We start from the raw sequence: 207350 nt of genomic DNA, 5'->3' as shown, positions 1-207350 counted from the left end.
TGCGTTTTTGCGCAAGCGAAAGAATGCTGCGATTGCGAGAAGATCTCATATGCGTCAGGTTGCGGGATCGGTTCCGAAACTGGCCTGCGGCTTGCTTCTCCGGGTTGTGACCACACCGATCCCGAGGGGTAGCATGCGTATCATTTCCGCCATCGCCGTGGCCGTCTTCATCATGGCCGCAACCGCCGCCGAAGCCCGGACTTCTGCGGACAAGGAGGCAACCGCCCGGTCTTGCCGCGACGCCGTCACCGAGGCGGAGCGCCGCTACCGGATCCCTGCTGGCCTGCTGCAGGCGATCGCCCTGGTCGAGTCGGGGCGCACAATTTCCGGGAACCCGGCAAAGACTGCCTGGCCCTGGACCATTCATTCCGAGGGCACGGGGCGGTGGCTGGACAGCCGCGGTCAGGCCGTCGAGATGGTCGAGGATCTTCAGGCCCGCGGTGTCACCAATATCGACGTCGGCTGCATGCAGGTGAACCTGATGTACCACCCCGACGCCTTCGCAGACCTGAAATCGGCTTTCACGCCTTCGGTCAACGCCGACTATGCGGGGCGCTTTCTCTCGGAACTGTTTCAGGAAACCAAGTCCTGGACCCGGGCCGCGTCCTACTATCACAGCCGCACGCCCGAGCACGCCACCCGATACCGCAAGCTGGTGATCGCCGCCTGGAACGGCGGCGCTGCCGGCGTCCGGCAGGCAGTGCGCGCGGATGTGCGTGCCAAGCTGGGACGCAACACCTCGGCGGCCGGCAAGCTCCGCCGCCTCGGTTCGTCCGTCTACATCAACAACGGATCCAGCACGGTGCGCATCCGCCGCTACTGAGCGGATGCGCCGGCGGGCGGTTCAGACCGCCGCGCCGTGGCAGTGCTTGAACTTCTTTCCCGAACCGCAGGGGCAGGCGGCGTTGCGCCGGACACGGCCCCAGGTCGACGGGTCGTCGGGATCGACCGCCGCTGCGCGCCGCGTCGCCACCGTCTGTGCGCCGCCTTCGTCATCACCAGCTTCCAGCGGATCGGCGCTGGGATGCGAGGCGACGAGTTCGCTCTCGTCAGGACCGGTCGGCTGTTCGACCGGCGGATCCTCGCCGACCCGGAATTCCATGTGCGAGAGCGCGCCGGTGACGGTTTCGCGCATGCGGTTCAGCATGGAGTTCGAACAGCTCGAAGGCTTCGGCCTTGTATTCGTTCAGCGGATCGCGCTGCGCATAGGCGCGCAGGCCGACGGCCTGACGCAGGAAGTCGAGCTGCTGCAGGTGTTCCTTCCAGGTCTGGTCGAGTATCTGCAGCAACAGGCTCTTCTCGACCATGCGCATGACTTGCGGGGTGTAGCGGGCGGCCTTCTCGGCCATCCGCGCGTCGACGGCCCTGTTGACGCGCTCGACGATTTCCTCGTCGGCGATGCCTTCCTCGCCCGCCCACTCGACGATGGGCAGATCCATGCCGAAGATGCGCTTGATCTCTTCCTGCAGCCCCTCGGAATCCCAGAGGTCCGGATAGGCGTTCGGCGGGATGTGCCGGGCGACGGTGACCTCGACGGTCTCGTGACGCATGTCGGCGACCGTTTCCTGCACCTCGTCGGCGTCCATCAGTTCGAGGCGCTGTTCGTAGATCACCTTGCGCTGGTCGTTCATCACGTCGTCGAACTTCAGCAGGTTCTTGCGGATGTCGTAGTTGCGGGCCTCGACCTTCTGCTGCGCCTTCTCCAGCGCCTTGTTGATCCAGGGATGGACGATCGCCTCGCCTTCTTTCAGGCCGAGCCGGCGGAGCATGGTGTCCATCCGCTCTGAGCCGAAGATGCGCATCAGGTCGTCTTCGAGGCTGAGATAGAAGCGAGAGGCGCCGGGGTCGCCCTGACGCCCGGAGCGGCCGCGGAGCTGGTTGTCGATGCGGCGGCTCTCGTGGCGTTCGGTGCCGATGACGAACAGGCCGCCGGCGGCCAGCACCTTCTGCCGATCCTCCGTGACCTCCTGGCGGATCTTCGCTTCCAGTTCGCCGCGCTTGCTCTCGTCGCGCAGGTCGGCCAGTTCGGTGTCCAGACGCATGTCCAGATTGCCGCCCAGCTGGATGTCGGTGCCGCGGCCGGCCATGTTGGTTGCGATGGTCACCGCAGCGGACTGGCCGGCAAGGGCGACGATCTGCGCTTCCTGCTCGTGGTGACGGGCATTCAGCACGTTGTGCTTGATCTTGCGCTTCTTCAGCAGTTCGGAGAGCAATTCCGATTTCTCGATCGAGACCGTGCCCACCAGAACCGGCTGGCCGCGGTTCTGGCATTCCTCGATCAGGTCGATGATGGCGGCGTTCTTCTCCTCGGCCGTGCGGTAGACCTCGTCGTCATGGTCCTTTCGGGCCACGGGCACGTTGGTCGGTATCTCGACGACGGGCAGGCGGTAGATCTGCTCGAATTCCTCGGCCTCGGTGGCCGCGGTGCCGGTCATGCCGGCCAGCTTGTCGTAGCCGCGGAAGTAGTTCTGGAAGGTAATCGAGGCGAGCGTCTGGTTCTCGGGCTGGATGGAGACGTGTTCCTTCGCCTCCAGCGCCTGGTGCAGGCCTTCCGAATAGCGCCGTCCTTCCATCATGCGGCCGGTGAACTCGTCGATGATCACGACCTTGTCGTTGCGCACGATATAGTCGGTGTCCCGCTGGAACAGCTTGTGCGCGCGCAGGGCCTGGTTGACGTGGTGAACGACGGTCACGTTCTCCATGTCGTAGAGGCTGGGGCTCTGGAGCATCTCCAGCTCGGTCAGCCGGTTCTCCATGTACTCCTGACCTTCCTCGGTCAGGGTTGCCGCCCGCGCCTTCTCGTCGACTTCGAAATGGCCGTCCTCAAGCTCCAGGATCAGCGGGTCGATGGCCTGGTACATGGCCGAAGAGTCCTCGGCGGGGCCGGAAATGATCAGCGGCGTCCGCGCCTCGTCGACCAGGATGGAGTCCACTTCGTCGACGATGGCGAAGTGATGGCCGCGCTGGACCATCTCGTCGCGCGTGAACTTCATGTTGTCGCGCAGGAAGTCGAAACCGAGCTCGTTGTTCGTGGCGTAGGTAACGTCTGCAGCATAGGCCTCGCGGCGCTCCAGATCGTTCATGCCGTGGACGATGCAGCCGACGGTCAGCCCCAGGAAGCGGTAGATCTCGCCCATCCATTCGCTGTCGCGGCTGGCCAGATAGTCGTTCACCGTCACGACGTGGACGCCCCGGCCGGTCAGGGCGTTCAGCACGACCGCAAGGGTGGCGACCAGCGTCTTGCCTTCACCGGTCTTCATCTCGGCGATGCGGCCCTGATGCAGGGCGATGCCGCCGACCAGCTGCACGTCGAAATGGCGCTGACCCAGCGTGCGTTTGGCGGCCTCTCGGACGATGGCAAAGGTCTCGACCAGCAGGTCGTCCAGCTTCGCGCCGCCGGCGACTTCCTTCTTCATCTCGACGATGCGCTGGCGCAGTTCGTCGTCGGACTTCGCCTCGATCTCGGGCTCCAGCGCGTTGATCGGATCGACCTGCTTCTTGAAGGTCTTGACCACGCGGTCGTTTGGCGTACCGAAAATCTTCCGGGCGATGGCGCCGATCATGAACTCTGGTTCCCTGAAAACGGGTCTGTGGAAAGGCCGTCCGGGGCCAGCTCAGCAAGGCGGTCCTGCGACGGGTACTGCGTCACATAGGCGGGGCAGTCTCAGGTGTCAACGCGGCCCGCCGACCGCGCGCACACTTGCGTGTCATGGCGTCCGGAGCCGGTTGTGGCGCTGCGGCGCTGCCTGTAATGGTGTCGCAACGCACCTGCAATCCACAGGCAAGGACTCTCTTCATGATTCAGTACCGTAATCTGGGCGCCGCGCTTGCGCTCGGCGTTCTCGTCGCGGCCCAGCCGCTGGCCGCCCAGACCGCTTCCGATACCGCGGGCGCCGCGGCGGATGCGAAGCCGGTCGACGAAAATCCGGTCGCCGCGCGCGTCAACGGCGAGGAAATCCGCCTCGACGCGGTGATGAGCATGATCCAGGACCTGCCGCAGCAATATCAGCAGGTGCCGATCAGCGCGCTCTATCCGCTGCTGGTCAAGCGGGCGGTCAACAACAAGCTGATGCTGGCCGAGGCTTCCAAGACCGACATCGCCGAGAGCGAAGACCTCAAGGCCGAAGTCGAGGCCTATCGCCGCTCGAAGATCCTCGAATACTTCCTGATCGGACGGATCGAGGCGGAGCTGACCGAGGAAGCGGTGCGCGCGCGTTACGACGAATATGTGAAGACCGCCGAGCCGGAGCCGTCCGTCCATGCCCGCCATATCCTGCTCAAGACCGAGGATGAGGCGAAGGCGGTGATCGAGGAGCTCAAGGCCGGCGCCGACTTCGCGGAGACGGCGATGGCGAAGTCCAAGGGGCCGAGCGGCCCCAACGGCGGCGATCTCGGCTTTTTCGGCAAGGGCCAGATGGTGCCGCCCTTCGAGGAGGCGGCCTTCGCGATGCAGCCGGGCGAGATCACCGAGAACTCCGGTCCAGACGCAGTTCGGCTGGCACGTGATAAAGGTCGAGGAGCGGCGCGAGCATCCGGCCTTCGAGGAGAAGGCCGAAGAACTCCGCCGCGAGATGAGCGGCGAGGTGCTGACCGCGCTGGTCGAGGACCTTCGCGCCGACGCCGAGATCGAGGAGTTCCAGATCGACGGTTCGCCGCTGGTCGAGCCGACGGCCCAGCCGGTGGCGCCCGCGCCGCAGCCGAAGGAATAGTTTCGTACCCACCCCGCTTCTCGGGGGCGTTGCATGCCGTTTCCGGAGATCGATCCCGTTATCTTCCAGATCGGGCCGTTCGCGGTCCGCTGGTACGCGCTGGCCTATATCGTCGGGCTTGTGCTGGGCTGGCGCTATGCGATGCACCTGGGCACCCGCCGCGACACCGTCGTGCGGCGCGCGCATCCGGACATGTTCTTCGTCTGGGCGGCGATCGGCGTCGTGCTCGGCGGCCGTCTCGGCTACGTCCTGTTCTACGGCCTGCCCTTCTATCTGGAGAATCCCCTGGACGCGCTGGAGATCTGGCGCGGCGGCATGTCCTTCCACGGCGGCATTCTTGGCGTGACCATTGCCGGCGTGCTGTTCTGCCGGGCAAAGGGCATCCCGATGCTTGCCTTCGGAGACGTGCTGGCGACGGTCTCGCCGATCGGGCTCTTCTTCGGCCGCATCGCGAACTTCATCAATGGGGAACTCTATGGCCGGCCGACCGACGCACCCTGGGGCATGATCTTCCCCGGTTCGGACGGCCAGCCGCGTCACCCGAGCCAGCTCTACGAAGCCTTTCTTGAAGGGCTGGTCCTCTTCGTCGTCGTCAATGTCATGGTCCGGAGCTTCGGCGCCTACCGGCGGCCGGGACTCGTGATGGGCACGTTCATCGCGGGCTATGGCGTCAGCCGCTTCATCGTCGAATTCTTCCGTCAGTGGGATGCCGGGCTGGACCTGGTGTTCGGATGGCTGTCGCGCGGCCAGATGCTGTCGCTGCCGATGATCCTGATCGGCCTGTTCTTCATCGTCCGTGCAATGCAGGCTGAAAGGCAGCCGGCGGTGGTCGAGAAGGCGGGACAGGCGGAGACATGAATGCACTCGAGACACGGCTGCGCGAGATGATCGCCGCGGAGGGACCGTTGCCGCTCGACCGATACATGGCGCTGGCGCTGACCGATTCCGAGCACGGTTACTACACCCGCGGCGACGGCATCGGCGCGGCCGGCGATTTCATCACCGCGCCCGAGATCTCCCAGATGTTCGGTGAACTGGTCGGCCTCTGGATGGCCGACATGTGGCGCCGCATGGGCATGCCCTGGGATGCGGTGATCGTCGAACTGGGACCGGGCCGCGGCACGCTGATGGCGGATGCGTTGCGCGCCATTGCCCGCGGCGAGCCGGCCTTCGCCGAGAACCGGGAGATCTGGCTGGTCGAGGCCAGCCCGCGGATGCGCGAGATGCAGCGCGAGCGCCTCGCCGGCTACGACCTGCACTTCGCCGACCGCTTCGAGGATGTGCCGAAGCGGCCAATGATCCTGATCGCCAACGAGTTCCTCGATGCGCTGCCGGTGCGGCAGCTTCTGCGCCGGGAGCGGCAATGGCGGGAGCGTGCGGTCGGACTGGAGGGCGATGACCTGGTGATCGTCGAGATCGACCCGGCCACCGACATTCCGCCCGGCCTGCCGCCGCTGCCCGATGGCGAGATCATCGAGGTCGCGCCGGCGCGCAACGCGGTTGCGCAGGCGATCGGCGGCAGCGTCGCTGAGCGCGGCGGCGCCGCACTCGTGATCGACTATGGTCACGAGGTGACGGCGCCGGGCGATACGCTGCAGGCGATGAAGCGCCACGCCTTCCATCCGCTGCTGGAAGCGCCGGGCGAGGCCGATCTCACGGCCCATGTCGATTTCGCCGCCGCGGCCAATGCGGCCGAACGGGCGGGCGCCGAAGTTCACGGCCCCATCGGGCAGCGCCAGTTCCTGCTCCGGCTGGGTATCGAGGCGCGGCTGGCGCAATTGCTCAAGCGGGCCGAGGGCGAGACCGCGGACGGACTGGCTGCGGGGTTCCGCCGCCTGACCGATCCGGCCCATATGGGCCATCTGTTCAAGGTTCTCTGCATCGCGGATCCGAAACTGGGAGTTCCGACCGGCTATGTCGCTGACGAAGCTTTCCGCAACGCCTCTTGAGGCCCTGACGGGCGTCGCGCACGGCTACTACACGCGGCAGGGCGGGATTTCCGGCGGCATCTACGCCAGCCTGAACGGGGGCATGGGTTCGAGTGACGACGCCGGCAATGTCGTCGAGAACCGCAGCCGCATCGCCGGGGACATCGGGGCGGCGCATCTGGTCACGCTCTTTCAGTGCCACAGCGCGGACGTCGTCGCGGTCGACGGGCCGTTCGACGGCGACGCGCCGAAAGCTGACGCCATGGTCACTCGCACGCCTGGCGTGGCGCTGGGCATCCTCACCGCCGATTGCGGGCCGTTGCTCTTCGCCGATCCGGAGGCGGGCGTCATCGGCGCGGCGCATGCGGGCTGGGGCGGCGCCTTCAAGGGCGTCATCGCGGCGACGGTCGATGCGATGGAAGGGCTGGGCGCGGAACGCGGCCGCATCCTCGCCGCGCTGGGTCCGACACTGGCCCGGAAGTCCTACGAGGTGGGACCCGAGTTTGTCGAACGCTTCACAACCGACGATGCGGAAAACGCCCGGTTCTTCGTTCATCCGGAGGGCGCGCCACGGCCCTATTTCGATCTGCCGGGCTACATTGCGCGGCAGGCAGGCGATGCGGGTGTCCGGCCGGAGAACTACACCGATCTGGGTCGGGACACCTATGCGGATGAGGATCTGTTCTACAGCTACCGCCGCAGCGTACACAGGAACGAGCCCGACTATGGACGCCTGGTCGCGGCGATCATGCTGACGGAACGGTAGCGGGACCGGTTCAATGCGCAATCCGGCCACTCTGGCCTATCTTGCGGTGCTGATCGGGGTCTTCGGACACTCGACCAGCGAGTTCGTGTCCGTGCTGACCGGAGTCAGCGGACCGGAGGTATCGGTCTGGCGCTACGTGCTGGGCGGCGCAGGCCTGTTGCTGTTCGCCCTGGCGCGTCGGCGGACACGGAATTTCTGGCGCCCGCTGATCGACAAGCCGGTTGCGACCATGCTGCTCTCGGTGTTCGGCATCGGCATGCCGATGCTGCTGTTCCACTGGGCCCTGGATTACGCGACGGTGATCCAGGTCGCGACCCTGACTACGACGATCCCGATCTGGGTCGCTGTCACCAATGCGGTGGTCAACCGTCAGCCGCTTGGCGCCGGCAAGATCTTCACCGGCATTGCCGCCTTTCTCGGCATCGTGGTCCTTCTGACGAACGGCTATCTGGAGCGGCTGGCCGGCGACGACGACCAGTTGTTCGGGCTGTTCCTCGGGCTGGCCTGCGCGGCGACCGGGTCGGCCTACTCGGTGCTGGTGAAGCCGATGATCCTGGAATATGGCGGGATCCGGGTGATGGCGCTGAACACGGTCATCGGGGCGCTGTCGCTGTGGCTGGTCGTGGGCGCCGCCTGGGGCATCTGGGTCGATCCGACAACGCTGTTCGACCGCCCGGCGGAACAGGCGCTGGCGCTGGCGACGATCGGTATCTGGAACACCACCATCGGCATGCTGCTCTGGTTCTGGGGGCTGGCGGCCGTGCCCGATATCGCGCGTGGGTCCTATCTCTTCTTCCTGAAGCCGGTGATTGCAGCGACGCTGTCGCTCGTGTTCCTCTCGCAGCCCGTCAGCTGGCTGCAGTTCGTGGCCATCGGGGTGATCTGCGGTTCGGTGGCGCTGGAGTTCTTCTGGCCGCGCATAGCTGGCAGACGGAAGCAGGAGGCAGTTTGAAGTGGCTTTGCATTTCACCCGCGAGGAGTTCGATGCCCGCGTGCGCGCGGCGACCGCCGCGATGAAGGCCGAACGGCTGGATGCGTTGCTGATGTTCCGGCAGGAGAGCATGTACTGGCTCACCGGCTTCGACACCTTCGGATACGCCTTCTTCCAGTGCATGGTGCTGACGGCCGACGGCCAGCTGGTGCTGCTGACCCGCGCGCCCGACCTGCGGCAGGCGCAGATCACCTCGACCGTGACCGACATACGGATCTGGCGGGACCGGGAGGGCGCCAATCCGGCCCTTGAACTGAGGGACATTCTCGAGGAACTGGAACTCGACGGATCGAGGATCGGCATCGAACTCGAGGCCTATGGCCTGACCGGCCGGTCGTTGCGGATGTTCGACCGGGCCATGGAAGGCTTCGGCGTGATGATCGATGTCTCGACGCTGATCAGCCGCCTGCGGCTGGTGAAGTCGGATGCCGAGATCGCCTATGTCCGCCGGGCCGCCGAACTGGCCGATGACGCGCTGGATGCGGCGCTGGCCGAAGTCCGGCCCGGCGCCTTCGAAGGGGATATTCTTGCCGCGATGCAGGGCGCCGTCTTTCGCGGTGGCGGCGACTACGCGGGCAATGAGTTCATCATCGGGTCCGGTGAGGGCGCGCTGCTCTGCCGCTACATGACCGGCCGCCGGCATCTCGACCCCGTCGATCAGCTCACGCTGGAATATGCCGGCACGTACCGGCGCTATCATGCCGCCATGATGCATACGCTGCCGGTGGGCAGCGTGACGTCGCGCCAGCGCGACATGCACGCCGCTTGTGAGGAGGCGTTGCTGGCCTGCGAGGACGCGCTACGGCCCGGGACGGCGATGGGTGACGTCTTCCAGGTCCACGCGGACATCTTCGACCGCGCTGGTTACGGCGATCATCGGCTCAATGCCTGCGGCTATTGCATGGGAACCGCCTATCCGCCGATCTGGATGGACTGGCCCATGTTCTATGCCGACAATCCGGTCGTGCTGCAGCCGGGGATGACCTTCTTCCTGCACATGATCCTGATGGACAGCGACAGCGGGACCGCCATGACGCTGGGCCGGTCATCGCTGGTGACCGACCGCGGTCCGGAAGTCCTCAGCCGTCATTCCACGGACCTGAAGTCGGCCTGAGCCATGCCCTGGATCATCATGCTCGTGATCATCTTCATCCTGTTCTCGCTGGCGACCTGTGCGATTTTCTAGGCTTCTTGCTGCGGCCCTGCTGCTGGCGGCGCTGACGGCCTGCGGCAGTGTTCCCCGGCCCTTCAGCCCGGGCGCGAAGTCGGGCGGACTGCCCCCGCCCGGGCCGTCTTCCGCACTGATCGTCCACCCTGTCGCGGGGGTCGAGACCGACGTGCTGGACCGGATGACCCGTCTGATCGTGTCCGGTCTGCAGCAGAAACAGGTGGCGGCCATCCCCTATGAGGTGCCGAACCGATACCGGATCATCGGCCAGGCCATTGCCGTCGACAGCACCGCGGGCCGTTCGACGCTGGAGATCCACTGGCAACTGACCGAGCCTGACAGGACGCCGTTGCGCGAGGATCTGTACAACCGCGATGTCGACGCCGAGGCCTGGCGAAGCGGCGATCCGGCGCTGGTACGCGCGCTGGCCGACGAGGCCGTCGAACGCATTGCGGTACTGATCGGGATGGCGGCGGCGGCGGCACCCGAACCTGCAGCGCCGGAGGGGCCCGATCTGCGGCTGGCTCCCATCAAACGCGCGCCCGGAGACGGGGCCGAAGCGCTCGCCGGCGCCATGGCGTCCGAACTTGAACGGTTCGACCTGCAGACCGCGCCGGACGACGGCCTGGGGCAGGTGCCGGTGCTGGAGGCGCTGGTCAGTGTCTCGCCGATGGACGCCTCCAACGACCTCGTCCGTATCATCTGGCTGCTCCGCGACGGCTCCGGCCGCGAGCGCGGGCGGCTGGAGCAGCAGAACACGGTGCCCTCCGGGCGTCTGGCCCGCCGTTGGGGCGTGGTCGCGCAACTGGCTGCGGCGGCTGCCGCGCCGGGCATTGCCGATCTTGTGGAGCAGTTGCGGCGGACGGCACAGTGACCCCGGGCCGACGCCGGGCGGCGGACTGCCGCGGCTGTCAGAAAACGGTCACAGCGCATGGACAGCCCATATCCCGGCTGATACAAACCGCGCCGTCAGCCCGGTCCAGAAACCCTCGGAAATCGCGATCATGCCGCTCAAGGTTCTTGCAGGGAACAGCAATCCCCAATTGACCGCTCAGATCGCCGACTATCTTGGCGTTCGCACCACCAACGCTCTCGTGCGGCGCTTCGCCGACGAGGAAGTCTATGTCGAGATTCAGGAGAACGTGCGCGGCGAGGATGTCTTCGTCGTGCAGTCGACCTCCTATCCCGCCAACGATCACCTGATGGAATTGCTGATCTGCATCGATGCGCTGCGCCGCGCGTCGGCCCGCCGGATCACTGCAGTACTGCCCTATTTCGGCTATGCCCGTCAGGACCGGAAGCCGGGACCGCGGACGCCGATCTCGGCCAAGCTTGTGGCGAACCTGATCGAGAAAGCTGGCGCCGACCGTGTGCTCACCGTCGATCTGCACGCCGGACAGATCCAGGGTTTCTTCGATATTCCGCTGGACAATCTGTACGCCGGACCGGTTCTGATCGACGACATTAAGTCCAAGTTCGGCAGCGAGGATGACCTGATGGTCATCTCCCCGGATGTGGGTGGTGTGGTGCGCGCGCGCTACTTCGCCAAGCGGCTTGACGCAGACCTGGCGATCGTGGATAAGCGCCGCGAACGGGCCGGCGTCTCGGAAGTGATGAACGTGATTGGCGACGTCGAAGGGCGTCGCTGCATTCTTGTCGACGACATCGTCGACAGCGCGGGCACACTCTGCAACGCCGCATCGGTGCTCCTGGAACGGGGTGCGACTTCCGTTTCCGCCTACGTCACACACGGTGTGCTTTCGGGCGGTGCGGTCAAGCGCGTCTCCGAGTCGGCGCTGGAATCGCTGGTGGTGACGGATACGATCCGGGCCACCGAGGAAGTCGAGAACGAGCCGAAGATCCAGCAGGTGTCGATCGGTTCGCTGCTCGCCGAAGCGATCAAGCGGATCTCGACGGAGTCCTCGGTGTCGAGCCTGTTCGACTGAGAATTCGGGGAGCGTGTCCGAAGGGGCGCGCGCCCATGTTGTTTTGGCGGTTCACCGGCGGCTGCGGCCCATACAGGGGCTGCGGCGCACGGCAGAGGAGAGAAGGCAATGGCCGATATTGACGTACTCGAGGCTTCGTTCCGCGAGGACATGACCAAGGGCGAGCTGCGCTCGCTGCGTCAGCAGGGCATGGTTCCCTGCATCATCTATGGTGACGGCAAGGATCCGGCGAAGGTCTCCATGGACCTGCGCTACATCGTCAAGGAACTCCACCGTGGCGGCTTCCAGGGCCGCGTCTACGATGTACAGATCGGCGACCGCAAGCAGCGCTGCCTGCCGCGCGACGTTCAGCTGCATCCGGTGACGGACGATCCGCTGCATGTCGATTTCCTGCGTCTGTCCGCCAACGCCCGCGTGTCGGTGAATATCCCCGTCGTCTTCGTTGGCGAGGAAGATAGCCCGGGTCTGGAGCGCGGCGGCGTGCTGAACGTGGTCCGCTACGAGGTCGAGCTGGACTGCCCGGCTGACGCGATCCCGGAGCAGGTCGAGCTGTCTCTGGCGGGTCTGGAGATCGGCGACGCGCTCAAGATCTCGGACGCCTCGCTGCCGGACGGCGTCGAACCGACCATCACCGATCGCGATTTCACCATCGCCACCATCGCCGCCGCGACCGCGGTCGCCGAGGAAGCTGCCGAGGAGCAGGCCGAGGCTGAAGCCGAAGCCGAGGCCGAGGCCGATGAAGAGGCGACCGAAGGTGAAGAGGGCGAAGGCGCCGAAGAGGGCGGCGACGCCGAAGAGGGCGACGGCGACAAGTAATCGCCTCGGCGTCCGCGCTGGAGGTCTGCGATGCTGCTGTTCGTCGGGCTCGGGAATCCGGGCAGGGAATACGCATTGCATCGCCACAATGCCGGTTTCATGGCCATCGACCGGATCGCAGCCGACCACGGCTTCGGCGCCTGGAAGAGCAAGTTCCAGGGCGCCGTGGCCGAAGGGCGCCTTGGCGGACACAAGGTGATGCTGCTGAAGCCGGCCACCTTCATGAACCGCTCCGGACAGTCGGTTGCCGAAGCCATGCGCTTCCACAAGTTGAGCCTGGGGGACGTCACCGTCTTCCATGACGAGCTGGACGTGGCATTCGGCAAGGTGAAGGTGAAGACGGGCGGCGGCCATGCCGGCAACAACGGCATCCGCTCCATCGCCCAGCACATCACGCCGGAGTTCCAGCGGGTCCGCATCGGCATCGGTCATCCGGGCGACAAGGCCAGGGTCACCGGCCACGTCCTCGGGGCCTTCTCTAGGGCGGAGCAGCCGCTTCTCACGGAGCTGATGGACGCTATCTCCTACGCCGCGCCGAAACTGGCCGAGGACGATGCGCCGGGGTTCCTGACTGCGGTGGCGCTGAAGTGCCCGCCGCCGAAGCCGGCGAAGAAGCCGAAGAACGACAAGCCGGATACGGAAGAGGACGTCTGACCATGGGTTTCAAGTGCGGGATCGTCGGATTGCCGAATGTCGGCAAGTCTACCCTGTTCAACGCGCTGACGCAGACCGCTGCCGCGCAGGCCGCGAACTATCCCTTCTGCACCATCGAGCCCAATCTGGGCCGAGTCGCCGTGCCGGACCGCCGGCTGTCGCGGTTGTCGGAACTGGCGAAGTCCAAGGAAGTGATCCCGACGCAGCTGACCTTCGTGGACATCGCCGGCCTTGTCCGCGGCGCCTCGAAGGGCGAGGGGCTGGGTAATCAGTTTCTCAGCCATATCCGCGAGGTCGACGCCATCGTCCACGTGCTGCGCTGCTTCGAGGATGACGACATCACCCATGTCGACGGCCGCATCGATCCCATCGCCGACGCCGAGACCGTCGAGACCGAGCTGATGATCGCTGACATGGAGAGCCTGGAGAAGCGGCTGATCCCGCTGCAGAAGCGCTACCAGTCCGGCGACAAGAGCCTGAAGGCGGATGTCGAGCTGATGGGCGGCGCGCTGGAGCTTTTGCGCGACGGCAAGCCGGCCCGGGTTCTGGAGGTTTCCAAGGACGACCGGAAGGCCTTCCAGATGCTGCAGCTGCTGACCGCCAAGCCGGTGCTCTACGTCTGCAATGTCGCCGAGGAGGACGCCGCGGAAGGCAACGAGCATTCCGCTCGCGTAGCGGAAAAGGCCGCCGCAGAGGGTGCGAGCTGCGTCGTCATTTCGGCCGCCATCGAGGCCGAGATTGCCCAGCTCACCGACCCCGAGGAACGCGCCGAGTTCCTGGAGGGGATCGGCCTCGAGGAGACGGGCCTCGACCGTATCATCAATGCCGGCTACGGCCTGCTGGACCTGATCACCTTCTTCACCGCCGGACCGAAGGAGGCTCGCGCCTGGACGGTCCGCACCGGCGCCGCGGCGCCGGAAGCAGCAGGCGTGATCCACACCGACTTCGAGAAGGGCTTCATTCGCGCCGAGACCATCGCCTTTGACGACTATGTCAGCCTGGGCGGCGAGCAGGGCGCGAAGGATGCGGGCCGGATGCGGCTGGAGGGCCGCGAGTACACGGTGCAGGACGGCGACGTCATGCATTTCCGCTTCAACGTCTGAGGGGGGACGCGTCGATGGGGGAGAAGGCGCTGCGGCCCTGGGACGAGGTCGAGGTCGGCGAGGTGCACCGTTCGGGGCCGTATGCGGTCACCGAGGAGGCGATCATCCGCTTCGCCGAGCAGTTCGACCCTCAGTATTTCCATCTCAGCGTCGAGGGCGGCGAACGCGGCCCGTTCGGCAAGCTGTCGGCGTCGGGCTGGCACAGCTGTTCCATCGCCATGCGGCTGATGGTCGACGGGATGCTGAAGACGATGAAGAGCCAGGGCGCGCCGGGCGTGAAGCAGGTGCGCTGGCGTCAGCCCACCTTCGCCGGCGACGAACTGACCCTGGTGACCGAGATCGCGGACAAGTACCCGTCGAAGAGCCGGTCGGACATCGGCTTCCTGCTGGCGAAGCACCAGCTGGAGGATCAGGATGGCACGGTGAAGATGACCATGGAAAACGTCTTCATGGTGGGCCGCTGACGACTCCGGCTAGCGGTCCTTCTGCTGCGCCCTGAAGATCGTCTGCACTCTGCCGGCCCAGTCGGGCGCGACGCGCATGCGCCGTCCTTCGATTTCCAGCACGCCATCCCCTGAACCGCCGACCACCCGGCCGCTGACGCCGCCACGCGAGCCGTTGCCGCCGATACCCGCGATCGGCCAGGAATGCGCCGCCGAATAGGTCTGCAGCAGCAGCGGGCGCGGACGCGGCGAATTGTTCGGCGCCGAACCGTGGACCATGCAGCAATTGTGGATGGTGACGGAGCCGGCCGGACCCTTCAGCCAGGCGACCGCATCGAGGTCCAGCCCCGCCGCATCTCGGTCATGCATCGCCCCCGTCCAGGTTCCGTCGCCGTCGAACAGGTCGTAGAGCGGGCCGCGATGGCTGCCGGGCAGCACGCCCATCGGACCCATCTCGTCATCGACGTCTTCCAGATAGATCCCGATGGTCAGCGGCGAGAAATCGGTGTGGGGCCAGAACTGGATGTCCTGATGCCACTTGATCTCCTCGCCGCCGCTGGACCATTTGAAGTTCAGCTTGCCGTGGTGGTAGCGGACGGGTCCGTCCAGCAGCGCCGAGGCCAGGCCGGCCGCTGGTCCGTCCAGCACGAATTCGCGGAAGGTCCCGTCATTGTCCGCGGGCGAGATCAGCCGGCGCAGGCGCGGGGCGTCGGCCGAATGGCCGGGCGCCAGATCCAGCACCTTGCCGGACTCCGTCTCCTGCCGGCTGGCCTCCACGAAGGCGGCCGCCGCGTCCTTCAGCCGCTCGAGCCAGTCGCGGCCGATGAAGCCTTCCAGCAGCAGGTAGCCGTTCCGGTCGTAGAACTGCCGCTCGGCATCGCCGATTGCGGCGAGAGTCGGGCTGATGTTCATCCGTGCCTCCCCGGGACAATGAACGCACAGGCTCACTCAGTTGAGCCCGGCGCGCAAGGCGATCGCTGAGCGGGCCGGACCGGCCCGAACCGGTTTGCCGCTGGTCGTCACCTGCCGCGGGCTTGCCTGTCCGCGCTGTCGCGCCAAGATGTATCGACGATCAGCGAAAGGTAGGCGATGCAGGACCTGACGGCGATGGCGGTGTTCGCGGCGGTGGCCGAGGCGATGAGCTTCAGCCAGGCGGCGGACCGTCTCGGGCTTTCCAAATCGGCGGTCTCGAAGCAGCTGGCGCGGCTGGAAGAGCGGCTCGGCGCGCGGCTGGTGAACCGCTCGACCCGGCAGATCAGCCTGACAGAGGCGGGTGAGACCTATTACGGCTATTGCGCGCGCATGCTGGCCGAGGCCGAGGCCGCCGAGGAGGCGGTACAGCAGCTTCAGGGCGACCCGCGCGGGCGGCTGAAGGTCAATGCGCCCATGAGTTTCGGCACGATGCATCTGGCCGAGGCGGTCGCGGCCTTCATGTGCGAATATCAGGACGTGACCGTCGATCTGGACCTGACCGACAGCTTCGTCGATCTGATCGACCAGGGCGTGGACGTCGCGATCCGCATTACCGAACTGGCGGATTCGAGCCTGATCGCACGCAAGCTGGCGCCCGCACGGAACCTGGTGCTGGCCAGCCCGGCCTATCTGGAAAAGTCCGGAACCCCGGCGCATCCATCCGAACTGAAGAACCACCGGATGCTGATCTATTCCAACGCGACCGAGACCTCGACCATGACCTTCCGGCGCGGCGGTGAAGTGGTGCCGGTCAGCGTCAATGGCCCGTTGCGGTCCAACAATGGCGAGATCCTGCGCGATGCCGCTGTGGCGGGACGCGGGCTGACGATCACGCCGACCTTCCTGGCGCATGAGCAGATCCGCGACGGGCGGCTGGTGCCGGTGCTGTCGGACTGGATGGCGACGGGGCGCGGCATCCACGCCGTCTACCCGCACCGCAAGCACCTCTCGCCGAAAGTCCGGGCCTTCATCGACTTCCTCGCCGGCTATTTCGGCGATCCGCCCTACTGGGAGAAGGGGCTGCCCTGAACGGTCAGTCCTCGCAGGCGTCGAGATAGGCGTCGGAGAAGTCGCTGGTGAGCTCGATCCACATCGGCAGGTGGTCGCTCATCTTGTAGGTCCGCCAGGTCTTGTAGGAACCCTCCGAACGCTGCGGCTGATAGACCGTGCGATCCTCCAGCCGGTAGACGTGCTCGTAGAAGTCGAAGACGTTGGCGCCGCGGATATCGACGCGGACATGGCCGCGGTTCCGCTTCGGCTCCCAGAAGGCGATCTGGTCGTAGGCCTTGTCCTGGCTGACATTCGAGCCCGGGATCGAGCGGATTTGCTGCGGCACCTCGAAGCCATTGGCCTCGAGCGCTTCCATCGTCTCGTGCTCGGCGCTGATGATGTTGAAGTCGCCGAGAACGGCGGTGAGCACCGGGTTGTCGGGATTGTCCTCCATCTCCTTCGCTGCGCGGTCGCCCAGCGCTTCGGTCAGACGCAGGATCTCGCGGCGGCGCTGCTCCAGCAGTTTCTCGTCCTCGTTGCTGCCGAAGTAGATGTGGACGGTGGCCAGATCGATCTTCATCCAGCCGGCCTGGAAGCTGACGATGTAGGGGGTGCGGGCGAACTGCTTGAAGCTCTGGTCCAGCGCCTCGCCCGGGAAACGGACGCGGAAGTCCTCGCCCAGGACAGCGCCCTGCGGCACCGAGATGTCGACCTGGCCGCGCGTGCCCGGCGGCCGCGTGACGACTGTGCCCTTCGTGACCGACAACGCACTGCCGTCGGGAAGGTCGAGCAGGGCGCCCTGGGGCAGCGCGATCTCGACATCCTCGTCCAGCCGGACCACCCCGTTCTTCTTCAGCGAACGCGCCTCGTAGACGCCGGACAGGTCCGTGCCGGGCGGCAGCTGCAGCGCGATGCCGTTCTCGAGCCGGACTCTTTCGCCGAAGCTTGCCAGGACCTTCTTGCCGTCGGGCAGGGTCAGTTCGCCGGCGATGTTGCGAAAGCTGACGCGGCCGGTGTTGTAGAGGAAGACCATCCGCTCGCCATTGCCGGCGCCGCCGTCGGTGACATCGGTCGCCAGATAGTCCCAGTCGGCGCCCAGGATGCGCAGCAGCTCCAGGAACTCGTCCATGTCGTCGCGTACTTCCTGCACGGCGACGATGTCGAAGTTGGCGATGATCTCGGCCATGTAGCAGAGCGGTTCGTAACTGTCGCGGCCGCCATACTTGGTGCTGCCGAACTCGCGGATGTTCCAGGTGCCGATGCGGACGGTGCGCGTGCGGTCGGTATCCGCCGGGAAGTGGCCGGCCAGCGCGGCGCGGAGACGCTTCAGTCCGGCAATGGTGCGAAGCCGCAGCGCCTCCCCGTCCGATCCGTCCGGATGGCGCTGTCCCAGCAGGCGGTAGAACGGCATCGGATTTCCCCATCGGCTGTGTGCGCCCGAGGGGGTATCCTACTACTTGACCTTGCGGATGCCGAGAGCGGTTAACCGGCCTCGTTCCGCACCGCCGAAGCGAAATAGTTCACATCGACATCGGTCCTGTTCAGCGAGAAACCGCTGACAGGCGAATAGACCAGACCGGTGACGTCGCGCATCTCCAGACCGGCGGCCCGGCCGTGGCGCGCCAGTTCGGACGGCTTGACGAACTTGGACCAGGTATGGGTGCCGCGCGGCAGCCAGCGCAGCACGTATTCGGCGCCGACGATGGCGAGACCGTAGGCCTTCGGCGTGCGGTTGATGGTGGAGAAGATTACCAGTCCGCCCGGCTTCACCAGCTTGGCGACCGAGGCGACGAACAGGGCCGGATCGGCGACGTGTTCGATGATCTCCAGCGCCATGACGGCGTCGAACTGTTCGCCGGCCTCGGCAAGGGCCTCCGCGCGGCCATGGCGGTAGTCGATCTTCAGGCCGGACCCGGCGGCATGCAGGCGCGCGACCTCGACGTTCTTCTCGGCGGCGTCGACGCCCGTGACGTCCGCGCCCAGCCGCGCCAGCGGTTCGGCGACCAGCCCCCCGCCGCAGCCGATATCCAGGATGCGGAGGCCGTCGAGCGAGTTGCCGCTTTCGGCGCGTCCGAAGTGTGCATTCAACTGGGAGGTGAGGTAGCGCATCCGGGCCGGCGTCAGGCGATGCAGCGGCTTCATCGGACCCTCGGGGTCCCACCACGTGTCCGCCATGGCGGAAAACCGTGCGATCTCGTCCGGATCGACTGTGGTTTCGATGGATTCGGACAAGGGTGCCGCCTTTCTGCCGTCCCGGCCCTTGCGGGACAACGAACCGATAGTTAAGAGGTGCGCGCGGCGGCGGCAAGTCCGCTGGAAAGCCAATAATTTTCCTGAATGGACGGCGTTTTGCGATGGCGCGCATCGTCATGAAATTCGGCGGTACGTCCGTCGGCGATATCGAACGCATCAAGCGTGCGGCGGCCCGCGTGAAGACCGAGGTCGAGGCGGGCAATGAAGTGGCCGTCGTCGTCTCCGCCATGTCGGGCGAAACCAACCGGTTGGTCGACCTGACCCGCAACACCGCGGCGATGCACGACACCCGCGAATACGACGTCGTCGTCGCCACCGGGGAGCAGGTCACCATCGGCCTGATGTCGATGGCGCTGCAGGATATCGGCGTCAATGCGCGCTCGTGGATGGGATGGCAGCTGCCGGTCCGCACAACCGACGTGCACGGCTCGGCGCGCATTCTGGGCATCGAGACCGATGAACTGATCCGCCGCTTCGGCGAGGGCCAGGTGGCCGTGGTCGCCGGATTCCAGGGGCTGGCCGCCAATGGCCGCGTGACGACGCTGGGCCGCGGAGGTTCCGACACGTCGGCGGTGGCGCTGGCGGCTGCGCTGAAGGCCGACCGCTGTAATATCTATACCGACGTGGATGGCGTCTACACGACCGACCCGCGCATCGTGCCGCGCGCGCGCAAGCTGGACAGGATCACCTACGAGGAGATGCTGGAGCTGGCGTCGCTGGGCGCCAAGGTGCTGCAGACCCGGTCGGTGGAACTGGCCATGAACCACGGCGTTCGGGTTCATGTGCGCTCCAGCTTCGTCGAGGACGAAGGCACGCTGGTGGTCGACGAGGAGGAAATCGTGGAACAGCAGATGGTCAACGGCGTCACCTACGCGCCGAACGAGGCGAAGGTCACGCTGCGCAACGTCCCCGACCGCCCGGGCGTGTCCGCGGGCATCTTCGGCCCGCTGGCGGACGCCAACATCAACGTGGACATGATCGTCCAGAACGTGTCCGAGGACGGCTCGACCACCGATCTGACCTTCACGGTCCCGCGCGAGAACCTCGATCGGGCGAAGAAGGTGCTCGACAGCGTCCGCGAGACCATCGCCTGGTCCGAGATGACCGCCGATCCGGGTGTGGTGAAGGTGTCGATCGTCGGCGTCGGCATGCGCAGCCATGTCGGCGTCGCCAAGACCATGTTCCAGGCGCTGGCCGAAAAGGGCATCAACATCCAGGTGATCACCACCTCGGAGATCAAGGTCAGCGTGCTGATCGCCGACGAATACACCGAACTCGCGGTGCGCGCGCTGCACACCGCCTTCGGTCTGGACGCGGACTGACTGGCGCATGAATCCGGCAGCACCCAGCATCGGCAGCGGCTGACCATGAGCGGGGGGGCCATGACCGGACCGCAATTCCTGATGCGGCGCCTGCTCGAGATCATGAAGAGCGGCGACACGCCCGAGGAGCGGCTGGCCAAGGTCGTCAAGCTGGTGGCCGGGTCCATGGTCGCCGAAGTTTGCTCGGTCTACATCATGCAGCCCGGCAACATGCTGGAACTGTTCGAGACCGAGGGCCTCAACCGTGAAGCCGTGCATCAGACCCGTCTGGCCGTCGGCGAGGGCCTGGTCGGCCTGATCGCCCAGACCTCGAAGCCGCTCCGTCTGCGCGACGCCCCGGCGCATCCCAAGTTCAGCTTCCGGCCGGAGACGGGCGAGGAGATCTACAGTTCCATGCTCGGCGTGCCGATCATGTATTCCAGCAAGGTGGTCGGCGTGCTGGTGGTCCAGAATGCGCGCCAGCGCGACTATGCCGACGCCGAGCAGGAGGCGCTGGAAACCGTCGCAATGGGCTTTGCCGAGATGATCGGCAACGGCGCGCTGGTGTCGCCGAACCTCGTCGCCGAGTCTCTGCGGTCCAGCCGAGGGCCCGAACGGCTGGGCGGCCGCCGTCTGGCCGATGGCGCGGCCATCGGAACCGCGGTCCTGCATGCGCCGCGTTTCGACATCACCCGCACCATTGCCGACGATCCGCAGGCTGAACTGGAGCGGCTGGAGGCCGCGATCCGTGATGTCCAGATCCAGATCGACGAGATGCTGGCCCAGCCGGTGCTGGCCGCCGGCGAATCCCGCGACGTCATGGAAGCCTTCCGCATGTTCGCCCACGATCCGGGCTGGCAGCGGCGGATGCGCGAAGGCGTCGAGTCCAGCCTGACGGCGGAGGCGGCGGTCAAGCGCGCCCACGATCTGACCCGCGCCCGCTTCCAGCAGGTCCCGGATCCCTATATCCGCGCCCGGCTGTCGGACATGGACGATCTGGCGAACCGCCTGCTGAACCGGCTGCAGGGCGGCGCCAATGTCTTCAACAGCGAACTGCCCGACGACGTCATCCTGGTGGCGCGCGACATGGGCCCGGCGGAACTTCTGGATTTCGGCGAGGGCAAGCTGAAGGGCGTGGTGCTGGAAGACGGCTCCGCCGGCTCGCACATGTCGATCGTCGCCCGCGCCATGAACATTCCGGTCATCGGCACCGCGCGGCGCGCCACCGAAGTGATCGATCCCGGCGACCGCGTCATCGTCGATGCCGAGCACAACCAGGTCTTCGTCCGGCCGGAGCCGGATGTCGTCGACGCCTTCAAGGAAATCGAGTCCATCCGGGCCGAGGAAGAGGCCCGGTGGCAGGAACTCCGCAATGTTCCCGCGGTCTCGAAGGACGGTGTCGAGATCGACATGCTCTGCAATGCGGGTCTGCTGCTCGACATGCAGCATCTGGGCGACGCGGGCGCAGTGGGCGTCGGGCTGTTCCGGACGGAACTGCACTTCATGGTGCGGGGACGGCTGCCCCGGATGCAGGAACAGACGCGCTACTACAGATCGGTGCTCGAGGCCGCCGGCGACCGGCCGGTGATCTTCCGGACCCTGGATGTCGGCGGCGACAAGCTGCTGCCCTATATGAAGCGGGAGACCGAGGAAAACCCGGCCATGGGCTGGCGCGCGATCCGCATCTCGCTGGACCATGAAGGCCTGTTCCGGATGCAGCTCAGGGCGCTGCTCGCGGCCTCGCCGGGCCAGAGCCTCTCGATCATGTTCCCGATGGTGGCCGACGTCGCCGAGTTCATGTCGGCCCGCGAGGTGCTCGACCGGGAGATTGCCTGGGCCTGCCAGCGCGGTCGCACGCTGCCGTCAGAGATTCGTGTCGGCGTGATGCTGGAGGTGCCGGCGCTGGTCTGGCGGCTGCCGGCCCTGTTGCCTCTGGTGGACTTCGTCTCCGTCGGCTCCAACGATCTGATGCAGTTCCTCTACGCGGTCGACCGCGGCAGCCCGCGGGTGTCGGACCGCTACGACACGCTCAGCCCGGCGTTCCTGTCTGTGCTGCGCCGCATCGTCCGCCAGTGCGAGGATACCGGAACGCCGTTCTCGATCTGCGGCGAGATGGCGGGGCGTCCGCTGGAGGCGCTGGCGCTGCTCGGTCTGGGCTTCCGCCAGCTCTCGATGCGCTCCAACGTCATCGCCCGGATCAAGGAAATCGTGCTGTCGACCGACATCGCACAACTGAGGGTCGAAATGGAGCGCTGGCTCGCCCGTGACGAAAGAACGCTGCGCCCTCTGCTTCAAGAATTCGCCGGCAGACACCACATAGAAATTTGAATTAGCCCGCTGCGTCCGAGGGTTATGGTCGAAAATCGACTTCAAATCTGAGGCTGCATCGGTTAAGAGTTGGTCGCGCAAGCGTTGCTTTCACAATTCTGCCCAAGTGTCGCGGGATGCTGCCGCCGTTCCGCCACTCGTTAGGAGAAGATTCGGCACCATGCCGGACAGCAGCCGTCATACCAATCCGCCGCGCCGCAACGGGGCGACCCGGTTGAATATTCACGATCCGGGACCCGATGCAGGCGAGGAAGCGGCCTATTACGACGGGATCGGCGCCGAACTGCGCGCCGAGCGTTTGCGCTGCGGCCTGACGCTGGATGACGTCTCCAGCCGGCTGCGCATCCGCATCTCGCATCTGGAAGCCATCGAGGCCGGGCGTTTCGGCGACCTGCCGGGGCGTATCTATGCCATCGGCTTCCTGCGCTCCTACGCCGAGTTCCTGGGGGCCGACGGCGATGTCTGCGTCGGACTGTTCAAGCAGGAAGCCGGACCGGGCGGCCACAGCCGCAAGCTCAGCTTCCCGGTTCCCGCCGATGAGAACCGCCGCCCGGCGCTGTGGACGCTGCTTGTTTCGGTCGTGCTGACCGGCGCGATCTATGCCGGCTGGGTGATCAGCGAGGACGACGCGGCGCCCGGTCAGGACCTCGTTTCCGAGGTGCCGGCCCGTTTCACGGAACGGATCCGCGTTTCGGCAGCCGATCAGACGGTGGGTTCGGCGCAGGCCGCTGAATCGACCGGTCCGTTCCGCACCGCGGAAGCCGGCGAGCCTGAACCGGTCAGGTCGCGCGAGATCGATCTTGCCGTTGTCGGCCGCGAGCCTGCGCCGGCTGTGGAGAGCGACGTGCCGGCGAACGCGATGCCGGTGCCAGACGGGACGGCCGATTCCGCCGAGGCGGCGCCCCTGGAAGGCGAGGCAGTTTCCCAGGCGGCCGCGGCAGTTGTCGAACAGACCCCGCAAGCCGGGAACACCCTGCCGCCGGCGCCGCTTCCGGTGACGGAGGCGACCATTGCCGATGCGCCGGCGCCTGCAGCCGATGCGCCGGCCGCAGGTGCGGCTGCCCGGAGCGGCGAGGAAACCCGTGTCGCCGCCGCCCCGCCGCCCGTACCGACGGTCGAGGCGCGCGACGGCTATGTGCCGCGGGTGCTGGGCGTCGCCAACCGCGACTCCCGCGTCATCGTCCGCGCCACCGAGGTTGCGCAGATCATCGTCAAGCAGAAGGATGGCCGGACCCTGATGCCGCACCGGGTGATGCAGCCCGGCGACATCTACCGCGCCCCGAACCTGCCGGATGTGCTGCTGGAATCGAACAATATCGGCAGCCTTCAGATCCTGCTGGACGGCCGTTTGATCGGCCGCGGCGACCGTCTTTCCGGCGGCAGTTCGACGGTGAAGCTCGATCTCGAATACCTGCAGTCGGCGACCAACTGACACGTCTGCCTGACCCGCGTGCGCTTGATTGGAAGCGGACGCGAAAGCATGTTACCACCATGCCCGAAGCCCAAGGCATTCTCCGAGGAACAGTCCAATGAGCGTCCGTCCCTATCGCGACATCTATCGCCGGGAGTCCCGCCAGATCCACGTCGGCAACGTGCCCGTCGGCGGCGGTGCGCCCATCGCCGTCCAGACCATGACCAACACGCTGACCTCCGACGCCCAGGCGACCATCGCGCAGATCAAGGCCGCCGAGGCCGCCGGTGTCGATATCGTGCGCGTTTCCTGCCCCGACGAGGACTTCGACGAAGGCGCTGAAGGAGATCGTCCGCGCCGCCGAGGTGCCGATCGTCGCGGACATTCATTTCCACCACAAGCGCGCCATCGAGGCTGCCGAGGCCGGTGCCGCGTGCCTGCGCATCAATCCCGGTAATATCGGCTCGGCCGACCGCGTACGTGACGTCGTCAAGGCGGCCAAGGACCATGGCTGCTCCATGCGCATCGGCGTCAATGCCGGCAGCCTGGAGAAGGATCTGCTGGAGAAATACGGCGAGCCCTGCCCGGAGGCGATGGTCGAGAGCGCGCTGGATCATGCCCGCATCCTGGAAGACAACGACTTCTTCGAATTCAAGATCTCGGTGAAGGCCTCCGACGTCTTCCTGTCGGTGGCGGCCTATCAGGGCCTGGCCGAGGCCTGCGACTATCCCCTGCATCTGGGCATCACCGAGGCCGGCGGTCTGATCGGCGGCACGGTGAAGTCGGCGATCGGTCTGGGCTCGCTGCTCTGGGCCGGCATCGGCGACACTATCCGCGTCTCGCTTTCGGCCGATCCGGTCGAGGAAGTCCGCGTCGGATACGAAATCCTGAAGTCGCTCGGCCTGCGTCGCCGCGGCGTGCAGATCATCTCCTGCCCGTCCTGCGCGCGTCAGGCCTTCCCCGTCATCAAGACGGTCGAGGTGCTGGAAGATCGTCTGGCCCACATTACCACGCCGATGTCGCTCTCGATCATCGGCTGCGTGGTCAACGGCCCCGGCGAGGCGCGCGAGACGGATATCGGACTGACCGGCGGGTCCAAGGGCCGCAGTCACAAGGTCTATGTCGGCGGCATCGCCGACCACAACATCGACGACGACAAGCTGGTTGACCACATCGTCGCGATGGTCGAGGAAAAGGCCGCCGCCATCGAGGCGGAGAAAGCGGCGGAGACGGCGGACGCGGCCTGATCCCATCCGGGAGGACATCGTTGGCGAAGCCACAACCCGTACGCGGGACCCATGACCTGTTGGCGGACGATTTCGGCGCGCACCGGGCGGTCATCGAGACCGCGCGCCGTGTCGCGCTGACCCACGGCTATCGCGAGATCGCGACGCCGATCTTCGAATTCACGGAGATCTTCTCCCGCTCGATGGGCGAGACATCCGACGTGGTCTCCAAGGAGATGTACACCTTCGAGGATCGCGGCGGCGACTCGATCACGCTCCGGCCCGAATACACGGCCGGCAATCTGCCGCGCCTTCATCTCCAACGGGCTGCAGCAATCGGCGCCGTTCAAGGCCTTCGCCGCAGGCCCGATGTTCCGCTACGAGCGGCCACAGAAAGGCCGGCTGCGGCAGTTCCACCAGATCGATCTGGAAGTGATCGGCGCAGCCGAGCCGGGCGCAGATGTCGAGATCATCGCCGCCGGAGCCGAGGTGCTGAACCAACTCGACGTGCTGCACAAGACGGTGCTGCACATCAACACGCTGGGAGATCCCGAAAGCCGCGATGGCTACCGCGCCGCGCTGGTCGAATATTTCGGCGCTCACAAGGACCGGCTTTCCGAAGACAGCCTGAAGCGGCTGGACCGCAACCCGCTGCGCATCCTCGATTCCAAGGACGAAGGCGACCGGGTGCTGGTTGCGGATGCGCCGCTGTTCCAGGACTACCTGAACCAGCAGAGCCAGGATTTCTTCGGCGAAGTGCTGACGGGGCTGGACACGCTGGGCATCGGCTACGAGATCGACCCTCGGCTGGTGCGCGGCCTCGACTACTACACCCACACCGCCTTCGAGTTCGTCACCGACGCGCTGGGCTCCCAGGGCGCGGTCATTGCGGGCGGGCGTTATGACGGCCTGATCGAGCAGATCGGCGGCCCGTCGACGCCCGGGATCGGCTGGGCCGGCGGCATTGAGCGTCTGGCCATGCTGTCGGGGGCGGAAACGCCCGCGCCGCGGCCGGTTGTTCTGGTTCCGGTCGGCGAGAAGGCGGAGTTCGAGGCGCTGAAATGGGCGCAGACGCTGCGCCGCGAGGGCGTCATCGTCGATCTCGGCTACAAGGGCAATGTCGGCAAGCGGATGAAGCGCGCGGACCGGATCGGCGCGTCCTGCGCCATCATCCTCGGCGACGAGGAACTGGAGCATGACGAGGTCACGCTGCGCGACCTGAAGAGCGGCCAGCAGCAGAAGGTCGCCTATGCGGACGTGCTGGAGACGCTCAGGTCGTTCGAGGGCGCCTGGGCTTGATTCCGCGCGAACGTCTCCGCCAGATCCGGGCGCGCCTGGACGAACTCGGGTCCCTTCTTGGCGATCCGGCGGCGGTCGGCCGGTCGGACTTCGCCAACCTGTCCCGCGAATATGCCGAACTGGCTCCAGTCGTCGAAACCATCGACCGGCTGGAAGCGAAAGAGGCCGAGAAGGCCGAACTCGAGGAACTGGCCGAGGCGGAGAGCGATGCCGAAATGCGCGAACTGGCGCGCGCCGAACTGGCGGAACTGAAGGAGGCTCTGCCGGACCTCGAGCATGAGGTGCAGCTGATGCTGCTGCCGAAGGACGAGGCCGATGCCCGGAGCGCCATTCTCGAAGTCCGGGCCGGCACCGGCGGCGACGAGGCGGCGCTGTTCGCGGGGGAACTCTTCGCCATGTACCGGCGTTTCGCCGAACTGAGTGGCTGGAAGTTCCAGGTGCTCGACATGGCCGAGACCGATCTCGGCGGTCTCAAGGAAGGCAGCGCCGAAATCAACGGCCAGAACGTCTACGCGCGGATGAAGTTCGAATCGGGCACCCACCGCGTCCAGCGGGTGCCGCAGACCGAGTCCGGCGGTCGAATCCACACCTCCGCGGCCACCGTGGCCGTGCTGCCGGAGGCCGAGGAGGTCGACCTGCACATCGAGGAGAAGGATCTCCGAATCGACGTCTACCGCGCCTCCGGTCCGGGCGGGCAGTCGGTCAACACCACCGATTCGGCGGTCCGCATCACCCATCTGCCGACGGGCGTCGTGGTCACCCAGCAGGACGAGAAATCCCAGCACAAGAACCGCGAGAAGGCGATGAAGGTGCTGCGCGCCCGGCTCTATGAGGCCGAACGGCAGCGCCTGGCAAACGAACGCGCCGCCGAACGCAAGGGCCAGATCGGCAGCGGCGACCGTTCCGAGCGGATCCGCACCTACAATTTCCCGCAGGGCCGGGTCACCGACCATCGCATCAACCTGACGCTCTACAAGCTGCCGGAGATCGTCTCCGGCGAGGCGCTGGGCGAAGTGGTCGAGGCGTTGATCGCCGAGGATCAGGCCCGGCGGCTGGCCAGCCTGGACGATGGTGCCTGACGCCCTGACCGTCGAGGTGCTGCTGCGCGAGGGCGCAACGCAGTTGCGCGAAGCGGGGATAGAGGGCGCGCGTCTGGATGCGCGCATCCTGCTGGCAGAGATTCTGGCGCGCGAACCGAACACGCTCTTGCCCGGAGATGCATCCATTGTCGCCGATGTGGATGCGGTGCGGTTCCGCAGCCTGCTTGCACGGCGTGCGGCGCGCGAGCCGGTGTCGCGAATCCTCGGGCGGCGCGAATTCTACGGCCGGACCTTCGAGGTGACGCCCGATGTTCTGGACCCGAGGCCAGACACCGAGACGGTTGTCGAACTTGCCCTGTCGTCGTTGACGAGCGCAGCCAGGATCGTCGATCTCGGTACGGGCACGGCCTGCATCCTGCTGACATTGCTGGCGGAAAGGCCTGGCGCGAGCGGCATCGGCGTCGATTTCTCGCCCGCCGCGCTTGCTGTGGCGAAGCGGAATGCCGATCGGCTTGGACTGGCTGACCGCGCCGCCTTCCGGCAGGGCGACTGGCTGGACGGTCTCGACGGGCCGTTCGACCTGATCGTCTCGAACCCGCCCTACATTCCGGCGGGAGATCTCGCCGGCCTGATGGCGGACGTCCGCGATCACGATCCGGCCCTCGCGCTGGCGGGCGGCGCAGACGGGCTGGACCCGTACCGGACAATCTTCGCCGGCGCCGCTTCGCGGTTGGCGGCGAACGGGGCGGTCGTGGTCGAGATCGGCGCCGGACAGGCGCAGGATGTACGCGCGATCGCGGCCCGGGCCGGACTGCGGTTCGATCGCGCCGCGGCCGATCTGGGCGGTCATGTGAGGGCGCTTTTGTTTACAATGGGGTAACAAAAAAACACTTGGAAAAGCCGGAACCCACGCGTACGTTGGCTTTCGGAAGACGACTGCTTTGCGATCGACTGCGCAGCAGCGTCCATACATTCGTATCAAGCGCATTGCGATGATCGAACTCGAGCTCGTCCTTTGACGGGCCGGTCAGTAGCGAACAGGCCTTTGGCAGGACGATGAGAGCACCCAACAACAAGCGTGCGCGTGGCCGCGCGAACCGGCGATCGCCGAACCCGAACCGCAGCTATGAGAGCAACGGGCCGGACGGCAAGATCCGCGGCAACGCCAATCAGGTTTACGACAAGTACAGCCAGCTGGCGCGGGATGCGGCAGCGTCGGGCGATCTGGTCGCCGCCGAGGGCTTCTGGCAGCATGCCGAGCACTACTACCGCATCATGATGTCGATGCAGCAGAACCGGCAGCAGCAGGGCCAGAACGACCAGAACGATCAGGGCGACCAGAACGACCAGGGCGACCAGAACGATGGCGACGGCGGCAATGACCGTCAGGGCGGCGGCCGCAACCAGCGGAACAGCAACCGCCAGGATCCCGGCGATCAGGACCAGCCCGACGTTCAGGACAACAACGACCGCAGGCAGTCGAAGAACGCCGATGACGGCGATGGCGACGGCGATCAGGGCGGCGAATCGGAGACAGCCGGCCTGGAACGGGCCGTGCGCCGGACCCGCACCCGGCGGCCGCGACGCCCGCGCGACGGCGACAATGACGGCGGCGAGGATCCGTCGAATACTCCGCAGCCGGAAGCCGCGGAAGACGCCGCCGACTGATTCCGGGCCGGGGCGGGTCCATGTGACCGCGCCGACAGTTGCCTGTTAATCGTCCAAATCGGCTCTAGGATTCCGTGCCCCGGTCGTGAACAATCGGGCCAACGGTATCCGGACTTCCTGTCCGGTGAAGAAACTGGAAGAGGGGGTCTCCAGATAATGTCCGCCGATTTGCCGCATATTCCGCTTCTCGTACCCGGCGTGGAGACCAGCGCCAGCCCGGTCACGGTGTCCGCGCCGTGGGACCTGTCGCCGATCGCGACGGTTGCCCGCGCCGACAGCGCCACCGTCGAGAAGGCGCTGTCCAACGCCTATGCGCTCTATCGCAACCGCGACAAGTGGCTGCCCATGCGGGAGCGGGTCCAGATCCTGACCCGCGCCATGTCAATCATGCGCGAACGCCGTGAGAAGATGGCCGTTGATGCGGCCCGTGAGGGCGGCAAGCCGCTGGCCGATTCGCTGGTCGAGGTCGACCGCGCCATCGACAGCGTGCACATCTGCATCGACGAACTGCGCAGCCGCGCCGGTGAAGTCATCCCGATGTGCATCACCGAAAGCTCCAAGAACCGCGTCGCCTTCACCCGGCCGGAACCTGTGGGCGTGGTCGTCGCGGTCAGCGCCTTCAACCATCCGCTGAACCTGATCGCGCATCAGGTCGCGCCCGCCGTCGCCACCGGCTGCCCGGTGATCGTGAAGCCGGCCGACAAGACCGCGCTGTCCTGCCTCGCCTTCGTGCAGATCCTGCACGAGGCGGGCTTGCCGCCGGAGTGGTGCCAGGCTGTCGTCACCGCCGACCGCAAGGACGCCACGGCCATGGTGACCGACAAGCGCGTCGGCTTCTTCTCCTTCATCGGCTCGGCAAAGGTCGGCTGGGCGCTGCGCAGCCAGTTGGCGCCGGGCGCACGCTGCGCGCTGGAACATGGCGGCGCCGCACCTGTGATCCTGACCGAGGGTGCCGACCTGGCCCGTGCCGTGCCGTCGCTGGCCAAGGGCGGCTTCTATCACGCTGGTCAGGTCTGTGTGTCGGTGCAGCGTGTCTACGCGGCGAAGTCCGTGGCGCGCGAATTCGCGAACAAGGTCGCTGAGGCCGCGAACAAGATGGTCGTCGGCGATCCGACCGATGCGGCGACCGAGATCGGTCCGCTGATCACGCCCGGCGAAGTCGACCGCGTGCACGAATGGGTCGAGGAAGCCCGCGCCGGCGGCGGTGAGATCCTGTGCGGCGGCGAGAAGCTGTCGGACACGGCCTACAAGCCGACGGTCATTTTCAATCCGCCGGCCGATTCGAAGGTCGCCACGGCGGAAATCTTCGGTCCGGTTGTCTGCGTGTTCGAATATGACGACATGGACGCCGCCATCGATCTGGCGAACGCGCTACCGTTCTCGTTCCAGGCGGCCGTCTGGGGCCAGGATATCGACAAGCTGATGCGGGTGAGCAGCCGCCTCGACGCCTCGGCGGTCATGGTCAACGACCACACTGCCTTCCGCGTCGACTGGATGCCCTTCGCGGGCCTGCGTGAATCCGGCCATGGCGTCGGCGGCGTGCCGCACTCGATGCACGAGATGCAGGTTCAGAAGATGACGGTGATCCACTCGCCGGAAATCAAGGACTGACGGTCCGGAACGGGGTCCGGTGGCGGACCCCGTTCACTTCTCCTCAACCATTGGGGGGCAGGGTGCTGACATACCTTTCCGCGCGTTCCGTAGTCACAGGATCAGGACCCTTCCCATGCACAACAGCCTTCGAAAGGCCGAATCCGGCGACCGTTCCATGCCGACCGATCTCACCTTCACATCGCTGATCTGTTCCCGTCTCTGCCACGATCTCGTGGGCCCCGTCGGCGCGATTGCCAACGGCATCGAATTGATGGAGATGGAAGACGATCCCGACATGGCCGGCGACGCGCTCGACCTGCTGCGCCATTCCGCGACCAACGCCTCGCGGCGCCTGACCTTCCTGCGGCTCGCCTTCGGGTCGTCCGGCGGCGATGACATGCCGTTGCCGGTTCGCGACGCCCGCCGCGCAGCCGAGGACTTCTTCGACGATCACCGGCTCGAACTGAAGTGGCCCGAGACCGACGAGTCCGGCGTCAACAAGGGGCGCGTCCGGCTGGTGCTGAACCTGCTGATGGCCGGCGCGTCCGGCCTGGTGCGGGGCGGCGATCTGATGGTCGACCTGACGTCCGACGTCCTGATCGTGAAGGGCGTTCACGAGCGCGCGGGCCTGTCGGAACAGGTTGTGGATGCGCTGGAAGGCCGGACCCCGGCCTCGACCGGCGAGGATGCGCGCATCATCGAGTGTTTCCTGGCGCAGATCCTCGCCGACAATGAGGGCCTGACCATCAAGGTCGAGCAGGGCGCCGGTCAGTTCGTGATCCTGGTCGGATAGACCCTAGCCGGTACCGCCCACCGTCAGGCCATCGATCCTGAGGGTGGGCTGGCCGACGCCGACGGGCACGCCCTGGCCGGCCTTGCCGCAGGTTCCGATGCCGGGATCCAGCGCCATGTCGTTGCCGATCATGGCCACCTTCTTCAGCACTTCCTCGCCCGAGCCGATCAGGGTCGCGCCCTTGACCGGCCAGATGATCGGCCGTCCTCGATCTCGTAGGCCTCGGTGCAGGTGAAGACGAACTTGCCCGAGGTGATATCGACCTGGCCGCCGCCGAAGCTGGTGGCGTAGATGCCCTTCTTCACGCTGCGCAGAATCTCTTCCGGATCGCGGTCGCCGTTCATCATCACCGTGTTGGTCATGCGCGGCATGGGCATGTGGGCAAAGCTCTCCCGGCGGCCATTGCCGGTCGGCTGGACGCCCATCAGCCGCGCGTTCAGACGGTCCTGCATGTAGCCGGTCAGGACGCCGTCCTCGATCAGCACGGTGCGGCTGGAGGGCGTACCCTCATCGTCGATGGTCAGCGACCCGCGGCGGTCGGGCATGGTGCCGTCATCGACCACCGTGACGCCTTTCGCAGCGACCTGCTGGCCCATCAGGCCGGAGAAGACCGAACTCTTTTTGCGGTTGAAGTCGCCCTCCAGACCGTGGCCGATGGCCTCGTGCAGCAGGATGCCCGGCCAGCCTGGGCCGAGCACGACGGTCTGCTCCCCCGCGGGGGCGGCGACGCTCTCCAGATTGACCAGCGCCTGACGCAGCGCCTCGTCGACCTCGGACTGCCAGCGGGCGGGATCGAGATAGGCCTCGAAGCCGGTGCGGCCGCCGGTGCCCGTCGATCCCGACTCCTGCCGGTCGCCATCGCCGACGACGACCGCGACGTTGAGCCGGACCAGCGGACGGATATCGGCCATGCGCTGGCCGTCGGGGCGGATGATCTGCACCGCCTTCCAGGAGCCGGCCAGCGAGCAGGTGACCTGCCGGACCCGATCGTCCTTCGCGCGGGCATAGGCGTCGATTTCCTGCAGCAGCTTCACCTTCTGCTCGAAGCTCGGCTCGCCCAACGGATTTTCGTCGCCGTAGAGGATGCGGTTGGTGCCGGCCGGACCTGAGGCGAACTGGCCGGAATGGCCGCGGGTGACAGCCTGGACCGTATCCGTGGCGCGGGCGATGGCGTTCTCGGACAGTTCCGACGCATGCGCGTAGCCCTGCGCCTCGCCCGATACCGCGCGGAGACCGAACCCCTGTGCGGTATCGAAGCTGGCATTCTTCAGCCGGCCGTCGTCGAAGGCGAGCATCTCGGACTGGCTGTATTCCAGGTAGAGCTCGCCGTCATCGGCGCCTGCCAGCGCTTCCGCAACCTGGCGCTCGGTCTTCGACTGGTCCATCCCCGCCCTCTGGAAAAACAACTCGTCGGTCTGGGACAGGCTGGACATGCGATACTCCGCGCTTCAGGGATCAGAACTACCCTGAGAATAGGGTGGCGTGCCCGCCGGTCCAAGTGGCCGTCTCGGAAACGCATCCCTGTTCGACCAGGCTCGTCCGGAGCGCCTCCGCCAGCGGGGTGCGCGGTTCCTCGCCGATGCGGAGCAGAAGACGGCGGTTGTCCAGCTGGACTTCCTGCTGCCAGAGGTAACGCATCTCCCAGATCTCCCTGAACAGGGGAACGAACGGGCGCGCCAGCCCCACGACGGCCCAGGGGAAGGGCCTGACGGCCGTGGGCTTCAGGCCGGCCGCCTCGGCGATGCGTTCGGGGAACTCGCGGCCGCGGTGCATGTGATGGCCGCCGAAGTGCAGATCCTCGAAGCGTTCCATGCGCGCTTCGCCCTCGAACAGGCGGATCACGGTGGCAGCGAAGTCCGGCAGATAGGCGAAGGCGTGACCCGCCTCGGTGCCGGGCCAGGTCACCTTCCGCAGCTTCTTGCCGGGCTTGATCATGACCGTCTGAAACCAGGACGCCGGTGCGTAGCCGCCGAAGAAGTCGCCGGCGCGCAGGATCGTCACCCGGGCACCGGTGGCCTTCAGCGCCGCCTCCACTCGAACTCTGACCTCGCCTTTCCGGGAGACCGGATGCTGCGGCGCGCCCTCCTCGACGCGGGGGAACACGTCGGGGCCGAAATTGTAGATGTTGCCGGGCATGATCATGCGGGCGTCGACAGCCTTTGCGGCTTCGGCCGCGTTCACCGCCATCGGTTCGACCGTGCGGTCCCAGTCGCGGTAGCCGGGCGGGTTGGCGGCATGAAAGACGAAATCGACACCCTCTGCCGCGCGGCGGACATCGATGGCATTCATGGCGTCGCCCTGAACGACTTCGATCCGGGAGTCGACCTCCAGCTTGCCGGGGTTGCGGTGCAGGGCCCTGACCTGGAAGCCGGCGTCCAGGGCCGCCTTCGATACGGCGTGGCCTGCCCCGCCGGTCACGCCGATGATCAGGATACGGTTCGTCATGTCACCCTCCGATGTTGCGCGATGCGATAGTGGGAATCTGGCAATTCTGATGACGTATGGAAATTGACCAATTTCGACAGTCTGATATTCATTTTTGTATGAAAGAAGAGCCGGACTGGGATCATCTGCAGACGTTTCTCGCGGTGCTGAAAGAGGGTGGCCTGTCACAGGCGGCCCGTGGACTGGGTCTTTCCCAACCCAGTGTCGGCCGCCACATCGACGCGCTCGAAAGCGCGCTGGGAGAGCCGCTCTTCACCCGCTCGAGGAACGGCATGTCGCCCACGGCGGCCGCGCTCCGGCTGGCGCCGCATGCCGAGGCGATGGCCAGCGCGGCGGCCGCGCTCCGCCGGGCCGCTTCCGCCGACGAGGCCGAGATCCGCGGGCCGGTCCGTCTGACCGCGCCTGAGGTGATGGCGCAGGAAGTTCTGCCGCCCATGCTCACTGCCTTCGTCGAACAGCACCCGGGCGTAGAGCTGGAAGTCGTCTCCTCCAACGATGCGCTGAACCTTCTGACGCGGGAGGCCGACATTGCCGTGCGCACCGTGCGGCCCTCACAGCAGGCGCTGCTGGCGCGACGTGCAGGCACCGTGCGGATCGGCCTGTTCGCTCGGCGGGACTATCTGGAACGCTACGGGGCGCCGCTGACGCTGGAAGACCTGAGGACACACCGTATCATCGGCTATGACAGCAATCCGCTTATCCTGCGCCGTCTTGCCGAGGCCGGGGTCGAAACGGGACCGGACGTCTTCACCTTCCGCTGCGACTTAGAGGCCGCGCAGCTGGCCATGCTCAGGTCCGGCTACGGCATAGGCGGCTGCCAGGCGCCGATCGCCGCGCGGGACCCGGACCTCGTGCCCGTCGTCTCAGGCGCCGTCGGGTTCGACCTCGAGATCTGGCTGGCGATGCACGAACGGCTGAAGACCAGCCTCGCGCTCAGGCTGCTGATGGAGCACCTGGCCGCCGAACTGGGCGCCTACGCGCGGAGCGTGTCAGATTCGGCGTGAGTGCAGCACGCCGGCGCCGGTCAATTCGGCGATCCGGCCCTCGTCCAGTCCCAGCCGGCCGGTCAGCACGTCCGTATTGTGCTCCCCCATGAACGGCGCCGTCAGGTCGAGCGGTTCGGGGAATTCCGAGAATCTGAGCGGCATGCCGGGGATCCGGAACGTCCCGACGCCCCGGTCCTCGATCTCGCGGACGGTGCCGCGGCCGATCAGGTGTGGATGTTCGGTGGCTTCGGCGACGGTCAGTACCGGCGCCACGGGCACACGCGCCTTCTCCAGCGCGTCCAGCGCGGCGCGGTCGGTCTCGAAGGTCGCGAGCCAGTCTTCGATGATCGCGGCCAGCGCCTCCCGGTTGGCCAGCCGCTTCGGCCCGTCGTCGAAGCGCGGATCCTGCAGCAGGTCCTCCCGGCCCATGGCGCGGCAGAGCCGGTTCCACTGGTCGCCCAGCGCCACGACCACGATGTAGCCCTGCGGCGCCTTGAAGATGCCGAGCGGCGCGACCAGCGGGTGGTGGTTGCCCGAGCGCATGGGCTGGTTCTTGCCGCCGCTCATCGAATAGGACTGCACGTTCAGTTCGTGGCAGTGGAAGTAGACGTCGACCAGCGAGATATCGAGATGCTGGCCGTCGCCGCCCGTGCGTTCGCGATGGAACAGCGCCGCGTTGATTGCCGCGAGCGACGAGATCGCCGTCGCCATGTCGCCGACCGCCAGGCCGACGATGGGCGGCGCCTCGTCCGGCGTTCCGATCATCGAGGTGACGCCGGAAAAGGCCTGGGCGATATAGTCGAAGCCCGGCAGGTCCTTCAGCGGGCCGGACTGTCCGAAGGCCGAGATCGAGCACATGATGGCGCGCGGATTGACCTTGTGGACCACGTCCCAGCCCAGGCCGAGACGCCCGATGACGCCGGGCGAGAAGTTCTCGATGACGACGTCGGCCTCCGCAACGAGCCCCTTCAGCAGTTCCACCGCCTCGGGCTTGCGGATGTCGAGACAGACCGACTTCTTGCCCTGATTGTGCTGGACGAAATAGGCCGAGCGGCCGTCACGGATTTCCGGCAGCACCCGGCAGAGATCGCCGCCGGGGGCGAATTCGATCTTGATGACGTCGGCGCCCATCTCGGCCATCAGCCGCGTGCAGGCCGGGCCGGCGATGAACTGCGTGAAATCGAGAACGGTCACCCCGTCCAGGACGTGGCGATGCGACATGCCTGTTCCTCCCCAGGACCGAAGACTAGCGATTTCAAGGCCCGGCCGGAACGCATCTCCGGCAGATCACCTCTGCGGCGTGCACGGGGCTACCTGGTGTAAAAGCGATTGATCCATAACGGAAAAAGCCGGTCAGTGAACTGACCGGCTTCCCCCTCATTGCCTTGCTCTGCCCGGCTGCGCGCATTTTGCTGCTGCGCTGTCGCCGGTTTCCTCCCGAGACTTGGGCAAAATGTGCATGGAAATTACGCAGTCGCTGAACATTCCGCAAGGGAAATTGACCGTTGACTGAGCAATAAAATGCGCCCCTCCCATGCGCGGAACGGGGCTACGCCGCCATCTCGTCCAGTTCCCGGAGGAGCGCCGTCGTCATCTGCTCCGTCGAGACCGCGGTGCCGCCGGGCGCCATGATGTCGGGGGTCCTGAGACCCTTGGCCAGCACGGCGTTGACGGCCTTCTCGATCAGGTCGGCGTCGTCCGGCAGGTCGAAGGTGTAGCGCAGCGACATGGCGTAGCTGAGCAGGGTGGCCAGCGGGTTGGCCTTGCCCTGGCCGGCGATGTCGGGCGCGGAACCGTGCACCGGCTCGTAGAGCGACTTGCGCCGGCCGGTCTCGTCGACGTCCCCCAGCGAGGCCGAGGGCAGCATGCCGAGCGAGCCGGTCAGCATCGCCGCGGCGTCGGAGAGCATGTCGCCGAACAGGTTGTCGGTGACGATGACGTCGAACTGCTTCGGCGCGCGTACGAGCTGCATGGCGCAGTTGTCGGCATACATGTGCGAAAGCTCGACATCGGAGAACTGTTCCGCGTGCAGCTTCGTGACCTCCTGGCGCCAGAGCACGCCGCTCTCCATCACGTTGGCCTTCTCGACTGAGCAGAGGCGGTTGTTGCGCTTCCGGGCGAGGTCGAAGCCGACCGCGGCGACACGGCGGATCTCCGAGGTGGTGTAGACCTGCGTGTTGATGCCCCGGCGTTCGCCGTTCGGCAGGTCCTCGATGCCGCGCGGCTCGCCGAAATAGACGCCGCCGGTGAGCTCGCGCAGGATCATGATGTCGAGACCGGCGACGACCTCGGGCTTGAGCGTCGAGGCATCGACCAGCGCGTCGAAGCAGAGGGCGGGGCGGAGATTGGCGTAGAGGCCGAGATCCTTGCGCAGGCGCAGCAGGCCGCGCTCCGGCTTCTGCTCGAAGGGCAGTTCATCCCACTTCGGACCGCCGACCGCGCCGAGCAGCACGGCGTCGGAATTCATCGCCGTGTCGACGGTCTTGTCGGTCACCGGAATGCCGTGGGCGTCGATGGCCGAGCCGCCGACCAGATCCTCGGCCACGTCGAACGACACCGCGCGGCGCTTGTCCATCCAGTCGATGACCTGGCGGACGGTGACCATCACCTCGGGGCCGATGCCGTCGCCGGGCAGGATCAGAAGCTTGCGGTTGGATGCCATTTTCGGTGTCTCCCCCTCGATCTATCTTGTGTCATCCCCGATGGCGCGGAGCGGCACTCGGGGATCGGGACGCCATTGACCTCGGCCCCCCATTCTGAACCCGATCCCCGCGCGCCATGGCGGCGGGGATGACATGAACTGACTACGACGCGTAGAGCCAGGGCTGGCTGTTCTTCTGGCCGCCCTCGAAGGTGTCGATCGAGCCCTCGGACTGCATGGTCAGGCCGATATCGTCCAGGCCGTTCAGCAGGCAGTGCTTGCGGAAGGGGTCGATCTCGAACTCGAAGACCTTGCCGTTGGAGGCCTTCACGGTCTGGCTCGCCAGATCGACTTCCAGCTCCAGTCCCTCGGCGGCGTCGGCGAGCAGATAGTCGATGGCGGCCTTCGGCAGGGGAACGGCCAGAATGCCGTTCTTGGAGCAGTTGTTGTAGAAGATGTCGGCGAAGCTCTCGGCGATCACGCAGCGGATGCCGAAGTCCAGCAGCGCCCAGGGCGCGTGCTCGCGGCTGGAGCCGCAGCCGAAATTGTCGCCCGCGACCAGGATCTCGGCGTCGCGGTACGGCTGCTTGTTCAGCACGAAATCGGCGCGCTCCGAGCCGTCGTCATTGTAGCGCATCTCGTCGAACAGGTTCTTGCCCAGGCCCGAGCGCTGGATCGTCTTCAGGAACTGCTTGGGGATGATCATGTCCGTGTCGATGTTGTTGATCTTCATCGGCGCGGCGATGGCCTTCAGGTGATCGAATTTCTGCATGTCTGAGCACTCCTCCCGGTTGGGCCGCGTTGTCATAGCGCCGCAGCGTGCATAGTTAAAGACGGAAGCGACACGGACCCGAGAAGCCATGCCCCCAGACGCCGATTTTCCCGGCGGCCAGAGCGATACCGCGACGGCCCGCTACCAGGCCAACGCCAAATCGGTGCTGGTAACCTATGTGCTGTGGTTCTTCCTCGGCTGGCTCGGACTGCACCGGTTCTATCTGGGCCGGATCGGCTCGGCGATCTTCATGTTCCTGCTCTGGGGCATCGGCACCGCGCTCGCCGTCATCCTGATCGGCTACCTGCTGCTGATCCCCTGGGCGATCTGGTGGTTCATCGACATCTTCCTGATCCCCGGCATGGTCGCCGCGGAGAACAACCGCGTCGTCGACCGGATCGAACGGGGCAGGTGAGCCACCACCTTTGATGTCCTCGGGCTTGACCCGAGGACCTTGTCGATCCGCCTGCGCCGGAGGCCTTCGGATCAAGTCCGAAGGCGGGAAATGGATTCAGCCCAGATCCCGCACGTCGGCCAGCTTGCCGGTGACGGCGGCGGCTGCGGCCATGGCCGGGCTGACCAGGTGGGTGCGGCCGCCGCGGCCCTGGCGGCCCTCGAAGTTGCGGTTCGAGGTGGAGGCGCAGCGCTCGCCCGGCTCCAGCCGGTCGGCATTCATGGCCAGGCACATGGAGCAGCCCGGCTCGCGCCAGTCGAAGCCGGCCTCGACGAATATCCTGTCCAGACCTTCCTGCTCGGCCTGTTCCTTCACCAGGCCGGAGCCCGGCACGATCATGGCGTGCACGCCGCTCGCCACCTTGCGGCCTTTCGCGATCTCGGCGGCCGCGCGCATGTCCTCGATACGGCCATTGGTGCAGGAGCCGATGAAGACCTTGTCGACAGCGACATCGGTCAGCTTGATGCCCGGCTGCAGGCCCATGTAGGTCAGCGCGCGCTCCAGCGAGGAGCGGCTGATCTCGTCCTCGATATCCGCCGGATCCGGCACCCGGCCGGTGATCGGCGCGACGTCCTGCGGGCTGGTGCCCCAGGTGACGTGCGGCGCGATGTCGGCGGCGGCCAGCTCGATTTCCTTGTCGTAGCGGGCGCCGGCGTCGGAGGTGAAGCCCTTCCAGTATTGAACGGCCTGCTCGAAGGCGCCGGCCTTGGGCGACATCGGGCGGCCCTTCAGATATTCGAAGGTGATCTCGTCCGGCGCGATCAACCCGGCGCGGGCGCCGGCTTCGATCGACATGTTGCAGACGGTCATGCGCCCTTCCATAGACAGCGCCTTCATGGCCGAGCCGGCATATTCGATGACATAGCCGGTGCCGCCGGCGGTGCCGGTGCGACCGATGATGGCGAGGATCATGTCCTTGGCCGTGACGCCGAGCGGCAGATCGCCCTCGACGGTGATGCGCATGTTCTTGGACTTCCGCTGCAGCAGGCACTGGGTCGCCAGCACGTGTTCGACCTCGGAGGTGCCGATGCCGAAGGCCAGCGCACCGAAGGCGCCATGGGTGGCGGTGTGGCTGTCGCCGCAGACGATGGTCATGCCAGGCTGGGTGAAGCCCTGCTCGGGGCCGATGATGTGCACGATGCCCTGGCGGATGTCGTCCATGCCGAAATAGGGCACGCCGAAGTCGGCGCAGTTTTTCTCCAGCGTCTCGACCTGGATGCGGCTTTCCTCGTCGTCGATGCCCTTGGTGCGGTCGGTCGTCGGCACGTTGTGGTCGGCCACGGCCAGCGTCGCATCGGGCCGGCGGACCTTGCGGCCGGCGGTGCGCAGGCCCTCGAAGGCCTGCGGGCTGGTGACTTCGTGCACCAGATGGCGGTCGATGTAGAGGATGGCGGTGCCGTCGTCGCGGGTCTCCACGACGTGGCTGTCCCAGATCTTGTCAAACAGCGTCTTTGGCGCGGTCATTTGGCGTCTCTTCCCCGGAGCGGCTTCGAAAATCCGGCGCTATCCCTATTCCCGCCGCGGAGGCAGGTCAATCGGATTGGGGAAGGTCGGGGTCAGGCGGAGGCTTCGCGGGCGTTCCGCATGCCGATCTCGTCCATCTGTTCCTGCTCGCGCCGGTCGCGGCGGCGCTTCTGTTCGGCGCGCCGGGTCTCCAGCACCTTTTCGTAGCGCTTGCGCTCGCGGAAGGCGTCCGAGACCTTCTCCCGCGCGGCCTCGATCTGCTGGTCCAGCTCGGCGATCGAGGTGCGCAGGCGCGTCTGCCTGTCGCGCGCCGACTTGATGAAATGGCCGAGGCTCTGCGTCAGCATGGGATCGCGCTGCGCCGCCTCCATCTCGCCGGCGATTTCCCGGTCGATCATCAGGATACGGTTGGCGAGGTCGTCGCGCACGGCCTCCAGATCCATCAGCACTTGCCGGGCCTGATCCAGGTTCAGCTGCGCAATTCCGATCAGCCGTTCGAGCGTCTTCATGCGGCAGCCCTTTCATGTCCGAGAATGCCAGCAAGCCGCTCGAACCCGCCGGCGAGGGTTTCGTGCTCGTCCATGTCCTGGGACAGGAAGGCTTCCAGCTGTGCGTTATGGGCGATGGCCTCGTCGATCCGGGGATCCGAGCCCTTCTTGTAGGCGCCGATGCGTATCAGTTCGCCCATCTCGTCATAGGCGGCCAGCAACTCGCGGGCGCGTCCGGAAATGGCGCGCTGCTCCTTCGTCTGGCAGCCCGGCATGGTGCGGGAGATGGATTTCAGGATGTTGATGGCCGGATAGCGGCCGCGTTCGGCGATCGAACGGTCCAGCACGACGTGGCCGTCCAGAATGCCGCGGACGGCATCGGCCACCGGCTCGTCGGTGTCGCCGCCTTCGACCAGCACCGTGAACAGGCCGGTGATCGCCGATCCCTTCGTGCCGGGTCCGGCGCGCTCGAGCAGCTGCGGCAGTTCGGCGAAGACCGATGGCGTGTAGCCCTTGGAAGCCGGCGGTTCGCCGGCGCTCAGGCCGATCTCGCGTTGCGCCATGGCGAAGCGCGTGACCGAATCCATCATGCAGAGCACTTCCTGGCCCTCGTCGCGGAAGAACTCGGCAAGCGTCAGGGTCATGTGCGCGGCCTGGCGGCGCATCAGCGCGGGCTCATCTGAAGTCGCAACGACGACGATGGAGCGGGCGAGGCCCTCTGGGCCAAGATAGTCCTCGATGAATTCCTTCACCTCGCGGCCGCGCTCGCCGATCAGGCCGATGATGGCGACATCGGTCTCGGTGAACTTCGCCAGCATGGACAACAGGACGGACTTGCCGACGCCGGAGCCGGCGAAGATGCCCATGCGCTGACCGCGGCAGGTGGTCAGGAAGGTATTGAGCGAACGCACGCCGGTATCCATCGGTGGGCCGACGCGGTCGCGCAGATGCGCCTGGGGCGGCCGGCCGCGGAGAAAGCAGGAGCGCGGGCCGCGGATCAGCGGCGGGCCGCCGTCGATGGGTTCGCCCAGCGCGTTGACGACGCGGCCAAGCCAGCTGCGGTCCGGCGAGACGGTTGGCTGGTCGGATTTCACGGTGGCCTTGCAGCCGACGCCGACGCCGTCCAGCGGACCGAACGGCATGGCCAGCGCGACCTCGTCGCGGAAGCCGACGATCTCCGCCTCGACCTCGCGGCCGTCGCGGGCGCCAAGCCCGACGCGGGCGCCGACGCTCAGACGCCAGGAAATGCCGCCGATCTCGATCATCAGGCCCTGAACGGCGGCGACCCGGCCGAAATAGCTCCGGGGTTCGATCCGCTCCAGTTCCGCCAGCAGGCTACGCACGATTCAGAAACTTTCCGGCCCGTTGTTGACAACGCGACGGAGGCTCGCATGCCGGCCTTAATAGTGGGTTAAGTCGCCTCCGGTGCGGTGTCGGGTTACCGTGACGTGCGCCACTCGATAACCTTCGTTAACGCTGTTAACCTTTGTTTAAGATTAATCGGAAATTATCCAACCCACGGATGCCTCGGGCACGGGTGATGGAGAACTGAAATGCGGGTGCTTCTGATCGAAGACGATATGGCGATGTCGCGTGGCATCGAGACGATGCTGGCGTCGGACGGTTTCAACGTCTACGCGACCGATCTGGGCGAGGAAGGCCTCGATCTCGGCAAGCTCTACGACTACGACATCATTCTTCTCGACCTGAACCTGCCCGACATGCACGGCTATGACGTGCTGAAGAAGCTGCGCGTTTCCAAGGTCGACACGCCGGTCCTGATCCTCTCCGGCCTCGGCGACACCAGCGGCATCGTCAAGGGTCTGGGCTTCGGCGCCGACGACTACCTGACCAAGCCGTTCCGCCGCGAGGAGCTGATCGCGCGCATCCACGCCATCGTGCGCCGTTCCAAGGGTCATTCGCAGTCGGTCATTCGCACCGGCAAGCTGACCGTGAACCTGGACACCAAGTCGGTCGAGGTCGAAGGCCAGCGCATCCACCTGACCGGCAAGGAATATTCGATGCTGGAGCTGCTGTCGCTTCGCAAGGGCACGACGCTGACCAAGGAGATGTTCCTGAACCATCTCTACGGCGGCATGGACGAGCCCGAACTGAAGATCATCGACGTCTTCATCTGCAAGCTGCGCAAGAAGCTGGCGTCGGCCACCGGCGGCGACCACTACATCGAAACCGTGTGGGGCCGTGGCTACGTGCTGCGCGACCCGGAATCGGCCGAAGCGGCTGCCTGACAACCTCTCCCTGTAGCGTCTCCTCCCCAGTAAGGCTCCGGCCAAAAGCCGGAGCCTTCGCTGTTTCGGATCAGTTCACCGACTTCGCGACACCGTCCCAGTAGGGCTTGCGCAGTTCGGTCTTCAGGATTTTGCCGGCGCCCGAGAGCGGCATCGGTTCGGTGCGGAACTCCACCGAGCGCGGGCATTTGTAGTTCGCGATCAACTCGTGGCAGAAGTCGATGAGCTCTCGCTCCCCGACGCTCTGGCCCTCATGGCAGCGGACGATGGCGTGGACCCGTTCGCCCCATTTCTCGTCCGGTACGCCGATCACGGCGCATTCCACCACCGCCGGGTGCTGGTAGACCGCGTTCTCGACCTCGGCCGAGTAGACGTTCTCGCCGCCGGAGATGATCATGTCCTTCACCCGGTCGACGATGTAGACGTAGCCGTCCTCGTCCAGATACCCGCCGTCGCCGGTGTGGATCCAGCCGTCCTTCAGCGTCTTGGCGGTCAGGTCCGGCTTGTTCCAGTAACCCTGCATCACGTTGGGGCCCCTGGCGCAGACCTCGCCAACCTCGTTCGGGCCGAGGATCCGGCCTTCCTCATCCTTGATGCAGAGCTCGACGCCATAGGTCGCCCGGCCGCCGACTTGCCGCGGCCGCTGTCGTCGAAAGTGTGCAGATGCGGCTTCAGGCAGGTCAGCAGGGGCGATGTCTCGGTCTGACCGTAGGCGTGGTAGAAGCCGACCGTCGGAATCAGTTCCATGGCCTTCCGGATCACCGCTTCGGGCATTGGCGAGGCGCCATAGAGAATGCCGCGCATGGTCGAGAGGTCGCGGGTCTTCACATCCGGATGGTTGACGATCATGTTCATCATCGTGGGCACGAACAGCCCATTGGTGACGCCGTGTTCCTCGATCGCCGCCAGCGCCGCGCCCGGATCGAATTTCGGGATGAAACGGTGGCTCGCCGCCAGCATGGTGGCCGCGAAAGTGGCGGTGCCGTCGGCAAGGTGGAACATCGGCGCCGAATGGAGCCAGATCATGTCCTCCTCGAAATCCATGTCGCGCATGACATTCATGGCGTTGGAGACGAGATTGCGGTGGCTCAGCATCACGCCCTTGGACACGCCCGTCGTGCCGCCGGTGTAGAACAGGCCGGCCAGATCCTCGCCAGAGCGGCCTGCGTCCTCCATCGGGGCGTTGTCTGCGATCAGCTTCTCATAGGCGATCAGCCCCTCGGGCGGCGCGCCATTGCCGACATGGACGATCTTTTCGACACTGGGCATCTGCCCTTGCAGCCGCGGCAGGAAGGGCAGGAAGTCGTCGTCGATGAACAGCACGCGGCTTTCCGAATCCGACAGCCAGTAGGCAACCTCCGGCGGTGCCAGGCGGGTGTTCACTGGCACGAAGACGCAGCCGGCCCAGGGCACCGCGAAGAAGTATTCCAGATAGCGGTCGGAGTTGTTGGCCAGAAGCGCCACGCGGTCGCCGGGCTGAACGCCCAGACTGCGGATTCCGGCCGCCAGCCGCGCGATCCGCTCGTGGAAGTCGGTCCACGTATGCGTCCGCCCGTCGAAGATCGTCGCGACGCCGTCGCGGTTGACCTGCCGCGCCCGGCGGATGAATTGCGTCAGAGCCATCAGCATGGCGCTCTCCCCTTGTCCTCTCCCACGGCAGGGAGACTAAGCGAGGCGTGCGGGCGCGGACAAGCGACTGCGATTTCGCTCAGGGGCGCGCGAAAGGCAGGTCGTCGACCCTGGTCCAGCGGACCACCCGTTCGCCGGGCTGATCGGGTCCGAACTGTTCGCGGCGAGACAGGCCGGTAAAGACGTTCAGCCCGATCTGCATGTCCGGCGCGCCATGCCGGTCCAGGACGGGCAGGTGCAGGCGCTGGGCCGACATCGGCCTGCCTTCGCGGCTGTCGTGTCGGGTATCGACGAAGCAAGCGAGGCGTTCGGCGCGGCAGCGTTCCCATCGGGCCTGGGTCCATGCCGCATACTCGTCGTCGAACAGGTCGTAGGCGGTCTTGCCCTTCAGGCTCTCGCCGATGCGGAGCGACATCGCCTCACCTGCGAGGCGGAAGGCGAACAGGCCGTCGTCGCGGCGCTCGATCACGTAGATCGCGTCCAGCGCCCAGGGGATATCGGTGGGATCGATGTCCGCATAGTGCGGAATCGGTCCGTCGGTCCGCCGCGACAGCCAGTAGAGTGCGAAGCGAGCGAGATCCGCATGCGGATCCGCGGGCAGCAGGGCCGCCAGAGCACAGTCATGTTCGGGGCCTGACATGACGCTTCTACTAGGCGCGTCACAGGGGCATTTCAACGGCGACGACGGCACCGCCCCCTCAGATCGGCGGGGTTTCCATGGAAGGTGGTGTGTCGATACCCGTGGCGGATGGAACCATCAGCGTGCCGGCTGCCCGGTTCATCCCGCTCGTCGGTCAGCGGGGGGCGGTGCGGCATGCTGGTGGCGATGCGCCGATCCTGTCCGCCTTCTGTATCAGCGGTGTTGCGTGCCGAATCGCCGGTTGCGCCAGTCGACCGGACTGGACGGCAGCATCACGCAGACGGCGGCGATCAGGCACAGGCCTGACCCGATCAGGATCGGGAATTCGTAGCTGCGGTAGAGATCGTAGAGATCGCCCGCGACCGCCGGCCCGATCAGTGCGCCCACGCCGACCGATGCGTAGACCACGCCGATCACCGATCCGACGTGCCCCACCCCGAAATAGTCGGAGAGTAGCGTCGGCGCGAGGGCGACGAAGCCGCCATAGAGCGTGCCGAAGACGACGCCGAACAGCAGCAATTGCCAGAACATCGTGGAGAAGTTCCAGCCGGCGAGCGACAGCGCGATACCTATATAGAGGGCCGTCGTGACCGGCTGGCGGCCGACCCGCTGCGCCACCGGACCCAGCGCGATGCGGCCGAGAATCGAGCCGATGCCGATGGCGCTGATCACCCAGAAGCCCTGCGCCTCGTTCAGGCCCACATCCTCGGCGAACTTGGCGATGTGGACGAACGGAACGAACAGGCCGATCGAAACCAGAAGCGCTCCGGTCAGGATCATCCAGAACGGCAGCGTCCGCGCCGCCTCGCCCCGCGTCAGGGAGGGGCCGGAGTTGGCCCCCTGTGGCGGTCCGTCGGCGCCGTCCGGAAACTGACCCCGCGATTCGGGTGAGTTTCGGAGCAGAAGGCCGGCGCCGCCGCCGATCACCAGCACCGCGACGGCCATGACATCGTAGGCGAGCCGCCAGCCGCCCAGATCGATCAGGAAGGCTCCGGCATGCGGCGCGATGAAGGTGCCGACGCCGATGCCCATGATGGCGACGCCCGAGGCCGTCGCCCGCTTGACCGCAAACCAGCGCTGCACCACGCCGACGGCGGGGACATACATGCAGCCGACGCCGATGCCGACGCCGATGCCATAGGCCCAGTAGACCTGCTCAAGCGTGCCGGCGCGGGCGGCGAGGAACAGTCCGGCGGCGGTAAAGATGCTGCCGAAGATCGTCACCGGCGCGGCCCCGATCCGGTCGCCGGCCGGACCGCTCCATGCGCCGAGAAAGAAGTAGAGAAAGCCGGCGATGCCGAAGATGCGCGAGGTCGCGCCGCGGTCCCCGCCGAATTCGGTGGCCAGCGCGTCGAAGAAGGCGGAAAAGCTGTAGGCGACGCCGAAGCCGACCATCATCACCAGAAACGCGGCCCAGACCATGATCCAGCCGTGAAACGGGCGCTTGGCGGACGGATACAGCGGGCCGTCCTCTCGGGTTGCCGTGAACGTCATGTCTCTCCCCTCAGGCGGCGCAGTCTGGGTGGACGGCGAAAATTGCGCAACTATGATCCACGGGCCTGAACGGGGGGAGTTGAGACGTGACCGATTGGCCGGACGCCATTTTCGGCGAACTGAAACGCGCGGATATCCGGCAGGTGGCCTATGTGCCCGACGCCGGTCACAGCCGGCTGATCACGCAGTGCCGCGCCGACCCGGACATGCGGGCCATTCCCCTGACGAACGAGATGGAGGGGCCGGCTGTGCTGGCCGGCGCCTGGCTGGGCGGACAGCGCGGCGTGCTGCTGATGCAGTCCAGCGGCGTCGGCAATTGCCCGAACATGATCGCCACTTCCGTGACCTGCCGTTTTCCGCTGCTGATGCTGGTGACGATGCGCGGCGAGTTCGGCGAGTTCAATCCGTGGCAGCTCCCCATGGGCCAGAACGCCGCCGCGATGCTGGAGCAGCTCGGGACCCTGACCTACCGGCTGGACCGGGCCGAGGACGCGGCATCGACCGTGGCCGCCGCCGCCGGCATCGCCTTCGAGGGGCTGAGCCCCGTCGCCGTGCTGATCGCGCAGAAGCTGATCGGCACCAAGACCTTCGCGAAGTGACCGCCATGACCGACCGCGCCAACACCTACCCGCTCCGCCGCCGCGAGATCGCGAAACGCCTGATCGACGAGAATCCGGACGCGCTCTTCATCGCCGGTCTGGGGGCCACGGCCTGGGACCTGACCGCCGCCGGCGACCGTCACACGACCTTTCCGCTCTGGGGCGCCATGGGCGGCGCGGCCGCGATGGGACTCGGACTGGCGCTGGCCCAGCCGGACCGCCGCGTCATCGTGGTTACCGGCGACGGCGAGCAGCTGATGGGCATGGGCGCGCTGGCGACGGTCGCGGTTCAGCGGCCGAGGAATCTCGCGATCGCCGTGTTCGACAACGAATCATATGGCGAGACCGGCATGCAGCAGACCCACACCGCTGACGGTGTCGATCTGGCCGGCGTGGCCCGCTCGGTCGGCATCCCTGTCGTCGCGAGCGCTGCGGCGGCGGACGAATCGGAGGCGCTCTTTCCGCTGATCGGGGAAGCCGAAGGGCCTGTCTTCGCCACCTTCAAGATCCGTGCGGAAGCCTTGCCGTTCGCCCTGCCGCCCAAGGACGGCGCCTGGCTGAAGGACCGGTTCCGCCGTGCGCTGCTCGGCCCGGCCGGTGTCAGCGAAGGCTGAGCCCCCTGATTTGATCCGGGCGTGATCGCCGCGCACTTGGCGCTGGCCCTCGCGGACGCTATAGCAGGCGGGATTTTCCTGACGCAGCGGGGGGTTCCGTGTCCGGCACCGAGGCGACGAACGAGCACGACGAGAAGACTGGCCGACCGAAGAGCCGCCGTGTCGGCGCGCTGAAACGCCTCTGGCCGTTCGCGAAACCCTATCGTTCGCTGATCGCCTTCGCCGTGTTCGCGCTTGTCGGCGCCGCCGCAGCGACCCTGGCCATCGGTCAGGCCGTCCGTCGCATGGTCGACTACGGGTTCGTGCAGCCGGGCAATGGGGCCGATACCGGATATCTGGATGAGTATTTCCTGGCGCTGTTCGGCGTCTTCGCGCTGCTGGCGGTCTTTACCTTCGCGCGTTACTGGGCCGTCACCTGGCTGGGCGAGCGGATCGTCGCCGACGTCCGCAACGCCGTCTATGCCCATGTGCTTCGGCTCGACCCGGCCTTTTTCGAGCAGACCAAGACCGGCGAGGTGATGAGCCGGCTCACCGTCGATACCGAACTGATCCAGACGGTCGTCGGCTCCAGCGCGTCGATGGCGCTGCGCAATCTGCTGATGTTCGTCGGCGGTCTCGCCATGCTGATCATCACCAGCCCGAAGCTGGCCGGGATGGTGCTGGCCATCGTGCCGCTGGTGATCGTGCCCATCCTGCTGTTCGGACGCCGGCTGCGTGTGCTGAGCCGGCAGAGCCAGGACCGGGTCGCATCGGTCAATTCTCGCGCCGAGGAGAGTCTGAACGCGATCCAGACCGTGCAGGCCTTCACGCAGGAGAGTTTCGAGGAGAAGCGCTTCGGCCGCGCCGTCGCCGACACGCTGGCCGTTGCGAAACGCCGGATCATGGTGCGCGCCTGGCTGACCGCAGTGGTGATCCTGTTCATCTTCGGCGCCATCGATGTGGTGCTCTGGCTTGGCGCGACCGATGTCGCCGGCGGCACCATGTCGTCGGGCGAGCTCACCGCCTTCGTCTTCTACGCCATCGTTGTCGCCGGTTCGGTCGGCACGCTGTCGGAAATGTGGGGCGACCTGCAGCGCGCCGCGGGCGCGACCGAGCGGCTGATGGAACTGCTGTCCACCGAACCGTCGATCGCCATCCCCGAAAAGGCCACGGCCTTGCCGGAGCCGCGCGGTTCGATCGAGTTCCGTGACGTGGCCTTCCGCTATCCGGCCCGGCCCGAGATCATGGCGCTGGACGGGTTCGGCATGTCGATCGCGCCAGGCGAAAAGGTCGCCCTGGTCGGTCCCAGCGGGGCGGGCAAGTCGACGGTCTTCCAGCTGCTGCTGCGCTTCTACGACATCGAGCGGGGCGAGGTCCTGATCGATGGCGCCGACATCGCCTCGGCAGACCCGGTGGACGTGCGCAACCGCTACGGTCTGGTGGCGCAGGACCCGGTGATGTTCGCGGCAACGGCCATGGACAATATCCGCTACGGCCGCCGGATGCCTCGGATGAGGATGTCCGCCGGGCTGCGGAAGCCGCCGGCGCTGCCGAGTTCCTCGACCGGCTGCCGCAGGGCTACCAGACCGAGCTCGGCGAAAAGGGACAGCGTCTCTCCGGCGGCCAGCGCCAGCGGATCGCCATTGCCCGCGCCCTGCTGCGCGATCCGGCGATCCTGCTGCTGGACGAGGCGACGTCGGCGCTGGACGCCGAATCGGAGCGCATGGTCCAGCGGGCGCTCGACAAGCTGATGGAAGGCCGGACGACGCTGATGATCGCGCACCGGCTGGCCACGGTGCTGAAGGCCGACCGTATTGTGGTCATGGATCAGGGGCAGGTCGTGGCCTGGGGCACGCATCAGGAACTGATGGATCAGGGGGGTCTCTACGCCCGGCTGGCCCGGCTGCAGTTCGACGTCTCACGCGAGGCCCTGGACGCGACGCCGCCCGCCGATGCGGCCGAATAGGCGGCCCGAGACCCTTCACGTCTTCGCCGACGGCTACGCCGTTTTCCGCCGGGTGCGGCTGGCCTGCGCCCTCGGCCGGGGCGGGGTCCGCACAGACAAGCGGGAGGGCGACGGCGCCACCCCTACGGGCCGCTTTCCCGTCCGCCACGTCCGTTTTCGCCCCGACCGCTGGCGGCCGCAGACGGCACTGCCGGCGATTCCGGTCCTGCGCAGCCACGGCTGGAGCGACGATCCTGCCGATCCGCTCTACAACCGCTTCGTCAGGCTGCCGCATCCTTGCGGACATGAACGGCTGCGCCGCGCGGACCGGCTCTACGACGCGCTGATTGTCGTGGGGCACAACGACCGCCCGCACCGGCCGGGCGCCGGCAGCGCCGTTTTCGTCCATGTGATGGCCGAGGCGGAGACGCCGACGGCGGGGTGCGTCGCCTTTCGGCCCGCCGATCTGGCCTGGTTGCTGGCGCAACTGCGGCCCGGCGACGATGTGACGATCCACCCGCCGGGGCGGAAATCGCCCGGACTGCCGCTACGTCGGGACTTGCGAACCTGACGGGGTTGTGGTCGGCTTGCCGATAACTGACCGCCATTCAGCAGGAGAAACGGAAATGGCCACACTGGAAGAAATCACGCAGGGCATGCGGGAGCGGGTCGGCGAGGATTCCGGACTGGATGCAACCCTGAAGTTCGATTTCGGCGATGACGGCGTGGTCTATGTGGACGGTGTCTCGTCTCCGAACACCGTCACGAATGAGGACAAGGATGCCGATTGCACCATGAAGATCTCGAAGGACGACTTCCTGAAGATGGTGGGCGGCGAACTGGACGGCACCACCGCATTCATGATGGGCAAGCTGAAGATCGAAGGCTCGATGGGGGTCGCGATGAAACTGCAGAGCGTCCTGAAATAGCTTCGCGCACAACGCGTTAGCCAGAAAGGCGAAAGGGCGGCCCGGGGAGGAGTGGGCCGCCCTTTCTGTATTCGAGCCGGGCGCTATTTGGGGAGGAGACGCGACCTTGTCGGCTCGAAACCGGTTCGTATGTTCAATCCACTAACGAATCATTTTTCTGATCAATGCAAAAGCATTGCCAACTTCTGTACATTTTTCAAGCATACCTTGTTTTGCAATGCAGCAATTTATATGCACTGCAACATAGACCTCGGACCTCCCACCGTCAACCCCGATTTCTCAATTGAGTTCCAACCGGCCACGCGCCACAAGGGCCGCACGCGACCTCACATGCTCCGGGAGCGACGACATGGACAGTATCGGTTTCGAGGACATCCGGCAGGCGCGCGCCCGCATCGCCGGCGCCGTGCGGCGCACCCCCCTCATGCGGGCGGCGCCGATCGCTGGCGGCGGGCCGGACTGCGACCTGTATCTGAAGCTGGAGAACCTCCAGCTCGCCGGTTCCTTCAAGTCGCGGGGCGCGGCCAATACCGCACTTTCCCTGGGACGTGCGGCGCTTGAGAAGGGTCTGATCACCGCATCCGGCGGGAATCATGGCCTCGGCGTCGCCGCTGCCGCGCAGGCGGCGGGTGTGCCGGCGGTCATCCATCTGTCGACCAACGCGACCCCGGACAAGGTCGCGCGGCTGGAGGGATTCGGCGCCGAGGTGGTGGTCGAGGGCGCGGTCTGGGACGACGCCAACGCCCTGGCGCTGGCGCGGGCCGAGACCGATGGATCGACCTATGTTCATCCCTTCGCCAATCCGATGGTGATTGCCGGGCAGGGGACCGTTGCCCTGGAAGTGCTGGAAGATCTGCCGGATGCGGCGACCGTGGTGATCGCGATCGGCGGTGGCGGGCTGATTTCCGGCATGTCTGTTGCCCTGAAGCAACTGAGGCCGGACATCCGTATCGTCGGCGTCGAAGCGGAGGGGGCGCCGACACTGAAACGCTCCGTCGAGGCCGGCGAACTCGTGACGCTGGAGACGATCACCAGCTCGGTGGCGACGCTGTCGCCGCGCCGCTCCTCCGAGATCAATCTCGATATCGTGCGGCGGCTGGTGGACGAGATCGTCCTGGTCTCGGACGCCGAGATGGCGGCGGCGGCGCGCTGGATGTGGTCCCATTTCGGGATTGCCGCCGAGCTGGCGGGTGCCGCTGGCATGGCGGCGGTGCAGCAGACACGGTTCGCCTTCAGACCTGACGAGAAGGTCGTCGTGCTGGTCTGCGGGGCGGGAACGGCCGCGTTCTCATAGGGTGACAGGCATGGCGGCGACGCCGGCCGGCAGCGTCATTGCCCCGGCAGCGGGCCGCGGCGCGCGCCAGTTCTTCGTCTCGACGCCGGCAAGCTGCAGCGCTGCGGCGATGCGTTCGATCCCGTCCGACGCCCTGGCCAGCCCGTGCGGAAAGACGATCTCCAGCATCAGCGCATCGACCAGATCGGAAATCCCGTCGGCCGAGGCCGAGAGGGCGCGGCAGAACAGGACCTCGTCCCGGCTCAGCGCCATCGCGCCGCTGATGCGGATGTCGATGGTGCGACGGGCGCTGGCGGAAACGCCGGAAAGCAGGTCGTCGACATCGCCGGCCGTCGCCTGCAACTGATGCGACGCGAGCGCCTGGCGGAGCTCGCCGACCGCGTCGGATCTGCGGAAGGCCGCGGCGACCCAGCGGCGCAGGCACCACAGAAACAGGCGCTCGCCCTCTTCCAGACAGCTGACGGTCATCCGGTACGAGACGGGTTGCATCGCGACGATCATGCTCGGCTCCTCGGTCGTTTCGACGCAAATGATAATCATTCGCAATTAATCCTGCAAGCTTGCCGCGCGCGATGCTGCCGGATAGAGCAGCGTGCACGGTACGCAGGAGCAGGACATGGCGGAATTCACGGTGCGCCGGGCCCGGACGGAAGACGCCGAGGGCGTGGCGCAGATGTTCAACGGGCTGGATCTCGAAGATCTGAGCGATGAGGCGCTCTGCCCCTTCACGGCGGAGATCGTGCTGCGCGATGCCATCGGCGACGGCGCGCTGCTGGCGACAGAGGTCGCCGTCACCGCTTCGGGCGAGGTGATCGGTGCGGCGGCCCACAACCTTGCCTATCACGCGGAAACCGCCCATCCGGCGCGCTGGCTGGAGATGCTTTTCGTGGCGAAGGACTGGCGGCGACATGGCGTCGCCCGGGCCCTCATGGCTGCGGTCGCCCGCGAAGCGCTCGACAGCGGCTGCGACGCGGTGTTCTGGGGCGTGCGGCGTTTCAATGACGGCGGCGCCCGCTTCTATGACAGCATCGGGGCCGGCAATGAAGACGCCGATATCCGGGTCCTGATGGGCCGGGCGCTGAGCGACGTTTCGGGCGGATGATCCGGCGCCGGCTCAGTAGTCGGCGAAGACCTGTTCCATCTTTTCCTTCAGCGTCAGCGACGTGAAGGGTTTCACGATGTAGTTGGAAACGCCGGCCTGCTTGGCGGAGATCACGAACTCGGTCTTGCTCTCGGCCGTGACCATGATGAACGGCATGTCGTGCAGTTCCTCGTCGGAGCGGATCTCCTCCAGAAGCTGGTAGCCGGTCATCGGCTCCATGTTCCAGTCGGAGATCACCATGCCGTACTGGAACCGGCGCAGCTTGCGCAGCGCCTCGGCGCCGTCCATCGCGGTATCGACATTTTCGAAGCCGATATCCCTCAGCAGTCCGTTGATGATGCGGAGCATCTGCACGTAGTCATCGACGACGAGGATGGGCATTTCCGGATCGATACGCATGGTACTCGGCTCACACTGGATTGCGCGCCAGTCTGTGCCTGGATACCTCAATTTTCGGTAAAGGGGGCGGCGGGCGGCCAAGCCTTGTGGCCCTTCCGCCGCAATCCTATAGTCCGCGCCGCCGCAGGGGATACAGCGAAGGGGATGGGAGAGCCGATGTCCGCGATCACCGAGAAAGGAAAGACCTGGTATCTGGACCAGATGGAAGTCGGCATGACCGCCGAGTACACCGATGTGGTCACCGAGGAGCGGATCCAGGCCTTCGCCGACGCCTCTGGCGACGACAACCCGCTGCATCTGGACGAGGATTATGCGAAGACGACCATGTTCAAGGGCCGGATCGCCCACGGCATGTTGTCGGGCAGTTTCCTGTCGACGATCTTCGGCACCATCTTTCCCGGCCCGGGCGGCATCTATCTCAGCCAGAACATGAAATTCGTCGCGCCGGTCCGGGTCGGCGACAAGGTCACGGCCCGCGCCGAGATCGACGAGGTGCTCGCCGACAAGGGACGCGTGCACTTCACCTGCACATGCTCGGTCGACGGCAAGAACGTGATCGTCGGCGACGCCTGGATCATGCCGCCGCGACGCAAGTCCTAACCGCGCCGATGCGCATCCACCGGCTGTCCGGCCCTGCGCCGGCGGATCTTCGCGGCGCCGCGGTCGCGATCGGCAATTTCGACGGCGTTCATCACGGCCACCGGATGCTGATCAACCGCGCGCAGCAGGCGGCGACCGCCATCGGCGCACCGTCCGGTGTGCTGACGTTCGAGCCGCATCCGCGCGAATTCTTCGCCCGGCACGCGCCGCCGTTCAGACTGACCAATTTCCGCGCCAAGGCGGCCAGCCTGTGCAAGACGGGCATCGACCTGATGGCCGTATCCAGCTTCGGCAGCCGGCTTGCGATGATGTCGGCCCAGGATTTCGTCGGCGAGATGCTGGTGCGCCGTCTGGGCGTCGGCCATGTCGTCGTCGGCTATGATTTCGCCTTCGGACACAAGCGCGCCGGCAATGTCGACTATTTGCGGGCAGCCGCTGCCGAGCACGGCTTCGGACTCACTGTCATCGACCCGGTCCGCGAAGGCGAGGAGGTGGTTTCGTCCACCCGCATCCGCGACGCGCTCTGGCAGGGCGATCCGCGCCGGGCGGCCGGATTGCTTGGTCACTGGTGGGAAGTGCACGGGCGTGTGCGGAAGGGCGATCAGCGCGGCCGCACCATCGGTTTCCCGACCGCAAACATCGCGCTGGGCGGCTATCTTGAGCCGCAGTTCGGCGTTTACGCCGTTCGGATCGGCTGGCCGGAGAACGGCGAGATCGTGTGGCGCGACGGCGTGGCCAATCTGGGCCGCCGGCCGACCTTCAACAAGAATGACGTGCTGCTTGAAGTGAACGTCTTCGACTTCCAGGGCAACATCTACGGCAAGCGCGCGCAGGTGCGCTTCATCGACTTCATCCGGCCCGAGCGGAAATTCGACGGGCTGGAACTCGCTGAAGGCGCAGATCGCGGCAGACGCCGAAAAGGCGCGGGCGATCCTGACGGAAACCGGGGAGGAGATGCCATGAGCGAGAAGATCGGCTTCATCGGTCTGGGCGCGATGGGCGGCCCGATGGCCGCAAACCTGATCCGCAAGGGCCACGATCTTGTGGTCCACGATATCGATCCCGCGAAAACAGCGGAGATCGCCGGGCTGGGCGCCGAGGCGGCGGACAGCATTGCGGATGTCGCGCGGAAGGCCGACATCGTGCTCACCATGCTGCCGGACTCGCCCGACGTGGATGCGGCCGTGCTGGGTCCCGGCGGCGTGCTGGAGAACGGGCGGCCCGATCAACTCGTCATGGACATGTCGACCATCGCGCCGGCGACCACAGACAAGCTGCACCGGACCCTCACCGAGGCGGGCATCGGCTTCGTCGATGCGCCCGTCGGACGTCTGGTCACCCACGCGATCGCGGGCGAACTGCTGTTCATGGTCGGCGCGACCGGCAATGATTTCGGTCGGGTGAAGCCGCTGATCGAGGGCATGGGCACCACGATCCATCATTGCGGCGCGCCGGGGACGGGCATCCGCACCAAGCTGGTGAACAATCTGGTCGCCATCTCTGTCTGCCAGATCGACGCGGAAGCCATCACCCTGGCCCAGTCCTGGGGGCTGGACGTGCAGAAGACCATTGATGTCATCAACGGCACCACAGCAACGAACGGCCATCTGATCACCAACTGGCCGAACAAGGTGCTGAAGGGCGACACTTCGCCGGGCTTCCGTGTGGCGCTGGCCCACAAGGATGTCAGCCTGGCGCTGCAGGCCGCGCATGAAGCGGGCATACCGATGTTCGTGGGCGCCGCGGTCCGCGAGGCCTACGCGGCCGCGCGGGCAGCCGGATACTCCGATCAGGACTTTTCGGCGATGGTCGACGCGCTCTGCAAGCAGGTCGGCGTGAAGCCGCCAAGGCTTTGATTGTAATACAGTTACACTTGCCTTTACGCAGCGTTCTCCACAATCATTCGTTACCCTTCAGGTAATAGAAGGGGATCAGGGGGTCGGGGGAAACCCGGCTTTTCGAACGAAGATTCGGGAGGAATATCAATGCGTAAACTGCTAATCGGCGCGGGCCTCGGCCTGGCGCTCGCCGCTTCCCCTGCGCTCGCGCAGGACTGCCAGCCCTCCAAATACGGTGCGGACGACGAGATCGGCGCCGCCAATCTGGTGACGCCCGAGCGCGTCATGGCCGCGACGAAACTGGTGAAGAAGGGCATGACCCATCCGCTGGGCATCGTCGTCGATCCCAACATGCCGGCCTTCCCGCCGCGCGGGATGATGCTCCAGATCGTCTCGCCCGGTCAGCAGAACGGCCGGACGCTCGGCCAGGACTTCGGCTGGGACTCGATCTACAACGACGACATCGCACAGCTCTGGTTCGGCATCGGCCCGCAGATCGACGGTCTGGGTCACCTCGGTGAGGGCACCTACTACAACTGCAACGATCCGAAGGACATCTCTGCCCTGACCGGCCTCACCAAGCTGGGCATCCACAACATTCCGCCGCTGGTCGCGCGCGGCGTGCTGATCGATATCGCCAAGCACCGGGGCGTCGAATCGCTGAATGCCGGCGACGCGATTACCGGAGAGGAACTCGACGCGGCTGCCAAGGCGCAGGGCGTCACCTTCAAGGACGGCGATGTGATCCTGATCCACACCGGCTGGACCGATGCCAAGCTGGCGTCCGATCCGACGGCCTGGGTCTCGGGTGAGCCGGGCACCGACAATGCCGCGGCCGTCTGGCTGGCCAGCAAGAACCCGGTGGCCGTGGGCGCCGACACCTGGGGCGTCGACGTCGTGCCGCCGGCGCCGGGCGACAAGGTCTTCTACGGCCACGTCACCCTGCTGAAGGAGAACGGCATCTACATCCTGGAGACCATGAATACGGGCCGCCTCGCTGCGGAAGGCGTGAACGAGTTCATGTTCGTGCTCGGTCAGGCCCGCATCAAGGGCGCCGTGCAGATGATCATCAATCCGGTCGCCATGTGGTAATCGGAACCTGATCGAAGACCGGGGAAGGGGACCTTCGGGTCCCCTTCTTCTTTGCGGGGAGGGTGAGACTTGACAACATTCGCGGAAGCGCTGGTGGCCGCGCTGCATGCGCGCGGGACGCGGCATCTGTTCGGCGTGCCGGGCGGCGGCTCCAGCCTCGACCTGATCGAGGCCTGCGGGAAGCTGGGCGTGCAGTTCGTGATGGCCCGCGGCGAAACGGCGGCTGTGCTCATGGCCGCCGCCACGGCCGAGATCACCGGCGCGCCCGGCGCGGCGCTGGCCGGCGTCGGCCCCGGCGCGGCGAGTGCGGTCAACGGCATGGCCTACTGCATGCTGGAGCGCGCGCCGGTCGTGCTCTTCACCGACCGCGTGCCCGACGATCCGAACCGGCCGAGCTGGCATCAGAAGTTCGACCAGACGGCCATGTTCGCGCCGGTCGCCAAGCACGCCGCCTACATCACGCCGGCCACCTCGGGCGAGGAGATCGCGGCGTTGCTCGACGCGATGACCGGCCATCCGGCCGGACCGGCGCATGTCGACATGACCGCAGCCGAGGCGGGCCGGGCCTATGCCGACGCCGTGCCGGCGCCGCAGAGCGTGGCGGGCGCCCTGCCGCCGGAACTCGAGCGCATGGCCGCGATGCTGGACGGCACGATGAAGGTGGCGCTGATCGCCGGGATCCAGTCCCGGCACGCGGGCGAGGGCGTCCGCGCGCTGGCCGCGGCGCTGAACGCCGCCTGCCTGACGACCTACAAGGCGAAGGGCGCCATTGCCGACGACAATCCGCGGCTGGTGGCGCAGTTCACCGGCGGCACTGCCGAGGCAGCCGTGCTCCACGAAGCCGGGATCGTCGTTCTGGCCGGTCACGACCCGGTGGAGGCGATCCCCGGCAAGTGGCTCTACGACGCGCCGGTGCTGGCGCTCTCGACCTGGGACTGGACCGCCGAGGGCGGGCATCCCGCTCCGGAGATCATGGCTGTCGGCGATCTGGACGCCATGGCGCGGCAACTGGCGCAGACCGCCCGCGGCGCGGACTGGGACGCCGCCATCGCCGGGCACCGCAAGAGCTACCGCAACCGCGTCGCCTATCCGGCGGTCGAGGGTGTGAGTCCCGACGACGCCGTGAATACCGTTCAGGTCTCGGCCGGCGAGGCGGCGCGGCTCTGCTGCGATGCCGGGGCTCACATGATTCCGGCTCTGGCGCAGTGGATCGCGCGGGAGCCCGTTGGCGTGCTGAAGTCCAACGGCCTCTCCACCATGGGCTATGCGCTTCCCGCCGCCATCGGCTCGGCGCTGGCCGACCCGGACCGCCCGGTGGTGGCGATCACCGGCGATGGCGGGGCGATGATGTGCCTGGGCGAGATGGCGACGGCGGCCGAACTGGGCCTCGACATCACCTATGTCGTGCTCAACGATTCCGCGCTTTCGCTGATCGACGTGAAGCAGCGGAACCAGCAGCGCCCGAGGTCCGGCGTGGCGTCGGAGACATTCGATTTCGCGACGATCTCGCGGGGCTTCGGCTGGCCCGCGGCGACCGTCGACCGGCTGGATCATCTGCAGCCCAGCCTGGATCTTCTGAAGACCTATCTGGGTCCGAAGCTGCTCGACATCCGGATCGACCCGTCCGGCTACGGCGCCCAGTTCGAGGCGATGCGGGGCTAGCGGACGCGGTAGTGATCCAGTGTCGTCCGGATCATGCCTTCCAGGCTGAAGGACCGTTCGGCCCATTCGGTCGCCGCCAGGCCCATCAGGTCCAGCTTGCTGCGGTCCGACACCAGCGCTTCCAGTGCGTCGGCGAGCGCGCCGGCCTCGCCGCTGTCGACCATGATGCCGGTCTCGCCCGGGATCATGGTCTCAGGTACGCCGCCGACCTGCGTCGCCGCCACCGGCACGCCGAGGATCTGCGCCTCGATCAGCACGTTGGGCAGGCCTTCCATCCGCGAGGTCAGCACCAGAACCGACATTTCGCGCATCCACGGTTCGATCGGGCGTTTTGCGCCCGGCAGGTGAATACGCTCCGACAGGCCGGCCCGCGCAACGCCCTCGATAAGCTCGGGGCGCAGCGGACCGTCGCCGATCAGCAGGAAATGCGCCTCCGGCAGACGATGCGCCAGCAGGATGGCGGCCTCCACGAACAGGCCGGGCCGCTTCTCCTCGGAGAAGCGCATGACACCACCCAGCACGAGCGCCTCGTCGGAAATGCCCAGCTGCTCCCGGATCGTGCCCTGGCTCACGCTGGCCGCCGACTGGCGGATCTTCTCGACGTCGAAGCCGTTGTGAATGACGCCGACGCTGCCTGCGGCGAGACCGAGCCAGTCCTCGTAATCGCGCGCGCCGTTCCTTGAATTGTTGACCATCTCCACCTGCGGCAGCGCCAGCATGGCGGCATAGCCGGGTTCGAGATATCGGCGCATCCGCCGGCGGGCGTCGGGACGCGTGGAGCGGGTACCCATGACGATGCGCGGCACGCCGGCCAGAAGCGCGGCCAGACCGCCGGCGATGTTCACCGTGTCCTGCCACAGATGCACGACTTCGGGCCGGTGTTTCAGGAAGATCGCCAGCAGCGGCAGGGCCATGGCCTGGACTTCCGGCGGCATGGCGGCGGCGATCCGTATCGCCTCCCGGTGCGGTATGGCCTTCTCGCCCAGGTCCCGGATCAGCTCCATCGGGTCGTGCCAGCCCATGTCGATCACCGGAAAGCCGGACTCCTCGACCAGGGGCAGGAAGAAGTCATGGCGGTGATGCGGGTTGAGCGAGCGGGCGACCAGGTGGATGTCGTCATAGCCGTGATCGACGCGGCGCAGCGCTTCCATCGAGAACATGACCTGTCGCTCGGAACCGCCGCTGCCCAGCGTCGAGGTCACGATCATCGCGCCCCGCCGCCCTGTCTCGTCCGCGGGCCGGGGCCAGGGCCGTTCGGCAATGCGGGCGAAGACGTCGTCGGGGAACAGCGCGCCGCGGAACCTCTCGTCCGGCTCGCCACGCCAGTCAGGGAAGGTGCAGGACAGCAGCGAGGACGCGTTTACCAGCGTTCCGACGATCATCGGATCCGCCCTGCTCAGCTTGCGCGCCTCGACCGCCCGTTCCCATGCACGGCCATAGGCCCCGCGATTGCTCTCGAACCGGATCGCGCGGCGCCATAGTCCGACATCCTCCGGCGCCTTGCCGATAGCGCGATCGAACAGATCCTCGGCCTGATCGGGCAGATCGACGACCTCGGCAAGCCGTGCGAGATCGGCGAGCGCGGAGGGATCCTCCTCGTCGGCGAAGGCGCGCGCCTGATCCAGCAGTTGCCGGGCTTCGCCGACCTTGTCGGCGGTCATCAGCTGGGCGGCGTGGCCGATCCAGAAGCCCGTGTTCGAGGGATAGAGTTCCATCCCGCGGCGAAAGGCCTCGCCGGCGAGTTCCGGCTGGCCGAGACGATGCCGCAGCGTCGCCAGATAGAACAGCCCGCCTTCGTGGTCGGGGGCGGACAGCAGCAGGTGTTCGGCCTCGGCGAGCGTGGTGTGGCCGTCCATGTCCATGTTGAACATCTGCACCACCAGCCGGTAGCGCAGTTCGGGATCGTCCGGGAACCGGCCGCAGGCCTGCCGCCAGTGCGCCAGCGCACGGTCGTCGTCACGTTGGGATTCGATCGTCCGGCCGATCTGCAGCAGCGCTGCCGGATCGTCGCCGATAGCCTTCATCGTCTCGTCGTAGCGGGCCGCGACGGCTTCCTCGTCCCCGGTTCGGTAGGCCAGCAGCACATGTGTGGCCCAGGCCCGGACATGCTGCGGCGCCTGCTGCCGCAACCGGGCGCACTCGGCGTCCGCCCGCCGCAGGTCGCCATTGCGCATCAGGGCGATGACCAGGTTCTCCAGCGTATCCTGATGCTGCGGGTTGAGCTGCAGGGCGGATTCGTAGTGCCGCGCCGCAGTGGCGAAATCGTTTTCCTGCGCGGCGCATCGCGCGAGGAAGACGTGCGGTTCGAACGGCCGGACCACGGTGCCCGGCGCATCGAGCAGGCCGTGCCAGCTCTCGGCGGCGCCGGCGAAGTCGCGCTCGGCATAGAGCAGCCGCGCCCGGCGCAGCTGGATGTGCTGCGATCCCTCATGCGCGCCAAGGCCGCGCTCGACCCAGAACCTGGCCTCTTCGCGCCGTCCCAGCGACATGAAGCCGTCGGCCAGCGTCGTGATCAGCCGTTCCGGCAGCGCAGCGTCCGGAAACCCTGCGACCGTACTGGCAAACGACGCCAGCCGGTCGGCGTCGTTCGAGCGCGCATGCTGACGGGCGGCGAGTACAAGAGCGGCCTCGTTGCGCGGCTCAAGCTCCAGCACGCGCTTGGCAAGAGCGGAGGCGGCCTCCCGGTCGCCCATCATTTCCCGCGCGCTGGCTGCCTGCAGCATCGGTCCGACGCGCCCCGGCTGAAGCTCGGCCAGCCGTCCCCAGGCTTTCGCTGCAGCGGGCCAGTCCTGCACGCGGTTGGCGGCGAAGCCGGCGACTTCGGCCGCCCCGATATCGTCGTCGTCCTCCGCCAGCAACGCCATGGCCAGTTCCAGGGCTTCTGCATGATTGCCTTCGTCGAACAGACGGCGGGCCTCGGCGGCGTCGGAGCCGGTCAGGCGTTCTGGCTCGGGCGGCAGAGGCTCCGGTTCTGCCGGCTCGGTATCCTGAGCCGGTTCTGGCGCTGCTGGCTCCGGCTCCATTTCCGGCACGGTGGGATGAGGACCCTCTTCGGCTGCGATATCGCGCGATGGTTCCGGCGCGGGCGCGGGCCTGTCCGGCAACCATTCGTCGATCTGGGATCCGCACTCCGGGGCGATCCGCCGCGCCTCGTCGAAATGGGTCTGTGCGGTCTCAGGCTGCCCCTGCCGCCAGGCGATCCGGCCCAGGAAAAGGTGCGGTTCCTCCGGACGCGGGGCGTCTTCCGGCCAGTCGATCACCGCCTGCCAGTGCCGTTGCGCGTCGGCAAATCGGCCTTCGCGGTAGGCCTGACGTCCCAGAAAGATGTTGGCTCTCAGACCGGTCTCGGCATCGTCGGCGGCGGCCCCCAGGAATGATGCGGCCTGGCGCCACGCGTTCATCCGGGAACAGGCGCGTCCGGCCAGCAGGGCAGTGCGGGGCGCATTGCGGATTTGCGCGGCGGTTGCCGGTTCGGCGAACAGCCTGCGCAATTGCGGGTCCATGCCGTTGCGGTCCAGCAGCCAGATCTGGCGATGCAGGAAGTCCTCGTGACCCGGATGGTGGGTGCGGGCGAAGTCGACGGCGACCACAGCCTCGGTCTGCCGGTCGAGCCGGAGCAGGGCGCGGATGTAGTTGGCGTGGGCGCGGGCGTCTTCCGGACGCCTCAGCGCGCGGGCGCCCCAGATATCGGCCGCAGCCGTCCAGTCGCCGGCGCGGTTGGCGGCCACGCCCGGATCGACCTCCCGTTTCCGGCCGGGGTTCGATGGCGCATCGCCGCCATCCTCCGCCTCCGCCGGCGGCGCCATCATGCGGGGTGTCTTCACGCGGCCCTGCCTTCGGAGAGGCCCGGCGCACGCACATCAATGCCGAGCGGTTCGCGCCCGTCGCCGTCGATATAGGTCTGGTACCAGAGCTCGAGGCAGAGCAGCGTCCAGAGCCGGGTTCCGTGATCCTCGGCGCCGGAGATGTGTTCGTCCAGGACGGAGTGCATCCAGGTCGGATCGATCAGGCCGCGCTCGCGGAACCGTGTCGCGGTCAGCGTGTCGTAGACCAGATCGGCGATGTCATTCGCCATCCAGTGCGCGACCGGCACCGAGAAACCCATCTTGCGCCGGTAGAGACAGTGCTCGGGGACATGGGGTTCCATCGCCTGCTTCAGCAGCGCCTTGGACTGCAACTCGTTGTGGCGGTGGTAGATCCGCTTCGACTGCGGCAGACGCGCCGCCCATTCGGCCAGAACGTGATCCAGAAACGGGCTGCGCCCTTCCAGGCTGTGCGCCATGGTGGCGATGTCGGCCTTCACCAGCAGATCGTCCGGCAGGTAGGTGTCGACGTCGATGCGGGCGACCCGCTCAGCCACGGCACCGTCGGGCGCGCTGTCCAGATCCGCCAGCCAGTCCGACGGCGGATTGAGGCAGTAGGGCAGAAGCGCCGGTCCATAGCCGCGCATGCGGTGCTCGTCGCGGAACTTGCCGACCATGCGCTCGTAGCGGTCGCGGAGCCGCAGGCGGCTGGCCTGCGGTCCGACGCGGCGGTTCGCCAGATTGGTGGGGGCCTTCTGATCCATCCTGAGATAGCGGGAGTAGCCCAGGAAGATCTCGTCGCCGCCGTCCCCGGTCACCGCCACCGTGACATGGCGGCGGATTTCCTTCGACAGCGCGTAGGTCACCAGCGCCGAGGAGTCGGCATAGGGCTCGCCATAGTTCCAGATGATCTGCGGCAGGACGTCGATCAGCCCGTAATCCATCTGGAAGTCGCGGTGCTCGGTGTCGTAGCGGCGTGCGACGGCCTCGGCATATTGCAATTCGTCATTGCCGATATTGCCGAAGCCGACCGAGAAGGTCTTCAGCCGCGACGACATCTTCGGCGCCATCCGCGCGACGACCGCCGAGGAGTCGACGCCCCCGGACAGGAAACAGCCGATCGGCACGTCCGCAATCATGCGCAGCGCCACGGACTCATCGAACAGCGCCATGAATTCGTCCAGCAGATCCTCGACCGGGCGGTCTTCCAGCGAGTGGTCGATCTCGGGAAGCGCCCAGTAGCGCCATTGCCGTCTGCGGCCGTCCGCCGAAATAACCATCGCCGTCGCCGGCGGCAGGCGCCTGATTCCGGCGAAGGCCGTTTGCTCGCCTGTGCAGTAGCCGAGCCCGAGATAGTCGTGCACGACTTCGGGAACGGCTTCCCGCGGCACGCCCGGCGCGCGCAGGATCGCCTTGATCTCCGACGCGAACAGAAGCCGCTCGGCCGTCTGTCGGTAGTAGAGCGGCTTCTTGCCGAAGCGGTCGCGCGCCATGAAGAGTTCCTGGCGGACGTCGTCCCAGAGCGCGAAGGCGAACATGCCCCTGAGCTTGTCCAGTATCGCATGGCCCCAGTGCATGAAGCCCAGCAGCAGGATTTCCGTGTCGCCGGTCGTCCGGAGCGTGTGGCCGGCCTCGACGAGTTCCTTCGCGATTTCCTCGAAATTGTAGATCTCGCCGTTGAAGACGAGGCGAAACCGGCCCTCGGCGGCCAGCATGGGCTGCGCGGAGCGCACGTCGAGGTCGATGATGGACAACCGCTTGTGGCCGAGGCCGACCGCGCCATCGACATGGATGCCGTCCATGTCCGGGCCGCGGTGATGAATGGCCGCCAGCATGTCGCCCAGCCATTCGCGGGCGCCGTCGGGCAACGGTCTGCCGTTGAAGTCGAGAACTCCTGCGATGCCGCACATCAGGCAATACTCCTGGCCGCCGGGTCCGGACCGATCTGCGTCGGCCTTGTCACATATTTAGGCCCGATTTCAAGTGATGCCGGTCATCGGCCTATCGCGGTCAGGTCGCCAGCCGCGCCTCGATGATCGCGGCGAACTCCAGCGAGGAGTCGAGTTTCAGCGCCTGCCGGGCTGCTGCAAGCGCCGCCTCGCCGTCGCCGATGCGTTCGAGGCACTTGGCATACTGCAGGAACATGCGGGCATTGTCGGGCATGCTGGACGTGAGGCTGCCCCAGATGTCGGCCGCCTCGCGGTGCCGGCCCTGGCCCATCAGTGTCTGGCCCAGGACCTGGCGCACATAGACGCTTTCGGGGTCGCGGCGCAGATGTGCGCGCGCCAGTTCCAGCGTGTCCGCGGCGTCGGACTTGTGGGCGCGCATCACCTGATCGATGGACAACCGCAGGATCGACGAGCGGATGCCTTCGCGGTCCTGGACCTCTTCCTTGTCCCGGATCAGTTCGAAGATCGACCAGGCGCGATCGGGATCGAGTTCGCCAACGGCCTGCCGTGTCATCAGGATCAGATTGCTGAGGATCGAGCGCTGGTTCGCAGCGGCTTCCTCCAGATGATAGCTGTCCGTTCGGCCCTGGACCGGAAGATCGCCGATTCCGTTGTAGGCGGCAAAGGCCAGATCGTACCGGCCAGCGCCGGTGAGCGCCCGGGCCACGGCCATGCGGTAGCGGATGCAGAGCCGGTCGATCGACGCCGCCTTGCGGAAACAGGCCACAGCGGTGTCGAAATCCTCCTGCGCCTGGCGTTCGCGGCCGAGGGCTTGCCAGCATTCCGGGTCGGAAGGTTCGGTTCTGGCCCGATCCAGCGCGGCGTTGAAACCTTCGCTGCGCTCGCCCGCCGGCACCGCCGAGGTGCAGCGTTCGATCAGTGCGTCCGCTTCGGGCGCGGCGTCCAGAAAGTCCGAGAACGCATCGCCGGGTTGCGAGGTGCAATCCGTCATGTCGGCGCCGCCTGCCGCAGCCACGGACTGCAGCACGCTCCGCGCTTCCGGCCACAGGTCGGCGGGCGGCAGATTGGCCGCTGCCTCGGCGATGGACGATGCCGGATCGTCAGGCTGCCATGTGGCCGGGTCGACGCTCTGGCGCTCCCCGGTCAGCAGGCTGACAATGGCCGCGCCCAGATGCAGGTCGGAAGCCTCCGGCGCAGCACGCCGTGCCGCCCTGACGAAATAGACAAGTGCCGTCGGCCCAAGCCCCTGCTGGCAGGCGCGGGCGGCAACGCACCGGGCCGCTTCCCCGTCATCCGGTGCAAGCTCGAGCAGGGCGCGCCAGCGCACATCGGCCTGTGCGTCGCGTCCTTCCTCGACAAGTGCGCGCGCCTCGTCGCGAAGGGCGGCGACCTGTTCGCCGGTTTCGAGGATATGGGCTTCCGACATCTGGATCAGCCCGCCGCCGCGCGTTTGCTCTCGGCCGCCGGCCAGTTGCCGATGGCGTCCATCAGCCGGTCGGCGATGACCGCGTCGAATTCCGGCGAGTAATGATAGAGATCCCGGCCCTGGTTCTTCAGCGCGGCCTCGCGCCCGTATTCGGCGAGCCAGGGGCTCGGATCGAAGAAGGCGCTGCCGGTCTCGGCGGCGGTCTCCTCGACAAGACGGCGGTTGCGCGCACGCAGCGCGGAAATGGCGTTGTCCTGATCGTCGAAGCTGAAATGCGACACAAGCATCACCGGCACGCCAGCGCTTTCCACCAGATCGTGGACGGCCTCGCGGAAGGCCTCGTCCGACTGCTCCTCGAAACGCAGGGTGCGGATGATCTCTTCCTCATGGGGCCGCAGGTCATCGCCGCGCTTTGCAACAAGCTCCTCTGCGCTGAGATGCACATCGGGATTGCGCTGGGTCACGTCGCGCCACCAGTTGAGGAAGTCGACACCCCCGCGGCGGATGAAGTTCTCGGAGAAGTAGTTCTGCTGGAACTCGTACATGCCGCAGACGAGGCGGGAGAACGAGCAGGCCTCCACGATCAGGAAGTCCGCCTTCGACAGCGCCTCGTGCAGGGTCCCGTTGACGCGCGGCGACGTATCCGTGCGGAAGATGTAGGGAGCGAAGACGTCCGGAACGCAGATATCGCCGCGCGCGAATTCGAGATATTGCTGCGCTTCCTGCGGGCCGTGTGTGAAGGCGTTGTACTCACGCCAGACGAGTTCCGCCCGGCCGTTCTCCAGAAGCACCCGCATCGGGTTGTGAACCCGGCAAGTCCCTATCACAGCGAAGCTTTTCGGCTCCGCGGCGCTTGGGCCTCCGACACTGGTACGAGCAAGTAACATCTTGCGATTCCCGGTTCACGATTGCTCAGAATACGCGAGAAGCGTGCCAATCGGAAGTTGCCCGCCATCACGAGCCGGATAGCAGTTCCACCAGTTCGCCGACGGTCTCGACCGTGTAGCTGGCGTCGATATCGACGGCGGCGCCGGCCCGGGCCTCGATGTTCATCATGATGCGGACATGGGCCAGCGAGTCCCAGCCGGGCACGTCCGCGGCGGTCGTGCCGGGGCCGATGCTGTCCGCAGCCGCCCCGGTTTCCTCGGCGATGGCGGCGGTCACGTGGTTCATCCATTCTTCGGCAGTCAACGGCTCAAACCTTTCCGGGGCGATCGAGAAATTTCTGGAGATTCGCGGCGCGCCCAATCTTGCCGCTGGTGGTCTTGATCAGCCATCCCTGATCGACCAGTTCCACCGCGCGCGGCATCACCTGGAAGATCGAGAACAACCTGTCGCTGACATCGCGGCGGACATCGGCGTCCGCCCGTCCGGTGCCGACCTCCCGTTCGGCGATGACGATCATGACCTGGGAGCCGACCTTGGGGTCCTCATGCGCGAGAACCACGGAACGACCGGGTTTCAGCCCTTCGATTCCTGCCAGTTCGGCTTCCGCCTCGTGGGCGTAGATATTGCGGCCGTTGATGATCATCAAGTCGTCGTTGCGGCCGAGGACGTAGAGCCGACCGTCCACCATGAAGCCGCGGTCGCCGGTGTGGTAATAGCCTCCTTCGAGCCGCTCGGCCGTCCTTTCGGGCTCCTCGTTGTAGCCGTCGAACAGGTAGGTTCCGGCGATGGCGATCTCGCCGACCTGGCGTTCGGGCAGGGCCTTTCGGGTGGCATCGCGGATTTCCACCGACAGACCGTCCAGCACCACGCCCGACTCGATGACCTCCAGCACCTGCGCGCCGTCGCCCGCGGGTTCCGCCCTGGCATCCGTCCGCAGCCGGTCTGCATCGAGCGACAGCCGCTGCGGCGGCTGCCCCATCGGCGTCTGCGATACCGCAAACACCGTCTCGGCCATGGCATAGCAGCACTGCAGCTGGTCCTGCCGTACGCCTGCTGGCTGGAACGCGGCGGCGAACCGGTCGAAGGTGCCGGGCTTGCAGGGTTCGGAGCAGTTCACGAAGGCGCGTACATGGCCGAGATCGTAACCGGCGGCATGCCGCCCCGCCGTCAGCGCCAGATGCTCGAACGCGAAATTCGGCAGCCAGCAGAGCGTGCCGCGCTCCTCGGTCAGCAGGCTCAGCAGCATTCCCGGCCGGGTCAGCCAGTGAAACGGGTCGATGTGGGTGACCGGCAGTCCCAGCACGATCGGCGTCACCATGCAGGCGATCAGTCCCATGTCGTGATAGAGCGGCAGCCAGGACACGACGCGGTCCTCGCCATCGGCCTTCAGGGCCGCGGCGTAGCTGTCGACATGACGCAGGATCGCGTCGTAGCTCAGGCGCACGCCCTTCTTCAGCCCCGTCGTGCCCGAGCTGTGCTGCAGCAGCGCCACCTCGTCGACGCCGCGCGGCGCGAATGCGGCATCGGTGCCGCGGGCGCCAACCGTCTCGACCTCGATCAGGGCCGCCTCGCCGGTCTCCAGGCCGGCTGCCGCCATCTCGGCGAAGGTTGCGCGGTCGGCGACGATCGCGGCCGGACGAATGCGCGCCAGCAGCTTGTTGTGCGACTGCCAGTAGAGCTTCGGGTCCTGCCGCGGCGAGGTGCACGGCATCAGCGAGGGGACGTGCCCCGCCAGCATCGCGCCATAGAAACTGCCGTAGAGTTCGGGAACGTGGCGAAGAAAGATCAGCACCGTGCCGCCTGATCCGGCAATCCGCTCGTTATAGGCAGCCGCGAAGCGCCGGCAGTCGGCGGCGACATCGCCGAACGAGAGATCGGTGCGTCCGCCCGCCGTGACGAAGGAGGCCGCCCTATCCGCCGGCCTGTCCGCGAAATGCCGCAACAGGGTGTCTGTCAATCTGTTGGTCATGATCCTCGTCGGGGTTCGCAGGCTGCGTTCCGGATTTTCTGCACCAAGTGTGGGGATTACCGCATGTTGTCCGGTTCGTTCTAGCCTTCGTCGCGCCTATGGTGATAAGTCACATACACATAGGTTCGTCGCCGTCCCGCAAGTTGCCCGGTCCCCGCTACGGAAGAGGCCGGGCGTCTTGACCCCGCGGGTCGGCGTATCACGTTGATCGGACGAACATAATGACGACTGAACTTGCGTTGGCCGTCGAAGCTGGTGAGGGCGCACCGGCGGAGACGGAAGAGCAACTGCCCCGCGGTGAAGCCGAAGCGCTCATCGCCCTCTGCCTTTCCGACAGGGAACTCGTTACACTCGCGCTGGATGCCTTGTCCGAAGGCAAGGACGACGATGGCATCGTGGCCGCGGTTCGCGATCTTGCTGCGGCTCTGGACAGTCTTGGCCGGGAAAGTGCTGCTGCAAGTGCGCTGGCCGGGCGATGTCTTGCCGCAGCCGAGACGCATGCGGACGCCGGGGCCGTGGACAAGGCCGCCTCGTCGCTGGCCCTTGCGGACAGGCTTGGCGCAGACGCCGAACGCTGCGAGGCGCTTTCCGTCCGGCTGGCGCGCGATCTCACTCTCGGCATGCGCAACTCACTGGACGCGAAGGACGACGTGACCGCGCTGAGGCTGTCGGGCATTCTGACCCGGGTCGCGCCGGGTTCGGCCGAGGGTTGGCAGGTGCGCGGCCGGATCCTGCTGCGGTCGGGTGACAGCCATGACGCTCTCGTGGCGCTCCGCAAGGCCGTCGACCTGGACGAGTCCTCGCAGAACACGCAGCTCAATCTGGCAAGGGCGGAGATCGGTTGTGAGCGCTTCCGCCCCGCGCTGCTGACCCTGTTCCGTCTTCTCCGCCAGTCGGACAGCACCGACGGGCGTTACCGGCCGCTGGCCATAGCGGAGTTGGAGAACCTGTTCACGGCGGTCGCTTCGGCCGGCGTGCTTGCAGAAGCCGAAGGCGATCTGGGGCAGATGAACGAGTGCCTGACGATCCAGGAGGAGATCGCGCAGCGCGTCGCCGGCAGCCTGATCGAGTACGTGTCAGGCGCCCGCAACACGGCGCGTGCGGCGTCGTCCTACGCCCGCCTCGCACTGGCTGCGGGACGCGGGCGGCAGGGGCTCGACGTCTGTGACGCGGCCATCGAGATCGACCCGGACAATGCCGGTCTCTGGTCGATCGTGGCGCGGCTGCGGCTGCATTATCACGACAACCGTCAGGCGGCTCTGGCCTTCCGGCACTCTCTGGAACTGCAGCCGGACCAGCCTTCGATGCTGGACGGTCTGGCCGAGGCGCTGTTCCGCGAAGGCGAGATGGCGGAGGCAGTGGCCACGGTGGCCCGCGCCGCCGAACTCGCGCCGGACAATGCCGGGGTGCGCGCGCGGATGGAGCGCATCGCCCAGACGGCGGCCGCCGCCGAAGGCGAACGTCCCGACCGTCAGGGCCGGCGTCACGTCGCCATGCTCGGCCTTCCGGGACAGGGCAGCGGGCGGCTCGGCGCCATGCTGGCTGCCGGCGGCGACGCGATGTTCATCGGCGAGTCGGTGTGGATCGCCGGTCAGGGCGTTCAGGGCGAAGACGGAGAGCGCAAGTTCGCGTCCTGTCAGACCTGCCGCACGCCGGATTGCAGCTGTTTCGATCTCGAGTTCCGGAAGTCGCTTTCGGACGAGTCACCCGCCGACTGGTACGGCGCGCTTGCGGCCAGGGCCGGCTGCCGCGTCATCATTTCCAGCGACAACAGTCCGCAGATTGCCCGTGGGCTAGACCCGCTCTGCGCCTGCGACTGCGTGATCGCCTTCCGCTCGCCGGAAAAGGCGTGGGCCATGACGCTCGATGCCTATTCCCGCTCTGGCCGCAAGCCGCCGCAATTGCACAGGTTCCTGCAGGGCTGGAGCCGCATCTACGTCTCGGCCCTGTCCGATTTTCCGGCCGAGGGTGACGTCGTCGCCGTGGACCTCGACGCCTTCGACGCCGCGCCGCGCGACATCGCGGCCGCGCTGCGCCGGCGGCTCGGCCTGTCGGATGCCGGCACGCCGGCGCTGGCCGATCATGTCTTCGGACTGAGCCTGGACGAGATTGCACCGGACGCGATGCCGGAAGCTGCCGACTGCGAACCCGCGGACAGGACGCTGATCGGCGGGTACCGCGATGCGGCCGAGATCTATGCCCGGCTGAAGAAGCTGGCCGGCTGACGCCGGCCACGCCGCCTATTCTGTCGGCGTGGTCCGCAGTCCCTTCGGCTGCCCGACGCCGACCACGATCATCGCGTCCAGATTCAGGATCCGGTTCGCCACCCGCTTGATGTCGTCGACGGTGACGGCATCGATGCGCTCCGGCCGGCGGGCCATGTAGTCGCGGCCGAGATCGTAACGCTGGATCGCGACCAGCAACTCGGCAATGGCGCTGTTGGAGGCGAAACGCAGCGGGAAGGCGCCATTGATGTTGGCCTTCGCCTTTGCCAGCTGTTCCTCGTCCGGTCCGATGTCGCGGTATTCGGCGATGGTGGTCTTCAGGACGGTCAGCGCCTCGGCGGCCTTCTCGTTGCTCGTCGACAGTCCGCCCAGCCAGGCGCCGCCGCGGTCCAGCGGCCTGAGATAGCTGTAGACGCCGTAGGTCAGGCCCCGCTTCTCCCGGATCTCCTCGGTCAGCAGGCTGCTGAAGCCGCCGCCGCCCAGGATATGGTTCATGACGCGCGCGGCGTCGAAGTCGGGATCGGTACGTACGATTCCGGGGGTGCCGAACACCAGGACAGTCTGCGGGCCTTCATAGTCGATGTATTTCTCGACACCCGTTGCGTTGAACGAGGCTTCGCCGAGTTCAGGAATGCCGCCAATGGCCGGCAGTTTGCCGAATGCGGTCTCGAGAAGCGGCTTGAGCGCTTCGGGCGTGATATCGCCGACGACGCCGATGATCAGGTTCTCGCGGCCGACCGTCGTGGCCATGTGGCTGCGGAGATCCTCTGCCGCCAATGCGGCGACGGTTTCGGGGGTGCCGTCGGTCGGCTGGCTGTAGCGGTCGTCGCCGAAGGCGAGCGCCGAAAACGCCTGGCCGGCGATCGCGTTCGGGTTCTGCAGGCTGCGGGCGATGCTGCTCTGGATCTGCGCGCGCATGCGGTCCAGCGCCTCTGCATCGAAGCGGGGCTCCGACAGCGCGAGGCCGGCCATGCCGAACGCCTCGCCGGCGTTCTCGGTCAGCGTCTGCAGAGTCATGTTCAGACTGTCCCGCCCGGCCTCGAAGCTGAGCCGGATGCCATGGTCGTCGAGGCGCTGCTGGAAGGCCTGGGAATCCATGTCGCCCGCGCCCTCGTCGAGCGTCGCGGCAAGCAGGTTCGCCCGCCCCGCCTTGTCGGCGGGGTCGGCGACCGCGCCTGCGCCGCGCCACATGGCGCTGACGGCGATCATCGGGATCGACGGTTCCTGCTTCAGCCAGGCGACGATGCCGCTGTCCGTGCGGACCTCGACAATGTCCTCACCGGATCCGGTTTCGGCCCGGGCGCCGGAGACGGCGACGGACAGGACGACCGCCAGCGCGGCGAGCAGCTGCGCATACAGGAACAACGCGTTTCGCATCAGGACTGCTCCTTCGGCGTCAGGGTGGCGGTGACGGAGCGTTCGGCGCGGAACACGGCTTCCGCAGCCTTTCGGACGTCTTCGGCGGTCGCGGCGCGGACACGGTCGGGCCAGCTCTCGATCTGCTCGACGCTGACGCCGCTCACCATGGCGCTGCCGAAGATCCGGGCGCCGCTGAAGAGGCTGTCGCGCATATAGACCGCATCGGCCAGCAGACCGGTCTTCGCCCGTTCCAGCTCGGTCTCGGTCACGCCCTCTCGGACGATACGGACGATTTCCGCGTCGATGGCGCTCTCAAGCGCCTGCAGGTCCACATCGCGCGCCGGCGTCGCGTAGATGCCGAAGGAGCCCGGCCCGCGCGAGACGCCCGAATACCAGGCCCCTGCATTGACGGCCAGCTTCTGCCCGACCACCAGTTCGCGGCTCAGGCGGCTGGTGCTGCCCGCGCCGAGGATGTCAGACAGCAGTTGCAGGCCGACCATCCGTTCCGGGTCGCCCCAGTTTGCGCTGTCGGCGACATACATGCGCTGCCAGCTGGCTTCGGCGACGCGGGGATCGCTGTGGCTCAGGCGGCGAGCGGCGCGGTGCGGCGGTTCGTGCGGCAGGTCCCGTTGCTTCACCGCCGGATTGGCGGGGATCACGCCGTAATACTTCTCGGCGAGCGGACGGAGCTCTTCGGCGGTGATGTCCCCGGCGACGACCAGGATTGCGTTGTTCGGCGCGTAGAAGGTGCCGTAGAAGTCCAGCGCATCCTGCAGGCCGAGGGCCTTGATCTCCTCTTCCCAGCCGATGATCGGGATGCCGTAGGGGTGCGCGAGATAGAGCGCGGCCTGGACCTGCTCGCCGAACTGGCCCTGCGGCGTGGAGTCCGTGCGCTGGCGGCGTTCGGACAGCACGACATCCCGTTCGGTCAGCATGTCCTTCTCGCCGAACTTCAGATTGACCATCCGGTCGGATTCCATCCGCATCACCAGCTCCAGCCGGTCCCGTGCGATGGTCTGGAAATAGGCCGTGTAGTCCTGCGAGGTGAAGGCGTTGTCGCGTCCGCCATTCGCGGCGACGATCTTGGAGAACTCGCCGGGCGGAATGTTGTCGGTGCCCTTGAACATCAGATGTTCCAGGAAATGGGCGATTCCCGACTTGCCGGGCGGTTCGTCCGCAGCGCCGACCTTGTACCAGACCATGTGCACGACCACGGGCGCGCGGTGATCGGGAATGACGACGACCTGCATGCCGTTGTCGAGGGTGAAGCTCTCGGGATTGAAAAGCCCTGCGTCGGCGCGGTTCTGGAACAGCGTCAGAGCGCAGACGACAGCGAGGGCAAAGAGGATCCGTGCCAAGACCATCTCCGGTTTCTGGAATGACTCGAAATGCATTTGGGCGACCTTGAGCCCTGCGGCAAGTCGCGAGAACGTGAGCGTGACGGTCGCCGCTAGAAGAACAGGCCCTGGCGCTCGATCGAGGTGCGTTCGATCGGCTTCGGTTCCCGCCGCGCGCCGACATCCGTGTCGAACAGGATCAGTTCGGTCAGCAGCCGGTTGAGTCGGGTGGCCGCCTGTTCCTGCTGGGCCGCCAGGGCGCGGACACCGCGCGGCGGCGTCAGCGCACCGGCCTGCCGCAGGAAGGCGAGTTCGCCGGCGCTGGCATTCTCGGGCAGTTCCTCCTCGCCGGTCGCGCCGCCGATGATGGTGCCGTCCGAGGCGATGACCGCGCCGGAACGCGGCCGACGCGGCAGGTTCTGCACGGCCGCCGTATCGGTTGCGCCCGAGGCTGGCGGTCGGAGACCGAAGTCCGGCGGCACCACGAGCGGCGAGAAGACCGTCACCTGACTCTCGTCGGGCGACGTCTTGGAAAGGCCAAGCACGTCCTTCGCGGACTCGCAGGCGCCGAGGCCCGCCGCCACGGTCAGGACGGAAGCGATCTTGATGAATCTGGACATCTGAATCCCGGTCATGTCGCCCTTTTAGTGCCTTCCCTGCCGCCGAACAAGGAATCGAGAATGAGGCCGATCACGCCCAGTGAAATCGCGACGTCGGCGATGTTGAACGCGGGCCAATGGCTGCTGCCGAGGTTCTCCAGCGCCCAGACGCCGGCGCCACCCGACAGGTAGACGTCGAAGAAGTCGGCGACGGCGCCCCAGACGAAGCGGTCGATGGCATTGCCGACGGCGCCGCCGGCGACCAGCGCCAGCGAAAGCCTCAGCAGCGCCCCGCCGCTCTTCATGCGCACCAGCCAGACGCAGAGCGCGGCGGCGACCGCGAGGTTGATGACGCCCAGCAGGTATTTCGAGCTTTCGCCGCCGTCGGAGAACAGCCCGAAGCTGACGCCGGTGTTCCAGACCATCACCAGGTTGAAGAAGGACAGCAACTCGATCGGCTGGCAGCCATAGGGCAGACCGGCCAGGATCTGGCAGCCGCGCTCCGACATCACGCCCACAAGGAGATGCTTGGAGATCTGATCGGCAGCGACGATGCAGGCGGCGAGAATGAAGGGCCAGAACGGCATGGGGAACGGAGAGGCTCCAGGCGGGGCGGGCTATAGCCGCTACATAGGCCTTCCGGAGGGAGTCGTGAACCCGGATTGACGACCGGCCAGCAGAAGATGCGGTAGATCGAAGCCGGCGGCGGGCCGGTCAGGGCTTCCCGCCGCGGCCGATGACGGTCTTGCCGATGTCGATGATCTGCTGCGACGGCGCGACGGGCTGCTTGCCGAAATCCATGGTGTCCGAGGACATGGCCTGGACGATGGCGCCGAGTTCCTCCGCCGTGACCCCGCCGTCGGCGCGGGCGATCTGCAGCGCGTCGTAGCGGCTGCGGTAGAAGGCCTCCATGCGCATCGCGTACCGCATCTGATTGGCCATGATCTGCACCGCATAGAGGGCGAGCAGCACCAGGCCGATCCGGAGTGCGAGGCCATTGACGAAGGCCGGGTCGAACTCGGTGCTTTCGGATGCGGGTTCCAGGGGTTTCTGCTTGTCCGCCGTCTCGTCGGCCGCTGCCTGGGCCCTTGCAGCCAGTGCCTCGGTGTCGGTGAGGAAGGTTTCCAGCCGTCGGGTGAAACGGCCGACTTCGGAACTGGCGATCTGCGCGCCACGCAGCATTTCCAGGTGGAACCACAGGGCGTCCATGACCTTTCGGCGTCCGGAGAATCTGTCATTTGCCCATATCTGGCCGGGCTGCAGGACGGCCGTCGTCGGCGCGTCGAAGTCGATAGCCGATTTGAGCCGCTCGACAGTCCGGTTCCAGTCCAGTGAGCTGTCCGAGAACGGCGGCAAGCCGATGCTCTCCAGTATGACGGGTCTGGAGCCGCCTTCGTCCGGATCCGTCAGCCGGCCGGCGAGTGCGATTTCGCCCGAAGCCGTTAGCGATGCGGTGACCGGTATGATGCGGCTTCCGAAGACGAAGGGATCGATGTCGATCGGGGTCACTCTTTCGTTTGTACCGGCAGATGATATCCGCCAGATGCTGAAACCCGCATTCTTCCGTTCTACGAGATGCAGGAAGCCGTCGCCCCGAACCAGTGCCGGTCCCACTGGCGTACCGCTGCCGACGGTCACGCCGGGAATAGCCGAACTGAAGCACGACCGGAACGACAGACGGGTATCCGAACGCAACAGCGTGAGGTTGCACTCGTTGTCGGGCTGTCGGGTCTGGGTCCAGTTCGGAGAGGCGTTATCCTCTCTCGCAACAGCAAAAGTCGTGTGCGGTGGCGCGGCGGCGAACCACAATACCTGGCCCGGGAGACCCGGGCGCCGCTCAGGCTCGTCGGGGTTGGCGATAAGCGAGCCGTCGTCCCCCTTCTCGAGCAGTATCTGCGATGTCGCCGAATCTGAGTTGACGGCCAGCCACACACCTGCCGAGTAGGTCGCCGGTGGAAGCGCAAACCGGCGCGGTTCTTCGTCCAGTGCAACACGCCCGTTCGCATTGGTCGTGCCGAAGAAGTCGCCGATCGTGTTGCGTTGGCCTCGGCTCCTCACGAAGCTGCGCAGCCAGTCAATCGGTCTGCTGCGCCACTCGATGCCGGTCACCTGATCGAGCGATACATTGCTGCGGTTGATGCTGGTCTCGCCGGTCAGGGTGAACAGATGCACCGCATTGTCGAGCACGACGAGATTGTTTGTCTGGAAATCCAGCGGTTGCGGCCGCGCAGAAGGCGTGCCACCGACATTTGGCCCAAGAACGCCGGAGGTCTGCCCGGTCGAGACGGGCACGTAACCGATTCCGCTTCGGCCTTCCCCGTCGATGACAAGAACCTCGTTCTCGCCCAGCCGGTGGAGTTGCCGTACCGAGCGGGATCCCTCCACCTGCAGGTCCGTGGCCGGCCAGTAATCCTCGCTCCAGCGGTGCGGGCCGGTCTGGATGGCCGCCATCAGGACGGGCGGCCCTTCTGCGCCGGAAAGTTCGAACACCGCGACCGGATTGGAGCCAGGGACACCCGGACGAGGCGGAAGGATGGCGAGCGGAAGCACGCTCCTCGAACCGCTGTCGAACGTGTTGAAGTACCAGGCATGTCCAGTCTCGCTGGCGAGCGAGCCGTAACCCTCGATCAGGTCTTCCGTTTCCGTCAGCTTGTCGTCGAGCTTCTGTTCGGCGTCGGCCTGGGCCGCTTCTGCCGCGGTCTTGGCTCTCAGCCATTCGGCCTGCCGCTGGTTTTCCTCCAGCAGGCCGATGATGCTCTGCGCCAGCATCACCGCCGGGGCGACGAACAGGACGACGATCAGGACGGCGAACAGGAAGAAGCGGCCTCGCTTCCGCATGGCCGCCGACAGACCGAGCAGATCCTGCGCGACCTCGGCCGCCAGCGTGTCTTGATCCTGCCGCGTGTCCCCGTCCGCCAACTGCGTTCCCCCAAACGCATTAGATAATCAACGATATCAACGTCATCCGGTTTCGCACAACGATTACGTGCAATGAAAAAGGCCGGGGCGTGAACCCCGGCCTTCAGTTCTTCTGCGCTTGAGCGGGTGGCTCAGTTCCAGCGGCGGATTTCCAGACGCGCCAGCTGATCGCGGTGCACCTCGTCCGGGCCGTCGGCCAGGCGCAGGGTGCGCTGGTGGGCGTAGGCGAAGGCGGTGCCGAAATCGGTGGTCACGCCGCCGCCGCCATGGGCCTGAATGGCCCAGTCGGTGATCTTGCAGGCGATGTTCGGCACCGAGACCTTGATCCCGGCGATCTCGCGGCGGGCTTCCTTGTTGCCGACCGTGTCCATGCGCCAGGCGGCATAGAGGACGTAGAGCCGGTTCTGGTCGATCATGATGCGGCTTTCGGCGATCCGCTCGCGCCAGACCGACTGCTCGATCACGGGCTTGCCGAAGGCGACGCGCGACTTCAGGCGCTTGATCATCTTCTCCAGCGCCCGTTCGGCGACGCCGATGGAGCGCATGCAGTGATGGATGCGGCCCGGGCCGAGGCGGCCCTGGGCGATCTCGAAGCCGCGGCCCTCGCCCAGCAGGATGTGGTCGGCGGGGACGCGGACGTCCTCGAACAGCACCTCGCCATGGCCGTGCGGCGCGTCGTCGAAGCCGAAGACCGGCAGCAGGCGCTTCACGGTGATGCCGGGCGTGTCGCGCGGCACCAGGATCATGGACTGCTGCTTGTGACGGTCCGGATTGTCCGGATCGGTCTTGCCCATCAGCACCAGGATCTTGCAGCGCGGGTCGCCGATGCCCGACGACCACCACTTGCGGCCGTTGATCACGTAATGGTCGCCGTCACGCTCGATCCGGGTCTGGATGTTGGTCGCGTCCGACGAGGCGACTTCCGGCTCGGTCATGGCGAAGCAGGAACGGATCTCGCCGTTGAGCAGCGGCGTCAGCCACTTCTCCTGATGCTCCTTGGTGCCGTAGCGGGCGAGCACTTCCATGTTGCCGGTGTCCGGCGCGGAGCAGTTGAAGACCTCGGCGGCGAAGTGGGAGCGGCCCATCAGTTCGCAAAGTGGCGCGTATTCCAGGTTGGTGAAACCCGGCCCGCCCTCGTGCTCGGGCAGGAAGAAGTTCCACAGACCCTCGGCCTTGGCGACCTTCTTCAGTTCTTCCATGGTCGGGATCGGCTGCCAGCGGTCGCCGTCCGCGATCTCATCCTCCATCTTGTCCTCGTTGGGATAGATGTACTTGTCCATGAACGAGGCGATGCGCTCCTGCATCTCCAGGCTGCGTTCGGTCTGCGTGAATTCCATGATTGCCCTCCCCTACAGGCGATGTTGACGCCGCGCGGTACGCTGCGGCCCTGAACTGGGCGGATCATAGCCGGGCCGACGACGGTTGGAACAGGGCGGAATGCCGCCATCCGTTGCGCCTGTCGCATGACGGCGACCGGGCGTATAGTCGCGGCAACAAGGGAGGATCGAGAATGACCGAAGCGCTGACCCTCAGGCTGAACCCGAAGGACAATGTCGCCGTGGCCCGGGTCGACATCCTGCCCGGCACCGATATCGGCGGTGGTGTCACCGCAGCACAGCACATTCCGGCGGGCCACAAGATCGCCCTTGCGGCGGTGGCGAACGGCGATCCGGTGCGGAAATACGACCAGATCATCGGCTTTGCCGAGGGCGTCATCGCGCCCGGCGATCACGTCCACACCCACAACTGCGTCTTCGCCATGTTCGAGCGGGACTACCGCGTCGGCGAGGATGTCAAGCCGGTCGAATTCGTGCCCGAGGCCGAGCGTGCGACCTTCAACGGCTACCGCCGCGACAATGGCAAGGCGGCCACGCGCAACTACATCGGCATCCTGACCTCGGTGAACTGCTCGGCGACCGTCGCCCGCTATGTCGCGGACCAGTTCCGCCATCCGGATGCGCTCGCCGACTATCCGAACATCGATGGCGTCGTGGCGCTGACCCACGGCACCGGTTGCGGCATGGCCTCGACGGGCGAGGGGATGCGCATGCTCTCCCGCACCTTCGCTGGCTACGCGCGGCATCCGAACTTCGCCGGCATCCTGTTCATCGGGCTCGGCTGCGAGGCGGCCCAGCTCGGCATGATGATGGACGTCGAGGGGCTCAAGCCCGGACCGCTGCTGCACATGTTCACGATCCAGGACTCGGGCGGCACCACGGCGACGGTGAGGAAGGGCGTCGAACTGGTGAAGGAGATGCTGCCCCACGCCAACCGTTTCAGCCGCGAGCCGATCCCGGCCTCCGAACTGATCCTGGGTCTCGAATGCGGCGGCTCGGACGCCTATTCCGGCATCTCCGCCAATCCGGGCCTCGGCGCTGCCGCCGACCTGCTGGTCCGCCATGGCGGCACGGCCTGTCTGGGTGAGACGCCGGAGATCTACGGCGCCGAACACCTGCTCACCCGCCGGGCCGTCTCGGACACGGTGGCGCAGAAGCTGATCGACAAGATCCACTGGTGGGAAGACTACGTCGCCAAGAACAACGGCTCGATGGACAACAACCCCAGCCCCGGCAACAAGGCCGGCGGCCTGACCACCATCCTTGAGAAATCGCTGGGCGCGGCGGCCAAGGGCGGTACGACCAATCTCTGCGATGTCTATTCCTACGGTGAGAAGATCACGGAGAAGGGCTTCGTCTTCATGGATACGCCCGGCTACGATCCGGTCTCTGTGACCGGCTTCGTCGCCGGCGGGGCGAACGTGGTCTGCTTCACCACGGGCCGCGGATCGGTCTTCGGCTGCAAGCCGGTACCGTCGATCAAGCTCGCGACCAACTCGGCCATGTATGGCCGCATGTCCGACGATATGGACATCAACTGCGGCCTGGTCGTGGACGGCGAGAAATCGGTGCAGGAGATGGGCCAGATGATCTTCGACAAGATCCTCGCCACCGCCTCGGGCGAGCCGACCTGTTCCGAACGCCTCGGCTTCGGCGACGACGAGTTCCTGCCCTGGCAGATCGGGGCGGTGATGTAGCGGGAAACCGCGCTGCGTGGGATGGATCGGTCGGCACGCAGCGCGGATCTGAGATTGACGCATTGTCTTGCCGGATCGGCCCTTCCGGCCCGCCGCGGAAGCTGAGACCTCAGGCCTTCGGGTCCAGCCCGGTGGCGGCAGTATGTCAGATGTATCCGTGCAGCCGGTCGCGCTCACGCAACGCCGCCGACCGCTTCGCGGGATCGCCATAGCCCGCGCCGCCGCCAGTCCGGACCACCAGACGGTCGCCCTTCTTCAGCGGCATGTGCACCTTCGATTTCAGCTCGATGCGCGCGCCGTCGCGCTCGATCCAGGCCGAGGCCCTGCCGCCGGGCTCGCCGCCGAACAGGCCTTGGGGCTGGGTCGTGAAGCGGTCGCCATAGGCGGCGAAGGTGACGCCGTCCGCCACGATCTCGTAGCTGCGCTGGAAGCCCAGACCGCCGCGGTGCGCGCCGTCGCCGCCAGAGCCCGCGACCAGGCTGTAGTCCAGGACGCGGAAGAAGGGATAGGACATGTCCTGGCTCTCGACGGGTATGTTGCCGCAGTTCGATAGCGGGCTGTCGACCGCGTCGCAGCCGTCGCTCGCCGGACCCGCGCCGTAGCCGCCGCCGAAGATCTCCAGATAGATGTTGTAGCCCTTCGGTCCCAGATGGCTGAGGCAGCAGGCATAGGTGGTGTCGAAGCCTGTCGCGATGACCTTCTCCGGTGCGGCCTGGGCGATGGCCTTCATCACGGCGTTGAAGACGCGGTAGCTGGGCAGAAGGCGCGCGCGCACCGGCGCCGGGTAGCGCGGGTTCAGGATCGAACCCTCCGGCGCCTCGATGGTGATGGCGCGGGCGCAGCCGGAGTTGAACGGCAGGTCCGCCGCGGTCAGGGCCGACTTGATCACCGACAACGCCGCGCCGACCGTCGAGGCAAAGGGATTGTTCATGTTGGTCTTCACCTGGTCGCAGGTGCCGTCGAAGGTCACCGTCAGGTCGGACCCCTTCACCGTGACCTGCGCCGCGATCCGCAGCGGACCGTTGCCCTGGCCGTCATCGTCCAGCCAGTCCTCGCCCGAATAGGTGCCGTCCGGGACCGCCTCCAGTGCCGCGCGCATGCGCCGTTCGGCATAGTTCAGCATCTCGTCCATGGCGGTCTCGACGCGGCCGGTGCCGTGGCGGCGGCAGAGTTCGCGGACGCGCTCGATGCCGATCTGGTTGGCGGCGAACTGCGCCTCGAAATCGCCGATGGTGTGGTCCGGCATGCGGATATTGGCGCGGACGAAACGCTGGAACGCGCCATCGTTCCGCCAGTCGCGGTCCAGGTTCCACTTCGACGGCGGGAAGACGATGCCTTCCTGATGCACATCGGTGGCGTCGGGATTCAGGCCCGGCGCGCCGCCGCCCAGATCGATGTGATGCGCCACGGTGGCGGCAAAGCCCAGCAGCCTGCCGTCCACGAAGATCGGGCTGAACAGGAAGACGTCCGGCAGGTGCTGGCCGCCCTGATAGGGATCGTTGGTGATGTAGAAATCGCCCTCGACCAGATCCTCAATGGGGAAGGAGGCCGCGCAGGGACCGAAGGTGTGGGCGATGGAGCCGAGCTGCAGCGGGATCAGTTCCGACTGCGCCACCACATTGCCCTTCGCGTCCAGAATGGCCGAGGAGCAGTCCTCCGCCTCGCGGACGATGGTCGAATGGGCCGAGCGGATCAGCTTCACGCCCATCTCGTGCGCTGCAGCGATCAGCGCCTGGGTGATGACCGCCTGATCGACGGCTGAAAGGTTCGCGGGTGCTGTATCGGGCATGACGGTCTCCTGCGCTACAGGATCATCTTGCCGGAGTGCGATGCGCGCCTGCAACAAGCAGACGCATTTCGGGCGGGCGTTTCCGGATCCCTGAGACCGAACTCAAGCCGAGCCAGGTCCTCACGCTGCGGGTGTAGCGGGGCGGCCCATCGACCAGGATCACGCCGCGTTCGATAGCCTCTTCGAGCGGATGCCAGCCCATCCAGACGCGGGTCATGTCCTTGATTGGCGCCTCGATCGACACGTCGATCTCGAAGCCAGGATCAATGTAGCAGAGGTCGACTTCGTCGGTCTTCATCACCAACCAGTGGTCCGTCTTCTTTTCCGCGGCGTCAGGAAAATGGAAGTGGACGACAAACCTTTCCGGAAAATTGGGGGGGCGCCTCACGTTCCGGCGCATGTCCCACATCAGGAAGTCGGTATCCACATCGTCAAGCGATGGCTCGGTGTCGATCCATTCCTGACCCCATTCGGCGATGCTCCGGACGACGCCGCCCAATGCCCGGCCTGCCTCTGTCAACTCATAGGCCGCTGTACGGCCCCGGCCACTGTCGCGGTGATGCAGTAGGCCTGCGGCCTCGAGGTCCTTGAGGCGCTGGGACAGAAGTGACCGGGACATCAGCGGCACGCCCCGGCTGATCTCGTTGAACGATGTCGATCCCTCCAGAAGTTCGCGAAGAATGAGCAGCGTCCAGCGCGTTCCCATGATCTCTGCCGCCATGGAGAGGGGGCAGTACTGCCCGTAGCGCGGTCTTCCCTGCATATTGCCGCCTCCTTGTTGGCCGCCTGATCTTCGCGCGTCCCGTCAGGGCGGAACAAGTACAGATTCTGGACTGGTTGCGGGAAGTTGTTCTCCTCATGGTCGCTGTGTTGTTCCCCGACTGCCGCCTGGCAGCCCAGACAGTGAAGGAGAAGGCCATGAAGCGCTATGTGATCGAACGGGATATCCCCGAAATCGGAGCCATGAACGACGACGAGGCGAAGGAGGGCGCGCGGACATCGAACGCGGCACTGGCGCAACTCGCGCCCAATATCCAGTGGCAACATTCCTATGTCGTCGGTGACAAGACATTTTGCGTCTATCTCGCCGAAGACGAAGAGGTCATTCGTCGCCACTCGGAGTTGAGCGGCTTTCCGATCACGAATATCTTCGAGATCCGCCGTACCATGGATCCGGCGTCGATTGGCGGTCGGATGTAGCCTCGTCTTGCCGTAAGTTTTCAGAGAAGGAGAGGAGACGCGAGTCATGCAGATCGATCCGGGACATCTCATCACGCGACGCGAGCAACTCCGTGAAATCGTCGGCGAAGTCGGGCCGCGGGTGGCGCAGAAGGTCATCGATCATATCGACCCTATCTGTGCGACCTTTATTGCCCGATCGCCCTATGCGGTATTGGCCACGCGCGGCGCGAATGGCCTTCTCGACGTTTCGCCGAAGGGGGATCCGGCAGGGTTTGTTGACGTGCTGTCCCCGAAAGTGCTGGCTCTGCCCGACCGGCTGGGCAATGGCCGGTTCGACAGCTACGAGAACCTTTTCGACGATCCGACCGTTGCGCTGCTGTTCCTGATACCGGGCCACAGCGACACGCTCCGGGTTGCTGGCGATGGTCGTATAACTCGCGATCCCGAACTGCTTGCGCGGTACCCCGTGAATGGCAAGGAGCCGCGGTTTGTCCTTCTGATTGAAGTTCGGGAGGCGTTTCTGCATTGCTCGAAGAGCAGTGTCCGGTCGAACATCTGGAGCCCCGAGCGCTGGCCGGACACGGATGGTCTTCCGAGTCTTGCAGAGGCCATGGTCGCGCATGGAAAACTGTCGATCGATGTTCCCGAAATGCAGGACATCATCGACCGGGATCGGGAAATGCGGCTCTACTAGGCGTTTGTGCAGCCTAGTACTTGTACTCCCAGGTGATGCCGGTCGAGGTGCCGCCGTCCTGACCGACCTCGGTATCGACCTTCACGTTGGGCAGCACGTCGATTTCGACCACGACCGAGCCGGCCTCGTTGTCGACCGACTTCTTGGCGCCGACATAGACGCCGTCCCGCACATAGCGGCCGACGGAAACGGCGCCCGCGGACTCTGGATCGTCCGCCTCCTCGAAGCGCAGCACGTCGAGGCCGACGGCGTCACGGATGCGGTCGGTGGTGCCCGGCTTGCCGTTGGTCAGCGTGTTGATGCCCTGGGCAAGATTGACGGCCTCCAGCGGCGAGAGCGACTGCTTGGACTTGTCGAACAGCAGCCGCGGCAGCACTTCGTCGGGCGGCAGTTCCGGCGTCGAGGCGAAGGAGATGTCGGGCTGCTGCGGATTGCCCGAGACGATGATGCTGCCGGTCAGGTCCGGCGTCTCCCGTTCCAGCTCGATCCGGAATGTCGGATTGAGGCTCTCGTCCAGATCCAGTTGGCCCTCGGTCAACTCGAAGGTGCGGCCGAGCAGGCTGAGGCTGCCGCGAACTGCCTGGAAATTGCTGCGGATCTGCGGATCGGCGATCCGGCCTTTCACCGAGACGTCGCCGCGCCATTCGGATTCCAGGCCGCGGCCGCGGACGAAGAACTGGCCTGGCGAGGTCACCTCGACGTCCAGATTGACCGGCAGGTCGGGCGGCGGCGCCTTCTCTTCCTCGGGTTTCTTGTCGCGTTCCAGCTCGATGGCGATGACGTTCGGCGGCAGGTTCGGTGCTGCCAGATAGACGACCGCCTCGTTGATGGTCTGCCGGACGAAGACATCGACGCTGGTGCCGTCCCAGCCGATCTTCGTGTCTCCGCTGATCACGGCGCGCGCCTCATCTCGGCGGAACGCCAATAGCCGGTTGGTTGAGATCTGTATGTCGGCATTCTGGTTCTCGCCCAGAAGGACAAGATCGCCACGGCCGCTGACGGTGCCGCCATCGGGGCCTTGCCCGGAAAGGCTGAATCTGCCTGTGCCGGTGTCGTCGAACGCGATATTGGCGGTCAGCTGTTCGAGCACGCTGCCGCTGGTCAGATTCTCGTAGCGGGCCGGGCCGATCAACGCGTCGCCGCTCAGGCGGGGCTTCGCCCAGGTGCCGTCCAGGGCCACATCGATACGCGCCTGGCCATTGACCACATGATCGCTGGACGGCATCAGCGCGATCAGACGCGCCATGTCGCCGGCCCAGCGGATTTCGCCCGTCACATCGCCGTTCATTGGTACCTCGGGCAGCGCGGAGCCGCGGGGGAAGGGAAGGTCGCCGGCGATCTTCGCCGTCAGGGGCTCGCCGAACGGACCTTCGATGCGGGCATCGACCAGCGCCTGACCGCGCCGCCAGGCGCCGTCGACGAGGATCGTGAACGGCGTGTCGGATGGCAGGTCGGGCAGGGTGAGGCCGGAAATCTTCAGGCTCACGCCGCCCTTGTCGCCAGATGCCGCCGTGTCGAGCCTGGCCGTCGCATTGGCCTCGCCTGTCACGCCCTCGACGCCGGCGATCTTCGCCAGCGGGCCGAGGGGCAGGGTCTTGATGGCCAGGTCGGCCTCGACGCGCTGCGGACCGTAGACGGCATCGCCCGCGACGACACCGCCGAAACTGGCGGCCAGATCGAGGCCGCGGGCCTCGACATTCTCGCCGCGCAGCAAGATCAGGAACGGCGACCGGGCGGTGATCGAGCCGGGTTCGGCGTCCAGCTGCAGCGAAGCGAACCGGATGCCGAGCGCCTCCGGATCGCTCAGATCGGCTGACAGCTGCGTCCGCACCGAGACGGGTTCCGGCTTCGTCACCTTTGCCGCGATGGTCGCGCCCGGATTGTTGATGTCGCCGGCCAGGGCGATGTCGACCCGTTCGACCGCCGCGCCGTCGGCGGCAATATCGGTCACAGTGATGTCGCCACCCAGCGCGGGTGCGTTGCCGAGCAGGTCGGAGAGCGTGATGTCGCCGCGGATATCGCCCACAGTGGCGGTCTCCGCGCGGATACCCTTTCCGGTCAGTCGTACGATCAGGTCCATCGTCTTGCCGCGCGGTTTGAGATCGACGGTCGCGTCGATCTCACCGCCCAGATCGACGCCCGCCAGCGCCTTGAAATCGGCGAGGTCGGCGGCGCGGATCGTCAGCCGGCTGTCCACGGCCGTGCTGGCGAGGTTGACGCGCGCCTGCCCGCCGATGCTGGCGGAGCGGTAGCCGGCGCTGGTGTCGGCCAGGGTGATGCGCTGGTTTTCCAGATCGGCGCGCACCGCCGTTCCGAACTTCGCCGGTGCGCCGAGAACGTTTGCACTGCCGTCGATACGGACCAGCGGCGAGCCGGTGAGTTCGCTCGCATCGAAGGCAATCACGGGGCTGCCGATCTCGATTCCGTTCAGATCCAGGGTGGCGGCCTGCAGGCGTCCCTTTGTCCTCGGGTCCTCCACCGTGCCGGCCACATCGCCGCTCAGCCGGATGTTCCGCAGCCCGGCCAGCGCCGGCGGCGCGAGGCCCGGCGGAATCGCGGACATGGTGAAGTCGTAGGAACCGTCGATGGCCTCGCCATCGGTCACCATTTTCAGGTCGCCATTGATGCCGCCGCCCGAACGGATCGCGATATCGGCGGTCTGCTGTCCGCCTGCGCTGAGCCCGGCGGTGCCTTCCAGACTGAAGCTGGAGCCGACGACCGACTGCATCTGCGCTTCCTTCCAGTCCAGCTCGCTCAGGTTCAGCGCGAGCTTCGAGCTGCCGCCTTCGGGCGACAGACCGTTGAAGGAAACATCGATCGATGCTCTGCCGCTGTTGAGCTGCGGCGCGATCTGCGGCGCTGCGGCCAGATTGGGCACGGTGACATTCAGTTGTCCGTCAAGTTCCGGGGCGGCCAGCCTTGCGGTCACCTGACCCGATGCCTGGGCAAACGCGCTCACCAGCCGGATGCCGGTGACCTCGGCGCGCTCCGGATCGGCCGAAACGTGGGCCTTCAGTTCGGCCGTCTCGCCGACCAGGGCCTGGGTCCCTTCGTCGCCGGTCCTGGGGTTCGCCAGCGTGGCTGTCAGGTCGCCCTCGAAGGAGGCGAGATCGGTGACGCCGGTGATGCCGATTTCCGCGCTGCCGGCGCTGTAGGGGGCGAAGACCGGCGCCTCGGCCTGCGCGGAGAGGTCTGCGGCCAGCCGGTCCATGGGCCCCTTCACGGATCCCTGCAGCACCAGCTGGCGGAAACTCGCCCCGGACAGGTAGGCATCGAAGCCCTCATGGTGGCGCAGCGTCACGCGCGTTCTGAGGTCGAGCGCCTGTTCGGCGAGCTCGACGCCGCCCGATACTGACGCATCCAGCCAGGGCGCGCCCACATGCAGTTTCTCGATGGTCAGGACTTCCGAACTCGGCAGCTGGAAGACGCCTTCGACGGCAACCGGATTGCCGATCAGCGCCGCCGGCTCGGCGACCGCGCCGCCGGTCAGATTGGCCAGTGCGTCGATCCGCAGGCTCAGACCGCGATCCGCCGCATTGGCGACCATGATGTCACCGGCCAGGTCCGCGACGCCGTCGATGTTGAGCGTCAGTTCCAGCGCGGCATTGTCTAGGGGGCCTCCGCCCTTGATCTCGACGAGCAGCCGAGCGCCTTCCGGCGTGCCGAGCGCTTCGTCCAGCGGCGCGATGACCGGCAGATCGCCGGAGATGTCGACGTCAAGGCGGTTGGCGGCGGCGTCGGCGCTCGCCAGCACATTCAGATGGCTGCGGTCGAGGTCGAGGGGTGAGACGTTGAGGCGGACCTGCTTCTCGGCGCCGGTGTAGTCGGCGCTGGCTTCGATGCCGAGCCGGGTGCGTTCCGGCGCCAGACCCTCGGCCAGCACCAGTTCCTCGACCTTCAGGCTCCGCAGCCGCACGCCGAGCGGCAGTTCGGGCAATTCGAGGCGGTCGGGCAACGCCAGTTCGGTATCGGGTTCCGGTTCGGGTTCGGCGCTGGCCGGTGCGCGCAGGACCTCGATGCGACGGGCGACGACGCCCTCGATCACGGCTTCACGGCCGAGAAGTGCACCGGTGTCGATGTCCAGCGCCACATCCTCGACGGTGAGCCACACGCCTTCGCCGTCGGCCAGCGACAGTCTTTCCAGAACCAGCACGCCATCGTCGCGGCGGGAGAACTGTCCCGCTTCGATCTGCAGGTCGGGGCTGCTCGCCGCGTCGGTGCCGGCCCTGAGCGCCGCGGTCCAGGTGTCCGGACCGGCGACGTAGATGAACCAGAGGAAGCCGATGGCCGCCGCGAGCACGGGCAGCATGAGGAGCGCGAGCCCCCAGAGTATGATCCGTCGTGTGCGGCGCATCAGAATGCCTGGCCGAGACTGATATAGAACTCGAAGAAGTTGTCGCCGTTCCTTCGGTTCAGCGGGAAGGCGAGGTCGAAACGGATCGGTCCGACCGGGCTGTAGTAGCGGAAGCCGCCGCCCACGCCGACCTGGTACTCCTCGGCAAAGATCGGGAAGGGTTCCTCCTCGACCAGACCGGCATCGGCAAAGGCGACGACGCCGAAGCTCTCGCCGAAGCGCATGCGGAGTTCCAGGCTGTTCTCATTGAGGAACCGGCCGCCCGAGAGGTCGCCCTGCGCATCCGCCGGCGAGATCGACTGGAACTCATAGCCCCGGACCGATGCGCCGCCGCCGGCGAAGAAGCGCTTGTTGACCGGAATGTCGTCGAGGTCCTGCGACAGGATCGAACCGACCTCGGTGCGCATCGCCAGAACCAGACGGTTTTCGCCGATGAGCGGGAAATAGACCGAACCGCCGCCGCCCACGATGCCGAACTGGACCGGCTCGCCATTGTTGAGGCCGGCGAAGGGGCCGGCGCGCAGGAAGAAGCGGTAGCCTTCGGTGGCATCCAGAGGATCGTTGGTCCGGTTGCGCCGCGCGAACAGCGGCAGACCCACCAGATAGGCGGTGTCGTTCTGGACGTCGGAATCGACGCGCGAGGCACTGGCCTCGACCGCCCCGCCCAGGGTCCAGCCCCGTTTGAGCCCGATCTCCATCCCGACGCGGCCGGTCACCGACTTTTCGTCGAAGGCCTCGTCGTTCAGCCGCCGGAATGTCAGGCTCTCGCTGGTGGTCCAGCGTTCGCCGGGGTAGCGCGGGCGGGTCAGTCCGAAGGAGACCTTCTGCTCGTCCAGCGAGACGTCGGCTTCAGCCCTGAAGTCCTCGGCGCGGCCGAACAGGTTGCGGTGCCGCCAGAAGGCGCGGACGCCGGGGCCCTGGTCGGTGTCGTAGCGGAGACTGCCGCCGATCGAGCGCTGTTCGGCGTTGTCCACGGACAGCAGCAGATCGCGCTCGGGGCCGGGTTCGTCGTCTTCGGCGGCCTTGTCGGGGGCGATCTTGACGGTGTCGAACAGGCCGGTCGACTTCAGCGCGGCCTGGAACGAGTCCACCTTCTGCTGATTGTAGATGTCGCCCTTTGTCCAGGGCACCAGGCCGAGGATGTAGTCCGGTTCGAGACTGCTGTTCGGATCGATCTCCAGGTCGCCGAAGCGGGCGAACGGACCTGGATTGAATATCTGGGTCACGTCCAGGGTACTGTCTTCCTTTTGCGCTACTGCCTTCCGCTCGACGAATTTCGCTTCGGGGAAGCCGTGGTTACGCAGATAGGTGACCACCTTTGCCTCGGATTCAACCACCGCCTCGCCCCGGGCCGGCTGTCCGGACGCAAGGCCGCCGGCGGCGGCGAGGGCATCAGGCACCGGCGCTTCCTCGCTTGCCGGGTCCAGCTGGACGGTGACGTCGCCGAAGCCGTAGCGCGGCCCCGGATCGGCCGTGAATGTGACCTGGACCAGATCGGGGCCGGCGGTGACGACGCGGGATTCGACCGTGGCGTCGTAGTAGCCTTCGGCGCTCAGCACCCGGAGAATCTCCTGCGTGTCCTGCTCTGCGCGGCGCTCCAGACCGGCAACGCTCGGCGCCCCGCGGGACTGAAGCTGAAAGGTCCGGGTCGAAGCCCGCGCGATCTCCCGTTCCCCGGGCAGATCGTCCAGCCCCTCGATCGTCGCGGTGTATTTGACGGGCTGTTCGCCCTCAAGCGCCGTCTGCGGACCGGTAATCCCGGTCTCCTCCAGGATCGAGCATGCGCCGGAAAGCAGCAGCGCCGCCGCGGCAAGTCCCCGCGCCGCCGCTATGGCGAGACCTTGGAAGTTGATTAAGATGCTGAAATCCCGCCTTCTTTGCCGCAGTTGCGGCCTGATGAAACGATTTGGAAGCGGGCGGAAGAAGCGCAAGAGATGTGACACCGCGACGCGCCGGCCGCCCGGATCAGAATATCCCGGATTCCAGCCCCGCCGCCATCAGTGTGCCCAGCTCGCGACATCGATCGACAAACTCCTCCTGCCATTCGCCCCTGCAGACCAGCGGCTCCTGGACGGCATTCCAGCGCAGGCCGGTCGTGATGGTCTCGACCGCCCTGCAGGTGCCGGTGCCGTCATGCCCTGCGCGGACATACAATGCATACGGCAGCCCCTGCTTCTCCTCCAGCACCGGATAGTAGGTACGGTCGAAGAAGTCTTTCAGAGCACCGCTCATGTATCCGAGATTTTCGGTCGTGCCGAGAATGATGCCAGCGGCGGCCATCACGTCTTCGGGGCCGGCGTCGAAAGGCGACTTCTCGACGATCCCGATCCCCTCGATCCCGTCCGCCTTCGCGCCTTCGGCCGCGGCCGCCCGGAGGCGGGCGGTGTTCCCGGAAGGCACATGTCCGACGATGAGCAATGTCCGAGGGGTAGGCATTCCCTGGTGATCTCACTCCAATGCGTCTGCCGTCCGGCGGGCCCCCTCTCAGGCGATCAGCCTGTACCCTTCGACGGCCTCCAGCCGGTCGCGGAGCAGGCGCGCCTTGCTGCGGAAGACCGCCGCCCCGAGGACCATGTTGATGTCGCCGGCCTCATTGTAGAGGGGAAAGGCGATGGCCGCAAAACTGGACGGACCGGCGTCGCCGCCTGACGACGGGGATACGGCGAAGGCAGGGACTCCGCTGTTGGAGACGCCGCCGACCAGGCGGGACATGATCCTGGTTTCCCACTGCTCGCCGCTGGCGCCGACTTCGCGGGTGGTGGGATCGCGGTGGAACTGGCGCGCCATCTCCGTTCCGACCAGCCGGTAGCGCATCAGGCCCTTTCGGGTCACGTCGGCCATGAAGAGATGCGGCAATGCGAAGACGATGTCCTGCGGCCCGAAATCCTTCCGCTGGGGCTTGCGGTCGCCCTCTGCAATCGAGAACCAGAAATGCGACAGCCGCGCGAACAGGTGCGCCGAGTTCTGGGGCAGCTCTCGATGATCGAGCCAGGCTGCGAATTCGGTATGGCCGACATCGGAAATCCGGCAGGAGATGTCGCCGCTCATGACTGTGCTCCGTGTTCATATAGTTGCTAGTAGCAATGTATATGAGAAGGGCTGAGCACGTGCAACATAAAAATTGCTAACAGCAAGGTGTTTTGCTACGCCTTCCCCATGAAGCCGGAGATCGCCCAACCTTCACGGCCCGCCGTGGCACTCGCGACGCTGATCGAGCAGACGGCGCGGGGGATCTACGATCAGCGGGGACCGGCCCACATTCATCCGGTCCAGTGGGCGGCGCTCCGTTTCTTTGCCCGCGCCAACCGGCGCGCCCGCTCCGTGGCCGGGCTCGCACGCTATCTCGACGTCACGCTTGCGCCGGCGTCGCGGACGGTCAGTGCGCTGAAAAGGCATGGTCTGATCAGTACCGAAAAGGACCCCGAGGACGCCCGCGTCTCCGTCATCTCGCTGACGCCGGCTGGCCGGGAGTTGCTTCAGTCCGACCCGATCTTCCGTCTGGCAAGGGCACTGCAGGATCTTCCGGACGAGCAGTTCGAAACGCTCGGTCAGAGCCTCGCCGACATCACGGCACGGATGTCAAACGGCATGACTGGTGAGGCGGCGTCCGGGCGCGCGGTCAATGGCGGACGGCAGCAAGACTGATTCGCATCGGGGCGCCGCGGGACCCGCCGGACGGCTCGGGGTCTGGCGCATTGATGTCGGGACAATGGAACTGACCATGCTCTGGCAGTTCGGCGCGGCCGATCCAGCGGCGCCGGCGCCGGACACGCGCAGCATCGGCAGCATCTTCGAGCCGTTCGAGTCCGATGACCTGGCGGCGATTCGGAAGGCGCTGGACCGCATGATCGCGACTTCGGAACCGTTCGCCCGCGAAGTCGCGGCCCGCGGTCCCGATGGCGAGCGATGCCTGCTGCAGGTCCGGGCCGAGCCGGAACTTGACGGATCGGGCTCGGTGACGGCGATCCGCGGTTCGACCCAGGACATCACCGCCATGCAGGACGCATCGGCGGACGCGGCCCAGCACCGGCGCATGCTGGAACGGTCCCAGACTGTCGGCCGCATGGGGCACTGGCGGATGCCGGCGGGCGAACGCACGCTGGTCTGGTCCAACGTCATGTACGAGCTGATGGGCGTGCCGGAGGGGGCGGCCGCCTCGGTCGATGATTTCTTCGACATGCTGGTGCCGGAACAGCGGGAGCGCATCGTCAGCCAGCGCGAACAGGCGGTCGCCGACCGCAAGGCGTTCAGCTATGTCTGCGACCTGATCACGCGCGATGACCGTCGCATCACCATCGAGACCGTTGCGGAGCCGGAGTTCGACGCCGACGGCGAGTTTCTGGGCTTCTTCGGCATCACCCGCGACATCACCGAACTGCACCGGATCCAGCGTCGCCTTGCCCGGCAGACCCGTCTTCTGGAACGCGCGCATCGCGTCGGGCAGATGGGGCATTGGCGGATCCCGCGCGGCAGTCAGGCCGTCGACTTTTCCGAGACGCTGCTCAGACTGCTGGATATCGAACCCGGTACACGCTTCACGATCGACGACATGCATGCGCTGATGGATGCGCCGTCCCGTGCCAGGGCGGAGGCCGGGCGGCGCAAGGCGGATGCCGATCTGAGCGAGTTTTCCTATGTCGCCGACGTCGTCACGCCGAAGGGGCGGGCGATCAGCATCGAGACCGTGGCCCAGCCGGAGTTCAACGAACGCGGACGGTTCACCGGCTATTTCGGCATTACCCGGGACGTGACCCGCCTCCGGGAGGCGGAGCGGCTGGCTCGGGAACGGAACATGGCGCTGGAACGCGCCCAGACCATGGGCCGTATCGGCCATTGGCGGATCGATCAGAGAACCGACGGGTTGTTCTGGTCAGACACCATCTACGACATCCTGGGCGTGCCGAAGGACATGGAGATCTGGACCACCTTCATCCTCGACCTGATCGTGCCGGAACAATCGGACGAAGTGCGCCGCATCCGCGAGGCGGCGATCTCGCGGCAGGAAGGGTACCGCTATCAGGCCGATATCCGGACCCCGGACGGGTCGCCGAAGATCGTGCATGTCGTGGGCGAGCCGCAGTTCGACGAGACCGGCATGCTGACAGCCTATTTCGGCACCACCCAGGACGTGACCGAACGGGTCGTCGCCGAACGGCAGCGGAGGGAGGCAGACGAGCGGCTGCAGAACATCTTCGATGCCCTGGACCGCGCCGGGGTCGGCATCGGGGTTCAGGACAATGGTGGGCACATCATTGCCGCACGGCCGGCGCTTCTGCACATCGCAGGGATCGAGCGGGAAGGCGATGTGCTCGGCAAGCTGTGGTCGGAAATCCAGGGGCCCGGCGGCACCGATATCCGAGCCCGCTATGGTGCAACCATTGACAGCGCTGCCGATGGCATGGCGCCCGACCGCATCCGGAATCTGGACATCGACTGGGTGCGGCCTAATGGCGACCGGCTGTCCGTCCTGGTACGGCTGGCGCCGCTGCCGGGCGGCGAACGCGCCATGATCGTGCTCGACCAGACGGAACAGCGGCAGGCGCGCCAGGAAATCGAGGCGCGCGAGTTCCGCTTCCGGGCCATCCTCCAGGCGATCGACGCAGCGGGCATCGGCTATTGCGTGCTGGACGAGGACGGGCGGATCTACGATGCCTCGCCAACCCTGCGCGAGACCCTGCAGATTGACCGCGAGGAAGATCTGCTCGGCCGTCCCTGGATAAAGACCGTCCGCCTGCCGGAAGAGGTCAAGGCCCAGATCGAGGCGGAGAGCCGGACCTTCGCCGACAGCAGCAGCCGATCCTTCGTCTATCCCGAGTTCATCATGTCGCTGCCGGACGGCCAGCAGGTGCAACTGCACGCCCGCTCGACCCCGCTTCCGGGCATCGGCCGCCTGGTGCTGGTGATCGACCGCACCGACCGCTGGCGTCTGGAGCAGCGTCAGGCCGAGATCGAACGCCATCTGCAGGAAGTCCAGAAGATGGAAGCCATCGGACAGCTGGCGGGCGGCGTCGCGCACGAGATCAACAACATGCTGCACCCGATCCGCACCTTCGCTCGCGCGGCGGGCCGTGCCGACGATGCCGCGCGGCGTGAGCAGCTGCTGGAGCGCGTTATCGACTGTGCCGACAAGGCCGGCACCATTGTCCGCGAGACGCTCAGTTTCGCGCGCGGCGACGGACAGGAGATGCAGCCGCGCTCGCTGAACCAGTTGCTGGCGAGCGGGCTCTCGTTTTCCCGCGACCTGTCGATGCGGGACATCGAACTGGAGTTCGAGCTGCCCGATTCCGATCTGGTGGCGCGGGTGAACGAGACCGAGTTCACGCAGATCCTGCTGAACCTGCTGCGCAATGCCGCGGACGCCATGGAAGGGCGCGGCATCATCAGCATAGCGCTGACCGAGCGGGTCCTTCGAGATGGCGAAGTCATCGGCCTCGCGGCGGGCGACTACGCCTGCTTCAGCGTGGCCGATACCGGTCCGGGCATCCCGCCGGATGTCGCCGACCGCATCTTCGAACCGTTCTTCACGACGAAGGAAACGGGGAAGGGGACAGGGCTGGGACTTTCGGTGGTATACGGTATCGTCAAGCGCTGGGGCGGCGCGATCGACATCTTGTCCAGACCCGGTGAGGGCGCACGGGTCGAGGTGCTGCTGCCCCTGGTTCCAAACGGCTCTGTCGAGGGGGAGTGAGGCGATGGCGCGCGTGCTGATCGCGGAAGACGTGGCCGAGATGCGTGAGGCGATGCAGATCGTCCTCGAGGGCGAGGGACACGAGGTCGTGCTGGCCGAGGACGGCGTTGCTGCCACCGAACGGCTGAGCGCCGGCGACTACGACGTGGCCGTTCTCGACATCTGGATGCCAAAGAAAGGCGGACTCGCCCTGATGAAGGAAATCACCGAGACCCATCCCGAACTGCCGGTGATCATCGTTTCTGGCGGCGGTCCCGATGCGACGCTGGAGAACGTGACCGCCGTGGCGGATCTCTACGGTGCGCTCCGTGTGCTCTACAAACCCTTCGACGACGAGGAACTGATCGAAGCGGTCCGGGAGGCGGTCGACGCCTGACCGGCGCGGTCAGCCGCCGCGGATCTCGCGTTCCCGTTTCCGCCGCTTCTCCGCTGACGTCTTGGCCCACAGGTTGAGCGCCTCGACCAGGATCGAGAAGGCGATGGCGAAATAGAGGAAGCCGCGCGGGATGTGGAAGTGCATGCCGTCCGCGATCAGCGTCACGCCGACCAGCAGCAGGAAGCTCAGCGCCAGCATCTTCGCGGTCGGATGCTTCTCGATGAAGGTGGCGACCGGGCCGGCCGCGAACAGCATCACCGCCATGGCGATGGTGACGGCGGCGATCATGACGGGCAGCTGATCGGTCATGCCGACGGCGGTGATCACCGAATCCAGCGAGAACACAGCATCCAGGATGACGATCTGGACAATCGCCATGGTGAGGGTCGCGCTGCCGGCGCTTTCCTCACCGCCGCCGCCCTCGACCTGATGGTGGATCTCGTAGGTGCCCTTGCCGAGCAGGAACAGCCCGCCGCCCAGCATGATGATGTCGCGCCAGCTGACGACATGCCCCCAGGCCTCGAACAGCGGCGCCGTCAGCCCGACGATCCAGACGATCATCGACAGCAGCGCGATCCGCATGCCGAGCGCAAGGCCCAGGCCGATGCGCTGCGCCAGCTTCTGCTGATGTACCGGCAGCTTGTTGGTGACGATCGACAGGAAGACCAGATTGTCGATACCGAGAACGATTTCCAGCGCGGTGAGCGTGGCGAGCGATGCCCATACGGATGGATCGGACAGCAGTTCGAGCATCGCGGTTACCCTTGTCGTTCTTGTTATTGCCCTTTCAGATGGCGGCGGCGCCTAGCGGGTCAAGCCCTGCAGGGCCAGGCGCTGCGTGTCCAGCGCCCTGTCCCAGATCATCTGCTTCCAGTCGTTGGCGTCCTGGTAGAAGGCGTCCCGGACCTTCTGCTTGATCTCCCGGCCGCGCGCGGAGGACAGGTCTCCATGGAAACGGAGCCAGTTGTCCGAGGTCAGCGCGCCGATCACCTTGTCCTCGGGTTCAGTGCCGTATTCGAGCGCGATGGCCGTGACCTCGGTTCCCGTGAGCGCCCGGTCGATCCAGTCCAGCATCTGCCCGGTCAGCTTCGCCGAGGTGGAGGTGCCGAGATAGGGCGAGGATGCGTCGCCGCCGTACCAGTCCATGGCGCGGCCGTAGCCCGGCGTGTCCGGCAGATGGTCGATGATCCGTTCGCCGAAACCGCGCGGCCCGAGGCCGGTGTGATAGTCGATCACCGCCAGTTGCTTCAGCCCCTTGCAGTATTTCCCGACGATGGTCTCCACTGTGCGCCGCGACCAACCCGGCGCCGACCCGCCGTAGAAGATTCCCTTCGGGTCCCGGTACTGGCCCGAAGTCGCCGCCTCGCGGAAGGCCCAGAAGCCGTGCTCCTCGACAAAAGCCTCCACGCCAGCCTTCATCTGATCCAGCGTGCCGTCGTTCCATTCAGTCGGGCACAACACTGGCTGGATCTTCGGCCAGCCCTCGTTCACCGGCGGATTGGCGTGATCGACGAAGTTGCGGTTGAGGTCGATATTGTCCTCGGTCGTGCGCGACAGCGAGGCGAAACCGTAGGGATTGATGGCATGGACATGGACCTGCTGGACGCTGTCCGGCACTTCCTTCCAGAAGCCGTCGGCCAGCCATGCCACCTGCACGCCCGAGCCGCAGAAGCCTTCCGCGCCGTGGGTACCCGAAAAGGTCAGCAGCATTGCCGGCGCCGCCGGATCGCCGAGCCGGGCGACATCGGTCGAGAGGTCCACGCCGCGCGGATTCTCCGCCGGGTTGTCGAAGCGTTCGAGCGTGGCGCCCGCGGCGGCCGCTGCGTCGAGAAACTTCGACCGTGCCTCTTCATAGGACGCTGAAAAATGACTGCTGACGCTCACCGGCCGGCCTCCCGTTTGCTGCGGTGCAACATTACACGGAAGGCCTGAGGCGCGGAAGCAGCGAGCGTCACCGCCAGGATCAGATGACGCCGCCGTCGCGGTAGGTCCCGGCGCCGAGCTCGATGAGATGCCAGTCATGCGGCGGCAGCACCTTGTTGTAGCGGGTCCGGACTGCGTCCAGCGTCCGCGGCGGCGTGGCGGCGCCGACGAAATAATTCGTCGAGCCGCGAAGCCCGCCGGTCCGGTTCGAGATCGAGGTCATCGCGGCGACCGCCGTGTGGAAATCCGCATGGTCCGGTTCGAACACCGTGCCGGCGCCCCACTTCGCCACCACGGCGTCGATGAAGCTGTCGACCGACGGGTGCAGGGTGTCGCCCAGATAGTCGAGTTCCTTCGCGTCGATGATTGCGCGGACCGCCGCGTCGGCCAGGATCGTGTTCTGAATGAAGTCCCGGTCGGCGCGCTGGCGGGTAGCGACTGCGTGCACCAGATCGGGGCGCTTCATGCCGTCATAGACGATCAGGTCGTCATATTTTTCCCGGTCGATCAGCCCGCTCTCGAGCGCCTGGTCCAGCGCGGCGCGGTAGGCGGCGCGGGCATAGGTGTTGCCGCCGATGTCGAGCTGCACCGCCCCGAATGCGAAGCCACTGGAGTTCCGCCCCTTGGTCTTGCCGAGCAGGCTGTTGGGCACTGCCAAACTGACCCGGTAGCGATGCTCCATCCGGCCGCCGAGTTCGGTGCCGATGAGGATGTTCAGGATACCCTGGACCGTGACCTGCGACATGGATTCACCTCCTGTCGTCCATCCATGCGGCCGCGGAGAACGCTGTCCGGGCCGCCTGATAGGCGCAGAGCGCCGAGCTTCCGCGCTGCGGGGTGCCGGCGGGCAACTCGGCGATCACGTCGCCGCACATGCCGTCGCCCGCATCGAGCAGCCAGGCAAAGAATAGCGCCCGGTCCGCAAAGCGTGCTTCGGCGAGGATCGTCATTCCCTCACGCATCTCATAGTAGCAGGAGAGACCCGACCAGGCACCGCCCTCGTTGCAGGCCTCGAGGGCGCCGTCGATGCAGTCCGTTGTGGCCGCTGGACCCGCCGCACCGGCCGTATCGGCGCAGGTCTGCAGCCGTTGCAGGGTCGCTTCGGAAATGCCGTCGGCGGCCGCCGGGGCGCCGGCCGCGCAGCCAAGGATCGCCATCAGGAAAAGGGCGCGGTTCCGCATCGTCGTCGCCTCCTCGGTTGCGGTCGGTCAGGCTACATCAGGCGGATCAGCGCGCCAGCGGGTCCAGCGCCGGATTGTCCATCTTCGGCTGGCCGACGATGGCCCGGACCCGCGGCAGGGCCTCCGGGTGTTCCTCTCTCAGCCAGGTCAGCATGGCCTCCCGGATCTCGCAGCGCAGGTCCCAGGCCTCGGGCGAGGAGCGGGCGCTGAGCAGGGCGCGGACGGTGATCGTCGCCTGGCCGCTGTCGACGACCTGCAGGTTGACGATGTCCTTGTCCCAGCGCGGGTTCGCCGCGGCGAGTTCCTCCAGCTTCGCCCGCATCTCGCCGATGGGCGCGCGGTAGTCGACATGCCAGAACACCGTGCCGATGATCGAGGCCGTCTCGCGCGTCCAGTTCTCGAACGGTTTCTCGATGAAGTTCGACAGCGGCACGATCAGCCGCCGCCAGTCCCAGATGCGGATCACCACATAGGTCGCCTTGATCTCCTCCACCCAACCCCATTCGCCCTCGACGATGACAACGTCGTCGATGCGGATCGGCTGGGTCAGCGCCACCTGGATGCCCGCGATCAGGTTGGTCAGGATCGGCCGGGCGGCGAAGCCCAGCACCAGACCGGCCAGCCCGGCGGAAGCGAAGAAGCTGACGCCGAAGGCCCGGACGGCGGGAAAGGTGATCAGCACCGCGCCCGCGGCGAACAGCACGACGATGGCGATGCCGGTCCGGCGCAGGATCTTGATCTGGGTGTGGATCCGGCGCGCCTCCAGATTGTCGGCAACGTCGATGCGGTGCCGGCGTTCGATCCAGCCGGAGACGGTGCCGATGGCGGCGACGCCGCTCCAGCCCAACAGCACCGCCATGCCGATCTTCAGCGCATGCCGCGCCGTCTCGGCAATGGCCGGGTCGAAATCCGCCGCCGGCAGCACGATGAACAGCGCCAGCAGGATGGCGGCCAGCCGGGTCAGGCCGCGCACGCGCTGCACGGCATGCCGCCCCGGCCCGTCCTCGTCGAAGACGCGCCGCAGGATGGCGAAGGCGATGGCGTGCAGGATGACCGCGGCCACGATGGCGGCGGCGGTCAGCAGGATGATGGCCAGCTCGGCGCTGCCCGTGCCTTCCGTGAACCGGTTGAACCAGCCGGACACGGTCCGGTCGTTCGGCATTGGGTCTTCGCGGCTCAGGGGCAGGCGCGCCGCGCCTCTTCATTTCATGTTGCGGTGCAATATGGCCTGCGGATCGCCGGTTCGCAACTCGCACGCGGCTCGGCTAGCATGGCGGCGCGAAGGGGAGGACGCGAAATGAAAGTCGACGGCGCACTGTTTCCGGGGGTCGACGACCTCCGTCTCTATGACGGCGATCTGTCTCTGGTGCCCGAGCGGGCGCGGATGCTGGAGGCCGCCGGTTATGACGGCCTCTACACCATCGAGACCAATATCGATCCGTTCTTCAACCTGCTGCTGGCGGCCGAACACACCGAGCGGATCGAACTGATCACCGGCGTCGCCATCGCCTTCGCCCGCTCGCCCATGACCGTGGCGCTGCAGGCCTGGAACCTGCAGCAATACTCGAAGGGCCGCTTCATCCTCGGGCTGGGCTCGCAGATCCAGACTCATATCGAACGGCGCTTCTCCATGCCCTGGCACGGCCCGGCGAAGCAGATGCGCGAATACGTCCTCGCCCTGCGTTCGATCTGGGACTCCTGGGCGACGGGATCGAAGCTGAACTTCCGCGGTGAGTTCTACACCCACACCATCACCAACCCGGTCTTCACGCCCGCGCCCATCGACGGCCCGCCGCCGAAGATCCATGTCGGCGCGCTGGGCCCGCGCATGGTGGAGATGGCGGGCGAGGTCGCGGACGGGCTGTTCGGTCATCCCTTCAACACGCCGACCTTCATCCATGAGGTGCAGATGCCGGCGCTGCAGCGGGGCCTGGCGAAGAGCGGCCGCACGCTGGCCGATTTCGAGATGCCGGCCATGGTCATCACCATCACCGGGCGCACCGAGGAAGAGATGCAGGCCGCCGAGGCCAACTGCCGCCGCCTGCTCGCCTTCTACGGCACCACGCCGGCCTACTGGCGGGTGATGGAGGCGCACGGCTGGGGCGATCTGGGGCCGGTGCTGAATTCCATGTCAAAGGAGAACCGCTGGGCCGAGATGCCGGACCTGCTGCCCGACGAGATGGTCGCCGAACTCTGCGTGAAGGGCGCGCCCGAAGACATCCCCGCCCTGATCGACGCCCGCGTCGGCAGCTTCGCCGACCGCCTCACCCTCTACGCCCCCTATGCGTCAGACCCGGCGATGTGGGAGGGGATCGTGAGGGGGATCAAGGCGCTGCCGGGCAAGACGGCGGCGGTCGGATAGTCGGGTCACCCCCGCTGGCGCACTGCGCCACGCGGGGGTCCGGAGCGGCTTCGCCGCCGGTCCGATGAGTCGACCGGATGCCCGCGCGAGGCGGGCATGACCTCAGCACTCTTGTTGTTCTCGGGCTCGACCCGAGGACCTGTGGTGCGGCCGAGACTCAGACCCTCTGGTCGAGACCGAGGGATGCAAAGGAGAGTGGCGACGGCGTCAGCGTTCAGCCGACCCGCAACCCGCCCTTGTCGATCTCGGTGAACTTTCCGCCGCTGGCCGCGATCTCGCGGAGCGTGGCGGCGGGGGCCATGGCGGGGTTTTCGGCGCCGATCTTCTCCATCACCTCGAGCACCTTCGCCGCGCCGACCGTGTCGCCGTAATACATCACGCCGCCCTTGTCGGCGGGCCAGCCGTAGCCGTTCAGCCAGATCACGTCGATGTCGCCGGGGCGCTGGGCCTTGCCGTCTTCCAGGATCTTCACGCCCTCGTTGATCATCGGATAGATGCAGGCCTCGATGATCTCATCCTTCGTCATCGGGCTGCCAGCCTTCGTGTCGACGCCGGTGATCTCGCCGATGATGCGCTCGGTGACCGGGGAGGGCTGGCGGTTGCGGTTTTCGTCGTAGTCGTAATAGCCCGCGCCGGTCTTCTGGCCGCGGCGGTCGAGCTCGCAGAGCGCGTCGCGGATCGGATTCTCGGTCTTTGCGCCCTTCTTCCAGCCGATATCGAGCCCGGCGAGGTCGGACATCTGGAACGGGCCCATGCGGAAGCCGAAATCGTTCAGCGCCGCATCGACGTCCCAGGGCATGACGCCCTTGTAAACCAGCCCGGTCGCCTGCACCTGGCGCTGGCGCAGGATGCGGTTGCCGACGAAGCCGGGGCAGACGCCGACCAGGGCGGCGACCTTGTTGATCTTCTGCGCCATGTCCATGCAGGTGGCGATCACGTCGGGCGCGGTATGGTCGGCCTGCACGATCTCCAGCAGCTTCATGACGTTGGCGGGCGAGAAGAAGTGCAGCCCGATCACGTCCTCGGGCCGCTTCGTCTCAGCCGCGATCTCGTCGATGTTCAGGCCCGAGGTGTTGGTGGCCAGGATCGTGCCCGGCTTCGCGATGCGGTCGAGATTGCCGAAGATGGTCTTCTTCAGCTCCATGTCCTCGAAGACGGCCTCGATGATCAGGTCGCAGTCGGCGAAGTCTTCCATCTTCAGCGTGCCGTGGATGCGGCCCATGCGGACATCGACCTCGTCCTGCGGGAAACGCCCGCGGTCGGCCGAGCGCTGGTAGTTGGTGCGGACGACGCCCAGCCCCCGGTCCAGCGCTTCCTGTTTCGTCTCGACGATGCGGACGTGATAGCCGGCGGTGGCGAAATTCATGGCGATGCCGCCGCCCATGGTGCCGGCGCCGATGATGCCGACGCTTTCGATCTTCCGCATCGGGGTGCCGGTCGGCAGGGCCGGGACGACCCAGGCCTCTTTGGCGATGCGGGCAATGTAGTCGGCGGTCTGCTGCTCGGCGGTCATGGTCGGTTTCCTTCCCTGTCGCCGCGCCCGAGCTGTCACCCCGGCCTTGTGCCGGGGTCCGGTTGCGGCGTTGTTGGACGGATCGCGACCGTCCAGTCTGGTTTCAACTCAGTACCGGATCCCCGCACAGGGCGGGGATGACAGTGTGGGTTTCCGGGGTAACCCGTGCAACAGAGGCGTGCGTCAGAGCCGGTCGCGGTAGGGCGCCAGCAGCCCGCGGCTGATGACGAGGTTCTGGATTTCGGTGGCGCCGTCCAGGGTCTTGGCGATCTTGGCGGCGGCGAACAGGCGGGGCAGGGGCGTGTCGTGCTTCAGCCCGTTGGAGCCCATCTGGCCCATGCAGATATCCAGCCCGTCCATCGCGGCGCGGGTGGCGAACTTCTTGGCGTGCGCCGCCTCGACCGAGGCCTTGCCCTGGGCTTCCAGCTTCGCGGCGGCGTCATAGACCATCAACCGCGCGGCGTAGAGGTCGGTCGCCACCTCGGCAAGCTGCCACTGCAGGCCCTGGAAATTCGCCAGCTTCTGTCCGAAGGCATTGCGCTGCGTGGTGTAGTCCAGCGCCGTTTCCAGCCCGACCGACAGCGCGCCGCAGCATTCCGCACCGACATTGATGCGGGCCATGTCGATGGCCGACAGCGCCGCGCGAAGGCCCTCGCCCGGCGGCACGACCATGCGTTCCGGCTCCAGGATCACGTCGGCGAAGGTGACGTCGGCGATCGAGGCGACGTAGCCGCCCAGCATCTCGTAAGGCTCGCCGACGATGACCCCGTCGCGTTCGCGCGGCACCAGAAAGCCGGCAATCCCCTTCGCGCCGGCGCCGGGTTCGGTCTGGGCGAAGACGAAATACTCGTCGATATAGGGCGCGTTGGTGACCCAGGCCTTGGTGCCGTTCAGCCGCCAGCCGAAGGGCATCTCCGTCGCCAGCGTCGCCATCGCCGTGGCGTCGGATCCGGCGCCGGGTTCGGTCAGCAGGAAGCCCGTGGTGATCTCCGCCGCCATCAGGCTGGCGAGGATCTCGTCGTGCCAGTCATGGGCGCCATAGGTGGCGATGGCGCTCATGCAGTATTCCTGCGGCACGAAGGTGAGCGCCGCGACCGGATCGGCCCGCCCGAGTTCCTCCGACATCGCCGCCATCACCGAGGCGCGCAGCGCATGGCCGCCCTTCGCCTTCGGCACCAGCATGCCCTTCAGCCCGGCATCGGCGTAGGCCTGCCAGACCTCGCGCGGCGGGCGGCGGTTCGCCTCGCAGTCCGCCGCCACCGATGCGGCCACTTCGGCGACCTGCCGGTTCACTTCCAGCAGGCGCTCCTCGTCCTTCGTCCAGTTCATGCGCTTCGGCCTCCCCTCCGATTTCGGTCCTCAAGCAAGGGCGCCGCCATGCTGGCCGACCCATCCATCCCCAGCATGGCGGTTTCCACTCAGATGTCCGCGTAGCAATGCGTCTCCGCCTTGCCGCCCGGATGGGTGACCGCGCCGAGATGGGCCGGGCCGACCGTCTGGGCGTATTTCCATATGGTACCGGACTGGTAGTCCGTCTCGCGCGGCTGCCAGGCGGCCTTGCGCTTCTGAAGTTCCTCGTCGGTCAGTTCGACGTTCAGCGTCCCGGCATCGGCGTCGATGTGGATGATGTCGCCGTCCTGCAGCAGGCCGATGGGACCGCCCACCGCCGCTTCCGGACCGACATGGCCGATGCAGAAGCCGCGGGTGCCGCCGGAGAAGCGGCCGTCGGTGATCAGGGCGATCTTGTCGGAGATGCCCTGGCCGTAGAGCGCCGCCGTGGTCGCCAGCATCTCGCGCATGCCGGGGCCACCCTTCGGACCCTCGTAGCGGATGACCAGCACGTCGCCTTCCTTGTAGTCGCGCTTCTCGACCGCGGCGAAGCAGTCCTCTTCCGAATCGAAGCAGCGCGCCGGACCGGAATGCTGCATCCGGCCCAGGCCGGCGACTTTCACGATGGCGCCGTCGGGAGCCAGATTGCCCTTCAGACCGACCACGCCGCCGGTCTTCGTCAGTGGCTTGGCGACGTGGTAGATGACGTCCTGATCCTCGGGGAAGACCACGTCCTTCACGTTCTCGGCCAGTGTCTTGCCGGTGACGGTGATGCAGTCGCCCTTCAGATAGCCTGCGTCCAGCAGTTCCTTGATCACCACCGAGATGCCGTTGATGTCGTACATGTCCTTGGCGACGTATTTCCCGCCCGGTTTCAGGTCGGCGATGTAGGGCGTGTTCTTGAAGATGTCGCAGACGTCGTCCAGCGTGAAGCTCAGCCCGCATTCATGCGCCAGCGCCGGCAGGTGAAGGCCGGCATTGGTGGAGCCGCCGGTCGCGGCGACGACGGTCGCGGCGTTGGCCAGGCTGTCGAGGGTGATGATGTCGCGCGGGCGGATGTTCTGCGCCAGCAGGTTCATCACCGCGCGGCCGGAGGCGGTGGCGAAGGTGTCGCGGTTCTCGTAGGGCGCGGGCGCGCCGGCCGAGCCGGGCAGGGCCAGGCCGATGGCTTCCGAGATCATCGCCATGGTGTTGGCGGTGAACTGGCCGCCGCAGGAGCCGGCGGACGGGCAGGCGACGCATTCCAGTTCGTGCAGCTTTTCCTCGGTCCAGTTGCCGGCGGCGACCTGACCGACGCCCTCGAAGACGTCGACCACGGTGACGTCGCGGCCTTCGAACTTGCCCGGCAGGATCGAGCCGCCATACATGAAGACCGAGGGCACGTTCAGCCGGCCCATGGCCAGCATCAGCCCGGGCAGGGACTTGTCGCAGCCCGCCAGTCCGACCAGCGCGTCGTAGCAGTGGCCGCGCACGGTCAGTTCGGTCGAATCCGCAATCACTTCGCGGCTGACCAGTGAGGCCTTCATCCCCTGATGGCCCATGGCGATACCGTCGGTGACGGTGATGGTCGTGAATTCGCGCGGGGTGCCACCGCCCTCGGTGACGCCCTTCTTGGCCCACTGGGCCTGGCGGGCGAGGGCGATGTTGCAGGGCGCGGCCTCGTTCCAGGTGGTGACCACGCCGACCAGCGGACGATGGATCTCCTCGTCGGTCATGCCCATGGCGTAGTAGTAGGAGCGGTGCGGCGCGCGCTGATAGCCCTCGGTCACATAGCGGCTGGGCAGCCTCGCCTTGTCGAATGTCTTCTTGTCCATCGATTCCTCCCCTTGTCGTCGTCTGGTCGCAGGTTTCTGTTAGACCATATCAGGACGTGACGGAAAGGAGGATGGCCATGGCCGGAGAAGCGAGGGATGTCGACAGCACGGTCTATGCCGTCGGCAGTTCGGACGGCGCCTTCGAGGCGCACGAGCCCGAGAGCTTCTGGCCGAAGCTGCTGGGCGGCGAGATTGCGCCGGATGCGCTTGTCACCTTCATCCGCATGACGGGCGACTTTCCGCACTGGGAGATGCACCCGAAGGGCGACGAGCTTTTCGTGCTGCATTCGGGCGCCATCGAGATCGATCTCGATGACGGCAAATCGACACGGACGGTTCGGCTGGTGGCGCGGCAGAGCTTCGTCATCCCGCGCGGCAGTTGGCATTTCGCCCGGACCGTCGAGCCCGGCGATCTCACCGTGATCACCTTCGGCGAGGGGACGGAGCACAGGCCCGCTTGAGTTGGCGGCGCCGATGCCCCACTTTTCAACGATGACCAGTTCAGAGCGTCCGAACAGCCCGGCGAATCTGCCGGAGCGGATTCCGATCTTCCCGCTGCCGGGGGCCATCCTGCTGCCGGGCGGCCGGCTGCCGCTCAACATCTTCGAGCCGCGCTATCTCGCCATGATCCGCGACGCGATGAGCGGTCCGCGCATGATCGGCATGATCCAGCCCAGTGAGGAGCATGATGGCGGGCCGGAACCGCCGGTCTACGACATCGGCTGCCTCGGGCGGATCGTCGACTACTCAGAGACCGATGACGGCCGCTACCTGATCGCCCTGGCCGGCGTCTGCCGGTTCCGGGTGAAGGAAGAACTCAGCCGCGACACGCCCTATCGTCAGATCCTGGCCGACTACGAGCCCTTCAAGGGCGACTTCGCTTCCGGCGGGAAGCCGGCCGCGATCGACCGCGACCGGCTGGTGGAGACGCTCCGGCAGTTTCTCGACAGCCGGGGGCTGAAGGCCGACTGGGACGCGGCGAAGCGCGCGTCCGACACCGTGCTGGTGAACTCCCTGTCGATGGTGCTGCCGCTGGCGCCGCCGGAGAAGCAGGCCCTGCTGGAAGCCGCCGACATCGCCCGTCGGGCTGAGGTCATGGTGACGCTGATGCAGATGGCTCTGCTGGAAGGGGATGACGGCGACACCACGGTGCAGTAGCGTCCCGGGACCTCAACGGTCCCCTGTCCATGCGAACCCCGAAACTTCTGACCACGCTCCGTGCCTATTCCTGGGGCACGTTCCGCGCCGATCTGTTCGCCGGCGTGACGGTGGCCATGGTGGCGATGCCCCTGAGCATCGCCATTGCCATCGCCTCCGGCGCGACACCGGCCGAAGGCCTGACGACGGCGATCGTGGCCGGATTCCTGATCTCCTTCCTCGGCGGCAGCCGCGTCCAGATCGGCGGGCCGACGGGTGCGTTCATCGTCGTGGTCTATGGCGTCATCGCCGAACATGGCCATGACGGTCTGGTGCTGGCGACGGCTATGGCCGGTCTGATCCTGCTGATTGCAGGGTTCTTTCGCGCCGGCCGGCTTGTCGCCTTCATTCCGGAAGCGGTGGTGAACGGCTTCACCATCGGCATCGCCATCATCATCGCGACCAGCCAGATCAATGATTTTCTCGGACTGAGGATCGGCGATCTTCCCGCCGATTTCATCGCAAAGGTGCCGGTCATCTGGGAGCATGCATCGGAAGCCAGTCTCCACGCCGTGGCGATCGCTGCCGGGACAATGGCCGGGATCGTGCTGCTGCGCCGTCTCCTGCCGCGATTCCCTGGCCTGATCGTGGCGGTGGGACTTCGCGTCGCTTGCCGTGGCGATGGCCAACTGGCCGGTCGATACGGTGGTCTCGCGCTATGGCAGCCTGCCCTCGGGCATTCCGATGCCGTCCATGCCCGATATCTCCCTGGCGCGGGTCGTCGAACTGTTTCCGTCTGCGCTTGTCATCGCCTTCCTTGCGGCGATCGAGTCGCTGCTTTCGGCGATGGTCGCGGATCGGATGATCGACGGTCATCACCGGCCGAATGCCGAAGTGATCGCCCAGGGGGCGGCCAATCTCGGCAGCGCGATCTTCGCCGGCTTGCCCGCTACCGGCGCCATTGCCCGGACCGCGACGAATGTCAGGGCCGGGGCCAAAACGCCGGTGGCCGGCATCGTCCACGCCCTGACCATACTTGCGGCGACCCTGCTGATCTCGGACACCGCAGGCTACCTGGCCATGCCCAGCCTCGCGGCCCTTCTGATGCTGACGGCCTGGAACATGAGCGAGCCGCATCGCTGGCGGGCCTATGCTGCGGCACCGGTCTCCGATCGGGTTCTTCTCTTGCTTACGATGGCGTTGACTGTACTTGTTGATCTCACGGTCGCGATCGGAGTCGGCGCGATGCTGGGGCTTGCGCTCCGGCTCCGTCGGCGCGACATACCCGAAGCGAAATGGACACCGCCACGGCGCTAGACCTCGGTGCGAGGAGATTTTCGAACATGCAACAGGTCGATACGAAGCTGCTCGAGATTCTGGTCTGCCCGTTGACCAAGGGTCCGCTGGAATATGACCGGGAGGCCCAGGAACTGATCAGCAAGCAGGCGGGTCTGGCCTATCCGATCCGCGACGGCATCCCGATCATGCTGGTCGATGAGGCGCGGAAGCTGGAAGAGGCCGACAGCTGACCATGGCCTATGACGTCTATGAGGAAGCCGGGCGGCCGCAGCCGCTCGAGATCCGCCTGAAACAGGCCGACCGGCTGCTGGAAGTCGATTTCGAGAACGGCCGCAACTTCAGCTTCACCCACGAATTCCTGCGCGTCGAAAGCCCGTCGGCCGAGGTCAAGGGGCACGGCCCGTCGCAGCGCCAGTGGGTGCCGGGCAAGATCAACGTGCAGATCACCGAGATCGAGCCGGTCGGCAACTACGCCGTGCGCCTGAAGTTCGACGACGGGCACAACACCGGCATCTATTCCTGGAGCTATCTCTACGAGGCGGGCGACCGCTACGAGGAGATCTGGGAGCGCTATTGCGACGAACTCGACAGCCGGGGGCTCAGCCGCGGCAGCTGAACGCCGTCAGACCAGGCTGATGTCGGCGTTGTTCGGCGCGGCCCCCTGGACCTCCGCCAGAACCGTGTAGCCGTCCTCGTTGACGTTGGGATCGACGATCAGGTGCGTCCCGTCGAACAACAGCGCCGGACCGGCGATCAGACCCGAATTCGTACCGTCATAGGCCACGCCGATCGTGGTGAGCGTCAGGACCGGCAGGCCGCCCTGCGCGATGTTGAAGGCGTCGCCGCCATTGCCGAAATCGGCGACCAGATCTACGGCCACGCCGGCCGCAGCGACCGTCTCGTTTGCGGCAATCTGGGTGCCGTCGGTCTGCGGATTGAAGAAGAACGTGTCGCCGCCGGTGCCGCCAACCAGACGGTCGGCGCCGGGTCCGCCGTTCAGGAAGTCGTTCTGGTTGCCGCCCAGCAGAGTGTCCCGTCCCGCGCCGCCGACCAGCGAATCAGCACCGATCTGGCCGACCAGATTGTCATTGCCGGTGCCCCCGACCAGCGTGTCGGCGCCGGCCGCGCCGTTGAGATCGTCATTGCCGTCTCCGCCGTCGAGCGAGTCGTCATCGTCCTCGCCGCGAAGCTGGTCATCGCCCGCGCCGCCGGAAACCAAGTCGTCGCCATCGCCCGCGAAGATCGTGTCGTTGCCCGCGCCCCCGTTGACGGTCTCGTCGGCGTCGTCTGCGGCATCGGTGTCGAAGACGTCATTTCCTCCGCCCAGGTCGAAGGTGAAATCGGTCGCCGCCCCACCGACTGTGTCATCGAAGTCGGATCCGGCGAACGCCTCTACCTCGGAGAAGGTGTCGCCGAGCGCGTCGCCCGCAAGGCCGCCGGCCGCGCCCTGGTTCGCGAAGAACCCGCCGATGCCGTTGCCGTCGGTCGTCGAAAAGGCGATCGCGATCCCGGCGCCGGATTCGGCGAAAGAGATGGTGTCGTCGCCTGCGCCGCCGACGAACTGGTCCGCGCCGGCCAGACCTTCGAGCAGGTCGTCTCCATCGCCGCCCTGCAGCGTGTCGTCGCCGGCCCCTCCATCAAGGCTGTCGTTTCCGGCCAACGCGTTGATGAGGTCGTTGCCCGCCAGACCCTCCAGTGTTTCGGCGTCGGCGGTGCCGGTCAGGGTGTCGGCACCCGCGGTGCCCAGGACCACGCCGCCGCCGGCGAAAGTGAAATCATTGGCGTTGAGATTGGCGACCAGCACATTGCGAAGCGTCAGCGTCTGGCCGTTGCCGAGGTCGATCATGGTGTCGGTGCCGTCGTCGCTCGCTGCGGCCGTGACGTTGGCGAACGCCGTGAACCCCACCACGCCGTTGAAGTCGACCAGATCGTCGACCCCGGCGCCGGGGGTGAAGTCGGTGATGGTGTCGTTGCCTTCGCCGCCGCGGATGGCGAACCTGTCGATCCCCGCGCCGCCGGTCAGCACATCGTTGCCATCGCCGCCATCGAGCGAATTGTTGCCGCCGCCGCCATCCAGTGTCTCGGCGCCGTCGTCGCCGGTGATGCTGTCTGCGCCCGCGCCGCCGGTAACCTGCTCGAAGCCCCGCAGCGTGTCGCTGTCGACTTCCGCGCCGCTGGTCGTGCCCGTGGCCAGGTTCACGGTGAAGCCCAGCGTCGTTGCGCTGAAATCCAGCAGATCAATGCCCCGGCCGCCATTCAGTTCGTCGTTGCCGTCGCCGCCCAGGATGGTGTCGTTGCCGTCACCGCCTTCCACCTCGTCGTTGCCCAGGCCGCCGGACAGGCTGTCGTCGCCGTCGCCGCCAGAGACTTCGTCTGCGCCGGCGCCGGCGGTGATGGTGTCGTTGCCTTCGCGGCCTTCCAGTTCGTTGCCGTTGAGATCGCCGGTGATCTGGTCGGCGAAGTCCGAGCCCTGGACATTCTCGAAGCCCGCCAGCACATCGTTTGCACCGCCGCCGTCTGTGGCGGTTCCCAGCGTCAGGTTGACGGTCACACCGGCCGGGTCGCGGATGAAGGCGACGGTATCGTCGCCGAGTCCGCCGGTCAGGACGTCTGCGCCACCCGCACCCTCGATGAGGTTGTCGTTGCCGTCGCCCGTGATGTTGTCGGCGAAGTTGCTGCCGATGAAGCCTTCGATGGAATTGAACGTGTCGCCCTGCGCGTCGCCGCCAACCGCCGTTCCGAGGGCGAGGTTGATGGTCACGGCAGCACCGCTGGCCCGGTAGTCGACAATGTCGAACCCCGTGCCGCCGTTCAGCACGTCGGCGCCGCCGAGTCCTGCCAGCGTATCGTTTCCGGGACCGGCCGTGATGTTGTCGTTGCCGGGTGTGCCGGTCAGGGATTCGCCGTTGCCGGGCCCGTCATCATCGTCATCGTCGTCATCGAAGCCGTCGTCATCGTCGTCGTCATCGTTGTCGCGGTCGCGGAGCCGCAGCCTAGGGCCGCGCGGCGGTCTCAGCCCGCCGGCCTGGTCCAGCAGCGCCGCCAGCTCTTCCTCCAGATTGTCTTCGTCATCGTCATCGCCGTCGTCGTTGTCGCGTCCGGCGATCTCGGCGTCCTCACCCTCCTCTTCGCCTTCTTCGGCGTCGTCGTCCTCATCGTCGCCGGACCCGTCAATGGCGTCGGTATCGGCCGTGTCCACGCCGCCGCCGGAGAAGGCCGCTGCCAGGGGTGCCGGCCCGGCGCCTTCCGATCGGTCCGCGGCCCGGGTGCCGTCGTCCTGTTCCCTCGGCGCTGCGGTGAGATCGAACATGCTTCGCAGATCGCCGCCATCTCCGAAGCCGGTTTCGGCCTGGAACTCCAGCAGGGCGCGGAAGCGTTCTGCGATGATGGTGCGGCTGGCGATCTGGGGGGCGGCGGGGGCCTGGCCACTCAGGGCGTCGGTGCGGTCAAAGGCGCGTTCGAGAAGGACTTCGCCGGACTCGTTCTGCACGGCAACCTTGCCGACGGTGCCATCTTCTTCTGGCAGCAGTACGATTTCCGTCTTCGCCATTATCCGTCGCTTCCCGAAGGCCTGGCGTTGCATCGACGGACGATGCTGCCGGGGCTGCTAACGCTCAGACTTACACAACTCGACCCCGCTCCCATTCTGCAACGGCAGGGTCCCGGTGACCACGGAAAATGCAGGGCTCGGGCCAACCCTCAACGGCGCCTCGCCCCATGCTCCGTAGGGGCGAGGATGGCGATTATTGTTGCTAGGCGCAAGTGTTTTTTATTGCTACATGCAATGATTGGAGTTTCTCCAGCATCAGATCCACACTGCGGGCGCCGGACTGGAACATCGCGGTTGCGTTCAGCGCGACAGACCCGAAGCCCATATCCTTCAGTTCCGCGGCTCTTTCTGCGACGCCCGTCTCATCTGCGTAGAAATTTCTTGCCTTGTCGTCGCCGGCGCGGGGCGGCGGCGCGATCATCGACTGATAGCCGAGCTTTTCCGGATCGCGGCCTGCCTTCACCGCGGCCTCGCGGATCTGATCCATGGCGTCACGTGCCATCTCGGGACTCGTGACCTGGCTCGCGAGCCAGCCGTCGCCCAGCGTACCCACCCGGCGGTAGGCGGGCCGGGAGTTGCCACCGACCCAGATCGGAAGATCGGCGCCCTGCGGCGACTTCGGCTCCATGGCGACGGCGTCGAGCGTGTAGTACTCGCCCTTGTGCTCGATCCGCTCGTCCCGCAGGCAGGCGCGGACCACCCGGATCGCCTCGTCCATGCGCTTGCCTCGGTTGCCGTACTCGAAGCCCAGCGCCTCGTATTCGGCCGGCTGCCAGCCGATGCCGACGCCAAGCCGCATCCGTCCGCCCGACAGCGTGTCGATGGTCGAAACCTGCTTGGCGGCCAGTGTGGGGTCGCGCTGGGGCAGGACCAGCACCTCCGTGCCCAGGCCGATGCGTTCGGTCACGGCAGCGATCGCCCCCGCCATGATCAGCGCTTCCATGATCGGCATCTTCGGCGGATAGCGCGGCTCCTCGCGCGTATCGGTGCCGTAGCCCATGACGACGTGATCGAAGATGTCGATCCGGTCGTAGCCGATGCGTTCGATCTCCTGCGCCATGCGGATCATGGCGGCCGGTCCTTCACGATAGGCGACGGATGGAAACTCGACGGTCAATTGCATGATGAAGTCCTCCCCTGAGCGGACATTGTTCCACGGGCCTGCCTTGCATGTCCGCCCCTTTCTGTCAGATACAGACAGGAGTTCCGCGCGGAGGCCGAAACCGATGTCCACCCGTGACGCCCTTTTCGAGAAGATCGCCAAGGCCAGCGCCGCCAATCCCGAGCGCCGCGACCGGGATGCGGTGGAGGCGCGCATGCGCGAGCACCGGATCAATCTGATGCCCGCGCGCGCCGACAAGCCCGAACCCGAGCGGCTGCAGCTGTTTCTGGACAAATGCGCCGAACTGGCGATCACCATCGACCGGCTGGGCAGCGCCGACGATGCGCCTGCGGCGATCGCCGGTTACCTGAAGCGCCACAATCTTCCGGGCGAGATCCGGATATCGCCGTCGGCCGAAATTGCCGGCCTGCCCTGGGACAAGGCCCCGCTGCTGAGCGTCACGCCGGGCCGCGCCGAGATCTCCGATCAGGTCGCGGTGACTCCGGCCGCAGCCGGCATCGCCGAGACCGGCACGCTGGTGATGACGTCCGGCGCCGACACACCCGCAACGCTGAACTTCGTCCCCGACAACCACATCGTCGTGCTGAAACGCAGTCAGGTCGTCCGCGCCATGGAGGACGCGTTCGCCATGGTCCGGGAACGCTTCGGCGAGGGCAGCATGCCGCGGACCGTCAACATGATCTCGGGACCCTCCCGCACCGGCGATGTCGAGCAGAAGATCGTGATGGGCGCCCACGGGCCGCGGCGGCTGCACATCCTGCTGATCGACGATCTGGACTGAGGCGACCCGGTGGCGCGCCGCGGCGGCATGAACGACGAGGACGCGCGGCTCTGGTCGCTGGTGGCGAAATCGGTCGAACCGCTGAAATCCACAGAGGCGCGTCTCAGGGAGGAGGCGCGCAAGGCCGCGCTTTACGAAGCCGAAGCGCCCCCGGAGAAGAAGCCGAAGCCCGCCGCCCCGGCCCGGAAGCCGGCAACCCGCGTGCTGCCGACGCCCGATGTCGCCCCGGTGCGGACGCCGCCGGAGGACCGCCGGGGCCGGGTGGCGGGCCTGGACCGGCGGACGGCCGAGCGGCTGCGCAAGGGACAGTATCCGGTCGAGGCGCGCCTGGACCTGCACGGCATGAATCAGGAGCAGGCCCATCGCGCGCTGCAGCTGTTCGTCAGGCAATGCCATGCCGCGCAGAAACGCTGTCTGCTGGTGATCACCGGCAAGGGCAGCCGGCAACGCGAGGGCGAGGGCGGCCCCTTCGTCAATCCGGAGCCGCCCGGCATCCTGCGCCGCCGCGTCCCGCAATGGCTGGGCGAGCCGGATCTGAAGCCGATGGTCCTGACCGTGTCCGGGGCCACACCCGCACATGGCGGATCGGGCGCGCTGTACATCCTGCTGAAGCGGCAGCGCGAGGCATGACGCCTTTCGGCGCGCGTGTGCGGGAACTGCGGGAGAAGCGCGGGATCTCGCTCCGGCGGATGGCCGCTGACCTGGAGGTGACGCCGGCCTATCTGTCGGCCCTGGAGCATGGCCACCGCAGCCGGCCGAACTGGGCTCTGGTGCAGCGGATCATCGCCTATTTCGAACTGATCTGGGACGATGCCGACGAGTTGCAGGATCTGGCGGCCATCTCGCACCCGCGCATCGTCATCGACACGGCCGGCCTCACTCCGGAAGCGACCGCCGTGGCCAACCGGCTTGCGCAACGTATCGGCAAGCTGCCGCCGGAAACGCTGCGCGCCCTCTCGGAACTGCTCGAATCAGGCGAAGGCGGCGATGGCGGCGAAACCGGCGAATCCGGAACCGAGTAGCTGTGCCTTCGCCGGCGTGACGCCGCCCATGGCGTAGACAGGCAACACCGTCGCGGCGGCGATGGCCCGCGCCCGCTGCAGGCCGAGCACCCGGCCGCCCGGGTGACTGGCTGTGGGGAAGACCGGCGAGAGAAGCACGGCGTCCGCACCCGCGATCTCTGCCCGGCGCACCGCCTCGAGCGAGTGGCATGCAGCCGTCGTGAAACCCAGCGGCGGGACCCGGCCGACATCTGCTTCGGCCAGATGGATGCCATCGGCCATTGCGGCGGTTGCGAGATCCGGGTCATTGGCGATCAGGAACAGATGGCCCGCCGCCAGCGTGGCCTCCCGCAGAAGCGCGGCCCAGCCGGCGCGGTCGGGATGACCGCGGTCGCGCAGGATCACGGCCGATCCCGCAGGCAGGCGGGCGATCGAAGGCAGCGGATCGGGGACGCGGTCCAGGTCGGTCGGCATGATGACGCGGGGCAGGGCGAAGCCCCTTGCGGCGAAGGGCCGGCTGGCCGATTCTGGACGCATGAGTGACGGAACTGACATTGCCGACAACCTGCAACAGGTTCTCGGTCAGGTCGAGGCCGCGGCGCGCAGTGCGGGCCGCGATCCGGCGGACATCACGCTGATCGCGGTGTCCAAGACAAAGCCCGCCAGCCTGATCGCCGACGCGATCGGGGCCGGGCAGCGGGTGTTCGGCGAGAACCGCCTGCAGGAATTGGAAGAGAAGTGGCCCGATCTGCAGGCCCGCTACCCGCAGGTGGAACTGCACTGCATCGGCCCGCTGCAGAGCCGCAAGGTGGCGCCGGCGGTGGCGCTGTTCGATGTCATTCACACCATCGACCGGGAAAAGACCGCGCGGGCCGCCGCGAAGGCGATGGCCGAGCAGGGGCGGCGGCCGGATTGTCTGATACAGATCAACACGGGTGAGGAGCCGCAGAAGGCCGGTATCGCGCCTCCGGATGCGGACGCCTTCATCGAACTCTGCCGCGGCGAACTCGACCTGCCGGTCCGGGGCCTGATGTGCATTCCGCCGGTCGATGAGGAACCGTCGCCGCACTTCGCCCTGCTGAAAAAGATCGCGGACCGTAACCAACTTGAATGGTTATCGATGGGCATGTCGGCGGACTTCGAGATCGCGATTCAATTCGGCGCGACACATGTGCGCGTCGGTACGGCAATCTTCGGCGCGCGTGGAACCTGAATACGTCCGAAGTACTCAGATGATACTTGACAAACCCTGTTGGACCTTGGCGGGCGAAACGGTCAGAATGCGCGTGATTCTCAAGCGCGCGCCGTGAATCGCGCACAGCCGGCAACTGGAGGAAGTGACAATGATGACCCGCAGGAGCGTAGTCTCGCTTGTTTGGGCCGCTTCGGCGATGCTGGCCCTGCCGCTGGCCGCGGCAGCTCAGGAATCCGGTCCGGTCCGGATCGGCGAAATCAACAGCTATGACAGCTACCCGAACTTCACCGAGCCCTACCGCAAGGGCTGGCAGATGGCCCTGGAGGAGATCAACGCTTCGGGTGGCGTGCTCGGCCAGCCGCTGGAAGTCGTCAGCCGCGAGGATTCCGGCGATCCCGCGAAGGCGGCCGCGGCGGCCGAGGAACTGATCGCGCAGGAGAAGGTGCACATGCTGGCCGGCACCTACCTGTCCAATGTCGGGCTTGCGGTGAGCAAGGTCGCCAGGGACAAGCAGGTCGTGTTTCTGGCCACCGACCCGATGACCGACCGGCTCGTCTGGTCGGAGGGCAATCGCTACACCTTCCGTCTTCGCGCCTCGACCTGGATGCAGGCCGGCATGCTGGCGCGCGAGGCCTTCGACAGCGAGGCGACGAAGTGGGCGACCATCGCGCCCGACTTCGAGTATGGCCACGATGCCGTCGAGGCCTTCAAGGAGCACATGCTCGACCGCAATCCGAACATCGAATTCGTTTCGGAGCAGTGGGTGCCGCTCAAGGGCTTCGAGGATCCGACGCCGGTCGTCCAGGCGCTGAAGCAGTCGGGTGCCGAGGGCATCTTCAACGTGCTGTTCGGCGACGAGTTCGTGACCTTCGCGCGTGAGGGCAACCGCCTCGGCCTGTTCAAGAACAAGACGAACATCGGCATGCTGACCGGCGAGCCCGAATACATCCTGCCGCTGGGCAAGGACGCGCCGCGCGGATGGATCGTGACAGGCTACCCCTGGTATGACATCGGCGATCCGGCTCACAAGAAATTCGTCGCCGACTATCAGGCCAGGTGGAACGAGAACCCCACCATGGGTTCGCTGCTCGGCTACATCACGCTGATTTCTGCCCGTGCGGCCTTCGAGAAGGCCGGCACCACCAAGTCGGAACTGCTGCTGCAGGCGCTGCGCGGTCTGGATGTCGCGACGCCGGCCGGCAACATCACCTACCGCAAGGTCGATCATCAGGCGACGCTGGGTTCCTGGGTGGGCATCACCCGCTGGCGGGAAAGCGGCGGCTATCTGACCGGCTGGCGCTATGTGCCGGGGCAGAACGTGCTGCCGCCGCCGGACGTCGCCGAGGCCATGCGCCCGGACGACAGCGTCAACTGATCGTCGGACAGGGTTGATTGGATGGGCCGGTCCCGCGGGGCCGGCCTTTCTCTGTGTGGGAGACCGCGGTCATGATCCGCAATGAAATCAAGGCGACGCCGATCTTCTCCGATCACATGCCGATCCGCGTGCTGGAGAAGAAGGCCGGCCGCTACGTGCTGGAAACCGAGTTCACCGACTATCACCTGAACGCCGCCGGATCGGTCCATGGCGGCATGCTGGCGGCCTTTCTGGACTGCGGGCTGGCAGGCGGCGGCGCGTCCTCGGTCAACGACGGCGAAGGGCGTTACGGGATCACTGTCACCATGACCGTGAACTTCATCCGTGGCGCCGGTCCCGGCCTCATGCGCTGCGAGGCGGGCGTGACCGGCGGCGGCCGGGCGACGAAGTTCGTCGAGGCCAAGCTCTTCGACGGCGGCGTGGGACCGGTTGCGTCCGCCACGGGGACGGTGCGGGTGATCGAACTCGGCTAGAGCACCGCGATCGCATTGGCCGGGGAACCGACCGCGCCAGGCAGGTTCAGCGGCACGGCGGTCATCATGAAGCGCCAGTCGCCGCGCGCCGCCAGCTTCTCCGACAGCTTCGAGAAGTCGAACATCTCGCCGAAGGCCATGCCGAGCAGCGGGATCATCCGCCGGTGCAGCGAGCCGATCTTCGGATCGCCGGGCACGACCTCCACCGCCGGGTTGTCGCAGGTGATCGAGGCCGGGTGCCAGTTCCAGAGCCGCCGGGCCATCGCCTCCGAGCCCTCCAGTCCCGAATGTTGCACCTTCGGCGCATAGTCGGCGCGGGCCTCGGGCGACAGCGCACGGTAGGCCTCGACCCAGCCGAAGCGGATGCAGAGCATGTCGCCGGTCCGCAGCTCGGTCCCCTGATGCGCCGCCGTCGCCTCCAGGATCTCGGCGGTGACGGCGAAGGGCGAGAGCGGATCGTAGTCGCGGCCGGTATCGGCCATGTAGCGGGCCACGTCCAGCAGCGCGCCGCAGCCGACGATGCCGTGTTCGACCCAGTGCTCGATCCCCAGCCGGCCTCGGCCCTTCTCGAAGTCGTCGGGAATCCCGGTCCAGTACCCGTGCTCGCGCGCCCGGATATGGCGCAAACCGTCCCACTGGCTGGAGGCCTGCATGAACAGCGAGTCCACGCTGTCGTCCAGCGTGTTGCGGTCCAGATTGTAGATGTCGTGGGCCAGCGGCTTGCGGCCGAACAGCGGCGGATCCGGCTCATCGAGCGGAAGCGACAGGTTCACCACCTCGCCCGAGCGGACCAGCGCCGCCGCTTCCAACCGGCGTTCCGGCGTCAACAGGCCGATGGAGCCGAGATCGTCGTCGCGGCCGAACACGTCCCAGGCGTGCGGCAGTTGCAGGCCATCGATCAGCGGCAGATCGTCATAGTCGGGCAGGTTCATCGGTAGCGGCTCATGATCTGTTCGGCGAAGTCCCTGAAGTTGTCGCGCATGACGGCGACGGGCGGTAGCAAGGTGACTTCCTTCAGCCCGGCCTGCTCCAGCTGGCCGAGGCGTTCGACGATCTCGTCAGGCTCGCCCACCAGCCCGCCGGAGATGCGGATCATGTCCGGCGTGATGAAGCGGCGTTCCTCGGGCGGGCAGAAGGCGCAGTGACCCCGGTGCAGCATCTGGTGGCGGCGTTCGGGCGGCATCGTCTCGGCGACGTAGCGCTTGTAGTCCTCCCAGGTGCCGCGCACACGGTCGGAGACGAAATCGTCATGGCCCCGCTCCTGATAGAGCTCGTAGAAGTAATGCAGCGTCGAGACGACCTGGGCATCGATCTCGTCGATCACCCGCTCGCTCTGAAGCGTCTCACCGGGGCGCATGACGCAGGCGAAGGTGAGGGCCGCCGTGTGGAAACTCTCGGGCAGGGTTCGCCCGGCCTCGGCTGCGCCCTCGCGGATGATGCCGAGATTGCGGTCGAGAACGCCCAGGGGCTCGTTGCCCGCGCAGATGCGGCCGTCGCCATAGGCCCCGGCGGCCTTCAGCGCCTTCGGGCCGTTGGCGCCGACATAGATCTCGACCGGCTGTTCGGTGTTCACGCTTTCCAGTTCGCGGTCGAGGAAGCGGATCGGCTTCGTCTCGCCGTCGATCTCGCACTCCACCTCCTCGCCATGCAGCAGGCCGCGTACGACGCGGAGATAGTCGCGGAAGGCCTTCGCCTTCATCGGCCGCGCGCCCATGATCCGCATCGCCGTGTGTCCGGTGCCGATGCCCAGGAAGGTCCGGCCCGGCGCCAGCTTGTTGATCGAGGCGATGGAATGCGCGGTCACCGGCGCCAGCCGCGTGCCCGCGATGGCGACGCCGGTGCCGAGGCGGATGCGCTCCGTGTGCCAGGCGGCCAGCGACAGGGTGGCGTAGCTGTCGGACCAGATCATCTGGCTGTCCGGCGCCCAGCCGTGGTCGTAGCCGAGTTCCTCGAGTTCCCTGAAGATCTGCCAGTCGCCGATATTGGTCGCGACCATGCCGCCGAACTTCATCCGGCCCTCCCCGTCATGTTCTCCCCGTGGAGAGCATGACAGGGCGGGCAGGCCGGGCCAAGCCGGGAGGCGTCAGAACGTCGGGTCGGCGATGACCCTAGAACGCCGGGTCGGCGATGGGCGGCCGTTCGCTGGCCGGCAGGGGCTGGGTGTTGCCACAGGCGGCGGCGAGCAGGGAGAGGGCGATGATGGCGATGATGGCGGTCGGTCTCATGGCTTCGATCCTCGACTGGGTCACAAGGGGTCTGGAGGATCAGATGGGGCGCGGTGTCCGGGAAATCGCCGCGCCACCGTTCAACACATCGTTGACATGCGGTGAACGCCGGGGAGGTCCCTACTTCCGGCCCGACGCCATCGCCGTGTAGAGGCCCAGGCCGATGAAGGCGAGGAGGGTGGTCGTGGGGATCATGGATTACTTGACGCGCTCGCCCTTGACCCACTCGGTCTTGGTCTCGGTACCGTCCGCGTCCGTCAGGGTTCCCTGGCCATGGCGCTCTCCCTCGGCCCAGCCGCCCGAATAGGATGAGCCTGTCGGGAAATGCTCGAACGCAAAGCCGTGTGGCTGGCCATCCTTCCAGATGCCCGTGATGGAACGCCCGCTCAGATAGTATCGGGCGCCGTATCCGTTGGCCTTGCCGTTCTCCAGAACGCCTTCGTACTTGTTGTGCGTGACCCAGTCGCCGTTCAGCATGAACCGGCCCTTCAGTATCCCGTCGCCGCTCGCCTTGCCGCCCGGACACGCGCCGCTCCACACGAGCGTTTCACGAGCGTGCGGCCAGTCATTCCACGCCTTGCAACGGCTTCCTTCCAGAACCTGCCATCCGGGACGTGTGCGGGCGTCAACTTGCGTCAACATGTCAACAATATCATGGTCATAGGGCGTGCCTGCCGGCATCTGCCAGTCAGTCCGGTAGGCCTGCGCCGCCGCGGCAAGCTGTCGATCCGGATCGCCGGGATATCGCTCGGGATCATACCCTTCGCGCGCGAGGAGGAATTCGAGCTCGAATTCGATGTAATCGTCATCCTCTCGGTCTTCTGCGTGCGCGGTGACGGCTTTGGATCTGAGCTGCGACAGCAGCGCGGTGCTCGGCTGGCCGTCAACCTTCAGCCCCGCGTCCTTCTGGAACGCGCGGATGGCGTTCCCGGTCTTGGTGCCCATCAGCCCGTCGGCGGGGCCGGGATCGTAGCCGTGCTCCGCGAGAAGAAGCTGGGCCGATCTCAGTCTTTGCCTTGCATCCAGTTCGCGCGAAAACCGGAAACGGCCGCGGTCCCAGTAACCATGGATCATCGTTCCATCGGCAAAGCTGTATCTGCCCGGGCCATGGTAGAGGCCGTCGAACAATTCGCCTTCGTAGACCTGCCGGAAGTCGATATCCCATGGATTGAAGAGACGGTAGTTGTCCTCCACGGTGATCCGGAGGATTCCCGATGGATTTCCGCCTGGACAGGCGCCGTCCCAGGACACCAGTTTCACCTGCTCCAGAGACGATCGGCGCGCGCCGCCACGGATCCTGCATTCGGAAGAAAGAGGTTTTTCACCAGGTTCCCCCAGGCGCCACTGGTAAATACGCCGGACGATCACCGCCATGTCGAATGAGAGATCGCCATCGGGCTCCAGGCCCAGATCGGATTGAAATTTTCTCAATGCGGTACGGGCCGTCACGTCGAAAGGTGCGGTTCCGGTTCCCGCCGGATATCCCATTTCCGTCAGCTGGTCTCGGGCAAAGCCATATTCGACGTCGTTTAGACTGTCGCTCGAATTCGCATAGCCGGTTCCTGAGCAGACGAACCAGACGAAGGCAACAATGAAGCAGAGACGTCTGATCACCCTTCTTCCCCACATGATGCCATTCCGACACCCGAATGCTACTCAATGGCATGCATCAGGCCAATCTGGTTCTCGGCGCGCGGCGGCTTGGTCTTGGTCACCCAAATCTGGATTGGGGAGGAACCCCCGAGGGGGTATGGATCCTGATTCAGTCGTGGAAGTTGGTCGTATTGCCTACCTGGCTGCATTTCATCATACGACCGCCCGCATTGGCGGTGCCCCAGCCGACCAAGCGGCCGTTCTCGTGGATCCCCATGCACCAGCGGCCGTCCGCGAACCAGTAGGTGCCATGGCCATTGAAGGTGTCATTGGCGAAGGCTCCGTCGTAGCGGTCGCCGCTCGTGAACTGGAGCACGCCCTTGCCGTGAAACCTGTTGTCGCGGAACTCGCCCTTGTAGACGTTGCCGGAGGCATCGCGAAGCGTGCCGTAACCGTTCCGCTTGCCCTCGACAAAGCCGCCCTCGTAGCGCACGCCGTTCGGATAGCTGATGATCCCCTGGCCATCGTAGCGGCCGTCCACGACTTCTCCGGAATAGGCTGTCCCGTTTCTGAACCTGAACTCGCCACGCCCGTTCGGTTGGTGATTGCGGAATTCCCCTGAATACTCGCCGTTTTCCATGGTCAATCGGCCCTGACCCTGCCGCTTTCCATTTACCCACTGGCCGCTGTAGACCACGCCGTCGGAGTAGGTCATGGTCCCGGTCCCGTTGATCCTGCCGTTCAGGAACTCACCGTCATAACGAGCGCCGTTTGCGAAAGTTACCGATCTGCGACCGGTGAAGTTCGCAAGGCTATCCTTTTCCGGGGGAATCGCCTTCGACTGCGCCGTCTGGCCGCCTTGGGGCGGCGCGCTGGCTTCGCCGACAAACTGGCCCTTCCGGAACATTCCCTCAAGGATGCGCCCGTCATGGTACTCGAGGCGTCCGCTGCCGTGCCGTTCGTCGTCCTGCCATTCGCCCGTATATGTATTGGTCTCATTGCCCACAACCTGGACGAATGTGCCCCATCCATTGCGCTTTCCGTCACGCATCTCGCCATTGTGGTAGTCTCGTTCGTACCACTTTCCATCGAGCATGTAGCGCTCGGTCAGACGTCCCTTGCCGTGCAGCTTCCCGCCCTGACATCCCCCGTTCCAGTGAAATGACTGGCGTGCGCGGGCCTCGCGGATCCAGACCTGACAACCGCTGCCTTCGACGCGCCGCCATTTCGGTTCGGATACCGGATGCCTTCCGAAGAGTATCCCGATGACAGTGTCGTCATCCGGGGTGCCGCCGCTCAACTGCCAGTCGCGGCGAAACGATTCGATGGCCTTCCGGGTTCTGGCGCCCATCTTTCCGTCCTCAGGTCCGGCATCGTAACCATGCAGGTTGAGCGAAAACTGAAGCACGGTGATGGCCTCTGCATCCCCCTTTCCGGGGTCTGGTCTCCGGGCGGTACTTGCTGCGCCACCGCCGGATGATTTCAGCTGTGCCAGCAGGGTGTCGGTGGGCTGGCCGTCAACCTTCAGCCCCGCGTCCTTCTGAAACGCGCGGATGGCGTTCCCGGTCCGGGTGCCCATCAACCCGTCGGCAGGGCCGGGATCGTAGCCCCTGTCGGCGAGCAGTTGCTGGATCGAGCGGACGTCCGTCGGATCGGCTTCGTTCTGAAACAGGAACTTGCCATTCGCCCAACGTCCATTGATGACGGTTCCGTCCTCGAAGGTGTATGTACCTTTGCCGTGATAGAATCCGCTGTTGAGTTCGCCCTCATAGATCTGACGAGTGGTCTTAATGTTCGGCAGATTCACGACGTCCTGCACGACCAGCCGTATCTGGCCAGCAGGTTTCCCGCCCGGACAACTGCCGGTCATCTCAATCAACCTCACCCCCCCGCCGACAAATCGTCGTCCAGCGTAAATTTCGCACTTTCTGCTGCCTCCGCCGACGGGGAATAATGCGCTTCTGATCGGATTGCCGGTACGCCATTCCTGCATCCGGTATACAATGATCGCCATATCTCGCGTCAGCTTGCCATCCGGCCGGATGCCGACCGCGGACTGGAATTGCCTCAGTGCCTTTTGCGCGGTCTTGTCGAAGCCGGCATCCTCCGCTCCGGCCTTGAATCCCATCTGGTTCAGCGCGCGCTTGACCCTGCCGAGCGCCTCGCCATGGATTTCGGAAACTGCTGGCGCGCCGGTCCCGTCAAGCACCATGGCGCGGCCCTTCTCCCACCTGCCCGTCACCGAAAGGCCATTGAAGAAGAAGTACTTGCCATTGCCGTCGAAGAAGCCGGCGCGCATATTGCCTTGATAGAAGTCGACGACGGTGCGCGCTTCTCCTGACGAAAGCCGATAGTGCCGCTCAATGCGCAGCTTTCCCTCACCCGAGGCCTTGCCGGTGTAACAGCTGCCGGTCCAATTCAACACCCTGGCTGCTCGATGGAATGTCTGGTCGATCGATTCCCTGGCACCAAAGATCGTGCATGTCGGATGCTGAAGAGCGACCGGGGTGTCTGTGCTCCGCCATGCGTTCATCCGATTGGCGATGAGGAACGTGGAAAGCTCCGGTTTGCCGGTGGAGCGGAAGCCGAACGCGGTCTGGAAGTCACGTATGCCGTCATCCAGCGCAGCATCACTGAACCGGCTGTTAGCCGATTCTTCGTTGATGAAGCCGAGAGCCTTCAGGAAGTAACCGAGCTCCTGCAAGCGTTCGCGTGTCAGTTCTTCTTCAGCATTCGCCGCTGATCCCGTGTTCAGCAGGGCAAGCAGGCCCAAAGCCAGCCCAATTGCGCGCAACATCCCTCACACCCTCCCGAAGCAGGTCCCGTTTGAAAGAGGTTACCCCTACGGAAAGTGGGAGGCGAGTCCGTCCTCAGATCGGGCTGATCGCGCGTTTCTTGGGCGGGCCGGGGTCGTGGGGGCGGAGGGGCGCGGTGGCCAGGGCCTCGGCCAGCACCTGGCGGGTCTGGCTGGGCAGGATCACATCATCGATGCCGAAGTGCTCGGCGGCGCGCAGTGGCGTCAGGTTCCTGCGGATATCGGCTTCCAGCTCGGCCTTGCGGGCGACCGGATCGGCGGCGTTCTGCCAGTCCCGGCGGTAGGCGACGTTCAGTGCGGTCTCGATGGACATGGCGCAGAGTTCGGAGGTCGGCCAGACCCAGCAGCCGTCGGCGTGGAAGCCGCGCCCGCCGTTCATGGCGTAGTAGCCCGCGCCATAGCCCTTGCGGACCATGATCGAGTAGCGCGGCACGGTGGCGACGCCGAGTTCGTAAAGCAGCTTGGCCGCACGCAGGGCCACGGTTGAGGCCTCGGCCCCGGTGCCGACGGCGATGCCGGGCACGTCGACGAAATAGACCAGCGGCAGGCCGTAGGCATCGGCGATGGCGATGTGGCGCGCGGCCTTGTCCCCGGCCTTCGCGTCCAGCATGCCGGCCAGGAATTGCGGGTTGTTGGCGATCAGCGCCACCGGCTTGCCGCCGATGCGGGCGAAGGCGGTGACGATGTTCTTCGCGTGGGTCGGCTTGATCTCGAAATAGCTGTCGCGGTCGACGACGGCCTTCAGCGCCTTGCGCATGTCATAGGCGCGGCGCGGGCTGTCGGGCACCAGCGTGTCGATGCCGTCATCGTCGGGGTCGGACGCGGCGGTCACCGGCGGCGCCATGCCCGAGTTCGAGGGCAGATAGGAGAGGTAGCGGCGGATCGCGGCGAAGCATTCTTCCTCGGTCTCGGGGGCCATGTCGGCGAGGCCCTGCCGGTCGGCCTGCACGGCCGCACCGCCGAGGCTTTCGGTGTCGATCTCCTCGCCCGTGGCCGCGCGCACCAGCGGCGGGCCGCCCACGCCCATCTGCGCGTGGCCGCGGCGCATGATGCGGAAATCGGCGAAGCTGGCCATATTGGTCGGGCCGGCATAGCCGGGGCCGAACACGGCGGTCACGATCGGGGCCCAGCCCGAGAGCCGCGCCAGCATGTGGAAGATGTTCCCGGCGGAGGCGAAGTGGCGGCTGTCTAGGCCGTCCTGAATGCGGTGGCCGGCGCCTTCCTGCAGCCAGATCAGCGGATAGCCGTTGCGGATCGCCAGATCGATCACGCGGTTGGTCTTCATCGAGCCGATGGGCCCGACCGAGCCGCCGAGTACCGTGAAGTCGTCGGAGAGGATGTAGACCGGCCAGGCCGTCGACGCGGCCGCTGCCGACGACCACGCCATCTGCCGGCGCGTCCAGCTTCGAGGTCAGGTCGGTGTCCCTGAGAGGTTCGACAAGACCGCCGATCTCGCGGAACGTGCCCGGATCCAGCATGGCGTCGACGCGTTCCCGCGCCGTCAGCCGGTCCCGGCCGTGCTGTTTGGCGACTGCCTCGGGCCGTCCGCCGTCCATCACCGAGGCGCGCTTGGCCTCCACCGCGGCCATGCGGTCCGTCGCGCTGTCATGTGTCATGTCCGAAGCCTCCCCGCCTCCGTTCCAAGGTTCCGCGGGCGATATGCCGAGGTCAAGTGGCCGGCTCGCCGACCGGTCGCTCCGGCAGGCCCTTGTCGGCCCAGCGGGCGACGATCAGCGACAGCGAACTGCAGATCGCGAAGCCGACCGGCAGCGGCAGCACCGTGCCGTCCATGGCCTGGCCGATGGCGACGCCGATGGGCAGGCCGACCGCGGTGGAAAAGAAGCCGATGAAGGCCGATGCCGCGCCGGCATTGCCGCCCATGGGCTCCATCGCGACGGCGTTCATGTTGCCGAACAGCATGCCGACGCCGAAGAAGCAGACCATCAGATAGATCATCCATCCGACAATGCCGGGCTGGTGACCGGTGGCGGTCATCCAGGCGATAAGGACCAGCGAGGCCAGCACCTGACCCGACAGCGCCAGCCGGAGCAGGCGGCGCATCCCGTAGCGCATCACGATGCGCCCGTTCACGACCGATGAGATGCCAACCGTGGCCGCGCCGGCCGCGAAGTAGAAGACGAAGGCCTCGCCGGTGCCGTAGATGTTCTGGAAGACCTGCTGCGAGGCGCTGATGTAGCTGAGGAACGGCGCGAAGACGAAGCCGGTGGCGACGGTATAGCCCAGCGTCACGCGGTTGGTCGCCGCGTTGCGGATGCCGCCGCCGATGCCGCTGAGCGACAGCGGGCGGCGCTTCGGTTTCGGCAGGGTCTCGGGCTGGCGGATGCCGAACCACGTGGTCGCGACGGCGGCCAGCACCAGGAAGAAGATGAAGATCAGCCGCCAGTCGCCCAGCCACAGGATCGCCTGTCCGGCCATCGGCGCCAGCACCGGCACCAGAATGAACACCGCCATGATGAAGGACATCACCCGGGCCATGGCGCGGCCGGCCAGGCTGTCGCGAACAAGGGCGACGGTGACGATCCGCGTCGCCGCCGCGCCGAAGCCCTGCAGCGCCCGGCCGGCCAGCATGGTCTCGAAGTCGGTCGCGAACAGCGACAGCAGGCAGCCGATGACGAAGAAGACGATACCGACATAGACCGCGGGCTTCCGCCCGATACCGTCGGACAGCGGGCCGTAGACCAGCTGTCCCAGCCCCAGCCCCGCGAACAGGAACGAGATGATCAGCTGGTTCTCGGTTGCGTCGATGACGCCGAGCTCGGTCCCCATGTCGGGCAGGGCCGGCAATACCGTGTCGATGGCGAGCGCCATCATCGACATCAGCATCGCCAGCATGATGACGAATTCGACGGGGCCGGTTCCTTTTTGGGTATCGCTCATGCAGGTTCCTCGGACGGGCGCGCAACCTAGCTCAACGGCATCTGCATGCGCACCGAAAGATTAGATGGCTATCATGCCGGACGGGAGGACACCGCCATGGAAGCGATTGCGATTACGGGTACGGGCATCGTCTCGGCGCTCGGATGCTCGGTGGAGAAATACTGGGCGGCGATGCTGGCGGACGAGAGCGGCATCTCGCTGGCGCCATGGTGCGATCCGGAACGCGACGGGGGCAGCGTCTTCTGGGGCACCGTGACCGATTTCGATCCGCTCGACTGGATGGACGAGAAGATCGCCGACGGCACCGACATGTTCGCGCAGATGGCGCTCGCTGCCTCGCAGCAGGCGATGGAGCAGGCCGGGCTGCACGGCGGCGGCTTCGATGCCGAACGCCTCGGCGTCGTGCACGGCACGTCGGGCGGTGGCGTCCGCGCCTTCCAGAAGGCGCAGTACATGCTGGATACCGAGGGCCCGCAGGCCGTGCCGCGCAAGACCCAGCTGCAGGTCTGGGCCAACATGGCGGCCGGCCAGATCGCGCTGCGCTACCGGCTGCACGGGCCGAGCCTGACGGTGACGACGGCCTGCGCCTCATCGCTGGACGCGATCGGCACCGCGGCCCGGCTGATCCGGGCCGGCGACGCCGATGTGGTGATCGCCGGTGGTACCGAAGGCGGCATCTCGGCGCCGGGCGGCAAGCGCGACGGGGACTTCGTGCCGGCCATGTATTACGCGGGCGGGGCCTACGGCATGGAAGGCGCGTCCGACGATCCGCGCCGGGTGATGCTGCCCTTCGACGTGAAGCGCCAGGGCATCGTGGTGGGCGAGGGCTCGTCCATGCTGGTGCTGGAACGCGAATCGCATGCGAAGGCACGTGGTGCGAAGATTCTCGGCTATCTCCGGGGCTACGGTTCGCTCTCCGACAGTTTCCATCCCTCATCGCCCGATCCGTCGGGGCAGTGGGAAGCGAAGGCGATGGAAAAGGCCATCAGGTCGGCGGACATGAGCCCGTCGGATGTCGGCGGTCTCGCAGCGCATGCGACTGCGACGCCCAAGGGCGACACGGCCGAGATCAACGCCATCAACATCGTGCACGGCAAGGGCCGAACCGCGCCGCTGCCGGTGACGGCGACCAAGGGCCATTTCGGGCACTCCGGCGCGTCGTCGGGCGGCATGTCGCTGATCGCGCTGCTGAAGGGCATGCATGAAGGCACTTTCGTCCACACCTCCAATATCGACGAGCCGGATCCGGCCGCCGAGTTCGAGGTCGTGCACGGCACGCCAAAGCAGCTCGACTACGACGTCGCCCAGATCAACTCCTTCGGCTTCGGCGGCCAGAATGCGTCGGTGGTGATCAGCCGGAGCTGAGGTGCCTGCCTGCCTTTGTTGTCCTCGGGTCAAGCCCGAGGGCGGCAGGATGTGTTCCGGGTTTCGCTTCCCCGCCGCGTGCTCTAAATCCCCGCGCATGACCCAGGACCTCCCCATCGCCGCGACGGCGGACTTCGTCATCGTCGGTTCCGGCAGTTCCGGCAGCGCGCTGGCGGCGCGGCTGAGCGAGGACGGGAAGCACTCGGTGCTGGTGCTGGAGTTCGGCGGCACCGACTTCGGGCCGCTGATCCAGATGCCGGCAGCACTCAGCTATCCGATGAACATGCCGCGCTACGACTGGGGCTATCGGTCCGAGCCCGAGCCTCATCTGGGCGGACGGCGGCTGGCCTGCCCGCGGGGCAAGGTCATCGGCGGTTCGTCCTCGATCAACGGCATGGTCTATGTCCGCGGACACGCGCTGGACTATGACGGCTGGGCGCAGGCGGGCGCGCGCGGCTGGGCCTACCGGGACGTGCTGCCCTATTTCCTGCGCATGGAATCGAGCCATGGCGGCCAGTCCGGCTGGCGTGGCGAGAGCGGCCCGCTGCATGTGACCCGCGGACCGCAGAAGAACCCGCTCTACAAGGCCTTCGTCGAGGCTGGGCGCGAGGCGGGCTATCAGGTCACTTCGGACTACAACGGCGAACAGCAGGAAGGTTTCGGGCCGATGGAGATGACGGTCTGGAAAGGCCGCCGCTGGTCCGCCGCCAACGCCTATCTGAAGCCGACGCTGAAGCGTCCGAACCTTTCGATGAAGCGGTGCCTGGTGCGGCGCGTGGTCCTCGAGGGGCGCCGGGCCGTCGGCGTCGAAATCGAACGCGGCGGCCGCATTGAACAGATCCGCGCGAACCGCGAGGTGATCCTCTCTGCCTCCTCGATCAACTCGCCGAAGCTGCTGATGCTGTCGGGCATCGGCCCGGCGGCGCATCTGAAGGAATACGGCATCGAGGTCCTGGCCGACAGGCCCGGCGTCGGGGGCAACCTGCAGGACCATCTGGAACTCTACATCCAGAAGATCTGCAAGCAGCCGGTCAGCCTCTATTCCAGTCTCAACCTGGTCTCGAAGGCGATGATCGGCGCACAGTGGCTGTTCACGAAGACCGGCCTCGGCGCGACCAATCATTTCGAGGCCGCGGCCTTCATCCGCTCGCGCAAGGGCGTCACATACCCCGATATCCAGTACCACTTCCTGCCGGTGGCTATCCGCTATGACGGCAAGGCCCCGGCGAAGGCACACGGCTTTCAGGTGCATGTCGGGCCGATGCGCTCGCCCTCGCGCGGCCGCGTCAGCCTGTCCTCCGCCGATCCCAAGGCCGCGCCGTCGATCCTGTTCAACTACATGTCGGCTGAGCAGGACTGGGAAGACTTCCGCACCTGCATCCGCCTGACACGCGAGATTTTCGAACAGCCCGCGATGGCGCCCTATGCCGGACCGGAAATCGCGCCGGGCGACGATGTCACTTCCGACGAGGCGCTGGACGACTTCATCCGCGAAGCGGTCGAGAGCGCCTATCATCCCTGCGGCACCTGCCGTATGGGCGACCCGGAAGACCCAAACGCGGTGGTCGATCCGGCCGGGCAGGTCATCGGGACCGAAGCGCTCAGGGTGATCGACAGTTCGGTCTTTCCGCGCATTACAAACGGTAACCTCAACGGCCCGTCGATCATGGTAGGGGAGAAGATGGCCGATCACGTTCTGGGCCGTACGCCTCTCGCGCCGGACGACCGGGAACCCTGGCTGCACCCGGACTGGGAGAACGCCCAGAGGTAGAGCCTTCCGTAGCGTATCCACTCTGACATATCGACGTTGACGGAGCATTGCGGATGGCGCGGCAGTCCAGAGCATCCCTGAATCACAGCTTCCGCCGCTGGCTGGTCGGCGGCCGCCGGCCCGGCGCGTCGGCGCTGGAGGCGCAGCAGGCCGAGCAGATCTTCGGCTTCCGCATCGCGGGTCTGGGGCGGTTGCTGCTCTGCGTGGCGCTGGCGCTCTACGTGCCCGTGGGCATGCCGGCCCAGACGCAGGGGCAGGTGCTGCTGGGGCTCGCTGGTTTCGCGGCGATCAGCGCCGTGCAGATGGCCATGGCCGACCGGAACTGGTTCCAGACATGGGGCAAGTATGTCTTCATCGCCATCGACCTCGCCGTGATCTACGTGGCTGTGGTATTCAGAAACCCGTTCGGTGAGAACCTCTGGACCCTGGTCCAGTCCTTCCGGCTGGAATATTTCCTCTTCTTTTTCCTCTATCTGGGCTGCGTGGCGCTGACCAACGCGCCGTCTCTGGTGCTGGGCGTTGGCCTCGCCATATCGGCGGCGTGGTTCGCCACCACAGTGTATCTGTCCGGCCAACCGGGCGTCCTGACCTGGTTCGATCTACCGGGCGGCTCGCTCAATTCGGACCCGGCGGAAGCGCGGGCGCTCTATCTGCACCCGGACTTCTTCGACAACAGCGCCCGGCTTCTTGAACTCGTCACGATGACGGGGCTGTCGGCCCTTCTGGCGCTGGCAGCCTGGCGGGGCCGTCTCAACTTCCGCCGCTTCACCGCGGCCGAGGAGCAGCGCCGCCTCGCGCGGGAGACGTTCAGCAAGTACGTCCCCGAAGAGGTCGCGCAGGAACTGCTGAGCCACGGCGGCATTCTCGAGCCCGAACGGCAGGAGGCGTCGATCCTGTTCGCCGACATCGAGGGATTCACCGCCTCCAGCCAGGCCGCCGATCCGGCGCATGTACTGGAGATGCTGAACGCCTACTACGATGCGGCAGGCGAGGCGGTGACGCGGCATGGCGGCATCGTCACCCAGTTCCAGGGGGACGGTCTGCTGGCGACCTTCTCGCCGCCGCTGGCGGGTGAGAACATGGCGGCGTCGGCCGCGGCTGCGGCAGCTGACATCCAGCGGCTGGTCGCGGAGCGGGATTTCGCCGGCAAGCGTTTCCGGGTGCGGATCGGCATCGCCACGGGACCGGTCATCGCCGGCGCGCTGGGTGGGCGGCAGCGTCAGTCCTATACGGTGATCGGCGATACGGTGAATCTGGCCGCCCGGCTGGAACAACTGAACAAGGAGCAGAAGACGCGGACGCTGCTCTGCGATCGCACCGCGGCGATGATGGGCGCCGACACCTGCGATCCGGTCACACGCACCGCCGTCCGGGGCCGGGACGCGGAAATCGAGATATTCACCCTCCGCGGCGGGGCGTGAACGGCCTCAGAGCGATTCCGCCATCTGGCGCAGTTTCGCTTTCTGGATCTTGATGCCGTTGGCCGACTGCGTGACCGGGAAGGCGTCCAGGGCGATGACGCGGGCCGGAACCTTGTACTTCGCCAGACCGGCATCGCAATGGGCGATCACGGCGGCCTCGTCATAGTCGCCGCCGGCGGGAATGACGAAGGCCACGGCGCGGCTGCGGCCGCCGACGACGGCGCTGACGACCTGCACATCGCTGACCGACGGGTGCTCCAGCAGGCGCGCCTCGATCTCCGCCGGAGCGACGAGGAAACCGCCGAGACGCAGCACGTCGCCCATGCGGGAGAGATACTCGAAGCCGCCGTCTTCGGTCAGTTGCGCCAGGTCGCCTGTGCGGACGAAACCGTCGTCGGTGAAGGTCTTCCCGGTCGCCTCCGGATTGAGGAAATACTCCATCATCATCGACGGACCACGCAATTCGAGTTCGCCCGGCTGCCCGGGACCGAGCAGGTCGCCCGTCTCGTTGTCCCGGACCCGGCAGGCGGCGCCGTCGCCGATCGGAATGCCGCCGCCGCGCTTCCTGACGTCGATGGATGAGCCGTCCGGCCAGCGGCAATAGAGCGCCTGTACTTCGGACATGCCGTAGACGCCCGTGAGATACATGCCGCGCGCCTCGGCCCGCTCGACGATGTCCTCCAGCGCCGGATTGAACAGCGCGTAGATGCCCGACCGGAAGGCAGGGAACGGCACCGCCTCGTCCGTCGACTGCAGCATCATGTTGTACATGTCGTCCGAGCCCGCGGTGTGGGTGACCTTGTGGGTCTTCATCAGCCGCACGGAATCGGGAATGTCCAGGAAAGGCATGGTCACCAGCGTGCGTCCCGAGGCGATGCCGCCCATCGACTGGGTCAGCCCGAAGACGCCGCAATAGGGCATGGCGACCAGATGAACCACATCTTCGCCGCGCCAGCCGAAGCGGTCGGCGATCTGCAGGCCGTGATCGGCGATCGACGACTGGTGATGCAGCACGAATTTGGGCTTCGACGTGGTGCCGGAGGTGGTGAAGATCGCGACGCCGAGATCGTCGGCGGCAAAGTCCTCGACGAGTTCGTCCGACGCCGCCAGATCGTCGTAGGAGATCGCCTCGGCCTGGGGCAGGGGCGAGACGACGGGCGCACCGGCCTCGGAATAGACGATCAGATGACGCAGCTCCGGCAGGTCCGCGGGATCGATCTCGGAGAGCATGTCGTTGAACGGGATGCCCTTGAAGTCGGGCCAGTAGATCATCGCCTTCGCGCCTGCGCGGCCGGCGATGTCGGCGACCTCGACAGAGCGGTAGCGGGTGTTCACGGCCAGCGCGATGGCGCCCAGACGGGCGCAGGCGAAGAACATCGCCAGATAGGCAGGGGCGTTGGGCAGCCAGCAGGCGACCCGGTCGCCCTTGCCGATGCCGAGGTTTTTCAGTCCCGCGGCGACACGACGGGACTCCGCGGCCAGTTCGGCATGGGAAATCTCTCGGTCCTGATAGACCAGCATCGGCCGGCCTTCGGCCCGTTCCCCGGCGATGGCGAGCAGTTCGGTCAGGTTGGTCATGTGGCAGCGGTCTCCGGCGGTCGCGTCGTCTTCTCTGCGAAGATCAGTTTCATCGTCTCGCCCACATCGCGGACTTCGGCCTCGTCCAGCAGGCCCTTCGACGTCAGGAAGTCGTGGGCGACCGGAAGATTGTAGAAGGGGATGGACGGGTAGAGATGGTGCTCGATGTGGAAGTTCACATTGTAGGGAAAGAACAGCCAGAGCAGCCATTTCGGTCCGGTATTGGTCCGTGCCGCGGTCAGCGGAGATCCGTAATCGGAAACGGCGCCATGCTCGCAGATGGCGCGGAGCCGGAGCAAGGGCTGCAGAAAGGTCAGAAGCGGCACCACCCAGAGGATCAGATATTCCAGCAGGAACCCGCCCGCCCAGGCGATGCATGGCATGATCATGTGGAAGCCCAGGACCCACCACCGGTCGGCCCGTGCCGCCGCCCTCAGCCGTGGCGAGGTATCGTTCAGCGGTCGGTTGGGATCCCCTGTCTCCGCGTTGATGGCCGGCGCGCCGAAGAAGTATCGGTAGGTCATGAAGGCGGTGCGGCCGAACAGATCGAGGAACAGCTTCCGGGCCAGATAGGTTCTGCCGCGCGGATAGCCGGCGTTCAGCGGGATATCGGGATCCTGCTTTCCGTAGAGGTGGTTGTGATGCAGCCGGTGGGTCACCCGGTAGGTCGGCATGGAGATGCCGACGATGCCGCCTGTGATGCGGCCGACAATGTCGTTCAGCCGCCGGTTCCGGAACAGGCGGTAATGGGCAGCGTCATGGGCGATGACGAAACAGGCCTGTTGCCGGGTCGCGATCAGGAACATCAGCGGCACAACGACAAGCGGATGCCACCAGGTGACGGCTGCCCAGATCATCACGGCGATCGCGGCGTATAGATCGAGCAGCGCCATCCAGGCGCGCGAGTCGCGCTGCTCGGACAGCTGGCGCACCAGTTCCGGCGCGAGCCGGTCCCACCGGCGTTCGTCCTCCCTGAATGCCTCCCCCGTGATCATGTCGCTCTTATATCGTACGCCTGCGTACGATTGAAGCGGGTCAGCCCTTCGGGAAGTCGAGCCCCATCTCACGGTAGCGCGCCGGATCGTCCAGCCACTTCTCCCGCACCTTCACGAAGGTGAAGAGATGCACCGGGCGTTCCAGGATCTCCGACAGTTCCTCGCGCGCCTGACGGCCGATCTCGCGGATGGTCGCGCCGCCCTTGCCGAGCACGATCGCCTTGTGGCCGTCGCGGGTCACATAGATCACCTGGCTGATCTTCACCGACCCGTCCTTGCGCTCCTCCCAGGCTTCGGTCTCGACCGTCAGCGCATAGGGCAGTTCCTGATGCAGCCGCAGGAACAGCTTCTCGCGCGTGATCTCGGCGGTGAGGATGCGGTTGGGCATCTCGGTGATCTGGTCTTCGGGATAAAGCCACGGTCCCGGCTGCATCTTCGCCGCCAGCCTGTCCAGCAGGTGCGCCACGCCGTCGCCGGTCAGCGCCGAGACCATGAAGATCTCCTCGACATGGTCCATCTCGCCGAGCGCTGAGGCCAGCGCCAGGAGATTGTCCTTCTTCACCAGGTCGATCTTGTTCAGCACGACCCAGATCTTCTTCTGCTGGGCGGCGAGGTTGGTCAGGATTCGTTCGACGTTCTCCGTGATGCCGCGCTGGGCGTCGATCAGCAGCACAGTCATGTCGCCCTCGGCGACGCCGCCCCACGCCGCGTCGACCATGGCCTTCTCCAGCCGCCGTTTCGGCTGGAAGATGCCCGGCGTGTCGACGAAGGCGATCTGGACCGGGCCGTGCAGGGCGATGCCGATCACCCGGGCGCGGGTGGTCTGGACCTTCGGGCTGACGATGGAGACCTTCGCGCCGACCAGCTGGTTCATCAGCGTCGACTTGCCGGCATTCGGCGCGCCGGCCAGGGTCACGAAGCCCGCCTTCGTCTCGTTTTCGGCGTCAGCCATGATCTTTCATCCGTTTCAGCAGCGACTTCGCCGCAAGTTGTTCGGCTTCCTTCTTCGATCCCGCCTCGCCGGTTCCGGATTCGCCGTGGACCGTCGCCTGCATGGTGAAGCGCGGCGCGTGGTCGGGACCGGTGCGTTCCAGCATCTCGTAGACCGGCAGACCGAAGCCTGCGGCGGCGGACCATTCCTGCAAGGCCATCTTGGGATCCTGCGGGGTCTTCTTCAATCCGGCGATCCGGTCGCCCCAGAGCGGCAGGATGAAGGCCTTCGCAGTCTCCAGCCCGCCATCCAGATAGAGGGCGCCGATCACCGCCTCGCAGATGTCGGCCAGGATCGCGGGCTTGCGATGTCCCTCGCTGCGCCGTTCCGGATCGGACATGCGGATGTGGGCGTCGAGGCCGATCTCGAGCGCGATCTCGGCCAGGGTCTCGCGGCGCACCATCTCGTTGAAGCGTTTCGCCAGATTGCCGGCGTCGGCCTTTCCGTAGGCCGTGTAGAGCTGTTCGGCCATGATCACCGCCAGCACCCGGTCGCCGAGAAACTCCAGCCGTTCGTAATCGCTCTCCCTGTCCCGCCGTCCCATCTTCAGGGCGGAAGGATGGGTCAGGGCTTCTTTCAGCAGTTCCGGATCGGCAAAGCTGTGGCCGATGATGGATTCGGCGCTTTCGGCGGGGTCACTCAATAATGTCGCCCAGCCGCGAGTACCGGATGTTGGTGAACAGCTTCCAGACCTGCCACCAGCGGAAGTCCGTATCGATGGAAAAGAACAGCACGTCCGCGCGGCCGACAAGGTTCTCGCCGGCACCATGCCGACGCCGCGTGCGCGTACCGGTACACGGCTGTCGGAGGAGTTGTCGCGGTTGTCGCCCATCATGAAGTAGTGGCCCTTGGGCACGGTAAAGACGCCGGTATTGTCCAGCCGCGCATTCTCGATCTCGTCGAGAACGAAGTAGCTGCGGCCGTTGGGCAGGGTTTCCTTGTACTGGCGGACGAAGCTCATGCGGCCCGTCTCGTCGTAATACTCGAAGTCGGCGACGGCCTCGCGCGGCACCGGCTTGTCGTTGATGTAGAGAACGCCGCCGCGCAGTTGCACCCGGTCGCCCGGCATTCCGATGATCCGCTTGATGTAGTCGGTCCGGTTGTCGGACGGCAGCTTGAACACCGCCACGTCGCCGCGCTCCGGCGCGGTCTGCAGGATGCGGCCGTCGAAGATGTCGGGGCTGAACGGGATCGAATGCTTGCTGTAGCCGTAGGACAGCTTGGAGACGAACAGGAAGTCACCCACCAGAAGCGTCGGCACCATCGAACGCGACGGGATGTTGAAGGGCTCGTAGGCCAGGGTGCGGATGACCATGGCGATCGCGACCGCATAGATGACAGTCTTGAGCGTCTCGAGAATGCCGCCCTTCGATTTGGAAGCCATCCAACCGCCTTGCTTTCTGGGGGAAATGACGCGACGTCGCGCCGGGCAATGACGCGGCGTGTTGAAACGCAAAGCGCCCCGATAGTCAATCTTCATGCCGTCCGGACCTCCGGCTTGACCTGCCGCACCCCGATCCGGGAAGCTGTCGGCCGACCATCGGAACAGGGGAGAGAGCGATGAAGATCGAAGGCGGCTGCTATTGCGGCGAAATCCGGTACGAATCGACCGGCGACATCCAGTTCCAGATGCAGTGCCACTGCCGCGAGTGCCAGTACATCACCGGCGGCAATCCGAACGTTATCAATGTCGTGCCGGCCGACGGCTTCCGCTTCACCAAGGGCGAACCGAAGAGCTTCACGCGCAGCGATCTGGAGAAGCCGGTGACCCGCTATTTCTGCGGAAACTGTGGCACCGCGATCGGCACAAGGACCCCGTCGCGGCCCGACAGCTTCATCATCAAGGTCGGTACGATGGACGATCAGAGCCACTTCAAGCCGCAGGCCGCGATCTTCGCCATCGACAAGCGCCATTACCACCACATCGACGAGGGCGTGCCCACGTTTGAGAGGCGGCCGGGCTAGGTTCAGAAAGTCACCCCCGATGGCCCGCCGGGCCACTCGGGGGGCCGGTGCGGCTTCGCCGCAAGCGTCATGGTTCGACCGGATGCCCGAGCAAGGCGGGCATGACAACGTATGGCCGAGCGGCGATGCCTGTTCAGGCGGGCAGGGCTTCCAGGATCACGAAGGCCTGGGCGAGGTCGCCCTCGTCGGTGAGCGAGATGTGGACTCGCCCGGTCATCCCGTCCGGCGTCATCCGGTCGAGCGTTTCGAGAGCGCTGCCGGAAAGCGTCAGTTCCGGCTTGCCGTTCGGCGCCGACGAGATCTCGATCTCCTTCAGGCCGGCGAACTCACCGATGCCGGTCCCCAGAGCCTTCGAGGCGGCTTCCTTGGCGGCGTAGCGGCGGGCGAACCGCTGCGCCGAGTCGGCCCGGTTCACGCAGGCGGCCTGCTCCGCGGGCGTGAAGCAGCGGTCCAGGAACCGCTGGCCGAAGCGCTCCATCGACTGCGCGATGCGCCGCGTGTCGCAGAGATCGACGCCGATACCCAGGATCATGCGGTCGTCAGGCGCTGGCGCTGCCGGTGGCGTTTGCCCGGGCGTTGTCCATCAGGCTCCGCATCCGCGTGATCGCCGAAGTCAGGCCGGAGAAGATCGCCTCGCCCACCAGGAAGTGGCCGATATTGAGTTCGACCAGTTGCGGGATCGCTGCCACCGGGCCGACCGTGTCGAAGGTGAGTCCGTGTCCCGCATGGACCTCCAGTCCCAGCCCTGCCGCGTATTCGGCAGCGTGGACGATGCGGGCGAGTTCGTGTGCCCGCGCCTGCGGATTGTCTGCATCGCAATAGGCGCCGGTATGCAGTTCGACGACCGGCGCGCCAAGGGCCTTGGCGACGTGCAGCTGCACCGGCTCGGGGTCGATGAACAGGGAGACGCGGATGCCCGCATCGACAAGGCTGCTGACGAAAGGCGCCAGATGCTTGTGCTGGGCGGCGACGTCCAGACCGCCCTCGGTCGTGACCTCCTCGCGCTTTTCCGGCACCAGACAGGCCGCGTGGGGCTTGTGGCGCAGCGCGATGCCCAGCATTTCGTCGGTCGCGGCCATTTCCAGATTCAGCGGCAGGTCGATCTCGGCGGTCAGCCGCTCGATATCGACATCGGAAATGTGCCTGCGGTCCTCGCGCAGATGCGCCGTGATGCCGTCGGCGCCGGCCTCGGCGGCCTGCCGGGCGGCGCGCACGGGATCGGGATGCCCGCCCCCGCGGGCGTTGCGGATGGTGGCGACGTGGTCGATGTTGACGCCGAGGCGCAGACGGTTGCCTGTCATGACGCGGTCCTCCGGACTGGATCCATGCCCCAATATAGACCGGTTTGGCCGAAAGTAAGGCGCTCAGGCGGCGCGCTTGAGCGCTTCCTCGACCAGCACCAGCCGGTCCTGCCCGAAAAACATGTCGGTCTCGTTGACATACATGGTCGGGCTGCCGAAGCCCTGACGGTCCATCACTTCCTGGGTATGGTTCTTCAGCCGCTGCTTGATCTCGGGGTCGTTGGTCTTCTCCAGGATCGCGGCGGCGTCCAGTCCGACAGCCTCGGCGCAGGCGGCGACGACCTCGTCCTGGGCGATATCCTGATTGCGGCCCCAGTAGGCGTCGCAGACTTCCAGCGCCAGCGTCTCGCACTTTCCGATGTCCGCCGCCGCGATGCAGGCGCGCATCGCCTTCACCGAGTTCACGGGGAAGATGGTCGGCCAGTTGATCGTCACGCCGCGGTAGTCGGCCCAGTTCATCAGGTCCTTGCGCATGTAGCGGTACTTCGGATGGTCGGGGTTGGCGCGGGTCTCGTAGACCTCCTTGTTGATCTGGTTGAAGATTCCGCCGACCAGGATCGGCCGCCAGATCAGCTCGGCCCCGTGGGCGCGGGCGATGCCGCCCACCTGGGTGATCGCCAGATAGGTCCAGGGCGACGAGCAGTCGAAAAACACTTCCAGCTTGGACATCGGCATTCCTCCCCTTTTGCCGCGCGGTCTTATCGCTATCCTAGCGGCCAAGTCCAAGGGGAGGAGTGACAAACATGCATCCAGGCGTCCACGGCGCGGAACGGCCGGACAAGCCGGCCTACATCATGGCGTCCACCGGCGAGGTGGTGACCCACGGCGATCTCGACCGCCGCTCCAACAAGGGCGCGCATTATTTCCGCTCCATCGGCCTGAAGCACGGCGATGCCATCGCCATCTGCATGGAGAACAACCGGCACTTCCTGGAGATCTGCTGGGCCGCGCACCGCGCCGGGCTCTACTACGCCTGCACCTCGAGCTATCTGACCGCACCCGAGGTCGCCTACATCGTCAACGACTGCCAGGCCCAGGTCTTCATCTCCTCGACCGCCAAGGCCGACGTCGCGAAGGACGTCCCGAAGGAGACGCCGAACGTCCATACCTGCCTGCTGGTTGGCGGCGGGATGGACGGGTTCGCAGACTGGGACGCCGCCATCGCCGACATGCCCGAGACCCCGATCGCCGACGAGTGGGAAGGGCACGACATGCTCTATTCGTCCGGCACGACGGGCCGGCCGAAGGGCATCAAGATCGATCTCGAGGACCGCAAGCTCGGCGAGGTGCGCCCGTCGATGCAGGCGATCTCGGCGCTCTACGGCATCGACGCGAACACGACCTATCTGTCGCCGGCGCCGCTCTATCACGCGGCGCCGCTGCGCTACAATCTGCTGATGAACCGGGTCGGCGCGACCACCATCGTGATGGAGCGCTTCGATCCCGAACGCGCCCTGCAGCTGATCGAGGAATACAAGTGCACCCACAGCCAGTGGGTGCCGACCATGTTCGTGCGCTTCATGAAGCTGCCGGAGGAAGTCCGGCAGCGCTACGACGTCTCCTCCATGAAGGTCGCCATCCACGCCGCCGCGCCGTGCCCGGTCGAGGTCAAGCAGGCCATGATGGACTGGTGGGGACCGGTCATCTACGAGTACTACGCGGGCACCGAGGGTTCCGGTTTCGTCGCCGCCAATCCGCATGAATGGCTGGCCCATCCGGGTACGGTCGGGCGGGCCATTGTCGGCGAAATCCGTATCTGCGATCAGGACAATCCGGACGACGAACTGCCCCAGGGCGAGGTCGGCCAGATCTTCTTCGCCAACGGACCGGCCTTCGAATACCACAACGACAAGCAGAAGACCGCGGAGAGCCGGAATTCGCACGGCTGGACCACGCTCGGCGACATCGGCTACCTGACCGAGGACGGCTTCCTGCATCTGACCGACCGCAAGGCCTTCATGATCATCTCCGGCGGCGTGAACATCTATCCGCAGGAGATCGAGGACCGGCTGATCCTGCACCCCGAGGTGATGGACGCGGCCGTGGTCGGCGTACCGGACAAGGACTTCGGAGAAGCGGTGAAGGGTGTTGTCCAGCTCAAGAACCATACCCACGCCAACGAGGCCATGGCCGAGAAGCTGATCGCCTGGTGCCGTTCGGAACTCAGCGCGATCAAGACGCCGAAAAGCATCGACTTCGAGGAAGAACTGCCGCGCCACGCCAACGGCAAGCTCTACAAGCGCCTGCTGAAGGACCGCTACTGGGGCAAGAAGGACAGCCGGATCATCTAGCCGGCACAGACGCCGTCAGACGTGCTGGCCGCCATTGATGTGGACCTCCGCACCGGTGACGTAGCTGGCCTGGGGCGAGCACAGGAAATAGATCGTCGCGGCGACTTCCTCGGGCCGGCCGAGCCGGTGCATCGGGATGTCTTCCTCGACAAGCTTCTCGGTCCCCGGCGACAGGATCGCGGTGTCGATCTCACCCGGCGCGATGGCGTTGACGCGGACGCCGTGCGGGCCGAAATCGGCGGCCATCTCGCGGGTCAGCGCGGCCAGCGCCGCCTTGGACGTGCCGTAAGCCGAGCCGGCGAAGGGATGCACGCGGCTGCCGGCGATGGAGGTGACGTTGACCACCGCGCCTTTCGCAGCCTTCAGTTCGTCGAACAGCCCGCGCGCCAGCCATACCGGCGCGAACAGGTTGACGTTGAAGACGGCGTACCAGTCGTCGGGTTCGGTGTTGAAGGTGTTCAGCCGCGACCCGCTCGGCCCCTTCGGCGAAATGCCGGCATTGTTGATCAGGGCGTCGAGGCGGCCGTTGTGCAGCTTCGACTTCAGGGTGCCGATGCCGTCCTGGATCGCGGCGGCGCTGGAGAGGTCGAGCTGGACGTGATCTTCCTCGCCATGTTCCCAGGGGCAGTCCTCGGAGAACGGGTGGCGCGAGACGGTGATGATGCGCCAGCCGGCTGCGCCGAAACGCTTCACCGTCGCGTGGCCGATGCCGCGCGAGGCGCCTGTCAGGATCAGTGTCTTTCCGGTTTCGGGCATGGCAGCCAGATTACCTCACGCCGATTGCTGTTTGGAGTCGGGCTGCAACTCGTCCAGCTCCGCCGAGGTCACCCGGTCGTACATGTCCGCCAGATCCTCGGCCCCTGCGGGGTCGAGGTGAACGAAGACCTCGGCGCCCGGATGAATGTTCTGCACCTCCATCTCGACCATGTCGGCAATGACATGGGCGCGGTAGAGCGACAGATGCCCGTCCAGTTCGACGTGGACCTGGATGAAGACCGACAGGCCGGACTGGCGCGTACGCAGGTCGTGCACCGCGCGCACCTCGTCGATGGCCAGCGCTGCCGCCTGTATGCGCGTGCGCTCGTCCTCGGGCAGTTCGCGGTCCATCAACTGGGCGAACGACGAGTTGACGATGTTCCACGCCCCTCGGAGCAGCCAGGCGGCGATCAGCAGGCCGATGATCGGATCGGCGGCGTGCAGTCCGAACATGGAAGACAGCACCAGCGCGAGGATGACGCCCGCGTTCATCAGCAGATCGCCTGAATAGTGCAGCAGATCGGCGCTGATCGCGACGGAGCCCGATTTCGCGACCACGAAACGCTGGAACATGACCAGGCCGAGGGTCAGCGCGATCGATATCACCATGACGGCGATGCCGAGATTGGACGCCTGGACCGGCTCGGGACCGGTCAGCCGGGCGGCGCTTTCCCAGGCGAGAAACACGGCGGAGCCGGAGATCAGGGCGCCCTGGGCCAGCGCGCCGATGGATTCGGCCTTGCCGTGGCCGAAGCGGTGTTCCTCGTCGGCGTCGGTCAGGCTGTAGCGGACCGCGAACATGTTCACGACCGACGCGGTCATGTCGAGGATCGAGTCCAGCAGCGAGCCGAGCATCGCCGTCGAGCCGGTCATGACGAAGGCGACCGTCTTCATCGCCACCATCGTGCCCGCAGTGAGCACCGAGGCGATGGTGGCGAGGCGCATCCAGGCGCCGCTATCGCGCTTCGGTTCGGCCATCAGGGATACAGGATCTCCGTCTTCCAGCCGCTGCCCTCGCGCACGAAGTTCAGCCGTTCGTGCAGACGGAAGGGGCGGTCGCGCCAGAACTCGATGCGCGAGGGTACGATACGGAAGCCCGACCAGTGCGGCGGCCGCGGCACCTCGCCGATGGCATATTTCGCGGCGAACTTCGCGACCCGCTTCTCCAGTTCGAACCGGCCCTCCATCGGGCGGCTCTGGTCGGACGCCCAGGCGCCGATGCGGCTGTCGCGGGGGCGGGACGCGAAATACTCGTCCGCTTCCTGCTCGCTCACGCGCTCCACGCCGCCCTCGACGCGGACCTGCCGGCGCAGCGACTTCCAGTGAAAGCAGATGCCCGCCTTCGGATGGGCCAGAAGGTCGCCGCCCTTCTGGCTTTCATAGTTGGTGTAGAAGACGAAGCCGCGGTCATCGACGTCCTTCAGCAGCACCATGCGCACGCTGGGCATGCCGTCCGGCCCGACGGTCGCCACGGACATGGCGTTCGGGTCGTTCGGTTCGGCGTCGCCGGCTTCCTTCAGCCAGGACTTGAAATGCGCAATCGGATCGGTCGGTTCGGACATTCTGGGCTCCGTTGGATGGGCCGAACATAGCGCAGCGCCGCCGCTTTGCCATGCTGCCGAGTGACACATCGCGGCGGCGGCCCGAAGATTGCAAATCTGAGACCGGCGATCTCACAGGGGAGCGAAATGCGCGCCGTCCATCTGATCATCCTGCTGCTGGCCGCGGGCTGCAGTTCCGACACGTTCTACCGCGACGCCGGCAGCATTGCCGGCGCGGCGGCGGGTACGGCTGTCGGCGGTCAGGTCGGCGGCGGCCTGGGCCGCCAGATCGCCGTCGGTGCAGCCTCGCGCACGGGCTCGCTGGTCGGCAAGGATATCGGCAGCCAGCTCGACAAGGCCTCGAAACAGGCGGCGGCGCGTGCGCAGAACAAGGCGCTGAACAGCCCGACCGGGCAGCAGATCACGTGGAACAGCCCCTCCGGGCAGGCCAGCGGCGCCGTGCAGACAACGAAACAGGGCACGCACAACCAGACCGGCCGGACCTGCAAGGCGTTCCAGCACGACATCACGATCAATGGTAAGGTCGAGACGCTGACCGGGATCGCATGTCAGCAACCGGACGGAACCTGGAAGGTGCAGCCTTGAAGCCACTCTTCGCCATCGCTCTGATCGCCGCCGTTCTTGTGTCGGCTGCCGCTCGCGCCGACTTCAACGAGGGGGTCGCCGCCTATCAGGCCGGCGACTACCGCCGCGCGGCGGAGATCTGGACGGCCGACGCCCAGGCCGCGAATCCGGCGGCCCAGCGAAATCTCGGCATCCTTTATCTGAACGGTCTCGGCGTGCCTCGGAACCCGTCGCAGGCCGCGGCCTGGTTCCGGCAGGCTGCCGATCAGGGCTATGCGCCCGCCGCCGCCAACCTCGCCGACCTCTACCTCAAGGGCACCGGGGTCACCCGCGATCTGACGACCGCCGCGCGGTTCATGACCCAGGCAGCCGAAGGCGGCATTGCGGAATCCCAGCACAATCTCGCCGTGCTCTATGAACACGGCGTCGGCGTGGAGAAGAACCGGGATACGGCGATCACGTGGTACCGGCGCGCGGCTCGGCTCGGCTTCGAACAGTCCCGGACCCGGCTGCTCGCGCTGGTTCCGGACGAGGCGCCACCGGAACCCGAGCCCGTGGCCGAGGCACCCGAGCCGGCGCAGCCGCCGTCGGGAAAACCGGATGGCGACGGGCTGGTCGACAGGCTTGTTTTCCTCTTTGCACCGGCGAATTAGTGTCCATATCTATGGTCTGAATGCCGGCTGCGCGCTATTGATGGACCGATATGTTCATCTGGCGGCGAGCCGGCGGATGAACCAGCAGATGACAGCAAGATGATGCGAGACCCCTACACCATACTGGGAGTCGGCCGGAGCGCGTCCCAGGACGACATCAAGAAAGCCTACCGCAAGCTGGCGAAGGACCTGCATCCCGACCGGCATCCCGGCGATTCGGCTGCAGCCGACCGCTTCAAGGAAGTGTCGGCCGCTTACAACCTGTTGAGCGATATCGAACAGCGCGGCCGCTATGACCGCGGCGAAATCGGCGCCGACGGCCAGGAGAAGGCCCCGCGCGGCTTCTACCGGACGCATTCGCCGGCCCCCGCCGCGGACCGCGCCCCGATGAGGAGGCCTTCGGCGCCCGCGGCTTCGAGGACATCTTCGGCGACATGTTCTCAGGATTCCGCGGCAGCGGCCGGCAGCAGCAGGCCCGCGGGCGCGACCGCAAGTATTCGCTGAAGGTCGACTTCCTGGAGGCGGCGCGCGGCGCCAACCGGCGGCTGACACTGCCCGACGGGCGCAAGCTGGATGTCCGCATTCCCGCCGGGCTGGAGGACGGTCAGCAGATCCGTCTGAAGGGCCAGGGCGACAAGGGGTCCGGCGGTCCGGACGGGGACGCGCTGATCGAGGTTTCGGTGCGGTCGCATCCGCTCTACGAGCGCCGCGGCAACGACATTCACATCGAACTGCCGATCTCGCTGTCCGAAGCGGTCCTCGGCGCGAAGGTGAAGGCGCCGACCATCCATGGCGACGTCACCGTCACTGTGCCCGAGGGTTCGAGCTCCGGCAGGACGCTCCGGCTGAAGGGCAAGGGCATCGAAGGGCGCAAGGGCGAGGCCGCCGGCGACCAGCTCGTGCGCCTGAAGATCGTGCTGCCCGACGGCGGCGATGCGGAACTGAAGGACTTCGTCACGCGCTGGAAGCGGGGCGAGAACTTCGACGCCCGCGCCGGCCTGAAGACCGACTGACGGGTCAGCTGCCGGCGACGCGGCGGTCGACGCCCTCCCAGTAGGGTTCGCGCAGGTCCTTGCGGCGGATCTTGCCCACGGGCGACTTCGGCAGCGGCTCCTTCTGGAACTTCACCTGGCTCGGCTTCTTGTAGGAGCCGAGCCGCTGGACGCACGTGTTGATCACGTCGTCGGCCGAGACCTCGTGGCTGCCGTCAAGCACGCAGAGCGCCAGCGGCGTCTCGCCCCAGCGCTCGTGCGGGACGCCGAATACGGCGACCTCGACCACACCCGGCAGGTCGGCGATGACGTTCTCCAGCTCCAGCGGCCAGATATTGTAGCCGCCGGAAATGATCATGTCGTCCGAGCGGTCGAGAATGTAGAGATAGCCATTGCTGTCGATCCGGCCGATATCGCCGGTCTTCACCCAGCCATCGACGATGCGCTCGGCGGTCGCCTCCGGATTGTTCCAGAAGCCGACCATCTGGCCGTCGGCCTTGGCGACGATCTCGCCCGGGTCGCCGACGGGGACCGGGTTGTTCTCCTCGTCCCAGATTTCGATCAGGGCGAAGGGCAGCGGCAGGCCGCAGGAGCGGATGGGGTTGGAGCCCTCGACTTCGGCGAACCACTGCTCCGGCCCCATCATGGACACCGGCAACACCTCGGTCTGGCCGTAGCCCTGCCAGAGCACGTTGCCGAAGACCTCGCGCGCCTTGTAGGCGGTGGCGTCGGCGATCGGCGCGGCGGCGACCAGCAGGCATTTCAGCGCCGACCAGTCACGCTCTGCCGCCGTGGGATCCTGCAGCATGGTGTTCAGCATGGTGGGCACGAAGAAGCCGTAGCCGACCTTCTCCTTCACCATCAGATCCATGGTCTCGCCCGGGTGGAAATGATCCAGCAGCAGGTTGCAGCCGCCCGACAGGAAGGTCGGCAGGAACTGGTAGCCCGAGCCATGGCTGATCGGCCCGACATGCATGCAGACATCGCCCGGTTCGACCGGCGGCATCAGGTAGAACCAGTCGCGGCCCGCGGCCAGCCAGGCCCGGTGCGTGTAGGCGACGCCCTTCGGCTTCCCCGTCGTACCGCCTGTATGGCGGATGATGAAATTGTCGTCGCGGTCGATCTCGACGTCCGGGTCCTCGGGCGACTGCGATGCCAGCCAGGCCTCGTAGCCCTCGTCGCGAACGATGACGCGCTCCAGACCGGGCAGTTCCTCGACGAAGCCGTCCAGATCGCTTGCATAGTGCCCGGCCACCAGCACGGCCCGGCAGCCGGTGTGATCCAGCATGTGGACATGCATCTCGCGGCGGTCGCGGGCGTAGAGCGGCACGCGGACGATGTTGGCGATGGCCGCGCCCAGGAAGAAGTCGGCGGACTCGATGGAATTGTCCTCCAGCACGCCGACCCGGTCGCCGGGCTTCAGTCCCATGGCCAGCAGCCCGTTCGCCAGCTGGCAGCCGCGCCGCCACATCTCGGCGAAGGTCAGGCGCCGGTCGCGCCAGACGATGCATTCCCTGTCGGCGTAGAACAGCGCCGAGCGGCGCATCAGCGTGCGTACGTCCATCTGTCGAACCTCCCCTGTCCGGTGGGCGGAAGATAGGACGCGGCGCGCGGGCGCGGCAAGGCCGCCGGAATCCGTTTGGGTCTCCAGAAATCCGGAACGGATAAACCTCTGGCGGTATAAATACCCCGGCATTGCACCCGAACCCGAGGAGCGCGCGATGCTGACCGACCCCTTCTTCCTGTACGACCGCGTCGAGCCGGACGGCGACAACGACTACGACGAGGTCGCCCGGCTGGCCGGGGCGCTTGATGGTGTCAGCGGCCGCGGTGTCCGGCGGCAAGCGTGGCCGGATCGACCAGGCGGAAATCGCCCGCCGCACTGCCGCCTACCAGAAGAGCCGTGGGCTGAAGGCCGACGGACTTGTCAATCCTGGTGGCCCGACCGAACTGCGTCTGGCCGCCGACCTCCATGGTCGTCAGGAAGCCCGGACGCCCCCGCCGCACCGCCGTGCGCTGGGGCGCGGCGCCAATGTGCCGGTCCACGGGTCCGTTGGCGCTGGCCAGAGCAACCTGCCCAGGGATGTGCAGACGGCCGGTCATGCGCTGCGTCTCGTCGGTCAGCCGCTGCCCGACGGTGCGGGCCCGGATGCCCTGACCTCGGCGCTCCGGACGCTTCAGGCGCAGCACGGTCTGAAGCTGGACGGCGTGATGACGCCGTTCGGTCCGACGCATGACCTCCTCGACGATCTGACGGCGCCCCGGTTGCAGCGTTTGATCGGCAGTGACCCGGCGATCCCTCTGCCTTTCGCGCCGCAGGAAGTGAAGATGATCGGACGGACGCTGCGCCTGCGCCCCACCACGATCCGGACCCGCGAGCAGGACGAAGCCTCCGTGCTGACCGAAGCCGACTGGCGCGACGCTGCGGCTCTGGGCGGCATCATCGCCGGTGAGATGCGCGACGCGGCGGTCTGGGACCGGATGGGCGGCGGCGAGCCTGCGGAGGGCGGTCTCCGAGTGCGCATGGCTGCAGCCGCGCCAGACCTGACCGGCCGCCAGCTCGACGAGTATTCCGGCATCGCGACGAAGGACGGGATCGAATTCGAGACCGATGAGCAGTTGCTCACCTACGTCGAAAAGATGCGGCAGGACCGCCCGGATCACCACGCCCCGATCGAAGAAGAGCTGCGAAGCGGCGAACTGACGATCGGCGGGCTCGAAGACCGTGTCGGGCTTCGCGCGCGCGGGGCCGCCGAGCAGCCCTGGAACCGGGACCTCCTGCGCCGGTTCGCCGCGCATCTGGACGTGTTGACCGACCGCTATATCGAGGACGCCCGCCGCGCCGGCATCGACCTCGACAGGGACGAGGCCAGGGCGCGGGCGCGCAAGCTGGCCGAGGCCGCCACCGCAGATGGCATCGATGCCGATACGCTCGGCGAGATGCTGCTCTTTGCCCTCGACTTCGCACCCGTCGTCGGCGAGGTGAAGTCGGCTGTCGAAGCAGTCGATCTCTACCGGCAGATGCTCGATGCCGAGGAGAAGGGCGAAGACGCCGGCGAACTCCGCCAAGCTTTCCTGTTCGCCCTCGCTGGCGCGATGCCTGTCCTCGGAAAGTTCGTAAAGGGTGCAAAGCTGGGGCACAAGCTGACCCAGGTTGCGAACAAGGCAAAACTGATCGGGACAGGCGGCCAGCGGCATCGCCGACAGATGCTGAAGAAACTGGAGCGGCTCAAGGCCATTCAGGGTGGCACCGCGGAAATATCCTCTATCGACAAAGTCAAAAAGCGTCTCACGCAGACCGCATTCGGTGCCTCGCTCAAAGAGCAGGCAGCGCTCAGGAAGTGGTACAAGTTTCTGACGCGTGAACAAAAGAAGGGGCGGCCACTTTCCATCAAGGAGTTTGCGCGATCGAACCCACATCTGGCAGCGCTATCACGATCCGAGCGTCTTTCACTCCAGAACACTTTGAACCCGCTGACCGGAACGGAAGTCGAGGTATTCATTCGTGGGATCATGGATCATGGCAAACTGGCAGAATTCGAAAATGGCGAACAAGTCCATTCGTTGATCTACGACATTCTCGGGCGTCCGAATTCGAGAATCCTGGATGCTGCTACGGAGTTTGATGTGGTCCCCGCGTTAGCCGGCGTTGTACGGAAGCGTGTCAAGCGAAACCCGGGTAGAGCTTTGGGACTGGAATTTAAAGGGGCTAGGGGACCCTACCCAAAAACACAACGCGACACTGACGCGGTCATCAACAGGAAGGGCAATAGTGTCGTCGCGCCACAACCTGGCCGTAGGAAGAACGCGGGCCCGAACATCAACAAAGTGGCGCTCATGCGGATCGCCGTTACCGAAATTCCGAAAGATCAATATGAAGCAGCTGTTGTTAGAAAACTCGTCAATAAGGGCTATTCAGAAGATGTGATCGTAGGTGTGCTTGGTGGAATCGACATCATGTATCGTCTCGACAGCAAAATGCTTGAGAAGGTGACTTTGGCTACCGCCTCAGCGGCAGCGTTGGCATCCGCAGCGGTCCTTGCTGGGGAGCTTTCCGAATGAATGTATGTCTTCAATGCTGATCAGGCCATCTTGCTGAAATGTGCAGGTCCTCGATGTAGTCGATGCCCGCTGCCCGCTCTCTGGCTCGCCGATCCCATGCCTCTACTGGCGCGGGATCGACATCCGGCCACTCGAAATCCAATCCGAGCTTGGCGGTCAGATCCCTCATCTGAATGACATCCCTCACGGCGCTGGCAACACTCGCCATGGCTGCGTCTTTTATCGCTCTCTTGCCGAGCGGCGTGTTGCGCAGCTTGCCCCACTTCTGCCCGTTGATGGTCTGGGAAGCGTAGTGCCAGGTGCTCTCATAGACGTCATCGACCGTTGGACCGATTTCGCTGACCACAGATCTGGCGGTGCGTTCGATGGCGGCCATGTCGCCGGCGAGATAGGCGAAGAGAACGTAAGAGGGGAGAAATCCTTCGCGGTTGTTGACCCAGTCTTTCAGCAGGTTGTCATAATAACCGGCATAGCTCGTCCATCGTGACAGGCACCGTTGCCACACGCCCGTTTCCCACGCGGTGGCCATGGATGCCGCCAGGTCTTCCGGCTGCATGTCCCTGAGCATCCAGGACTTCGCGTTCGGATTCACCAGTTCCGGCATGGCGGTATCCCAACCCCTGGGCGGTCGATAGTACCCACCTTCGAAACGGACGGCGATGCGCTCACGCTTGAAGGCGTGCCAGTACAAGGCTTTCCACAGCGGGGCATCGTCATAGTACGCGTACTCGTTGGCGTGGGCGTCGCGTTGACGCGCCTTGTCCTCGTCCGCGATCCAGTAGCTGGAAACGTCGTGGCAGAATATCTTGCTGCCGGGCATCCGAACCTGATGATCTTTGACGCCGCATTTTTCAGCCAGTTGTGCGTATCGTGGCAGTAAATGGCCCGAGGTGTCCCGAAGGGATCCCGGCAGGGTTCGGTAGGGTTGATCGAGCCGCAGGTGATGGACGATTCCGTCGCCATCCAGCCGCCAGTGCGCCTTGCCGACCCGCCTGAAGCCATGTCGCTCGACCATGTCGCCGAAGCCGGCCTCGGCGACCTGCACATGGGCTGGTTTGTCCGCTGATCCGCTCATGACCGGATCATGTCATGCAACCGGCGCGCGTCAAAGCCGGGGGCGGGCCATCCGGCGGGTCAGCAGGCGCTCCGAGCCGGCGGGTTTCGCGACCAGCCCCAGCGTCCGGTAGCCCGCGCGGGCGAAGACCGGGGCCGACGACCGGCTGGCCCAGGTGTCGCGGCGGATGACGCCGCGTGCCGCCATCGCGGCGTCGCCGGCCTCCAGCAACTCACGCGCCAGCCCCAGGCGCATGAAATCCGGGTCCACGAACAGCATGTGCACATGCCCGTCGCGACGGAACTCGGTGAAGCCGGCGATGCGGCCGTCGGCGATGGCGACGAGGGTCAGGTACCGCGATTGCCTCAGGCGCCAGCGGCGAAAGCTGTAGGGGATGCTGGACCAGTCCCGCCGCTGGGCACGCGTGTAGCCGCGGCCGGCCATGATCGCGGCCCGGAAGATCGCCAGACAGGTCCTTGCGTCGGCGGGGGTCCAGCGGCGGATGCGCATATCGGAGGGAATTTCGGCCTGCATGCGTTGCAGGTTAGCGCAGGTCCCGGCAGCAGAAACCCCGCCGGGTGCGATCCGGCGGGGTCCCGCGCACAGTTTCGATTGTCATCGCCGCCTGTGCGCCCGTCTCGGGACCTTCCGCTGCGAGGCGCTTCGAGGGTTCGGGCGCAGCGGCGGGCCGTTGGCGGACCTTTAACGGCGTTGTCCGGTCTTTCCGGACGCCGGTCGTTGCCGGCTTTTCGGTGCGGCCCCGGGAGAGCATCGCGTGGCCGCTTGCCTACGAAGGTGTCCGGCGCCCGGCAGCGCGTCCATGCAGCGTTCCGGCGCCGGCGATGTGTTTCGGATCAGTGGTATTCCTGCTTCGGCGGCGTCATTTTTCTAGCCTCCGCTTCGTCTGAGTTGACGCTACGTAAGGTACAGTAGTGCAACAAAACCGTCAAACGAATTGCGTGCCCGGAGAGCGGACTTGAACCCCCGCGGCGCTGCCGTTATAAGCCCGCTTTCCGATCGTCCGGCAGGGCATGCCGAGGCGGTCGCTCAGCTTGGGGCCCCGTTGGCCCCGCAACTCAACCGACGAGGAAAGCAAATGCCCAAGATGAAGACCAAGAGCGGGGCGAAGAAACGTTTTCGCCTGACCGCGACCGGCAAGGTGAAGCGCAGCCAGACCGGCAAGCGTCACGGCATGATCAAGCGTACGCCCAAGCAGATCCGCGATCTGCGCGGCACCACCCTGGTTTCGGAAGCCGACGCCAAGGTGATCCGCAAACATTTCCTGCCGAACGGCTGACCGGAGGGCTTGAGACATGGCACGAGTGAAACGTGGCGTCGCCAGCCGCGCCCGCCGCAAGGAAATCCTGGAACAGGCCAAGGGCTACCGTGGCCGGGGCAAGAACGTCCTCTCCGTCGCGCGCCAGCGCGTCGAGAAGGGCATGCAGTATGCCTATCGGGACCGCAAGGTCCGCAAGCGGAACTTCCGCAGCCTGTGGATCCAGCGCATCAATGCCGCCGTGCGCGAGCACGACCTGACGTATGCCGTCTTTATCGACGGCCTGCGGCACGCCGGTATTGAAGTTGACCGCAAGGTGCTGGCCGACATCGCCGTGCGCGATCCCGACGGCTTCAAGGTTCTGGTCGATCAGGCCAAGAACGCCCGCGAAGCGAAATACGCCGACAACTGAGATCCGGCGCGCTTCGCTCAAGCGAAAGCGTCTCCGATATGGATATTCAGGAACTCGAGGCCGAACTGACCGGCCAGGTCGAGGGCGCCGCCGATATGGCGGCGCTCGAGGCCGCGCGCGTGGCTGCCCTTGGCAAGAAGGGGCGGCTCACCGAACTCATGCGAGGCCTGGGCAAGATGGACCCGGCCGAGCGCCAGCAGGTCGCGCCGCAGCTCAACCAGCTCAAGAACCGGCTCGGCGACGCCATCGAGGCGCGCCGGTCGGCGCTGAAGCGGGTCGAGCTGGAAGTGCGTCTGGCGTCCGAGACCGTGGACGTCACCCTGCCGGTCCGGCCGGAGGAACAAGGCCGCATCCACCCCGTCAGCCAGGTGATCGACGAGATCAACGAGATCTTCGCGGACCTGGGCTTCGCTGTCGCCGAAGGGCCGGATATCGAGGACGATTTCCATAACTTCACCGCGCTGAACTTCCCGCCGGCGCATCCCGCCCGGGAAATGCACGACACCTTCTTCTTCCACCCGGACGGGAGCGGCGAGCGCAAGCTGCTACGCACGCATACGTCGTCGGTGCAGATCCGCTGGATGGAGAACAATCCGCCGCCGCACCGTATCGTGGTGCCGGGCCGGACCTACCGTTCCGACAGCGACATGACCCACACGCCGATGTTCCACCAGATCGAGGGTCTGGTGATCGACCGCGACGTGCACATGGGACACCTGAAGGGCGTGCTGGAAGAGTTCTGCCGGGCCTTCTTCGAGGTTGAAGAGGTACGGATGCGCTTCCGCCCCAGCTTCTTTCCGTTCACGGAGCCGTCCGCCGAAGTCGATATCGGCTGCTCCTTCGACAAGGGGCAGATCCGCATCGGCGAGGGCGACGACTGGCTGGAAATCCTGGGCTGCGGGATGGTGCATCCGAACGTGCTGAAGTTCTGCGGTCTCGACCCCGACGAGTGGCAGGGCTTCGCCTGGGGCATGGGCATCGACCGCATCGCCATGCTGAAATACGGCATTCCCGATCTGCGCGCCTTCTTCGAGGCCGATCTGCGGTGGCTCAAGCACTACGGCTTCATGCCGTTCGACGTGCCGGCTCTGGGCGGAGGGCTCAGCCGATGAAGTTCACGCTGAGCTGGCTCAGGGAGCACCTGGAAACCGACGCCACGCTGGATCAGGTCGTCGAGAAGCTGACCGCCGTCGGCCTGGAGGTTGAAGGCGTCGAGGACCGGGCAAAGGAGCTTGCGCCGTTCACCGTCTGCCACGTGATCGAGGCCGTGCAGCACCCCGACGCCGACCGGCTTCGGGTCTGCAAGGTGGACACCGGTAGCGAGACCGTTCAGGTCGTCTGCGGCGCGCCGAACGCACGCACCGGCATGAAGGGCGTCTTTGCGCACTCTGGCCTGACCGTACCGGGTACCGGCCTGCTGCTGAAGCCGTCGAAGATCCGCGGCGTCGAGAGCAACGGCATGCTGGTCTCGGAGCGCGAGATGGGCCTCTCCGACGCCCATGACGGCATCATCGAGATGCCGGCGGACTCGCCGGTCGGGCAGCCCTTCGCGCCGCTGATGGGTCTGGACGATCCGATGATCGAGGTCGCGATCACGCCGAACCGGCAGGACTGCCTCGGCGTCCACGGCATCGCCCGCGATCTGGCTGCGGCCGGTCTCGGCACGCTGAAGCAGCCCGATCTCGGCGGTCCGGACGGGCAGTTCGAGAGCCCGATTGGGGTGCGTTTCACCTTCGAGGACCCGGAGACGGCCGACGCCTGCCCGGTCTTCCACGGCTGCCATGTCCGCGGCGTGAAGAACGGTCCCAGCCCAAAATGGCTGCAGGAGCGGCTGCTGGCCATCGGCCTGCGCCCGATCTCCACGCTGGTCGATATCACCAACTTCGTGACCTACGACCTCGGCCGCCCGCTGCACGTCTTCGACGCCGACAAGGTGAAGGGTGACATCCAGGTGCGCCTCGGCAAGCCTGGCGAGACCTTCGAGGCCCTCGACGGCGAGACCTACGAGATGTCGGGCGAGGAGTGCGTGATTGCCGATGACGGCGGCGCGCACGGCTTCGGCGGTGTCATGGGTGGCGAGGCCAATGGCTGCCAGCCCGACACGGTGAACGTCTTCATCGAAAGCGCATGGTTCGATCCGGTCCGCACGGCCCGCACCGGCCGCCGGCACGGCATCGAGTTGGATGCGCGCTACCGCTTCGAGCGCGGCGTCGATCCCGAAAGCGTGGCCTGGGGCATCAGGGTCGCGGCGCGGCTGGTGACAGAACTCTGCGGCGGGGAACCGAGCCACATCGTGAAGGCCGGCGAAATCCCTGACATCACAAAGACGGTGACGCTCCGCGCCTCCCGGGTGAAGGCGCTGGGCGGCGTTGACGTGCCAGAGGCCGACATCGTCCGCATCCTGTCCGCGCTCGGATACGAGGTTTCAGGCGGGGGTGAGGCCATTCAGGCGAAGGTGCCGTCATGGCGCATCGACGTCGATGGCGAGGCCGACCTGGTCGAGGATGTCGTGCGCATCTTCGGCTACGACAAGATCGAGACGGCGATGCTGCCGCGCCTCTCCGAGGTCGCGATGCCGAGCCTGACGGCGGCGCAGCGCAATCTGCGCACGGTCCGCCGGGTGCTGGCCGGACGCGGCATGGTCGAGGCCGTGACCTGGTCCTTCCTGCCGCGCGCGCAGGCCGAACTGTTCGGCGGCGGAGCGGACGAGATGATGCTGTCCAACCCGATCTCGTCGGACCTGGACTGCATGCGTCCGTCGAACCTGCCGAACCTGATCGCGGCTGCAGGCCGGAACGCCGACCGCGGCATGCCCAACGCTGCGCTGTTCGAGGCCGGTCCGCAATACCGCGATCCCAACCCGGACGGGCAGGACATTGTCGCCGCCGGCATCCGGCGTGGCCAGATCGGCCAGAGGCACTGGGCCGGTGGGCTGCGCGCCGTCGACGCCTTCGACGCCAAGGCCGATGCGCTGGCGGCGCTGGGTGCGCTGGGCGTGGATGTCGGCAAGCCGCAGGTCGCAGCCGAGGCGCCCGACTGGTACCACCCGGGCCGCTCCGGCGTGATCCGGCTGGGCCCGAAGAACGTCCTCGCCCATTTCGGCGAAATCCATCCGGCGGTGCTGGACGAGATGGATGTGCGTGGCCCTGTCGTCGGCTTCGAGGTCTTCCTCGACCGCGTGCCCCTGCCCAAGGCCGGCCGCACCGCGACTCGCCCGCCGCTGCAGGCTTCCGACTTCCCGGCCGTGAGCCGCGACTTCGCCTTCGTGGTGGACCGTGGCGTGGCCGCAGCGGACATCATCCGCGCGGCGCAGGGCGCAGACCGGAACCTGATCGAGGCCGTCGACGTGTTCGACGTCTACGAGGGCGAGCACATCGGCGAGGGCCGCAAGTCTGTCGCCATAGCAGTGCGGATGCAGCCCGCCGACAAGACCCTCACCGACGACGAGATCGAGGCCATCGGCCAGAAGATCGTCGCCAACGTGGCCAAGACGACGGGCGGCGAACTGCGGGGCTAGGCTCGACGGCCCGGCGCACGCCGATTGTCATGCCCGCTTCATGCGGGCATCCGATCAATCATCAGACCAGCGGCGAAGCCGCACCGGACCCCCGCACAAGGCGGGGGTGACGACAGGTCTTTGACGTCTACGCCGGCGGCTTCGCCTCCGGTCCGGCGATCTCCATGGCTTTCCGGTAGGCAGGGCGCGCGCCGATCCTTTCGGCATACGCCTTCGTGTTCGGCAGGTCGTCGAGCCCCTTGCCGCCCGACGGGATGATCCGGACCACGTCGTACATGGTCATGAAGTCGGCGCAGGTGAGTTCGTCGCCGGCCAGATAATCCGTGTTGCCCAGCGTCTGCTCCAGCATGGTGTAGTAGCCGTCCCAGCGGCGTCGCAGCAGCTCCTTCACCAGCGGCGCGGTCTCGCCTTCCGGGTTGGATCCCAGAGCCAGACTGGCGAAGAACAGGCCCAACGCGTTGTTGTTGAAGTGCATCCAGTAGAGGTAATCGGCGTAGTTCTGCTGATCCGGCCCGACCGTGAACCGGCCGCCGGCGTGGGTGTGGCAGATGTACTCCAGGATCACCGCCGACTCCGTCAGCACGCGGCCGTCATCCTCGATCACGGGAGATGTGGCGGCCGGATGCAGGGCGAAGTACGCCTCGGGCATCAGACGGTTGGCCTTCCGGTGGTACCATTTGAGCTCGTAGGGGAGCCCGAGTTCCTCCATCAGCCAGACCACACGGTCCGACTGCGAGACGCCGAGATGGTGAATCGTGATCAAGGTCGCTTCCTCCTGTCCGAAGTGCGGACATTACCGGCTGCAACGGCCTGCCGGAAGGCCGCCCGGCGGCCTGCTCATGGGTCGGTCCCGCGCAGCCCGTCTTGATCGACGCCACCAATGCGGTATGACCGGAGCGGTCTGTTGGGAATTGCCGTGTGACCGGGGAGGGTTAGCGCATGCCGCAAAGCGGTCCGATGAACATCCTGGAAGCCGTCGTGCTGCCGGAGTGGATCGACTACAACGGTCACATGAACGTGGGCTACTACAACGTCGCCTTCGACAAGGCGACCGATGGCCTGTTCGACCGTCTCGACATGGGCCTCGACTACGTGAAGCGGGAGAACAAGTCCTTCTTCACGTTGCAAACCAACGTCCACTACATCGGCGAGGTGCTGGAAGGCACGAAGCTGCGCTACACGGTGCAGCTGCTCGACTTCGACCCCAAGCGGGTGCACGCTTATTTCGAGATGTTCAATGCGGATGAAGGCTATCTGTCCGCGACGTCGGAACAGATGATGGTTCATGTCGATCTGGAGACACGGAAGTCGGCCGCCATGCCCGACGATCTGCTGGCCCGGGTGCGGGCGCTCTACGACAGTCACAGGGACCTTCCGCGGCCGGAAAAGGCGGGCCAGGGCATGGCCATCCGCCGCCGCACAGCCGAGGCAGGCTGAGCGATGACCGGAGCGGCCGCCCGCGCCCGCGCGTGGACCGCCCGGTTCCTGAAACAGACCCTGCGCGATTTCCGCCCGGCCCAGGACGTCTCCGCCCGGGAACAGATGCTGATGCTGGTCTTCGCGGCGCTGATCGGCCTCGCGGTCGGCTACGCGGCCTATGGCTTCCGCGAACTGCTGGGGATCATCCAGCATCTCTTCTACGGCACGGCCTCCGAATATCTCGTCGAGACCGTCCGGAACCTGCCCTGGTGGCACGTGATGCTGGCCCCGGCCATCGGCGGCATGATCCTGGCGCTGTTCCTGCGCTACATCATGCCGGGCGGTCGCGCCCAGGGTGTTCCCGATGTGATCGAGGCCGGCATGTACAATGACGGCCGGATGTCGTTCCGCGCCGGGATCGGCGCCGCTGCGGCCAGCGCACTCTCCATCGGCTGCGGCGCTTCGGTCGGACGCGAGGGGCCGCTGGTCCATCTCGGCGGATCGCTGGCCGGCGTCCTGGCCAAGAAGCTGCACCTCAACCGGGTCGAAGGCCATTCGGTCCTGGCCTGCGGCGTTGCTGCCGGCGTTGCGGCATCGTTCAACGCGCCGATCGCGGGCGTGATCTTCGCCCACGAGGTCGTGCTGGGTCATTATGCGCTCCGGGCGCTGGCACCGGTGGTGATCTCGGCCGTCATCGGCACCATCATCACACGCATCCATATCGGCGATTTCCCGGCGTTCCTGATCCCGGAATACGCCATCCTGAGCTTCTGGGAGTTTCCGGCCTTCATGATGCTTGGCCTGGTCAGCGGCGTGATGGCGCTGGTCTTCTTCTGGTCGGTCGGGTTCACCAAGGACATCTATGACGCGCTGAAGCTGCCCGAATTCTGGCGGCCGCCGGTGGCCGGTCTGCTGGTCGGTTGCATCGCGCTTCTGTTCCCTGAGGTTCTGGGTGTCGGATACGAGGCGACCGACAACGCGCTGAAGCAGTTCTACTCGCTGACGGCGCTGGTTCTGCTCGTGGCGGCGAAGATGGCGGCGACGTCGATCTCGGTCGCCGGCGGCTTCGGCGGCGGCGTGTTCTCGCCGGCCCTCTTCATCGGCGCGATGACCGGCGGCGCCTTCGGTCTCATCGCGTCATATGTCTTCCCCGAACTGGCCGCCGAACACGGCCTCTACGCCATTGTCGGCATGGGGGCGGTGGCGTCGGCCATACTGGGCGCGCCGATCTCGACCACGCTGATCGTGTTCGAGCTGACGGGCGACTACCGCGTCACCATCGCCATGATGGCCGCCGTGGTTTTCGCCGCAATTCTCGGGCGGCAGTTCCGCTACCGCAATTTCTTCCATTGGCAGCTGGCGCGCCGGGCGGTGAAGGTCGCCGACGCCGACGAGGTGCTGCTGCATGCCCAGGTCGTCGCCGACGTGATGATCACCAGCGTCGAGGGTATCAGTTCATCGATGACCTTCGCCCGGCTGCGCGATGTCTACCGCGACAGCGACGCCCAGGCCTACTACGTGGTGGACGAGGACGGCCGCGTCACCGGCGCTCTCAACGAGACCGACGTGAAATACGCCCTGCTGGATCCGGAGCTGGACAATTTCGGCCTCGCCGTCGACATCGCCTCGGCGCCTGGCCCGCTGCTGACGCCGGCCATGCCGCTCGACGAGGCGATGACCGCCTTCAGCGGCACAGCCTTCCGCTATCTCGCCGTGGTGGATTCCCGGAGCAGCCGGCATCTTCTGGGCATCGTGCGCTTCCGCGACCTTCTCGCCGCGCATAATCAGGCGCTGAAGGAAGCGCAGGAAGAGACCCGGTAGCAGCTCCCCGAAACGAAAAGGGGCGGCGCAATGCGCCGCCCCGTTCGTCATCCTCGCAGGAAAGCCCCGTTACTGGCTGGCTTCCTTCAGGTAGGCGATGATGTTGGCGATGTCCGCTTCCTTCTTGAGACCGGGGAACGCCATCTTGTTCTTCGGAATGTAGCCCTTCGGATCGGCCAGGTATGCCGCGATCGTCTCTTCACTCCAGACGATGCCGCTGTCCTTCATGGCCGACGAGTAGCGGGTGAAATCCTCGCTGGTTCCGGCGGTCCGGCCGAAGACGCCGTGCAGGTTCGGACCCACCGGGCTCTTCTGCCCGGCTTCGATCTTGTGGCAGGCCTTGCACTTGTTGAACACCTTGGCGCCGGCGGCTGCATCGCCCTCGGCCTGCGCAGTGGCCGTTCCCATCGCCAGGACGGCCGCCATGGCCAGCATTGTCTTCTTCATCATGGTCGCTTCTCCGCTGATCCCCATTTGCTCGGATGGTCTGTGTGTCATCCTCGATAACGCCCGTTCTTAGGCCGAGCGGCAGGCCGTGTGGACCCGGCAGCCTGTCGCAGGACCAGACTGTGTGCCGCCGCTGAACCCAGTATGAACGCGCCGCGGCCGGCGGCGGATCACTTTTCGCCTCCGCGGCGAATCCGGCCCGGCAGGGCCGGGAAGGGCGGCACCCGGCGAAACAGCGCGCAGAAAAGTGACGCAGCGTCCGGGCCGCTCACGCTTCCGACGCCAACAAACACGTTGACGGGCCTTTTCGGCCATCTTCACTATGCCCTGTCGCGGGCGTGAGAACGCGCCTCAGAAACACGATGATGATAACAGGGAGCCATTCCATGAAACTTCGGAACACGCTGCTGGCTGGCGTGGCCGTACTGGCGATGGGTGCCGCGGGCGCCAGCGCGAAGGAAATGACCTTCGCGTTCCAGGGCGACGCCAACTCGATGGATCCGTACAACCTCAACGAAACCTTCACGCTGGGCTATCTCGGGAACGTCTATGAGGGCCTGGTCCGCCGTGGCGCCGATCTGTCGACCGAGCCCGCCCTGGCCGAGAGCTGGGAAATTGTCGAACCGACCCGCTGGCGCTTCCACCTGCGCAAGGGCGTGAAGTTCCACGACGGCCGCGACTTCACCGCGGACGACGTCGTCTTCTCTGCCGAGCGCGTCCGCGGCGAGGGGTCGGACCTGAAGACCCGTCTGGCCGGCGTCACCGACATCATCAAGGTCGATGACTACACGGTCGATTTCGTGACCGAGGCGCCGAACCCGATCCTGCACTTCGAGTGGTCGACCTGGGGCATCATGTCGAAGGGCTGGGCCGAGGAAAACGGGGCGCTGACCGCGCAGTCGGCGACCGGCGACGTCGAGAACTTCGCCACCCGCAACACCAACGGCACCGGCCCGTTCAAGGTCGTCAGCCGCGAGGCCGACGTGCAGACCGTCGCCGAAGTGAACCCCGACTGGTGGGACAACGGCGCCAAGGAGCACAACCTGACCAAGGTGACGTTGAAGCCGATCGGCTCCGACGCCACCCGTGTCGCCGCACTGCTTTCCGGCCAGGTCGACATGGCCTACCCGATCCCGGTGCAGGACATGGACCGCGTTGACGGCAACAGCGGCACTTCGATGCTGGTCGGCCCGGAACTGCGCACGATCTTCCTGGGCATGGACCAGCACCGCGACGAGCTGCTGTACTCCAACGTCAAGGGCAAGAACCCGTTCAAGGACCTGCGCGTCCGTCAGGCGTTCTATCACGCCATCGACGCCAACCTGATCAAGCAGAAGGTCATGCGCGGCCTGTCCGAGCCGAGCCCGCTGATGGTCGCTCCGGGCATCAACGGCGGCAATCAGGACGACTTCGAACGGTTGGCCTACGATCCGGACAAGGCAAAGGCCCTGCTGGCCGAAGCCGGCTATCCGGACGGCTTCGAGGTCGGCATGGACTGCCCGAACGACCGCTACGTGAACGACGAGGCGATCTGCCTGGCCGTGACCTCCATGCTGGCCCGCGTCGGCGTGAAGGTGAACCTGCTGGCACAGCCGAAGGCGCTGTACTTCAAGAAGGTGCTGGCCCCGAGCCTCGACACCTCCTTCTACCTGCTGGGCTGGACGCCGGGCTCGTTCGACAGCTGGAACGTGCTGTTCAACCTGCATGGCTGCTACAACGAGGAAACCGGCAACGGCAAGTTCAACCTGGGCCGCTACTGCAACGAGAAGGTGGACGGGCTGACGGCGCAGATCCTGTCCGAGACGGATGCTGCGAAGCGTTCCGAGATGATCCGACAGGCATGGAAGATCACCACCGACGAGGTTGCTCATATCCCGCTGCACCAGCAGGCGCTGGCGTGGGGTGTGCGCAGCGGCGTCAACGTGAAGCAGCGCGCGGACAACCAGTTCGCGTGGCGCCACGTAACGATCGACTGATGTCGGTTTGAAGGTCGCGGCCCCTCATTTCCCTCGCCGGAAGTGGGGGGCCGCTTCTTTTCAAGAAGCGACCTGAATGATCGCCTTCATCATACGCCGCCTGATCCAGGCCCTGATCGTCATGCTGGTGGTAGCCCTGATCGGCTTCACCATGTTCCGCTTCGTCGGCGATCCGGTGGCCCAGATGGTCGGGCAGGACACCTCGCTGGCCGAGCGCGCCGAACTGCGTGAGAAGCTCGGTCTCAACGATCCGGTAGCTGTCCAGTTCGGCCGCTACATCTCCAATGTCGCGCAGGGCAATTTCGGCATTTCCTACCGCATCGGCCGACCCGTGGACTCGCTGCTGGGCGAGCGCTTCCCGGCGACCCTCGAACTCGTGATCGTGGCGGCGCTCTTCGCGCTCCTTGTGGGTGTTCCAGCCGGGGTCTACACCGGTCTTTATCCAAAGAGCTGGTTCAGTCAGGTCCTGCTGACCTTCTCGCTGCTTGGCATATCGTTGCCGACATTCCTGATCGGTATCCTCCTGATCCTGCTCTTCGGCGTCTATCTGGGCTGGCTGCCGACGTTCGGACGCGGGGAGACGGTCGACATGGGGCTCTGGGATACCGGCTTCCTGACCGCTTCGGGATGGAAGTCGCTGATAATGCCCGGCATCACGCTCGGCATGTTCCAGCTCGCGCTCGTCATGCGTCTGGTGCGATCGGAAATGCTGGAAGTCCTCAGAACCGATTTCATCAAGTTCGCGCGCGCCCGCGGCCTGTCCAACCGGGCGGTCCATTTCGGCCATGCGCTGCGCAATACGCTGATTCCGGTCATCACCATCACCGGCCTGCAGCTGGGTTCGCTGATCGCCTTCGCCATCGTGACCGAGACCGTGTTCCAGTGGCCCGGCATGGGACTGCTGTTCCTGCAGGCGATCCAGTTCGTGGATATCCCGGTGATGTCCACCTACCTGATGGTTGTCGCCTTCATCTTCGTCGTGCTGAACCTGATCGTGGACATCCTCTACTACGTGGTTGATCCGCGGCTCCGGGTCGAGCGCGTGGGGGGCGGCCACTGATGGGTCCCTGGGCGCGGCTTCGCGACAATCTCTCCCGCTTCTTCGACGGCGATATCTGGCACAGCTTCCGCAGTTCGCCGGTGGCGGTCGTTGCCTGCTTCGTCGCCGTCATCATGATCCTCGCAGCCCTGATCGCGCCGTTGATCACGCCGCAGGATCCATTCGATCCGGCGTCGCTGGACCTGCTGAACGCCTTCACCCCGCCGATCTGGAACCCCGACGGCTACATGCCCTTCATCCTGGGCGCCGACGACCAGGGCCGCGACATGTACTCGGCCATTCTCTACGGCTCCCGGGTCTCGATCCTCGTCGGCTTCGCCTCCGTTGTTCTGGCGATCGTCATCGGCGTGACGCTGGGACTGGTCGCGGGCTATCTGGGCGGCAGCGTGGACACGGCCATCATGCGCGTCGCCGACGTGCAGCTCAGCTTCCCGGCGCTGCTCATCGCCCTGCTGATCAGCGGCGTCAGCCAGGCGGTCTTCGCAGGTGAGGGCGACATCGCGCTCTACGTCATTATCATCTCGATCGCGCTGTCGATCTGGCCCCAGTTCGCGCGGACGGTGCGCGGCTCGACAATGGTCGAGAAGGGCAAGGAGTACGTCCAGGCGGCCCGTGTGATCGGCCTCGGCCGCTTCGCGATCATGTATCGGCACGTGCTGCCCAATGTGATGGGGCCGGTGCTTGTTATCGGCACCATCAATCTGGCGGTCTCGATCCTGCTGGAGGCAACGCTGTCCTTTCTCGGCGTCGGCGTGCCGCCGACCGAACCCTCGCTCGGCACCCTGATCCGTATCGGCCAGGATTTCCTGTTCTCCGGCGAATGGTGGATCGTGATCTTCCCCGGCATCTTTCTCGCGATGCTGGTGCTGTCGGTGAACCTGCTGGGCGACTGGCTCCGCGATGCGCTCAACCCGAAACTGAGGTAGGGCGATGGCAGAACCCGTACTGGAAGTGAAGAACCTGCGCGTCGAGTTTCCCACACGGCGCGGTACGCTGGTCGCCGTGGACGACATCTCCCTGACCATCGGCAAGGGCGAAGTGCTGGGCGTCGTGGGCGAGTTGGGCGCCGGCAAGTCGATGACAGGCGCGGCGATCATCGGCCTGATCGAACCGCCCGGACGGATCGCGGAAGGCCAGATCCTGCTCAACGGCAAGCGGATCGACAACCTGTCCTACGAGCAGATGCGCAAGCTCAGGGGCCAGGAGATCGGCGCCATCTTCCAGGATCCGCTGACCAGCCTGAACCCGCTCTACAAGGTCTCCGAACAGCTGATCGAGACCATCCAGACGCACACGAAGCTCACCGACAAGCAGGCGCGGCAGCGCGCCCTCGATCTGCTCAAGGAAGTCGGCATCCCGGCGGCCGAGAGCCGGCTGGACCACTATCCGCATCAGTTCTCGGGCGGCATGCGCCAGCGCGTCGTCATCGCCCTGGCGCTCTGCGCGGAGCCGAAGCTGATCATCGCCGACGAGCCGACCACGGCGCTCGACGTCTCCATCCAGGCGCAGATCATCACCCTGATCAAACGGCTCTGCGCCGAGCATGGCGCTTCGGTGATGCTGGTGACCCACGACATGGGCGTCATCGCCGAGACCGCGGACCGCGTCGCCGTCATGTATGCGGGCCGTGTCGCGGAGATCGGTCCGGTTCAGGACGTGATCAAGCGCGCCCGGCATCCCTATACCGAAGGGCTGATGGGCGCGATCCCGTCGCTTGGCACGCGGGCCAGCAAGCTGACGCAGATCGACGGCTCGATGCCGCGCCTGACAGACATTCCCAATGGCTGCGCCTTCCATCCGCGCTGTCCGAAGGTGATGTTCAAGTGCCATACGCTCCGGCCCGACCTGATGGGCGACGGCAGGCATGATGTCGCCTGCTGGCTGCACGAACCGGCCGAGGAGGGCGTGGTATGAGCGAGCCGCTGCTCCGCGTCGAGAATCTCGTCCGCCACTTCGATGTCTCGCCGCCCTGGCTGAACCGCGTCACCGAAGGGCTGCCGCGCGCCTGGGTGAAGGCGGTCGACGGCGTCACCTTCGAGATCGGACGCGGCGAGACCTTCAGCCTGGTGGGCGAGTTCGGGCTGCGGGAAGTCGACGGTCGCCCGCCTGGTCGTCGGTCTCTACAACCCGACCTCCGGCGAGATCGAGTTCGACGGGCTGGATCTGTCTTCGGCCAAGGCGCGCGGCCGCAACGCTGCGGCGCAGCGCCGGATGCAGATGATCTTCCAGGACCCCTATGCATCGCTCAATCCGCGCTGGCGGGTCTCGGATATCGTCGCCGAGCCGATCCGCCATCTGAAGCTGGCGACCGACAAGGCCGAGATCCAGCGCCGCGTCGGCGAACATCTGAGCCAGGTCGGGCTCAGCCCGAAGGACGGCGAGAAGTATCCCCACGAGTTTTCGGGCGGCCAGCGCCAGCGTATCTCCATCGCCCGCGCTCTTGCCGGCAAGCCGGAATTCCTGGTGTGCGACGAGCCCACCTCGGCGCTGGACGTCTCGGTGCAGGCCCAGATCCTGAACCTGATGAAGGAACTGCAGGACGAACTGGGCCTGACCTATCTGTTCATCAGTCACGACCTGGCCGTGGTCTATCACGTCTCGACCAAGGTCGGTGTGATGTATCTCGGCCGGCTGGTCGAGTGGGCCGAGACGGAGACGCTCTTCAGCGCGCCGCGGCACCCCTACACGCGGATGCTGCTGGACGCGATCCCGGACCTGGAGATGTCGGGGCGTGCCCGCACGCCGGTTGCTGGCGAGGTGCCGAGCCCGATCGATCCGCCGCCGGGTTGCCCGTTCCATCCGCGCTGCCCGCTGGCCAATGACCGCTGCCGTTCGGAAGTGCCGGCCGCGATCAGCGTCGGCTCGTCGATGGTGGCCTGTCATGCGGTGGAGGAGAACCGGCTGCCGCCCTGGCGGAACCTGCCTCAGGAGGGCTGAGTTCAGCGACCGCCGTGCCGGGATGAGATCGAATGTCCGCCGTCCGGGCTGACGGAGACGTCGCGGCTCACCGGCGCCTTCCATTGCCAGACGCCGACGAGAAAATCGGTTCGGCCCGTCTCGCCGGTCAGCGGCACGATCAGCCTCTCATAGGGCAGTTTCCGCCCTTCGCTGTCGCGGTGACTGGCACTGGAGTGGTGCGGCGCCCCGCGTTTCATGATGTCCTCGGCCAGCACACGGAAACGCTGCCACGCCTCATCGCCGAGCACTTCGTCGACGAACTTGCCTGTCAGGCTGAGGCCGCGCCGCGTGTCGTGGCGGTTGCCGGAGAAACGGTAGCGCAGCCGGGACACATCGCCATCGCCGGCGACATTCTCGACGATCATCAGCGATTGCCAGATGCGTGGCACGGCCAACGGGTCGAAGCGCTTCTTCGGCGGCGGCCTGCCGGCGGCGCCTCCGAGGCTCTTCCAGTAGCCGAGCAGGACCGACAGGTCGCGGGGCAGGTTCCCCGGCAGGTCGAACCCGGTTTCCGTATCGCTCTTGGCTTCAGATAGCTCAGGCATCAGGCAGTGCCGACCGTTGCATGATTTTCCGGCATCTATCCTATCGGGCAGTGGCGGGCGGCCAAACGTGCGCATTCGCACAGGTAGTATTGAAGTGTTTCAATTCTTCGCGCTGGTTGAAAAGTTTCATCGTCAAGAAATCGATATCCGTGCCGGTTCAGACGGTTGCGCCGTCTACCGGGCGTTTGACGGTTTAGATTTTTTCGTGCGGGTCTAGGCGGCTTTCAGCCAGTTAAGGCAGCCGGTCTTCTCGAGAAGCGGGTCGAGCCGTGTGCGGGTGCTCTCGCCAAGGCCGGCGTAAAGCGATTCCAGCCGTCCGAGGCACTTGGCCTGATACCGGAACGGCGCCTGGGCGTAGGTGCGGCCATAGATCTGCAGCCGGACTTCCTCGGCGCCGTTTTCCAGCGCATCGCGGTTGGCGTGCAGGAACGGCAGGTATGCCTCGCCGCAGACCCGCAGCAACTGCGTGACCGCACCGGGCAGGGGGCAGTCGGGTTTCAGCCAATTGCCTTCCAGGCCCGAAAGGTCGTCCATGTGCCGGATCCAGTGGAAGGCCGTCGGCGCCTCGCGGGCGATGACGTCACGCGGATCCGGATCGTCGGCCAGGGTCTTGAGTTGCCCGAAGAGGCCGAAATCGCCCAGCGAGGGCCGGGTGCCGAAGAGGAATGACCGGTAGCCGACCCGGCTTTCGAGCGCGTGCAGGATGCTCTGGAAACTGGCCTCGATGACCGGCTTGTTCTCCTCGGTACAGCCGACCAGGGCCATCCGGCCGACCTGACGCGCGCAGATGTCCTTCGCGAATTTTTCCCGCTTTCCCATCGCGCCCTCGCCGGAGGGCGTGTTGTCGGAAGCGATCCAGTAGGAGGCAAAGTTCCGCGACCGCTCATAGTACCAGCGGTAATGGAACATGGCCTTGGTCAGCCATTCGTCCGCCATGTCCTCGATCAGGTGCGAGAGGAACCGGTGCACCGGGTCTTCGGGCAGGATCGACCGGCCGCTCTCGGCCTCCTCCAGTTCCATCGCCATGGGCGTGGAATCGACGCGCCACTCGCCGTCGGACGGGAAGCGCATCATCGGCATGACCTTGGGCCGGACGTGTTCGGTCTCGGGCGCGCGCATCGGCATCTGCTGGTCCCAGACGTGCGGAATCCGACGGTAGCGCAGGATGGCGCGCATCTTCATCGAGTAGGGCGAGCCGTTCTGCCCCATCAGCCGGTATGGCTCGGTCACCGCATTCCCTCCCCGTGGGCGCTTTGGTTTTGATTACAGTCCGGCAATTCGGGCGATGGCGTCAACATCGAGATGCCGTTCCAGATGTGCGGCCAGGTCCTCGAGCGCACCATCGACGGCCTGTTCGTGCGCATAGGCGCCAGCAGACGACCCAAGACCCGCAAGGAAAGCCCGCCGGAAGGCGTCGTCGGAGAAGATGCCGTGGACGTAGGTGCCCATGATCCGTCGGTCGGCGGTGCCGGCGCCCTCCGGGCTGCCCTCGATCTCAAGCCAGGCCCGCGCACGGTCCGGGCCGTCGGTGCGACCGATATGGATCTCGTAGCCCGAGACTGGGGTCCCGCTGTCGGTATGGCGTCCGCTGACCGGCACGGTCCGCTTCTCGGGCGTCATGACGGTCTCGACGTCCAGCAGGCCGAGCCCGTCCACTGTGCCGGCCGCCCCTTCAATTCCTTCAGGGTCGGCGACCGAGCGGCCGAGCATCTGGTAGCCGCCGCACAGGCCCAGCACGCGCCCGCCACGTCGGACATGGGCGGCGATGTCGATATCCCAACCCTGAGATCGCACAAAGGCGAGTTCGCCGGTCGTCGACTTGCACCCGGGCAGGATGACCAGATCGGCGTCTGCCGGCAGCACCTCGCCGGGTTGCACGAACCGCAGATCGACGTCGGGTTCGCCCGCCAGCGGGTCGAGATCGTCGAAATTGGCGATTCGGCTGAAGGCCGGAACAGCGATCCGCACACCGCCATCCTTCCGCGACGAGCGCTCCGCCAGTTCGACGGCGTCTTCGGCCGGCAGGCGGTTCGCAGCCGGGAACCAGGGCACGACGCCCATGGCGGGCCAACCGGTGCGTGCTGCAATCAGGTCCCGCCCGTCCTCGAACAGCGCCGGGTCGCCCCGGAAACGGTTGACGATGAACCCCCGGATCCGCGCCCGTTCGGCGTCCGGGATCAGGGCGTGTGTGCCGACGATCTGGGCGATCACGCCGCCACGGTCGATGTCGCCCGTCAGCAGCACCGGCACATCGGCGGCCTCGGCGAAGCCCATGTTCGCAATGTCGCCGCGGCGCAGATTGACCTCGGCGGTCGATCCCGCGCCCTCGACGATCACCAGATCCGCTTCGTCCGAAACGATGCGAAAGCTCTCCAGCACCGTCTCGAGCAGTTGCGGTTTCAGCGCCGCGTAGTCGCGCGCCTTCGCCGTGGTCAGGCGTCGGCCCTGAACAATCACCTGGCTGCCGATGTCGGTCTCGGGCTTCAGCAACACCGGGTTCATGTGAACGCTGGCCGGAACGCGGCAGGCCAGCGCCTGGGTCGCCTGGGCGCGGCCGATCTCTCCGCCGTCGGGCGTCGCCGCAGCGTTGTTCGACATGTTCTGCGGCTTGAAGGGACGAACCCGCAGACCGCGGTCGGCGAACAGGCGGCAGAGTCCGGCGACGAGCAGCGACTTGCCCACCGATGAGCCGGTTCCCTGCAGCATGATGGCGGGCGTCGTCATGGACGCCTTCAGATCACGCGGATCGGCTGGCGGTCAAGCCGCGGCGGGCGCGCGGACCACGGGCCGATCGTCGATCGGCCAGTGCACGACGCCGGCGAAGACGCCCAGCGCCACGCTGGTCCACCAGACGGCGTCGTAGGAGCCGGTGGCCTCGTAGAGCACGCCGCCCAGCCAGGCGCCCAGGAAGGAGCCGATCTGGTGGCTGAAGAAGACCACGCCGGCCAGCATGCCCATGTATTGCGGGCCGAAGATCTGGCCGACCAGCCCGGTGGTCAGCGGCACGGTCGACAGCCACAGCAGGCCCATGGCGCCGGCGAAGGCGTAGATCACCAGTTCGGAGACCGGCAGCATCAGCAGCGCGAGGATCACCGCAGCGCGGGCGAAGTAGAGGAAGCTGAGCAGGTACTTCTTCGAGAAACGGTCGCCCAGCAGTCCTGCCGCCAGCACGCCGCCGATGTTGAAGGCGCCGACCAGTGCGAGCGCGCCGCCGGCCACGACGGGATCCAGACCGACGTCAACGATATAGGCGGGCAGATGCAGGCCGATGAAGGTGACGTGGAAGCCGCAGACGAAGAAGCCCGCGATCAGCAGCCAGTAGCCGCGGTGGGAGGCGGCTTCGCGGATCGCCTCGCCGAAGGTCTGCTGCTGCAGGGCGGTGACGCCGGGCTTGCCGGCCATCGGCAGCGCCAGCGGGATGATCAGCGCGGCCAGCGCGGCGAAGATCAGCAGCGTGGTGACATAGCCGAAATCGCCGATCCAGATCGCAGTCAGCGGCGAAAAGACCAGCATGCCGGCTGACCCGCCCATGGTGACGAAGGACATGGCCAGCGTGCGGCGGCTCTCGGGCGCGTGCCGCGCGACCGTCGCCATGGCGATGCTCTGGGAGGCGAGGCCCTGCCCGATGCCGATCAGCACGCCGGCTGTCAGATGCATCGCTACCGGGCTCGCGGCCTGGGACATCAGCAGGATGCCGGTCACGTAGATGATACCGCCCACCATCATCACCTTGCCGGAGCCGTAGCGGTCGGCGAGGCCGCCGGCGAAGGGCTGCGTGGCGCCCCAGACCAGGTTCTGGATCGCGAAGGTCATGGCGAAGACCTCGCGCCCCCAGTCCATGGACGAGGAGATCGGCTCCAGGAACAGGCCGAAGACGCCGCGGAAACCCATGTTCAGAAAGACAATGGTGGTTCCGGCGATCAGGATCAGCCACAAGGGCCGCGCGACGGCTGCGGTCATGCCTATTTTCCCCTCGGAATGTCGTGCGCGCTTATGTGCCGCGCGCGGGCGGAATGTCCAGTATCAGGCAGGTGGTGGTGGCATGCGCCAGCAGACGGCCCTGGCTGTCCTCGATGCGGCCTTCCGCGGTGGCCGTGGTCCGGCCGACATGGATCGTGTGGCCGGTCGCGGTCACGGTCGAGCCGTCCTTCGGCAGTTCCCGGACGTAGTTCACCTTCAGCTCCAGCGTCGTGAACGCCTTGCCTGCGGGCAGGGCGCTGAGGATCGCGATACCCACTGCCGAATCCAGCAGCGTAGCCGCGTAGCCGCCATGGACGACGCCGCGCGGGTTGAGATGCCTGCCGCCAGGATGCCCGACAAAGACAGCCTTGCCGAATTCCGCTTCGGTCAGCGTGAAGTCCAGCGTCTCGCCGATGGTGGCGATGTTCTTGCCGCCGGCCAGCATCGCCTGCAGCAGCTGGAGACCGGTCGGCGCCGGGGTCTGGGTCTGGTCGTTCATGTGGCGGTCCCTTGTTTCCGTTTGCGTAAAGCCAGAACTAGAGCAGCGGCGCCGCCAGTCCATAGACCGCGATCAACGAGAGCAGAATCAGCGCAACGCGCCGGTACAGCGCTTCCGAGGACTGGCGGAACAGGCGCGTGCCGATCCAGGCCCCGACGAGATAGGTCGGACAGAACAGTGCCCCCATCACCAGATGCGCCGCGTCGAAGCGCCCGCCGATCCAGAGCGCGAAAGGCGTGATGACTTCCAGAATGGCGAAGAAGACGATGATGTTGGCGCGCACCTGCTGCGCCGCCGATTGCCCGGCCATCATGTAGATCAGCAGGGGGGGGCCGCCGACCGAGGTCGAAGTGATCAGCGCGCCGCAAAGCGTTCCGATGCCCAGCGTGGCGGGCAGCGGACGGTTGCCCGAGTAACGCCAGCCGCTCGCCAGCACGAGCACGAAGAGCAGCACCAGGCCGGAGATGAACAGCGCGATCGCCTGCCCGTCGATGGCGACCAGCGCCCAGACGCCGAGCGGCATGCCGACGAATGCGGCCAGGGTCGCCGGCAGCAGCAGCGGCCACTCGACATGCTTCAGCACCTTGGGAACCAGCTGGACGCTGACCACGACCTCCATGATCGCGATGGCCATCACCGCCGCGACCGGGCCGTAGTAGAGGGAAAGAAGCGGCGACATCACCATCGCCGAGCCGAACCCGGCGAACCCGCGCATCAGCCCGGCGCCGAATGCGGCGGCCGCCATGACGACGAAAAGCGTATCGATTTCGGGCATCTCATTTGCCTCGGCGTGCGTAGGGATGTACCGGAAGGGCTGGCAGGCTCACCGGCGATGGAATCGGGACGGCGGAAAAGAAGAGGCCATGAAACTGGACACGACGCATATGCCCGAGGGGCACCCGAAGATCAATCACGGCCGGATCGGCGTGATGCTGGTGAATCTCGGCACGCCGGACAGCACCAGCGTCGGCGACGTCCGCCGCTACCTTCGCGAATTCCTGGGCGATCCCCGGGTGATCGAGGTGCCGCGCGCGGTCTGGTTCCTGATCCTCAACCTGATCATCCTGGTCTTCCGGCCACCCAAGACGGCCCGGGCCTACGAGAAGGTCTGGAACAAGGAGACCGGCGAGGGGCCGTTGCGGGAGTACACCCGCAAGATGACCGAAGCCGCGGCTGCGCGCTTCGCCGCCGACGACCGCATCGTCCTCGACTGGTCCATGCGCTATGGCAATCCGTCCATCCGGAGTGTGCTGGAAAGGCTGATGGCCGCCGGATGCGACCGCGTTCTGGTGATGCCGCTCTACCCGCAATACAGCGCCACGACGACGGCGACGGTTATCGACAAGGTGGCGGACGCGATGCGGCAGATGCGCTGGCAGCCGGCGCTGCGCACGGTGCCGCCCTATTACGGGGACCCCGCCTATATCGAGGCCCTGGCGAAGTCGGTGGAGGCCGATCTGGCGGCGAACGGGCGGCCGGATGTCGTCATCAGTTCCTTTCACGGCCTGCCGCAGGACTATTTCGAGAAGGGCGACCCCTACCACTGCCATTGCGCGAAGACCGCGCGGCTGATGCGGGAGCGGCTCGGCCTCGGCGAGCACGAATTCCGCATGACCTTCCAGAGCCGCTTCGGCCCGCGCGAATGGCTGCAGCCCTATACCGACGAGACCCTGGAATCCCTGCCCGAAGACGGCATGAAGTCGGTCGCCGTGGTGACCCCGGGCTTCCCCGCGGACTGCGTCGAGACGCTGGAGGAGATCGCCATCGAGGGCCGCAAGAGCTTCGAGGAAGCCGGCGGCGAGAAATTCCGGACGATCCCCTGCCTGAACGACCAGAACATCCACATCGACATGCTGGAGACGATCATCCGCCGCGAACTTGGCGGCTGGCTGTAGGCTGGCAATCGACCGCCGATGCGCCTGACGCCGGGCTGCCGGCGGACGAGGCGAAAATGAAACGGGCCGCCAATTGGCGGCCCGTTCGATTCCGGATTTCGTGCGGCCCAGTCGCGGGGCCGGACCGGCTCAGCCGTTTCCGGCTTCGATGGCGTCCTCGATGGTGCGCAGGCCCGGCAGCTTGGCTGAGACCAGCACCGCCATGTTTCCGGGCAGGTGCTTGTTGGCCATCATCTTCATGTGGCCCTTCGGGATGTCGTCCCAGGAGAACACCTCGGACATGCAGGGGTCGATACGGCGCTCGATCACCAGCTGATTGGCCTGGGTCGCCTGCTTCAGGTTGGCGAAGTGGCTGCCCTGGATGCGCTTCTGACGCATCCAGACGTAGCGCGCGTCCATGGTCAGGTTGTAGCCGGTGGTGCCGGCGCAGAAGACCACCATGCCGCCACGCTTCACGATGATGCAGCTGACGGGGAAGGTCGCCTCGCCCGGATGCTCGAAGACGAAGTCGACGTCGTTGCCCTTGCCGGTGATGTCCCAGATCGCCTTGCCGAACTTGCGGACTTCCTTGGTCCAGGCGTTGTACTCGTCGGTGTTCACCGTCGGCATCTGGCCCCAGCAATTGAAGTCGTTGCGGTTGATCACCGCCTTGGCGCCCAGCGACATGACGAATTCACGCTTGGATTCGTCGGAGATCACGCCGATGGCGTTGGCGCCGGCCGTGGCGCAGAGCTGTACCGCCATGGAGCCGATACCGCCCGAGGCGCCCCAGACCAGCACGTTGTCGCCCGGCCGCAGGATGTGCGGGCGGTGGCCGAACAGCATGCGGTAGCTGGTAGCGAGGGTCAGCGTGTAGCAGGCGCTCTCTTCCCAGGTCAGGTGGCGCGGCCGCGGCATCAGCTGGCGGTCCTGCACCCGGCAGAACTGGGCGAAGGCGCCGTCCGGGGTCTCGTAGCCCCAGATGCGCTGGGACGGCGAGAACATCGGGTCGCCGCCATTGCATTCCTCGTCGTCGCCGTCGTCCTGGTTGCAGTGGACCACGACCTCGTCGCCGACCTTCCAGCGCTTGACGGCGGAGCCGACGGCGTAGACCACGCCCGAGGCGTCCGATCCGGCGATGTGATAGGGCTGCTTGTGGACGTCGAACATCGACACGGGAATGCCCAGCGAGGCCCAGACGCCGTTGTAGTTCACGCCGGCGGCCATCACGAGCACCAGCACGTCGTGGCTGTCCAGTTCGGGGGTCTCCACGACCTCGACCTGCATCGCCTTGTCCGGCTCGCCCTCACGCTCCTTGCGGATGGCCCAGGCGTACATCTTCTTCGGCACGTGGCCGAGCGGCGGGATCTCGCCGACTTCGTAGAGGTCCTTCTTCTCCCCCTCCATCAGGTCCTGGGGAATGTTCTCGACCGCCTGAATGTCAGCCATATGCCTCTCGCTCCTTTACTTCGTAAGACGTACGCTGCCGTGCGCCAGCAGGGCTGGACCGTCCAATCCTACCCGTTTTATGCTGCACAGCGGCAAAAGATCGTTTTGCGGCGCGGCGATTGGTATGATATTTCCGCCGCCCCTGACAAGACGAAATTTTCGTTCGTCCGCGGTTTCTGATTTGGAAGAAATGAAATGACCGAAAAGCCCCAGCGCGACCGCCCCTGGCTGATCCGGACCTATTCCGGCCATTCTTCCGCCGCCGCATCGAACGAGCTCTACCGGACCAATCTCAGCCGCGGCCAGACCGGGCTGTCGGTCGCCTTCGACCTGCCGACCCAGACCGGCTATGACAGCGACCACGCGCTGGCGAAGGGCGAGGTCGGCAAGGTCGGCGTCCCCATCGGCCATATCGGCGACATGCGGACCCTGTTCGACCAGATCCCGCTGGAGCAGATGAACACGTCCATGACCATCAACGCGACCGCGCCCTGGCTGCTGGCGCTCTACGTCGCGGTGGCCGAGGAGCAGGGCGCCGACCGGCAGAAGCTGATGGGCACGGTCCAGAACGACATCATCAAGGAGTATCTCTCCCGCGGGACCTACATCTTCCCGCCCGCGCCGTCGCTGAAGCTGATTTCCGACGTCATCGGCTTCACCGTGACCGAGATGCCGAAGTGGAACCCCACCAACATCTGCAGCTATCACCTGCAGGAGGCCGGTGCGACGCCGCAGCAGGAACTGGCCTTTGCGCTGGCGACCGCGACCGCCGTCCTCGACACGGTGAAGGAGCGCGGCGAGACCCCGCCCGACATGTTCGGCGCCGTCGCCGGGCGCATCAGCTTCTTCGTCAATGCCGGCATCCGCTTCATCGAGGAGATGTGCAAGATGCGGGCGTTCGTCGATCTCTGGGACGAACTGCTCGAGGAGCGTTACGGCGTCGAGGACCCGAAGAACCGCCGCTTCCGCTATGGCGTGCAGGTGAACAGTCTCGGCCTGACCGAACCGCAGCCGGAGAACAACGTCTACCGCATCCTGCTGGAGATGCTGGCCGTGGTGTTGTCGAAGAAGGCGCGCGCCCGCGCCGTGCAACTGCCGGCCTGGAACGAGGCGCTCGGCCTGCCGCGGCCCTGGGACCAGCAGTGGTCGCTGCGCCTGCAGCAGATCGTGGCGCACGAGACCGACCTGCTGGAATATGGCGACCTCTTCGACGGCTCGCCCGTCGTCGACGCCAAGGTCGAGGAACTGAAGGCCGGCGCCCGCGAGGAGCTGAAGCTGATCGGCAAGCTGGGCGGTTCCATCGCCGCGGTCGAGAGCGGTTACATGAAGGAGGCGCTGGTCGAGAGCAATGCGCGGCGGGTGCAGTCGATCATGTCGGGCGACCTGAAGATCGTCGGCGTCAACTGCTTCACCGAGAGCTCGCCCTCGCCGCTGGCCGACAGCGCCGACGCCATCCTGAAGGTCGACGACGCCGCCGAGACCGAACAGATCGAGCGCCTCAACGCCTGGCGCGCGCAGCGCGACGAGGCGGCCGTCAAGGCGGCGCTGTCCGATCTCGCGGTCGCGGCCGCTGAGGACCGCAACATCATGGAGGCCTCCATCGCCGCGGCGAAGGCCGGCGCGACCACGGGCGAATGGGGCGACGTGCTGCGCCGGGTCTATGGCGAGTACCGCGCACCGACCGGCGTGGGCGGGGCGGCGGGCGTCGCCGCCGACGGCCTGGCCGAAGTCCGCAAGCAGGTCGAGGCGGTCTCCGCCCGGCTGGGCCGCCGCATCAAGATCCTGGTCGGCAAGCCGGGGCTCGACGGCCACTCCAACGGCGCCGAACAGATCGCCGTCGCCGCGCGCGATGCCGGCATGGAAGTCGTCTATGAAGGCATCCGCCTGACGCCGAAGCAGATCGTCACCGCCGCGCTGGAAGAGGCCGTGCATCTGGTCGGCCTGTCGATCCTGTCGGGCAGCCACGCCGCACTGGCCCGCGAAGTCCTGGAAGGCCTCCGCGCCGAGGGGCTGGGCGACATCCCCGTCGTCGTCGGCGGCATCATCCCCGCCGAGGACGCCGCCAGGCTGAAAGCCGCCGGCGTCGCCGCGATCTACACGCCCAAGGACTTCGACCTCGCGGCGATCATGGCCGACATCGCCGGGATCGTGGACCGGAGTGAAGCGGCGTGAGCGGCGGATTGTGAAGGACAAGGGTGTTTCATCCGGTCTTGCACTTCGGAGCGAACCTGCTCTTCGGTCTAATCACGTACATGGCAGCGGAGGTCGCGACTGGCGGCGAAGCGTGGACGAGGAAGACGCTGTATCTTGTTTCTGCCACCTACGTCGTCTGTGCTTTGGATGTTCCGTTCCGGCATATCGCGCTTTGGATCCGCCCCTGGAGGCCACCCGACCCATTGCCAGATAACGTCACACTGAACCCATCATTGCTCGAAGGACTCGAGGTGTTGGCAACCGGCGTGGCGGTCTCAATGCTCGCATACTTGACCTTCGTAGAAGGCCATATCTTGCTTACAGCGATGATGTTTCCAGGCGGTGTACTTATTGTTGGGGCCGGACTGGGAATGATGTCGGGACTGTCGGGGGCATTGCATCTTGGCCGAAAAGAGATGAGTTACCGCATCTTTCATCGGCGGTTCGTGCATCGTTACGAGAACATGACGGCGGCAACTGCAACTACCGGATCAAGTCCAACTTACATATTAACTTTCGAATCATCCGACCCGAGGTCGCAAAGGAACTATCGTTTTAGCGATGGAACGAGTGGGCTATTCTTCCTCTCTCATGGCTATGGTGACTATCGGAAGGTCAACCTTGCGAGGCTCATCAATGCGTTTCGGGAAAGAGCCCTGAACGAGTAGACAGTTTGAGACAAGCTCGACCGTGGGTTCACAGGTCCTCGGGTCAAGCCCGAGGACTCCAGACCCTATTGTGTTGCCCTCGGACTTGATCCGAGGGCCTGTAACGGGCGGTCGATCGGGGCCGCCGGCTGAGTTAGTCGAAGGGTAACTGACCCGACAGGTCCGCCCATGTCGGATTCGACGCCGAAATCAATTCGTCCTTCCAGGCGCGCAGCCAGTGTTTCATGCTTCGCTCGCGCTGGCGGGCGGCGTTCACGTCGGCATGGCCCTAGAACCAGACCAGCTTGCGGACGCTGTATGTGTCGGTGAATCCCGACAGGCCCTGGCGGTGTTCCTCGACCCGTCGTCGCAGGTCGCCGGTCACCCCGATGTAGAGTGTCTGGTGTGTCCGGTTCGTCAGGATGTAGACGTAGTAGGTGCGGTCGCGCATGGCTCCGGTGTTCCCGGTTCACAGGTGCGCCCCGGCTCTGGGTCCGGGGAGGCATCACGCCTGAGCACAGCATTGCAGGGGAGGGTGCGCAATGCCGCCGTCGCCCGCTGACCGGACCGCCTAACCCAACTGGCGCAGCCGCCGGCGGATGTCGCTGTTCTCCAGCACCTCGGGCGCGTCGCCGTTCAGGGCGACGTCGATGAAGACGCGGCCGAGGTCGGGGGCCTGGATGCCGGCGGCCGGCACGATGCGGAAGATGAGTTCCAGCAGGCCGGCGGGCCAGTACCAGGCGCGGCCGGCGGGCGGGGGGACGATCAGGCTGGGGCGGAAGGCGTGGCGGCCGGCCAGCGCGGACTGCATCAGCGTCGCCTCGGCCCGGCCCTTGATCGCGGCGTAGCTCATCATGCCGCCGCCGTCGGGCCGCGATCCCATGGCGCTGAAGAGCACGAAGCGGATCGACGGATTGACCCGCTCCAGCGCCGCGATCAGCGCGGTGGGATAGCCGACCGTGATCTCCTCGTAGGCCGCCTTGCTCACCTTCGCCTGATAGGTGGCGAGGCAGAAGATGCAGGCCCCGGCGTCGGCCATGCGGTCCTCGATGGCGGCATGGTCCAGGAAGTCGTGGTGCTCGATCTCTTCCAGCTTCGGATGAGACCGCCCGGAGGCGCGCCGCCCGATGGCGGTCACCGCCGTCACGCGGCCATCGGCCAGCGCCGCGTCGAGCACCGCGCCGCCCGTCATCCCTGTCGCCCCGAAGAGCAGAAGCTTCATCGCCGTCCGTTTCCCTCGCCCGATCGCCTTCTTTGCCGGGGTAGAGGGTGGTGGTTACCATCCGGTGAAGGCGGGTGCGGACTGCCGGCCGCCGCCACGGAAGAATATTTTCTCATCCGCCCGTCGCGCCACTAGGAAAGACGGGCGCGCACCCTCATTTCTATCGCGATCAGGATCGGCACGCCGCCCTTGCCGGGCGTCGCCCGCCGTCATCCTCGGAACAACCCGGTCCCGGCTCCGGCCCGGACCCTCGGGTGGCCACGCGTCCAGCCGGAACCAGAGAGCCGCCGGAGATGGTCCGCCAGCGCCGGCGGCGCAACATCCGCGGCCGCGTGCGGGGCATCCGGCGCGCCGCGGCCGTCCATGAGAGAAGGTCATGTCCAAGGGCAACAAGCACCGCAGCAACCGCGAGCCGAAGAAGCCGAAACAGGAAAAACCGAAGACGCCCGCCACGGCGACCGCGTCGGGCGGCAAGTCGCAGCCCGTGATCGGCGGCGCCAGGGTGAAGTAATCCCGGACGGGCGCCCGGCGCGGAACAGGGAACGCCGCGCCGGGCGCCTGCCGGCTGCGGGGTGACATCGGACCCCGAGCGGCTACACTCCCCGGCAGACCGCTCCTGGGGAGGACCATCCGATGCATTTCTACGACTGCTCCACCGCGCCGAGCCCGCGCCGCGCCCGCATGTTCATCGCCGAGAAGGGGCTGGACATCCCGACCACCGAGGTCTCCATCGCCAAGGGCGAGCAGATGGCGGACGACTTCCGCAAGATCAATCCGTTCTGCACCCTGCCGGCGCTGGTCACCGACGACGGCGTGACCCTGACCCAGAACATCGGCATCGCCACCTATCTGGAGCAGAAGTTCCCCGAGCCCGTCCTGATGGGCCGCAACCCCGCCGAGACCGGCGAGATCATGGACTGGGCCGCCATCGCCGAGCAGCAGGGCGGCATGGCGACAGCGGAGGCGCTGCGCAATTCCAACCCGCACATGAAGGGCCGCGCGCTGCCCGGTCCCGACAATTACGAGCAGATCCCCGAACTGGCCGAACGCGGTCTGGCGCGGGCCAAGCGCTTCCAGGAGATGATGGAAGCGCACATGACCGGCCGCGACTGGGTGGTCGGCGACGCGATCTCCTACGCCGACATCACCGCCTTCGTGCTGATCGACTTCCAGCGCATCATCAAGGTGAAGGTCGACGAGACCAAGCCGGCGCTGAACGCGTGGTACACGAAGATGAAGGACCGGCCGTCGGCGCAGCTTTAGGGAGAGAGAAACGGCCCGGCCGGGTTTGAGCCCGGGCCCCCCCCGGATCATGGGTTGGGGCAGCCAGCCGGGCCGCTCCGAGCTCGCCGGAACCGGCTGACACAATGGGTCATGCCCGCCCCGCGCGGGCATCCGGCAGACCGTGAACCTTGCGGCGCAGCCGCTCCGGACCCCCGAGTGGCCCCTTGGGCCATCGGGGGTGACTGTGGGAGGGAGCTGGCCGACCCGGAACCTCCCCATCGAGGGGGAGGTCGGTGCGCAGCGACGGGTGGGGGGGTGAGGCCGGAGGCCATTTCGGCTTCGCCGATCCACCCCCACCCTGACCCTCCCCCCTCGAGGGGGAGGGAAGGCGCCTTCGCAGCCGCAGCGAATCCGGGGCCGATTTGCCTTGCGCCGCAGCAGCGGGCATCATGGGCGGGTCGGGACAGCAATCCTGCCTTGTTCGTCCTGGTATGCGTACGAACAGACCGACGAGCCCTGACCATGCCCGATTCCACCTCACGCGGCGGCGCACGCCCGCGCCGCGGCATCGCGCTCACGCCCATGGAGACCCGCCGCGACGTCATCGTCCGCATGGCGGTGCTGGCCGACGAGCTGGGCTATGAGCTCTTCTCGGTGCCCGAGGGCTGGGGCTTCGATTCCACCCTGGTGCTGACCGAGATCGCGCTGAAGACCGAGCGCATCCGCCCCATGTCGGGCATTCTCTCGGTCTGGAGCCGCACGCCCGGCGCCATCGCCATGAACGCGGCGACGCTGGCCGACATCTCCGGCGACCGCTACGTGCTCGGCCTCGGCGCCAGCACCAAGGCGCTGGCCGAGGGCTTCCACGGCGTGCCCTACCGCCGGCCGCGGCGGCGCCTGGGGCGCACGGTGCGCGAGATCCGCCGCCTGCTGGAAGGCAAGCGCGCCGACCTGCCCGACGAGATCCTCACACGGCCTGCTCCGCATGGGCCAGCCGCCCCTGGCCGGACCTGCCCGTCTATATCGCCGCCATCGGCCCGCGCACGGTGCGCGACGCGGCGCGGCTGGGCGACGGCTGGTTCCCCTACTACGTGGCCCGCGACCGTTTCGCGTCCTGGGTGCCGGAACTGCGCAACCTGCGCCGCGACGAGGGGCTGGACCCCGACGCCTTCACCGTCCTGGGCGGACCGACCGTCTCGGTGCAGGCCGATCCGGCGAAGGCGAAGAAGACGGTGGCGGCCAATGTCGCGTGGTATGTCGCGGCGATGGGCGACGTCTACGCCAATTCGCTCCGCAAGCAGGGCTACGCCGACGCCGTCGAGGCCGTGATCGCCGCCAACCCGAAATCCGTCCCCGGCGGCATGGTGGTCCCGCCCGAGGCCGAGGTGCTGCTGGAGCAGCTCACGGCCTACGGCAGCCCCGGCGACGTCGCCGCCGGCCTCGCCGCCTGGGACAGCGCCGTCGACGTCAACATGCTCGGCCTGGTGCCCGGCACGCCCTGGGACGAGATCGAGGCGATATTGAAGGCGGGGGCGCCGACGAGAGTGGATACCTAAATGATTGCTCAACAGTCGACATTATTAAAAACAAAAAGCCTCCATTTCCTTTATTTATATGCTAATTTTCATTGAAATTATTTTTTCACAGCAGGGAAATTTGTTGATCGAGCGATGTATTGAAGATCCAATTTTTTTGGATATTATTTATGCGGGTATTTTCGGATGATGAGTAGATGCGATGGCTTCGAAGATTTGTGCATATTGTGGTCATGAGAAAAAGCTCACAAGGGAGCATATTTGGCCAAAATGTATTTTGGATCGTACGAACTATAGGATTCGGTATAATGAAAAGCCGGGAAAAGTCATTTTTTCAGAACAAGTTATTAAAGATGTTTGCGCAGATTGTAACAACTTGCACCTCTCACGGTTAGACAGGTACATTTGTGAACTCTACGATGAATATTTTTACAAGACACCGCGGCCACTTCGGCGAATTGAATTTTCCTATGATTTTTCGATGTTGATGCGGTGGTTACTGAAGATATCGTATAATTCATCGAGAATAATAGATAACAACTCTGTGTTTACAAATAATTACCGGGAGATTATTCTGAATGAAAATCCGGTAGATCCAATTTACGTTGTTTGCTTTGTTCTGACGGCGAAATCTACAAAGATAAAAAGAAATGGAAAAAAGTTAATTATTGAGCCTAAGCTAGCACGATGTGGTCGAATAGTGATCCCGTACTTGGCATCCATGAGTGAATTTGAGGCTCGAGTGGTAACAATAAATGGATATATGTTCATTCTAGTTTTCTCAGATCCAGAAAAATTTTCGTCAGCGAGGTTCGAGCTGGCCAAACCTTACATTCCCGGTTTGCCATTGGATCCGAGTGGAAGAACTGTTCTTCCTGCTCCAAGATTTAATGCTATACATTTTTCAGAGGGAATTCAGAATTGGCCCATGAAAAAATAGAGCAATTCAAAACAATAATGAGGGTGTATTTGTCTGATTTTAAAGAATCTTTATATGTCCAGTGTTTGGATTACATTCTAAGGCACCACCACCACCCGCCCCATCGCCTCCCGTGAGGTGACGATCCGCATGGCCTCCTGAAACTCGGCCAGCGGCAGGACGTGGGAGGTGTGGAGGCTGAGTTTGCCCTCGCGCCACCAGGCGGTGAGGCGTTCGACGTCGGCGGCGAGGCGGTCGCGGTGGTCGTAGCGGACGTCCTCGCGACCCCAGCCGCAGTAATAGCCCAGGAACAGCCCGCAGACGGTGATGTTCTTGACCAGCAGGTGGTTGGCCGGGATCTGCGGGACCGTGCCGCCGGCGAAGCCGATGACGCAGATGCGGCTGCCCGGGGCCATGCAGCGGAGCGACTGCATGAAGCTGTCGCCGCCCACGGTCTCGAACACGGCGTCGGCGCCGCGCCCGCCGGTCAGGTCCATGACCCGCTCGCGGAAGTTCGCCTCGGTGTGGATGACGGTGTGGTCGGCGCCGTGCGCGGCGATGAAATCCGCCTTTTCCTGCGAGCCGACGACGGCGATGACCTTCGCGCCCAGCGCCTTGCCGATCTCGACCGCGGCCAGCCCGACGCCGCCCGCCGCCCCGTGCACCAGCAGCCACTCGCCCGGCTGCACGTCCAGCTGGTGCCGCCAGGTCAGCGCCGCCATCGAGGTGGCGTAGGAGGGCGAGAGGCTCGCCGCCTCGGGGAAGGGCATCCCGTCGGGGATCGGGTAGAGCGTGGCGTCGTAGCCGACGGCCTCCTCGGCCATGGCGCCCCAGTCGATGATGCCGGCCACACGGTCGCCGACCTTCAGGCGGTCGACGCCCTCGGCGATCTCGGTCACCACGCCGGAAACCTCGCCGCCCGGCACATAGGGCAGGGGCGGGCGGCGCTGATAGTCGCCCTTCGCCATCAGGTGCAGCGCGATGGAGAGCGGCGCGGCCTTCACCGCGATGCGCACCTGGCGCGGCAGCAGCTCGGGCCGGGGCACGTCCTGCTCCAGCTCCAGGTCCTCGAAGGCGGAATATCGGTGAATGCGAACGGCGCGCATGATGCGGTCCTCCCCGGTTGCGTTCGGCCGCGCGCCCCGGCCTCCCCGCCGCGGCGTCGCGTTTCAGTCGTGAAGTGCGGTTCCGGTCAGCACCATCTCTCCGGCGCCACCCACTGGGCCGCGTTGTAGCGGTCGCCGTGGCACCAGCCGACGGGCAGGACCGCCTCGATCCGGGCGAGGTCGTCCGCCGTCAGCGTGAGGTCGCCGGCGGCGGCGCATTCCTTCAGGTGCTCGACCTTGCGCGTGCCGGGGATCGGCAGCACATGCTCGCCCTGGGCCAGGCACCAGGCGCAGGCGAGGGTCGCCGCGGGGTGGCCCATCTCGGCGGCCAGCGCGCGGAACTCGGCGTTCTTCTTCATGTTGAACTCCAGGTTCCGCCCGGTGAAGCGCGGATTGTTCTTCATGAAGTCGATCTTCGCGATGCTCTCGGGCGAGTGGGGCCGGTCGGTCAGCAGCGCGCGCCCGACGGGCGAGAAGGCGACCAGCGCCGCGCCCACTTCCTCGCAGGCCTGGACCAGGCCGAGATCGGGCGAGCGGGTCTGCAGCGAATATTCCGACTGCACCGCGGCGATGGGATGCACGGCCGCCGCACGGCGGAGCGAGCCCGGCGCGATCTCGGAATAGCCGATGGCCTTGACCTTCCCCGCCTTGACGAAGCCGGCCATGGTTTCGGTCACATCCTCGATCTCGTGGGCGGTGTCGCGGCGGTGGATGTAGTAGAGGTCGATCGCCTCGACGCCGAGGCGCTTCAGACTGCCCTCCAGCTGTTCGCGCAGGTGCTCCGGGTCGTTGTTGAAGCGCCGCTCGGGATCGCGCTGGATGCCGACCTTGGTGGCGATGCGGAAAGGCGGCTCGCCGCCGCGCTGCTTCAGCCACTCGCCGATGACGGTCTCGGACCGGCCCATGCCATAGACGTTGGAGGTGTCGACATGGGTGATGCCCAGCTCGACGCAGGCGTCGAGAATGCCCATCGAGCCCTCGTCGGTCGCCGGTCCGTAGAAGTCGGTGAACGACATCGCGCCGTATCCGATGGCGCTGACCGTCGGGCCGTCCGCGCCCAGTTTCCGCTGCTGCATGCCGTCTCTCCCCTCGAATGCCGGGCGAAGACTAGCCGCTGGCGCGGGGCGGGGCCAGTGGGGGTGGTGCACACCGCCCGTCCCGGGACTTGATCCCGGGACCCAGTCCGGCGGTGCTGTCATGCGCCTTCGGGGCAGAACTGGGCAGCGGGATCAAGTCCCGCTGCGGGCGGAGTTTCTCAACCCTCCCGCACCACCGGATTGCTGAGCGTCCCGATGCCGGTGATCTCTGTGAAACAGGCGCCCCTTTGCTGCCTTCGGACTTGATCCGAAGGCCTCGGCGCAGGCGGGACAACAAGGTCCTCGGGTCAAGCCCGAGGACGACAAAGGGAATCAACCCTCCCGCACCACCGGATTGCTCAACGTACCGATGCCGGTGATCTCGATCTCGCAGACATCGCCAGCCTTCATGTTCTCCGACTTCCCCTCGGTGCCGAGCCAGATCACGTCGCCGGGGTAGAGCGTGACGTAGCGGGTCATGCGGACCAGGAAGTCGGCCAGGGAGAAGATCGTCGAAGCTGTGGGAAAGCGGATGGTCTCGCGCCCGTTCAGCCGCACCACGGTCTCGGCCGAGGCAAGGTCGAAGGCGGTCTCGATCCACGGCCCCATCGGCGCGAAGGTGTCGGTATTCTTGGCGCGCCAGAGCGTGCGGTCCCGGCGCTGCCAGCCGCGCTCCGAGACGTCGTTGCCGATGGTGTAGCCCAGCACGCAGTCGAGGCAGTTCTCCGCCGTCAGATGCTTCGCCTGCCGCCCTATGACGGCGACCAGCTCCGCCTCGTACTGGATCTCCTCGCCCGCATCGGCGGGGATGACGATGGCGTCGCCGGGACCCGAAATCGAATTGATCGCCCGGTAGCCGATATCGGCGGCCTCTGGCAGTGAGGGTGTCTCCCCGCGCTCGTTTGCGACCGCCATGACATGTTCGGCGTAGTTCAGTCCCGCCGCGTAGAAGGTGCGCGGCATGACGGGCGCGAGCAGCCGGGTTTCGGCCAACTCGCGGGTGGCGCCGGTCCGCGTCCACTGGCCGAAGGGACTGCCCTCGACATCGGCCAGCGTGTCCCCCTCGATCAGCCCGTAGGTTTCGTTTCCGTCGGCCGTGTAGCGTCCCCAGCGCATGCGTTGTGCTCCCCGTCAAAAGTGATGCGAATTGAGAGACTTGGCTTGTGGATAAACTTGCATCCCGAATTGGTGTGACTTATAAATGGTTGCATGAACAGCCTGATTTATCGCGCCTGGGCGGACTATGTCCAGCCTCTGCTCCAACGCCCGAACAGGGTGCAGGCGGCGGCGTTGTGCTATCGCCCGGCGGCGGGCGGCGGTGTCGAGGTGCTGCTGGCGACCTCGCTCACCACGAAGCGCTGGATCGTGCCAAAGGGCTGGCCGATCGACAACACCGACCTGGCGGGAACCGCGCGGACCGAAGCCTGGGAAGAAACCGGGGTCGTGGCCGACGCCGCGACGGCCGAGGAGCTTGGTGACTTCCGGTACGAGAAGCGGCTGCGCGGCGGCCAGACCGTGACCTGCGAGGTGAAGGTCTTCGCCTTCCGGGTGGAGCGCATGGATCAGGGCTTCCCTGAAACCGGAGCGCGCAAGCTGGTCTGGACCGACCCGGAAACCGCCTCAGGCATGGTCGAGGAACCGGGTCTGGCCGAGATTCTCCGGCAGTTCGCGCGGAACGGCGTCGTCCGGGCTTGAACTCCGCCGCGCGGGCCGCTAGGCAGCGCACGAATATGACAGATTTGTGACAGCCGGGCCGGCGCCGCTTCCGTGACATCAGATTCAGACATCAAGAGCTGGAAGACGCTCGACAAGGACCTGAACCGCATCAGTCAGGTCGAGTACGCGACACAGTATGTCGCCCTGCCGCTGGTCGGAACCGGTGTCGCCTTCGCCTTCATCGTCGTTGCGGCGCTTGGCGCTGCGGTCGTCTTTGCCGGCGCCGAAGGCTCGATGTTCGTCATCGCGGCGGCGGCCTTCGGGGCCTACATGGCGCTGAACATCGGCGCCAACGACGTCGCCAACAACATGGGCCCGGCAGTGGGCGCGCGGGCGCTGACCATGGGCGGGGCCATTGTCATCGCGGCGATCTGCGAGAGCGCGGGCGCGCTGCTGGCCGGCGGCGATGTCGTCTCCACGATTTCCAAGGGCATCATCGACCCGGCGGGCGTCGCCGATTCCACCGCATTCGTCTGGGCGATGATGGCGGCGCTGATCTCCGCGGCGCTCTGGGTCAACCTCGCCACCTGGGTCGGCGCACCGGTCTCGACGACGCATTCGGTGGTCGGCGGGGTGATGGGCGCCGGCATCGCTGCCGCCGGGTTGTCGGCCGTCAGCTGGCCGACCATGGCGGCCATCGCGGCCAACTGGGTGATCTCGCCCGTGCTCGGCGGGGTGATCGCCGCGATCTTCCTGGCCTTCATCAAGTCGCGGATCATCTACCAGGACGACAAGATCGCTGCCGCGCGGCGCTGGGTGCCCGTGCTGATCGGCATCATGTCCGGCGCCTTTGCAACCTATCTGGCCCTGAAGGGCCTGAAGAAGATCGTGGACATCGACATACTGACGGCGCTGGCGATCGGTCTCGCCGTCGGGGCGTTGTCCTATGTCGTCACCGCCCCCCTGATCCGGCGTCAGTCCCGCGGGATGGAGAACCGCAACAAGTCGCTCAAGACCCTGTTCGGGCTGCCCCTGGTGATCTCGGCGGGACTGCTTTCCTTCGCGCACGGCGCCAATGACGTCGCCAATGCCGTTGGGCCGCTTGCCGCGATCGTGCATACCGAATCCTTCGGCGAGGTGGCCGGCAAGGTCTCGATCCCGACCTGGGTGATGGTGATCGGTGCTCTCGGGATTTCCTTCGGCCTCGTGCTGTTCGGGCCGAAGCTTATCCGCATGGTCGGCAGCCAGATCACCAAGCTGAACCCGATGCGGGCCTATTGCGTGGCGTTGTCCGCCGCGATCACCGTCATCGTCGCGTCCTGGCTCGGGCTGCCCGTCAGTTCCACCCATATCGCCGTGGGCGCGGTCTTCGGTGTCGGCTTCTTCCGTGAATGGGATCATGTCCGCCGGGGCCGCCGCGCGGCCGGTCAACGGAACGGCGAAGTCAGGACCATCGCGCCGGAAGAGCGCCGACGCCGCAAGCTGGTGCGCCGCTCCCACTTCATGACCATCATTGCGGCCTGGGTGATCACGGTGCCGGCCGCCGCCGCGCTCTCCGGTGTCCTTTTCGTTGCCCTGAGCTATCTTTTCGACTGACGGCTGACAGGGGAGGACGCCATGCCCGAATACATTCCGCCCGCCATCGAGTGGGTCCGCAAGCAGGTCGAACTGATCGAGCGGACCGGTGGCCGGGAAGGCAACACGCTGATGGACACCGGTCTGCCGGTGGTGCTGATCACGCATGTCGGCGGCAAGACTGGCGCCATCCGCAAGATCCCGCTGATGCGTGTGAAGGTCGGCGACGGCTACGTGCTGGTTGGTTCCTATGGCGGTCGGGAAAAGGATCCGGTCTGGGTGCACAATCTGCGGTCCCATCCGCTAGTGGCGGTGCGTGACGCGACCGAGATCTGGCCGATGATCGTGCGGGAGGTCGAGGTGGACAGCGACGAGTACAACCGTCTCTGGGACGCGGCGGCCGAGGCGTTCCCGACCTACAACGACTACAAGGCCAAGGCCCCGCGCCGGATTCCGGTCTTCATCGCCGAGCCGGTCTAGCTCGCCGACAGCACGGCGATCTCGCGGCGGGCGAAGCGCCATTCGCCATCGCGCTTTTCCAGTTCGTCGCGGTAGATGCCGCGGACCAGCAGCAGGGCCTTGTCCGGTCCGGCGAACCCGTCGGCGTTGAAATAGGTGCGCGCCGTCGCCCGCTTGCCGTCGATCTCGATGGCCGGCTGGAAGATCATGTGACGCAGCTGGTCGGTCTTTACGCGGCGCCGCGCGATCCAGTCGACATAGGCCTGGACGATGGCCTCGCGGCCTTCATGCAGCCCCCCGAGATCGAGTGTCGCATCGTCCCAGAACAGGTCCGCGATGATCTCGGCCGGCTCGTTGTCGACGATATGGCAATAGCGGGCGAGCAGCCCGGTGATCTGGTCGTTGTTGTCGGTCATGATGTCGATCCTCCCCCTTCTCACCCGTTCCACCAGGGCGCATCGGAAAAGGATCGCACATCCAGCTCGAACGTCCATGTGGACCGGTGCTGGTGGGCCAGGTGCCAGTAGGTCTCGGCGACATGGGCCGGCAGGATCAGTCCGTCCTGTTGCCCGCGCTCCTCGCGCAGCTGCCGGAAGCGGTCCTCGCCCAGGATCAGGCCGACGGTGTCGGGCGCGTCCACCATGCCGTCGACGACGACATGGGCGACGTGGATGCCCTGGGGGCCGTATTCGGCGTTGAGCGACTGACAGAGCATGCGCCGTCCGGCCATCGCAGCTGTGTGCGCGTGCTGGGCGGGGTTGCCGCGCATCGCCGCCGTCGAGGCGGTCGCGATCAGCGTGCCGCTGCCGCGCTCCGCCATCAGCGGGAACAGTGCCTTCGCCGTCCGGAACAGGGCGAAGGTCGCCATGCGCCAGCCGCGCTCGAACTGCTTCAGCGTGGTGTCCTGCAGCGTCCGGTCGCCGATCTGCGCGCCGAGATTGAAGATGACGACCTCGATCGGGCCGATTTCCTTCTCGACATGGGCGATGCGGTCCTCGATGGCGTCGTCCTCGACGGCGTTGAGCAGGAAACCCGTGGCCTCGCCGCCCGCCTCGCGGATGCCGCCGACCAGGGTCTTGAGCCCGTCCTCGTTGGAGCGCCGGCAGAGCACGGCGTGATAGCCGCCGGCCGCGAAGCGCGCGCCGACGGTGCCGCCGATACCGGCGCCTGCGCCGAGTACCAGACAGACCGGTTTCGTCATGTTGTCCTCCCCTGACAGCAATGGCCTTCAGAGAAGCTAGGGCGTCCGGCGCGCGGGGCCAGCGACGCGCGGTCAGTCGCCGAAGACGCTGCGCCGCCGCGAGACACGGTCCGGCATGCCGGCCTGACGCAGATCGGCGATCTTCCAGCCGTCCGGATTGCGGATGATGTCGCGATAGAGCGCCATGTTTCCGGGGTCGGTGAAGTAGTACCAGTGATCCCAGACAGCATCGGGGTTGTCGCCGGTGACCTTGAAGTTCCTGTTGGCGCGCATCCAGTCGGCGAACTCGCGGCTGTCGATCTGCATGTCCACCCAGCTGTCGCCCAGGCTGCGGCTGTCCTCCACGTCCAGACCGTTGTGGCCGACGACATTGGTGTTGCCGAAGGTGCGTGGACCGAAATTCTCGCCGAGCTTGTCCAGCACGTCGTTCTCGCGGCTGACCACGTTGTAGAAGCTGATCCGGTCGAGCATCCCGACCTCGGTCAGGCGGCGCAGCATCAGCCGCGCCTCGACCACATATTCCGCGCCGCCCAGGATGATCACCTTGTCGATGCGGTCGAGCAGGTCGCGCCGGTTGTGCTTGGCCGCCATGGCGATCAGACGGATGACGACCCGGCTGCCGAGGCTGTGGCAGAACAGCGTGATCTTCTTGCCCGCCGCCAGCTTGTGGTCGAGCACATGCAGTGCTGTCAGCAGGTTCCAGGCGGCGGGCTCGGCATTGGAATAGGCGCGGGCGTAGAAGTTCTGCCCGCCCTTGATCAGCGATTCCGCGAAGCCGGGCCGCGAATGCCAGCCGAAGGCCAGCACCATGCCCTCGCGCCCGCTCAGGTCGGCGCCGGTATAGCCGAGCCGCGCCGGCCATCCGGTCGTGTGGTGGCGGACTTCCTCGGCCATCGGCCGTTCGAGGAAGTGATAGAGGCGGGCGTGGGGATTATCCGTCTCCTTCGGCTCGGAGCTGATCGAGTTGCGCGGATCGAACAGGAAGCCGTGCACCATTACGGTGACCGGCCCGTCGTCCAGATCCTTTGCCGACTGTTCGAAGCGCGCGGCGAGCAGGTGATAGAGATCGGACGTCTCGCGCGGGAAGCCGCGCCGGTCGAGATCACGCCAGTCCGGCCGGTCGCCGGGCCGCAGCGGTTCGAAACCGCCATCCGGCACACCCGGTTCCGCGAATCCTTCGGTGCGGCCATGAAAGCTGCGCCGGTCATAGGCCTCGTGGGCGAAGGCCCCGTCGATCCAGATGCCATGGATCGCGCCCTTCAGCGCGGAGATGCGTACGATGGACATGGCCGGCCCCCTTCCGAGATTGCTGTTCTTCAAGTATCCACGCCCTTCCGACAGGATGCCGCAGAACCGCGGGTTGATGAAGGCCCAAGCGCCTGCACCGGCATCGAGCAGGGAGACGACGCCATGATCGACGGACCGGTTGAGGTGATGGGGATCGTCAATGTCACCCCCGACAGCTTCTCCGATGGCGGCGTCGCCTGGGACACGGCGGACGCCATCGCTCAGGCGCGGCAGCAGGTGGCAGATGGGGCGGCGATTGTCGATGTCGGGGCCGAGTCAACGCGGCCCGGGGCCGGCGAGACTCCGGTCGAGGAGGAGTGGCGGCGGCTGGCGCCGGTGCTGGAGTCGCTGATTGCAGACGGGATCCGGGTCTCCGTCGATACCCGCAAGGCCGAGGTCATGCGCCGCGCGCTGGCTCTCGGCGTGCCTGTCATCAACGATGTCAGCGCGTTGACCTTCGATCCCCTGTCGCAGGATGTCATGGCCGCTGCATCCTGCAGCGTCGTGCTGATGCACGCCAGGGGTCTGCCTGAGAACATGCAGGACGATCCCCGCTACGACGACGTGGTCGGCGAGGTGTACGACTATCTCGCCGCCCGCATTGCCGACTGCGAAGCCGCAGGCATCGAGCGGTCCCGGATCGTCATCGATCCGGGCATCGGTTTTGGCAAGACATTCCGCCAGAATCTCACGCTTCTGGCGGATCTGCAGCGGTTCCGTGAGCTTGGTGTGCCGCTGTTGATCGGCGCCAGCCGCAAGGGCTTCATCGGCTGGCTGACCGGTGTCGAGACGGCCGGCGAACGGCTCGGCGGTTCGGTTGGCGCGGCGCTTGCGGCGGCCATGAACGGAGCCGACATCGTCCGCGTCCACGACGTGGCCGAGACCGTCCAGGCACTGGCGGTTTTCCAGTCGGCGATCCGTGGACAGCCCGTGCGTTCTGACCGATAAGGTGGGCGCACCCAGACGAGGGGAGAACACTATGGCCCGCACCTATTTCGGCACCGATGGCATTCGTGGGATGGCGAACGCCGATCCGATGACGGCCGAGACCGCGCTGGCGGTCGGCCTGTCCGCCGGCCGGGTGTTCATGCGCGGCAATCACCGCCACCGGGTGGTGATCGGCAAGGACACGCGGCTGTCGGGCTACATGCTGGAGCCGGCGCTGGCAGCCGGGTTCACCTCGGTCGGCATGGACGTGGTCATGGTCGGCCCGCTGCCGACGCCGGCCATCGCGATGCTGACCGACAGCCTGCGCGCAGATCTGGGCGTGATGATCTCGGCTTCCCACAATCCCTTCCACGACAACGGCATCAAGCTGTTCGGCCCGGACGGGTTCAAGCTCTCCGACGAGACCGAGGCGGAGATCGAGGCTGGCATGAAGGATGCCGGCAAGGGCATCCTCGCCAAGCCGCGCGATCTGGGACGCGCGCAGCGTCTGGAGGACGCCGGCGGCCGCTATATCGAGTTCATCAAGCGCACCTTCCCGCAGGGCAAGCGGCTGGACGGCCTGAAGGTCGTCGTCGATTGCGCCAATGGCGCCGCCTACAAGGTCGCGCCGGCCGTGCTGTGGGAACTGGAGGCGGATGTCGTTTCCATCGGCGTGCAGCCGAACGGCTTCAACATCAACGACGGCTGCGGTTCCACCTCGACCTCCCTGCTGAAGGAGAAGGTGGTGAAGCTTGGTGCCGATGTCGGCATCGCCCTCGACGGCGACGCCGACCGGATCATCATGGTCGACGAGAAGGGCCAGGAGGTCGACGGCGACCGGCTGATGGCGCTGATCGCCAGCCGCTGGGCCAATGAGGGTCTGCTTAAGGGCGGCGGCGTGGTCTCCACGGTGATGTCGAACATGGGGCTGGAGAGGTATCTCAACAGCCTTGGCCTCGATCTGGTCCGCACCAAGGTCGGGGACCGCTACGTCGTCGAGAAGATGCGCGCCGGCGGCTACAATGTCGGCGGCGAACAGTCAGGCCACATGGTGCTGCTGGATTACGCCACCACCGGCGACGGCACGCTGGCGGCCCTGCAGGCGCTGGCGATGATCGTCGAGGGCGGCAAGCCGGTCTCCGAGGCGGTGAAGCTGTTCGATCCGCTGCCGCAGGTGCTGAAGAATGTCCGCTACGGCTCTGCGAATCCGCTGGAGACCGACAAGGTGAAGGCGGCCATCGCCGATGGCGAGAAGCGGCTGGACGGCATCGGCCGTGTGCTGATCCGCAAGTCGGGCACCGAGCCGCTGATCCGGGTCATGGCGGAAGGCGAGGACGAGGCGATGGTCCGCGAAGTCGTGGACGGCATCGCAGGCACGATCTCCGACGTGGCGGCCGCCGCATCGTGACGGCCATGAAGGGCAGGGTGCTGATCGCCGCCGGTTCCGATTCAGGCGGCGGCGCCGGAATCCAGGCTGACATCAAGGCAGTGACGGCGCTGGGCGGCTATGCGGCGACGGCGATTACCGCGCTCACGGCGCAGGACACCCACACCGTCCATGGCATCCACGAGGTGCCGCTCGACTTTATCCGCCAGCAGATGCAGGTCGTGCTGGCCGATATCGGGGCGGATGCGATCAAGACCGGCATGCTGCACCGGCGCGGGGTCATCGAGGTCGTCGCTGAGGCCGTCGCGGAGCATGCCCCCGGAGTGCCGCTCGTTGCCGATCCGGTGATGGTGGCGAAAGGCGGTGCACGCCTGCTGGACGAGGATGCGACCGAAGCGGCCATCGCGCTGCTGCTGCCGCTGGCATATGTGGTGACGCCGAACATCCCCGAGGCCGAGGTGCTGTCCGGCCTGGAGATCGCCGATCTGGACGGCATGAAGCGCGCTGCCGAGAAACTGAAGTCGCTCGGCCCGAAGGCCGTGTTGCTGAAGGGCGGCCACATGTCCGGCGAGACGCTGACCGATCTGCTGCTGACCGATGACGGCTTCGAGGCCTTCGCAGGCCCGCGGATCGAGACGGCGCATACCCACGGCACCGGCTGCACCACCGCCTCGGCGCTGGCCTGCGGTCTGGCTCAGGGTCTGACCTTGAAGGACGCCTTCGCCCGCGCCCGCGCCTATGTGCAGGAGGCGATCCGCTCCGCTCCGGGATATGGCTCAGGCCACGGCCCGCTCAATCACGCGCATACCGTCAGGCCGCCGTCACCGTGACCGGCAGGCTGCGGATGCCGCGGATGAAGTTGGAGTAGAGCCGCACCGGCGGCCCCTCCACCTCGATCGTCAGCTTCCGGGCGATGATCTCTTCCCAGAGGATGCGCAGCTGCTGGTCGGCCAGCCGGTCGCCGACGCAGCGGTGGATCCCGGCGCCGTAGGAGAGGTGCTTCCGCGCCTTGTCGCGGCCGACGATGAAGCGGTCGGCGTCGGGAATGGCGCTGTCGTCGCGGTTTCCTGAGAGGTACCACATCGCGACCTTGTCGCCCTTGCGGATGGTCTTGCCGCCCAGTTCAGTGTCGCGGGTCGCAGTTCGGCGCATGTGCAGCACCGGCGACTGATAGCGGATGATCTCGGAGACCGCGGACGGGATCAGCGACGGATCGTCATACAGCTTCCGCCGCTCGTCCGGGTTCTCCGAAAGGAACAGCACGCCGCCGGACATGGAGTTGCGGGTGGTGTCGTTGCCGCCGACGATCAGCAGCCCGAGATTGCCGATGAACTCGCCCGGCGGCATGGCCCGTGTGGCCTCGCTGTGCGCCAGCATGGAGATCAGGTCGGGCTTCGGGGGCTCGTTCTCCCGGACCTTCCAGAGCTCCATGAAATACGCGGCCATCTTCTGGAGCTCGGTCATCCGCTCCTCGACGCTGGAGATCGGCGCCTCCGGGTCGCCGGGGACCGCGATGGCGACGTCGGACCAGTAGCTCAGTTTCTCCCGGTCTTCCCAGGGAAAGTCGAACAGGGTCGCCAGCATCATCGTCGTCAGGGGGATCGAGACGTGCTGTACCCAGTCGATGGTCTCACCCTGCGGCAGCCCGTCCAGCACGTAGTTCGTCCGCTCGCGGATGGTTGCCTCGTAGTTGCGCAGGTTGGTCGGCGCGACGCTGGGGGCGACGGTCTTCCGCTGGGCGGTGTGCTTCGGCGGATCCATGCGGATGAAATTGGGCGTCTCCTGACCGAGCGGCTGGTCCGTCAGCTGGATGCCGCCGTTGGAATGGTCCGACGAGTAGGTGCCGTGATCCAGCTCCACCGCCATGATGTCGTCATAGCGGGTGATGGACCAGAACGGGCCGTAGGCGCTGTCCGGACAGAAATGCACCGGATCGTCGCGGCGGAGCCGTGCAAAGGGCTCGTGCCAGGCGTCCTGCTGGTAGAGCCCGGGATCGCTGACATCCAGGGCCTCCAGCCCGGCCTGGGCCGTGTCCGCCATTGTCCTAGCCCAGCTTCGGTTTGATCTCACTCAGGATGAGATCGATCATGGCGACGGCGTTCTCCTCGGTCTCCGGCACGATGTCGAAGCAGAACTCGGTCGCGCCGTTGTCCTGGTACTTCTTCAGAGCATCGAGAATGCCCGCCAGATGGCCCATGGTCGGCAGCGGTCCGGCCTCGTCCTGAACCACCAGCGGGATCTTCGGGCACATCGGGATGTCGTCGATGGACCGGTCCTCGGCCTTCAGCGCCTCGGCGAGCTTTGGTCTCAGATCCGCGAACTCGTCCGGTCCGACGCGGAACGGGTGCCAGACGTCGCCGAACTTCGCCACACGCTTCAGGGCGCCCGGCGAATGGCCGCCGATATAGATCGGCGGGTGCGGCTTCTGGACGGGTGTCGGCCCCAGGACGGCGCCGGAGAAGGAGTAGAACTCGCTCTCATGCGCCGCAGGCTCGCCGGTCCAGAGCTTCTTGCAGATCTTCAGCCCGTCATTGGCCCGCTTGCCGCGCTTCTTGAATGGATAGCCCAGCGCGTCGTACTCGTCCTCGAACCAGCCGACGCCGACGCCGAAATTCACCCGGCCGCGGCTGACCTGATCCAGCTCCGCGATCTGCGCGGCGACCTCGATCGGGTTGCGCATGGGCAGGATCAGGACGCTGGTCCCCAGCCGCACATTGCGGGTCCGGCCCGCGAGATAGTTGAGCACGCTGAAGGGCTGGAAATAGGTCCGCTTCCACGGCGGCGGCAGGCTGCCATCGGGCGTGCCCGGATATTTCGACTTGTTGGGCGGCGCCATCAGCAGGTGATCGCTGGCCCACAGGACGTCCAGCCCGGCTGCGTCGGCCTTGGCGGCAACGCCGTCGAAAGCCGCCGGGTTCGCCCCGTCTCCGCGGACCGGAATCGAGATGCCGTACTTCATCGCCCAACCTCCCCTTTGGCGAACAGCGCCCGCATCCTTTCCAGATCTTCGGGCGTATCTACCCCGAATGGTATGACATCCACCCGGGCCGCGTCGATGCGCATGCCGTTTTCCAGCGCGCGCAACTGTTCCAGCTTCTCGCGCTTCTCCAGCGGACTGGGCGGCAGTGCGACAAACCGGGCCAGCGCTTCACGGCGATAGGTGTAGAGGCCGATATGGTGCCAGTGCGGTCCGTCGCCGCCCGGCGCGGGCAGGCGCGTGAACCAGAGCGCGCGGGCCGTGTCCCGGCCTTCCGCGAAGGCGGTCACACATTTCACGACATTGGGGTTGGTCACCTCTTCGGCCTCGTGAATCTCGGCGACCAGCGTGGCGATGTCGACGCCGGGGTCCGCCTCGTGCGGCTTCAGCGACGCCCGGATGGTGTCCGGGTCGAGCGCCGGCAGGTCGCCCTGCAGGTTGACGACCATGTCGTGGCGCCGGTCCGGATCGGCGCGCTCCACGGCCTCGAAGATGCGGTCGGATCCCGACGGGTGGTCCGGATCGGTCAGGACGGCGGTGCCGCCGGCGGCTTCGACCGCCGCGACGATCTCGGCCTCTGCCGCCGCAACGACCACCGGGCCGATATCGGCTTCCATCCCGCGCTGCCAGACCTGCACCACCATCGGTGCGCCGGCGATATCGACCAGCGGTTTGCCGGGCAGGCGGGTGGAGGCCATGCGGGCGGGGATGACGAGGATCGGGTTCATCGGGCTGCGGGCCTCCCTCGGCGTCTTCGGCGGTTCGTGCGTCGTTTGACCGCATCATTCGTACAGGGTTCCGAGGCTATCACCATGCGACGTTTCGGCGGGCGGTCACCCGCCCGTGTGCACGCGACTCGAGAGGGGTTCGGTCATGGACAGCATGTTCTTCAACAAGATCGCGGGCGCGGTTCTGCTGACCGTGCTGGTCGGTTACGCCATCGCCAAGCTGTCCCATGGCCTCATCAGCCCGCACGGTCCCGAGACCGTCGCCTATCCGGTGCCGGAGTTCGAATCCTCGGCGGTTGCCGATGCCGGCGCGACCGAAGAGGTCGAGACGCCGATCGCCGTCGTTCTCGCTTCCGCCGACGCGGCCAAGGGCGAGCGCGTCTTCAAGAAGTGCGCGGCCTGCCACACTCTTGAGGACGGCGGCGCGAACAAGGTCGGTCCTAACCTCTACGGCATTGTCGACCGCGACATCGGCTCTGTCGGCGGCTTCGAATATTCGGCGACGCTGGCCGAGCTCGAGGGTGACTGGACCTACGACAATCTGAGCAAGTTCCTGGCCGACCCGAAGGGCTGGGCCAACGGCACCAAGATGGCATTCGCCGGTCTCAAGAAGGACAGCGAACGGGGTGACGTCATTCTCTACATGAAGTCCTTCGGCGACGCCGATACGCCGCTGCCCGAGCCGGAGGCGCCGGCTGCCGAGTCCGAGAGCTCGCCGGCGGCCGAGACCGAGTCCCAGCCCGCCTCCGAATAAGCGGCGCGCGGACGATGTCCGTCGACCTGCAGCCATTCGCCGAATTCGCAGCCGAACTGGCGGACGAATTGGGGGCGTTCATACGCCCCCTTTTCCGCCGTCCTCTCGATATTGTCTCGAAGGCCGACGAAAGCCCGGTCACCGAAGCTGACCGCGGTGCCGAGCAGGTGATGCGGAAGCTGATCAACGCGCGTTTCCCCGACCACGGCATCGTTGGCGAGGAGTTCGGCGCCGAGAACGCCGATGCCGAATTCGTGTGGCACCTGGACCCCATCGACGGAACCAAGTCCTTCATTTCCGGTTCGGCCCAGTTCGTCACCCTGATCGCGCTGACCCGCCACAACCGGCCGGTGCTCGGCGTCATCAACCAGCCGGTGAACAACGAGCGCTGGATCGGGATAGAGGGACAGAAGACGACCTTCAACGGCAAGCCGGTGTCGGTACGCAAATGCCCCGATATCGCCGATGCCACGCTCTACACCTGGGGCGCAGAGATCCTCTACGGCCCGCGCGGTCCGGCGGTGAAGTCGCTGATCGAAACCGTAAGGCTGACGCGCTTCAGCGCCGATGGTTACGCCTACGGTCTGCTCGCGCTTGGTTTTGTGGACATCGTCGCCGACGAGGGCATGAAGCCGCATGACTATCTGGCGCTGGCGCCGGTGGTGAAGGGCGCGGGCGGACACATCACCGACTGGCAGGGCCGCGAGATCGAGTTCGGGATCGGCGAGAAGACCCTGGCGGTCGGCGACCGGACCTTGCACGAGGCGGCGCTCAACATACTTCAAGGCTGATTGATCACAGTCTGTTAGGGTTCCGCACGCGGCCCAACTGGGGCCATAATCGCGGTTCAGGAACGGATGGTTCGTTTCAGGCGAGAGGTGACCAGGTGCGGGCAGGTTTTCTGGGTATGTCATTCGCGGCGTTGCTGGCCCTGCCGGCTCTCGCCGACAACGTGGTCACATCCCACGCCCTGAGCCTCATCGGCGAACCGAAATACCCCGAAGGCTTCGCGCATCTCGACTACGTCAATCCCGACGCGCCGAAGGGCGGATCTCTCCGGCTTTCGGCTTTCGGCGGCTTCGATTCGCTCAATCCCTACATTCCCAAGGGCAGCCCGTCGGGCGCCGCGTCGATGGCCATCGAGAGCCTGATGGACAGCCATCTGGGCGAACCCTCGGCCGAGTACGGCCTGATCGCGGAAACGGTCGAGTATCCCGAAGACTTCAGCTGGGTGGTCTTCAACCTCCGGCCCGAGGCCCGGTTCCACGACGGCAGCCCTGTCACAGCCGAGGATGTCGCCTTCAGCTTCGAGGTCCTGCGCGATCAGGGGCGGCCCTTCTTCCGCTACTACTACCGCAATGTCAGCAAGGTCGAGATCGAGGGCGAGCGGCGGATCAGGTTCAGCTTCGACGAGACCGGAAACCGTGAACTGCCGCAGATCATGGGCCAGCTGCCGGTGTTGTCGAAGGCCTACTGGGCCGACCGGGATTTCGGCGCCACCACGCTGGAGGCGCCCATGGGGTCCGGGCCCTACCGTGTTGTCGAGGTCGAGCCGAACCGGCGGATCGTGCTGGAGCGGGTCGAGGACTACTGGGGCAGCGATCTGGGCATCAACAGGGGCCGCTACAACTACGACAGTATCCTGTACGAGTATTTCGCCGACCGCACGGCGGTGCTGGAGGCCTTCAAGGGCTATGTCTACGACTACAGGACCGAGAACAGCTCCAAGGACTGGGCCACGGCCTACGATTTCCCGGCGGCCAAGGCCGGCGACGTGATCACGGCACTGATCCCCCACAGCCGCCCGACCGGCATGCAGGGCTTCGTCTACAATCTCCGCCGTCCGGTGTTCCAGGACGCGGCGCTGCGCGAGGCGTTGGCCTACGCCTTCGATTTCGAATGGGCCAACGAGAACCTGTTCTACGGCCAGTACAAGCGCACGGAGAGCTTCTTCTCCAATACCGATCTGGCATCTTCGGGCCTGCCCTCGGATGCCGAACTGGCGTTGCTGGAGCCGCTGCGCGGCCAGATCCCGGAGGAGGTGTTCACCGAAGCCTACACGCCGCCTTCGACCGAGGGGGGCTCCATCCGGCAGAATCTGGGCATGGCGCTGCAGATCCTGAAGGACGCCGGCTACAAGTTCGAGAACAAGGAACTGATCTCGCCGCATTCCGGAGAGACGGTCAGCTTCGAGATCCTGCTGGCCGACCCTCAGTTCGAACGCATCGTGCTGCCCTTCGCCCGGAATCTGGAGCGCATCGGCGTGAAGGTGAACCTGCGCACCGTGGACACGGCGCAGTACGAGAACCGCTTCCGGTCCTTCGACTACGACATGATCGTGGGTTCCTATCCGCAGTCCGAAAGCCCCGGCAACGAACAGCGCGATTTCTTCGGCTCCGAGGCCGCCGACCGCCTGGGCAGCCGCAACATTGCCGGCATCAAGTCGGAGGCGCTGGACAAGCTGGTCGACGCCATCATCTTCGCAGAGAGCCGGGAGGCGCTGGTCACCGCGACGCGCGCCCTCGACCGGGTGCTGCTGCATTCGCACATCGTCATTCCGCAGTGGCACATCTCCGCCAACCGGATCGCCTACTGGGACAAGTTCGGGATGACCGGCAAGAACCCTGACTACGGCCCGGACGTGATGTCGTGGTGGATCGATGCCGACAAGGCGGCCCGCCTGGACGGCAAGTACAAGTGAGGCTGGCCGCTTTCCTCATCGCCGGACTGGCGCTGGCGGGATCGGCGCTGGCGGAGCCGCGCCACGGCATCTCGGTGTTCGGACAGCTCGAGTACCCCGAAGGCTTCGAGCACTACAACTGGGTGAACCCCGAAGCGCCGAAGGGCGGCATGCTGAGGCTGCGCGATCTCGGCACCTTCGATTCGGTGAATTTCTACATCCTGCGCGGGGCGACGCCGGCCTCGATCCAGCAGCACGAGATCCGTCTGCACGACACGCTGATGGCGCGGTCCTATGACGAGCCGGACGCCCATTACGCGCTGATCGCAAGGACGGCGGACGTGGCTGCAGACGGCCGCTCGGTCACCTTCGAGATCGACGAACGAGCCCGCTTCCATGACGGCTCGCCGATCCTGGCCGCCGATGCCGTCTTCTCGCTGGAGGTCATCCAGGAGAAGGGGCACCCGATCCTGCGCAACGTCTTCGAGAAGGCGAGCGCGGCTATCGTCGCCGAGCGCACCGTGCGTTTCGATCTGGCCGAGGACGCGCCGCGCGACCTGGCGGTGAAGATCGCCGGCAGCCTGCCGATCCTCTCGGCCGCGTATTACGAGACCGTGGAGTTCGACAAGACGACGCTGACGCCGCCGCTGGCCAGCGGTCCCTACCGCATGACCGAGGTCAATCAGGGCACCTCGATCACGCTGGAGCGGGTAACGGACTACTGGGCAAAAGACCTGCCCGTGAACAAGGGCCTCTGGAACTTCGACACCATCCGCATCGACTGGTACGCGGACCGGACGTCGGCGCTGCTGGCCTTCTTCGCCGACGAGTACGACTTCCGTGAAGAGTTCACCTCCAAGAGCTGGGCGACCGAGTATGACGACAAGGTGCCGGTGCAGGAGGGACGCATCAAACGGCTGACCGTTTCCGACGGCCGCGCGTCCGGTATGCAGGGCTGGTTCTACAATACCCGCCGCGGCAAGTTCGCGGACCGCCGCGTGCGCGAGGCCCTCGACCTGGCGTTCGACTTCGAGTGGACCAACCGCAACCTCTTCTACGGTCTCTACAAGCGCACGCAGTCGATCTTCGAGAACTCGGTGCTGCTGAAACACAGTGGGCCGCCGTCGGACGCCGAGAAGGCGCTGCTGCAGCCCTTCGCCGACGAACTGCCGCCCGAGGTCATGACGAAGGCCTTCCAGGGGCCGGTCACCGACGGCGAGAACGGTATCCGCCAGAACCTGCGCAAGGCGCACGGTCTGCTTAAGGAGGCCGGCTGGACTATCCAGGACGGTGTGCTGAAGAACGCCGATGGCGAGGTCTTCACCATCGAGTTCCTGTCCTATCAACCGACCTTCGACCGGATCATCGGTCCCTACGCGCAGAACCTCGAGCGTCTGGGTATCAAGGCCGGCACCCGGCTGGTCGATCCGGCACAATATGTCGAGCGCATCAAGAAATACGATTTCGACGCGGTGACCGCACGGTTCTCGCCGCCCGAGACGCCTGGCGCGGAACTCTGGAACTTCTTCGGCAGCCGTCAGGCCGATATTGACGGCACCTACAACTATGCCGGCGTGAAGAGCCCCGCGGTCGACAGCCTGATCGCCACGGCGCTGGCTGCGCCGGACCGGGAGACGCTGGTGACCGCGCTGCGGGCGCTGGACCGCGTCATCATGTGGGGCCGCTACATCGTGCCCCAGTGGTACAAGGGCGAGCACAACCTCGCCTACTGGGACCGCTACGGCCGTCCCGAAGCCGAGAAGCCGCCCTATCATCGGGGCGTCGTCAATTCCTGGTGGTTCGATGCCGGCAAGGCGGCGGCCACCGGCGGGCGGAACAATTGATCTGGCGGACGTCTGACGCATGATCGCCTACATCATCCGCCGCTTCCTGTTCATCATCCCGACGCTGTTCGTGATCCTGCTGGTGAACTTCGCCATCATCCAGTTCGCGCCGGGCGGGCCAATCGAGCAGATCATCGCCGAGATCCAGGGCACGGCGGTGGGCGCCGGCGCGCGTGTCACCGGGGCAGGCGGCAATGAGGCCTCGGGTGGCGGCGGCGGGCAGGGACCCGGCGGTGGCGCCGGCGACAGCTCCTACCGTGGCGCGCAGGGCCTGGATCCGGAATTCATCAAGGAACTGGAGAAGCAGTTCGGCTTCGACAAGCCGCTGCATGAGCGCTTCCTGCAGATGCTGGCGAACTATGCTGTCTTCGATTTCGGCGACAGCTACTTCCGCGACCAGTCGGTGATCAGCCTGGTGCTGGACAAGATGCCGGTCTCGATATCGCTGGGCCTCTGGTCGTTCCTGCTGGCCTATACGATCTCTATCCCGCTCGGCATCCGCAAGGCGGTGAGCGACGGTCAGCCGTTCGACGTCTGGACATCGACTGTCGTCGTGATCGGCTACGCCATCCCGGCCTATCTCTTCGCCGTGCTGCTGATCGTGCTCTTCGCCGGCGGCTCCTACTGGCAGATCTTCCCGCTCCGGGGGCTGGTGTCGGAGGACTTCGACGAGATGTCGACGCTGGGTCAGGTCGCCGACTATTTCTGGCATGTCTGCCTGCCAGTCATCGCACTGACCATCGGCGCCTTCGCCAACCTGACCATGCTGACGAAGAATTCCTTCCTGGATCAGATCAACCTGCAATACGTCCAGACCGCCCGCGCCAAGGGTCTGTCGGAGAACCGAGTGCTCTACGGGCATGTCTTTCGCAACGCCATGCTGATCGTGATCGCGGGCTTCCCGTCGGCCTTCATCGGCATGCTGTTCACCGGCACCTTCCTGATCGAGGTGCTGTTCTCCCTCGACGGGCTGGGGCGGCTCGGCTTCGAGAGCGTGGTCAACCGGGATTACCCGGTCGTCTTCGGCACGCTCTACGCCTTCACGCTGCTGGGGCTGGTGATGACGATCCTGCGCGACATCACCTACGCCTTCGTCGATCCGCGCATCGATTTCGAGGCGCGCGATGTCTGATGCCGCGATGCAGGATTACGGACCGCTCTCGGGCGCCGAGGTCCATCGTGTGATGGGCATCCGGGTCACACCGCTGAACAAGCGGCGCTGGCAGAACTTCAAGCGCAACCGGCGCGGTTACTGGTCGGCGATCATCTTCATGATCGTCTTCGTCCTCAGCCTGTTCGCCGAACTGATCGCCAACGACAAGCCGCTGATGGTCTCCTACGGGGGCGAGCTGAAGTTCCCGGTGCTGTTCGTCTACACCGACGAGGAGTTCGGCGGCTTCCTGCCGACCGAAGCGGAGTACCGCGAGGACTTCATGCGCGAGGCCCTGTCGGAAGGCGACAACTGGGCGCTCTGGCCGCTGGTGGAATACGACTACCGCACGCCCAAGGCCGAAGGTCCGTTCCCGCAGGCGCCCACGGCGGAGAACTGGCTCGGCACCGACGATCAGGGCCGGGATGTCATCGCCCGCGTGATCTACGGCTACCGGCTCTCGGTGCTGTTCGGGATCATGCTGACGATCCTGTCGACGATCATCGGAGTCTGCGCGGGCGCGGTGCAGGGCTATTACGGCGGCTGGCTGGACCTGATCGCCCAGCGCTTCATCGAGATATGGGAAGGGATGCCCTTCTTCTTCATCATCCTGATCTTCTCGGCGCTGTTCGTGCCCGGCTTCTGGACCCTGCTGTTCATTCTCCTGCTGTTCAGCTGGACGGCGCTGGTGGCCGTGGTCCGCGCAGAGTTCCTGCGCGCCCGGAATTTCGACTATGTCCGCGCGGCGCGCGCGCTGGGCGTCGGCAACGGCGTGATCATGTTCAAGCACCTGCTGCCCAACGCCATGGTCGCCACCATCACCTTCATGCCCTTCATCCTGACCGGCGCCATCACTTCGCTGACCGCGCTGGACCTGCTGGGCCTCGGCCTGCCGCCGGGCTCGCCCTCGCTGGGCGAACTGCTGGCCCAGGGCAAGGCGAACCTGCAGGCGCCATGGCTCGGCATCACCGGCTTCGTCGTCATCTCCTTCATGCTGACGCTGGTGATGTTCATGGCCGAAGCCGTGCGGGACGCCTTCGATCCCAGGAAGAGCTTCGCATGAGCAAGCTGCTGGAAGTCCGCGACCTCTCGGTCACCTTCAACACCGAGGCCGGGCCGATTGAGGCCGTGCGCCACAATTCCTTCGATCTGGAGCGCGGCAAGACGCTGGCGCTGGTCGGTGAGAGCGGGTCGGGCAAGTCGGTGACCGCGCTCTCGGTGATGCAGCTTCTGCCCTATCCGCGCGCCAGCCATCCCAGCGGTTCGATCAAGCTGGACGGCAAGGAACTGGTCGGCGCGCCGGACGGTTTCATGCGGACCATCCGCGGGCAGCGGATCTCGATGATCTTTCAGGAGCCGCTGTCGGCGCTGAACCCGCTGCACACCGTCGAGAAGCAGGTCGCCGAGGTGCTGCGCCTGCACCGCGGCATCGGCAAGGAGGCGGCGCGCAAGCGCGTGATCGAACTGCTGCATCTGGTCGGCATCCGTGATCCCGAGGGACGGCTGGCGGACTATCCGCATCAGCTCTCCGGCGGCCAGCGCCAGCGCGTGCTGATCGCCATTGCGCTCGCCAACGAACCGGATCTGCTGATCGCCGACGAGCCGACCACGGCGCTGGACGTCACCATCCAGGCGCAGATCCTCGACCTGCTGATCGACCTGCAGAAGCGCCTCGGCATGGCGATCCTGTTCATCACCCACGATCTGGGCGTCGTCCGGCGCATTGCCGACGAGGTCTGCGTGATGACGAAGGGCGATATCGTCGAGGCAGGGCCGACCGAGGAGATCTTCGAGAGACCGCAGCACGAGTACACGAAGATGCTGCTGTCGGCAGAACCGAAGGGCCGCCCGGTCCGCGACCCGGACGCTGCCGAGCCCGAAGAGGTCCTGACCGCCGGCGACCTCAAGGTCTGGTTCCCGATCAAGCGCGGCGTCTTCCGCCGCACCGTCGGCCATGTGAAGGCGGTCGACGGGATCGACGTCAGCATCCGCAAGGGCCGGACTCTTGGCGTTGTCGGCGAGTCCGGCTCCGGCAAGACCACGCTCGGCATGGCGCTGCTGCGCCTCATACGCTCCGAGGGACCGATCGTCTGGAAGGGGGAACGGATCGACGGTCACGGCTTCGGCGACATGCGACCGAAGCGGAAGGAGATGCAGGTCGTCTTCCAGGACCCGTTCGGCTCGCTGAGTCCCCGGCTTTCGGTCGGCCAGATCGTCGAGGAAGGCCTGCTGGTCCACAAGCTGGTCGGCGACGAGGCTGAGCGGCGTAACGTCATCGCCCGCGCGCTGGAGGAAGTCGGTCTGGAAGGCGACATGCAGGACCGCTATCCGCACGAGTTCTCGGGTGGTCAGCGCCAGCGAATCTCCATCGCCCGCGCCATCGTGCTGAAACCGGAATTCATCGTGCTGGACGAACCGACCTCGGCGCTGGACATGTCGGTGCAGGCGCAGATCGTCGATCTGCTGCGGGAACTGCAGGAGCGCTACGGCCTGGCCTACATGTTCATTTCCCACGATCTCAGGGTCGTCCGCGCGCTGTCCGACGACGTCATCGTCATGAAGGACGGCGTCGTTGTCGAAAGCGGCCCGACCGAGAAGATCTTCCAGACGCCGGAGACGCCGTACACCAAGACGCTGCTGGCTGCGGCCTTCGAGAACCGTGTGCTGAAGTAGGGGCCGCCGTTCAGGCCGGCGGCAGGCCCAGCACGGCTCTCAGCTTCGCCTCTATGGGCGCGGCCATGGCCTCGTGACCCGCCTGGTTCGGGTGAAGTACTCCCTGTTCATCGTCCTGCCGCGCGAAGGACGACTTGAACCCGTGGAACCAGGGGTCGCTGGAACAGACGCCATGTTCGCGGGTGAGCGCCGCAAGGCCGTCGACGAAATGCGCGCCTTCGGCCGCCGCCGCGTCGGCCAGGATCTCGTTCAGGGGGGTCAACACCTCCTCGAAGGCAAAGCGCGACTCGGCCCCGGTGACCTCGCTGGTGGCGGCGCCGAACGGAATGGCCATCCAGCCAATGCCCGTGCCGCCGGGATTCACCTGACCGGTCAGCACATCGATTCCGGCGATGAAGTTCTCGTTGTAGCGATTGCAGAAATTGCCGTTCTCGTTGCGGCTGGGGTCCGGGTAGCCGACCAGCAGGATGTGCCTGGGGTCCAGTTCCTCGCGGATGCGGCGGATTTCCCGTTCGACGCGGCCCTGCACCCGGTCGAAGCCGCCATAGGCGGACCGGAATATCCCGCCGCAGCCCGTGGGCAGGTCCGACGGGTCGTCATCGTCCTGGGCGTCGGTACATCCGTGCTGCAGCATCTCGGTGATGCCCGGGTCCTGGTGGCAGTCGGGATGGAAAGGTGTCGGCTTGGGCGTGACGCAGGCCTTCACGATACTGCCGAAGCCGAGGTCGTTCAGCCCGATGGACAGGATGACGACATCGATGCGCATCACCCCGTTCTCCGGGTCTTCGGCCCATGCCTTCGCGGTGGCGATCTGTCCTTCGCCGCAATAAGGCGACGGTGGCGCAGCCGGCGCCGGCAACTGGCAGATGTTCGCGTTGCCGCGTCGCGACAACCTGAGTCCGAAGCGCGTCGAGGCGCCGGAGCAGGCGAAGCTGGCGTAGATCTCCTCGTCGGAAAGCGTCCATGCATCGGTCACCGCGGCGACGGCGAAACGGTGCGCGTTGATGGCGGAGCGATGGCAGAGCCCGGACGCGAAGGCGGCGTTTTCCTGCCATTTGGCGCTTTCGTTCGCGGTCGCCAGCACGTCCGGATTGCCTTCGCCGGAGGCGAAGGAGTTGCCCATGGACACGATCACCAGCTGTGCGCCTTCCAGCACGTTCCGGGCCGCTTCGATGTCCTGCGTCTCGCAGCCCCCGAGTGCGATGCCGGCAAGCAGGATGGCGCCAGCGATGCCGCTTCGTCTCGACATGATGCGTCGGACCCCCGTTTGACTTTCCCCGGGGAAAGGATAGCACAATGTGCCGTCCGAGCCGCGCCGACGCCCATCCACGGAGATCCCGATGCCGACCATGCTGTTCCGATCCAACGCCGACCGGGCCGACTGGTGGCGGGAAACCGTCATGGGCGAACTGCCCGAGCTCGACTTCCGCATCTGGCCGGACGCCGGTGAGTTGGCGGATATCGACTACGCCCTGGTCTGGAAGCCGGAGACCGGATTGCTGGCCAGCCTGCCGAACCTGCGGGCGATCTTCTCGCTCGGTGCGGGGGTCGATCACATTTTCGCCGACGCCGAACTGCCGAAGCATGTGCCGGTCTGCCGGGTCATCAACCCGAACATGGCGCTGAGAATGCGCGAATGGGTGGTGATGCAGACCCTGATGCATCACCGCCGGCACCGCGAATACGACCGGCAGCAGAGGATGAAGGTCTGGCAGGAACTGCCCCAGCCCCACGCCGGCGAGCGCAAGGTCGGCATGATGGGACTCGGCGAACTTGGCGGTGATGCCGCGCGCTATCTTGCCATGCTGGGCTTCGACGTCGCGGGCTGGTCCCGGACGCCGCGCGAGGTCGAGGGTGTGACGGGATATCATGGCGCCGACGGGCTCGACGCCTTCCTGGCGCGGACCGAGATCCTGATCTGCCTGCTGCCGCTGACCGACGCCACGCGGGGGATCGTGAACCGCGGCCTGCTGGCGAAGCTGCCGCGCGGCGCCAGCTTCATCAATGCCGGCCGCGGCGGACATGTGGTCGAGGCCGACCTGCTGGCGGCGCTGGACGAGGGGGACATCTCGGAAGCGTCGCTGGACGTCTTCCAGACCGAGCCGCTGCCCGCCGACAGCCGGTTCTGGGACCATCCGCAGGTGACGGTGACGCCGCACATCGCGGCCTTCTCCGACCCGCGGGCGCTGGTGGATCAGGTTGTCGAGAACATTCGCCGCGACCAGGCCGGGGACCCGCTGATCAACACGGTCGACACCGGCCGCGGCTACTGAGCCGTCCGGTCTTCCAGTCCGTCGGCCAGCGCTTCCAGCCGGCGGGCGATCTCGTCCATCCGTGGATCGGCGCCGGTCGACATGTTGCCCCGCGCCGAATCGAGTTCGTCATAGGCGGTGGCCAGATCGTCGGCGATCAGCAGGGCGGTCATCAGCATCAGCCGGCTGTCGGGGACACGCGCGCCGCCATCGACCAGTTCGTTGGCGCGGCGGTCGACATAGGCCGCCAGTTCGCGGACCCGGTCTTCCTCGCCGTCGCCGCAGCCGATCAGATGATCGCGCCCGTTCACCGTCACCTTCACCTGGGGCACGGCCCTATCCCTTCTCGATCAGGTCAAGCTGTTCCAGCGCGCTGTCGACGCGGACGGCCAGCTGCGCGGCCTCCCGCCTGAGCCGCGCCTTTTCCTCGGCCGCTTCCGCCAGTTCCGCGCGGAGCGACGCGTTTTCGGCACGGAGGCTCTCCAGTTCGAC

The 207350-nt window shown here is 66.2% G+C and carries 180 protein-coding genes and 13 pseudogenes (1 of these 193 cut by a window edge); 101 read left to right on the top strand and 92 right to left on the bottom strand.

The window, feature by feature from the left end:
- The first annotated feature begins 133 nt into the window (after positions 1-133).
- Entirely contained in the window at positions 134-823 is a 690-nt protein-coding gene (locus ACMVY4_RS22485; protein WP_416898167.1) for a transglycosylase SLT domain-containing protein, read from the top strand.
- Between the two features lie 21 nt (positions 824-844).
- Here the strand turns inward: ACMVY4_RS22485 and secA are convergent.
- Positions 845-3563, bottom strand: a pseudogene (gene secA / locus ACMVY4_RS22480) (preprotein translocase subunit SecA).
- Positions 3564-3664: 101 nt separating this feature from the next.
- Complete coding sequence (locus ACMVY4_RS22475) at positions 3665-4261, bottom strand: hypothetical protein (RefSeq protein ID WP_416898166.1); 597 nt, start codon at positions 4259-4261, stop codon at positions 3665-3667.
- Here ACMVY4_RS22475 and ACMVY4_RS22470 point away from each other — a divergent pair.
- The 13 genes and pseudogenes from ACMVY4_RS22470 to ACMVY4_RS22410 form a co-directional block, all read left to right on the top strand.
- Positions 4205-4411: pseudogene (locus tag ACMVY4_RS22470) on the top strand (peptidylprolyl isomerase); the annotation flags it as partial. The gene ACMVY4_RS22475 and the pseudogene ACMVY4_RS22470 overlap by 57 nt on opposite strands.
- Positions 4412-4502: 91 nt before the next feature.
- Positions 4503-4709: a hypothetical protein gene (locus ACMVY4_RS22465; RefSeq protein ID WP_416898165.1), complete on the top strand. Its 207-nt coding sequence runs from the start codon at positions 4503-4505 to the stop codon at positions 4707-4709.
- A gap of 33 nt (positions 4710-4742) precedes the next feature.
- On the top strand, positions 4743-5567 hold the full coding sequence (lgt, locus tag ACMVY4_RS22460; RefSeq protein ID WP_416898164.1) for a prolipoprotein diacylglyceryl transferase: 825 nt from the start codon (positions 4743-4745) through the stop codon (positions 5565-5567).
- On the top strand, positions 5564-6658 hold the full coding sequence (locus ACMVY4_RS22455) for a class I SAM-dependent methyltransferase (protein WP_416898163.1): 1095 nt from the start codon (positions 5564-5566) through the stop codon (positions 6656-6658). The genes lgt and ACMVY4_RS22455 overlap by 4 nt, the downstream gene beginning before the upstream one ends.
- Positions 6624-7403, top strand: coding sequence for a peptidoglycan editing factor PgeF (gene pgeF / locus ACMVY4_RS22450; RefSeq protein ID WP_416898162.1), 780 nt, complete (start codon positions 6624-6626; stop codon positions 7401-7403). The genes ACMVY4_RS22455 and pgeF overlap by 35 nt, the downstream gene beginning before the upstream one ends.
- Positions 7404-7416: 13 nt before the next feature.
- On the top strand, positions 7417-8355 hold the full coding sequence (locus ACMVY4_RS22445) for a DMT family transporter (RefSeq protein WP_416898161.1): 939 nt from the start codon (positions 7417-7419) through the stop codon (positions 8353-8355).
- 1 nt (position 8356) lies between these two features.
- Positions 8357-9508, top strand: coding sequence for a M24 family metallopeptidase (locus ACMVY4_RS22440; protein ID WP_416898160.1), 1152 nt, complete (start codon positions 8357-8359; stop codon positions 9506-9508).
- 58 nt (positions 9509-9566) lie between these two features.
- Positions 9567-10436, top strand: coding sequence for a hypothetical protein (locus tag ACMVY4_RS22435; RefSeq protein WP_416898159.1), 870 nt, complete (start codon positions 9567-9569; stop codon positions 10434-10436).
- Positions 10437-10566: 130 nt separating this feature from the next.
- Positions 10567-11508: a ribose-phosphate pyrophosphokinase gene (locus ACMVY4_RS22430; RefSeq protein ID WP_416900378.1), complete on the top strand. Its 942-nt coding sequence runs from the start codon at positions 10567-10569 to the stop codon at positions 11506-11508.
- A 108-nt stretch (positions 11509-11616) separates the two neighbouring features.
- Complete coding sequence (locus ACMVY4_RS22425; protein WP_416898158.1) at positions 11617-12324, top strand: 50S ribosomal protein L25/general stress protein Ctc; 708 nt, start codon at positions 11617-11619, stop codon at positions 12322-12324.
- A gap of 30 nt (positions 12325-12354) precedes the next feature.
- On the top strand, positions 12355-12978 hold the full coding sequence (pth, locus tag ACMVY4_RS22420; RefSeq protein ID WP_416898157.1) for an aminoacyl-tRNA hydrolase: 624 nt from the start codon (positions 12355-12357) through the stop codon (positions 12976-12978).
- A gap of 2 nt (positions 12979-12980) precedes the next feature.
- Entirely contained in the window at positions 12981-14081 is a 1101-nt protein-coding gene (gene ychF, locus ACMVY4_RS22415) for a redox-regulated ATPase YchF (protein ID WP_416898156.1), read from the top strand.
- Between the two features lie 14 nt (positions 14082-14095).
- Positions 14096-14545, top strand: a complete 450-nt coding sequence (locus tag ACMVY4_RS22410; RefSeq protein ID WP_416898155.1) for a MaoC family dehydratase — start codon at positions 14096-14098, stop codon at positions 14543-14545.
- A gap of 9 nt (positions 14546-14554) precedes the next feature.
- On the opposite strand, the gene ACMVY4_RS22405 is transcribed toward ACMVY4_RS22410, so the two are convergent.
- Positions 14555-15436 carry a phytanoyl-CoA dioxygenase family protein gene (locus tag ACMVY4_RS22405; RefSeq protein ID WP_416898154.1) on the bottom strand — a complete coding sequence of 294 codons (882 nt, stop codon included), beginning with the start codon at positions 15434-15436 and terminating at the stop codon, positions 14555-14557.
- A 177-nt stretch (positions 15437-15613) separates the two neighbouring features.
- Here ACMVY4_RS22405 and ACMVY4_RS22400 point away from each other — a divergent pair, with 177 nt between their 5' ends.
- Positions 15614-16525, top strand: coding sequence for a LysR family transcriptional regulator (locus tag ACMVY4_RS22400; RefSeq protein WP_416898153.1), 912 nt, complete (start codon positions 15614-15616; stop codon positions 16523-16525).
- Between the two features lie 4 nt (positions 16526-16529).
- Here ACMVY4_RS22400 and ACMVY4_RS22395 read toward each other — a convergent pair whose 3' ends face one another.
- A complete protein-coding gene (locus ACMVY4_RS22395; RefSeq protein ID WP_416898152.1) occupies positions 16530-17897 on the bottom strand; it encodes an endonuclease/exonuclease/phosphatase family protein in 1368 nt (455 codons plus the stop codon).
- Between the two features lie 71 nt (positions 17898-17968).
- Positions 17969-18718 (bottom strand): bifunctional 2-polyprenyl-6-hydroxyphenol methylase/3-demethylubiquinol 3-O-methyltransferase UbiG, encoded by a 750-nt coding sequence (gene ubiG / locus ACMVY4_RS22390; protein ID WP_416898151.1) that lies wholly within the window; start codon positions 18716-18718, stop codon positions 17969-17971.
- Between the two features lie 122 nt (positions 18719-18840).
- Here ubiG and ACMVY4_RS22385 point away from each other — a divergent pair, with 122 nt between their 5' ends.
- From ACMVY4_RS22385 to ACMVY4_RS22340, 10 genes and pseudogenes are all read left to right on the top strand, one after another.
- A complete protein-coding gene (locus ACMVY4_RS22385) occupies positions 18841-20061 on the top strand; it encodes an aspartate kinase (protein WP_416898150.1) in 1221 nt (406 codons plus the stop codon).
- Positions 20062-20121: 60 nt separating this feature from the next.
- The gene (gene ptsP, locus ACMVY4_RS22380; protein WP_416898149.1) at positions 20122-22368 is read left to right on the top strand and encodes a phosphoenolpyruvate--protein phosphotransferase; all 2247 of its coding nucleotides are present in this window, start codon (positions 20122-20124) and stop codon (positions 22366-22368) included.
- Positions 22369-22528: 160 nt separating this feature from the next.
- Complete coding sequence (locus ACMVY4_RS22375; protein ID WP_416898148.1) at positions 22529-23800, top strand: helix-turn-helix domain-containing protein; 1272 nt, start codon at positions 22529-22531, stop codon at positions 23798-23800.
- 97 nt (positions 23801-23897) lie between these two features.
- Positions 23898-25026: pseudogene (ispG, locus tag ACMVY4_RS22370) on the top strand (flavodoxin-dependent (E)-4-hydroxy-3-methylbut-2-enyl-diphosphate synthase).
- Between the two features lie 20 nt (positions 25027-25046).
- A pseudogene (hisS, locus tag ACMVY4_RS22365) lies at positions 25047-26304 on the top strand (histidine--tRNA ligase).
- Positions 26301-27383 carry a peptide chain release factor 1 gene (gene prfA / locus ACMVY4_RS22360; RefSeq protein ID WP_416898147.1) on the top strand — a complete coding sequence of 361 codons (1083 nt, stop codon included), beginning with the start codon at positions 26301-26303 and terminating at the stop codon, positions 27381-27383. Before hisS ends, prfA begins: the two are co-directional and overlap by 4 nt.
- On the top strand, positions 27373-28224 hold the full coding sequence (gene prmC, locus ACMVY4_RS22355) for a peptide chain release factor N(5)-glutamine methyltransferase (protein ID WP_416898146.1): 852 nt from the start codon (positions 27373-27375) through the stop codon (positions 28222-28224). Before prfA ends, prmC begins: the two co-directional genes overlap by 11 nt.
- A gap of 176 nt (positions 28225-28400) precedes the next feature.
- Entirely contained in the window at positions 28401-29012 is a 612-nt protein-coding gene (locus ACMVY4_RS22350; protein ID WP_416898145.1) for a DUF4167 domain-containing protein, read from the top strand.
- A gap of 156 nt (positions 29013-29168) precedes the next feature.
- On the top strand, positions 29169-30623 hold the full coding sequence (locus tag ACMVY4_RS22345; RefSeq protein WP_416898144.1) for an aldehyde dehydrogenase family protein: 1455 nt from the start codon (positions 29169-29171) through the stop codon (positions 30621-30623).
- A gap of 115 nt (positions 30624-30738) precedes the next feature.
- A complete protein-coding gene (locus tag ACMVY4_RS22340) occupies positions 30739-31398 on the top strand; it encodes a histidine phosphotransferase family protein (protein ID WP_416898143.1) in 660 nt (219 codons plus the stop codon).
- 3 nt (positions 31399-31401) lie between these two features.
- On the opposite strand, the pseudogene tldD reads toward ACMVY4_RS22340, so the two are convergent.
- Both tldD and ACMVY4_RS22330 read right to left on the bottom strand, forming a co-directional pair.
- Positions 31402-32831, bottom strand: a pseudogene (tldD, locus tag ACMVY4_RS22335) (metalloprotease TldD).
- Positions 32832-32859: 28 nt separating this feature from the next.
- On the bottom strand, positions 32860-33843 hold the full coding sequence (locus ACMVY4_RS22330) for an NAD(P)H-binding protein (protein WP_416898142.1): 984 nt from the start codon (positions 33841-33843) through the stop codon (positions 32860-32862).
- 98 nt (positions 33844-33941) lie between these two features.
- Here ACMVY4_RS22330 and ACMVY4_RS22325 point away from each other — a divergent pair, with 98 nt between their 5' ends.
- The gene (locus ACMVY4_RS22325; protein WP_416898141.1) at positions 33942-34847 is read left to right on the top strand and encodes a LysR family transcriptional regulator; all 906 of its coding nucleotides are present in this window, start codon (positions 33942-33944) and stop codon (positions 34845-34847) included.
- On the opposite strand, the gene ACMVY4_RS22320 is transcribed toward ACMVY4_RS22325, so the two are convergent.
- The 3 genes from ACMVY4_RS22320 to leuD form a co-directional block, all read right to left on the bottom strand.
- Complete coding sequence (locus ACMVY4_RS22320; protein ID WP_416898140.1) at positions 34833-36050, bottom strand: CaiB/BaiF CoA transferase family protein; 1218 nt, start codon at positions 36048-36050, stop codon at positions 34833-34835. The genes ACMVY4_RS22325 and ACMVY4_RS22320 overlap by 15 nt on opposite strands.
- 328 nt (positions 36051-36378) lie before the next feature.
- Entirely contained in the window at positions 36379-37491 is a 1113-nt protein-coding gene (leuB, locus tag ACMVY4_RS22315; RefSeq protein ID WP_416898139.1) for a 3-isopropylmalate dehydrogenase, read from the bottom strand.
- A gap of 142 nt (positions 37492-37633) precedes the next feature.
- Positions 37634-38242, bottom strand: coding sequence for a 3-isopropylmalate dehydratase small subunit (gene leuD, locus ACMVY4_RS22310; protein ID WP_416898138.1), 609 nt, complete (start codon positions 38240-38242; stop codon positions 37634-37636).
- 88 nt (positions 38243-38330) lie between these two features.
- On the opposite strand from leuD, the gene ACMVY4_RS22305 reads away from it, so the two are divergent.
- Positions 38331-38657, top strand: a complete 327-nt coding sequence (locus ACMVY4_RS22305) for a TM2 domain-containing protein (RefSeq protein ID WP_416898137.1) — start codon at positions 38331-38333, stop codon at positions 38655-38657.
- A 96-nt stretch (positions 38658-38753) separates the two neighbouring features.
- On the opposite strand, the gene leuC is transcribed toward ACMVY4_RS22305, so the two are convergent.
- From leuC to fliI, 3 genes are all read right to left on the bottom strand, one after another.
- A complete protein-coding gene (gene leuC / locus ACMVY4_RS22300; RefSeq protein WP_416898136.1) occupies positions 38754-40160 on the bottom strand; it encodes a 3-isopropylmalate dehydratase large subunit in 1407 nt (468 codons plus the stop codon).
- Positions 40161-40252: 92 nt separating this feature from the next.
- Positions 40253-40669, bottom strand: a complete 417-nt coding sequence (locus ACMVY4_RS22295; RefSeq protein ID WP_416898135.1) for a flagellar FliJ family protein — start codon at positions 40667-40669, stop codon at positions 40253-40255.
- A complete protein-coding gene (gene fliI / locus ACMVY4_RS22290; RefSeq protein ID WP_416898134.1) occupies positions 40666-41991 on the bottom strand; it encodes a flagellar protein export ATPase FliI in 1326 nt (441 codons plus the stop codon). The genes ACMVY4_RS22295 and fliI overlap by 4 nt, the downstream gene beginning before the upstream one ends.
- A 210-nt stretch (positions 41992-42201) precedes the next feature.
- On the opposite strand from fliI, the gene ctrA reads away from it, so the two are divergent.
- Entirely contained in the window at positions 42202-42897 is a 696-nt protein-coding gene (ctrA, locus tag ACMVY4_RS22285; protein ID WP_416898133.1) for a response regulator transcription factor CtrA, read from the top strand.
- 70 nt (positions 42898-42967) lie between these two features.
- Here the strand turns inward: ctrA and ACMVY4_RS22280 are convergent, their stop codons facing one another.
- The 4 genes from ACMVY4_RS22280 to ACMVY4_RS22265 all read right to left on the bottom strand — a co-directional run bounded on the left by ACMVY4_RS22280 (position 42968) and on the right by ACMVY4_RS22265 (position 46660).
- A complete protein-coding gene (locus tag ACMVY4_RS22280; RefSeq protein ID WP_416900377.1) occupies positions 42968-43492 on the bottom strand; it encodes a class I adenylate-forming enzyme family protein in 525 nt (174 codons plus the stop codon).
- On the bottom strand, positions 43420-44520 hold the full coding sequence (locus ACMVY4_RS22275) for an AMP-binding protein (protein ID WP_416898132.1): 1101 nt from the start codon (positions 44518-44520) through the stop codon (positions 43420-43422). The genes ACMVY4_RS22280 and ACMVY4_RS22275 overlap by 73 nt, the downstream gene beginning before the upstream one ends.
- 85 nt (positions 44521-44605) lie before the next feature.
- A complete protein-coding gene (locus tag ACMVY4_RS22270) occupies positions 44606-45166 on the bottom strand; it encodes a PAS domain-containing protein (protein WP_416898131.1) in 561 nt (186 codons plus the stop codon).
- Positions 45167-45379: 213 nt separating this feature from the next.
- Positions 45380-46660 carry an MFS transporter gene (locus ACMVY4_RS22265; RefSeq protein WP_416898130.1) on the bottom strand — a complete coding sequence of 427 codons (1281 nt, stop codon included), beginning with the start codon at positions 46658-46660 and terminating at the stop codon, positions 45380-45382.
- A gap of 86 nt (positions 46661-46746) precedes the next feature.
- On the opposite strand from ACMVY4_RS22265, the gene ACMVY4_RS22260 reads away from it, so the two are divergent.
- The 6 genes and pseudogenes from ACMVY4_RS22260 to ACMVY4_RS22235 all read left to right on the top strand — a co-directional run bounded on the left by ACMVY4_RS22260 (position 46747) and on the right by ACMVY4_RS22235 (position 52020).
- The gene (locus ACMVY4_RS22260; protein WP_416898129.1) at positions 46747-47259 is read left to right on the top strand and encodes a thiamine pyrophosphate-binding protein; all 513 of its coding nucleotides are present in this window, start codon (positions 46747-46749) and stop codon (positions 47257-47259) included.
- 5 nt (positions 47260-47264) lie between these two features.
- Complete coding sequence (locus tag ACMVY4_RS22255) at positions 47265-47873, top strand: thiamine pyrophosphate-dependent enzyme (RefSeq protein ID WP_416898128.1); 609 nt, start codon at positions 47265-47267, stop codon at positions 47871-47873.
- 98 nt (positions 47874-47971) lie between these two features.
- Positions 47972-49818: pseudogene (locus tag ACMVY4_RS22250) on the top strand (ABC transporter transmembrane domain-containing protein).
- Positions 49805-50368, top strand: a complete 564-nt coding sequence (locus ACMVY4_RS22245) for a L,D-transpeptidase family protein (protein WP_416898127.1) — start codon at positions 49805-49807, stop codon at positions 50366-50368. Before ACMVY4_RS22250 ends, ACMVY4_RS22245 begins: the two are co-directional and overlap by 14 nt.
- Positions 50369-50423: 55 nt before the next feature.
- A complete protein-coding gene (locus tag ACMVY4_RS22240; RefSeq protein WP_416898126.1) occupies positions 50424-50726 on the top strand; it encodes an SCP2 sterol-binding domain-containing protein in 303 nt (100 codons plus the stop codon).
- Between the two features lie 349 nt (positions 50727-51075).
- Positions 51076-52020, top strand: coding sequence for a threonine ammonia-lyase (locus ACMVY4_RS22235; RefSeq protein ID WP_416898125.1), 945 nt, complete (start codon positions 51076-51078; stop codon positions 52018-52020).
- On the opposite strand, the gene ACMVY4_RS22230 is transcribed toward ACMVY4_RS22235, so the two are convergent.
- Positions 52015-52521, bottom strand: a complete 507-nt coding sequence (locus tag ACMVY4_RS22230; RefSeq protein ID WP_416898124.1) for a hypothetical protein — start codon at positions 52519-52521, stop codon at positions 52015-52017. The genes ACMVY4_RS22235 and ACMVY4_RS22230 overlap by 6 nt on opposite strands.
- Before the next feature lie 115 nt (positions 52522-52636).
- Between ACMVY4_RS22230 and ACMVY4_RS22225 the strand changes: the two genes are divergently transcribed.
- Entirely contained in the window at positions 52637-53122 is a 486-nt protein-coding gene (locus ACMVY4_RS22225) for a GNAT family N-acetyltransferase (protein WP_416898123.1), read from the top strand.
- 12 nt (positions 53123-53134) lie between these two features.
- On the opposite strand, the gene ACMVY4_RS22220 is transcribed toward ACMVY4_RS22225, so the two are convergent.
- On the bottom strand, positions 53135-53521 hold the full coding sequence (locus ACMVY4_RS22220; RefSeq protein WP_416898122.1) for a response regulator: 387 nt from the start codon (positions 53519-53521) through the stop codon (positions 53135-53137).
- A gap of 156 nt (positions 53522-53677) precedes the next feature.
- On the opposite strand from ACMVY4_RS22220, the gene ACMVY4_RS22215 reads away from it, so the two are divergent.
- The 4 genes from ACMVY4_RS22215 to ACMVY4_RS22200 all read left to right on the top strand — a co-directional run bounded on the left by ACMVY4_RS22215 (position 53678) and on the right by ACMVY4_RS22200 (position 58713).
- The gene (locus tag ACMVY4_RS22215) at positions 53678-54121 is read left to right on the top strand and encodes a MaoC family dehydratase (protein WP_416898121.1); all 444 of its coding nucleotides are present in this window, start codon (positions 53678-53680) and stop codon (positions 54119-54121) included.
- Between the two features lie 8 nt (positions 54122-54129).
- Entirely contained in the window at positions 54130-55977 is a 1848-nt protein-coding gene (locus tag ACMVY4_RS22210) for a bifunctional riboflavin kinase/FAD synthetase (protein WP_416898120.1), read from the top strand.
- Between the two features lie 129 nt (positions 55978-56106).
- Positions 56107-57051 (top strand): cyclase family protein, encoded by a 945-nt coding sequence (locus ACMVY4_RS22205; RefSeq protein WP_416898119.1) that lies wholly within the window; start codon positions 56107-56109, stop codon positions 57049-57051.
- Between the two features lie 69 nt (positions 57052-57120).
- A complete protein-coding gene (locus tag ACMVY4_RS22200) occupies positions 57121-58713 on the top strand; it encodes a thiamine pyrophosphate-binding protein (protein WP_416898118.1) in 1593 nt (530 codons plus the stop codon).
- Here ACMVY4_RS22200 and ACMVY4_RS22195 read toward each other — a convergent pair.
- The 6 genes from ACMVY4_RS22195 to ACMVY4_RS22170 form a co-directional block, all read right to left on the bottom strand.
- On the bottom strand, positions 58710-62537 hold the full coding sequence (locus ACMVY4_RS22195; RefSeq protein ID WP_416898117.1) for a glycosyltransferase: 3828 nt from the start codon (positions 62535-62537) through the stop codon (positions 58710-58712). The genes ACMVY4_RS22200 and ACMVY4_RS22195 overlap by 4 nt on opposite strands.
- Entirely contained in the window at positions 62534-64426 is a 1893-nt protein-coding gene (asnB, locus tag ACMVY4_RS22190) for an asparagine synthase (glutamine-hydrolyzing) (RefSeq protein WP_416898116.1), read from the bottom strand. The genes ACMVY4_RS22195 and asnB overlap by 4 nt, the downstream gene beginning before the upstream one ends.
- Before the next feature lie 100 nt (positions 64427-64526).
- Positions 64527-65852: a tetratricopeptide repeat protein gene (locus tag ACMVY4_RS22185; protein WP_416898115.1), complete on the bottom strand. Its 1326-nt coding sequence runs from the start codon at positions 65850-65852 to the stop codon at positions 64527-64529.
- Positions 65853-65857: 5 nt separating this feature from the next.
- Positions 65858-66649, bottom strand: a complete 792-nt coding sequence (locus ACMVY4_RS22180; RefSeq protein ID WP_416898114.1) for a hypothetical protein — start codon at positions 66647-66649, stop codon at positions 65858-65860.
- Between the two features lie 157 nt (positions 66650-66806).
- Entirely contained in the window at positions 66807-67025 is a 219-nt protein-coding gene (locus ACMVY4_RS22175; protein ID WP_416898113.1) for an acyl carrier protein, read from the bottom strand.
- A gap of 22 nt (positions 67026-67047) precedes the next feature.
- A complete protein-coding gene (locus ACMVY4_RS22170) occupies positions 67048-68709 on the bottom strand; it encodes an AMP-binding protein (protein WP_416898112.1) in 1662 nt (553 codons plus the stop codon).
- Between the two features lie 221 nt (positions 68710-68930).
- Between ACMVY4_RS22170 and ACMVY4_RS22165 the strand changes: the two genes are divergently transcribed.
- A complete protein-coding gene (locus ACMVY4_RS22165; protein WP_416898111.1) occupies positions 68931-70934 on the top strand; it encodes a hypothetical protein in 2004 nt (667 codons plus the stop codon).
- A gap of 15 nt (positions 70935-70949) precedes the next feature.
- Here ACMVY4_RS22165 and ACMVY4_RS22160 read toward each other — a convergent pair whose 3' ends face one another.
- From ACMVY4_RS22160 to ACMVY4_RS22135, 6 genes are all read right to left on the bottom strand, one after another.
- Positions 70950-72311, bottom strand: a complete 1362-nt coding sequence (locus tag ACMVY4_RS22160; protein WP_416898110.1) for a M16 family metallopeptidase — start codon at positions 72309-72311, stop codon at positions 70950-70952.
- Entirely contained in the window at positions 72311-73657 is a 1347-nt protein-coding gene (locus ACMVY4_RS22155) for a M16 family metallopeptidase (protein WP_416898109.1), read from the bottom strand. The genes ACMVY4_RS22160 and ACMVY4_RS22155 overlap by 1 nt, the downstream gene beginning before the upstream one ends.
- Before the next feature lie 86 nt (positions 73658-73743).
- The gene (locus ACMVY4_RS22150; RefSeq protein WP_416898108.1) at positions 73744-74250 is read right to left on the bottom strand and encodes a DUF3035 domain-containing protein; all 507 of its coding nucleotides are present in this window, start codon (positions 74248-74250) and stop codon (positions 73744-73746) included.
- 11 nt (positions 74251-74261) lie between these two features.
- Positions 74262-74816: a signal peptidase II gene (lspA, locus tag ACMVY4_RS22145; protein ID WP_416898107.1), complete on the bottom strand. Its 555-nt coding sequence runs from the start codon at positions 74814-74816 to the stop codon at positions 74262-74264.
- A gap of 127 nt (positions 74817-74943) precedes the next feature.
- Entirely contained in the window at positions 74944-77001 is a 2058-nt protein-coding gene (locus ACMVY4_RS22140; protein WP_416898106.1) for a hypothetical protein, read from the bottom strand.
- Between the two features lie 278 nt (positions 77002-77279).
- Positions 77280-78485, bottom strand: coding sequence for an acyl-CoA dehydrogenase family protein (locus tag ACMVY4_RS22135; RefSeq protein ID WP_416898105.1), 1206 nt, complete (start codon positions 78483-78485; stop codon positions 77280-77282).
- A 173-nt stretch (positions 78486-78658) separates the two neighbouring features.
- Between ACMVY4_RS22135 and ACMVY4_RS22130 the strand changes: the two genes are divergently transcribed.
- On the top strand, positions 78659-80182 hold the full coding sequence (locus tag ACMVY4_RS22130) for a UxaA family hydrolase (RefSeq protein WP_416898104.1): 1524 nt from the start codon (positions 78659-78661) through the stop codon (positions 80180-80182).
- A 145-nt stretch (positions 80183-80327) separates the two neighbouring features.
- On the opposite strand, the gene ACMVY4_RS22125 is transcribed toward ACMVY4_RS22130, so the two are convergent.
- Together ACMVY4_RS22125 and ACMVY4_RS22120 are read right to left on the bottom strand one after the other, a co-directional pair.
- Positions 80328-81971 carry a hydantoinase B/oxoprolinase family protein gene (locus tag ACMVY4_RS22125; protein ID WP_416898103.1) on the bottom strand — a complete coding sequence of 548 codons (1644 nt, stop codon included), beginning with the start codon at positions 81969-81971 and terminating at the stop codon, positions 80328-80330.
- A 22-nt stretch (positions 81972-81993) separates the two neighbouring features.
- Positions 81994-82734 (bottom strand): winged helix-turn-helix transcriptional regulator, encoded by a 741-nt coding sequence (locus ACMVY4_RS22120; RefSeq protein WP_416898102.1) that lies wholly within the window; start codon positions 82732-82734, stop codon positions 81994-81996.
- A 155-nt stretch (positions 82735-82889) separates the two neighbouring features.
- On the opposite strand from ACMVY4_RS22120, the gene ACMVY4_RS22115 reads away from it, so the two are divergent.
- Positions 82890-83171: a DUF4242 domain-containing protein gene (locus tag ACMVY4_RS22115; RefSeq protein WP_416898101.1), complete on the top strand. Its 282-nt coding sequence runs from the start codon at positions 82890-82892 to the stop codon at positions 83169-83171.
- A 46-nt stretch (positions 83172-83217) separates the two neighbouring features.
- Entirely contained in the window at positions 83218-83847 is a 630-nt protein-coding gene (locus tag ACMVY4_RS22110) for an MSMEG_1061 family FMN-dependent PPOX-type flavoprotein (RefSeq protein ID WP_416898100.1), read from the top strand.
- Between the two features lie 13 nt (positions 83848-83860).
- Here the strand turns inward: ACMVY4_RS22110 and ACMVY4_RS22105 are convergent, their stop codons facing one another.
- The 4 genes from ACMVY4_RS22105 to ACMVY4_RS22090 are packed head-to-tail and all read right to left on the bottom strand — an operon-like array spanning position 83861 to position 91249.
- Positions 83861-88156, bottom strand: coding sequence for a translocation/assembly module TamB domain-containing protein (locus ACMVY4_RS22105; RefSeq protein WP_416898099.1), 4296 nt, complete (start codon positions 88154-88156; stop codon positions 83861-83863).
- A gap of 44 nt (positions 88157-88200) precedes the next feature.
- Positions 88201-90144: an autotransporter assembly complex protein TamA gene (locus tag ACMVY4_RS22100; RefSeq protein ID WP_416898098.1), complete on the bottom strand. Its 1944-nt coding sequence runs from the start codon at positions 90142-90144 to the stop codon at positions 88201-88203.
- Between the two features lie 22 nt (positions 90145-90166).
- Entirely contained in the window at positions 90167-90637 is a 471-nt protein-coding gene (locus ACMVY4_RS22095; RefSeq protein WP_416898097.1) for a flavodoxin family protein, read from the bottom strand.
- A gap of 48 nt (positions 90638-90685) precedes the next feature.
- Positions 90686-91249 carry a PAS domain-containing protein gene (locus tag ACMVY4_RS22090; protein WP_416898096.1) on the bottom strand — a complete coding sequence of 188 codons (564 nt, stop codon included), beginning with the start codon at positions 91247-91249 and terminating at the stop codon, positions 90686-90688.
- 108 nt (positions 91250-91357) lie between these two features.
- On the opposite strand from ACMVY4_RS22090, the gene ACMVY4_RS22085 reads away from it, so the two are divergent.
- The 3 genes from ACMVY4_RS22085 to ACMVY4_RS22075 all read left to right on the top strand — a co-directional run bounded on the left by ACMVY4_RS22085 (position 91358) and on the right by ACMVY4_RS22075 (position 95265).
- Positions 91358-91846, top strand: coding sequence for a MarR family winged helix-turn-helix transcriptional regulator (locus tag ACMVY4_RS22085; RefSeq protein ID WP_416898095.1), 489 nt, complete (start codon positions 91358-91360; stop codon positions 91844-91846).
- A 64-nt stretch (positions 91847-91910) separates the two neighbouring features.
- Entirely contained in the window at positions 91911-94889 is a 2979-nt protein-coding gene (locus tag ACMVY4_RS22080) for a PAS domain S-box protein (RefSeq protein WP_416898094.1), read from the top strand.
- A 4-nt stretch (positions 94890-94893) separates the two neighbouring features.
- On the top strand, positions 94894-95265 hold the full coding sequence (locus ACMVY4_RS22075) for a response regulator (protein ID WP_416898093.1): 372 nt from the start codon (positions 94894-94896) through the stop codon (positions 95263-95265).
- Between the two features lie 9 nt (positions 95266-95274).
- Here the strand turns inward: ACMVY4_RS22075 and ACMVY4_RS22070 are convergent, their stop codons facing one another.
- The 5 genes from ACMVY4_RS22070 to ACMVY4_RS22050 form a co-directional block, all read right to left on the bottom strand.
- Complete coding sequence (locus tag ACMVY4_RS22070) at positions 95275-96018, bottom strand: TerC family protein (RefSeq protein ID WP_416898092.1); 744 nt, start codon at positions 96016-96018, stop codon at positions 95275-95277.
- A gap of 51 nt (positions 96019-96069) precedes the next feature.
- Complete coding sequence (locus ACMVY4_RS22065) at positions 96070-97149, bottom strand: M14 family metallopeptidase (protein WP_416898091.1); 1080 nt, start codon at positions 97147-97149, stop codon at positions 96070-96072.
- Between the two features lie 79 nt (positions 97150-97228).
- On the bottom strand, positions 97229-97933 hold the full coding sequence (locus ACMVY4_RS22060) for a hypothetical protein (protein WP_416898090.1): 705 nt from the start codon (positions 97931-97933) through the stop codon (positions 97229-97231).
- Positions 97934-97937: 4 nt separating this feature from the next.
- Positions 97938-98369, bottom strand: coding sequence for a hypothetical protein (locus ACMVY4_RS22055; protein WP_416898089.1), 432 nt, complete (start codon positions 98367-98369; stop codon positions 97938-97940).
- A 46-nt stretch (positions 98370-98415) separates the two neighbouring features.
- Positions 98416-99531, bottom strand: coding sequence for a mechanosensitive ion channel family protein (locus tag ACMVY4_RS22050; protein ID WP_416898088.1), 1116 nt, complete (start codon positions 99529-99531; stop codon positions 98416-98418).
- Positions 99532-99666: 135 nt separating this feature from the next.
- On the opposite strand from ACMVY4_RS22050, the gene ACMVY4_RS22045 reads away from it, so the two are divergent.
- The gene (locus ACMVY4_RS22045; protein ID WP_416898087.1) at positions 99667-100731 is read left to right on the top strand and encodes a TIGR03617 family F420-dependent LLM class oxidoreductase; all 1065 of its coding nucleotides are present in this window, start codon (positions 99667-99669) and stop codon (positions 100729-100731) included.
- Positions 100732-100945: 214 nt separating this feature from the next.
- Here the strand turns inward: ACMVY4_RS22045 and ACMVY4_RS22040 are convergent, their stop codons facing one another.
- The 3 genes from ACMVY4_RS22040 to ilvD form a co-directional block, all read right to left on the bottom strand.
- Positions 100946-102244: a 3-hydroxyacyl-CoA dehydrogenase NAD-binding domain-containing protein gene (locus ACMVY4_RS22040; RefSeq protein ID WP_416898086.1), complete on the bottom strand. Its 1299-nt coding sequence runs from the start codon at positions 102242-102244 to the stop codon at positions 100946-100948.
- A gap of 183 nt (positions 102245-102427) precedes the next feature.
- Positions 102428-103573 (bottom strand): acyl-CoA dehydrogenase family protein, encoded by a 1146-nt coding sequence (locus tag ACMVY4_RS22035; RefSeq protein ID WP_416898085.1) that lies wholly within the window; start codon positions 103571-103573, stop codon positions 102428-102430.
- A gap of 89 nt (positions 103574-103662) precedes the next feature.
- Positions 103663-105387 (bottom strand): dihydroxy-acid dehydratase, encoded by a 1725-nt coding sequence (gene ilvD / locus ACMVY4_RS22030; protein WP_416898084.1) that lies wholly within the window; start codon positions 105385-105387, stop codon positions 103663-103665.
- 77 nt (positions 105388-105464) lie between these two features.
- On the opposite strand from ilvD, the gene ACMVY4_RS22025 reads away from it, so the two are divergent.
- From ACMVY4_RS22025 to ACMVY4_RS22005, 5 genes and pseudogenes are all read left to right on the top strand, one after another.
- Positions 105465-105848: a cupin domain-containing protein gene (locus ACMVY4_RS22025; protein WP_416898083.1), complete on the top strand. Its 384-nt coding sequence runs from the start codon at positions 105465-105467 to the stop codon at positions 105846-105848.
- A gap of 13 nt (positions 105849-105861) precedes the next feature.
- Positions 105862-106545 (top strand): LON peptidase substrate-binding domain-containing protein, encoded by a 684-nt coding sequence (locus ACMVY4_RS22020; RefSeq protein WP_416898082.1) that lies wholly within the window; start codon positions 105862-105864, stop codon positions 106543-106545.
- Positions 106546-106574: 29 nt separating this feature from the next.
- Positions 106575-107841: pseudogene (locus tag ACMVY4_RS22015) on the top strand (SulP family inorganic anion transporter).
- A 26-nt stretch (positions 107842-107867) separates the two neighbouring features.
- The gene (locus ACMVY4_RS22010) at positions 107868-108053 is read left to right on the top strand and encodes a Trm112 family protein (RefSeq protein ID WP_416898081.1); all 186 of its coding nucleotides are present in this window, start codon (positions 107868-107870) and stop codon (positions 108051-108053) included.
- Between the two features lie 2 nt (positions 108054-108055).
- The gene (locus ACMVY4_RS22005; RefSeq protein WP_416898080.1) at positions 108056-108439 is read left to right on the top strand and encodes a gamma-butyrobetaine hydroxylase-like domain-containing protein; all 384 of its coding nucleotides are present in this window, start codon (positions 108056-108058) and stop codon (positions 108437-108439) included.
- A 6-nt stretch (positions 108440-108445) separates the two neighbouring features.
- Here the strand turns inward: ACMVY4_RS22005 and ACMVY4_RS22000 are convergent, their stop codons facing one another.
- Positions 108446-111373, bottom strand: coding sequence for a beta strand repeat-containing protein (locus tag ACMVY4_RS22000; protein WP_416898079.1), 2928 nt, complete (start codon positions 111371-111373; stop codon positions 108446-108448).
- A 202-nt stretch (positions 111374-111575) separates the two neighbouring features.
- Positions 111576-112496: a TIGR03619 family F420-dependent LLM class oxidoreductase gene (locus ACMVY4_RS21995; RefSeq protein ID WP_416898078.1), complete on the bottom strand. Its 921-nt coding sequence runs from the start codon at positions 112494-112496 to the stop codon at positions 111576-111578.
- A gap of 103 nt (positions 112497-112599) precedes the next feature.
- Here ACMVY4_RS21995 and ACMVY4_RS21990 point away from each other — a divergent pair, with 103 nt between their 5' ends.
- Genes ACMVY4_RS21990 through ACMVY4_RS21980 form a run of 3 tightly spaced genes read left to right on the top strand, consistent with a single transcriptional unit; the run spans position 112600 to position 114299 of the window.
- Positions 112600-113277, top strand: a complete 678-nt coding sequence (locus ACMVY4_RS21990) for a LutC/YkgG family protein (RefSeq protein ID WP_416898077.1) — start codon at positions 112600-112602, stop codon at positions 113275-113277.
- Positions 113278-113286: 9 nt separating this feature from the next.
- On the top strand, positions 113287-113907 hold the full coding sequence (locus tag ACMVY4_RS21985; RefSeq protein ID WP_416898076.1) for a Smr/MutS family protein: 621 nt from the start codon (positions 113287-113289) through the stop codon (positions 113905-113907).
- Positions 113904-114299: a helix-turn-helix domain-containing protein gene (locus ACMVY4_RS21980; RefSeq protein WP_416898075.1), complete on the top strand. Its 396-nt coding sequence runs from the start codon at positions 113904-113906 to the stop codon at positions 114297-114299. Before ACMVY4_RS21985 ends, ACMVY4_RS21980 begins: the two co-directional genes overlap by 4 nt.
- On the opposite strand, the gene ACMVY4_RS21975 is transcribed toward ACMVY4_RS21980, so the two are convergent.
- Positions 114249-114815 (bottom strand): thiamine phosphate synthase, encoded by a 567-nt coding sequence (locus tag ACMVY4_RS21975; protein ID WP_416898074.1) that lies wholly within the window; start codon positions 114813-114815, stop codon positions 114249-114251. The genes ACMVY4_RS21980 and ACMVY4_RS21975 overlap by 51 nt on opposite strands.
- Between ACMVY4_RS21975 and ACMVY4_RS21970 the strand changes: the two genes are divergently transcribed.
- From ACMVY4_RS21970 to ACMVY4_RS21960, 3 genes are all read left to right on the top strand, one after another.
- Positions 114814-115491 carry a YggS family pyridoxal phosphate-dependent enzyme gene (locus ACMVY4_RS21970; protein ID WP_416898073.1) on the top strand — a complete coding sequence of 226 codons (678 nt, stop codon included), beginning with the start codon at positions 114814-114816 and terminating at the stop codon, positions 115489-115491. The genes ACMVY4_RS21975 and ACMVY4_RS21970 overlap by 2 nt on opposite strands.
- 130 nt (positions 115492-115621) lie before the next feature.
- Positions 115622-116848, top strand: a complete 1227-nt coding sequence (locus ACMVY4_RS21965) for an ABC transporter substrate-binding protein (protein WP_416898072.1) — start codon at positions 115622-115624, stop codon at positions 116846-116848.
- A gap of 71 nt (positions 116849-116919) precedes the next feature.
- A complete protein-coding gene (locus ACMVY4_RS21960; protein ID WP_416898071.1) occupies positions 116920-117321 on the top strand; it encodes a PaaI family thioesterase in 402 nt (133 codons plus the stop codon).
- Here ACMVY4_RS21960 and ACMVY4_RS21955 read toward each other — a convergent pair.
- Together ACMVY4_RS21955 and ACMVY4_RS21950 are read right to left on the bottom strand one after the other, a co-directional pair.
- Entirely contained in the window at positions 117318-118253 is a 936-nt protein-coding gene (locus ACMVY4_RS21955) for a cyclase family protein (protein WP_416898070.1), read from the bottom strand. The two genes, ACMVY4_RS21960 and ACMVY4_RS21955, sit on opposite strands and share 4 nt — an antisense overlap.
- Positions 118250-119332, bottom strand: coding sequence for an LLM class flavin-dependent oxidoreductase (locus ACMVY4_RS21950; protein ID WP_416898069.1), 1083 nt, complete (start codon positions 119330-119332; stop codon positions 118250-118252). The genes ACMVY4_RS21955 and ACMVY4_RS21950 overlap by 4 nt, the downstream gene beginning before the upstream one ends.
- A gap of 212 nt (positions 119333-119544) precedes the next feature.
- Between ACMVY4_RS21950 and ACMVY4_RS21945 the strand changes: the two genes are divergently transcribed.
- Positions 119545-119697 carry a hypothetical protein gene (locus ACMVY4_RS21945; RefSeq protein WP_416898068.1) on the top strand — a complete coding sequence of 51 codons (153 nt, stop codon included), beginning with the start codon at positions 119545-119547 and terminating at the stop codon, positions 119695-119697.
- Between the two features lie 47 nt (positions 119698-119744).
- Here the strand turns inward: ACMVY4_RS21945 and ACMVY4_RS21940 are convergent, their stop codons facing one another.
- From ACMVY4_RS21940 to ACMVY4_RS21920, 5 genes and pseudogenes are all read right to left on the bottom strand, one after another.
- Positions 119745-121160, bottom strand: coding sequence for a peptidoglycan-binding protein (locus ACMVY4_RS21940; RefSeq protein WP_416898067.1), 1416 nt, complete (start codon positions 121158-121160; stop codon positions 119745-119747).
- A 148-nt stretch (positions 121161-121308) separates the two neighbouring features.
- On the bottom strand, positions 121309-123936 hold the full coding sequence (locus tag ACMVY4_RS21935) for a peptidoglycan-binding protein (RefSeq protein WP_416898066.1): 2628 nt from the start codon (positions 123934-123936) through the stop codon (positions 121309-121311).
- A 73-nt stretch (positions 123937-124009) separates the two neighbouring features.
- Positions 124010-125341 (bottom strand): acyl-CoA carboxylase subunit beta, encoded by a 1332-nt coding sequence (locus ACMVY4_RS21930; RefSeq protein ID WP_416898065.1) that lies wholly within the window; start codon positions 125339-125341, stop codon positions 124010-124012.
- A gap of 19 nt (positions 125342-125360) precedes the next feature.
- A pseudogene (locus ACMVY4_RS21925) lies at positions 125361-125432 on the bottom strand (hypothetical protein); the annotation flags it as partial.
- 190 nt (positions 125433-125622) lie between these two features.
- A complete protein-coding gene (locus ACMVY4_RS21920; RefSeq protein WP_416898064.1) occupies positions 125623-126852 on the bottom strand; it encodes a multidrug effflux MFS transporter in 1230 nt (409 codons plus the stop codon).
- 96 nt (positions 126853-126948) lie between these two features.
- Here ACMVY4_RS21920 and ACMVY4_RS21915 point away from each other — a divergent pair, with 96 nt between their 5' ends.
- From ACMVY4_RS21915 to ACMVY4_RS21905, 3 genes are all read left to right on the top strand, one after another.
- Positions 126949-128217, top strand: a complete 1269-nt coding sequence (locus ACMVY4_RS21915) for a beta-ketoacyl-[acyl-carrier-protein] synthase family protein (RefSeq protein WP_416898063.1) — start codon at positions 126949-126951, stop codon at positions 128215-128217.
- A 97-nt stretch (positions 128218-128314) separates the two neighbouring features.
- Positions 128315-129988, top strand: a complete 1674-nt coding sequence (gene betA / locus ACMVY4_RS21910; RefSeq protein ID WP_416898062.1) for a choline dehydrogenase — start codon at positions 128315-128317, stop codon at positions 129986-129988.
- A gap of 53 nt (positions 129989-130041) precedes the next feature.
- On the top strand, positions 130042-131409 hold the full coding sequence (locus tag ACMVY4_RS21905; RefSeq protein ID WP_416898061.1) for an adenylate/guanylate cyclase domain-containing protein: 1368 nt from the start codon (positions 130042-130044) through the stop codon (positions 131407-131409).
- Positions 131410-131415: 6 nt separating this feature from the next.
- Here ACMVY4_RS21905 and ACMVY4_RS21900 read toward each other — a convergent pair whose 3' ends face one another.
- The 5 genes and pseudogenes from ACMVY4_RS21900 to lepB form a co-directional block, all read right to left on the bottom strand.
- Entirely contained in the window at positions 131416-132987 is a 1572-nt protein-coding gene (locus tag ACMVY4_RS21900; protein WP_416898060.1) for an AMP-binding protein, read from the bottom strand.
- On the bottom strand, positions 132984-133982 hold the full coding sequence (locus ACMVY4_RS21895) for a fatty acid desaturase family protein (RefSeq protein ID WP_416898059.1): 999 nt from the start codon (positions 133980-133982) through the stop codon (positions 132984-132986). The genes ACMVY4_RS21900 and ACMVY4_RS21895 overlap by 4 nt, the downstream gene beginning before the upstream one ends.
- Before the next feature lie 40 nt (positions 133983-134022).
- Positions 134023-134934, bottom strand: coding sequence for a GTPase Era (gene era / locus ACMVY4_RS21890; RefSeq protein WP_416898058.1), 912 nt, complete (start codon positions 134932-134934; stop codon positions 134023-134025).
- Positions 134927-135577: pseudogene (gene rnc, locus ACMVY4_RS21885) on the bottom strand (ribonuclease III); the annotation flags it as partial. The pseudogene rnc and the gene era, both read right to left, overlap by 8 nt.
- 31 nt (positions 135578-135608) lie before the next feature.
- Positions 135609-136357, bottom strand: a pseudogene (lepB, locus tag ACMVY4_RS21880) (signal peptidase I).
- Positions 136358-136533: 176 nt separating this feature from the next.
- Here lepB and ACMVY4_RS21875 point away from each other — a divergent pair.
- Positions 136534-136938 carry a GFA family protein gene (locus ACMVY4_RS21875; RefSeq protein ID WP_416898057.1) on the top strand — a complete coding sequence of 135 codons (405 nt, stop codon included), beginning with the start codon at positions 136534-136536 and terminating at the stop codon, positions 136936-136938.
- A 133-nt stretch (positions 136939-137071) separates the two neighbouring features.
- Here the strand turns inward: ACMVY4_RS21875 and acpS are convergent, their stop codons facing one another.
- The 3 genes from acpS to ACMVY4_RS21860 form a co-directional block, all read right to left on the bottom strand.
- Complete coding sequence (gene acpS, locus ACMVY4_RS21870; protein WP_416898056.1) at positions 137072-137470, bottom strand: holo-ACP synthase; 399 nt, start codon at positions 137468-137470, stop codon at positions 137072-137074.
- Positions 137471-137477: 7 nt separating this feature from the next.
- On the bottom strand, positions 137478-138239 hold the full coding sequence (locus ACMVY4_RS21865) for a pyridoxine 5'-phosphate synthase (RefSeq protein ID WP_416898055.1): 762 nt from the start codon (positions 138237-138239) through the stop codon (positions 137478-137480).
- Between the two features lie 63 nt (positions 138240-138302).
- Positions 138303-138908, bottom strand: coding sequence for a 2-hydroxychromene-2-carboxylate isomerase (locus ACMVY4_RS21860; RefSeq protein WP_416898054.1), 606 nt, complete (start codon positions 138906-138908; stop codon positions 138303-138305).
- A 74-nt stretch (positions 138909-138982) separates the two neighbouring features.
- Between ACMVY4_RS21860 and ACMVY4_RS21855 the strand changes: the two genes are divergently transcribed.
- Positions 138983-140530, top strand: a complete 1548-nt coding sequence (locus ACMVY4_RS21855) for an AMP-binding protein (protein ID WP_416898053.1) — start codon at positions 138983-138985, stop codon at positions 140528-140530.
- Between the two features lie 15 nt (positions 140531-140545).
- Here ACMVY4_RS21855 and ACMVY4_RS21850 read toward each other — a convergent pair whose 3' ends face one another.
- Genes ACMVY4_RS21850 through pdxH form a run of 3 tightly spaced genes read right to left on the bottom strand, consistent with a single transcriptional unit; the run spans position 140546 to position 142848 of the window.
- Entirely contained in the window at positions 140546-141286 is a 741-nt protein-coding gene (locus tag ACMVY4_RS21850; protein WP_416898052.1) for an SDR family NAD(P)-dependent oxidoreductase, read from the bottom strand.
- Positions 141287-141301: 15 nt separating this feature from the next.
- Positions 141302-142264, bottom strand: coding sequence for a cation diffusion facilitator family transporter (locus tag ACMVY4_RS21845; protein WP_416898051.1), 963 nt, complete (start codon positions 142262-142264; stop codon positions 141302-141304).
- Positions 142264-142848 (bottom strand): pyridoxamine 5'-phosphate oxidase, encoded by a 585-nt coding sequence (gene pdxH / locus ACMVY4_RS21840; protein WP_416898050.1) that lies wholly within the window; start codon positions 142846-142848, stop codon positions 142264-142266. Before pdxH ends, ACMVY4_RS21845 begins: the two co-directional genes overlap by 1 nt.
- A 126-nt stretch (positions 142849-142974) precedes the next feature.
- Between pdxH and ACMVY4_RS21835 the strand changes: the two genes are divergently transcribed.
- From ACMVY4_RS21835 to ACMVY4_RS21825, 3 genes and pseudogenes are all read left to right on the top strand, one after another.
- Entirely contained in the window at positions 142975-143433 is a 459-nt protein-coding gene (locus ACMVY4_RS21835) for an RT0821/Lpp0805 family surface protein (protein WP_416898049.1), read from the top strand.
- Entirely contained in the window at positions 143430-144065 is a 636-nt protein-coding gene (locus ACMVY4_RS21830) for a tetratricopeptide repeat protein (protein WP_416898048.1), read from the top strand. Before ACMVY4_RS21835 ends, ACMVY4_RS21830 begins: the two co-directional genes overlap by 4 nt.
- Positions 144066-144164: 99 nt before the next feature.
- Positions 144165-145078 (top strand): annotated as a pseudogene (locus ACMVY4_RS21825) (DnaJ C-terminal domain-containing protein).
- A 4-nt stretch (positions 145079-145082) separates the two neighbouring features.
- Here the strand turns inward: ACMVY4_RS21825 and ACMVY4_RS21820 are convergent.
- Entirely contained in the window at positions 145083-146621 is a 1539-nt protein-coding gene (locus ACMVY4_RS21820) for a class I adenylate-forming enzyme family protein (protein ID WP_416898047.1), read from the bottom strand.
- Between the two features lie 248 nt (positions 146622-146869).
- On the opposite strand from ACMVY4_RS21820, the gene ACMVY4_RS21815 reads away from it, so the two are divergent.
- A complete protein-coding gene (locus tag ACMVY4_RS21815; protein ID WP_416898046.1) occupies positions 146870-149119 on the top strand; it encodes a hypothetical protein in 2250 nt (749 codons plus the stop codon).
- A 10-nt stretch (positions 149120-149129) separates the two neighbouring features.
- Here the strand turns inward: ACMVY4_RS21815 and ACMVY4_RS21810 are convergent, their stop codons facing one another.
- Positions 149130-150194: a hypothetical protein gene (locus tag ACMVY4_RS21810; protein ID WP_416898045.1), complete on the bottom strand. Its 1065-nt coding sequence runs from the start codon at positions 150192-150194 to the stop codon at positions 149130-149132.
- A gap of 30 nt (positions 150195-150224) precedes the next feature.
- Positions 150225-150707, bottom strand: coding sequence for a GNAT family N-acetyltransferase (locus ACMVY4_RS21805; protein ID WP_416898044.1), 483 nt, complete (start codon positions 150705-150707; stop codon positions 150225-150227).
- 562 nt (positions 150708-151269) lie between these two features.
- Between ACMVY4_RS21805 and rpmI the strand changes: the two genes are divergently transcribed.
- Genes rpmI through pheT form a run of 4 tightly spaced genes read left to right on the top strand, consistent with a single transcriptional unit; the run spans position 151270 to position 155378 of the window.
- Positions 151270-151470: a 50S ribosomal protein L35 gene (rpmI, locus tag ACMVY4_RS21800; RefSeq protein WP_416900376.1), complete on the top strand. Its 201-nt coding sequence runs from the start codon at positions 151270-151272 to the stop codon at positions 151468-151470.
- Positions 151471-151486: 16 nt separating this feature from the next.
- Positions 151487-151861: a 50S ribosomal protein L20 gene (rplT, locus tag ACMVY4_RS21795; RefSeq protein ID WP_416898043.1), complete on the top strand. Its 375-nt coding sequence runs from the start codon at positions 151487-151489 to the stop codon at positions 151859-151861.
- A gap of 38 nt (positions 151862-151899) precedes the next feature.
- Positions 151900-152973: a phenylalanine--tRNA ligase subunit alpha gene (gene pheS, locus ACMVY4_RS21790; protein WP_416898042.1), complete on the top strand. Its 1074-nt coding sequence runs from the start codon at positions 151900-151902 to the stop codon at positions 152971-152973.
- Positions 152970-155378, top strand: a complete 2409-nt coding sequence (gene pheT / locus ACMVY4_RS21785) for a phenylalanine--tRNA ligase subunit beta (protein ID WP_416898041.1) — start codon at positions 152970-152972, stop codon at positions 155376-155378. Before pheS ends, pheT begins: the two co-directional genes overlap by 4 nt.
- A 127-nt stretch (positions 155379-155505) precedes the next feature.
- Here pheT and ACMVY4_RS21780 read toward each other — a convergent pair whose 3' ends face one another.
- Positions 155506-156141 (bottom strand): glutathione S-transferase family protein, encoded by a 636-nt coding sequence (locus tag ACMVY4_RS21780; protein WP_416898040.1) that lies wholly within the window; start codon positions 156139-156141, stop codon positions 155506-155508.
- A 176-nt stretch (positions 156142-156317) separates the two neighbouring features.
- Here ACMVY4_RS21780 and ACMVY4_RS21775 point away from each other — a divergent pair, with 176 nt between their 5' ends.
- Together ACMVY4_RS21775 and ACMVY4_RS21770 are read left to right on the top strand one after the other, a co-directional pair.
- Positions 156318-156815: a thioesterase family protein gene (locus tag ACMVY4_RS21775; protein WP_416898039.1), complete on the top strand. Its 498-nt coding sequence runs from the start codon at positions 156318-156320 to the stop codon at positions 156813-156815.
- 3 nt (positions 156816-156818) lie between these two features.
- Positions 156819-158618 (top strand): chloride channel protein, encoded by a 1800-nt coding sequence (locus tag ACMVY4_RS21770; RefSeq protein ID WP_416898038.1) that lies wholly within the window; start codon positions 156819-156821, stop codon positions 158616-158618.
- A 69-nt stretch (positions 158619-158687) separates the two neighbouring features.
- Here the strand turns inward: ACMVY4_RS21770 and ACMVY4_RS21765 are convergent, their stop codons facing one another.
- The gene (locus tag ACMVY4_RS21765) at positions 158688-159068 is read right to left on the bottom strand and encodes a c-type cytochrome (protein WP_416898037.1); all 381 of its coding nucleotides are present in this window, start codon (positions 159066-159068) and stop codon (positions 158688-158690) included.
- Positions 159069-159451: 383 nt separating this feature from the next.
- Here ACMVY4_RS21765 and ACMVY4_RS21760 point away from each other — a divergent pair, with 383 nt between their 5' ends.
- The 5 genes and pseudogenes from ACMVY4_RS21760 (at position 159452) to ACMVY4_RS21740 (ending at position 165038) form a co-directional block, all read left to right on the top strand.
- Positions 159452-161041 carry an ABC transporter substrate-binding protein gene (locus ACMVY4_RS21760; protein ID WP_416898036.1) on the top strand — a complete coding sequence of 530 codons (1590 nt, stop codon included), beginning with the start codon at positions 159452-159454 and terminating at the stop codon, positions 161039-161041.
- Between the two features lie 76 nt (positions 161042-161117).
- Positions 161118-162101 carry an ABC transporter permease gene (locus tag ACMVY4_RS21755; protein WP_416898035.1) on the top strand — a complete coding sequence of 328 codons (984 nt, stop codon included), beginning with the start codon at positions 161118-161120 and terminating at the stop codon, positions 162099-162101.
- Positions 162101-163027 (top strand): ABC transporter permease, encoded by a 927-nt coding sequence (locus ACMVY4_RS21750; RefSeq protein WP_416898034.1) that lies wholly within the window; start codon positions 162101-162103, stop codon positions 163025-163027. The genes ACMVY4_RS21755 and ACMVY4_RS21750 overlap by 1 nt, the downstream gene beginning before the upstream one ends.
- A 4-nt stretch (positions 163028-163031) precedes the next feature.
- Positions 163032-164015 (top strand): ABC transporter ATP-binding protein, encoded by a 984-nt coding sequence (locus tag ACMVY4_RS21745; protein WP_416898033.1) that lies wholly within the window; start codon positions 163032-163034, stop codon positions 164013-164015.
- Positions 164012-165038 (top strand): annotated as a pseudogene (locus tag ACMVY4_RS21740) (ABC transporter ATP-binding protein). Before ACMVY4_RS21745 ends, ACMVY4_RS21740 begins: the two are co-directional and overlap by 4 nt.
- 2 nt (positions 165039-165040) lie before the next feature.
- Here ACMVY4_RS21740 and ACMVY4_RS21735 read toward each other — a convergent pair.
- On the bottom strand, positions 165041-165604 hold the full coding sequence (locus tag ACMVY4_RS21735) for a PAS domain-containing protein (RefSeq protein WP_416898032.1): 564 nt from the start codon (positions 165602-165604) through the stop codon (positions 165041-165043).
- Positions 165605-165671: 67 nt separating this feature from the next.
- On the opposite strand from ACMVY4_RS21735, the gene ACMVY4_RS21730 reads away from it, so the two are divergent.
- The gene (locus ACMVY4_RS21730) at positions 165672-165821 is read left to right on the top strand and encodes a hypothetical protein (protein ID WP_416898031.1); all 150 of its coding nucleotides are present in this window, start codon (positions 165672-165674) and stop codon (positions 165819-165821) included.
- On the opposite strand, the gene ACMVY4_RS21725 is transcribed toward ACMVY4_RS21730, so the two are convergent.
- Genes ACMVY4_RS21725 through ACMVY4_RS21705 form a run of 5 tightly spaced genes read right to left on the bottom strand, consistent with a single transcriptional unit; the run spans position 165818 to position 170838 of the window.
- Entirely contained in the window at positions 165818-166834 is a 1017-nt protein-coding gene (locus ACMVY4_RS21725) for a glutathione S-transferase N-terminal domain-containing protein (protein ID WP_416898030.1), read from the bottom strand. The two genes, ACMVY4_RS21730 and ACMVY4_RS21725, sit on opposite strands and share 4 nt — an antisense overlap.
- 33 nt (positions 166835-166867) lie before the next feature.
- On the bottom strand, positions 166868-168328 hold the full coding sequence (locus ACMVY4_RS21720) for a cobyric acid synthase (protein WP_416898029.1): 1461 nt from the start codon (positions 168326-168328) through the stop codon (positions 166868-166870).
- 33 nt (positions 168329-168361) lie between these two features.
- Complete coding sequence (locus tag ACMVY4_RS21715; RefSeq protein WP_416898028.1) at positions 168362-169564, bottom strand: MFS transporter; 1203 nt, start codon at positions 169562-169564, stop codon at positions 168362-168364.
- Positions 169565-169595: 31 nt separating this feature from the next.
- Complete coding sequence (locus tag ACMVY4_RS21710) at positions 169596-170063, bottom strand: PaaI family thioesterase (RefSeq protein ID WP_416898027.1); 468 nt, start codon at positions 170061-170063, stop codon at positions 169596-169598.
- Positions 170064-170100: 37 nt separating this feature from the next.
- Positions 170101-170838: a sulfite exporter TauE/SafE family protein gene (locus ACMVY4_RS21705; RefSeq protein WP_416898026.1), complete on the bottom strand. Its 738-nt coding sequence runs from the start codon at positions 170836-170838 to the stop codon at positions 170101-170103.
- Positions 170839-170926: 88 nt separating this feature from the next.
- Here ACMVY4_RS21705 and hemH point away from each other — a divergent pair, with 88 nt between their 5' ends.
- Positions 170927-171958 (top strand): ferrochelatase, encoded by a 1032-nt coding sequence (gene hemH / locus ACMVY4_RS21700; RefSeq protein ID WP_416898025.1) that lies wholly within the window; start codon positions 170927-170929, stop codon positions 171956-171958.
- A 129-nt stretch (positions 171959-172087) separates the two neighbouring features.
- On the opposite strand, the gene ccrA is transcribed toward hemH, so the two are convergent.
- Complete coding sequence (gene ccrA, locus ACMVY4_RS21695; RefSeq protein ID WP_416898024.1) at positions 172088-173386, bottom strand: crotonyl-CoA carboxylase/reductase; 1299 nt, start codon at positions 173384-173386, stop codon at positions 172088-172090.
- Between the two features lie 195 nt (positions 173387-173581).
- On the opposite strand from ccrA, the gene ACMVY4_RS21690 reads away from it, so the two are divergent.
- Together ACMVY4_RS21690 and ACMVY4_RS21685 are read left to right on the top strand one after the other, a co-directional pair.
- Complete coding sequence (locus ACMVY4_RS21690) at positions 173582-175558, top strand: methylmalonyl-CoA mutase family protein (RefSeq protein WP_416898023.1); 1977 nt, start codon at positions 173582-173584, stop codon at positions 175556-175558.
- Positions 175559-175581: 23 nt separating this feature from the next.
- The gene (locus ACMVY4_RS21685; RefSeq protein WP_416898022.1) at positions 175582-176247 is read left to right on the top strand and encodes a hypothetical protein; all 666 of its coding nucleotides are present in this window, start codon (positions 175582-175584) and stop codon (positions 176245-176247) included.
- A gap of 268 nt (positions 176248-176515) precedes the next feature.
- On the opposite strand, the gene ACMVY4_RS21680 is transcribed toward ACMVY4_RS21685, so the two are convergent.
- Together ACMVY4_RS21680 and ACMVY4_RS21675 are read right to left on the bottom strand one after the other, a co-directional pair.
- Positions 176516-176677, bottom strand: coding sequence for a GIY-YIG nuclease family protein (locus tag ACMVY4_RS21680; RefSeq protein WP_416898021.1), 162 nt, complete (start codon positions 176675-176677; stop codon positions 176516-176518).
- A gap of 120 nt (positions 176678-176797) precedes the next feature.
- Positions 176798-177448 carry an NAD(P)H-binding protein gene (locus ACMVY4_RS21675; protein ID WP_416898020.1) on the bottom strand — a complete coding sequence of 217 codons (651 nt, stop codon included), beginning with the start codon at positions 177446-177448 and terminating at the stop codon, positions 176798-176800.
- Between the two features lie 376 nt (positions 177449-177824).
- On the opposite strand from ACMVY4_RS21675, the gene ACMVY4_RS21670 reads away from it, so the two are divergent.
- The 4 genes and pseudogenes from ACMVY4_RS21670 (at position 177825) to ACMVY4_RS21655 (ending at position 180228) form a co-directional block, all read left to right on the top strand.
- Positions 177825-177959 carry a hypothetical protein gene (locus ACMVY4_RS21670; protein ID WP_416898019.1) on the top strand — a complete coding sequence of 45 codons (135 nt, stop codon included), beginning with the start codon at positions 177825-177827 and terminating at the stop codon, positions 177957-177959.
- A gap of 122 nt (positions 177960-178081) precedes the next feature.
- A complete protein-coding gene (locus tag ACMVY4_RS21665; protein WP_416898018.1) occupies positions 178082-178711 on the top strand; it encodes a glutathione S-transferase family protein in 630 nt (209 codons plus the stop codon).
- A gap of 111 nt (positions 178712-178822) precedes the next feature.
- A pseudogene (locus tag ACMVY4_RS21660) lies at positions 178823-179614 on the top strand (LLM class flavin-dependent oxidoreductase); the annotation flags it as partial.
- Positions 179615-179718: 104 nt separating this feature from the next.
- On the top strand, positions 179719-180228 hold the full coding sequence (locus tag ACMVY4_RS21655; protein ID WP_416898017.1) for an LLM class flavin-dependent oxidoreductase: 510 nt from the start codon (positions 179719-179721) through the stop codon (positions 180226-180228).
- A gap of 996 nt (positions 180229-181224) precedes the next feature.
- Here the strand turns inward: ACMVY4_RS21655 and ACMVY4_RS21650 are convergent.
- The 3 genes from ACMVY4_RS21650 to ACMVY4_RS21640 all read right to left on the bottom strand — a co-directional run bounded on the left by ACMVY4_RS21650 (position 181225) and on the right by ACMVY4_RS21640 (position 184424).
- Entirely contained in the window at positions 181225-182232 is a 1008-nt protein-coding gene (locus ACMVY4_RS21650) for an NADPH:quinone oxidoreductase family protein (protein ID WP_416898016.1), read from the bottom strand.
- A gap of 86 nt (positions 182233-182318) precedes the next feature.
- Entirely contained in the window at positions 182319-183308 is a 990-nt protein-coding gene (locus tag ACMVY4_RS21645; protein WP_416898015.1) for an aldo/keto reductase, read from the bottom strand.
- A 333-nt stretch (positions 183309-183641) separates the two neighbouring features.
- Positions 183642-184424: a fumarylacetoacetate hydrolase family protein gene (locus ACMVY4_RS21640; RefSeq protein ID WP_416898014.1), complete on the bottom strand. Its 783-nt coding sequence runs from the start codon at positions 184422-184424 to the stop codon at positions 183642-183644.
- 93 nt (positions 184425-184517) lie between these two features.
- Between ACMVY4_RS21640 and ACMVY4_RS21635 the strand changes: the two genes are divergently transcribed.
- The 3 genes from ACMVY4_RS21635 to ACMVY4_RS21625 all read left to right on the top strand — a co-directional run bounded on the left by ACMVY4_RS21635 (position 184518) and on the right by ACMVY4_RS21625 (position 187019).
- Entirely contained in the window at positions 184518-185003 is a 486-nt protein-coding gene (locus tag ACMVY4_RS21635) for an NUDIX hydrolase (RefSeq protein ID WP_416898013.1), read from the top strand.
- A gap of 72 nt (positions 185004-185075) precedes the next feature.
- On the top strand, positions 185076-186560 hold the full coding sequence (locus tag ACMVY4_RS21630; protein WP_416898012.1) for an inorganic phosphate transporter: 1485 nt from the start codon (positions 185076-185078) through the stop codon (positions 186558-186560).
- A 21-nt stretch (positions 186561-186581) separates the two neighbouring features.
- A complete protein-coding gene (locus ACMVY4_RS21625; RefSeq protein ID WP_416898011.1) occupies positions 186582-187019 on the top strand; it encodes a nitroreductase/quinone reductase family protein in 438 nt (145 codons plus the stop codon).
- On the opposite strand, the gene ACMVY4_RS21620 is transcribed toward ACMVY4_RS21625, so the two are convergent.
- The 3 genes from ACMVY4_RS21620 to ACMVY4_RS21610 all read right to left on the bottom strand — a co-directional run bounded on the left by ACMVY4_RS21620 (position 187016) and on the right by ACMVY4_RS21610 (position 189486).
- A complete protein-coding gene (locus ACMVY4_RS21620; RefSeq protein ID WP_416898010.1) occupies positions 187016-187414 on the bottom strand; it encodes a nuclear transport factor 2 family protein in 399 nt (132 codons plus the stop codon). The genes ACMVY4_RS21625 and ACMVY4_RS21620 overlap by 4 nt on opposite strands.
- 20 nt (positions 187415-187434) lie before the next feature.
- Complete coding sequence (locus ACMVY4_RS21615) at positions 187435-188199, bottom strand: SDR family NAD(P)-dependent oxidoreductase (RefSeq protein ID WP_416898009.1); 765 nt, start codon at positions 188197-188199, stop codon at positions 187435-187437.
- 72 nt (positions 188200-188271) lie between these two features.
- Positions 188272-189486: a hypothetical protein gene (locus ACMVY4_RS21610; protein WP_416898008.1), complete on the bottom strand. Its 1215-nt coding sequence runs from the start codon at positions 189484-189486 to the stop codon at positions 188272-188274.
- 123 nt (positions 189487-189609) lie between these two features.
- On the opposite strand from ACMVY4_RS21610, the gene folP reads away from it, so the two are divergent.
- From folP to thiD, 3 genes are read left to right on the top strand one after another with little or no spacing between them, the layout of a single operon-like run.
- Positions 189610-190434 (top strand): dihydropteroate synthase, encoded by an 825-nt coding sequence (folP, locus tag ACMVY4_RS21605; RefSeq protein ID WP_416898007.1) that lies wholly within the window; start codon positions 189610-189612, stop codon positions 190432-190434.
- A 31-nt stretch (positions 190435-190465) separates the two neighbouring features.
- Positions 190466-191821 (top strand): phosphoglucosamine mutase, encoded by a 1356-nt coding sequence (glmM, locus tag ACMVY4_RS21600; protein ID WP_416898006.1) that lies wholly within the window; start codon positions 190466-190468, stop codon positions 191819-191821.
- Between the two features lie 5 nt (positions 191822-191826).
- Positions 191827-192630, top strand: a complete 804-nt coding sequence (gene thiD, locus ACMVY4_RS21595; RefSeq protein WP_416900375.1) for a bifunctional hydroxymethylpyrimidine kinase/phosphomethylpyrimidine kinase — start codon at positions 191827-191829, stop codon at positions 192628-192630.
- Here the strand turns inward: thiD and ACMVY4_RS21590 are convergent.
- The 3 genes from ACMVY4_RS21590 to ACMVY4_RS21580 are packed head-to-tail and all read right to left on the bottom strand — an operon-like array spanning position 192611 to position 195505.
- The gene (locus ACMVY4_RS21590) at positions 192611-193840 is read right to left on the bottom strand and encodes a cytochrome P450 (RefSeq protein ID WP_416898005.1); all 1230 of its coding nucleotides are present in this window, start codon (positions 193838-193840) and stop codon (positions 192611-192613) included. The genes thiD and ACMVY4_RS21590 overlap by 20 nt on opposite strands.
- Positions 193841-193844: 4 nt before the next feature.
- Complete coding sequence (locus tag ACMVY4_RS21585) at positions 193845-194759, bottom strand: LLM class F420-dependent oxidoreductase (protein ID WP_416898004.1); 915 nt, start codon at positions 194757-194759, stop codon at positions 193845-193847.
- On the bottom strand, positions 194756-195505 hold the full coding sequence (locus ACMVY4_RS21580) for a 3-deoxy-manno-octulosonate cytidylyltransferase (protein ID WP_416898003.1): 750 nt from the start codon (positions 195503-195505) through the stop codon (positions 194756-194758). The genes ACMVY4_RS21585 and ACMVY4_RS21580 overlap by 4 nt, the downstream gene beginning before the upstream one ends.
- A gap of 145 nt (positions 195506-195650) precedes the next feature.
- On the opposite strand from ACMVY4_RS21580, the gene ACMVY4_RS21575 reads away from it, so the two are divergent.
- The 7 genes from ACMVY4_RS21575 to ACMVY4_RS21545 all read left to right on the top strand — a co-directional run bounded on the left by ACMVY4_RS21575 (position 195651) and on the right by ACMVY4_RS21545 (position 204606).
- Complete coding sequence (locus tag ACMVY4_RS21575; protein ID WP_416898002.1) at positions 195651-196259, top strand: c-type cytochrome; 609 nt, start codon at positions 195651-195653, stop codon at positions 196257-196259.
- 14 nt (positions 196260-196273) lie between these two features.
- Positions 196274-197050 carry an inositol monophosphatase family protein gene (locus ACMVY4_RS21570; protein WP_416898001.1) on the top strand — a complete coding sequence of 259 codons (777 nt, stop codon included), beginning with the start codon at positions 196274-196276 and terminating at the stop codon, positions 197048-197050.
- Positions 197051-197166: 116 nt separating this feature from the next.
- Positions 197167-198960, top strand: coding sequence for an extracellular solute-binding protein (locus tag ACMVY4_RS21565; RefSeq protein ID WP_416898000.1), 1794 nt, complete (start codon positions 197167-197169; stop codon positions 198958-198960).
- A complete protein-coding gene (locus tag ACMVY4_RS21560) occupies positions 198957-200783 on the top strand; it encodes an extracellular solute-binding protein (RefSeq protein WP_416897999.1) in 1827 nt (608 codons plus the stop codon). The genes ACMVY4_RS21565 and ACMVY4_RS21560 overlap by 4 nt, the downstream gene beginning before the upstream one ends.
- Before the next feature lie 19 nt (positions 200784-200802).
- Positions 200803-201915 carry a microcin C ABC transporter permease YejB gene (locus ACMVY4_RS21555; protein WP_416897998.1) on the top strand — a complete coding sequence of 371 codons (1113 nt, stop codon included), beginning with the start codon at positions 200803-200805 and terminating at the stop codon, positions 201913-201915.
- Entirely contained in the window at positions 201908-202996 is a 1089-nt protein-coding gene (locus ACMVY4_RS21550; protein ID WP_416897997.1) for an ABC transporter permease, read from the top strand. Before ACMVY4_RS21555 ends, ACMVY4_RS21550 begins: the two co-directional genes overlap by 8 nt.
- On the top strand, positions 202993-204606 hold the full coding sequence (locus ACMVY4_RS21545; protein ID WP_416897996.1) for an ABC transporter ATP-binding protein: 1614 nt from the start codon (positions 202993-202995) through the stop codon (positions 204604-204606). Before ACMVY4_RS21550 ends, ACMVY4_RS21545 begins: the two co-directional genes overlap by 4 nt.
- 10 nt (positions 204607-204616) lie before the next feature.
- Here ACMVY4_RS21545 and ACMVY4_RS21540 read toward each other — a convergent pair whose 3' ends face one another.
- Entirely contained in the window at positions 204617-205855 is a 1239-nt protein-coding gene (locus tag ACMVY4_RS21540; protein ID WP_416897995.1) for a GDSL-type esterase/lipase family protein, read from the bottom strand.
- Between the two features lie 91 nt (positions 205856-205946).
- Here ACMVY4_RS21540 and ACMVY4_RS21535 point away from each other — a divergent pair, with 91 nt between their 5' ends.
- Positions 205947-206879, top strand: coding sequence for a 2-hydroxyacid dehydrogenase (locus ACMVY4_RS21535; protein ID WP_416897994.1), 933 nt, complete (start codon positions 205947-205949; stop codon positions 206877-206879).
- On the opposite strand, the gene ACMVY4_RS21530 is transcribed toward ACMVY4_RS21535, so the two are convergent.
- Entirely contained in the window at positions 206873-207190 is a 318-nt protein-coding gene (locus tag ACMVY4_RS21530) for a cell division protein ZapA (RefSeq protein ID WP_416897993.1), read from the bottom strand. The genes ACMVY4_RS21535 and ACMVY4_RS21530 overlap by 7 nt on opposite strands.
- A gap of 4 nt (positions 207191-207194) precedes the next feature.
- On the bottom strand, positions 207195-207350 hold the 3' portion of the coding sequence (locus ACMVY4_RS21525) for a hypothetical protein (RefSeq protein ID WP_416897992.1). It continues 132 nt past the right edge of the window; only the last 156 of its 288 coding nucleotides appear in the window; the start codon falls outside the window, past its right edge; it ends in the stop codon at positions 207195-207197.

Source organism: Minwuia sp. (genome assembly GCF_048007105.1).
Lineage (GTDB): Bacteria > Pseudomonadota > Alphaproteobacteria > Minwuiales > Minwuiaceae > Minwuia.
The sequence above is the reverse complement of the archived record's forward strand: the minus strand, read 5'-3'. Positions and strand labels throughout refer to the sequence as shown.

What these genes read in the sequence shown, in the direction of transcription:
- ilvD (WP_416898084.1), bottom strand. Translation starts at nt 105,387, where the DNA reads ATGGACAAGAAGACATTCGACAAGGCGAGGCTGCCCAGCCGCTATGTG.
- rplT (WP_416898043.1), top strand. Translation starts at nt 151,487, where the DNA reads ATGGCACGAGTGAAACGTGGCGTCGCCAGCCGCGCCCGCCGCAAGGAA.
- ACMVY4_RS21905 (WP_416898061.1), top strand. Translation starts at nt 130,042, where the DNA reads ATGGCGCGGCAGTCCAGAGCATCCCTGAATCACAGCTTCCGCCGCTGG.
- ACMVY4_RS22175 (WP_416898113.1), bottom strand. Translation starts at nt 67,025, where the DNA reads ATGAACCACGTGACCGCCGCCATCGCCGAGGAAACCGGGGCGGCTGCG.
- ACMVY4_RS21565 (WP_416898000.1), top strand. Translation starts at nt 197,167, where the DNA reads ATGTCATTCGCGGCGTTGCTGGCCCTGCCGGCTCTCGCCGACAACGTG.
- ACMVY4_RS22270 (WP_416898131.1), bottom strand. Translation starts at nt 45,166, where the DNA reads ATGTCAGGCCCCGAACATGACTGTGCTCTGGCGGCCCTGCTGCCCGCG.
- ACMVY4_RS21540 (WP_416897995.1), bottom strand. Translation starts at nt 205,855, where the DNA reads ATGTCGAGACGAAGCGGCATCGCTGGCGCCATCCTGCTTGCCGGCATC.
- ACMVY4_RS22080 (WP_416898094.1), top strand. Translation starts at nt 91,911, where the DNA reads ATGGAACTGACCATGCTCTGGCAGTTCGGCGCGGCCGATCCAGCGGCG.
- ACMVY4_RS22060 (WP_416898090.1), bottom strand. Translation starts at nt 97,933, where the DNA reads ATGTCGCAGGTCACGGTCCAGGGTATCCTGAACATCCTCATCGGCACC.
- ACMVY4_RS22085 (WP_416898095.1), top strand. Translation starts at nt 91,358, where the DNA reads ATGAAGCCGGAGATCGCCCAACCTTCACGGCCCGCCGTGGCACTCGCG.
- rpmI (WP_416900376.1), top strand. Translation starts at nt 151,270, where the DNA reads ATGCCCAAGATGAAGACCAAGAGCGGGGCGAAGAAACGTTTTCGCCTG.
- ACMVY4_RS21635 (WP_416898013.1), top strand. Translation starts at nt 184,518, where the DNA reads ATGAACAGCCTGATTTATCGCGCCTGGGCGGACTATGTCCAGCCTCTG.
- ACMVY4_RS21865 (WP_416898055.1), bottom strand. Translation starts at nt 138,239, where the DNA reads ATGACAGGCAACCGTCTGCGCCTCGGCGTCAACATCGACCACGTCGCC.
- leuC (WP_416898136.1), bottom strand. Translation starts at nt 40,160, where the DNA reads ATGACCGCGCCAAAGACGCTGTTTGACAAGATCTGGGACAGCCACGTC.
- ACMVY4_RS21615 (WP_416898009.1), bottom strand. Translation starts at nt 188,199, where the DNA reads ATGACGAAACCGGTCTGTCTGGTACTCGGCGCAGGCGCCGGTATCGGC.
- ACMVY4_RS21535 (WP_416897994.1), top strand. Translation starts at nt 205,947, where the DNA reads ATGCCGACCATGCTGTTCCGATCCAACGCCGACCGGGCCGACTGGTGG.
- ccrA (WP_416898024.1), bottom strand. Translation starts at nt 173,386, where the DNA reads ATGGCTGACATTCAGGCGGTCGAGAACATTCCCCAGGACCTGATGGAG.
- ACMVY4_RS22255 (WP_416898128.1), top strand. Translation starts at nt 47,265, where the DNA reads ATGACCGACCGCGCCAACACCTACCCGCTCCGCCGCCGCGAGATCGCG.
- betA (WP_416898062.1), top strand. Translation starts at nt 128,315, where the DNA reads ATGACCCAGGACCTCCCCATCGCCGCGACGGCGGACTTCGTCATCGTC.
- ACMVY4_RS22235 (WP_416898125.1), top strand. Translation starts at nt 51,076, where the DNA reads ATGGACAGTATCGGTTTCGAGGACATCCGGCAGGCGCGCGCCCGCATC.
- ACMVY4_RS21945 (WP_416898068.1), top strand. Translation starts at nt 119,545, where the DNA reads ATGGCTTCGATCCTCGACTGGGTCACAAGGGGTCTGGAGGATCAGATG.
- ACMVY4_RS21550 (WP_416897997.1), top strand. Translation starts at nt 201,908, where the DNA reads ATGTCTGATGCCGCGATGCAGGATTACGGACCGCTCTCGGGCGCCGAG.
- ACMVY4_RS21775 (WP_416898039.1), top strand. Translation starts at nt 156,318, where the DNA reads ATGCCGCAAAGCGGTCCGATGAACATCCTGGAAGCCGTCGTGCTGCCG.
- ACMVY4_RS22275 (WP_416898132.1), bottom strand. Translation starts at nt 44,520, where the DNA reads ATGGCTCTGACGCAATTCATCCGCCGGGCGCGGCAGGTCAACCGCGAC.
- leuB (WP_416898139.1), bottom strand. Translation starts at nt 37,491, where the DNA reads ATGGCATCCAACCGCAAGCTTCTGATCCTGCCCGGCGACGGCATCGGC.
- ACMVY4_RS22475 (WP_416898166.1), bottom strand. Translation starts at nt 4,261, where the DNA reads ATGGACGGACGGCTCCGGCTCGGCGGTCTTCACATATTCGTCGTAACG.
- glmM (WP_416898006.1), top strand. Translation starts at nt 190,466, where the DNA reads ATGGCCCGCACCTATTTCGGCACCGATGGCATTCGTGGGATGGCGAAC.
- ACMVY4_RS21755 (WP_416898035.1), top strand. Translation starts at nt 161,118, where the DNA reads ATGATCGCCTTCATCATACGCCGCCTGATCCAGGCCCTGATCGTCATG.
- acpS (WP_416898056.1), bottom strand. Translation starts at nt 137,470, where the DNA reads ATGATCCTGGGTATCGGCGTCGATCTCTGCGACACGCGGCGCATCGCG.
- ACMVY4_RS21745 (WP_416898033.1), top strand. Translation starts at nt 163,032, where the DNA reads ATGGCAGAACCCGTACTGGAAGTGAAGAACCTGCGCGTCGAGTTTCCC.
- ACMVY4_RS21665 (WP_416898018.1), top strand. Translation starts at nt 178,082, where the DNA reads ATGCATTTCTACGACTGCTCCACCGCGCCGAGCCCGCGCCGCGCCCGC.
- ACMVY4_RS22330 (WP_416898142.1), bottom strand. Translation starts at nt 33,843, where the DNA reads ATGACGAACCGTATCCTGATCATCGGCGTGACCGGCGGGGCAGGCCAC.
- ACMVY4_RS22020 (WP_416898082.1), top strand. Translation starts at nt 105,862, where the DNA reads ATGCCCCACTTTTCAACGATGACCAGTTCAGAGCGTCCGAACAGCCCG.
- ACMVY4_RS22045 (WP_416898087.1), top strand. Translation starts at nt 99,667, where the DNA reads ATGAAAGTCGACGGCGCACTGTTTCCGGGGGTCGACGACCTCCGTCTC.
- hemH (WP_416898025.1), top strand. Translation starts at nt 170,927, where the DNA reads ATGAAACTGGACACGACGCATATGCCCGAGGGGCACCCGAAGATCAAT.
- ACMVY4_RS21750 (WP_416898034.1), top strand. Translation starts at nt 162,101, where the DNA reads ATGGGTCCCTGGGCGCGGCTTCGCGACAATCTCTCCCGCTTCTTCGAC.
- ACMVY4_RS22455 (WP_416898163.1), top strand. Translation starts at nt 5,564, where the DNA reads ATGAATGCACTCGAGACACGGCTGCGCGAGATGATCGCCGCGGAGGGA.
- ychF (WP_416898156.1), top strand. Translation starts at nt 12,981, where the DNA reads ATGGGTTTCAAGTGCGGGATCGTCGGATTGCCGAATGTCGGCAAGTCT.
- ACMVY4_RS22185 (WP_416898115.1), bottom strand. Translation starts at nt 65,852, where the DNA reads ATGTCGGAAGCCCATATCCTCGAAACCGGCGAACAGGTCGCCGCCCTT.
- ACMVY4_RS22325 (WP_416898141.1), top strand. Translation starts at nt 33,942, where the DNA reads ATGAAAGAAGAGCCGGACTGGGATCATCTGCAGACGTTTCTCGCGGTG.
- ACMVY4_RS22410 (WP_416898155.1), top strand. Translation starts at nt 14,096, where the DNA reads ATGGGGGAGAAGGCGCTGCGGCCCTGGGACGAGGTCGAGGTCGGCGAG.
- ACMVY4_RS22055 (WP_416898089.1), bottom strand. Translation starts at nt 98,369, where the DNA reads ATGCGGAACCGCGCCCTTTTCCTGATGGCGATCCTTGGCTGCGCGGCC.
- ACMVY4_RS22430 (WP_416900378.1), top strand. Translation starts at nt 10,567, where the DNA reads ATGCCGCTCAAGGTTCTTGCAGGGAACAGCAATCCCCAATTGACCGCT.
- ACMVY4_RS22115 (WP_416898101.1), top strand. Translation starts at nt 82,890, where the DNA reads ATGAAGCGCTATGTGATCGAACGGGATATCCCCGAAATCGGAGCCATG.
- pheS (WP_416898042.1), top strand. Translation starts at nt 151,900, where the DNA reads ATGGATATTCAGGAACTCGAGGCCGAACTGACCGGCCAGGTCGAGGGC.
- ACMVY4_RS22445 (WP_416898161.1), top strand. Translation starts at nt 7,417, where the DNA reads ATGCGCAATCCGGCCACTCTGGCCTATCTTGCGGTGCTGATCGGGGTC.
- ACMVY4_RS21575 (WP_416898002.1), top strand. Translation starts at nt 195,651, where the DNA reads ATGGACAGCATGTTCTTCAACAAGATCGCGGGCGCGGTTCTGCTGACC.
- lgt (WP_416898164.1), top strand. Translation starts at nt 4,743, where the DNA reads ATGCCGTTTCCGGAGATCGATCCCGTTATCTTCCAGATCGGGCCGTTC.
- ACMVY4_RS21930 (WP_416898065.1), bottom strand. Translation starts at nt 125,341, where the DNA reads ATGGCGTGGTCGTCGGCAGCGGCCGCGTCGACGGCCTGGCCGGTCTAC.
- ACMVY4_RS21875 (WP_416898057.1), top strand. Translation starts at nt 136,534, where the DNA reads ATGAAGATCGAAGGCGGCTGCTATTGCGGCGAAATCCGGTACGAATCG.
- ACMVY4_RS22340 (WP_416898143.1), top strand. Translation starts at nt 30,739, where the DNA reads ATGCACAACAGCCTTCGAAAGGCCGAATCCGGCGACCGTTCCATGCCG.
- ACMVY4_RS22220 (WP_416898122.1), bottom strand. Translation starts at nt 53,521, where the DNA reads ATGCGTATCGATCCGGAAATGCCCATCCTCGTCGTCGATGACTACGTG.
- ACMVY4_RS21610 (WP_416898008.1), bottom strand. Translation starts at nt 189,486, where the DNA reads ATGTCCATCGTACGCATCTCCGCGCTGAAGGGCGCGATCCATGGCATC.
- ACMVY4_RS21920 (WP_416898064.1), bottom strand. Translation starts at nt 126,852, where the DNA reads ATGAGCGATACCCAAAAAGGAACCGGCCCCGTCGAATTCGTCATCATG.
- ACMVY4_RS21770 (WP_416898038.1), top strand. Translation starts at nt 156,819, where the DNA reads ATGACCGGAGCGGCCGCCCGCGCCCGCGCGTGGACCGCCCGGTTCCTG.
- ACMVY4_RS21815 (WP_416898046.1), top strand. Translation starts at nt 146,870, where the DNA reads ATGGTGTCAGCGGCCGCGGTGTCCGGCGGCAAGCGTGGCCGGATCGAC.
- ACMVY4_RS22245 (WP_416898127.1), top strand. Translation starts at nt 49,805, where the DNA reads ATGCGGCCGAATAGGCGGCCCGAGACCCTTCACGTCTTCGCCGACGGC.
- ACMVY4_RS21765 (WP_416898037.1), bottom strand. Translation starts at nt 159,068, where the DNA reads ATGATGAAGAAGACAATGCTGGCCATGGCGGCCGTCCTGGCGATGGGA.
- ACMVY4_RS21805 (WP_416898044.1), bottom strand. Translation starts at nt 150,707, where the DNA reads ATGCAGGCCGAAATTCCCTCCGATATGCGCATCCGCCGCTGGACCCCC.
- ACMVY4_RS21850 (WP_416898052.1), bottom strand. Translation starts at nt 141,286, where the DNA reads ATGCCCGAAACCGGAAAGACACTGATCCTGACAGGCGCCTCGCGCGGC.
- ACMVY4_RS21710 (WP_416898027.1), bottom strand. Translation starts at nt 170,063, where the DNA reads ATGAACGACCAGACCCAGACCCCGGCGCCGACCGGTCTCCAGCTGCTG.
- leuD (WP_416898138.1), bottom strand. Translation starts at nt 38,242, where the DNA reads ATGCAGAAATTCGATCACCTGAAGGCCATCGCCGCGCCGATGAAGATC.
- prmC (WP_416898146.1), top strand. Translation starts at nt 27,373, where the DNA reads ATGGTGCCTGACGCCCTGACCGTCGAGGTGCTGCTGCGCGAGGGCGCA.
- ACMVY4_RS22295 (WP_416898135.1), bottom strand. Translation starts at nt 40,669, where the DNA reads ATGAAGACGCTCGAACGGCTGATCGGAATTGCGCAGCTGAACCTGGAT.
- ACMVY4_RS21720 (WP_416898029.1), bottom strand. Translation starts at nt 168,328, where the DNA reads ATGACGACGCCCGCCATCATGCTGCAGGGAACCGGCTCATCGGTGGGC.
- ACMVY4_RS22095 (WP_416898097.1), bottom strand. Translation starts at nt 90,637, where the DNA reads ATGCCTACCCCTCGGACATTGCTCATCGTCGGACATGTGCCTTCCGGG.
- ACMVY4_RS21545 (WP_416897996.1), top strand. Translation starts at nt 202,993, where the DNA reads ATGAGCAAGCTGCTGGAAGTCCGCGACCTCTCGGTCACCTTCAACACC.
- ACMVY4_RS21555 (WP_416897998.1), top strand. Translation starts at nt 200,803, where the DNA reads ATGATCGCCTACATCATCCGCCGCTTCCTGTTCATCATCCCGACGCTG.
- ACMVY4_RS21900 (WP_416898060.1), bottom strand. Translation starts at nt 132,987, where the DNA reads ATGACCAACCTGACCGAACTGCTCGCCATCGCCGGGGAACGGGCCGAA.
- ACMVY4_RS21690 (WP_416898023.1), top strand. Translation starts at nt 173,582, where the DNA reads ATGACCGAAAAGCCCCAGCGCGACCGCCCCTGGCTGATCCGGACCTAT.
- ACMVY4_RS21735 (WP_416898032.1), bottom strand. Translation starts at nt 165,604, where the DNA reads ATGCCTGAGCTATCTGAAGCCAAGAGCGATACGGAAACCGGGTTCGAC.
- ACMVY4_RS22485 (WP_416898167.1), top strand. Translation starts at nt 134, where the DNA reads ATGCGTATCATTTCCGCCATCGCCGTGGCCGTCTTCATCATGGCCGCA.
- ACMVY4_RS21845 (WP_416898051.1), bottom strand. Translation starts at nt 142,264, where the DNA reads ATGGCCGAACCGAAGCGCGATAGCGGCGCCTGGATGCGCCTCGCCACC.
- era (WP_416898058.1), bottom strand. Translation starts at nt 134,934, where the DNA reads ATGGCTGACGCCGAAAACGAGACGAAGGCGGGCTTCGTGACCCTGGCC.
- ACMVY4_RS21965 (WP_416898072.1), top strand. Translation starts at nt 115,622, where the DNA reads ATGATGACCCGCAGGAGCGTAGTCTCGCTTGTTTGGGCCGCTTCGGCG.
- ACMVY4_RS21810 (WP_416898045.1), bottom strand. Translation starts at nt 150,194, where the DNA reads ATGAGCGGATCAGCGGACAAACCAGCCCATGTGCAGGTCGCCGAGGCC.
- ACMVY4_RS21970 (WP_416898073.1), top strand. Translation starts at nt 114,814, where the DNA reads ATGAGTGACGGAACTGACATTGCCGACAACCTGCAACAGGTTCTCGGT.
- ACMVY4_RS22240 (WP_416898126.1), top strand. Translation starts at nt 50,424, where the DNA reads ATGGCCACACTGGAAGAAATCACGCAGGGCATGCGGGAGCGGGTCGGC.
- ACMVY4_RS22125 (WP_416898103.1), bottom strand. Translation starts at nt 81,971, where the DNA reads ATGCCCGATACAGCACCCGCGAACCTTTCAGCCGTCGATCAGGCGGTC.
- ACMVY4_RS21835 (WP_416898049.1), top strand. Translation starts at nt 142,975, where the DNA reads ATGCGCGCCGTCCATCTGATCATCCTGCTGCTGGCCGCGGGCTGCAGT.
- ACMVY4_RS22400 (WP_416898153.1), top strand. Translation starts at nt 15,614, where the DNA reads ATGCAGGACCTGACGGCGATGGCGGTGTTCGCGGCGGTGGCCGAGGCG.
- ACMVY4_RS22075 (WP_416898093.1), top strand. Translation starts at nt 94,894, where the DNA reads ATGGCGCGCGTGCTGATCGCGGAAGACGTGGCCGAGATGCGTGAGGCG.
- ACMVY4_RS22160 (WP_416898110.1), bottom strand. Translation starts at nt 72,311, where the DNA reads ATGCGAAACGCGTTGTTCCTGTATGCGCAGCTGCTCGCCGCGCTGGCG.
- ACMVY4_RS21960 (WP_416898071.1), top strand. Translation starts at nt 116,920, where the DNA reads ATGATCCGCAATGAAATCAAGGCGACGCCGATCTTCTCCGATCACATG.
- ACMVY4_RS22180 (WP_416898114.1), bottom strand. Translation starts at nt 66,649, where the DNA reads ATGCGGGTGCTTCTGGAGAACGGCCGGGCGGAACTCGTCTGGCGTGAG.
- ACMVY4_RS21975 (WP_416898074.1), bottom strand. Translation starts at nt 114,815, where the DNA reads ATGCGTCCAGAATCGGCCAGCCGGCCCTTCGCCGCAAGGGGCTTCGCC.
- ACMVY4_RS22345 (WP_416898144.1), top strand. Translation starts at nt 29,169, where the DNA reads ATGTCCGCCGATTTGCCGCATATTCCGCTTCTCGTACCCGGCGTGGAG.
- ACMVY4_RS21585 (WP_416898004.1), bottom strand. Translation starts at nt 194,759, where the DNA reads ATGAAGTACGGCATCTCGATTCCGGTCCGCGGAGACGGGGCGAACCCG.
- ACMVY4_RS22155 (WP_416898109.1), bottom strand. Translation starts at nt 73,657, where the DNA reads ATGGTCTTGGCACGGATCCTCTTTGCCCTCGCTGTCGTCTGCGCTCTG.
- lspA (WP_416898107.1), bottom strand. Translation starts at nt 74,816, where the DNA reads ATGCCGTTCTGGCCCTTCATTCTCGCCGCCTGCATCGTCGCTGCCGAT.
- ACMVY4_RS21935 (WP_416898066.1), bottom strand. Translation starts at nt 123,936, where the DNA reads ATGTTGCGCGCAATTGGGCTGGCTTTGGGCCTGCTTGCCCTGCTGAAC.
- ACMVY4_RS21705 (WP_416898026.1), bottom strand. Translation starts at nt 170,838, where the DNA reads ATGCCCGAAATCGATACGCTTTTCGTCGTCATGGCGGCCGCCGCATTC.
- ACMVY4_RS22165 (WP_416898111.1), top strand. Translation starts at nt 68,931, where the DNA reads ATGACGACTGAACTTGCGTTGGCCGTCGAAGCTGGTGAGGGCGCACCG.
- ACMVY4_RS21915 (WP_416898063.1), top strand. Translation starts at nt 126,949, where the DNA reads ATGGAAGCGATTGCGATTACGGGTACGGGCATCGTCTCGGCGCTCGGA.
- ACMVY4_RS21640 (WP_416898014.1), bottom strand. Translation starts at nt 184,424, where the DNA reads ATGCGCTGGGGACGCTACACGGCCGACGGAAACGAAACCTACGGGCTG.
- ACMVY4_RS22005 (WP_416898080.1), top strand. Translation starts at nt 108,056, where the DNA reads ATGGCCTATGACGTCTATGAGGAAGCCGGGCGGCCGCAGCCGCTCGAG.
- thiD (WP_416900375.1), top strand. Translation starts at nt 191,827, where the DNA reads ATGAAGGGCAGGGTGCTGATCGCCGCCGGTTCCGATTCAGGCGGCGGC.
- ACMVY4_RS21670 (WP_416898019.1), top strand. Translation starts at nt 177,825, where the DNA reads ATGTCCAAGGGCAACAAGCACCGCAGCAACCGCGAGCCGAAGAAGCCG.
- ACMVY4_RS22170 (WP_416898112.1), bottom strand. Translation starts at nt 68,709, where the DNA reads ATGACCAACAGATTGACAGACACCCTGTTGCGGCATTTCGCGGACAGG.
- ACMVY4_RS21580 (WP_416898003.1), bottom strand. Translation starts at nt 195,505, where the DNA reads ATGAACCCGATCCTCGTCATCCCCGCCCGCATGGCCTCCACCCGCCTG.
- ACMVY4_RS22070 (WP_416898092.1), bottom strand. Translation starts at nt 96,018, where the DNA reads ATGCTCGAACTGCTGTCCGATCCATCCGTATGGGCATCGCTCGCCACG.
- ACMVY4_RS22000 (WP_416898079.1), bottom strand. Translation starts at nt 111,373, where the DNA reads ATGGCGAAGACGGAAATCGTACTGCTGCCAGAAGAAGATGGCACCGTC.
- pth (WP_416898157.1), top strand. Translation starts at nt 12,355, where the DNA reads ATGCTGCTGTTCGTCGGGCTCGGGAATCCGGGCAGGGAATACGCATTG.
- pgeF (WP_416898162.1), top strand. Translation starts at nt 6,624, where the DNA reads ATGTCGCTGACGAAGCTTTCCGCAACGCCTCTTGAGGCCCTGACGGGC.
- ACMVY4_RS22025 (WP_416898083.1), top strand. Translation starts at nt 105,465, where the DNA reads ATGGCCGGAGAAGCGAGGGATGTCGACAGCACGGTCTATGCCGTCGGC.
- ACMVY4_RS22150 (WP_416898108.1), bottom strand. Translation starts at nt 74,250, where the DNA reads ATGTCCAGATTCATCAAGATCGCTTCCGTCCTGACCGTGGCGGCGGGC.
- ACMVY4_RS21620 (WP_416898010.1), bottom strand. Translation starts at nt 187,414, where the DNA reads ATGACCGACAACAACGACCAGATCACCGGGCTGCTCGCCCGCTATTGC.
- ACMVY4_RS22395 (WP_416898152.1), bottom strand. Translation starts at nt 17,897, where the DNA reads ATGCCGTTCTACCGCCTGCTGGGACAGCGCCATCCGGACGGATCGGAC.
- ACMVY4_RS21650 (WP_416898016.1), bottom strand. Translation starts at nt 182,232, where the DNA reads ATGCGCGCCGTTCGCATTCACCGATATTCCGCCTTCGAGGACCTGGAG.
- ACMVY4_RS22135 (WP_416898105.1), bottom strand. Translation starts at nt 78,485, where the DNA reads ATGGAATTCACGCAGACCGAACGCAGCCTGGAGATGCAGGAGCGCATC.
- ACMVY4_RS22120 (WP_416898102.1), bottom strand. Translation starts at nt 82,734, where the DNA reads ATGCAGGGAAGACCGCGCTACGGGCAGTACTGCCCCCTCTCCATGGCG.
- ACMVY4_RS22405 (WP_416898154.1), bottom strand. Translation starts at nt 15,436, where the DNA reads ATGAACATCAGCCCGACTCTCGCCGCAATCGGCGATGCCGAGCGGCAG.
- ACMVY4_RS21860 (WP_416898054.1), bottom strand. Translation starts at nt 138,908, where the DNA reads ATGTCCAAGCTGGAAGTGTTTTTCGACTGCTCGTCGCCCTGGACCTAT.
- ACMVY4_RS21680 (WP_416898021.1), bottom strand. Translation starts at nt 176,677, where the DNA reads ATGCGCGACCGCACCTACTACGTCTACATCCTGACGAACCGGACACAC.
- ACMVY4_RS22010 (WP_416898081.1), top strand. Translation starts at nt 107,868, where the DNA reads ATGCAACAGGTCGATACGAAGCTGCTCGAGATTCTGGTCTGCCCGTTG.
- ACMVY4_RS21820 (WP_416898047.1), bottom strand. Translation starts at nt 146,621, where the DNA reads ATGGACGTACGCACGCTGATGCGCCGCTCGGCGCTGTTCTACGCCGAC.
- ACMVY4_RS21950 (WP_416898069.1), bottom strand. Translation starts at nt 119,332, where the DNA reads ATGAAGTTCGGCGGCATGGTCGCGACCAATATCGGCGACTGGCAGATC.
- ACMVY4_RS21645 (WP_416898015.1), bottom strand. Translation starts at nt 183,308, where the DNA reads ATGCAGCAGCGGAAACTGGGCGCGGACGGCCCGACGGTCAGCGCCATC.
- ACMVY4_RS22215 (WP_416898121.1), top strand. Translation starts at nt 53,678, where the DNA reads ATGTCCGCGATCACCGAGAAAGGAAAGACCTGGTATCTGGACCAGATG.
- ACMVY4_RS22110 (WP_416898100.1), top strand. Translation starts at nt 83,218, where the DNA reads ATGCAGATCGATCCGGGACATCTCATCACGCGACGCGAGCAACTCCGT.
- ACMVY4_RS21855 (WP_416898053.1), top strand. Translation starts at nt 138,983, where the DNA reads ATGCATCCAGGCGTCCACGGCGCGGAACGGCCGGACAAGCCGGCCTAC.
- ACMVY4_RS21590 (WP_416898005.1), bottom strand. Translation starts at nt 193,840, where the DNA reads ATGGCGGACACGGCCCAGGCCGGGCTGGAGGCCCTGGATGTCAGCGAT.
- ACMVY4_RS22265 (WP_416898130.1), bottom strand. Translation starts at nt 46,660, where the DNA reads ATGACGTTCACGGCAACCCGAGAGGACGGCCCGCTGTATCCGTCCGCC.
- ACMVY4_RS22040 (WP_416898086.1), bottom strand. Translation starts at nt 102,244, where the DNA reads ATGACCGCCGAGCAGCAGACCGCCGACTACATTGCCCGCATCGCCAAA.
- ACMVY4_RS22205 (WP_416898119.1), top strand. Translation starts at nt 56,107, where the DNA reads ATGCGTAAACTGCTAATCGGCGCGGGCCTCGGCCTGGCGCTCGCCGCT.
- ACMVY4_RS21990 (WP_416898077.1), top strand. Translation starts at nt 112,600, where the DNA reads ATGTCCACCCGTGACGCCCTTTTCGAGAAGATCGCCAAGGCCAGCGCC.
- ACMVY4_RS21625 (WP_416898011.1), top strand. Translation starts at nt 186,582, where the DNA reads ATGCCCGAATACATTCCGCCCGCCATCGAGTGGGTCCGCAAGCAGGTC.
- ACMVY4_RS22035 (WP_416898085.1), bottom strand. Translation starts at nt 103,573, where the DNA reads ATGAACTGGACGAAGGACGAGGAGCGCCTGCTGGAAGTGAACCGGCAG.
- ACMVY4_RS21570 (WP_416898001.1), top strand. Translation starts at nt 196,274, where the DNA reads ATGTCCGTCGACCTGCAGCCATTCGCCGAATTCGCAGCCGAACTGGCG.
- ACMVY4_RS22350 (WP_416898145.1), top strand. Translation starts at nt 28,401, where the DNA reads ATGAGAGCACCCAACAACAAGCGTGCGCGTGGCCGCGCGAACCGGCGA.
- ACMVY4_RS21675 (WP_416898020.1), bottom strand. Translation starts at nt 177,448, where the DNA reads ATGAAGCTTCTGCTCTTCGGGGCGACAGGGATGACGGGCGGCGCGGTG.
- ptsP (WP_416898149.1), top strand. Translation starts at nt 20,122, where the DNA reads ATGACCGGACCGCAATTCCTGATGCGGCGCCTGCTCGAGATCATGAAG.
- pdxH (WP_416898050.1), bottom strand. Translation starts at nt 142,848, where the DNA reads ATGTCCGAACCGACCGATCCGATTGCGCATTTCAAGTCCTGGCTGAAG.
- ACMVY4_RS22130 (WP_416898104.1), top strand. Translation starts at nt 78,659, where the DNA reads ATGACCGAAGCGCTGACCCTCAGGCTGAACCCGAAGGACAATGTCGCC.
- ACMVY4_RS22320 (WP_416898140.1), bottom strand. Translation starts at nt 36,050, where the DNA reads ATGTCGCATCGCCACGTCCTGGACGGGGTGACCGTTCTCGATTTCACG.
- ACMVY4_RS22225 (WP_416898123.1), top strand. Translation starts at nt 52,637, where the DNA reads ATGGCGGAATTCACGGTGCGCCGGGCCCGGACGGAAGACGCCGAGGGC.
- ACMVY4_RS22425 (WP_416898158.1), top strand. Translation starts at nt 11,617, where the DNA reads ATGGCCGATATTGACGTACTCGAGGCTTCGTTCCGCGAGGACATGACC.
- folP (WP_416898007.1), top strand. Translation starts at nt 189,610, where the DNA reads ATGATCGACGGACCGGTTGAGGTGATGGGGATCGTCAATGTCACCCCC.
- ACMVY4_RS22090 (WP_416898096.1), bottom strand. Translation starts at nt 91,249, where the DNA reads ATGAGCGGCGACATCTCCTGCCGGATTTCCGATGTCGGCCATACCGAA.
- ACMVY4_RS21760 (WP_416898036.1), top strand. Translation starts at nt 159,452, where the DNA reads ATGAAACTTCGGAACACGCTGCTGGCTGGCGTGGCCGTACTGGCGATG.
- pheT (WP_416898041.1), top strand. Translation starts at nt 152,970, where the DNA reads ATGAAGTTCACGCTGAGCTGGCTCAGGGAGCACCTGGAAACCGACGCC.
- ACMVY4_RS22385 (WP_416898150.1), top strand. Translation starts at nt 18,841, where the DNA reads ATGGCGCGCATCGTCATGAAATTCGGCGGTACGTCCGTCGGCGATATC.
- ACMVY4_RS21955 (WP_416898070.1), bottom strand. Translation starts at nt 118,253, where the DNA reads ATGAACCTGCCCGACTATGACGATCTGCCGCTGATCGATGGCCTGCAA.
- ACMVY4_RS21715 (WP_416898028.1), bottom strand. Translation starts at nt 169,564, where the DNA reads ATGACCGCAGCCGTCGCGCGGCCCTTGTGGCTGATCCTGATCGCCGGA.
- ctrA (WP_416898133.1), top strand. Translation starts at nt 42,202, where the DNA reads ATGCGGGTGCTTCTGATCGAAGACGATATGGCGATGTCGCGTGGCATC.
- ACMVY4_RS22210 (WP_416898120.1), top strand. Translation starts at nt 54,130, where the DNA reads ATGCGCATCCACCGGCTGTCCGGCCCTGCGCCGGCGGATCTTCGCGGC.
- ACMVY4_RS21895 (WP_416898059.1), bottom strand. Translation starts at nt 133,982, where the DNA reads ATGATCACGGGGGAGGCATTCAGGGAGGACGAACGCCGGTGGGACCGG.
- ACMVY4_RS22375 (WP_416898148.1), top strand. Translation starts at nt 22,529, where the DNA reads ATGCCGGACAGCAGCCGTCATACCAATCCGCCGCGCCGCAACGGGGCG.
- ACMVY4_RS21995 (WP_416898078.1), bottom strand. Translation starts at nt 112,496, where the DNA reads ATGCAATTGACCGTCGAGTTTCCATCCGTCGCCTATCGTGAAGGACCG.
- ACMVY4_RS21980 (WP_416898075.1), top strand. Translation starts at nt 113,904, where the DNA reads ATGACGCCTTTCGGCGCGCGTGTGCGGGAACTGCGGGAGAAGCGCGGG.
- asnB (WP_416898116.1), bottom strand. Translation starts at nt 64,426, where the DNA reads ATGTGCGGCATCGCAGGAGTTCTCGACTTCAACGGCAGACCGTTGCCC.
- ACMVY4_RS22050 (WP_416898088.1), bottom strand. Translation starts at nt 99,531, where the DNA reads ATGCCGAACGACCGGACCGTGTCCGGCTGGTTCAACCGGTTCACGGAA.
- ACMVY4_RS22105 (WP_416898099.1), bottom strand. Translation starts at nt 88,156, where the DNA reads ATGCTGCCCGTGCTCGCGGCGGCCATCGGCTTCCTCTGGTTCATCTAC.
- ACMVY4_RS22305 (WP_416898137.1), top strand. Translation starts at nt 38,331, where the DNA reads ATGCCCCCAGACGCCGATTTTCCCGGCGGCCAGAGCGATACCGCGACG.
- ACMVY4_RS22230 (WP_416898124.1), bottom strand. Translation starts at nt 52,521, where the DNA reads ATGATCGTCGCGATGCAACCCGTCTCGTACCGGATGACCGTCAGCTGT.